We start from the raw sequence: 230,686 nt of genomic DNA, 5'->3' as shown, positions 1-230,686 counted from the left end.
CAGGTCGCGCAGGGCCGGCAGGCGGGCGCCGGTGGAGGGGGTGAAGTCGACGAAGGGGCAGCCCGCGGTGAACGCGGCGTAGGCGTTGAGCGCGCTCGGCGGCAGCACGTCGCCGGGCAGGGCGAGTGCGGCTTCGAGGGCGGCCAGGTCGGCGTGGGCCGGATGGGGTGGCGGGGCGGGTTCGGTGGAGGCCACGTTGATGACGACGACCCGGTCGAGGCCGTGCCGCCGCCGGAAGTCGTCGATGTCGGCGGCGATGAGGCGCGCGGCCTCGGCCTGGCAGCCGGCTGTCGGCACGGGGCGCAGCTCGTCCTGGACGGCGGCCAGGTCGGCCTCCACGGCGGCGGTGATCCGCGCGGGCAGGACACCGGCCGCGACCAGCGCCTCCGCCTTCTTGCTCAGCGGCGTGGTGGTGATGTCGTGGCCGCCGAAGACGAGGTCGGCCAGGGCGGGCAGGGCGGGGCTGCGGAGATCGGGAAGTTCGGTGACGCAGCCGTACGGCTCGGTCAGTCCAGCGCGCAGCGCCGCGGCACCGACGATGGTGGTCACCGCGACCGATCCGCGGGCCCCGATCAACCAGATTCCGGTACTCATGCAGCTCTCCCTAACCCTTGTGCTGTGCGTGTGATATCGATCCCGGCGGCCGAGCGCCGGGGCTCGTCGTGCAGGCCCCGGGGCCGCCCGGGGCCGGGGGCGGGTCCGGGCCGGTGCCCGGACCCGCCGCCGCGATCAGTTGTTGCCGTAGACCTCGAAGGAGAACAGGGAGTAACCCCAGGGCGTGCCCCGGGTGGTGCCGTAGATGCGGACGTAACGGGTGGAGGCGTTCAGACCGGTGTTGTCGTCCTCACCACCGTTCCCGCCCGTCACCGTGCGGATGGTGGTCCACGGCGCGCTGCCGTTGGGCGAGGTCTGGATCTGGTACGCCGACCCGTAGGCGGCCTCCCACAACAACCGCACCCGGTTGATCGTGTACGTGGCACCCAGATCCACCTGAATCCACTGCGGATCGGAGAACGCACTCGACCACCGCGTCGTCGCCGAGGCGTCCACCGCCGCCGAGGCCGGGTACGCGCCCGACTCGGTGCTGGAGGCGGTGGCCGGCTTGTTCAGCGCCAGGTTGGAGACCGGTGGCTGCGTGCCCGCCGGCTTGATCCGGACGTTGCGGAAGGCGACCTGGTCGGCGGCGCCGTGGTTCTGCAGGCCGACGTACCCGTCCAGGTTGCGGTTGGGATCGGTGTTGGTGAAGTCGTTGATCAGGGCCCCGTTGAGGTACACGCGGATGCGCTGACCCTCGACGAGGATCTCGAAGGTGTTCCACTCTCCCGGCGGGTTGAGCGCGGCGTCCCGGGCGGCCAGGTCGGCGGACTTGAATCCGTAGATGGCGCCGGTGGTGCGGTCCGGGGTGTCGCTCGCGTCGATCTGGATCTCGTACCCCTGGTTGACGGCGATGTTCGGGTCGCCGCCGGGGTTGGGGAAGCCGACGAAGATGCCGGAGTTGCTGTCCCCGGTGAGCTTCCAGTCGGCCTTCAGCGAGTACGAGGTGTATTGCTGGGCGTTGTACCAGAACAGGCCCATGCCGCCGGAGGAGGTCAGCGTGGCGTCGGAGTTGGCGAAGCTGCCGGGACCTGACTGGGACCAGCCGCTGGTCGAGCCGTTGTAGAGGGCGGTGTAACCGGTCTCGGGCCGGCAGTCGGCCTTGGCCCGGTTGGCCGCGTACCGGATGCCGCCGAGCAGTTGGGCACGGAAGCCGGCCTCGGCGTAGGACTGCTGGGTGTGGCCGAAGCCGGTGTAGAACGAACGCCCGCTGTCGATGGTCTTGCACCAGGTGATCGGGTGGTCACCACCCATCGAGCCGCCGGAGTAGGACGACTCGTCGAGGGTCGCGAGCACGCGGGCGCTGCTGCGCGGGTTGGTCTGGTAGTTGTACAGCTCGTCGGAGCGGGTCCAGGTCTGCGGCAGGTGAGCGGTGGCCGGGTGGGCCCGGTTCTCGGTCCTGGAGTTGACCTGCTGGATCGCCGGGTGGCTGGCGAAGTACGCGCCGACGAGCTGGCCGTAGAAGGGCCAGCCGTACTCGGTGTCGGCGGCGGCGTGCACGCCCACGTAGCCGCCGCCACCGCGGACGTAGGACTCGAACGCGGTCTGCTGGGTCGCGTTGAGCACGTCTCCGGTGGTGCTGAGGAAGACGACGGTCTCGTACTGGGCGAGGTTCGCCGTGGTGAAGGCGGCCGCGTCCTCGGTGGCGGTGACCGTGAAGGAGTTGGCCGCGCCGAGGTCGCGGATGGTCTGGATGCCGACCGGGATCGAGTCGTGCCGGAACCCGGCGGTCTTGGAGAAGACCAGGACGTCGTACGGGGCGTCGGCGGCCGCCGCAGGGGCGGCGTGTAAGGTGCCAGCGGCCAGGGCGATGGCGGCGCTCACACTCGCCAAGAGTCTGCGCATGGATCCTCCAGTAGCTGCGGTGCTGGCGTGGTGCTCAGTTGCTGCCGTAGACCTCGAACGAGAACAGGGAGTAGCCCCAGCCCGTGCCCCGGGCGGTGCCGTAGATGCGGACGTAGCGGGTGGAGGCGTTCAGACCGGTGTTGTCGTCCTCACCGCCGTTGCCGCCGGTCACCGTGCGGATGGTGGTCCAGGGCGCGCTGCCGTTGGGCGACGTCTGGATCTGGTACGCCGACCCGTAGGCGGCCTCCCACAGCAGGCGGACCCGGTTGATCGTGTACGTGGCACCCAGGTCGACCTGGATCCACTGCGGATCGGAGAACGCGCTCGCCCACCGCGTCGTCGCCGAGGCGTCCACCGCCGCCGAGGCCGGATAGGCGGCCGCTTCCGTGCTGGAGGCGGTCGCCGGCTTGTTCAGCGCGAGGTTCGTGGCGGGCGGCTGGCTGCCGCCGTTGAGGGTGAAGCTGTCGAGGTCGAACAGCGATCCCGCACCACCGGTGAAGACCAGGAACAGGTTCGACATGCTCGCCGGCGCGGTGATGGTGCCGGTGACGTTGGCCCAGGTCTCCCAGCCTCCGGTGGGCGCGACCGTGGCCGAGCCGAGCACCGTACCGGTCGCCGAGCCGGCGCGCAGCGTCAGCGTGCCACCCGCACCGGCCGAGGCGACCCGGGCGGTGAAGGAGGTGACCCCGGTCAGGTTGTACGGCGTGAAGGAGATCCAGTCACCGTTGTCGATGTAGCCGACCGCGTTGCCGCCGTTGGCCGAGGCCTTGGCCACGATGGTCACGCCCTGCTGGGCGCTGTAGTGCTCGGCCTGGCGGATGCGCGGCTGGAGCACGGCCTGCTGCCCGTGGATGGCCGTGGTCGAGCCGGGCGGCGTGTACTCGGCATCGAAGACGCCGAAGATGTTGGCATTGGGGTCGTGCTCACCGTCGTTGGTGGTCTGGACGGTGCCCGAGCAGCCGGTCGCGCTGGTCAGGGCGTGGCCGTGGCTGTCGTGGCCGAGGATGTAGGTGAGCTTGACCCGGCTGCAGTCGACGGTCGGATTGTTCGGATCGCTGACGCTGATCTGGAACGGGATCGCGTCGCCGAAGTTGAACACCCGCCCGTTGAGCGGAAGGCTCAGGGTGACCGTCGGCTGGCCGACGCTGATGGCGACGCTGGCTGTGGAACTGCGGCCGGTGCTGTCGGTCACCGTCAGCGTCGCGGTGAACTGGCCGTTGGAGGTGTAGGTGAAGGTCGGGTTGGCGGCGGTGGAGTCGGTGCTGCCGTTGGTGGTGAAGTCCCAGGCGTAGGTGATGGGGTTGCCGTCCGGGTCGGTGGTGCCGGCGGAGCTGAACTGCACGGCGAGCGGCGCGTTGCCGGTCTTCGGGTTGGCGTTGGCCACCGCGATCGGGGCCTGACCGGTGCCGTCGTTGTACTCGATGCGGTAGACGGCGGAGTTGGCGTCGCCGCCGAACCAGCCGGTGCCGTAGTCGAGCACGTACAGGGCGCCGTCCGGCCCGAACTCCAGGTCCATCACCTGCGTGCCGGTGAAGGCGGGGAAGGACTCGATCGTGCCGACCCCACCGGCGGCGGTCACGGTGGCCGTCTTGATCCACCGTCGGCCGAACTCGCCGAGGAACACCTTGCCGTCCATGGCCTGCGGGAACTTCACGTCCGAGGCGAGGGCGGCGTTGTAGCGGTAGACCGGGCCGCCCATCGGCGACAGGCTGCCGCAGCACAGCTCCGGCCGGTCCTGCCCGGCCCCGTACGGGAGCCAGGCCGCCCGCGAGGCGGGAAGCTGGGTGAGGCCGGTGTTGTTCGGCGAGTTGTTCGTCGGCCCGCCGGCGCAGTTGTACGCCGCGCCCGACGGCCCACTCGGGAAGGTGAACTCGACGTAGGGCACGTTGAACTGCGAGCAGTACGGCCAGCCGTAGTTGCCGGGCTGGGTGATGCGCTCGAACGACACCGAGGCGGCCGGGCCGCGCGTCGCGCTGGCCGTGCCGGAGTCGGGTCCGTAGTCGCCCAGGTAGACGATGCCGGTCGCGCGGTCCACGCTCATCCGGAACGGGTTGCGGAAGCCCATGGCGTAGATCTCGGGCCGGGTGTTGGCGGTGCCGGGGGCGAACATGTTGCCCGCCGGGATCGTGTAGCCGCCGGTGGCGCCGGGCTTGATCCGCAGCACCTTGCCGCGCAGGTCATTGGTGTTGCCGGAGGTGCGCTGCGCGTCGAAGGCCGGGTTGCGGTCGGCGCGCTCGTCGATCGGCGTGTAGCCGCTGGAGTCGAACGGGTTGGTGTCGTCACCGGTGGACAGATACAGGTTGCCGGCCGCGTCGAAGTCGATGTCGCCGCCGACGTGGCAGCACATGCCACGGCTGGTGGGCACGTCCATGATGGTGACGGCCGAGGACGCGCTGATCGTGTGGTCGGCGTTGACCGTGTAGCGGGCCAGCCGGTTCACGCCGTTGAACGGGGCGAACTGGGCCGCGGTGCCGGTGGCGGGCGCGTCGCCGCCCGGGGTGCTCAGCGGCGGGGCGTAGTAGACGTAGACCCATCGGTTGGAAGCGAAGTTCGGGTCGGCCTTGATGCTCTGCAGGCCCTCCTCGTCGTGGGTGTACACCGGGATGGTGAGCGCCACCTTGGTGTTGCCCAGCACGTCGGTGTAGCGGATCGTGCCGTCACGCGAGGTGTGCAGGACGCCCCGGTTGGGCAGGACGGTCAGGCCCATCGGCTCACCGGTCTCGGCCACGCCCTTGGCCAGCGTCACCTGGGTGTAGCCGGCCGCCACGGCCGGGGAGGGCGCGACGAGGCCGAAGGTGGCCACGATGATCGCGATGCATAAAGCCAGTCTTCGTAACATGATCGGTGCTTCCGCTTCCTGTCGAAGGACTTCCAGACAGGCGTGCGCCGCTCACGCCGACGACGCGGCCCGATGGGGGCGTCGTTCCCGGCATGCCGCCGACCTCGCCGAGTGATCGCCGGCAGTTTGCCGGTCGTGCGTCAGTGCTGCTCTTGCGCTTGAGGGGACGTTTGGGATGGCATGGTGACCATGGAGGGGACGCCCCGCTCGTCGGCCGGGTGGAGTCGGTACCCGGTGGGCGCCGGTACCGGCGGCGCCCAGCGGTCTCCGCCGGCGTGACGAGCGGGGCCAGGCCGTCAGGGTGGTCGGCGTCCGCCCTGGCGGCCCTGCTCTTCCCCTTCTGTGCGATCAGTCAGATGCGCGGGGTGGTGACGCGGCTTGGCGAGGCCGCCCCGCCGATCGTCAGCCGGGTGCGGGCGGCGCGCTCAGTGGTGTCATGACAACCTCCAGGCGGTGGGTGAGGGGGGTGTGGGGGGTGTGGACATCGCTTCGGCCGCCACTGGGCGGGTGCCCAGGTGCGGGCCGGGGGGCCGCCGGCCGAATCGTGCTCGTCCGGCGGTCATGACGCCTCCTCGAAGGCGAGGTCGCTGGCCAGGAAGCTCGCGCCCGCGACGCCGGCGCGGGTGCCGAGCTCGGACAGCACGACAGGTAGGTTGCCGGTGGCCAGGGGCAGCGAGCGCCGGTAGACGACGCTGCGGATCTCGGCGAGCAGGACGCTGCCCAGCCCGGTCAGCCCGCCCCCGATCACGATCATGGACGGGTTGATGAAGCTGACCAGTCCGGCCAGCACGCCGCCGAGCCGCCGGCCGCCCTCCCGGATGAGCTGGAGGGAGACGGCGTCGCCGCCGGCCGCGCACTCGGCCACGTCCTTGGCGCTCACCGAGCCCTGGAGGGCCAGGCGCCGCGCCAGGGCGGGCGAGGAGCCGGAGCGCGCGGCGGACGTGGCCTCCCGCTCCAGCGCGATACCGCTGAACAGCGCCTCCAGGCAGCCGATGCTGCCGCAGGTGCAGACCGGGTCGTGCGGTTGGACCTGAATGTGGCCGATGTCGCCGGCGCAGCCGTCCGAGCCTCGGTAGAGCTCGCCGCCGAGGAAGATGCCGCAGCCGACGCCGCTGCCGAGCTTGACGAAGAGCAGGCTCTCGGCGGAACGGGCGACGCCGCCGTAGCGCTCCCCCACGGCCATGATGTTGACGTCGTTGTCCACGACCACCGGGCAGTTGTGCTCGTGGGCCAGCAGGCGGCGTACCGGGTAGCGGTCCCAGCCCGGCATGATCGGGGGCGAGACGGGGACTCCGTCCCTGAAGCTGACGGGGCCGGGCACTCCGATGCCGATACCGTGGAGGCGCTGGTAGGCGCCCTCGGCGCGGAGCTTGGCCAGGATGTCGCCGACCCGGCTCAGCACCGCCTGCGGGCCGGAGCGGATGTCGGCGGCCTCGCTGTAGGCCGCGACCGGCTCCAGCCGGCCGTCGGTGATCTCGACGTCGATCGAGGTGATCCCGAGGTCGACGCCCGCGAAGCGGAGACCGGGGTGGAGTTCGACGAAGGGGGAGCGCCGCCCGCCGCGGGACGGATCGGCCTCACGGACGAGTTCGCCGGCCATCAGCCGATCGAGTTCGGCCATCACCCGGGGGCGGGACAGGTTGAGCCGGTTGCCGAGATCGGCGCGGGACAGCGGTCCCTCGTCTCTCAATAGGCGGAGCATGCGGCGGTGGAAGTCCAATTCGCTACACCTCCTGCCACTTTCAACATCTATGCGGCTGGTTGTGCCGCAAGATTAAAGTGTTACGTCCATGTTGTCCATATGTTTCGTTCGTACATCTGAACTTTTGTCTTGACTCGTTGAAAGGTCGGTTCAGGCTGGCGCTTCCGCTGGTCAGGCGGCGAAAAGCAGCAGCAGGCCGGTGGCGGTGTAGAGCAGCATGAGCAGCATCAGCGGCAACTGGCCCACCACCGCGGTACGGCGTTCGAACAGCCGCAACGCCCGGTCGTGAGCGAGTACGGTGCCGAAGACGTGACCCAGGACGATCACGGTCACCTGCAGCAGCGCGATCCCCGCCGGCGAGGTCCCGAACGCCTGGACCGGCCACGACCGGGTGCCCAGCCAGTCCGCCCCCGTGCCGAGCGGGTCGGAGAGCAGGGCGAGCGTGCGCTGGCCCTCCAGCACGAGGAGCGTGAAGTAGTGGGCCACCAGGTAGCCGACGGCGATGGGGACGATGGAGTGGGCCAGCTCGCCGGCGAGCTGATCCGGCGGCCAGCGGCCGAGCCGGGCGGCCAGCCCGGTGGCGCCCCGGTAGGCGGCGAGCACCAGGCCGATCACCGCCGCCAGGCCCACCGTGCCGAGCACGGGGGCCGGGGCCCATCCGCCTTGCAGGACGCGTACCCAGGTCGGGGCGTTGGACACGCTGTCGTACATGGTGGAGCCCAGCATCACCACGGCGTACGCGACCAGTCCCGGAGCAGGCCGCAGGCCGGCGATGCCGTCGAGCGGGTGCCGCCGGACCAGCCTCCCGTCGCGCCGTCGCGCCACCACGGCCAGCCGCCCGATCATGGCGCTGTAGACCTCGAAGGCGTCGCCCCGGTCGAACCAGCCGGACCCGTACACGGTCGCGCCCGCCAGCATGGCGACGGCGTAGGCGCCGAGCCAGCCGCCGAGGACCGGCAGGCTCACTCGGTTCGGCGCCACTAGTTCCAGCCAGACGAAGGCGAACAGCCCGCAGGTCGCGGGCCAGTAGCCGAGCCGGGCGGGCAGCTCGCGCAGCCCGCGCCGCGGGTCCCGCCGTAGCGCCATGCAGGCCAGCAGGTGCAGGGTACGAAGCGGGTTCAGGGCCCGCCAGACGGGACCGAACAGCAGCGACAGCGGTAGCAGGCCGACCCAGAACAGCACGTACACGACCCCGGCCGTGGGGTTGTCCGCGGTGTCGGGACCGGCGAAGCCGAGGGCGAAATAGGCGGCGGCGACCAGTCCGGCCACCCGCCAGGCCCAGGCCCAGGCGGGTGCGGCCACGACCCGCTGCGCGAACGCGGGCAACGGCGGCGCGTCCCGGAGGTCGGCGCCCAGCCGCGGCTCGCGCCAGAGCGCGCCGAGTGCCCCGAAGGACAGCGCGAGAGCGAGGAGGGCTCCGGTCAGCGCGAGGCCGAACGGGATGGGCAGGTCCTGTCGTCCACCGATGCCGTGCGCGAGCCACATGACCGATCACCTGACGAGGAGCTGGAACAGTTGCAGGTCCTGCTCGTGCGTCTCGACCTCGAACAGGCCGGTGACGTCGGCCGCGAAGCCGACGGAGGCGGCGATGCCCGGCAGCAGGGTCGCGGACTTGTCGTACCCGTGCACGTGCACCATGTCGCTGACGTCGCTGGTGACGGTGAGGCGGACGGCCTGGCCGCGGGCGACCTCGATCCGGCCCGGGGCGGGCGTGACGGTGCCGCCCGCGATGGACACCGTGATCGTCTTGACGGTCTCCGTGCCGGGGGCGGTGGCGGCCGGCGCCTCGGCGGCGCACGCCACCGGGCCGGTGAGCAACAGGACGAGCAGTGCGACGAACGGGCGCGGGGAGTGGTGTGACCGGGGGGTGACGGACATGAGGAGCTCCAGGGCTGGTCAGCGGCGCTCGCGCCGTTTACTGCGAGGTGCGACTGGAGGAAGTGCCGGCATCAGCCGGGCGCTGAGGGCCGGGTGGTGCGGGGCCGGCCTGCGGACCCGGTGGTGCGGGGCCGGGTGGGGTGCCGCTCGGGCGGCGGCGGGCGACCCCGGCGAGCAGGACGGCGGCCCCGAGGAGCAGCAGCGCGGGGAACACCCAGGCGGACACGTCCGTACCGGCCTCCGGGCCGGGCGCCGAACCGGCGGCCGATGCGGCCGTGGACGGCGGCGCCGGCCCGGCCGAGGCGGGCGCGGTCGGGGCCTGGCCCGGTGCGCCGCGCACGCGGCCGACCGCGGCGGCGAGTTCGGGGCTGGGCCGGTCGGCGGGGGCGCGCCAGCCGGGTGGGGCGGGCGTGGTGGGGCCGGTGTAGGTGAAGCGGACCTCACCTTTGACCTCCTCACCGTCGGAGGCCACCGTGTGGTAACGCACCACGTACCGGCCCTGGCCCGGCCAGTAGCCCACCGGTACCTTCGCCGGGAACCCGGCGTGGAACAGCTGTGGCTGCCACGAGCCGTTGATGAGCTGGTACTCGCGCACCGGCTCATCGAGGCGGAACGGCTCGGCATGCGACCAGGGCCGGTCGACCCGATCCCCGTTCGGAGCGGTCACGGTGAAGTAGGCGAACGGGGCGGGCTTCTCGGTGAAGGCCAGCGACACCGCCTCCAGCGGCTCGGCCAGCCTGCCGCCGTCGGCCGGGGTGGAGACGGCGAGCCGTCCGTGGGCGAAGGCGGGTCTCGCCCCGCCGGCCACGACGCTCAGGAGGAGGGCGGCCAGCCCCAGGACGGCACCGGCCAGTAATCGGGATGCAACGCGGTCCATGGCATACCCCCGAACGGGGTGGAAACTTTCACCGGAGGCTAACCCTTCAGTCTCGATCTGAACAGAACTTTCGACGGCCGTAAACGAAACCCCGTCAAGGGGTGAGACCGACGAGCGAGGCCCGAGGGCGGTGACACGAACCCGGCCGTGACACCCGCTACCTGGTGAAAGAGCCGGTGCGGGCGGCTCCAGTCCCGTGACGGCACCTGAGCTGCGGACGGTTGGCAGGGACCTGACTTCTCACAATTTCGACAGAATGATGGTTGATCGGGGAAGAAGGTCTTTCCTGCGGTGGCGGAAGCAGGTACGTTCCCCCCGACACCGGTTTGCGCCGAGCAGCGCTGCACCGAGGAGTGGTGGGTGAAGTCGAACCGGCCGGAGAACTCCCATCAGGCCGCACTGCTGCGCGTGCTGCGGGACGGCCCCCGCTCACGGGCCGAGCTCGCGGACCTCATCGCGATCCCCTCCGCCTCGGGCGGTTTCCCGGTGAGCGTGCTGCCGGTCAGCGGCATTCACCCGCACCCGGGCCGGATGTCGCGCTCCAAGCTCAACTCCGAGCTGGACCGGCTGGTCGGGCTGGGGCTGATCGAGCTCGACGGGCTGGCGGCCTCGCGGGGCGGCCGCCGCTCCAGCCAGGTACGGCTGTCGCGCAACACCCGCTTCGCGGGCATCGACATCGGGGCGACCTCGGTCGACGTGGCCGTCACCGACGGCGAGCTGCGCGTGCTGGGGCACGTGAACGAGCCGTGCGACATCAGGCTCGGCCCCGCGCACGTGCTCGACCGGGTGCTCGCCCTGGCCGCCAAGCTGCGCGAGCAGGGCCTGTTCAGCCAGTTGCACGGCGCCGGGATCGGGGTGCCGGGGCCGGTGAGCTTCGCCGAAGGGGTCCCGGTCGCGCCGCCGATCATGCCGGGCTGGGACCGGTATCCCATGCGGGAGACGGTCAGCCAGGAGCTCGGCTGCCCCGCCCTGCTGGACAACGACGTCAACATCATGGCGCTCGGCGAACTGCACGCCGGGGTGGCCCGGCAGGTCGGCGACTTCCTGCTGCTCAAGATCGGCACCGGCATCGGCTGCGGCATCGTCGTCGACGGCAAGATCTACCGCGGCGTCTCAGGCAGCGCGGGCGACATCGGGCACATGCGGGTCGACGAGCTCGGCCCGGTGTGCGCGTGCGGCAACACCGGCTGCCTGGAGGCGTACTTCGGCGGTGCCGCCCTGGCCGCCCAGGCGCAGGTCGTGGCCCGCTCGGGCCGCTCGCCCTTCCTGTCGGAACGCCTGACCGCGACCGGCAGGCTGTCCGCCGAGGACGTCGCCGCGGCCGCCACGCAGGGCGACGCGGCGGCCATCCAGCTCATCAGGGACGGCGGCCGCCGGGTGGGTCAGGTCCTCGCGGGCCTGGTCAGCTTCTTCAACCCCGGGCTGGTGATCATCGCGGGTGGGGTGTCCCAGCTGGGCCACGTGCTGCTCGCCGAGATCCGCAGCGTCGTCTACCGCCGCTCGCTGCCGCTGGCGACCGGCAACCTGCCCATCGTCCTGTCCGAACTGGAGGACACCGCCGGGGTCGTCGGCGCGGCCCGCCTCATCAGCGATCACGTCTACTCCGCCTGACCCCCGGCTCGGGGGCGCGGCACCTCACCGGGCGTTCTGGGGCCAGGTCTTGGCGACCAGAGTGAGCACGTCGTACGTGGCGACCGGCCGGTCCTCCTGGTTGGTCACGACGGCGTCCCAGCGGACCTCGCCGTAGTCCGCGCCGCTGCGCGGGGTGATCTGCTTGACCGTCAGCGTCACGGCGATGGCGTCACCGGCCTTGACGGGGGTCAGGAAGCGCAGGGCGTCCACCCCGAAGTTGGCCAGGACGGGCCCGGGGGCCGGATCGACGAAGAGGCCGGCGGCCAGCGACACGACCAGGTAGCCGTGGGCGACGATGCCGCCGAACAGCGGGTTGCGCGCGGCGGCGGCGGGGTCGGTGTGCGCGTAGAAGGTGTCCCCGGTGAACTCGGCGAAGTGGTCGATGTCGGCGGTGGAGACCGTACGCCGCGCGGAGCTGATCGTGTCGCCGATGCGCAGCTCGGCCAGGGACTTGCGGAAGGGGTGCACCCCCGGGTCGATGCGCGCGGCCCCGGTCGTCCAGCGGCCGGTGACGGCGGTGAGCAGGTCGGGAGAGGCCTGGACGGCGGTGCGCTGCATGTGGTGCAGCACCCCGCGGATGCCGCCGAGCTCCTCACCGCCACCGGCCCGGCCGGGACCGCCGTGCACGAGCACGGGCAGCGGAGAGCCGTGCCCGGTGGACTCCTGGGCGTCGTCCCGGTCCAGTACGAGCACCCGGCCGTGCCACGGCGCGAGCCCGAGCACGACGGACCGGGCGACGTCCGGGTCATGGGTGGCGACGGAGGCGACGAGGCTGCCCCGGCCCCGGGCGGCCAGGGCGACGGCCTGCTCGACACCGTTGTAGGCGAGCACGGTGGCCACCGGGCCGAACGGCTCCACGTCGTGCGGCTCGGTGGCCCCGGGACGGGCGCGCAGCAGGAGCGGGGTCATGAAGGCGCCGCGCTCGGGATCGCCGTCGAGCACGGGGCCGCCCCCGGGGTCACCGGCGACGATCTCCGCGCTCGCGCGCAGCGTCTCGACGGCCTTGCGGACCTCGTCGCGCTGGCCGAGGCTGGCGAGCGCGCCCATCCGCACCTCCGGGTTGCGCGGGTCGCCCACGGTCACCTTCGCCAGGCGGGCGGACAGCGCCTCGACCACCGTGCCGGCCAGCGCCTCGGGAACGAGCACGCGGCGGATGGCCGTGCACTTCTGTCCGGCCTTGACCGTCATCTCGGTGACGACGCCCTTGACGAACAGTCCGAACTCCGGATCCTCCGGCCGTACGTCGGGGCCGAGGATCGAACAGTTGAGCGAGTCGGCCTCGACGCCGAGCAGGACGCCGCCGTCGAGCACGTTCGGGTGGCGGCGCAGCACCCCCGCGGTGTGCGCCGAGCCGGTGAAGTCGACGGAGTCCTGGACCGTCAGCTCGTCGAGCAGCCCGCCCGCACCACCGGCGAGGAGCTGGAGCGACCCCTCGGGCAGGATCCCCGACTGGATGATCTGCCGGACGGCGGCCTCGGCGAGGTAGGCGGTCTGGCCCGCGGGCTTGACGATCGACGGCAGCCCGGCGAGGAAGGCCGGGCCGAGCTTCTCCAGCATGCCCCAGACCGGGAAGTTGAAGGCGTTGATCTGGACCGCCACGCCCGGCCGGGAGGTGTAGAGGTGCTGGCCGACGAAGGTGCCGCCCTTGCCCAGGCGCTCCAGGCCGCCGTCGAGGAAGACCGTGTCGTTCGGCAGCTCGCGAACCCCCTTGCTCGCGTAGCTGAACAGGGTGCCGATGCCGCCGTCCACGTCGATCGCGGTGTCGCGGGCGGTCGCGCCGGTGCGTACGGACAGCGCGTACAGCTCCTCCTTGCCCTCCAGCAGGTGTTTGGCCAGCGCCTTGAGCAGGGCCGCCCGTTCGTGGAAGGTCAGGGCTCGCAGGGCCGGTCCGCCGGTCTCCCGGGCGTACCGGACCATGGCCGCGACGTCCAGGCCCCGGCTTGAGATCCGCCCGACCTCCTCGCCCGTGGCGGCGTCGAGCAGCGGTTCACCATCGTCGGCCGCCCGGAACCATCGTCCGGCGGCGTAGCTCTCCAGCAGTGCGCTCACGCTGTCCCCTTTCCCCGCGACCTGTTGCGCGAAGACCTCCACCCGTGTCACGGTATTACTGACCGAGCGATAAGTAAATATGCCCGCCTCGGAGGAAACATGACCGCCATCCCAGCGGAGCCGGACCAGGAAGAACGGCTGCAGGCCGCGTTCGACGCGACCATCGCGCGCCGCGACCGCATCGAGCCGCGGGACTGGATGCCGGACGCCTACCGCAGCACCCTCGTACGCCAGATCGCCCAGCACGCGCACTCCGAGATCATCGGCATGCAGCCGGAGGGCGACTGGATCAGCCGCGCGCCGTCGCTGCGCCGCAAGGCGATCCTGCTGGCGAAGGTGCAGGACGAGGCCGGTCACGGCCTGTATCTGTATGCGGCGTGCGAGACCCTCGGCGTCTCCCGCGCCGAGCTGACCGACCTGCTGCTCGCCGGCCGGCAGAAGTATTCCTCCATCTTCAACTACCCGACGCTGTCCTACGCCGACGTCGGCACCATCGGCTGGCTGGTGGACGGGGCCGCGATCTGCAACCAGGTGCCGCTCTGCCGCACCTCCTACGGCCCGTACGGCCGTGCCATGATCCGCATCTGCAAGGAGGAGTCCTTCCACCAGCGGCAGGGCTACGAGCTGCTCATGACGATGATGCGCGGCACCGACGAGCAGCGCGCCATGGTCCAGGAGTCGGTCGACCGGTTCTGGTGGCCGGTGCTGATGATGTTCGGCCCGCCGGACGCCCAGTCGCCCAACAGCGAACGCTCGATGGCCTGGGGCATCAAGCGCAACTCCAACGACGAGCTGCGGCAGAAGTTCGTGGACATGACGGTCCCGCAGGCGAAGGCGCTCGGCGTCACGCTGCCCGATCCCGACCTGCGCTGGAACGCCGAACGCGGCGCCCACGACTTCGGCGAGCCGGACTGGGCGGAGTTCGCCGCGGTCATCAGGGGCGAGGGGCCGTGCAACGCGCAGCGGGTGGCCCATCGCAGGGCCGCGCACGAGGAGGGCGCGTGGGTGCGCGAGGCGGCCACGGCGTTCGCGCGGCGGTCGGCCGGGGAGGGCGGGCGATGAGCGCCGACCGGCGGGAGTGGCCGCTCTACGAGGTGTTCGTGCGCGGCAAGCGCGGCCTCAACCACGTGCACGTCGGATCGCTGCACGCCCCGGACGACGCCATGGCCCTGCGGCACGCCCGCGACGTCTACACCAGGCGCAACGAGGGGGTCAGCATCTGGGTCGTACGGGCCGACGCGATCGCCGCCTCCAGCCCGGACGAGAAGGACCCGCTGTTCGCGCCGAGCGGCGACAAGGTCTACCGGCATCCGACGTTCTACGACATCCCCGACGACGTCCCGCACATGTGAGAGCACGATGAGCGATGACCATGGCAGCATCTTCGACGGCCTGCTCGGCGGCGACTCCTCCCAGTGGGCCTTCGGCACCGACTTCGAGGACCCGCTGGCCGGCGTGGACACCACGACACCGGACGGCGTGGACCCCGCCGAGCTGGCCGCGTACTGCCTGATGCTGGGCGACGACGCCCTGATCATGTCGCAGCGCCTGTCGGAGTGGTGCAGCCGCGCGCCCGACCTCGAAGAGGACATCGCGCTGGCGAACGTCGCCCTCGACCTCCTCGGGCAGGCTCGGCTGCTGCTGGCGCGGGCGGCCGCCGCCGACCCGGGCGTGGTGCCCGCCCTGCCCGCGGGCTCGCCGGTGCCGCCGGAGGACGCGCTGGCCTTCTTCCGCGAGGACCGGGACTTCCGCAACGTACGCCTGGCCGAGGTGGCCAACGGTGACTTCGGGCATGTCGTGGTCCGCCTGCTGCTGTTCTCGGTGGCGCGGCTCGCGCTGCTGGAGCGGTTGCGTACGAGCCGGGACCACGTGCTGGCGGCGGTGGCGGCCAAGGGCGTCAAGGAGGTCGCCTACCACCGTGACTGGGCCGGGCGCTGGTTCCTCACCCTGGCGCGCGGCACCGAGGAGTCGCGCCGCAGGCTGCTGGCCGCCCTCGACGCTCTGTTCCCGCTGTGGGCGGAACTGGTCACCGCGCACCCCGTCGAACGTTCCCTGGCCTCGGCGGGGGTCGGCGTGGACCCCGCGTTCCTGCGGGAGGAGGTGGACGCCGTCCTCGACCAGGTGCTCGCCGCCAGTGGGGTCGAGCGCCCCGCACGGCCGCCGCTGGCCGGGGCCGGGGAGCGTACGGGCCGCGACGGCGCGCACACCGAGGCGCTGAGCCTGCTGCTCGCCGAAATGCAGGTGGTCGCCCGCGCACACCCGAGCGGGCGCTGGTGAACACCGGACGGGAGCGCGACCCGGAGCCGGTGGTCGCCGACCGGCGCGCCGCCGAGATCGCCGGTCGGGAGCGCCACCCCGAATCCGGCCGGCGCGCCGCCGAGGTGGCCGGGCAGGTGCGGGATCCCGAGATGCCGATGCTCACCCTCGCCGACCTCGGCGTGCTGCGCGGCGTCGAGGTGGTGCGGGAGGCGGGCGGCGCCGAGGTCGTCGTGGCCTCGATCACGCCGACCTACAGCGGCTGCCCGGCCATGGCGACCATGCGCGACGACCTCGTCCACCGGCTGAACGACGCCGGCTTCCCCCGCGTCGAGGTGCGCGTCGTCCTGGATCCGCCCTGGTCCAGCGACTGGATCTCCGAACGCGGCCGGGCCGCCCTGCGCGCGGCCGGGCTCTCGGCGCCGGGCCCCGCCCCCCGGCGGACCGGGCCGGTGCCGCTCACGCTCGGCCCGGCCAGGACCGCGCCGCCCTGCCCTCGCTGCGGCTCCCCGGCCACCGAGCTCAGCTCGGAGTTCGGCGCCACCGCCTGCAAGGCCCTCTACCGCTGCGCCGGCTGCCTCGAACCGTTCGAGCACGTCAAGGAGATATGACATGACCACGCTCGCGTCCGCGCCGTCGAGGGCCGCCGTGTTCCATCCGCTGACCGTGGCGGCCGTGGACCGGTTGTGCGAGGACGCCGCCGCCATCACGTTCGCCGTCCCGGACGAACTGCGCGACGTGTACGCCTTCCGAGCCGGGCAGTCGCTCACCCTGCGCCGCGTCATCGACGGCCGCGAGCACCGCCGCTCGTACTCGATCTGCGCCCCGGCCGGCTCGGCGCCGCGCATCGGCGTCCGCGAGATCCCCGGCGGGCTGTTCTCCTCCTGGCTGGTGCGCGAGGTCGGGCCGGGCACCCGGATCGAGGTCCAGCCACCCACCGGCTCCTGGCAGGCCGACCCGGAGGCGGGCGAGCGGCACCTGTGCGTCGCCGCCGGCTCCGGCATCACCCCGATGTTGTCGGTCGCCTCGACGGTGCTCACCCACCCCGGCGCCCAGGTCTCGCTCCTGTACGGCAACCGGACCAGCCGTACCGTCATGTTCACGGAGGAGCTCGGCGACCTGAAGAACCGCTACGGCCCCCGGCTCCAGATCGTGCACACGCTCTCGCGCGAGCCACGCGACGTCGAGCTGCTGTCCGGGCGGCTCGACGGCGACCGGCTGCGCCGGCTGCTCACCTGCCTCGTCCCCGTCGAGGTGTTCGACCACGTCTGGCTGTGCGGGCCGCTCCAACTGGTCGAGAGTGCCCGGCCGGTGCTGGCCGGCCTCGGGGTTCCGGCGGACCGCGTACACGTCGAGCTCTTCTACGCCGACGCCCCGCCGTCCCCGCCCCGCCGGGCCGCGGGCGAGGTCCCCGGCGCGACCACCGAGCTGACCGTCGTCCTCGACGGCCTGCGGACGACCGCCACCGTCTCCCGCGAGACGACGCTCCTCGACGGCGCCCAGGCCACCCGCGGCGACCTGCCGTTCGCCTGCAAGGGCGGCGTCTGCGGGACGTGCCGCGCCGTCGTCCGCGCGGGGGAGGTCGACATGCGCCGCAACTACGCGCTCGAACCGGCCGAGACGGCCGCCGGGTTCGTCCTGACCTGCCAGTCCTATCCGGTCGGTGAGCAGGTGACCGTCGACTACGACGCCTGACCCCGCCCGTAGGTGGGCGGAACGGCTCAGGACTCGTGGCGGGCCAGGCCGTCGAAGGCGATCGTGGTGATCGCGTCGGCGACCATCGCCTGGTCGTAGGCCCCCTCTGCCCGATACCACTCGACCAGGGAGTTCACCATGCCGAACAGCAGCCGGCTCACCAGCGCCGGCGGCACGTCGTCGCGCAGCGACCCCTCGGCGACGGCGTCGGCGACGAGCGCGGCCAGGCGGTCGTCGAGCCAGCGCCGCCGGCTCAGTGCCGCCAGCTCGACCTCGCTGTTGCCGCGCACCCGCAGCAGGAGCGTGACGGACTGCTGGTGCGCCACCAGCACCTCGACGCTGCGCCGCACCACCTCGCGCAGCCGCTGGTAGGCGGTCACCCCGGCCCGCTCCGTGGACGCCTCGGTCACGACGGAGGTGAGCTCGTCGAGCGCGTCGTCCAGGGCCTGGCCGAGCAGTTGCTCCTTGCTGGTGACGTGGTAGTAGATGGCCGGCTTGGTCAGCCCCAGCTCCTTGGCCAGGTCGCCCATGCTCGTGGCGTCGTAGCCGCGCCGGTTGAACAGCTCGACCGCCGCGCGCAGGATCGCCGACTGGTCATGGCCGGGACGACCGCGCCGGCGGCGGGGGGCCGGCTCGGCCTGCTCAGTCGCTCTCACCCTCGCAGCATCTCACGCGCCGTCACCCCCCGCTGACTAAGCCGTACGACTGGAAGTCCCAGGACCCGCCCCGCGGCGGGTCGTCGGTGGTGGTACGCCCGCCCGCGCGGCAGGCGAGCGCCTCTCCAACGGCTCCCGGAAACGAGGGGAACGCCCGGTGAGCGCTCCGTGAACATGCTGCCACATGTCATGGCCTGGGCGAATGTGCGAGACATGGTGTGACTAGCATGCATGTGCCCTTTTTATGGCGAATCGTCCGGGAGAAAGATCGTGGAATTCAGCCGGCCGGGCGCGGCGATCCTCGCGTGCCTGCTCCTCGTGACGGGATGCACGACGGCCGGAGCCGACGAGCACGCTTCCTCCCCGCCACGGACGTCCACGCCCCCCGGCGCCGATCCCGTGGTCCAGGTCTCGGCGAGCCACTGCGGCGAGGGCTGGACGAACCCGCACGCCGGGCGGCTGACTCTCATGCTCTCCAACACCGGGGACGCCCCCTCGGGGGCCGATCTCATCGAGGTGCCCGGGGGCGCCGTGCACGCCGAGGTGGAAGGGCTGGGCCCGGGGGTGACCCGGCCCATGTCGGTCAGCCTGGCCCAAGGTACGTACGCCATCCGGTGCGAGATCGACGAGCGCGATCCGATCGTCGGCCCGTCGGTCACCGTCACCGGGACCGGCACCGGCGGGCCGGCCATCATCCCGGTCTCCTACGCCGACCTGTTCGCCCCGGCGAAGGCCTACAGCGCGTACGTCTCCAGCGGGCTGAAGACCCTGCTGGCCAGGACCAGAACGCTGACCCGGGCGGTGGACCGGGGCGATCTGGCCGCCGCCAGGAAGGCGTGGCTGCCCGCCCACCTGGCCTACGAGAGCCTCGGTTCCGCGTACGGCACCTTCGGCGAGTTCGACGGGGCGATCAACGGGCATCCGGCCGGGTTGCCCGGCGGCGTCCACGACAAGGACTTCACCGGCCTGCACCGGGTCGAGTACGGACTGTGGCACGGTGAGTCCGCCGAGAGGCTGCGCCCGATCGCCGACCGCCTGCTCAAGGACGTCAAGGCGCTGGACGACGACTTCCCCGACCAGCGGCTCGAACCCGGCGACCTGCCCCTGCGCGCGCACGAGATCCTGGAGAACACCCTGCGGTTCGAGCTGACCGGCCGCTCCGACCAGGGCAGCGGCACCACCCTCGCCACCGCCGCCGCCAACGTTCAGGGCACCCGCGAGACCCTCGGCGTGCTGCGGCCGCTGCTCGAAGACCGCTACCCCGCGATGAAGCAGGTGGACGAGCACCTGGACCAGGTGGACGCGCTGCTCGCGGCCCAGCACCACGGCGACACCTGGACCCCCGTCGACCGGCTGGCCCCCCGGGTCCGCCAACCCATCAACGGCGCGGTCGGCGGCCTGCTGGAGGAGCTGGCCCCGATCGCCGAAATTCTCTTCCCGAGGCGGACGAAGTGAGCGGCTACAACCGCAGGACATTCCTCACCGGCGCGCTGGCCACCGGCATCGCCGGCGCCGCCGCCACAGCGGCGCCCGCGATGCCGGCGGCGGCCGTGCCGGCGGTGCCAGGCTTCCACGGTCCCCACCAGGCCGGGATCCTCAACGCCCCGCGGCGCAGGGCGATCGTCGTGGCCTTCGACGTCATCGCCGACGGCAAGGGCGAGCTGAAGGAGCTGTTCCGCACGCTCACCGACCGGGCGCGCGCCCTGATCACCGGCGGCCTCCCACCGGAGCTGGGCATCACCGCGCCGCCCGCCGACTCGGGCATCCTCGGGCCGAGCGTGCCCCCCGGGGCCCTGACGGTCACCCTGGGCCTCGGCGCCTCGCTCTTCGACGACCGGTACGGCCTGGCCTCGCGCAAGCCGGCCGGCCTGGTCCGGATGCCGGTCTTCCCCAACGACGACCTGGACCCGGCCTGGTGCCATGGCGACCTCAGCCTGCAACTGGAGGCGGACGACGACGACACCGTCCTGCACGCGCTGCGCGACCTCGCCCGGCACACGCGCGGCGCCATGCAGGTGCGCTGGCGCATGAACGGGTTCACCAGCCCGCCCCGGCCGAGCGGCACGCCGCGCAACCTCATGGGGTTCAAGGACGGCATCGCCAACCCCGACAGCAGGAACGCCGCCGAGATGGACCGGCTGGTGTGGATCCGGGATGACAAGCCGGAGACCTCGTGGAGCACGGGCGGCAGCTACGTCGTCTACCGGCTGATCCGGATGCTGGTGGAGTTCTGGGACCGGGTGGGGATCAGCGAGCAGGAGCAGATGTTCGGCCGGGCCAGGGACACCGGCGCGCCCCTGGACGGCACCCGCGAACAGGACGTGCCCCGGTACGAGCTGGACCCGGTGGGCAAGGTGATCCCGCCCGGCAGCCACATCAGGCGGGCGAACCCGCGCACGCCGCAGACGGACGGCAGCCGCATCCTGCGCCGCAGCTTCAACTACGACCGGGGCGTGGACGAGGTGGGCAACCTCGACGTCGGGCTGCTGTTCACCTGCTACCAGCAGGACCTGCACCGGCAGTTCGAGGCGGTCCAGATGCGCCTGGTGGACGAGCCGCTGGTCGACTACATCTCGCCCTTCGGCGGCGGGTACTTCCTCGCGGTGCCCGGCGTCCAGGACCCGTCCTCGTCCTATGTCCAACAGATCCTACTTTGAACACCTTATGACCGATTTTTCCCTATTTGTCACTTTTATGGCCATAAAGCGTCATCCGGGTGTGATGGGATCCCGTGGGCGCCCGTGAGCCGTCTTGCTCCCCGCGCCGCCCGGGCCGAGAAGCGGCTCGGTTCTCTTCACAAGGAGGCACCGTGGGCACTGGCCCAGGTAAGAAGGCAGCGCGCTGGTACGCGGCTGCCGCCACGCTGGCGGCGGCCGGGGCGCTGGCGGTCTCGGGCACCACCCCGGGTTCCGCGGACACCGTGACACCGTCGGCAGCACCGCCGGCCACTTCGTCAGCGACACCCTCTGCCGCGCCGACCCCGTCCGCGACGGCCCGGACCCTGTCCCCGCAGGCCCTGGCGCAGGCACAGGCCAAGGCCAAGCAGGTCCGTACCAAGACCCCCATCAAGCACGTCGTCGTGCTCTTCGACGAGAACGTGTCGTTCGACCACTACTTCGGCACCTACCCGAAGGCGGCCAACACCGACGGCACCACGTTCAAGGCGGCCAAGGGCACCCCCTCGGTGGACGGGCTGACCAAGAAGCTGCTCACCAAGAACCCGAACCAGTACGACCCGAAGCGCCTCTCCCCCGCCCAGGCGCTCACGTGCAGCCAGGACCACGGCTACTCGCACGAGCAGCTCGCCTACAACGGCGGCAAGATGGACAAGTTCGAGGAGAACGTCGCACACGACACCTGTGGCGGCAACAACATCTACCAGGCGCCCGGCCTGGTGATGGACTACTTCGACGGCAACACCGTCACCGGGATGTGGAACTACGCTCAGAACTACGCGATGAGCGACAACTCCTACAACACCGGTTTCGGCCCGTCCACCCCCGGCGCGCTCAACCTGATCTCCGGCCAGACCCACGGCTTCTACGCGGTGGACCCGGTGAAGGGCACCAACGTCACCGACGCGGGCGTCGTGTCCTCGTCCGACGCGCGGGGCGTGGGCACCGTGATCAACGACCCCGACCCGGCGTTCGACGACTGCTCGGACAACAACCACACCGCCAAGAACAACCTCGCGGCGGGCACCGGCCAGAACATCGGTGACCTGCTCAACCGCAAGAACGTGACCTGGGGCTGGTTCCAGGGCGGCTTCAAGCCGACCGGCACGTCCGGCGCGTACGCGGTGTGCGGCTCGACCCACGAGAACATCGGCGGCAACGCGGTGACGGACTACAGCCCGCACCACTCGCCGTTCCAGTACTACCCGTCGACGTCGAACCCGAGGCACCTGGCGCCGTCCTCGACCGCGGCGATCGGGTACACCGACCAGGCCAACCACAACTACGACCTGAGCGACTTCGACGCCGCCCTGGCGGGCGGCAACCTGCCCGCGGTGAGCTTCCTCAAGGCGGGGGCGTACCAGGACGGTCACCCGGGCAACTCCGACCCGCTCGACGAGCAGCACTTCCTGGTCAACACCATCAACAAGATCCAGAACTCGCCCGAGTGGGCGTCCACCGCGATCTTCATCGCCTACGACGACTCCGACGGCTGGTACGACCACAAGATGGCGCCGATCGTCAACGGCTCGCGTGACCCGGCCACGGACGCCGCCGCGCTGTGCGGCAGGGCCAAGGTGCTGTCCGGCTTCAACGACCGCTGCGGTTACGGCCCGCGTACCCCGCTGCTGGCCATCTCGCCGTACTCCAAGGTCAACCACGTCGACCACCACCTGACCGACCAGACCTCGATCCTGAAGTTCATCGAGGACAACTGGAGCACCGGCCGCATCGGCAACGGCTCCATGGACCAGGTGGCGGGCTCCCTGGAGGGCATGTTCACGTTCGGCAAGGCCAGGGCGGGCCGCGTGATCCTCGACCCCACCTCGGGTGCGGTGGTCACCAGGTCTCACCACTGACCTGAGACGTCACCGTCCTCTCCGGCCGATCCCGGAGAGGACGGTGACCGCTCTACCGGACGTCACCGGACGGAAGGTCAAGTGGAGTAGGGTTCGGTAACTGTGGCAGCCGAAAGTGAGCAGCCGGTCGAATACCGGCAGCACCGGTTCCGCACGCCGCCGGGAGCCACCGAAGTGCTGCTGGTCCGGCACGGCGAGTCGGAGCCCGCGCGCCCGGACCGGCCGTTCCCCCTGGTGGACGGCCAGGGTGACCCGGGCCTCGCGCCCGAGGGCCGGGAGCACGCGGAGCTGGTGGCGCTGCGGCTCGCCGTGGAGCGCGTCGACGCCATCTACGTGAGCTCGCTGCGGCGGACGTCCCAGACCGCCGCGCCGCTCGCCGCCCGGCTCGGCCTGACGCCGGTGGTGGAGCCCGACCTGCGGGAAGTGCACCTCGGCGAGTGGGAAGGCGGCGTGTTCCGGCAGATGGTCGCGGAGGGCCACCCGATCGCCCGGCGGATGTCGGCCGAGGAACGCTGGGACGTGATCCCGGGTGCCGAGCCCGCCGCGGCCTTCTCCGAGCGCGTGCGCAAGGTGCTCGTCAGGCTCGCCGCCGCCCACCGCGACCAGCGGATCGTCGTGGTCACCCACGGCGGCGTGATCGCCGAGGCGCTGGCGGCGGCGACGGGGTCGCGGCCGTTCGCGTTCCTCGGTCCCGACAACGCGTCGGTGTCACACCTGGTACTGACCGAGGCCCGGTGGATCCTGCGCCGGTTCAACGACACCGCGCACCTGGATCCCGCCTTCTCCACCACGGCCGCGCCGCCCACCTGACGACTCGATCAGCAGGCGGTGCGACTCCAGCAGGCCCTCAGGGAGGTCGCCGGGGGCGCACCAGCGGGCCTCCAGGATCTCCATCGAATGGAGCCGCATCGTGCCGCCGCCGGCGTACCGGGCCGCGTACGCGATCTCGATCCTGAGCCGGAACCCGCTCCTGAGCTGCACCAGCTCGCCCACGCTCACCTCCAGCCCGGTCTCCTCGCGCACTTCGCGGGCGACCGTCTGCTCGAAGGTCTCCCCCCGCTTCGCACTGCCCGTCGGCAGGCCCCACTGCCGGTGCTCGGGCCAGAACCGGTGCCGCAACAGCAGCACGTTGCCCTCCCGGTCGCGCACGACACCGGTCACCCCGGCCATGAACTTGGCCTGGGACAGGTAGAGCAGCCGCCACTGCATCGGCCCGCGGATGCCGCGCCAGAGCCGGGCGATCAGCCTCTTCACCGGCGTCCTCCGTGATCAGGATACTGAGCCGTTGCAGCGTACCCCCATCGCCACCGCGGGGGACGCGACTCGACCGGCCAGGGCACGGCCGACCAGCGGGGCTTGACCTTCACGTGTACGTCAATGTCTACGGTCCTGTGCCATGAACGCACGAGAGATCCACCTCGCCGCCCGCCCCCAGGGCCTCCCCGGCCCCGACGCCTTCCGGCTCGCCGAGACCGAGATCCCCGACCCGGCCCCCGGCCAGGTCCTCATCCGCAACCTGTACATGTCACTCGATCCCGGCATGCTCCTGCTCATCGGTGCCTACCCGGACATCCCCATGCCCCCGTACGAGGTCGGCGCGCCCCTGCACGGCGACGCCATCGGCGAGGTCGTGGCCTCGGGCGAGCCGTCCGTCAAGGAGGGCTCCGTGGTGCTCCACCGGCTCGGCTGGCGCGAGTACGCGCTGGCCGACGCCACCCAGGTCCGCCAGGTGGACCCGCACGCGTACCCGTCGGTCTCGACGTACCTCGCTTTCGGCCTGGTCGCCTATGCCGGGCTGACGGCGGTGGCGGGCCTGCGCCCCGGCGAGACCGTCTTCGTCTCCAGCGCGGCAGGCGCCACCGGGAGCATGGTGGGCCAGCTCGCGCGCCTGCTCGGCGCCGGACGTGTCGTCGGCAGCGCGGGCACTCCGGAGAAGGTCGCCCACCTGACCGGCAGGCTCGGTTTCGACGCCGCGTTCGACCGTCACGACGGCCCGATCGCGGACCGGCTGCGCGAGGCCGCCCCCGGCGGCGTCGACGTCTACTTCGACAACGTGGGCGGCGAGCAGCTCAGAGCCGCGATCGAGGTCATGAACCCGCACGGCCGCATCGCACTCTGCGGGGCCCTGGCCAGGCAGAGCGCCGGAGGAGAGCCTGATCCCGGCCCCGGCGACCCGATGCGCCTGATCGGGAAGCGCCTCACGCTGCGCGGCTTCACCATGAGCGACCACCTCGACCTCGCCCCCGAGTTCGGCCGGCGGCTGCGGCAGTGGCTGGCCGACGGCTCCCTGGTACGCGAGGAGACGGTGATCGACGGCCTGGAGAACGCTCCGCAGGCGCTCCTCGATCTCGTTCGCGGGGCGTACACCGGGAAGGTCGTCGTCCGCCTGACACGTTGACTCTCGCCAGGAAGGGAGACGACATGCTCATCGGCGAACTGGCCGGACTCACCGGCGTCACCACCCGCGCCCTCCGCTTCTACGAGGAGCAGGGGCTGCTCACCCCCGAACGCACGGGGGCCGGATACCGCACGTACGGGCCGGAGTCGCCGCGCCGGGTCGGCAACATCCGGGACCTGCTCGCCTCCGGGTTCACGGTCGAGGACGTACGGTCGTTCCTGCCGTACCTCGACGGGGAGATCCCCCGGGTGCTGGGCTACCACCCGCGCTGCGACGGCGGCTACGAGGTCGGCGCCCGGCGGATAGCCACGCTCAATGAGCGCATCGCGACGTTGACCCGGCTGCGGGACCAGCTCGTCGCCCGCATGCCCTGGCTCGCCGCGCCGGAGGCCGACGCCGCCGCGTGCCAGGAGGGCGAACCCGCCGCGACGGTGGCGCCGGAGACGACGTAGGGTCCAGGTCAGCAACCAGTCCCCGGCCGACACGCCGGCCTTCGCGAGATGGAAGCCCGCATGAGTGTCACTCCCGCGCACCTGCGCACCCTCGCGGACCGCGCAGAGGCGCTTTCCGCCGAGGTCCGTACCGTTTGCGACAGCGTCCCCGAGGAGTCGCCGGAGCACGAGCCGCTGACGGCGGCCCGGCACGCCGCGGACTGGCTGGCCCGAGGCGCCAACGACCTGCGGAGCGCGGCCACGGACCTGGCCAAGCTGCAGGCCCAGCCGTGCGGCTTGCCGTGGGCGGTCTGCCCCGAGCACGGCAACACCCTCTCCTCCCAGGCCGGCATCTCCACGTGCCGGGTGTGCCGCCGTACCTGGAACTACAGCCGGCCCAGCCAGCCGTGCCCGGAGCCGGTGACGTGGAAGGTGGTCGACCAGGCGGGGACGGAGACGCGGATGTGCGACGGGCACGTCCTCGGCGCCCGCGCGGCCGTCGCGAACGCCACCTTCGTCCGCCTGTACGACGGCAGCGGCGCGTTCTGACGGCACGCGCTCAGCCAGCCCAGGGCGCTCAGACGCTGCGCAGGACCGAGACCACGATGCCCAGGATCGTGGCGTCGTCGCCGTCGATGACGTCGTAGGCCGGGTTGCGTGGTTCGAGGAGGATGTGGCCGTCCCGGCGGCGGAAGACCTTGACGGTGGCCTCGCCGTCGATCATCGCGGCGACGATCTGGCCCGAGTGGGCCTCGGGCTGCTGCCTGACCACGACGATGTCGCCGTCGCAGATGGCGGCGTCGATCATCGAGTCGCCCCGCACCCGCAGGCCGAACACGGTGCCCCGCCCGGTGAGGTCGCGGGGCAGGGTCAGCGTGTCGTCCAGGAGTTCGTCGGCCGGGATGGGGGCGCCGGCGGCGATGTCGCCGACCACGGGCACCTGCACCAGGTCACCGGCCGGCCGGGGCGTCGAGCCCCGCAGGAACAGGCGTACGTCGATCGGCCGCGTCATCGCCGTGCCCCGGCGGAGGAAACCCTGCTCCTCCAGGCTCCTGAGGTGTTTCGACACCGACGAGGACGACCGCAGCCCGACCGCGCGGCCGAGCTCGCGGGTGCTCGGAGGGTATCCGTACCTGACCACCCAGTCCCGGATCGTGGCCAGGATCCGCTGCTGGCGCGGTGGCAGGGCCGAGGAGTCCGGGTGATCGAACGCGTCAGTGTCGTCGTAGGTGGTCATCTGCGAAATGCTAGAGGCTCGCACCCAACGCGGAGTCATCGGTAAGGCCGGGCTTTCGCATCGGTTCCCGACCGTGGTGGAAGATCGTGAGTCGCTCGTCTCCTGGCGCGCGAGGCCATGCGCTAAAGGGTGATCGGGTAGTCACATAGCGTGATGGCCATCGTTCCCGCCGTGCTCGTCGCCGCCGCGCTGCTCGCCGTTCCCGCCGCGCCCGTGCCGTACGCGCCGCCGGGCGCGGACCCCCGCGGAAGCCTGGCATCCCGGCCCGTGCCGGCGGGGCTGCCCGGGCTGGTCGAGCTGGCCGTTCAGCGGCTGCTGCTGGCCGATGCCGTGGCGGCGGCGAAGTTCGGCGGCGGAGGCCCGATCACGGATCCGGCACGGGAGCGGGAACTGCTCGGCTCTGTCGCCACGCGGTCCGCGCGGATCGGCCTCGCCCCGGAGGCCGGGACGCGGTTCTTCCGTGCCCAGATCGAGGCGGCCAAGGCGGTGCAGCGGGGCCTGCACGCGCGCTGGCGGGCGCACCCGGAGCTGCGCCCGCGCGAGCGGCCCGACCTGGCCACGGAGGTGCGCCCGCGACTCGACCTGCTCACTCCCAGGCTGCTGCGCCTGCTGAAGCAGACCGAGCCGGCCCGCGCCCGGGCCGGGGAGTGCCGGACGCGCCTGGCCCTGGCGGGGCACGCCGCCGAGACCCGGGACCGCCTCGACGGACTGCACCGCGACGCGCTGACCCTGGCCCTCGCCCCGGTGTGCCCCTGACCGCGCGGTCGGGGGCGAAGCGGTCCTGCCCGGAGTTGAGCAGCCGGATACAGATCACGTCCTCGGCCGCCGCCGGACTGCAACCATTGGTGGGCGGACAGCATGGCCGCTGTCCTCGTCATGCCCGCTGTCCTCGGCTTCGGCAAGGAATGGATGGATGACCGTCGCACTGTTAATCGGACTGATAGTGCTCGCGCTGCTCGACAGCACGAGTATCGGCACGCTTCTGATCCCCGTGTTCCTGATGCTGGCGGCGGGGCGCCCCATCGTGGGCAAGGTGCTCGTCTACCTGATCACGATCGTGGTCTTCTACTTCGCCGTCGGCGTCGCGCTCATGCTCGGGCTCCGTCCGATGCTGGACACGCTGGGAGACAGCCTCGACAGCCCCGTCGGCTACTGGATCGAGCTGATCGTCGGCGTGGCGCTGTTCCTGTTCAGCTTCCGCTTCGACCCCAAGCGCCGGGCGAAGCAGGGCAGGAGCAGCGACGCCTCGGCCACCATCGAGCGCATCGAGCGGTCCCAGAAGTCGGTCTGGGGAATGGTCGTGCTCGGCCTGACGGCCGGCGCCATCGAGCTGGTGACCATGCTCCCCTACCTGGGCGCCATCGGCCTCATGGCCACCGAGGGGCTGTCGCCCGTGGAGTGGGTGCCCACGCTGGCGCTCTACAACGTCGTCATGGTGCTTCCCGCTCTGCTCCTCCTCCTGCTCCGGCTCGCCGCACGCGGGCGGGCCGAGCGGCTGCTGCAGCGGATCGGCGCCTACCTGTCACGCCACTGCGTGGCCTTCCTCGGCTGGGTCCTGGCCATCGTGGGCTTCCTGCTCGCCAGGGACGGCTTCGCGCGTCTCTTCCTCTTCGACTGACGCGTCATGCATATGCCGCTCGGTCACCGTCAGGGTTGGTCCTCCAGGGCGGCGGCGAATCGAGAAGCGACGGTCGCGACCGCGGCCCGGAGCTCCGGCCCGCCCTCGACACGGAACGCGAAGGGCACATTCGACAACCACTCTTGCGCGTACATCGCCGGATTGCTGGTGCTGCCGACGAGCACGCACCCGTCTTCCCATGGTTCGAGCCGCCCCATGGGAGGCCGTATCCAGGGCGCCACCTCGGCCGGCGAAGCCCGGAACACCACGCGGGTGGGGAACTCCCATCCGGTGCCCAGGTTCTCCTCCAGCACGGCCACCGGATCGAGGTCCGCGGGCGGCTCGAACCGGTGCGCGCGCCGCCGTACCGCGTGGATGCGGTCGACCCGGTACGTACGGATCGCGTCCGCGCGGTGGGAGTGGCACAGGAGGTACCAGCGCCCATGGCGGACGACCACCGCCCACGGATCCACCTCGGACTCCCACTCGTTGCCGATCTCACTCCGGTACGCGATCAGCACGCGAGAGCGACCGGCGACGGCGGCGACGAGTTCGCCGGTGATGCTGGGATCCGGACGGGCCGAGGACCGGTCGGGCGCGGCCGACGCGTGCTCCCGCAGTGCCGCCGCCTGCCGGCCGACGCTCTCGGGCAGCGCCCGGATGACCTTGCTCAGGGCCGAGCCGACCAGGTCGTCGGCGTCGTCGGCGGCGGCCGGCAGGCCGTCGAGCACCGCCATCACCAGGCCCAGTGCCTCCAGTTCGGTGAAGGTGACCGGCGGCAGCCTGGCCCCGCGCCCGAGCCGGTATCCGCCGTAGGGGCCCCGGGCCGACTCCACCGGGATGCCCGCCTCCCGGAGAATCCCGACATACCGCCGCGCGGCCCGCTCCGTGACGCCCAGACACGCGGCGAGCTCGCCGGCCGTCACGCCGGGGCGGGACTGGAGGACCTCCATGGTGCGCAGGGCTCGTGCGGTGGGGCTGAGATCGGTGGGCACATGAGCAGATTAGGAGGTCACGTGATGAGCCGGAAGTAAATCGTCCGGAATTAGCCCTAACGTGAGGCGCATGACCGAGTTCTGTCAGCAGAACCTCGCCGGTGCGCGCTTCGAGCGCGTCAACCTGCGCGGTGCCGCCTTCACACGGGTGTACCTCAACGACACGCGCATGCACGCGGTCGACTTCACCGGCGCCCGGATCCGCGGCGCCCTGTTCAACCGGAGCGACCTGCGCGGCATCGAGCTGGTCGACGTCGAGATCAACGGCGTGATCGAGAACGTCGTCGTGAACGGCGTGGACATCGCTCCGCTCATCGACGCCGAACTGAACCGTCGCATGCCCGAGCGGGCGAAGATGCGCCCCGAGGACCCCGACGGGTTCCGCGAGGCGTGGGCCGTCCTGGAGCGCCTGTGGGCGGGCACCGTCGCGCGGGCCAGGACGTTCCCCGAAGAAGCGCTCCACCGCGGCGTCGACGAGGAGTGGTCGTTCATCCAGACCCTGCGCCACCTCAACTTCGTGAGCGCCGGCTGGGTGGGCCGGATGGTCCTCTGCGAGGCCGCGCCGTGGCACCGGTGGGACCTGCCGTGGGACGAGGCCCCCGGATGGGACGGCATTCCGTGGGACCGCGAGGCACGGCCTCCGCTCGACGAGGTGCTCGCCGTCCGGCGCGAGCGCCAGGCCATGGTTCGCCGGGTCATGGAGTCTCTCACCGACGAGCGACTCGGCTCCCGGGTGACGCGCACCGAGCCCGGCTGGCCCCAGGCCGAGAACTTCCCGCTCAAGGAATGTCTCCACTCCGTCCTGCACGAGGAATGGGAACACCGGCTCTTCGCCGAACGGGATCTGCACACACTGGAGAAAGAGATCTGATCATGGACATCCTGCTCATCGCCGGCCTGTGGCTCGACGGGTCCGCGTGGGACGACGTCGTGCCCGCGCTCAAGGAGCTCGGCCACCGTCCCGTGCCGCTCACCCTCCCCGGCCAGGGCGACGGGTCCACCTCGGCCACGCTCGACGACCAGGTGGCGGCGGTGCTCGCCGCCATCGACTCGGCGCCCGGCAAACCGCTGGTGGTGGGGCACTCCGCAGCCTGCACCCTGGCCTGGCTGGCCGCCGACGCGCGCCCTGAGCAGGTCGCCAAGGTCGCCATGATCGGCGGTTTTCCGACCGGCGACGGCCGGGCCTACGCCGACTTCTTCGAGGCCGAGAACGGCGTCATGCCCTTCCCCGGCTGGGGCCCGTTCGAGGGGCCGGACTCCGCCGACCTCGACGAGGAGGCCAGGCGCGCCTTCGCGTCCGGGGCGATCCCCGTCCCCGAGGAGGTGTCCAAGGGCGTCGTACGCCTGACGGACGAGCGACGTTTCGACGTCCCGGCCGTCCTCGTGTGCCCCGAATTCACCCCCGCCCAGGCGAAGGAGTGGATCGCGGCCGGTGACGTGCCCGAGCTCGCCCAGGCCAAGCACCTCGAATATGTCGACATCGACTCGGGCCACTGGCCGATGTTCACCAGGCCGGTGGAGCTCGCCCGGCTCCTGTCCATGGCGGCCACCTCGGCCTGACCATCGGGTCAGGTGCGGCCGAAGCCGACGGCGAAGGCCCGCCTGAGGTAATCCCAGGCCGGGGTGGTGAGAACGCCCTTGGTAGCGGTCTCGGGCCCCTGCCGGTCGATCTTCGCGTAGAGCGCCGACAGGACGCTTCTGTCGTCCCCGGTCATCTCCACGACCGTCTCGGACCACTCCCGAGCCAGTTCCTGGACCTCCGGGTCGGCGGGATCCGTGGCCCGCTCCGCGTGCCCGGCCAGCCGGTCGGCCAGTTCCGCCATCCGCTGCCGCCACCGGGCGAACCCCTCCTCCCCGGCCTGCTCATGCCGTTGCCTGAGCCGGGCGAACTGCTCGTCGGTGAAGTTCTTGGCCTGCATCGTCGCCTCCATCGCGTCGATGAGCTGGTCGATCGACGGCTCGCGAGCCCGGCTCAGGCTGCCGTCCAGGCTCCGCAGCCGCCGCCGCAACGTGCTGTGCAGGGCGACCTGGCGCTCGACCTGGTCGAGTTGCCGGACGAGCACACTCCGCAGGTCGCCGCCGTCGCCGTCCAGGGCGTCCGCGATCTCGCCGAGGGACACCCTCAGCTCGCGCAGCGCCAGGATCCGATACAGGCGGCGCACGTCATCGCCGGTGTAGAGGCGATGACCGGCTGCCGACCGCTCGGACGGACACAGCAGGCCGATCTGGTGGAAGTGACGCAGGGTCCGTACCGTCAAACCGGTCGCGGCGGCGAGTTCGCCGATCTTCCAACGTCGTTCTGTCACATCGATCACCCACCGGGAACGCTAGGTGCTGACGTCGCGTCAGGTGCAAGCCCGCCCCGGTGCCCCGCCACGAACGCCATCAGCAGGCCGCCCTTCCTGGCGTAATGTGCAATGTTCGTGTCGTTGACGCCATGGCCGTGGCGCTACCAGCATGAAGAGCATGAAACGACGGGTCCTGATCCTCGTTTACCCCGGCTTCCAGCTCCTGGACCTGGCGGGGCCCGCCGACGTGTTCGGCACGGCCGACCTGCTCCTGGCCGGCCGTGGCTACCAGGTCGAACCGGTGGCCCCGCAGGCCGGGGCCGTGGTCGCCGGCAACGGGGTCACGGTCATGGCCGGCGGGCTCGGCGAGGTGACGGGGCCGGTCGACACGTTGCTGGTGGCGGGCGGGTTGTCCGTGCCTGAGCACGTACGGGATCCGGACCTGGTCGAGGCGGTCGCCCGGCTGGCGGCGGGGGCGCGGCGGGTGGCCTCCGTGTGCAACGGCGCGTTCCTGCTGGCCGAGGCCGGGCTGCTGGACGGCCGGCGGGCCACCACGCACTGGCTGGTCGCCGGGGAGCTGAAGAACCGGTACGAGCGCGTCGAGGTGAACGCCGACCCGCTCTACATCGAGGACGGCCACGTCTGGACCTCGGCGGGCGTGCTGTCCGGCGTGGACCTGTCGCTCGCGCTGGTGGCCAGGGACCACGGCCACCGGCTCGCCAGGGACGTCGCCCGGGGGCTCGTGGTCTACCTGCACCGGCCGGGCGGGCAGAGCCAGTTCAGCACGCCGATGCGGACCCTGACGCCGCGCAGCGAGCCGCTGCGGGAGTTGCAGGCGTACATCGACGCGAACCCCACCGCCGACCTGAGCGTGCCCGCGCTCGCCGGGCGGGTGGGGATGAGCGAGCGGCACTTCTCCCGGGTCTTCACCGAGCAGACCGGCCTGTCACCCGGCCGGTACGTCGAACGCAGCCGCGCCGACACCGCCCGGCGCCTCCTGGAGGTCACCGGGCACCCCTTGGAGCGGGTGGCCAGGGAGTCCGGGCTCGGCAGCCCGGAGACGCTCTACCGCGTGTTCCGCCGCCACTGGCGGATCTCACCCGGCGACCATCGTCGCCGGTTCCAGTCGAAGGAGAAATGACATGCATGTCGCGATCCCCCTATATCCGCGTTTCACCGCCCTGGACGCCGTCGGGCCGTACACGGTGATGGCCTTCGCGCCCGGCTACACCGTCACGTTCGTCGCGGCGGAGCCGGGCCCGGTGACCGACGACCGCGGCACGCTCACCTTGACCGCCACAGCGTCGTACGACGACCTGCCCCGGCCCGACGTGGTCATCGTGCCGGGCGGGGTCGGCACCTTCGACGCCCTGGCCGACGAGGCACTGATCGGGTGGCTCAGGCAGGCGCACGAGCACACGCGGTGGACGACGTCGGTGTGCAGCGGAGCGCTCATCCTGGGCGCCGCGGGGCTCCTGAAGGGTTTGACGGCCACCACGCACTGGGCGCTGCTGGATTCCCTCAAGCAGTACGGCGCCGAGCCCCTGAGCGAGCGGGTGATCACCCAGGGCAAGATCGTGACGGCGGCCGGGGTGTCGTCGGGCATCGACATGGGGCTGACCCTGCTGGCCCAGGCCAGTGACGAGGTGACGGCGCAGACGGTGCAACTCGCGATCGAGTACGACCCGCAGCCGCCCTTCGACTGCGGCTCGCCGGCCAAGGCCCCCGAGGGGATGACCGACCGGGCCCTCCACCTCATCGTCTGACCGGCATCACCTCACCGAAGCGAACGCCCCCGCCCCTCCAGCACGGGACGAGGGCGTCGCCCGTCCGGGCCCTGTGTCCGGCGGGCCCGGAGGTCTGCCGCGTGCCGCGCACCCGCCCGATCGCCATGCCGGGCGGGAGGACCTGGGCCGCGGCGCCGCCGAACATCGCCCGCTCCCTCGGCGGCACCGCAATCACTCCTCGAACGGGAAACCCGCACGCCGCCCGAGGAGGCCCGGAAAAGCCGGGTACCGAAGGAGACTATGACCTGCGGCGGGGCCCCGGCTTCAGGGCCCGGCCTAGGGAAATCCCTAGGATATGATCGCCACCAGCGCGCCGAGCTATCCCCCGTCCCGGGTGACCACCGGAAGCACATCGAAGTGAACGACCACGTGACCGACCGACGGATCGGGAGCGGCGGCGGACGAGTCCGATGAGTCGTACTGCCTCCGATCGGACACCTGCCGGTACTTCTCCAGCACCTCGAACACCTCGTCCCTCAGCCCGGCCGTCTCCTCCGGCGTGAGGCGCAGCGACCGCCGCCCGAGCGAGCCGACCTCCACCCACTCCTCCGGCGCCTCCGCCGCCTCCTCCCGCCAGCGGGCCAGCTCCGCCCCCCGCCGGCGCACCACGTCGTCGAGCAGGAACTCCAGCGCGCTCGCCGCCTCGGCGTCGGCCTGCGGTTCGTCGAAAGCGAATCCGCCCTGGACGACGCGCCAGTACTTCTCCTTGCCGCGCCCCATCCCGGCGGCGACTTCGATCATGCCGTGCCTGGACAGCTCCCTCAGGTGGTAGCTGGTGGCGCCGGTGTTCTGACCGAGCAGGGCGGCGAGCCGGGTGGCCGTGGAGGGCCCGTGCTCCTCCAGCAACTCGTAGATCCGTAGTCGCAGCGGGTGAGCGAAGGACTTCAACGCGTTCGCGTCGAGCGTACGGGCCGAGAACCTCTTGCTTGGCATCCTGTGCAAGCCTATCTTTGCAAAGAAATGTATGCACACTTTCCCTTACACACTATCGGAGTGCACTGTGGCCGGTCTCGGACGCTCCTTCGGTTTTCTGTGCTCTTCCACCGCTCTGTCCAACCTGGCCGACGGTGTGCTGAAGATCGGGGCGCCGCTGCTGGCCGTGTCGATGACCCGCTCCCCCCTCCTGGTGTCCCTGGTGGGAGCGGCCACGACGGTGCCGTGGCTGCTGTTCGCCCTGCACGCGGGCGCCATCGCCGACCGGGCAGACCGCCGCCGCATCATGGTCCTGGCCCACTCCGCCCGCGCGGCGATCCTCGTCGGCGTCGCGCTCCTGGCCGCCCTGGGGATGCTGGACCTGTGGCTGCTGCTCGCCGCCGTGCTGCTGGTCGGCGTGAGCGAGGTCTTCGCCGACCTCTCGGCGCAGTCCATCCTGCCGATGACCGTCCCCCGGGAGCACCTCACCAGGGCCAACGGCCGCGTGTCGACGGTCCAGCTGATCGGCAACGACTTCCTCGGCGCACCCCTGGCGGGCCTCCTCGTCGCCGCCCTACCCGCCGTCGTCTTCGGCGCCCCGGCCCTGCTGTACGGCGTCGCGGCGATCCTGCTCCTGGGCATGCGCGGCACGTTCGCATTACCCACGACCGCCCACCCCACGGGCAACGCACCTGCCATCGACGCCCGGACGGGCGGCGGTGAGCTCAGGACACGCAGGCGGCGGACGTTGGTGGCCGACATCGGGGAGGCCCTGCGTTACCTCTGGTCCCACTCGGTGCTGCGGAGCATGGCGATCGCCGCCGGGCTGCTCAACCTCGCCGGCAGCGCCTACCTGGCCGTCTTCGTGCTGTGGGCCGTCGGCGACGAGTCGATGATCGGGTTGGAGCCCAGCCAGTACGGCCTGATGATGACGGCCTTCGCGGCCGGGGCGGTGATCGGGTCGCTGCTGTCGGGACGGGCGGCGGGGATCTTCGGGGAGTTCCGGACGATCCTCGGCGGGTGGCTGATCGGCAGCCTGCTGTACCTGGTGCCGGTGATCGTGCCTTCACCGTGGGCGCTCTATCCCACCGTCGTCCTGTGGGGTGTGACAGGAGCGGGGGCCAACGTGCTCGTGATCTCGGCCCGGCAGCGCCTGATTCCCGCGCAACTGCTCGGCCGGGTCAATTCGGCATACCGGCTCGTCGGAATGGGTGGGATGCCGCTCGGAGCAGCTCTCGCGGGCGTTTTGGCGGAGTTCGTAGGGCTTGCTGCCGTCCTGGCGGGCGCCACAGGAGTATGTTTGGCGGCAGTCGGGCTAGTGTGGCGCGGCTTGTGGAAGCAAATTTCTAGGCCACTGACCAGCGAACCTGCACTTTCCGACATATCCAGATCACGTTAGGCACCCTACAGCCTGTGCTGAGGTGACATGATTATCCCCGAGCTTGAGGGGATGGTATGCGGGAGATCGGCGGACGGTACCTCCTGAACGAGGAGGCCGGTCGTGGGGGTATGGGCGTCGTCTGGCGTGCGTTCGATCAGCTCCTCCACCGTACGGTGGCGCTCAAGGAGCTGACCTTGGCCGGTGAGGCCGAGATGGTGCGCCGCCGGGTGTTGCGAGAGGCCAGGATGGCTGCTGGGCTCACGCACCCTAACATCGTGACGGTCCACGACCTGATCGAAGAGGGCGGCAAGCTCTGGATCATCATGGAATACCTCGACGGCCTGTCGTTGCACCAACTGCTCTCCCAGGTGGGCACGTTGCCTGCGCAGTCGGTGGCGGCGATCGGGCAGCACCTGCTCGCGGCACTGCGTACCGCGCACCAGGCCGGCGTGCTGCACCGTGACGTCAAGCCCGCCAACGTCATGCTGACCGGCGACAGGGTGGTGCTGACCGACTTCGGCATCGCCACCGCCGAGGGAGACATCCGCATGACGACGTCGCGGCGGCTGCGTGGCACGCCTGCCTTCATGGCGCCGGAGCGGCTCCACGGCGGGCCCGCCAGCAAAGAGGCCGACATGTGGTCCTTCGGCGCCACGCTCTACAGCGCCGTGGAGGGACAGCCGCCCTACCCCGGGCAGGACGCGGCGACGGTGCTCGGCATGGCGAGAAGCGGCCCGTACCCGCCGCCACGGCGCGCCGGGGTGATGCGCCCGCTGATCGAGGGCCTGCTCTATCACGACCCGATCCGCCGCTACACCCCGGAGCAGACGGCGGGCCTGTTGGCGGGCATGCGCGCCAGCGCCTACCAGGCGGCCATCTAGCCCGGTCCGCCCGCCCGCACCCTTATACGACGCGAGGCCCGCGATTCAGGCGCGGGCGCCGTGGCGGAGCGACCAACCCCGGCGGGCAGGTGGCGGAGCTACCACCCCCGGCGGGCGACGAGGGGTGCCGCCCGCCGTACCGGTCGCTCCTCGCCGACGGCTATTCCTGCTTGGCCCGGGATTCCGCTTCGGCGGCGTCAAGGGCGGCCGCCTCCTCCGGGGTCGGCGCGGTGCCGCCCAGGTGGGCGGGTTGCCACCACACGCCCGGCGGCACCTCCGGGTAGTTCCGCTGCGCCCGGTCCACCATCTCCGACATCCGGGTGTGCAGGTCGGCCGCGTGCTCGTCCACGTTTTCGCCCCGCTTGGGGTAGATCGGCTCCCCCACCGTGATCGTGAGCGGTACGTGGCGCTGGAAGAGGGACTTCGGGCGGCCCTTGGTCCAGAAGCGCTGGCTGCCCCACAGCGCCACGGGGATGATCGGCGTCTTGGTCGCCTGGGCCATCCGGATGGCGCCGTTCTTGATCTCCTTGACCGTGAACGAGCGGCTGATGGTCGCCTCGGCGAAGACCCCGACGATCTCACCCGCCTTGAGCATGCGCAGCGCCGTGGCGTAGGAGCCCGCCCCCGCTCCCCGGTCGACGGGGATATGGTGCATGCCGCGCATCAGCGGCCCGGAGATCCGGTGCTGGAAGACGTCCTCCTTGGCCATGAAGCGCACCAGCCGCTTCGACGGCAGCGCGGCGAACCCGGCGAAGATGAAGTCGAGGTAGCTGATGTGGTTGCTCACCAGCACCGCGCCCCCGGTCCGCGGCACGTGCTCCGTCCCCTCCATCTTGATGCGGATGTCGAGCATGCGAAAGAGGGTCCGCGCGGCGGCGATCACCGGCGGGTACACGATCTCAGCCATGTGCAGAAGGTAGCCTACTCAGGCGGGTTCCACGGTAGTCGGGAGGCTCACCATGCCCCGCACGTTGCCGTGCGCGGTCCTCCTGATGCCGGCCTCGTCGATGTCATAGCCGGGCGAGACGGCCCTCGTGAGCTCCTCCAGCGCCACCCGGCCTTCGAGCCGGGCCAGCGGGCCGCCGAGGCAGTAGTGGCGGCCGGCGCCGAAGCTGATGGCTTTCCCGGTGTCGCGGGTCAGGTCATAGGTGTCGGCAGCGGGGAAGACGGATTCGTCCCGGTTGGCGGAGCCGATCAGCAGCCAGATCCTGGAATTCTCGGGGACGAGGGTGCCGTACCACTCCGTGGGGCGGGTGAGGCGGCGGGCCATGCCGTGCGCGGGCGTGTCATACCGCAGTGACTCCTCCAGCCACGGCTCGATCGCCCCGGCGAAGGCGGCGGCGCGCTGGCCGGGGTTGCGCCACGCCCAGTACCAGGCCGCGCTGAGCAGGTGGGTGGTGGTCTCGGTGCCGGCCCCGACGAGCAGGAACACGAACGCCACGATGTCCTCGTCGGTCAGCTCGCCGTCGGAGGCCAGGGCCGAGATGAGGTCGTCGCGCGGCGCCGCCCGGCGCTCGGCCACGATGGAGCGGTAGTAGTCGCCCAGCGCGAGCATGCTCTTGACGCCGTCCTCGACCATCTTGCCGCCCGGGTCGTAGGTGAGCACGGCGGAGAAGGAGCGCTGCACGCCCGCCCGCTCGGACGGCGGCACGCCCACCAGCTCGGAGATCACGTCGAGCGGCAGCTTGGCGGCGAAGTCGCGGGCGAAGTCGAACGTGCCCCGCTCCACGGCCTGCCCGAGGTGGTCGCGGGCGATCCGGCGGATCATGGGTTCGAGCGCGGCGACCCGGCGCGGGGTGAAGCCACGGGAGATGGCGGCCCGCATCCGGGTGTGCTCGGGCGGGTCCATGGCCGCGAACGACAGGAACGCACGCGCGTGCGGACCGGAGGCGCCGGGATCGAGCATGGGACCGTGGTCGCTGGACAGCAGGCCGCTGTCGGCGAACGCGGCCGACACGTCGCCGTGCCGGGACAACGCCCAGAAGCCGAGCTCGGGGTTGTGGTAGAGCGGCGCCTCGTGGCGCAGCCGCGCGTAGACAGGGTATGGGTCGTCGTTGACGACGGGATCGTACGGGCTGTAGGCGAGATCCACGCCGCCCACGCTACGACGCTTGCGCCCTCGTGAAAACGGGCAGATGTTCTGACCATGAAGAAGCTCATCAACACGGCAGAATCCGTCGTTGACGACGCACTGAACGGCATGGCCGCGGCCCACCCCACGCTGCGGATCCGCGACCGGGTGGTCTACCGGGCCGAGGGCCCGCGCCGTGGCAAGGTCGGCCTGGTCTCGGGCGGCGGCTCCGGGCACGAGCCGCTGCACGCCGGGTTCGTCGGCCACGGCATGCTCGACGCGGCCTGCCCCGGCGAGGTCTTCACCTCCCCGGTCCCCGACCAGATCATCGACGCGACCAGGGCGGTGGACGGCGGCGCCGGAGTCCTCCACATCGTCAAGAACTACACCGGCGACGTGCTGAACTTCGAGATGGCCGCCGAACTGGTCGAGGGCGTCGACGTGGCGAGCGTGCTGGTCGACGACGACGTGGCGGTGCAGGACTCCCTCTACACGGCGGGCCGCCGCGGCACCGGGGCGACGCTGTTCGTGGAGAAGATCGCGGGCGCGCTGGCCGAGGAGGGCGCGCCGCTGGCCCGGGTCGCCGCGGTGGCGGGCGAGGTGGACGACCGCAGCAGGTCCTTCGGCATCGCCCTGACCTCGTGTACGACGCCGCACGCGGGCAAGCCCACGTTCGACCTGCCGGAGACGGACGTGGAGCTGGGCATCGGCATCCACGGCGAGCCGGGCCGGGCCCGCGTGCCGATGGCCTCGGCCCGCGAGCTGGCCGGGATCGCCATGGAGGCCGTCCACGGCGACCTGCCGCTGCGCGGCGACCTGCTGGTCATGGTGAACGGCATGGGCGGCACACCCCTCATGGAGCTGTACGTGGTGTTCGCGGAGGTGGCGGCGTTCGTGCGGGGGAAGGGGGCGCGGGTGGCGCGCTCGCTCGTGGGCAACTACGTGACGAGCCTGGACATGCAGGGCTTCTCGGTGTCGATCTGCCTGCTCGACGACCCGCTGACCCGGTTGTGGGACGCGCCCGTCGAGACGCCCGGCCTGCGCTGGGGGCGCTGATGGACACCGACGTGCTGGTGGCCTGGTTCGCGGAGACGGCCAGGCTGGTGCACAGGGAGCGCGAGCGGCTGACCGACCTGGACGCCGCGATCGGCGACGCCGACCACGGCTCCAACCTCGACCGCGGCTTCTCCGAGGTGGCCAGGGCGCTGGCCACCTCGCCGCCCGACACGCCGGCGCAGGTGCTGGCGACGGCGGGCGCGACGCTGATCCGCCGGGTCGGCGGCGCGTCTGGGCCGCTGTACGGGTCCGTGTTCCGGCAGATGGGCAAGTCGCTGACCTCGCCGGTCACCCTGGCCGGGTTCGCGGCGGCCTTCGAGGAGGGGGTCGTGGCGGCCGAGCGGCTGGGCAAGGCGGCGCTGGGCGACAAGACCATGGTGGACGCCCTGGTTCCGGCCTCGCGCGCGCTGGCGCTGGCCGTACGGGACGGGGTGGGGGTGCGGGAGGCGTTCGAGCAGGCGGCACGCGCGGCGGCGGACGGCGCCAAGGCCACCATCCCCCTGCAGGCCCGCAAGGGCCGGGCCAGTTACCTGGGCGAGCGGAGCGTGGGCCACGAGGACCCGGGCGCGGCCTCGGCGGCACTCCTCATGGCGGCCCTGGCGACGGTGGTCGCATGACGGCGCGCGACGGTGGTCGCATGACGGCGCACCGGTGACGTGATGGCGGGCGCCGGACGTGATGGTGAGGTCACAGACGTGATGGTGGGGCTGGTGCTGGTCTCGCACAGTGCGGGGCTGGCGGCGGAGACCGTGGCGCTGGTCCGGGGCATCGCGGGGCCGGAGCCGCCGCTCGCCGCGGCCGGCGGCACCCGGGACGGCGGGCTGGGCACGAGCCTGGAGCTCATCGAGGAGGCGGTGCGGGCCGTCGATCGGGGCGCCGGCGTCGTGATCGTGCCCGACCTGGGCAGCTCGGTGCTGACCGCCCGCCTGGTGGAGGAGGACGGGCGGGTGGTGGTGGCGGACGTGCCGTTCGTGGAGGGCGCGATCGCGGCGGCGGTGGCGGCGGGCGCGGGCGCGCCGCTGGCCGACGTACTGGCCGCCGCCGAGGAGTCCCGCGCCTACCGCAAAATCTGAGCCCAGCTCAGTCGCCTACCGCAAGCCCCGAGCCCAGCGCAGTCCCGCAGTCGCCTACCGCAAGGCCTGAGCCCAGCTCAGTCCCACAGCAACCCCCGCACCCGTCAGTGGCCCTTGAAGGCCTCTTCCAGCCACCAGGAGCCGTGCTCCCCGGTGACCTTGGCGTGCACCAGCAGCGGCCGGTCGCGCGGCCCTTCGAGCCAGGCGGACACGCCCGACAGGTCGCTCCGGTCGAGGACCGTGACGGCGGCGAAGCCGAGGCCCCGGGCCGTGGCGGCCAGGTCGGCCGACGGGAACGTGACCGTTTCGAGCGGGTGGCCGTGCGGTCCGAAGTGGTGCACCTCGGCCCCGTACGCCTCGTCGTCGTAGACCACGACCACCATCGGCAACCCCAGCCGGACGACGGTCTCCAGCTCGGCCAGGCCCATCAGGGCGCCGCCGTCGCCGAGCGCGGCCACGGGGAGCCGGTCCGGCCGGGCCACGGCGGCGCCGATCGCCGTCGCCAGCCCCAGGCCGATCGACTGGAACGCCTGCGTGAAGCAGAAACCACCCTCATCCGGTACATCAATGAACATCGACGGATATCCCATGAAATTTCCGGAATCGACCGCGACGATCCGCTCCCGCGGCAGCAGGTCGTCCAGGCCGATGCTGAGCGTCCTCGGGTCGATCCGCCCGCCACCGCTCTCGTCCTCGTACGCCACCGCCCGCCAGCGTCCCTCGGCCCGGATGCGATCGGCCACCTCCGCCGAGCGATAGCCCTCGGCGGACCCGGCGACCTGGGCGGCCAGCGCGCTCGCCACCACCCCCACGTCACCCACCACGCCCAGATCGACGGGCACGTACGCCTTGAGCGCCGCCGCATCGAGGTCCACCTTGGCCACCTTGGCCGCCGGCGAGATCAGCCGGCCGTGCCCGGTGGTCCACATGTTCAGCGCGCACCCCCACCCGATCACCAGGTCGGCCCCCTGGATCAGCTCGGCGGCCAGCGGCGTGGCGAAGCCGCCGCTCACGTCGAGGTCCCACGGGCTGCCCCGGAACAGCCCGCGCGCCACGGCGGAGGTGGCCAGCAGAGCACCGGTGTGGTCGGCGAGCCTCTCCAACTCCCGCCGCGCGTGCCGGGCCCCGCGCCCGGCCACGAACACCGGCCGCCTCGACTCACCGAGCAGCCGCGCCAGCGCCCGCACCTCGTCGGGCGACGGCTCCACGGCGGGCGCCCGGCCCGGAGCGAGGGACCGGACGGCGGCCGGCGCCGCGTCGAGCGGCCCGTCCAAGGGGGCGGCCTGGACGTCGAGCGGCCCGTCGAAGGGGGCGGCCTGGACGTCGAGCGGCAGGTTCAGCAGCACGGTGCGCCGCTCCTGCACGGCCACCCGGTACGCCTGCGCCACCTGCTCCGCGGCGCCCTCCGCCGAGGTGACCCGCATCGGCACCGCCCCCACCGCCGCGGCCAGCCCGGCCTGGTCGATGTGGAAGTTGGAGGAGGGCTCGGTGGCCTCCCCCGCCAGCACGACCAGCGGGGTCCGGCTCTTGGCCGCCTCCGTGAGGCCCGTCACCGCGTTGGTGAGCCCGGGCCCCTGGTGCACCGAGACGACCCCTGCCCGGCCGCTCATCCGGGCGTAGGCGTCGGCCATCGTGGTGGCCCCGCCCTCGTGGCGGGCGGCGACGAAGCGTACGCCGCCCGCCCGGAGCGCGTTGGTGACGTGGAAGTTGCCGCTGCCGACCACGCCGAAGGCGGTCTCCACGCCGCAGGCGGCCAGGACGCGGCCGACGGCCTCGGCGACGATCAACGTTCGACCAGGGCCAGCACGCGGACGGGGCTGCCGGAGCCGCCCACGATGGGCAGCGGCGGCGCGACCACGACGGCGCCGGTCACCGGCAGGCGGTCGAGGTTGCGGAGCTGGGTGAGGCCGTATTTACCGGCGCCCAGCAGGAAGGAGTGGCACGGAAAGGCGGGGTCGAAGGAGTGGGCCGCGCCCGCGTCGGTGCCCACGGTCTCGACGCCGAGCCCGACGATCGGGGTCTCGGACGCCAGCCACGACGCGCATTCGACGGAGATGCCGGGGGTGTGCGAGCCGTTCTCGTCGACGTTCAGGGCGGCGGCCTGATCGCCGGAGCGGGTGTCCCACCCGGTTCGGTAGAGCAGCCAGCCGCCCTCGGGGAGCGGGCCGTTGGCGCGCTCCCACTCCCGCACGTGGTCGATCTGGAGGAGGAAGTCGGGGTCCTTGGCGGCCTCGGCGGCGAAGTCCAGCACCACGGCGGGGGCGATCAGGCTGCGCGCGGGCACCTGGGAGATGTCCTCGCCCTCGCGGCCGGTGACCCAGTGCACGGGCGCGTCGAAGTGGGTGCCGGTGTGCTCACCGGTGTGAATGTCGTTCCAGTACCAGGCGGGGCCGCGATCGTCGTAGCGGCTGATCTCCTCCAGCCGGAACGGGATCGTGTTGCCGAACGGCTCGGGCAACTGGAGGATCGGCGTCTCGGACGACAGGGGCGCGGTCAGGTCGATCACCTCGATCGCCCCGCTGCGCACGCTGTCCACGAAGCTCTGCAACACCGACATGTCTTCCTCCTTGATGGGCTTAGCGCATCCTCCTACGCCCGCCCCACCACCGCAAACAACCTCACGCCTTGATCCACTCCGCACATCCGCCGGTCTGGAAAGCCTTGTCGGTGGCCTGGATCGTGACGGTGGCGGCCCCCGTCGGCATGGCGGTCGCGATCACGCCCCCGGTCATGCTCCGCAGCCTGGCCCAGAAGCACATGCTGAACCCCGCGGTGGGCCCGCTCGTGCGGTAGGTGCCCGGCTGGATGTCGGTGCCCACCGCCAGCGTACGCAGGGAGGCGGGGTTGAAGTTCAGCAGCCCGGTATCCGTGTCACCGCCCGGCCCCGGCAGGGTCTGGCTGGGCACGGGCTGGCTCGGCACCGGCTGGCTCGGTAAGGACTGGCTCGGCACCGGCTGGCTGGGGAAGGTCTGGCTGGGCACCGGCTGGCTGGGGAAGGTCTGGCTGGGCACCGGCTCGCTCGGCACCGGCTGGCTGGGCACCGGCTCGGTCGGGTCCGTGGCCTCCGGCTCCACCGGCTCGGTCTCCTCGACCGTCACCGTGACCTTGGGTGTGGCAGGCTCCGACGTCGCGCTCGCGCCGAACCCCACGAAGACCCCGAGCAGGAACCCCAGCAGTGCGGCGAGCCCGGACACGAGCACGATGATCGTCGGACTGCTCGTCGCCCGAGGGTATTCGGGATAACGAGGGTATTCAGGTGGCGGCCCGTACATCACGGACCAAGCGTGCCATCCCTGTCAACGGTGGAGGTAGTCCACCAGTGACGCCTTCTCCGTCTCCAGCTGCTCGATGGCGCTCTTGACCACGTCGCCGATGCTGACGATGCCGACCAGCCGGCCGTTCTCGACCACCGGCATGTGCCGGAAGCGCTGGGTGGTCATGATCTGGCGCAGCGAGTCGACGTTTTCGCCGGGGCCGACCGTGCGCACCTCAGTGGTCATGATCTCCGACACACTCTGGTCCAGGACTGCGGCACCGCGGTCGTGGAGGCGGCGTACGACGTCACGTTCGGACACGATCCCCTCGATCGTGACGCCGTCGGTGGAGACCACCACGGCCCCGATGTTGCGCTCGGCAAGTCTGGCCAGCAACTCCCGCACCGTCGCGCCAGGCGCCACGGTGGTCACGTCACTGCCCTTGCCTCGCAAGATAGTCCCGATGAGCATATGCACCACCTCTGCCCCTCAGTGTTCCAAGCCTGGGTCCAGGCAAACAACACCAGGCGTACGGAGTCAAGCACTCACGTAGGCTGCCGTACGAGATCTCGTACATTGACCGGAATTCACCTAGGGACTGCCACATGAGTGAGGCGCTCAACACCGGAAGCCACGACCTTCCCGTCACCGAGGAACTGGCCGCGTTCATGCGGACGGGCTGGGCCGGTGGGACGCCTCCCGGGACGGCGCCCGTGACGGCACGGCCGATCGCGCCGTGGGCGGCCAAGCGCCGTACCGCGCTGGCGCAGCGCTTCCCCGGCGAGCGGCTGGTGATCCCTGCGGGCACGCTGAAGGTGCGCAGCAACGACAGCGACTACCGCTTCCGGCCGCACAGCGCCTACTCCTACCTGACCGGCGCCCACGAGTCGGACGACGTGCTGGTGATCGAGCCGTCGGGCGAGGCGGTCCTGTACGTCAGGCCGCGCGCGCCGCGCGAGGAGGGCCAGGAGTTCTACCGGGACCGGCGCTACGGCGAGTTCTGGGCGGGCCCGCGGCCGGACCTGGCCGAGGCGGCCGAGCTGTACCAGGTGGAGTGCGCCCACATCCGTGACCTGGACCTGGAGCGCCCGGCCAGGGTGCTGCGCGGCGTGGACGCGGCGGTGGACGCCCGGGTGCCGCGTGGCGGTGACGACCGGGACGCCGAGCTGGAGACGCACCTGGCCGAGATGCGGCTCGTCAAGGACGAGTGGGAGGTCGGCGAGCTGCAGTCGGCGGTGGACGCGACCGTACGCGGCTTCGAGGACGTCGTGCGCGCCCTCCCCCAGGCGTTCGGGCACGCGCGGGGCGAGCGCTATCTGGAGGGCGTGTTCGGGCTGCGGGCGCGGCTGGAGGGCAACGCGGTCGGCTACGACAGCATCGTGGCCGCCGGGTCGCACGCCTGCGTCCTGCACTGGATCCGCAACGACGGCGCGCTCGACCGCGGTGACCTGCTGCTGCTGGACGCCGGTGTCGAGACCGACACGCTCTACACCGCCGACGTCACCCGCACGTTCCCGATGTCGGGCCGGTTCGGGTCCGTGCAGCGGCAGGCGTACGAGCTGGTGTACGAGGCGCAGACCGCGGCCATCGCCACCCTCAGGCCCGGCGCCCGCTTCCGCGACTTCCACCTGGCCGCCATGCGCGTCATCTGCGACGGCCTGCGCGACTGGGGCCTGCTGAAGGACTCCACCGACACTCTCATGGAGACGGGCCTCTACCGCCGCTACACCCTGTGCAGCAGCGGCCACATGCTCGGCCTGGACGTGCACGACTGCGCGAGGTCGCGGGCGGAGGTCTATCTGGACGGCGTGCTGGCGGAGGGCCAGGTGCTCACGGTCGAGCCGGGCCTGTACTTCCAGCCGGACGACCTGACGCTGCCGGAGGAGCTGCGCGGCATGGGCATCCGCATCGAGGACGACCTGGTCGTCACCGCCGACGGCGCCACCCTCATGTCCGCCGGGCTCCCCCGCCACCCGGACGAGGTCGAGTCCTGGATGGGTGCGCTGTTGTAACGGGGCGATCACGTTTCGTACCTGGCTGACAAGACCGGACGCGGGCCTCATACCTTTTCCGCAAATTCCCACCAAAGCATCGACTACTAGACAAGCCGTCAGTAGGGTCGGTCATCCGTAGCGGCGGAGGTGGTCAGCTGATGGCCTTGGGCTACGTCGGACGCCGGGCCGGATCGGTGCTGGGCCAGGTCGGTGACCTGTTCGTCATCGTCCTTGAGGCATTACGCAAGAGCTGGGACGTCCGGCGCTGGTGGTGGGAGTTCGTCGAGCAGTGCTGGTTCCTCGCCCGCGTCACCAGCGTCCCCGTCCTGCTCGTCTCCCTGCCGCTGGGCGCCACCGTCGCGTTACAGGTGGGCGAGCTGGCCTGGCAGCTCGGCGCCGGGTCGGCCACCGGCAGCGCGGTCTTCGTCGGCCTCATCCGTGAGGTGGCGCCGCTGGCCAGCGCCTTACTGATCGCCGGGGCCGGCGGCAGCGCGATGACCTCCGACATCGGCGCGCGCAACATCCGCGACGAGCTGAGCGCGATGGAGGTCATGTCGGTCAACCCGATCCACCGCCTGGTCACGCCGCGGATGTGGGCGGCCGGAACGGTGGCGGTGTGCCTGTGCCCGCTGGTGATCCTGGCGGGCGCGAGCGGCGGCTACTTCTTCAACGTGGTGGTGCAGGGGGTCACGCCCGGGGCGTACTTCGACGGGGCGCTGTCCCTGGTCGTGGCCTCCGACCTGTACGTCACGCTGTTCAAGGCGTGGATCTTCGGGTTCGTCGCGGCGGCGGTGGCCTGCTACAAGGGCATGACGTGCGCGAGCAGCCCGGTCGGCGTGGGGCGGGCGGTCAACCAGTCGACCGTGGTGACGTTCATGCTGGTGTTCACGTTCAACTACGTGATCTCGGCGGTCTACTTCCTGGCCTACCCCCCGAGGTCGCTCTGATGGCCGCGCGGTGTTGAGCACACCGGCCGCCGGTCCGGGACTCGCCCGTCGGGGGCGGGAGCTCGCCGAACGGTTCGCGACGCTGGCCGACTGGCCGCTGTTCGTGTGGAAGGTGCTGTTCTACTCCGTCCGGGACATCGTCCTGCGGCTCAAATACGGCAAGGTCGTCATCAAGCAGGTCAGCGACGTCGTGGTGGGCGTCGGGGCGACCGTCATCGGCGGCGGCATGATCTTCGTGGTGTTCACGATGGCGTTCGTCGTGGGCGCGACCGTGGGCCTGCAGGGTTACCAGGGGTTGCAGGCGATCGGCGCCGAGTCGTTCATGGGCCTGGTGGGCAGCTTCGCCAACGTCCGCGAGATCACCCCGATCATCGCCGGGACCGCGCTGGCGGCGCAGGTGGGCTCGTCGTTCACGGCGGAGCTGGGCGCGATGCGGATCTCGGAGGAGATCGACGCGCTGGAGGTGATGGGCATCAACGCCTTCACCTACCTGATCTGCACCCGGGTGGTGGCCGCGCTGCTGGCGCTGGTGCCGATCTACCTGATCGCGTTGTTCGCCAGCTTCTTCGCCACCCGGCTGATGTGCACGGTGCTGTTCGGACTGGCGCCGGGGGTCTACGACTACTACTTCTACCTGTACCTGCCGGTCAGCGACATCGTGTTCAGCGTGGCCAAGGTGGGCGTGTTCGCCTTCGCCGTCATCGTGATCCACTGCTTCCACGGGTTCCACGCCACCGGGGGGCCGGTGGGCGTGGGCGTGGCGGCGGGGCGCGCCATCCGCCAGTCGATCGTCACGATCGTGCTGCTCAACCTGCTGCTGTCGTACGTGTTCTGGGGCGGCGGCGGCAACATACCGCTGACGGGGTGAGCCGGTGACCCGATTCGAGCTCTCCCTCACGGCCCGGGTGGGCCTCGCCTGCGCCGTGCTGGCGCTGGTCGCCGGTGCGACCCTGTACGTCGTCCACACCGCGACCGCGATCTCCGGCACCCGGATCGACGCCGTGTTCGCCCGGGCCGGCCAGGGCCTGGACACCAACTCGCCGGTCAAGATCCGCGGCATCAGGGTGGGCGAGGTCACGAACGTCTCACTCGACGCCAGGGGCCGGGCCGTGGTGACCATGCACCTCGACCCCGGCGTCAGGGTGCCCGGGTCGACGGTCGCGTCCGTGGAGCCGACGTCGGTGTTCGGCCCCAAGTTCGTCAGCCTGGAGCCCGGCTCCGGCGAGACCACCGGCCCCTATCTGGCGAGCGGCGCGGTCATCACCGACACCGAGGGCCCGCTCGACCTGTCCGACACGCTCGGCGCCGCCTACCGCGGCCTGGACGCCGTCGATCCCCGCGAGGTCACGGTCATCGTGCACACCCTGGCCAAGGGGCTCGACGGCGAGGGCGAGCACCTGCGCGAGCTGATCGGCGACGCCGGCACGGTCGTGGGCGTCGCGCACCGGCAGCGCGGCCGGGCCCGGCAGTTCCTGCACGACGCCGCGCTGCTCGGCACGGCGCTGTCGGACAAGGGCGACGAGCTCGTCTCGATCTCCTCCGACGCCAACGTCATCACCACCGACCTGCTGAAACGCGCCGACAAGGTACGCGTGCTGCTCCAGGAGGTGACCTCCGTCTCCGCGCCGGTCGCGCACGGGCTGGCCCGGCACCGGCAGGATCTGCGGGCCGGCGTGCACTCGGCCGAGCGGGTGGCCTCCCTCATCTACGCCCAGCTCGGCCTGGCCGGGGACGGCGTACGCGGCCTGAACCGGCTGGTGGACCTGCTCAACGAGCTGATCGAGGCGCCGGGGCCGGACGGCACCCGGCAGCTCCAGATCGAGATGTTCCTCGCCAGTGACCTCTGCGAGCTCATCGTCGGCGCCTGCGGCCCGGCCGACGGGAGGCGGTGACATGCGGCACGGCTGGGTCCTCGTGCGGTCCGCCCTGTTCGTCGGGACGTGCGTGGCGCTGATCGTGCTGATCGCCGTGCAGATCGCCCGGGTGGGCAGCGGCGGCGGATACCGGCTGGTCGCGACGTTCGACGACGTGTCCGGGCTGGTCGAGGGCGACCAGGTCAAGATCGCCGGGGCGCCGGTGGGGCGGGTGGACACGATCAGGGTCGTCGACGGCCGGGCCGAGGTGACCCTGGAGGTGCAGGACGCGGTCAGGGTGCCCGCCGACACCGAGGCCGCCGTACGCTGGCGCAACGCCGTCGGCCAGCGGGTGATCTACCTGTTGCCGGGCACCGCGCCGGCCCGGCTGGCGCCCGGGGCGCGCATCACCCGTACGTCCTCCGTCGTGGACATCGGCGAGCTGGTCAGCGACCTCGGCCCGCTGACCCGCAGCCTGGACCCCGAGCAGATCAACCAGCTCCTGACCGCCGCCGCCAGGTCGCTGGAGGGCAACGAGCGCAACCTCCCGCGGTTGCTCGACAACGTCAACGCCATCACCACCACGGTCAACGAGCGCAAGGAGACCATCCGGCGGTTGCTGACCGACTACGCCACCGTCACCGGCGTGGTCGCCCGCCGCGACCGGCAGATCGAGCAGCTCGTCGACAACCTCGTGACGCTCTCGGAGGCGTTCGCCGACAACCGCGAGCTGATCGACGACGCGCTGGTGCAGCTGTCCACGACCGTGCGCACCTCCAACGAGGTGCTCGGCAAGAACGCCGACGAGCTGGGCGCCCTGGTGGACAACCTGTCCGGCCTGACCGGTGGCATCCGGCGGCACGTGAACGAGGTCGACCAGGCGGTCAGCACCTTCCAGCCCTTGCTGGCCCGCGCCCACTCCAGCGTCAACCGCGGCCGCTACTTCATCACCGCCATCCCGTGCGTGGCCCTGAGCGCCGCGCCCTGCCCGTACGGGATGCGCAGCCCGCCGCCGCTGCGCAACACCCGCGTCCAGAGCACCGAGGACCTGAGCAGGCTCATGGTGGGCGAGTGATGGCGATCAAGTCCTTCCGTGACCGGAACAAGATCGCCGTCGGCCTGGTGTCGGTGGCCACGATCGCCGCCGTGCTCGTCGCCACGTTCCTGGTCGGCAGCCTGGGGCTGCTGGAGGGCGGATACACCATGTCGGGCGTGTTCGTGGACTCGGGCGGGCTGCGCACGGGCAACGACGTCAGGGTCGCCGGGGTGCGCGTCGGGGAGGTGACCGAGGTGCGCGCCGACTATGCGCGGGGCCACGTGATCGTCACCTGGAAGGTGGCCGACGACGTACGCCTCGGCCGTGGCACCCGCGCCGACATCGCCCTGTCCAACCTGCTCGGCGGCCGTTACGTCAGGCTCACCGGCCTGGGCCGCGCCCCGTACTACGACGAGCTCCCCGAGGACCGCCGGCGCGTCCCGGTGACCAGGACCGGGGTGCCCACCCTCATCAACGACGCCATCAACGACGCCACCCACCTGGTCGAGCGGCTGAACAGCGACGCCGTGGACGACCTGCTCACCGAGCTCGACAAGATCGACCTCGGCAAGCGGGGCCGCGTCACCAGGCTGCTGGAAAACGTCGGCGACCTGTCGGACACGATCAGCGAGAGCGAGCCGCAGTTGCGGCGCCTGCTCGACAACGGCACCAGGATCATGAAGGTCCTGGAGAAGAAGGACAAGCAGATCACCCGGCTCATCGACGCCATCGACGTCATGCTGGGCGAGCTGCGCGCCCGCCGCGACGAGCTGCGCGTGCTCCTCGGCGACGGCAGCGACCTGGTACGGAGCACGACCCGGCTGATCGACGAGCACGAGGGCTCGCTGGTGCGGGTGCTCGACGACAACGCGGCCATCACGACCCGGCTCAGCGGCGGCAACAAGCAGCTCAACTCGCTCCTGGCGTGGGCGGGCCCGACGTTCACCGGCCTGTCCACGATGGGCGGCCAGGGCCCGTGGCTGGAGGCCATCGCCACGGGCCTCGGCCCCATCAACCCGGAGGTGCTCGCCGTCATCAGGAAGGACAGCGCCAGGAACGGGAGGAGCGAGCGATGAGACGGCTGCTCGCGGTGCTGCTGGCCGGCGTGTTCCTGACGTCGGGGTGCTCCGTGCTGGGGGCGGAGCCGCCGTACCGGCTGGTGGCGATCTTCGCCAAGGCGCCCGCCCTGTACGAGGAGGCGCGGATCAAGGTGATGGGACTCGACGCGGGATACGTCGAAAAGATCCGCATTTATGGGGACAAAGTGCGGGTTGACCTGCTGGTGGACCGGCAGGTGCCGCTCCCGGCCGACGTGAAGGCCGTGGTCGCGCCGCAGAACACCCTCGGCGAGCGGAACGTCGTCCTCTACCCGCCGTGGAAACCCGGCGACCGGCGGATCCGGCCCGGGGCGACCATCCCGCTGGAGCGCACCGACCTGCCGGTGGAGATCGACGACGCGCTCGACGCGTTCACCAAGCTGACCGACGCGCTCGACGACCGCAAGCTGGGGAACGTCGCGAGCGACCTGGCCGACGGCGTCAGGGGGCGGGGCAAGACGATCAACAACGCGATCGCGGACACCTCCGAGCTCACCGGCGTCCTGGCCGAGCAGGACCAGCAGCTCGTCGACCTGGCCAAGGGCCTGAACAGGCTGGCCACCACCCTCAACGAGCGCGAGACCCAGGTGACGGGCGCGATCGACTCCTTCGCCGAGGCGAGCGCGATCCTGGCGGAGGAGCGGCGGCGGCTGCGCGGCTTCGTCACCAGCATGGCCGGCTTCGTACGGCGCGGCGACGTGCTCATCGAGCAGTATTCAGAACGGCTTCCGCAGGCCGCCGGAACCCTGGCCGAGCTGGTGCTGACGGTCAGGGCCAACAGCGCCTCGACGGCGCGGGCGGTCAAGGGCGCCGCGGACTTCGCCGACGTGATGATCGAGGCGTGGGACCGGGAGCAGCACGTGCTGAAGATCCGCGTGGTGCTCAACGCGATGACCAGGGCGTGGCTGACGCCGCTGTTCGACTCGCTGGGCCTGGGCCGGGTGCCGTGCCTGCCGGCCGGGCTCAGCAACTGCCCCTTCGAGCAGGGGAGGCGGCGATGAGAGCGCGCCTGCCGGCCGTGCTGGTCGCCCTGGGCCTGACGGCCTCGTGCTCACTGCAGACGCTCGGCGCCACCACCGGCGACCTCACCCTGTACGCCACCTTCGACGACGTGCAGAGCCTGGTCGCCGGGCACAGCGTGCAGATCTCCGACGTACGGGTGGGCACGGTCACCGACATCCGGTTACGGGGTTACCGGGCCAGGGTGACGATGTCGGTCCAGTCGGAGCACCGGGTGCCCCGGGGCAGCACCGCCACCGTGGCCAAGACCTCCGTCCTGGGCGAAAACTACGTCCTGCTCACCCCGCCACGGGGCAAGGACCTGGCCACGGGCCCGTACCTGGGCAACGGCGCCACCATCGCCTACACCTCGGTCGAACCGGACATCGAGCAGGTCACCGCGAAGGCCGGACCGCTCATCGAGGCGCTCGGCGCCCAGGACGTGAACGCCATCCTCGACGCGGCCTCCACCGCGTTCGCCGGCCGGGGCGACGACGTGAACAAACTGATCAAACAGACGGCCGAGGTCACCGACGCCTACGCCGCGGCCCGCCAGGACCTGGGGACCAGCATCGACGCCCTGGCCAGGCTGGGCGACGACCTCGCCAGGGGCGGTTCCGAGCTGGACCGGCTGCCGGGCACGCTCGCCTCGGCCACCTCCCGGATCGCGCACGGACGGCAGCACGTGAAGAGGACCATCGTCGCGCTGACCGCGCTGGCCAAGGAGGCCAACCTCACGGTCTACCCGCGCCACGCCGCCCGGCTGCGCACGCTGCTGCGCGAGCTGGCGGCGATCTCCACGGCCATGCAGCGGGGCAGGGAGGACCTGAAGGCGCTGGTGGTGAAGCTGCAGAAGTTCATCGACACGCCGCCGATCACGGTCAACGGGCAGGTGCTCATCTACCTCTGGCTGAAGGGGGTACTGCTGCCCCGGGGCGGCGGCGGGCCCGGCGGTGTGCTCGCCGACGGGCCGCTGCCGAACCGGGTGGAGGACTTCCGTCTGCTGCTGGAGCCGCCGCGATGAGAAACCGGATCTACCTGAATCTCGGGTTCTTCGTGGCGCTGGGGATCGTCATGACGGTCTGGGCGTTCAGCACGATCATCCGGCTCGACGCGATCGAGCGGCCGTACCGGGTGTCGGCGGAGTTCGTCTCCTCCCCCGGGCTGATCCCCGGCTTCGACGTGGCCTATCTCGGGGTACGGGTGGGCAGGATCGGCGACGTGCGGCTGGCGCCCGGCGGGATCGTCGTGGGCCTGGACATCGACCGGGAGATCCGGCTGCCGAAGGGCGTCACGGCCGAGGTGCGGCGCAAGTCCGCGATCGGGGAGCCGTACGTGGAGCTGTCGCCGCCCCGTACCGGCGTGACCGGGCCCACGCTGGCGGCCGGGGACACGATCCCGCTGGCCAGGACGTCGGTGCCGCTCGATTACAAGAAGCTGTTCGAGGGCGTGGGCAAGCTGCTCAACGCGGTGCCGCCGCGGGACGCCAAGGCGATCACCCACGAGCTGGCCGTCGCCCTGGACGGCCGGGCGCCGGCGATCAGGAGCATCATCGACGACGCCCACACCCTGACCGGCACCCTCGCCGACAACGCCGACGTGCTCGACGACCTGTCGGTGCAGCTCACCCGGCTCACCCACACGCTCGCCGGCAAGCGGGGCGAGCTGGCGAGCGGGATCACGGACCTGAGCACGGTGACGGCCACCTTGCGCGCGTCACGTACCGACCTGAACGCCTTCCTCGACCAGGGGCCCGGGGTGTTCGCCCGGCTGGACGAGGCCGTCAAGAGGTCGCGGCCGGGGTTCTCGTGCCTGCTGACGGCGGTGGGGCTGCCGCATGAGCCGGTGTTCTCGCCGGAGACCGAGCGGAACGTGCACCACCTGCTGAGCATCATGCCGACGGCGCTGAGCCTGGCCGACGACGTCAGCGACCGGCACGGTGACACCGTCTACGGCAGGGCGTCGTTCATCTTCAGCGTGCCGGGCGGGCCGCAGCCCGCCGAGGAGTACGCGAGCGCCGTCGGCCCGCCGCCCGTACCCCGGCTCCGGACCTGCCCCGCCCCGCCGCCCACCGGCCGGGACGGCGACGAACCCCGGACCGACGCCCGGGACGCCGCCCTGGGCCGCGAGCGGGACACCGAACAGAACAACACCCCGAACCCCGGCGAGGACGCCGAGCAAGGCCCCGATCCGAACACCGAGCAAAGCGCCGGTCCGGACGCCGAGCAAGGCGCCGATCCGGACGCTGACCGCCGCCGTGCCACCCCCGGGCCGGACCGGTCCGAGCCTCCGGCGGCGGCCCAGGCCGGGCAGCCCGGCCAGACCGCCGCCGACACCGCTTCCCGTACCCCACCGAACCCCGCCCCGCTGATCGCCGCGATCTTCCTCGCCGTGCTGGCCGGCGGTGGCATCGTGGGCTGGATCTCGGCGGGCCGGGCCGCCCGCCGCCGTGAGGAGTCAAGATGACCACCAGGCAGGACCTCACCGAGGACACCCGCACCGAGAAGCCCACGGACACCACCGCTTCTGAGGGCGACGCCACCGCCGCTCACGAAAGCGACGCATCCCCTCACGAAGGCGACGCATCCGCTCCCGGACGCGACGCCTCCCCTCAGGAAAGCGATGCCTCCGCTCCCGGACGCGACGCCGACGCGCCTGGAGGCGACGCCGACGACCCCGTGCCGGGCGAGGATCGTGAGACGGCGGAGACCGGCCCCGATGACAAGCCGGAGGGCAACGGCACGGGCGGCGGCCGTTTCACCCGGGTGCGGGTCGTCGGGGCGCTGGCCGCGATGCTGGTGGCCGCCATCGCCGCCACAGCCGTCCTGCAGGGGATCTCCGCCGCCCGGGCCGAGGACGCCCGCGCCAGGCTGGCGGGCGAGCGCGCGTCGCGGCTGGAGGTGTCCGGCGCGGCGAGCGCGTTCAGCACGGCCCTGCTCAGCTACGACTACCGTGACCTGCAGACCACCCGCTCCACCCTGGCCGCCCAGGCCACGGGCGACTTCCTGAGCACCTACGACGAGGCGTTCGGCGGCGCGATGGCGCAGGTGATCGTTAAACTGAGGGCGACCGCGCGGGCCACGGTGCGCGAGGTCTACCTCGCCGAGGTGGGCGAGGCCACGGCGCGCGCCATCGTCGTGGTCGACCAGCAGGTGAACACTTCGGAAGCGATTCGCTCGGTGAAGGACTCGCACTTGAAGGTCAGTATGGTGAAGGAGCAGGGTGTCTGGAAGGTCCACGACGTGACCGTGCTCGGCGCGGCCGCGGAGGATCAGTACAACCTCGACGGCGACGAAGAGAAGAAGGACTGAGACGATCGTCCCCCTGGCGATGGGCGGCCTCCCCGAGGAGGTACGCGCCCCCGAGAAGTGGCTCACCGAGGTGGAGCGGGAGCGGGCCGCGCGGTTCAGGTTCCCGGTGGACCGCGAGAGTTTCGTCGCCGCCCACCTGCTGGTGCGCGTCTGCGCCGCCGCCGTGCTCGACAGCGAGCCGGAGGAGCTGACGCTGCTGCAGCACTGCGACGTGCACGGCCCCGGGCACGGCAGGCCGTACATCGAGGAGGCGCCCAGGCTGGGCGTCAGCTTGAGCCACACGCGCGGCTACGTGTGCGCGGCGGCCGGTCCCGGCAAGGTCGGCGTGGACGTCGAGCACGTACGGCCCGGCCCGCTCGACGCGCTGCTGGCCGACCGGGTGCTCACGCCGCGCGAGCGCGCGCTGGTCACCGGCAACGACGAGCTGATCAGGCACTGGACGCGCAAGGAGGCGCTGATCAAGCGCGGCGAGCTGGAGCTCGGCAAACTCAGCACCGGGGGCGACGACCTGACCGGCCGTCACCTGCTGGAGTGGAGCGTGGGCCCCGACCTCCGGGTGGCCGTCATCACGGACACCCCCGCCAGGAGGGCGCCCATCCCCGGATAAAGTTGCCCCATGTTCTACCGCAAGTCCGTCGAGGAACGGATCGCCGACCGGATAGCTCAGCGCAGGCCCCTCGAAGACGGCAAGACCTTCGAGCACGGCCCTGCCAAGTTCGTGTTCATCTCCTTGATCGTCGCGGTGGTGCTGATGCACGTCGTCGGCGTCGCCATCGTCATGGCATTCTCCTGATCCCGAAGCTCGCACCGGCCTGAGCGCCGAGTTCCTGGCCCTGCGGCGGCTCAGGTGCGGCGGTGGCCGGTCGGGGTGGGGTCGAGGAAGACCTGGGCGATGCCGGGGATGTGCGCGCGTAGCCGGCGATCCACCTCGTCACAGGCCCGCTCGACCCCGGCGGCGCTCGCCTCGTCCCTGAAGTCGATCTTGGCGCCGACCAGGATCTGGCCCGGGCCGATCATCATGGTGAGCAGCTCCACCACCTCCTCCACCTCCGGCTGGGCCGCCAGCACCGCGCGGATGGCGGTCTCGACGTGCTGCGGCGCGGCCTGGCCGATGAGCAGCGACAGATTCGACCGGATCAGGGTGATCGCGACGCCCAGCAGGAGCAGGCCGATGACCACCGACGCGGCGCCGTCCCACAGGGCCGAACCGCTGAGCTGTGAGCCCGCCAGCCCGCAGGCCGCGATGACCAGGCCCAGCAGGGCTGCCGCGTCCTCGAACAGTACGGCCTTCAACGCCGTGTCCGAGGTGACGCGCACGAGTTGCACCGGAGACAGGCGGCGTCTCATGGCCTGGCCCTGGAGCTGGGTGTACGCCTTGCGGAAAGAGATAGCCTCCAGCACGAACGAGACCGCCAGCACGATGTAGGCCGGGGTGAGGTTCGACAACCTCTCACCGTGGCCGATCTCGTGCACCCCGTGCGTGATGGCGAACCCGGCCCCGCCGACCAGCGTCGCGACGGCCGCCATCATGGCCCAGAAGAACCCGGCCTTGCCGTGCCCGAACGGGTGCCGCCGGTCGGCGGGCCGGCCCGCACGGCGTACCGACACGAGCAGCAGCAGCTCGGTCACGGTGTCGGCGGCAGAGTGCGCGGCCTCGGACAGCATGGCCGCAGAGCCGCTGATGAGGCCCGCGGCGAGCTTGGCCAGCGCGATGGCCAGGTTCGCCGCGCCCGCCACGAGCACGGTGCCCAGGCTCTCCCCCGACTTCTCCGCCATGCTGCCCACCCTATGGGGGTGGACCTGCGGCGGGTCGCCACCGGGGCACGCTGCCCGCGCGTACGTGCGCTAGATTAGGGATCATGAGCGCGCCTCGCTGGCTATCCAGCGCCGAACAGCGTGCCTGGCGTACGCATCTAGCGCTGCACAAGCTCCTCATGCACCGGCTCGACCGCGAGTTGCAGGAGCACTCACTCTCGTTGAACGACTACGAGATCCTCGTCAACCTGTCGGAGAGCCCGGAGCGCCGCATGCGCATGAGCGACCTGGCGGACGCGACCATCCAGTCGCGCAGCCGGTTGTCTCACCAGATCTCCCGCATGGAGGCCAAGGGGCTGGTCACCAGGGAGGACTGCCGGGACGACCGGCGCGGCACGTTCGCGGTGCTGACCGACGAGGGCTGGGAGACGATCCAGCGGGCGGCGCCGTTCCACGTGGCGAGCGTGCGGGAGCACTTCGTCGACCGGCTCACCGATGACCAGCTCGACGCGATCGAGGCGGCATACCAGCCGATCGTGGAGCACCTGAAGAAGCTGCGCTGACATCCAACCGATATGGATGACGGCGCGCGGACGTTCCCGGGCGCTCGCTACGATCCGCTCATGCTCAGAAAGCTACTGATCGTGGCCGTGCTCGCGCTGGTGTCGGCGTGCTCGTCGGGCGCCGGGGGCGAGTTGCCCGCCGGGCCTGACCTGATGACCAAGGCCGCGGCGGCCATGCGGGCCGTCAAGTCGGCGAGCTTCTCGATCTCGACCGAGGGCAAGCCGCAGGTGCCGGTCAAGAAGGCCGACGGCAGGCTCACCGCCGCCGGGGACGCCGACGGCACGATCACCATCGACATCCTGGGCACGTCGCAGGAGATCAGCTTCGCCGTCGTCGGGGAGACCGTGCACTTCAAGGGTGTGACGGGCGGGTTCCAGCAGATGACGCGGGCCCAGCTCGCGCAGTTCTACGACCCTTCGGTGATCCTGGAGCCGACCAAGGGGATCTCCCAGTTGCTGACCTCGGCCACGGAGCCGAAGGTCGAGGCCGTGGAAAGTGGCTCATATCGGGTGGCCACCACGTTCCCCGGGCAGGTCGTGGGCCAGATCATCCCGGGGGTCACGACGAGCGTCAACGCCAAGATCTGGATCGAACAGGCCACCAGCAGGCTCACCAAGGCCAGCCTGCCGCTGCAGAACGGCACGGTGACGGTGTCGTTCAGCGACTATGACGCGCCGGTGACGATCACGCCGCCCGCCGGATGAGGCGCGCCCGCCGGGTCGCGCTCGGCGCCGGGGGCGCGGTGGTGCTGCTGGCCGCGCTGGACGCGTACGTGGTGGTGACGGTCCTGGTCGGCATCGCCGAGGACGTGGACATCCCGCTCAACCACCTGGAGCGGGCCACCCCGATCGTCACCGGGTTCCTGCTCGGGTACGTGGCCGCGATGCCGCTGCTCGGCCAGCTCTCCGACCGCTATGGGCGGCGGCCGCTGATCCACGCCTGCCTGGCGGCGTTCGCCCTGGGTTCGGTGCTCACGGCGCTGGCGGCCGGTGAGGTGATGGTGGTGGCCGGGCGTACCGTGCAGGGGGTGGCCGGTGGGGCGCTGCTGCCGATCACGATGGCGCTCATCGGCGACCTGTGGCACGAACGGGAGCGGTCGGTCGCCCTGGGGGCGGTGGGGGCGGCTCAGGAGCTGGGAAGCGCGCTGGGGCCCCTGTACGGCGGGCTGCTGGCGCAGGTCCCCGCGGTCGTGGTGGCGGGGGTGGAGCTGGGCGGCTGGCACGCCATCTTCTGGATCAACGTCCCGCTGGCGGCCCTGGCGGCCGTGGCGGTGCAACTCACGGTCCCTGGCCGCACCAGGCATTCCCGAGCCGACAACACGACCTCCCCGGACACCGCCGGCGCGCCCCCAGCCGCAGGCCCACCGGACGCCACCGCGGCACGGCCGGTGGGCGCACCCGGGCACACGGACCTGAGCCAGGCGACGAGCCCCATCGGACGAGCAGATGCGGGGCAGACAGACGCGGCCCAGACACACGCGGACAGGCCAGGCGCGGCCCAGGCGGACGCGGACAGGCCGGGCGCGGCCCAGGCGGACGCGGACAGGCCGGGCGCGGATCGGGCGGGCGCGGATCGGGCGGGCGCGGGTCCGGGGGTGGGTGGTGGGAGGCGGGTGGATGGGGTCGGTGGGGTGTTGCTGGCGCTGGCGCTCGGGCTTCTCGTCGTCGGCCTCTACAACCCCGACCCCGCCAAGGCCGTCCTACCGCCCTGGGGCCTGCCCGTGATCGCCGCCGGCGCGGTGGCGGCAGGGCTCTTCGTCTGGTGGGAGATCCGCTCCCCCGTCCGCCTCCTGGACCTCTCGGGCACCCGCAAGGGCCCGCTGCTGGCCACCCTGGCCGTGAGCTTCCTGGCCGGGTCGGCGCTCCTGGTGACGATGGTGTTCGTCCAGCTCACCGGGCAGACCCTGCTCGGCAAGGACGAGCTTGCGGCGGCGCTGGTGCTGGCCAGGTTCCTGGCCGCGCTGACGGTCGCCGCCCTGCTCGGCGGCCTGCTGGCACGCAGGCTGGGCGACCGCGCGGTGGCCGTGGCGGGCATGGTGGTGGCGACGGCCGGCTACTGGCTGATGAGCCGCTGGCCGCTCGACCTGGCCAACGCCGGCCTCGCGGTGGATCTCGCCCTGGTCGTGGCGGGGCTGGGGCTGGGCCTGGTCATCGCCCCGGTCTCGGCGGCGGTGCTGCGGGTGAGCCCGGCGGCCCAGCACGGGGTCGCCTCGGCGGCCGTCGTGGTGGCCAGGATGATGGGCATGCTGATCGGCATCGCGGCCGTGTCGGCGTGGGGTTTCTACCGGTTCCAGTCGCTGACCGCGGACCTGGACACGCCGCTGCCGTTCGGCGTGGACGCGGAGACGTACCAGCGGCGGCTGGCCGACTATCTCGCGAAGGTGCAGGCGGCACTGCACACGGAGTACACGGAGATGTTCCTGGTCACGGCTGTCATCTGCCTGGTGGGCGCGGCCGTGGCACTGCTCATGCCACGCCGCGCCCAGCAGGTCGAGTCCCGCTGACTACGGCGAGAGGCGGTGCAGGTCGCGGGGGAAGGCCGTGGTCTGGCGGATGTTGGCGGCGCCGGTCAGCCGCGCCGTCCACCGTTCCAGCCCGAGGGCGAACCCTCCGTGCGGTGGCATCCCGTACCGGAAGGCCTGCAGATACCCCTCGTACGCCTCCGTCCCCTCACCCCGGGCGGCCAGCGCCTCCACGTAGTCCGCGTACCGGTGCAGCCGTTGCCCGCCCGTCACCAGCTCCAGCCCTCTGAACAGCAGGTCGAAGCCGTTGGTGTAGCCCGGCCGGGCAGGGTCGGGATGGGTGTAGAAGGGCCGTTTGGCCATCGGGTAGCCGGTGACGTACAGGAACTCCGAGCCGTGCTCCCGCAGCGCCCACTCCGACAGCCACCGCTCCTGCGCGGGCGACAGGTCGGGCTCCGCGGAGCCGGTCAGCCGCTGGGCCTCGGTGAAGTGCACGGCCGGGATCTCGGCGGGCACCTCGGGCAGCGTGACGCCGAGCAGGTCGAGGGCGGCCCCGGCGCGGTGGCGTACGGACTCCAGCATCCCGGCCACCGCGTCCCGCAGCACCGCCATCACGTCCCGGTGGTCGCGGACGAAGCCCAGCTCGGCGTCGAGGCTGGTGTACTGGGCCAGGTGCCGTACGGTGTCGTGCGGCTCGGCGCGGAAGACCGGCCCCACCTCGTAGACGCGCTCGAACACCCCGACCAGCGCCTGCTTGTAGAACTGCGGCGACTGCGCGAGATAGGCGGGGCGGCCGAAGTAGTCGATGCCGAAGACGTTCGCGCCCGACTCGGTGGCCGAGGCGACGATCTTCGGGGTGTGCACCTCCGTGAACCCCAGCCCGTCGAGCGTCGCCCGGAACCCGGCCACGCTCGCGGCCGAGATCTCCAGCGGCGCCCGCAGCCGCGGATGCCGCAGCGCGACCGGCGCGTGGTCGAGGATCGTGGGCAGCGCCGCGCCGACGACGGGCCGGTAGAGGTCGAACGGCGGCGCCACGCAGGCCCGCGCCAGCACCTCGACCTCCGGTTCGACCAGCTCGAACCCGCCGGGCGCCTGCGGGTTCGCGGCCAGGGTCCCGGTGACCTCGACGACGCTCTCCTCGCCGGGCAGGTCGCCCGCGCCCACCACCTGGGCGAGCCCGGTACGGTCCCTGACGACGAGGAAGGACACGGATTTCAGTTGCCGGCGGCGATGGACCCAACCGGCGATCGTCACTCGTTGGCCGGCGTGCTCAGCGAGCTCCGCCGACATGACACGAGAGATCATTACAGCTCCTCACGAGGAATTGCATGACCCCTTGGGAGTGCGGGGGAGAAGGGAGCTCCCGGTGCCACCGCACTTTCGCCGCCCCGGAGAGGCGGCCTCGACGACCCGATGACGGGGGTCAAGCCGGCGGGGCATTTCCTCCCCGCACTCGGGAGTGTCTTCGCCGGCCAGCTCGGGGCCGCCTTCGCAGCTGTGGGCGGCTCTCTGGGCCCGAACGGGAACGCCGGCTACTCGTCTCCGTCAACGTTTGCGATCAATCCTACGATCGGGCCCGGCCACACGGCAAAACGATTACTTGTCCTTCTTGGGACGCTTCTCCCTGATCTTCATCGTGACGTCGATCGGCGACCCCGCGAAGCCGAACTCCTCCCGGATGCGCCGCTCGATGAAGCGCCGGTAGGTCTCCTCCAGCCACCCGGAGGTGAACAGCACGAACTTGGGCGGCTCGACGGAGGCCTGGGTGGCGAACAGGATCTTGGGCTGCTTGCCCCCGCGCACCGGCGGCGGCGTCTGCTGCACCAGCTCGGTGAGGAACGCGTTGAGCCGGGCCGTCGGCACCCGGGTGGACCACGAGTCGAGCGCCTTCTCCAGCGCGGGCACCAGCCGGTCCAGGTGCCGCCCCGTCTTGGCGGAGATGTTGACCCGCAACGCCCACGGAGTGCGGACGAGCTGCCGGTCGATCTCCTTCTCCAGGTAGTAGCGCCGGTCCTCGTCGACCAGGTCCCACTTGTTGAACGCCACCACCATCGCCCGCCCGGACTCGATGACCAGCCCGATGATGCGCAGGTCCTGCTCGGTGAGGGGCTCGCTGGCGTCGATCAGCACGATGGCCACCTCGGTGCGCTCCAGCGCCGCCCGGGTGCGCATGGCGGCGTAGAAGTCGGCCCCCTGCAGCTCCCGGTCACGCCGCCGGATGCCGGCCGTGTCGACGAAACGCCAGGTGCGCCCGCCCAGCTCGACCAGCTCGTCCACCGGGTCGCGGGTGGTGCCCGCCATCGGGTCGACCAGCACCCGCTCCTCCCCCGCCAGCTTGTTGAGCAGCGAGGACTTGCCCACGTTGGGCTTGCCGAGCAGCGCCACCCGGGCGGGCCCGCGCTCGGCCTCGAACGTCACCTCGGGCGTCTCGGGCAGCCCGTCGAGGATCACGTCGAGCAGGTCTCCGCTGGAGCGGCCGTGCAGGGCCGAGACAGGGTACGGCTCGCCGAGCCCCAGCGACCACAAGCCGGCGGCCTCCAGCTCCAGCTGCTGGTTGTCGACCTTGTTGGCGGCCAGGATGACCGGCTTGCCGGACTGCCGCAGCACCGAGCCCACGATCTCGTCGGCGTCGGTCGCGCCCACGGTGGCGTCCACGACGAACACGATCACGTCGGCCAGCTCCACGGCGACCTGGGCCTGCTCGGCGATGCGCAGATTCATCCCCGTGGCGTCGGGGTCCCAGCCGCCGGTGTCGACCACGGTGAAGCGGCGCCCACGCCAGTTGGCGTCGTAGGTGACGCGGTCACGGGTGACGCCCGGCACGTCCTCGACGACCGCCTCGCGGCGGCCGATGATGCGGTTGACCAGCGTGGACTTGCCGACATTGGGCCGGCCCACGATGGCCACGACCGGCAGCGGCGTGCTGTCGCCGTGCTCGGTGAGCTCAAGCTCGTCGAGGCCTGCCTCGATCCAATCCCCCGTTGACACGTTGTTTCATCCTTCGTGAGTCCCGCACCCTCAGGTGCGCTCGGGTATGTGGTCGCGGTCGCTTCGGAACTCGTGGGCTCCACTCGCCCCTCCCGAGCTCCTCCGCTTCGCGACCAGACTCAGCACCTCGCCGATGACCTCTTCGAGGCTCAAGGCGGTGGTGTCGAGCTCGATGGCGCCATCCGCCATCAAGAGTGGGTCGGCCTTGCGCGTGGAATCCAGGGCGTCGCGCCGGGCCATGGCGGCCTGCTGGTCGTCGACGCTGGATCCGGTCAGCTCCGCGCTGCGCCGCCGGGCACGGGCCTCGGCGCTGGCCGTAAGGTAGATCTTGACAGGGGCGTCGGGGCAGACCACCGAACCGATGTCCCGGCCCTCGACCACGATGCCGCCCGCGCCGATGATCTCCCGCTGCCGGGCGACCAGGCGGGCCCGCACCTCGGGGACGGCGGCGACGGCGGAGACCGCGCCCGTGACGTCGGCCTCCCTGATCGGCCCCGCCACGTCGATGCCGTCGACGTGGATCGTGGGGCCGTCGGGGTCGGTGCCCGCGACGAGCTCCGGCTCGCCGCAGCGCGCGGCGACGGCCGCTGGATCGGTCAGATCGACGCCCTCGCGGAGCATCCACCAGGTCATCGCGCGGTACATCGCGCCTGTGTCGAGGTAACGCAGACCCAGCGCGCGGGCGACCCCGCGTGAAACGCTCGACTTGCCCGATCCCGAAGGACCGTCCATGGCGATGACCAGACCGCTCACGGCCTCTCCCTCTGCAAGTTTCTCCAACCCGAAGAGGCTACCGCCTCCGGATCAGTCGGCGATCCAGCTTCCGTGGAAGCCGAGCGGCACCCTGGCGGGAAGGTGCACGGTGGCGACAGGTTCGCCGGTGAAGTCCTGTGCCGACAGGATGACCAGGTCGCCCGCTCCCCTGGCCGGATTGTTGACGTAGCAGAGCACGTATCCGTCGTCCTCCTCCGCGCCGGAGGGCACGAACACCGGCTCCCCCACGTAGGCGCCCCGCCCGAACTGCCGCGCCTCCTGGCTGCCGCGCCGCAGGTCGTGCTTGATGAGCGTGTTGTCGAACGCCGTGTCGGGCAGGTCCGTCAGGTCGGCCGTGTACGGGTGGACGACGTCGTACAGGTCCGAGGCCGCCGAGGTGTAGCCGTAGCGGTACGGCCTGCCGGTGCGGCGCTCGTCCATGCGCGGGAACTCCTGCGCCCGGTCGTCCAGCCGGGTCCGCCGCACCTTGCCGGTGACCAGATCGATGCGCCACCGGTCGAGCGTGGGCGTCCCGCCCTCCGTCAGCCGCGCGTCCACGAACCGCTTCGGGTAGCTGACCACGTCCACGACCACCTCGTGGCCCTCGTCGTAGGCGTTGAGCGTGTGGAACACCCAGCACGGCTCCACCTCGACCCACCGCAGTTCGCCGCTCTCGCGCGAGAGGAGCCCGATCCTGGCCCCGTGCGCGTCGTCCCACGCGTACGGCAGCGGCCGCCCCTGCTCGGCGTGGGCCATGCTGAACGTGACCGGCAGGTCGTAGATCACCACATACCGCTCGGTGAGCGCGAAGTCGTGCAGCATCGGCTTGCCGGCCACGGGGATGTTCCTGACCTGCGTGACCGTGCCCTTGCCGTCGAGGACGATGTGCTGGTGGTGGTCCCAGCCGAAGTGGTAGGCGACCGCGTGCAGGTCGCCGGTGACCGGGTCGAGGTGGGTGTGGGCGGCGAACCCGCCGGGCAGCCCGCCGCCGAAGTCGCAGGGGCCGATGGTGTCGAGCTCGTATCCCAGCTCGTACGGCAGCGGTCCCGCCTCCACGGTCGCGAACGTGCGCCCGCCCAGCCCGATCACGTGCGTGTTGGCCGCGAAGTCCATGCCCGCGTGCACCGGCCCCGGCCGGGGCTCCTCGCCGAGCCGTTCGGCGAGGGCGGCACTGCGCACCCAGCGGTTGCGGTACCACTCGGCGCGGCCGTCACGCAGCCGCACCCCGTGCACCATCCCGTCGCCCAGGAACAGGTGCCCGGCTCCCGGGTCGTCGAGGCTGAGCGGGTTGGGGCCGTTGCGCAGGTAGCGGCCGTCGAGCTCGACCGGGATGCGGCCGGTGACCTCCAGGTCGAAGGCGGTGATCTCCTCGGTGACCGGGGCGAACCCGCCGCGGAAGGGGGTGGTGGTCATGCTCGTGTCTCCTCTCTGAGGAAGGGCGTGAGGACCGAGGAGGCGAGCAGCCGATAACGCCGCTCAGCCTCCTCACCCTCGAAATAGCCCGAAATTTCCAGACTTACGGCGCCGTGCACGGCCATCCACAGCACGTCCGCGATCTCCTCGGCGGTGCCGTTGTGCAGCACTCCCGCCTCCAGGCAGTCGGCCACCCAGCCGATCAGGAGCTCGAACGACCGCTTGGCCGCCCGGACCGCCTCCGGCCCAGGCTCGAAGCCCGGCATCGCCCCCTGGAACATGACCCGGTAGTAGCCGGACTCGGAGCGCGCGTAGTCCCGGTAGGCCTCCGCCCCCGCGATCAGGCGGGCGAGCGGGTCGTCGCCGGCCGGCACGCTGAGCAGCCGCCGCTCGAACCTCGCGAACCCCTCCCGCCACAGCTCCTCGCTGAGCCCGTCCTTACCGCCGAAGAGCGTGTAGATGACCTTCGTCGAGCAGCCGACCTCGCCGGAGATCCGCCGCACGGTCAGCGCCGCCGGGCCCTCGGTGACGAGCAGGCGCGTGGCCACGTCCAGGATGGCCGCCCTGACGACGCTCTGCCCTTCCCTCTGAGCCTGCTGGTACGCGCTGACCGCCATGGTGGTAACACCGTTTCTTCTCGGTAACGTTGTTACCAACCTTTCTACGCCTCCACCACCCACTCGTCAAGAGGTGTTCGCTCAAGCCCCCGGCCCGGCGGTCAGCGAGAACAGGGCGACGGGCACCAGGCCCCGCTTGAGCAGCTTGTACGTCGTCAGCGGGCTGCTGGACACCGTCTCCTTGTAGAGGATGGCCGCCCGGCCCTTCAGGAACGCCCGGCGCGGGCTGTCGTCGGGCCGGGTGAACTGGATGACCGCGTCCTTGCGGCCGAGGCTGAGCGGCTGATGCACGTACCCGAACCTGAACGGCTTCGGGGTCCTGCCGCGCAGCGTGGCGGTCAGCGAGTCGGCCGCGTGCAGGCCGGTCGGGATGCCGCCCTGGCAGGTGCCGTGCAGCACGCCGAACCGCTGGCTGACCGCGGCGGCGTCGCCGACGGCGTAGACGTCGGGGTGTGACACCGAACGCAGTGCCGAGTCGACCACGATCCGGCCGCGGGCGTCGAGCGTCAGGCCGGACCCGGCGGCCACGGGCAGGCCCTTCGTGCCGGTGGTCCAGAGCGTCGCGTCGGAGTGGACCAGCTCGCCGCCGGCCAGCTCGACCGCGTCCGGCAGCACCTTGGTGACCTCGACGCCGGCACGCACCTCGATGCCGAGCCGCTCCATCGCCGCCTCCAGGTAGGCGCGGGCGCGCTCGCCCATCATCGCGCCGGGCCGTCCCCTGGACAGCAGGACGACGTGCAGGTGGGGGTGGGCCTCGGCCAGTTCGGTCGCCGCCTCTATGCCGGTCAGCCCGCCGCCGGCCACCACGACCGTGCCCGTGCGGAGGGCGTCGAGGCGCTCCGCCAGGCGTACGGCCCGCTGGTGGTCGTCGAAGGTGTGGGCGTGCTCGGCGACCCCGGGCACCGAGTCGTCGGTGACGGTGCCGAGGGCGTAGACGAGCTTGTCGTAGCCGAGGACGCGGCCGTCCTCCAGCCGTACCTCGTGGCGGCCGGCGTCGAGCGCGGCCACCCGGCCGAGCACGAACTCGATGCCGGTGCCCGCGACCACGTCCTCCAGGGCGTGGTCGGCGAGCCGGGCGCCCGCCGCCGTCTGGTGCAGCCGCAGCCGCTCGGTGAACCTCGGCGAGGCGTTGACCAGTGTCACCCGGCCGCCCAGCCGCCGTGTCCTGACGGCGGCCCTGATGGCCGCGGCGGTGCCGGTGTAGCCCGCACCCAGAACCAGAATGTCGGTCATTTCCTTACCTCCTCGATCCGCCGTGAAGACGGATCGAGGAGGTTCGGTTGTGACATCGGCCCGCTAGGGAACCTGCCAGCCCCGTTCGCGCAGGGCGTGGGTGAGCTCGATGCCCGCGTCGGGCTCCACCGACAGCTCGGCGATGCCCAGGGGCAGGCCGGGGGCGTGCTCCAGGCGCACGTCCTCGACGTTGACGCCGACCTCGTCGCACACCTGGAACAGCCGGGCGAGCTGGCCCGGGCGGTCGCCGATGACGACCTGGACGGTGGCGTACTCGGAGGCGGGGCCGCCGTGCTTGCCGGGGATGCGGTCGTGGCCCGCGACGCCGCGCTTGAGGAGCTGGGTCAGCTCGTTGGTGGCGGTGCCGTCGCCCTCGGCCAGGGCGCGCAGCGCGGACGCGGCGTCGGCCAGGTCGTGGGCCACCGCCTCCAGCACCTCGGCGACCGGGGAGGCGTTGCCCGACAGGATGCCGAGCCAGAGCCCGGGGTCGCTGCCCGCGATCCGGGTCACGTCGCGTACGCCCTGCCCGGCCAGGCCCAGCGCCACGTCGGTGGCGTCGGCCAGGCGCGCGGCCACGGCGGAGGCGGCGACGTGGGGCGCGTGGGAGACGACGGCCACCGCGCGGTCGTGGTCGACGGCGCTGACTTCGACCGGGTTGGCCCCGCACAGCTCGATCAGCCGCAGCACGGCCGCCTTGGCCTCGGGGTCGGCCTCCTCCGTGGGGCACAGCGCCCACGGCCGGCCGAGGAACAGGTCGGCCCTGGCGGCCCCCGGGCCGGACTTCTCGCGGCCGGCGAGCGGGTGGGAGGCGACGTAGGAGGACAGGTCGCAGCCGAGCTGCGCGGCCCGGTGGATGGGCTCGGCCTTCACGCTGGCCACATCGGTGTAGCAGCGGGCGGCGCCGATGCGCTGCAGTTCGAGCAGCTCGGTCGCCACGTGGGCCGGGGGGACCGCGATGATCGCCAGGTCGGCGCGATCCGACTCCGCGAGGGGCGCGCCGTCGGCGGAGCCGCCGGACTGCCACTCCTCGCCCGCGCCGAGCTCCCGTGCCAGCCGGACCACGCCCTGGTCGCGGTCGGCGAGCAGCACGCGCACGCCGCGCTTGCGCAGCGCCAACGCCGCGGAGGTGCCGATGAGACCAGTGCCGACGACCAGCACGGTACGAAGTTCCATCACGATGTCCTGATTTATCGGGCTATAAGGAGCAATTTCATGGTTACGAGTATCACTTGACGTTCATGCCGGACGCTTATTGCGCAATGTCCTGTCGCAACGCCACGGCACCGCGCAGGTAGACATGATGGATCTCGGCCCTCGGCTTGTCGGTCTCCACGTGGGCCATGAGCCGTACGACGCGGGGCAGCGCGCCCGGCACGTCGATCTCGGTGCAGCAGATCAGCGGCACATCGTGGAAACCCAGCTTCCGCGCCGCCAGCGCGGGGAACTCGGCCGTCAGATCAGGCGACGCGGTGAACAGCACGCTGATCACATCATCCGTGGTCAGCTTGTTACGCTCCATGAGTGCCATGACCAGCTCCGTGGTCGCCTCGATGATGGCGTCACGTTCGTTGGCGTCCACCTGGATCGCCCCACGAATGGCCCGCACCATGTGGTTTGTCCCTTCTCACTAGTGGAGAAGCCCGTGCGGAGGTTCGCACGGGCTCCTACGTCCGGCCAGATTACAGCTTTACGGCCGCGTACAACTCGCCGACCTCCTTCAGGGTCAGCGCCCTGATCGTGCCGGGCTTGGTACGGCCCAGCTTCACCGGCCCGAACTCGATCCTGGCCAGGTCGATGACGCGGTGTCCGGACTCCTCCAGCATGCGCCTGACCACGTGCTTGCGGCCCTCGTGCAGCACCACCTCGACCAGCGCCTGCTGGCCGTGCTCCTGCACGATGGAGAAGGCGTCGGCCCGGACGAGGCCGTCCTCCAGCTCGATGCCCTGCCGGAGCCTGCGGCCGAGGTCACGCGGGATCGGCCCGGGCACCTTGGCCCAGTATTTCTTCTGCACCCCGTAGCTGGGGTGCGTGAGCCTGTTGGCCAGCTCGCCGTCGTTGGTGAGCAGCAGCAGCCCCTCGGTCTCGGTGTCCAGCCGGCCGACGTGGAACAGCCGCGGCGCCAGCTCCTCGACGTAGTCGGCCAGGCACGGCCGCCCGTGCGGGTCGCTCATGGTGGACACGACCCCGATGGGCTTGTTGAGCGCGTAGTAGACGAGGTCGGGAGCGGTGGGGATGCGCATGCCGTCCACATGGATGATCTGGGTGGCGGGGTCCACCTTGGCCCCGAACCGGCGTACGACCTGGCCGTTCACGGTCACCCGGCCTTCGCCGATCATCTCCTCGCACGCCCGCCGGCTGGCCACCCCGGCCTGGGCGAGCACCTTCTGCAGGCGTACCCCGTCCGGCACCTCGGTGGTGTCGCGCTCGTCGGTGTAGCCCTCGGGGTAGAAGTCGCGGTCGCGCAGGGGCTGGCGAGCGGCCTTCACCCGGTCGTGCTGGGGGCTGCCGTAACTCTGCCGCCGCCCGCTGCCCAGGGTCTGCACGTCATCCCGCCGAGGCGCCCGCGCACCCCCGCCCCGCTCGGCCCTGCCGCCACCGCTCCGCTCGGTCCTGCCGCCGGCCCGCTCGGTACGGCCGCCGCTCCGCTCGGTACGGGCGTCGCCGTCGCCGTCCCGCCTGCCGTAACGGGAACGCGTCGAGGACGCCCCGTTCCCGGAGCTCACATCCTCCCGGCGCCCACCCCGATCGGCCCGGAACCCCGCCGGCCGCTCAGACCGCCGTTCACCGCCGCCGTAGCCACCACGGTCGCCACCGCCGTAACCACCCCGGTCACCGCCGCCGTAGCCACCGCGATCACCCCCGCCGTAGCCACCCCGGTCGCCACCGCTGTAACCACCGCGGTCACCGCCCCGGTAGCCACCCCGGTCGCCGCCGCGGTCGCCACCGCTGTAACCACCGCGGTCGCCACCCCGGTAACCGCCCCGGTCGTCACGGGGCCGCTCGGAGCGCCCGTCGCGCTCCTCACGCGGGCCGCTCCCGTAACGCTGCTCACGCCCGTAGCGCGCCTCACCGCCGCCACGACCGTAGCTCTCCTGGGGACCACGGCCGTAGCGCTCCTCGCGCCCACCGCGCCCATAGCGCTCGTCCCGGTCACCACGGCGCTCGTCGCTCTGCCCACGCCCAGGGCGCTCGTCGCGGTCGCCGCGCCCGTAGCGCTCGTCGCGTCCGTAGCGCTGGTCGCGGTCGCCACCGCCGGAGCGCTGGTCGCGGTCGCCGCGACCGTATCGATCCTGCTGCTCACGCCCACCGCGTGAGAAACGGCCCGCGTCGTCGCCGTCGCGTCCGCCGGGCCTGCCGTACCGGGCGCGGGATCCGCTCCGGTCGGCGCGGAGGGAGTCGCGTGGGGCCCCACCGCGGGAGCCCTCACGGCCCGCGCCTCCGCGGAAGTCCTCGCGACCGCCGCCACCACGGGAGTCCCCGCGGTCGGACCGGCCGCCTCTAGAGTCGTCGTCGGAACGGAAGGCGGGACGCCCACCACGGCCGGAGCCGCCGGTACGTCCACGACCGCGTCCATCACCGGACGGGGTGCTACGCCTGTTGATCACTTTGTTGTCTCCTCGAGATTTTCCACGTCGTCGGGGAGGAAGGGAGCGAGCTCAGGAAGCTCGCTGAGATCCCGCAGTCCCAGACGTTCAAGGAAGTATGAGCTTGTCCGGTAGAGCACTGCCTGGCTCTCCGGGTCGGTGCCGGCCTCTTCGACCAGCCCCCTGGCGACGAGCGTACGCATGACGCCGTCGCTGTTGACACCGCGCACGGCGGCGACGCGGGCGCGGCTCACCGGTTGCCGGTATGCCACCACCGCGAGTGTTTCGAGCGCGGCCTGAGTCAGCCGCGTCTGCTGTCCGTCACGGACGAACCGCTCGACCAGTTGCGCGCAGTCGGCACGGGTGTAAAACCGCCAGCCCCCCGCAACTTCTCGCAAGTCAAAACCGCGCCCACCGGCCGTGTATTCCTCCGCCAGCCCGCGCAGGGCCGCAGCGACCTCATGGGTGGGCCGCTCCAGCACCTGAGCCAGGGTCACTTCGGCAACCGGCTCATCGACGACAAGCAGGATAGCCTCCAGCGCCGCCCGAAGCGTCGGCCCAGGCGCCACCGCACCGAAACCACCTATCTCCGGCTCGACACCGGAAGCACCTGCAGCGGTGGTCTCGCCTGTCTCCTGGGCGGCGTCCGGCTCCTCCTCGTCCAGACCCCTTTCGCCCGGATGCGCGTCCAGATCCTCACCAGCCGGTGGCTGCGTGTCCAGGTCCTCAGCGGCAGTTGGCTGCGCGTCCAGGTCGTCAGCGACGGGTGGCTGCGTGTCCGGTTCTCCGGCGGTGGGTGGGTGCGCGTCCGACGCCCCGGTCTCCTCCGGCGACGCGGCCGGGTCCTGAGCGTCCAGCGGCGGCGGCTCCGGGACCGAATCCGATGGCTCGGCGCCGGAGGGGTCCGGCGCCTGGCCCTCCTCGTCCTCCATGGCCGGTGCCGAGGGCTGGGCGAGGGAGCCCGGGAGGGTCATCCAGGAGGGCAGCGGCGGCTCCGAATCCGGGGACTTGCGAGGTGTGGGCAGTGGATTGTCAGTCATTGGGTGGTTTCTCCGCTGATTCCTCGTAATCGTCGCCCACCGCGACGTCCCCGTCGTCCGACCCCGTCCAGGTCACGTGCAGATCCCCCAGCGGTTCGATCTGCTCGAACGTCACCGCCGACTCCCGGAACAACTCCAGCACGGCCAGGAACCGGGCGATGACCTCGAAGGTCCCCTCGCAGTCGGCGACCAGCGCGCGGAAGGTGGCCCGGCGCATCCGGCGCAGATGTGCGACCAGGATGGCCGCCTGCTCCTTGACGCTGGCCAGCGGCTGATAGATGTGCCCCACGCTGACGGTAGGCGGGAGCTTGGGGGTGAAGGCGCGGGCGGCGATCTTGGCGAGCTGCTCCGGCCCGATGCCCAGGATGAGCTCGGGCAGGAGGTTGGCGAACTGGGGCTCCAACGACACGGTACGAGGGAAGCGCAGCGCTTCCTCCGCCATCCGCCCGGCGAAGACCTTCGCCACCTCCTTGTACGCCTTGTACTGCAGCAACCGCGCGAACAGCAGGTCCCTGGCCTCCAGCAGCGCCAGGTCCTCCTCGTCCTCCACCTCGCCGGACGGCAGCAGCCGGGCCGCCTTCAGGTCCAGCAGGGTAGCCGCCACCAGCAGGAAGTGGCTGGTCTGGTCGAGGTCCCAGGCGGGACCCCGGGAGCGGATGTAGGCGATGAACTCGTCGGTGACCTTGGAGAGGGAAACCTCGGTGATGTCCAGCTTGTGCTTGGCGATGAGACCGAGGAGCAGGTCGAACGGCCCCTCGAAGACATCCAGGTGAACCTGGAAACCCGGCTCTGCGGTCACCTGGCCATTGTCGCAGGCGCCGGCCAGCGCGAGAGCACCTCACGGGCCAGCTCACGATAGGCGTTGGCACCCAGGGACGACGGGTCGAAGGTGGTGATCGGCTCGCCGGCGACGGTGGCGTCGGGGAAACGGACCGTACGGTTGATCACCGTGTGGAACACCTTGTCGCCGAACGCCTCCACCACGCGGGCCAGCACCTCGCGCCCGTGCAGGGTGCGGGCGTCGTACATGGTGGCGAGCAGGCCCTCGATCTCGAGGTCCTCGTTGAGCCGCTCCTGCACCTTGGAGATGGTGTCCATGAGCAGCGCCACACCGCGCAGCGCGAAGAACTCGCACTCCAGCGGCACCATGACGCCGTGCGCGCAGGTGAGGGCGTTGATGGTGAGCAGGCCCAGCGACGGCTGACAGTCGATGAGGCAGACGTCGTAGTGCGGCAGCAGCGGCTTGATCACGCGGCCGAGCACCTGCTCGCGGGCCACCTCGGTGACCAGCTGCACTTCGGCGGCGGACAGGTCGATGTTGCTGGGCAGCAGGTCGAGCCCGTCGACGCCGGTCTCCAGCAGCACGTCCTCGGCGGTCACGCCGCGCTCCATCAGCAGGTTGTAGACCGTGAGGTCCAGCTGGAGCGGGTTGATGCCGAGCCCGACGGAGAGCGCGCCCTGCGGGTCGAAGTCGACCAGCAGCACCTTGAGCCCGTATTCGACGAGCGCGGCGCCCAGGTTGATGGTGGTCGTGGTCTTGCCGACCCCGCCCTTCTGGTTGACCATCGCCACGACACGCGCCGGCCCGTGCACGTCCGGGACGATCGGCTCCGGGAACACCGGTCTGGGCCGCTGTGTGGGGCCCAGGTTGACGCCGTTGGAAGGCGTCTTGGTCTTCGTGTCGCCCCAGGGGTTGTCGGGGGTCCCCGGGGTCGAACCCTTGGTCGTCACAGTCACCAGCTCGAACCTCCCTGACGATCCCGAACCGGACCGTCCGGACGGACACTATGTCGTCGCCACTAAACGCGGCAAGGCGGCACGCCGAACGTACAGCACGTCGCACATGATCATAGATCACTGCCGGGCACGCGGATGCGCGGCGGCATAGACCTCGCGGAGCTTGTCGACCGTGACCAGGGTGTAGACCTGCGTGGTCGTCACCGAGGCGTGGCCGAGCAACTCCTGCACCACCCTAACGTCGGCGCCGCCGTCCAAGAGATGGGTTGCGAAGGAATGCCGGAGAACATGCGGACTTATCCCTGCGAGCCCGGCGCGTTCGGCCGCCGCCTGGAGCACTTCCCACGCGCCCTGCCTGGTCAGATGCCCGCCGCGGGCGTTCAGGAAGACGGCGGGGGTCCCGCGCCCGTGGGCGAGCAGGCCGGGCCGGGCCCTGATCAGGTACGCGTCGAGCGCGGACCGCGCATAACGCCCCAGCGGCACCACCCGCGTACGGCCTCCCTTGCCGTGCAGGCGTACCTGGTCGGTTTCGAGGTCGTCCACCGCCAGCCCGACGGCCTCGGAGATGCGGGCCCCGGTGCCGTACAGGAGCTCCAGCAGGGCGCGGTTGCGCAGCGTCAGGGGCGCGCCGTCGGGGCCGGAGGCGGCGATGAGCCGCTCGACCTCGTCCACGGCGATGGCCTTGGGCAGCCGGCGGAGCTGGCGCGGCGGCCGGACCTCGTGGGCGGGGTCGTGGGCCGTGACGCCTTCGCGCAGAGCGAAACGATGCAGCCCGCGTACCGCCGAGACGGCACGCGCGGCCGAGCTGGCGACGAGAGCGCGATGCTCGCCGTCGCCCTCGCGCAACGCGGCGAGGAAGGCCTGTACGTCGGCCTCCCCCACCTCGTCGAGCTCCAGGCGCCCACGTGCCCGCAGGTGCTCGACGTATCGGTGCAGGTCACGACGGTAGGACGAGAGCGTGTTGGCTGCCAGGCCCCGCTCCACCGCCAGATGGGCGAGGTAGCTGGAGAGCACCGCCTCCACGAACTGGTCCTTCCGTCACTCCTCCGGGGCATCGGCGGGGCGCAACTGGGCGAACCCCTCAGCCGAAGCCGCATACGCGGCGAGGATACCGGCCACGGCCGGGGAATTGTGGATCATTCCCATGAGCGCCTTCTCGACCGCGTCGGCCAGCGGCACCCACTCGACGGGCATGTCGATCTCTTCGTGCCGGTGCACGAAGTCCGTTTCGATCTTGGTCAGGTCGCGGGCGAGGAACACCCGGATCCGCTCGTCGCTCATGCCGGGAGAGGTGCGCAGGTCGACGAGCGTGTGCCAGGTGTCGGCCCGGTAACCGGCCTCCTCCGCGAGCTCGCGGGCGGCCCCGGCGACGAGCGGTTCGCCTGCCACGTCGCGGATCCCGGCGGGCAGCTCCCACAGCAGGTGGCGGGTGGGGTGACGGTATTGCCTGATCATCAGGACCCGGTCCTGCCCGTCCAGCGCGAGCACGGCCACGGCGCCGGGATGCACCACGTAGTCGCGCTCGGCGGCCTCGTCACGGGGCATGTTGACGGTGTCGGTGACGACCCTGATGATGTGCCCCTGGAACCGCTCTTTCGTCTCGATGACCTCCCACGACTCGGGCGTGTCCCTGATCATGGTCGAATTCGCTTCCGCCTTGACCTCGTCGCTCACGGGCCCACCTTCGCGCCCATGCGGTTGTCGGCGTAGAGCAGGGCCGCGCTGACGAGGCCGTCGAACATCGGGTTGGCCCGGGTGGGGCGGGAGCGGAACTCGGGGTGCGCCTGGGTGCCGATGAAGAACGGGTGCTGCTCGGCGGACAGCTCGGTGTATTCCACCAGGCGGCCGTCGGGCGACAATCCCGAGAAGACCAGCCCGACCTTCTCCAGCTGCTCCCGGTAGGCGTTGTTGACCTCGTAGCGGTGGCGGTGGCGCTCGTCGGCCTTGGCCCTGCCGCCGTAGAGCTGCCTGGCCAGCGTGCCCTCGACGAGCTTGGCGGTGTAGCTGCCGAGCCGCATGGTGCCGCCCATGTCGCGCTCGCCGGCGACGACGTCCTCCTGGTCGGCCATGGTGGAGATGACCGGGTGCTTGGTGTCGGGGTCGAACTCGGCCGAGTTGGCGCCCTCGATCCCGGCCAGGTTGCGGGCGGCCTCGATGACCATGCCCTGCATGCCGAGGCAGATGCCGAGCAGGGGGACCTTGTTCTCGCGGGCGTGCCGGATCGCGCCGATCTTGCCCTCGATGCCGCGCACGCCGAACCCACCGGGGATCAGCACGCCGTCCACGCCGTCCAGCTCGCGCTCGGCGCCGTCAGGGGTCTCGCAGTCGTCGCTCTTGACCCACCGGATGTTGACCCGCGCGTCGTTGGCGAACCCGCCGGCCCGCAGCGCCTCGGTCACCGACAGGTACGCGTCCGGCAAATCAATATATTTCCCCACGAGGGCGATCGTGACTTCCTTCGCCGGGCGGTGCACCCTGCGCAGGAGCTGCTCCCACTCCTTCCAGTCCACGTCGCGGAAGGGCAGGCCGAGCCGGCGCACCACGTACGCGTCGAGCCCTTCGGAGTGGAGCACCTTCGGGATGTCGTAGATCGAGACCGCGTCCACCGCCGAGACCACCGCGTCCTCGTCCACGTCGCACATGAGGCTGATCTTGCGCTTGATCGCCGTCTGCACCGGCCGGTCGGAACGCAGCACGATCGCGTCCGGCTGGATGCCGATGCTGCGCAGCGCCGCCACGCTGTGCTGCGTCGGCTTGGTCTTCAGCTCCCCCGAGGGCCCGATGTACGGCAGCAGCGAGACGTGCAGGAAGAACACGTTGTCGCGCCCGACCTCGTGCCTGATCTGCCGCACGGCCTCCAGGAACGGCAGCGACTCGATGTCGCCCACCGTGCCGCCGACCTCGGTGATGACCACGTCCACCTCGGGACCGGCCATTCCCCTGATCCGGTCCTTGATCTCGTTGGTGATGTGCGGGATGACCTGGACGGTGTCGCCCAGGTATTCGCCGCGCCGCTCCTTGGCGATGACGTTGGAGTAGACCTGGCCGGTGGTCACGTTGGCCGAGCCGTGCAGGTCGGTGTCGAGGAACCGCTCGTAGTGGCCGACGTCGAGGTCGGTCTCGGCACCGTCGTCGGTGACGAACACCTCGCCGTGCTGGAACGGGTTCATGGTGCCGGGGTCGACGTTGAGGTAAGGGTCGAGCTTCTGCATGGTGACCCTGAGACCGCGTGTCTTGAGGAGGCGACCGAGGCTGGATGCCGTGAGCCCCTTGCCGAGACTGGAGGCGACACCGCCGGTGACGAACAGATGCTTGGTTTGCGATGCGCTGCGCAAAGGGGCTCCCGTGGCTCGAGGTGTGGTCGAAGTGTCCACGGGCTCTCAGGATATCAAACAACGCCCCTCACATGCCTTAACGGCCTGACCTAGCGGTAACTTTGGCATCTATGTCACTTCTACGGCGGGCCAAGGGCACACTGATTCACCGCGCCTACGCGGCGATCCTGCGCGCGGGGGCGATCAGCCCGGCCTCGCCCGCGGGTTATCGGTTCCGCCGGCTCGGCGCCGGAGTCAGCATCGCCTTCCCCCCGGGGGCGATCTTCGGGGAGCAGTGGACCGAGATCGGCGACCACACGCTCATCGGCGAGCGCGTGTCGCTGTCGTGCGGCATGGGCCCGGGGGTGGACCTGGGGCCCGACTCGATCCTGCGCATCGGCGGCAGCTGCTCGATCGGCCGGGGCACGCACATCGTGGCCCACCAGTCGATCGACATCGGTGACGACGTGTTCACCGGCCCGTACGTCTACATCACCGACCAGAACCACGTCTACGACGACCCCGAGGTCCCGATCGGGCGGCAGTGGCCGCGCAACAGCCCGGTCTCGATCGGCTCGGGCTCATGGCTGGGCGCGGGCGCGATCATCCTGCCGGGGACGGTCCTGGGCCGCCAGTGCGTGGTGGCGGCCGGCGCGGTGGTACGCGGCTGTTTCCCGGACCACAGCGTGGTCGCCGGCGTCCCGGCCAAGCTGGTCCGCCGTTACACGCCGGAGCACGGCTGGCACCCGCCGGGCGTCGCGCTGGCCATGACCCACCAGGCCGTGAACCACCAGGCCGCCTCCTGACCGGCGCACGGCCCGGCCCGAGCGGCGGCAGCCGGGCGGTTCACGGGATGGACCGAACAACCTTCTGACGGTTAGCGTCGAATCATGCGGACCGCCATATGTGAACGTCTGGGAATCGAGTTCCCGTTGTTCGCCTTCAGCCACTGCCGCGACGTGGTGGCCGCCGTGACGAACGCGGGCGGGTTCGGGGTGCTGGGCGCGGTCGCGTACTCGCCCGAGCGGCTCGACACCGAGTTGAGCTGGCTCGACGAGCGGGTGAACGGGCGACCGTACGGGGTGGACGTGCTCGTACCCGGCAGGATCGACGCCTCCGCGCTCGACCGGCACGCGCACCTGCTGGACCACGTCCCCGACCGGCACCGCGACTTCGTCACCCACCTGCTGTCCAAGTACGGCGTGAGCGCTCCCGGGCGGCCGCTGACGGCGGTGGCGGACGAGTTCGGCCGGCGGGTCACGGCGGCCGGCGCGAGCGGGCTGATCGAGGTGGCGCTGAAGCACCCGATCGGGCTGATCGCCAGCGCCCTGGGCCCGCCGCCGCCCGAGATGGTGACGGCCGCCAGGCAGGCGGGCGTGCCGGTGGCGGCCCTGGTCGGCACGGTCGAGCACGCCTACCGGCAGGTGGCGGCGGGCGCGGACCTCATCGTGGCGCAGGGCACCGAGGCGGGCGGGCACACCGGCGAGATCGCCACGATGGTGCTGGTCCCGCAGGTCGTGGACGCGGTCGCGCCGACCCCCGTGCTGGCGGCGGGCGGCATCGCCTCGGGGCGGCAGATGGCGGCGGCGATGGCGCTCGGCGCGGAGGGCGTGTGGTGCGGCTCGGTCTGGCTGACCACGGAGGAGGCCGAGACGGCGCCCGCGGTCAAGCGCAAGCTGCTGGCGGCCTCCTCGCTGGACACGGTCCGGTCCAGGTCGCGTACGGGCAAGCCGGCCCGGCAGCTCAGGTCCGCCTGGACCGAGGAGTGGGACTCCGGCCAGGAGAGCCCGGGGCCGCTCGGCATGCCGCTGCAGCTGCTGCTGGCGGAAGGCGCGATGAACCGCATCTCGGCGGCGGCCGAGCGGGGCGAGCCGGGGGCGCTGGAGCTGGTCAACTACTACGTCGGGCAGGTGGTGGGCCAGCTCGACCAGATCAGGCCGGCCCGCCAGGTGGTCTACGACCTCGTCAGCGAGTTCGGCGAGGCGGTGGAGCGGCTGGAGCGCCTGTCCGGCTGAGTCGCCCCACGCGGTGGAGCGCCTTGCCTGCTGGGACATCCCACGCGGTGGAGCGGCTTGCCGGCTGGGGACATCTCGGTCCGTGGCCGGGCTACCATGCGCGTGTGGTCGGGACCCCGCCTGAGCTGGAGCGTGGCACCGGCGTCCCCGCGCACGTGCAGATCGAGCGATGGCTGCTCGAGTCGATCTCCAGCGGCGAGATGGCGCCGGGCGACCGGCTGCCCGGCGAGCGGGAGCTGGCCGGGCGGCTCGGCGTGAGCAGGATGACGCTGCGGCAGGCGCTGGCCACGCTGGAGCGCGACGGCGTGCTGGTCAGGGTGCCGGGCCGGGCGGGCGGCGCGTTCGTGGCCGAGCCGCGCATCGAGTGCGACCTGACGGGGCTGACCGGGTTCACCGAGCAGTTGCGGCGGGCCCACCTGCGGGCCGAGGCGCGCGTCCTGCTGGCCGCGACGGTGCCCGCGCCGCGGGCGGCGGCCACGGCGCTGCGGCTCGCGCCGGGCTCGCCGGTGCACGAGGTGGCCAGGGTACGCTCGGCGGACCGCTCCCCGGTGGCCCTCGAACGCTCCTACTTCCCGCCCCTGCCCGATCTGCTCGACCAGGACCTCACCGGCTCCCTCTACACGCTGCTGGCCACCCGCTACGACCTGCGGCCGCACTCCGCGGTCGAGCACCTCGACCCGGTGATCGCCCGCCCGGCGGAGGCGGCGGAGCTGGGCATCGCGCCGGGCGCGCCACTCATGCTGATCGAGCGCACGGCCTACGCGGCCGACGGCGGCCCGGTGGAGTTCGCGCGTGACCTGTTCCGTCCCGACCGGGTCCGGATCTCGGTACGCAGCGGTGTCAGGGGACCAGCGGCTCCTTGACCACGGTGCCCGGCACCCAGGTGCCCTCCACCTCCACCTCGACCTCGGCGGGGGCGCCCGGCAGGTAGACGTGGGCGATGGACTCGCGGGCGGTGTATCCGTAGCCGCCGGAGGTGACGCGGGCCACCACCCGGCCGTCCACCCGGACCGGCTCGTTGCCGAGCGCGACGGCCCTCGGGTCGCGCAGGGTCACGCACCGCAGCCGCCGCCCAGGCTCCGGGTCCAGGGCGTCCCTGCCCAGGAAGTCCTTGTCGAGCTTGACGCAGAAACCGAGCCCCGCCTCGTACGGGGTGGTCTCGGGCCCGAGGTCGGCGCCCCACACCCGATATCCCTTCTCCAGCCTGAGGCTGTCGATGGCGCGGTAGCCGGCCGCCATCAGCCCCTGCGGTTCGCCCGCCCGCCAGAGCGTCTGCCACAGTGTCAGGCCGTACTCGCTGGAGCAGTACAGCTCCCAGCCCATCTCCCCCACGAACGTCACCCGCAGCGCCAGCACCGGCACGTCGCCCACGGTGATCTCCCGTGACGACATGAACGGGAAGTCCAGCGGGCCGGGGGTCAGCCCGGACAGGATGTCGGCGGCGCGCGGGCCCCACAGGGCGAAGCAGGCGTACTGGCCGGTGACGTCGGCGATCCTGGCCGTGGCGCCGGTGAGCGCGGCCTGCTTGCGCAGCCAGCCGAGGTCGTGCGAGCCGAACGCCGTGCCGGTGACGATCAGGAACTCCTGCTCGCCGCGCCTGGTGACGGTGAAGTCGCATTCGATGCCGCCGCGCCGGTTGAGCGCCTGGGTGTAGGTGACGGCGCCCACCTGGCGGGCCACGCGGTTGTCGCACACCCATTCCAGCAGCTCGGCGGCGTCCGGGCCGGTGACCTCGATCTTGGCGAACGAGCTCTCGTCGAACAGCCCCGCGCTCGTCCTGGTGGCCCGGTGCTCGGCCCCGACGGCGGGCGACCACTCCCGTCCGGCCCAGCCGCCGGGCCGCTCCCCCTCCTCGCCCCGCCCGTCGGCCCGCTCGTTGGCGGCGTAGTAGTTGACCCGCTCCCAGCCGGCCTTCTCGCCGAAGACGGCGCCGTGGGCGGCGTGCCAGCCGTAGGCGGGCGAGACCCGCAGCGGGCGGCCCGCCGTGCGCTCCTGGCCCGGGTAACGGATGTCGTAGTACGACTCGTAGTTCTCGACCGTGCGCTTGACCGTGTACGACGGCGAGCGATACTGGCGGCCGAAACGACGGATGTCCATGTGCCAGACGTCCATGCTGGGCTCGCCCTCGACGATCCACTCGGCCATGATCCTGCCGATGCCGCCCGCGCCCGCGATGCCGTGCGCGCAGAACCCGGCCGCCACGTAGAAGCCGCCGACCTCGGTCTCGCCCAGGCAGAACTCGTTGTCGGGGGTGAACGCCTCGGGCCCGTTGATCAGCTTGCGGATGCCGACGTCGGCCAGCGCGGGCACCCGTACCATCGCGTTTTCCGAAATTTCGTGAAATCTGGGCCAGTCTTCGGGGAGGAGGCGGCCGTTGAAGTCCTGCGGGATCGCGTCGAGGGTGTCGTGGCCGGCCGTCCAGGGGGCCGAGGTGCGCTCGTAGCCGCCCATGACCAGGCCCTGCACCTCCTGCCGGTAGTAGACGAGCAGGTCGGGGTCGCGCAGCGTGGGCAGGCCCGTGAGATCGTGGCACGCCTCGGTGACCACGTACTGGTGCGACATGGGCACGACCGGGACCCGCACGCCGGCCATCCGGCCGACCTCGGCCGCGAACATGCCGCCGCAGTTGACCACGATCTCGCAGTCGATGTCCCCCTGGTCGGTGCGGACCCCGGTGACCCGGCCGCGCTCGGTGGTGATGCCCAGCACCCGGGTCCGGGTGCGGATGTCCACCCCGCCCTCGCGGGCGCGGGCCGCGAGCGCGTAGCAGAGCTGCGAGGGGTCCACCTGGCCGTCGGTGGGCAGGTACGCGGCCCCGAGGACCCCCTCGGGGCTCATCAGCGGGAACCGTTCGACGGCCTCGGCCACCGAGATCTCCTCCAGCGGCAGCCCGAACGTGCGCGCCCAGCCGATCTGGCGGCGGATCTCCGCCATGCGCTCGGGGGTGGTCGCCAGCTTGATGCCGCCGCACTCGGTCCAGCCCGCGTCGAGGGTGCGGTAGAGCTCGACCGAGTACTGGTTCATCCGGGTCAGCGTCGGATCGGCGCGCAACTGGCCGACCAGGCCCGCGGAGTGGAAGGTGGAGCCGCTGGTGAGCTCGTCCCGCTCCAGCAGGACGACGTCGCGTTCGCCGAGTTGGGTGAGGTGGTAGGCGACGGACGTGCCGCCCACGCCGCCGCCGATGATCACGATGCGGGCCGAGTCGGTCATGGTCGCGACGCTAGCCGCCGGACCTTAAAAGGTCTAGACCGTTTTGGTGAACAAAGATCGTGCACTCATATGACGGGGAAGTAGCATCTACCATGGCCGTGCCCGAGGTCCTCGATCGCATCCCCCTGCTGTCCGGCCTGCCGCGTTCCGTGGAGGAGCTGCCGGGCGGGCTGACCAACCACAACTACAAGGTCACGACGCCGTCCGGCGAATACGTCGTACGCGTGTGGGCCAGCGACGGCGCTCTGCTGGCGATCGACAGGGACGCCGAGCACGCCAACTCGATCGCGGCGGCGCGGGCCGGGGTGGGCGCGCCGGTGCATGCCTACCTGCCCGAGCTCGGGGTGCTGGTGGTGGGGTTCCTGCCGGGGCGGACGTTCACGGAGGCCGATCTGCGGGACCCGGCGAACCTGCCGCGGGTGGCGGAGGCGTGCCGGCGGCTGCACGCGGGGCCGCGGTTCGTCCGGGATTTCGACATGTTCGAGGTGCAGCGGGGGTATTTGGCGATCGTTCAGGAGCGTGGATACCGACTTCCTGCGAAATATCTCGATTTCATGCCCGCCGTGGCAAAAATTCGGAAATGTCTGGAAAAAAGGGATGTTGGCACTGTTCCGTGTAACAACGACCTGCTGCCGGGGAACATCCTCGACGACGGCGGGCGCCTGCGACTGATCGACTACGAGTATTCCGGGAACAACGACGCCTGCTTCGAGCTGGGCAACGTCTGGAGCGAGTCGAACCTGCCCCTGGGGCACCTGGAGGAGCTGGTCACCGCCTACTACGGCCGCCACCTGCGGCACAAGATCGCCCGGGCCCGGCTGCTCGGCCTCATGTCCAAGTACGGCTGGACGCTCTGGGCCTCCATCCAGGACGGCGCGAACGAGAGCATCGACTTCGACTTCTGGTCGTGGGGGATGGAGAAGTACGAGCGGGCGGTGACCGAGTTCACCGGATCTGGTCTGGAACGCGTCATGGACGAGGCCGCACGGGCAGACTAGGAAACGTGATCGCCGCACTCACCGGGCTGGGCCTGTCCACCGCCGCCGGGTTGAACGCCTACATCCCGCTGCTGGTCGTGGGCGTGCTGGCCAACTTCACCGACGCCGTGCGCCTGCCCGACGGCTACTCGTGGCTGTCCAACTGGGGTGTGCTCGCGGTCCTCGCGGTGCTGCTGCTCGCCGAGACGGTCGTGGACAAGGTGCCCGCCCTGGACAGCATCAACGACACCATTCAGACCGTCGTGCGCCCGGCCTCCGGCGGTGTCGTCTTCTCCGCCACGAGCGCCGCCGCCGAGCTGGACAACTCCACATGGATGTCGGAGAACCCGTGGGCCGGGTGGGTGCTGGGCATCGTGCTGGCGCTGGCCGTACACGTGGTCAAGGCGGTGGCCCGGCCGATGATCAACGCGGGGACGGCGGGGGTGGGCGCGCCCGTCGTGAGCACGGTGGAGGACGCGGGCTCGCTGGGCATGAGCCTGCTCGCGGTGCTGGCGCCGGTGCTGGTGATCGTCGCGCTGCTGCTGTTCGCGGTGGGGGCGTGGTGGCTGATCAGGAAGGTACGCCGCTTCCGCGCCCGCAGACGGGCGGCCCGGGGTCAATCCCTGGCCTGACGCCCGATCGACCCCAGCCAGCCCCGCACAAGGTGCACGAACTCTGCCGGGCGCTCCTCGTGCAGCCGGTGGCCGGAGCCCTCCCAGCACACGACCTTGGACGCGCGGTCCTTCAGCAGGCCCGCCTCCCAGCTCGCCCGCTCGGGGTCGGACCAGATGGACAGCACGGGGCACCGCCGGCGGGCCAGGTAGTCGTCCCCGGCCGGGCGCACCCCGATGGCGCCGGGGGCGGTGAACATGGCCTCGAACGCCTCGGCGAGCACGTGCGGCGGCATGCCGTACAGGCGGCGTTTGTGCCAGCGCCTGATGACGGCGGGGGTGGCGGCGTTCGTGCACCACTCGTCGATCGACTCGGCGACGGCGTGGGCGTGCGGGCCGCGCAGGCCCGCGATCATCTCTGGGAAGAGGCGGGCGATCCCGTCCGTCATGCCGTAGCCGGGATCGACCGTGACCAGCGCGCGCACCTGCTCCGGGTGCTCCACGGCGACGAACGACACCACCTGGGCCCCCATCGAGTGCCCGACGGCGATCACCGGCGGGAGACCGAGACCGGCGATGAGGTGGTGGAGGTCCTCGGCCATCACGCGCGGCGTGTTACCGGTCTCGGGGACCGAGGAGTAGCCGTGGCCACGCAGGTCGGGGGCGATCACGCGGTGCTCGGCGGCGAGCGCGTCGATGTGCCACGACCACTGGTGCGAGTCCGTGCCCCAGCCGTGTACGAGCAGCAGCGGCGGTTCGCCGTCGCCGTCATCGGTGTAGAAGAGCCTGACATTTCCGGCTATATCCGCGTATGGCACCTGGGTTGTCGCTCCCTTCCGCGAACGTCCGCGCGGACCGGCCCGGCACGCCGTCTTCCCGTGCTCGATCCGCGACCATGTGAACTGAAACACAGCCCGCCACCTCGATCAAGTGCTTGCTTGGCTGTGCGCGCCAATACGGCTCCGGGCGACTATCCTCAAGGCATCAACCCCGCACAGGAGGTGTCGGAAATCAGCGAATTTCTGGTGATCGTGCTGGTGATTTTTGCCTTCCTCCTGCTGGCGGGTGCGGTGGGCATCTGGCTGCTCGTCAAACTGGGCAAGAAGGCGGCGGTCAAGGCCAAGCAGGCCACCGCCCGGATCACCACCCACGTCAACGCGATGGGCACGGGCGACGCCGCCGAGGTCGAACGCCTCCGGCTCGAAATGCGCCGCGAGCTGACCGTCACCCGTCAGGCCGTCGACCACGCCCTGCGCCAGGGCTGGGGCCTCGGCGACCTGCCCCAGCTCATGGCCGACCTGTCGGCGCAGGCCGACGTGCACGACGGGCAACTCGCGATGTACGCCCAGCAGCGCCGCATGTCCTCCTTCGCCGACCACGCCACGCTCGACCGGCTCAGGCAGCACCAGGCCAAGCTGACGGCGATGTGCGCCCGCATCCGCGCCGACCTGATGAGCGACCAGGTCCGGCACACGGCGACGGGCATCGACGATCTCAACGCCCGTACGGACCTGGAGATCGAGGCCCGCCGGCACGCCCCCGACCCCCTCGACCAGATCGACGAGCTCTACCGACGCACGATGGAGGAACGCAAAGACCTCTCTTGACCGCTACCGAACGTGGCAGAATGACCTCGCCGCGTGAGGTCGCTGAGGAGGCAGATTGATGACGATGGCCCTTCCTGAGTGGTTCTATCCCGGCCCTCCAGGCGGCTGGACCGCCGACATGCTCGATCACCTTCCCCCCGACGCGCCCCGGCACGTCGAACTGATCGATGGGTCGCTCATCATGACGTCCCCCCAGACCGGCTTCCACATGCTGGCGCTCCGCTTGTTCGAGCATTCGCTACGTCCGCCCAAAGGCCTCATGGCGGTTCGCGAGATGACGGTGACGCTGGGCATGCGCCAGCGACCGGAGCCGGATGTCCTTCTGGTCAAGAGGGCTGCCTTCAGCACGAAAGGCACCTCCTTCAAGCCCGAAGACGTGCACCTCGTCATCGAGGTGGTCTCGGAGGAATCCAGGGAGCGCGATCGAGCCACCAAGCCGATCAAATACTCCAACGCCGGCATCAGATACTTCTGGCGGGTCGAGCAGGAGGACGGCCAGCCCGTGGCCTACACGTTCGAGCTTGAGCCCTCGGTCAAGGTCTACGTTCCCACAGGCATCCACCGCAAGCGGCTGCAGACCTACATCGGATTCGATGTCGACATCGATCTCGACCTTGACCGGATCACGGATTGACCTCGGCCGTCCGGTCGTGGCCCCAGCCCCGGTAGATCGCCGCTGCGAGCTCGGCCTCCGTGGCGCCCTTGCCAGCCATGGCCTTGGTGGCCTGGGCCTGGGCGCGGGTGGGCAGGCCGCCCGCCAGGAGGACCGGCAGCGACAGCCGCCGCAGCAGCACCTCTGAATCCGAGATCCCGTACGGCCTGCGCGTCACGGCCACGTTGACCCGCAGCGCGTGCTCGTTACCCGGCGGGACGCCGGGCCGGTCGATCTCGACGGCCACGTAGCGGAAACCGTTCGCCTGGTTGCAGGTGGCGCACGTGGCGGGCCCCCTGCTCAGCCGGTCGCCGCATTCGACACAAGTAAGGCGGTCGTAGGCGGCGTCGACCACGCGCCAGGGGTGCTTGTCGGGCTCGTCGACGACCATCTCGGCGACGAGCCGCTCGTCGGGCAGCTCCGACGTGCCGAACTCGCGCTCCAGGAACGCCCGCCAGCCCTCCTCGACGATCCCGTCCACCCGCTCCGCGCATCGGGCGCATCCGGGGGCACCGGCCGGCTCCCAGTAACCGCAGTCGGGGCAACGTCGCATGCCCGCACCGTACTCGCGCGGCCGATTCCCCCGCATTCCGATATCCGCGTATCCCGCCAGCCCCGGGCCGGCTGTGGCTCGCGTTAATCGGTTGCGGCGACTTGGTGGCCCCCGGCATACTCGGGCGCTAGTTGATCGCTGCGGCGTGAAGGGAGGCTGAGACTGTGACGACGACTGTTCGCGTGCCGTTTTCCGCGTCCTCAGACCTTCCCACCGGGCCGCCGCCGACCTGATCGACGAACGCCGCGCCGGTGGGCCTCGATACCTGGAGCAATCCCACCGTGCCGAAGCACCCGCAACACCGCAGCCGTGGCAAGCATGCCCTCGACGCCGACGACATCGAATGGCTGGAGAGCACCCCGGAGACCGACGACGGGCCGCCCGAAGGTGACCGCTGGTCCACCTGGGACCAGAGCACCCCGACGGAGAAGGGCCCCCGACCGTACCCCGACTGGCTGGTCACCGAGCTGGCCGCCGTCGACACCGAGCACGGCGTGCTCAAGACCGGCAAGGAAGCCGACGTCCACCTGATCTCCCGGGGCGTGCCGGGCACGGACCGCGTGTGCCTGCTGGCCGCCAAGCGGTACCGCTCCTCCGATCACCGCATGTTCCACCGCGACTCCGGCTACCTGGAGGGCCGCCGGACCCGCGAAAGCCGGATGAACCGGGCCATGGCCAACCGCACCGCCTTCGGCCGGCAGGTGATCGCCGCCCAGTGGGCGGTGGCCGAGTTCACGGCGTTGTGCCGGCTGTGGGAGCTCGGGGTGCCGGTGCCGTACCCGGTGCAGATCGTCGGGACGGAGATCCTTCAGGAGTTCATCGGTACGCCGGACGGGTACGCGGCGCCCCGCCTGGCGCAGGTGACCGAGGACCTGGACGACCTGTGGGAGCAACTGGTGTCGGCCATGGTCACGCTGGCCAGGGAGGGATTGGCCCACGGGGACCTGTCGCCGTACAACCTGCTGGTCCACGACGGCAGGCTGGTGATCATCGACCTGCCGCAGATCGTGGACGTGATCGCCCACCCGGCGGGCCCGACATTCCTCGACCGCGACGCCCGCAACGTCGCCACCTGGTTCGCCGCCAAGGGCGTCCCCGCCACCGACCCGGACACCCTGTCCGCCCTGCTCCGCAAGGAGGCCGGCATGTCCCCGTGACCCCGCTCACGGACCCGCCCCCCCACACAAGCGCACAACCATCGGGGGCCACAACGTCCCGCTCTGGCCCCCGACAACGTCCCCACCAAAACCACACATCGCCGTCGTGCCACACGTCCCTCGGTAGGACCAAATGTCTCCCGCCGGACCAAATGACATCGACCAAGTCCCCTCGCCGGGCCAAGCGCTTCCAGCGGACCGAGCACCTCCCGCCCGACCGAGCGCCCCCGGCGGAGGGAGCACCTCCCGCGGGACCGAGCACCCCCGGCAGCCGAGCACCTTCGGACGGGCCGAGCGCGTTCGGACGAGCCGAGCACCTCCCGGCGGACCCAGCACCCCCCGCCAGAGGGAGCACCTCCCGCAGGACCGAGCACCCCCGGCAGCCGAGCACCTCCCGGCGGGAGAAACTTTCCCCACCCGCTCAGCGGGCATGCTCCGCATCCCAGCTCAGCCAAGCTGCGACACCCGCTTCGCGCAGGCCGTCACCCGCCCACACGACCTGCGCCAAGCCCGACATGCAGTTGTCGCGCAGGTCCGGCGACCCGCGCGACACCCCAGCGCACTGTCGCGAGGTCCGGCCACCCGCGCGACACCCCAGCGCACTGTCGCGAGGTCCGGCCACCCGCGCGACACCCCAGCGCACTGTCGCGAGGTCCGGCCACCCGCGACACTCCCGCGTACCGTCGTGCAGTTCCGGCGAGCCGCGCTACACGCCCGCGTACCGTCTTGCAGGGCCGGCCACCCGCGCCACACCCCCACACAGCCACATACGGACATACCGGTCGTACAGGTCTAGCGGCGGTCCGGTCGGCAGCCACACCAGCAAGCCACGCAGGCTGGCGGCGGGCGGCTCGACACCCGCCCCGGACAAGTCGTAGACGTCCGGCGGACGGTCTACTTGACGCCTGCCTCGCGCATGTCGCGCAGTTCGCGCTTCAGCTCCTTGATCTCGTCCCGCAGTCGTGCCGCCACCTCGAACTGCAGGTCGGCCGCCGCCTGGTGCATCTGCTCCGTCAGGGAGTCGATGAGGGACTCCATCTGTGCCCGGGGCATCTCGCCCGCGATGGCCTTGGCGTGCTGGCCGGCCGCCCGCCCGCCGAAGCCGGGCACCGGGGCCTTGCCGCGCGACTGCTGGCGCCCGCCGCCGAGGAGGCGGTCGGTGTCGGCGTCCTCGCGCTGCAGCGAGTCGAGGATGTCGGCGATCCGCTTGCGCAGCGGCTGCGGGTCGATGCCGTTGGCCTCGTTGTAGGCCATCTGCTTGGCCCGCCGCCGGTTGGTCTCGTCGATCGCCCGCTCCATCGACGGCGTGACCTTGTCGGCATACATGTGGACCTGGCCCGAGACGTTTCGGGCGGCGCGGCCGATGGTCTGGATCAGCGAGGTCTCCGAACGCAGGAAGCCCTCCTTGTCGGCGTCGAGGATGGACACCAGCGACACCTCGGGCAGGTCGAGGCCCTCCCGCAGCAGGTTGATGCCGACCAGCACGTCGAACTCGCCGGTCCGCAGCTCCCGCAGCAGCTCGATGCGGCGCAGCGTGTCGACCTCGCTGTGCAGGTAGCGGACCCGGATGCCGAGCTCCAGGAGGTAGTCGGTCAGGTCCTCGGACATCTTCTTCGTCAGCGTCGTCACCAGGACGCGCTCGTCCCGCTCCGCGCGCTCGCGGATCTCGTGGACCAGGTCGTCGATCTGCCCCTTGGTGGGCTTGACGACGATTTCCGGGTCGACCAGGCCGGTCGGGCGGATGACCTGCTCGACCACCTCGCCCTTGACCCGCCCCAGCTCATAGGGGCCGGGCGTGGCGGACAGGTAGACCGTCTGCCCGATGCGCTCCAGGAACTCCTCCCACTTCAGCGGCCGGTTGTCGAGCGCCGACGGCAGCCGGAACCCGTGGTCGACCAGCGTGCGCTTGCGGGAGGCGTCGCCTTCGTACATCGCGCCGATCTGCGGCACCGTCTGGTGGGACTCGTCGAGCACCAGCAGGAAGTCCTCGGGGAAGTAGTCGAGCAGCGTGTTGGGCGCGCTGCCCGCCTCCCGGCCGTCGAGGTGGCGCGAGTAGTTTTCGATGCCCGAGCAGGTGCCGATCTGCCGCATCATCTCGATGTCGTAGGTGGTGCGCATCCGCAGCCGCTGCGCCTCCAGCAGCTTGCCCTGGCGCTCCAGCTCCGCCAGCCGCTCGGACAGCTCCGCCTCGATGCCGGCCACGGCGGCGGCCATGCGCTGCTCGCCCGCGATGTAGTGGGAGGCCGGGAAGATGTAGAGCTCCTCGTCCTCGGTGATGACCTCGCCGGTCAGCGGATGCATGGTCGCGAGCTTCTCGATCTCGTCGCCGAACATCTCGATGCGTACGGCCAGCTCTTCGTATTTGGGGATGATCTCGATCGTGTCGCCGCGCACCCGGAACGTGCCCCGGGTGAAGGCCAGGTCGTTGCGCGTGTACTGCATGTCGACCAGGCGGCGCAGCAGCTGGTCGCGGTCGACGTCCATGCCGACGCGCAGCCGGGCCATGCGGTCGACGTATTCCTGCGGGGTGCCCAGGCCGTAGATGCACGACACCGAGGCCACCACGATCGTGTCGCGGCGGGTGAGCAGCGAGTTGGTGGCCGAGTGCCGCAGCCGCTCGACCTCGTCGTTGATCGAGGAGTCCTTCTCGATGTACGTGTCGCTCTGCGGGACGTATGCCTCAGGCTGGTAATAATCGTAATAAGAAACGAAATATTCGACAGCGTTGTTGGGCAGCATCTCCCGCAGCTCGTTGGCGAACTGGGCGGCCAGCGTCTTGTTGGGCTGCATGACCAGCGCCGGCCGCTGCAGCCGCTCGATCAGCCAGGCGATGCTGGCCGTCTTGCCGGTGCCGGTGGCGCCCAGCAGCACGCTGTCCTTCTCCCCGGCCTTGACGCGGCGCTCCAGCTCGGTGATGGCCGTCGGCTGGTCTCCGGACGGCGTCATCTCGGTGACGACCTCGAAGGGCGCCACCCTACGCTGCAAATCTGTGACCGGTCGCATGTTGCCACTGTAGGCGGCCCGACCGACAGAATCGGTCAGACCGTCCTCTCCCCGATCCGGGGGAAAGGGCTGGTGGAGAAGACGACCTCGACGGGAACCTCGAAATACCCCGCGATCCGCAACGCGAGGTAAAGGCTCGGGCTGTACTCGCCGCGCTCCAGATAGCCGACGGTCTGGTAGTGCACTCCCAGCGCCTCGGCCAGTTGCCTGCGGGTGACGTGCCGCTCCGCGCGTAGCAGCGCGATGCGGTTGTAGACGGTCTCGCTCATCACCGCATATCTTCTCAGCCGATCCACCACGGTGCCGATCGCGGCGCCGTCGCACGAGCGAGCCGCGCTCATGCCTGACCGTCGGCCTGCTCCCATCAATCCGCTAAGTAGCAGATCTGCTACATATGAGGCATGACTACTACAGGACGCAATAGACATGTGATGCCTATTGCAAGCGAAATGTAAGTCACACCCGATACGGTCTAAATCGCCTGTAGCGGAAAAGGAAGGTTCAATGTCACGACCCAGAGAGGCGCTGGTCCAGGCGGGTGCGGGCATAGCCCAGACGGTGGCCCGAGGGGGTGACGTACGGCAGGCGGTCGGGCAAGCGGTGGGGCAGGTGGTCGGCCAGGCGGGGCAACTGACCGGCCAGGCCCAGGACTTCAGGCTGAACCCGTACGACTTCGCCGCCGCCCGAGACGGCGGCGTCTCCGTCGGCACCCTCATCGAGGCCAGGTCGGCGTCGCTGAGCGAGGCGGGCGAGATCGTCAACCGCAGTTTCGCGGAGAACGGCATGCACGTCATCTCGCCGGTGGTGATCCCCAAGGGCGGCACCGCGAAGGTGGTGGTGCCGCTGGGCATCCTCGTGGTGCTCGGCCTCATCGGCGCACTCGGCAACGTCATCCCGAACACTGATCTGATCTTCGGGCCGCACTACTGGGTGGTGCTGGTCCTGGCCGCCGGGTTCCTGTGGTGGCGGCGCAGCGTGGTGATGGTGCCCGAGGGCTGCAAGGCTCTGATCACCCAGTTCGGCAAGCTGGTGCACATCGCGGATCCGGGCCGGGTGACGCTGTTCAACCCGTGGAAGCGGGTCAGCTACATCGTCAACACCACGCGCGAATACCCGTTCAACGCCCCCATCAGCGAGGCGCCGACCCAGCAGGGCGTCAAGGCGAGCGTGGACCTGTTCCTGCAGTTCAGGATCGAGAACCCGGCGGAGTTCATCTTCGTGCTCGGCTCGGTCAGCGGCTTCCAGTCCAAGCTCCAGAACGCCATCAGCGAGGTCACCCGGTCCCTCATCTACGCCCAGCGCGCCGAGGAGATCTACGACCTGGTGGGCGAGAGCACCCTGGGCATGCTGGAGAGCCTCAACCAGCAGTTCCTGCCCGCCGTACGGCTCACCGACGTGAACATCACCCACGCCGAGCCGTCCAGCCAGGAATACCGCATGGACCTGGCCGCCCCCGAGATGGTCCGCGTCGCCAAGGAGGCCTACACCTACGAGTACGAGCTCCAGCTCCGCAAGGAGCAGAACGAGGGCGACCTGATCAAGGAGCTGGCCGGGTTACAGGAGACGCTGAGCGCCATCCAGGCGGAGATCGCCGGTTACCAGGCCCGCATGGACACCGCCCTCGAACGCGCCACCCACCAGGCCACCGCGCAGGCCAGGCAGCGCCTGGTCGAGGCCGAGTCCACGGCCGACGCCAACGCCGCGCTGCTGCAGGCACAGGCGCTGGACATCCGGGCGCTGTCGGCCGCCGAGGCGCCCGAGATCCTCGACTACCGCTTCCAGCAGGACCTGCTCGCCAAGCTGGAGTCGGTCGCCACCAAACTGCCGCAGGTCGTACAGGTGGGCGAGGAGACCGACATCGACTTCCTGGCCCTGGCCCAGCAGCTCGTGGGCGGGAAGGGCGCGGAGCTGTACTCCGCCGAGGACATGTCCGCCATCCGCGCCCGGCTGGACGAGATCGGCGCGCGGGTGGAGAGCCGCGCGGACGAGATCGACGCCCTGCTCGCGAAGACCGCCGCCGACGTGAACGAGCCCCAGGAACCGCCGGAGCCCGACGCGGACCTGGAACGCACGGTCGAACGGCTGCTTCCCGGCGGCAAGCACCACTCACAAGGTGAGGTCTGATGACCAGAGAGTTCTCCAAGATCAAGGAATCGCTCGCCTCCTGGGGCGAGATCCGCCAGCTGCTGCGCGGTGGCGAACAGGGCCAGCTCGTCCCGGTGGTCATCCCCAAGGACCGGCGCGGGTTCACCTGGGTGGCGCTGGTGTTCCTGGCGCTCTACTTCGCCGGCATGGCGCTGCTGACCGACCTCACCCTCATCGGCGCGCTGGCGGCGCTGTTCTTCCTCGTGGTGGCGCTGGTCACGATGTGGCGCAAGGCCATCATCGAGATCGAGGAGGGCACCACCGGTGTGCGCAGCCGCTGGGGCGCCATCACCGGCACGCTCCCGCCCGGCCGCCACTACCTCTGGCTGCCGTGGGACCGGGTGGACGCGGTGGTCGACACCTCCACCGAGATCCCGTACTCGGCCCCCATCGTGGCCTGCCCCACGGCGGAGAACGTGCCGCTGAAGTCGATCGAGTTCTTCCTGAAGTTCCGCATCGTGGACCCGGTCGCGTTCGTCCGCACGATCGGCGCGGGCAACTTCGACCTGGTGCTCTCCAGCGCGGTCCAGGACGCGATCCGGCAGCGCAGCCGCCGGGTCAACACCGAACGCGCGTACGACCTGCGCGGCTCGGACGTGGGCGACATGCAGGACGCGCTCAACCGCCAGCTCGGCAGGTACGGCGTGCGCGTCACCGGCGCCAACATCCCCGACGTCCAGCTGCCCGACCAGTACCAGCAGCACCTGGCCACCCGGGAGAAGGTGGCCAAGGAGCTGTCGGCGTACGAGCGTGAGTGGGAGCTGACCCGCAAGCGCCGCATCGACACCCTGCTGATGGAGATCGAGCGCTCCAAGAAGACCCGTGACGCCCGCGTGGTCGAGGTCAAGGCCGCCCACAACAAGGCGCGCAAGGACGTGGCCCGCATGCTGGAGGAGCAGGAGACCGAGGCGCAGCGGGTGACCTGGGAGATCGAGGCGCGCGGCCGGGCCGAGCTGACCGCCGCCGAGAACGAGGCCAAGGCGCTGCGCCGGCTGGCCGAGTCGTACCGGGACAACCGGGCCGTGCTGCAGTACGAGCTGGCCCGCAGGCGCCTCGACGTGGGCGCCAGACTCGCGGAGAACGCGCCCCAGCCGCTGGTCGTACGCATCCAGCAGGGGCAGTCGGACTCCGCGCTCTCCACCCTCATCCTGGCCCAGTTGCTCCCCCGCATCTCGGCCGCAGCGAACGGCCCTGTCAACGGCCGCACCACACCTTCCGCATAGGAGAGAACCCCATGGTGTTCCGTAAGCTGATGGCCGCGTTCGGCGCGGGCGTCGAAGTAGACACGGTGCTGACGAACACGGGTGTCCGGCCCGGCGAGGCACTGCGTGGCGTCGTCCACTTCCGCGGCGGCAACTCCGACTACAAGGTCGAGGGCATCTACATCGACCTGACCGCGGTGGTCGAGGTCGAGTCGGGCGACAACGAGTACAAGACGACCTACAGCTTCCTGCGCCAGCAGGTCGCGGGGACGTTCCAGCTGGCCGCGGGCGCGCAGCACCAGCAGCCGTTCGAGATCGGAGTCCCGTGGGAGACCCCGATCAGCGCCATCGCCGGGCACCCGCTGCACGGGATGAAGCTCGGCGTGCAGACGGAGCTGGCGCTGGCGGGCGCGCTCGACAAGGGCGACCTGGACCCGCTGTTCGTCAGCCCGCTGCCGGTCCAGGAGCACGTGATCGGCGCGCTGGACCGGCTGGGCTTCCGGTTCAAGAAAGCCGACCTGGAACGCGGCACGCTGTACGGCTCGACGATGCCGTTCTTCCAGGAGATCGAGTACTACGCGGGCGGCCAGTGGCGGCGCCACTTCAACGAGCTGGAGCTGACCTTCATCGCCGGGCCCCGGCAGATGGACGTCATCCTGGAGGCCGACAAGCGGGGCGGCTTCCTGACCTCCAGCCACGACGCCTACAACCGCTTCACCATCCGCTACGACGACCCCCCGAACTCGGCGGACCAGGCTCTGCAGCGCGGCCTGGAGCAGATGGCCCGCCACCGCGGGTGGTTCTGAGCGGGTGCCGGGTGAGCACGGGCGGCGCCGGACGCCGCCCGCCTGCTCCAGGCTCCGAACCAGACGTGGAGCCAGGTTCTCCGGCACCTTCCGCCAGGTGATCGCTCCCTGGCAGTCGACCGGCCCGGTAGTTACCATGACCTCGGGAACTGACTGATCGTTCGACGGCGGGCGGGCAATGGCACGGTTCATCGCGGCGGTGAAGCGGGTCACGCCATGGGCGGCGCAGAACGCCGACGGCGCCATCGCCCTCGGGCTGGCCATCGTGGTGGGCGTGCTCGGCATCATGCCCGACGAGATCTTCGGCAAGCAGGGCGACCAGATCCAGAGCCAGCTGGTCAGCGCCGCCACCCTGGTGATCCTGGCGCTGGTGGCCACCGCGCTGCTGCGCGACCGGGCCAGGCAGGCCCCCGTCGAGGAGACGATCACCTCCGGGGCGCTGGCCGAGCTGCCCATGCGCCTGACGCGGCTGGAGGAGATCGAGACGCTGGTCACCGGCACCCGCAAGGCCCTCGACTCGCTCCAGCTCGTCCGGGTGCTCGGCAGCAAGCAGGAGATCACCCAGTCCCACGCCGAGGCCCGTCAGGACACCACCAGGTGGAGCTTCAAGGGCGGCACCGGAACCTACCTGCGCGCGGTCACCCTGCCCGAGTGCGTGGCCGCCGCCCGCCGGATCAAGCGCCACCTCACGATCCGGATCGAGATCATCGACCCGTCCAACCTCGAGGTCTGCGAGGCCTACGCCCGCTACCGCCGCTCGCTGTCCGACTCCCCCGACGCCACCGGGGAGACGTGGACGACCGACCGGGTCAGGAAGGAGTCGTACGCGACGATCCTGGCCGCCTTCTGGCACCGCCAGCGCTACGGCCTGCTCGACATCGGGGTGGGCCTGTCCTCGACGATGACCACGTTCCGCTGGGACCTGTCGGCCTCCCGCCTGATCATGACGGTGGAGGACCCGAACATGGCGATGACCGCCCTGGCCGGCACCTTCTACTACGAAAACTGCGACACCGAGCTGCGGCTGAGCTTCGAGCAGGCCCGGCGGGTGCCGCTGGAGATGTACAACCGGGTGCCGCTCGGCGACGAGCCCACCCTCGAAGAGGTGCAGGACCTGTTCGAGCGGATCGGGGTGCCCCTGCCCAGGTCCTACAACGGCCGCGACGTCGTCGACGTCGCCCGCAAGGCGCTGCGCGCCGTGGACCCGTACGGCGCGCCACCGGACGGGACGTGAGCACGGGCCATGAGCTACCAGGGTGTACGCGAGGTCCTGCGCGAGGGCGCGGCCCGGTCGTGGGCCCGCGACGTCCTGTCCAGGGACGGCCTGACCGCGGTGCGGCACCCGCTCGGATTCGTCTGCCTGCCGCTGGAGCGCGAGGGCGGCGACGGGGTATGCATCCATCTGTGGTCCGACTCGCTCGCGCACGCCGAGAGCACCACCTCGCAGATCCACTGCCATAGCTGGGACCTGGTGAGCCACGTGCTATATGGCCAGATGCGCAACGTGCACGCGGTGGTCACCGACGCCGGCGCGGACGCCACGCACCGGGTGTTCGAGGTGGTCAGCGGGGCCGACGGCGACCACATCTCGCCCACCCCCCGCACCGTGCGGCACGCCACCGGCCTGGTGGAGCTGTTCGGCCGCGGCGACACCTACACACTGGCCGCCGGCCGCTTCCACAGCAGCGTCGTCCCCGAGGGCGGCGAGGCGGCCACGATCGCGCTCGGCCGCGGCCGGGCGGGCAGCCGTGACCTGTCGCTCGGCCCGCTGGGCGCGGGCCCGCACCACGTGTCCAGGCAGCCGCTGGACGCCCGCGAGACCCAGCTGGCCGTCCGCATGATCGTCGCGCACCTGACCTGAGGGAGACCCGATGGACCTGGACCACGCCCGCGCGGTCGCCGTCGAAGCCGCCGAGGCCGCCGGAGCGCTGCTCCTGGAGGGCACGCGGGGGGCGCTGGGCGTCCGGGCCAAGGGCGACGCGGGCGACGTGGTGACCGATCTCGACCTGGCCTCGGAGAAGCTGCTGCTGGAGCGCATCCTGACGGCCTACCCGTCGCACTCGGTGATCGCGGAGGAGTCGGGGGTGGTCGAGGGCGCGGGCGGCGAGTGGACGTGGCTGGTCGACCCGCTGGACGGCACCAACAACGTGGCGATCGGCCTGCCCGCCTACGTGGTGGGCGTGGCGCTGTGCCGGGCCGGCCGCCCGGTGCTGGGCGTGGTGCACGATCCGGTCTCGGCCCGGACGCTGTCGGCGATCCGCGGCCGGGGCACGCTCTCCTGCCCGGCGGGCGCCTCGTCGGGCGTGCGCCTGGCGCCCTCGTACGAGCCCAGACCGCATGGCCCCCTGGTGGCCTGGACCCAGGGCTACGCCGTGGCCAGGGACGACGCGACCGGGCGGGTGCTGAGGTCGGCGCTGGAGCTCGGCGCCCGGCGGGTGCTGCAGCTGTGGGCGCCGCTGCTGGCGTGGGCGATGCTGGCCCGCGGCGCCATCGACGGCATCGTCGGCTACCGGGCCGAGGTGGTGGACCTGCCTGCGGGCGCGCTGCTCGCTCTGGAGGCCGGGATCGAGATCCGGGCGCTGGACGGGGGGCCGTTCGAGGAGGGCATCGACGGGACGGCGGAGGACCGCAGCTTCGTCGCCGCCCACCCGCGCGCCCTGCCCGAGCTGCTCGCCCTGCTGCGCTGAGGAAAGGCCCGGCCTTCAGCCGAACTCGACGAGCGCCCAGACCGTCGCCAGCACGCCCACGACGGCCAGGCCCGTGCCGGTGAGCAGGAAGCGGCGCATCGGCACCCGGACCTCGTGGCGGCGGCACGACTCGAACCACAGCAGCGTCGCCAGCGACGCCCACGGGGTGATGACCGGGCCGACGTTGGTGCCGACCAGCAGGGACAGCAGGTGGTCGCGCTGGTCGGCCGGGATGACGGTCTCGACGGCCTGGTAGGCGGGCAGGTTGTTGATCAGGTTGGACAGCCCGGCCCCGACGGCGGCGGTGCGGTAGGGGTCCTGCTCGGTGCCGATCATCCAGGTCATCAGGTCGGACAGGCCGTGCCTGCTGAGCGTGGGCACCACCAGGAACAGGCCGGTCACGAAGATCACCAGCTGCCACGGGATCAGGCTCCACGTCAGGCGCTCGCGGCCGCGCACCAGGAAGGCGACCACGACGATGGCGGCCGCGGCCGCGGCGGCGACCGCCACGTGCGCCTCGAACAGCAGCAGGGCGATGAACAGCAGGCACCCGGCCGAGGCGGCGGCGAACAGCACCCGGTCGGTGACCGGCTCCAGCACCGGCGGGGTGTAACGCAGGTCGCGCCGCTCGCCGCGGCGCCAGAAGAACACCCACAGGAACGCCATCGTCACCGCGATGGAGGCGATCTGCGGCGCCCACATGCGGGCGGCGAACTCCTGGGCGTCGAGGTCGATCTTCTGCATGCCCAGCAGGTTGGTCAGGTTGGAGACGGGCAGCAGCAGGCTCGCGGTGTTGGCCAGCCAGATGGTGGTCATGGCCAGGGGCAGGGCGGCGATGCGGGCGCGGGGGGCCAGGGCGAGCATGACCGGGGTGAGCAGCACCGCGGTGGTGTCCAGGTTAAGAAATATCGTGACAAGTGAGGCGAAGGCCGTACACAGGAAGAAAAGGGCGGTGTAGTTGCCGCGGCCGAGCACCGCCATCCGCGCCGCGATGGCGTCGAAGACCTGGGCCTCCTTGGTCAGCTCCGCCAGTACGATGATCGCGACCAGGAAGATCATCAGCGGGCCGATGTGGGTGAGGCTGTCGAGCGCGGCCTCCCACGGCAGCAGCCCGGTCGCCACGAAGAGCACCCCGAGCACGAGCAACCCGATCCTGACCAGGTCGAGCACGCCTAGACGCCGCCACACCCGACGATGATCGCACAGCCTGTTCTCCGCCTCCACCGCGGAGTCGGCTCGGTCGCCCGAGGCAGCGCCTCCAAAAGTGCGGTCCCGCACGGGATACTGGGCAGATGGCGCGTGACGGCAGGCCGACCCAGATCTTCGTGAGCTATTCCCCGGCCGACACGGCCTGGGCGACCTGGATCGCCTGGGAGCTCGAGGCCGCGGGCTACAGGACCATGATCCAGGCGTGGGACTTCGTGCCCGGCACCAACTTCATCGACTTCATGGACCGCGGGGTCAGCGAGGCCCAGCTCGTCGTGGCGGTGCTCTCGCGCAACTACCTGACCTCGCGTTACGGGCGGATGGAGTGGCAGGCGGCACTGCGGGCCGACCCCGACAACCCCTCCAACAAGCTGGTCACGATCCGGCTGGAGGACGTCCAGGTCGAGGGCCTGCTGTCCATGATCACCTGGGTCGACCTGCTCGGCGTCACCGACCCAGGCCAGGCCAGGGCGCTGTTGCTCGGCCGGGTCGGGGAGGCGATGGCGGGCCGGGCCAAGCCGGAGGCGGCGCCCGCGTTCCCCGACGGGTCCCGCGCGCCGGTGGCCGCGCCGACGCTGCCGCCGCCCAGCGGCGAGCGGGCCGGGGCCCGCCGGGCGCCCGTCACGGCGCCGAAGTTCCCGCCCGGGCAGGGCTCCGGCCAGGGGCGCGAGTCGATCAGCGTGCTGCACATCGGCGGCCCCCGCTTCGGCAGGGCGCTGCCCGATCCGGGCGAGCCGTTCACGCCCGAGGACATGCAGGCGCGGATCTGGGCGGACCTGACCGCCATGTACGACCGCGGCACGCCCCGCCCCGACCTCATGGTGGTGTCCGGCGACCTGACGGAGTCCGGCAGCCTGGGGCAGTTCGGGCAGGCGACGCGGTTCGTGACCGACCTGAGGCTGCTGCTCGGCCTGGAGCCGCACCGGCTGGTGCTGCTGCCGGGGCCGCGCGACGTCACCAAGGCCGCCGCGAGCGCCTACTTCATGACCTGCGAGGCCGACGACGTGAGCCCGCAGCCCCCCTACTGGCCCAAGTGGCGGCATTTCGCCGGGTTGTTCGGGGAGGTCTACCAGGGGCTGGACGACCGGGTGTTCGACGGCGGGCAGCCGTGGACCCTGTTCGAGGTGCCCGATCTGAAGGTGGTCGTGGCGGGGCTCAACTCGACGATGGCGATGAGCCATCTGGAACGGGACGCGTACGCGCTGCTCGGCGAGGCGCAGGCGGCCTGGTTCGCCGAGCGGCTGCGGCCCTACGAGGAGAGCGGGTGGCTGCGGCTGGGCGCGATCGGGCACCCGCCGGGCGAGCTGCGCGACGCGCCGACGTTCGAGCGGCTCCTCGCCCACCGGCTCGACCTACTCTTCCACGGCGGGTCCGGACAGGCGGCGGAGGGGCGCATCGCCGCGCCGCGGTCCGGGCGGCACCACGTGGTCGAGATCACCCCCGACGGGCTGCGCACCTGGGTGCCGGACGCCGGCGCGCCGGCACGGGTCCGGCGCCCGTGGCGGGGGCGGGCCACGTTCACCGGTGAGGTCCAGCGCGCCCCCGTGGCCGGACCGAAACCGGACGAGCGCGCCCCGACCCCGACCGAGCTGCTGCTCGACCGGATCACCGAGGTCTGCGAGGCCAGGCACGAGCGGGCCAAGATCCGCAGGTTCCCCGCCCACCTCGTGGTCACCCATCCCGAGGACGGGTTCGTCCGCCAGTTCATGATCGGCGCGCACGTGGGCGAGGTGACCGGCGAGGTCGCGGACGCCTTCCTCCGCCAGGCGCACGCCACCGGCCTGGCCGCCGAGCTGGTCTACCAGGGGACGCCCGCGCCCCGCGCGATCCGCGACGAGCTGGTGCGCAAGGGCCTGCGGTTGCGCAGCTTCACCGAGTTCCAGGGGCTGCTCGACCTGACCGGCTACGTCACCGAGCAGACCGCCAGGCTGACCACCGACCGGCGCTACCCACCCGGCCTGTACGTGCCCCAGCGCTACCGCGAGCTGGACCGGCCCGGCAACCAGGTCAAGCAGGGGCTGACCGACGAGCTGATGCGGCTGCTGGCCACCGACCACGGCCGGTTCCTGCTGCTGCTCGGCGACTTCGGCCACGGCAAGACGTTCGCGCTGCGCGAGCTGGCCCGGCGCATCCCGGCCGAGCTGCCGCACCTGACGCCGATCCTGATCGAGCTGCGCGCCCTGGACAAGGCGCACTCGGTGGACTCCCTCGTCGCGGCCCACCTGGCCGGCCACGGCGAGGAGTTCATCGACCTCAAGGCGTTCCGCTACCTGCTCAGGCAGGGGCGGATCGTGCTGCTGTTCGACGGGTTCGACGAGCTGGTGACCCGGCTGACCTACGACCGGGCGGCCGACCACCTGGCCACGCTGCTGGCGGCGGCCGAGGACAAGGCCAAGATCGTGGTGGCCAGCCGTACACAGCACTTCAAGTCGCACAGCCAGGTGCTGACCTCGCTCGGCGAGATGGTCGGGGTGCTGCCGCAGCGGCGGGTGCTCAGCGTCGAGGACTTCACGCACGACCAGATCCGCTCCTACCTGGCCAACCGGTTCGACAACGGCGACGAGGCCAGCGCGCGCATGTCGCTGATGGGGGAGATCAAGGACCTGCTGGCGCTGGCACAGAACCCGCGCATGCTGAGCTTCATCGCCGACCTCGACTCCGACCGCCTGCGTACGGTCGCCTCGGCCCGCCACACCATCAGCCCCGCCCTGCTCTACCAGGAGATCCTCAGCTCCTGGCTGGCCTTCGAGGAGCAGCGCGCCAAGGTGCCCGGCTCGCCCCCCGCGCTGAGCACCGACGAGCTGTGGCAGGCGGTGACCGCCCTCGCCCTGCGGCTGTGGGACACCGGGGAGTCGCTGCTGGGCGTGGACGAGCTGACCGAGATCGGCGAGACCCTGACCGACCTGGCCAGCGGGCAGCTCTCGGCCGCGCACACCGCGCACGCGATGGGCTCGGGCAGCCTGCTGGTGCGCACCGAGGAGGGCATGTTCGGGTTCATCCACGCCTCGGTGATGGAGTGGCTGATCGCCCGGCACATCGCCGCGGGCAATCCCGGCTGGTTGTCCCGCCGGCCGCTGTCGGCGCTGACCGTGGAGTTCCTGTGCGACCTGGCCGACATCCCGGCGCTGCGCGCGTGGGCGGCCGACCCGCCGGCCGACGACGTGGCCAGGGCGAACGCCGTCAAGATCGCCGCCCGGCTGCGCACCCCCGCCCGCGCCGACCTGCGCGGCGCCAACCTCAAGGGCGAGGACCTGTCGGCCAGGGACCTGCGGGAGGTCGACCTGACCGGCGCCGACCTGTCCGAGACCACACTGGCGGGCACCAACCTGTCCAGGGCGACCCTGCGCGGGGCCAAGCTGATCGGGGCCCGGCTGGACCGGGCCGACCTGACGGGGGCCGACCTCGGCGGCGCCGACCTGTCGGGCGCGCGGCTGGCCCAGGTGAACCTGAGCGACGTGGCCGCCGACGGCGCCCGCTGGCACCGGGCCTCGCTGATCAACGTGACCGGCACGCTGCCGCATCCCCACGGAGCCGCGGTGGTGCCCGGGCAGCCGGTCGAGGTCGAGTTCGCGCCGGCCGGGATCGGCGTCCCGTACGGCTACCACTTCCAGGTCAGCCGCCTGCCCGAGCCGATCGCCTACAGCCCCGACGGTGCCACGATCGCCATCGGCAACGAGGACGGCGGCGTGCTGCTGTGCGTCGGCGGCGCCCCCGTGCGCACCCTGCAGGGGCACCGGGGCCGCGTCTACGCCGTCACGTTCGCGGGCGACCTGCTGGCCACGGGCTCCAGCGACGGCGCCGTGCTGCTGTGGGACTCTCTCACCGGCGAGCTGCTGCGCAGGCTCACGGGTCACGCCGACGGCGTCTGGCCGGTGCGCCTGGACCCCACGGGCGAGCTGGTGGCGGCCGGCGGCGGTGACGGCGTGCTGCGCGTGTGGGAGACGGCCACCGGCCGGCCGGTCCACGAGCTGAGCGGGCACCAGGCGCCGATCTACACGGCGTCGTTCGGCCCCGCGGTGCTGGTGACGGGCGACGCGGCGGGCGTCGTACGCGTCTGGGACCTGCGCACCGGCCAGATGCGGACGACCCTCGACGGCCACCGCGGCAGCGTCTACCGGGCGCTGCACAGCCCCGACGGCCGGCTGCTGGCCACCGGCGACGAGGCGGGCACCATCCGGTTGTGGGACACCGCCACCTGGCGGCTGCTGCACACGCTCGACGGGCACGCCGGGAGCGTCTACTGCGTGGCGTTCTCGCCCGACGGCTCGCTGCTGGCCAGCGGCGACACGGCCGGCAGCGTACGCCTGTGGGACCCCTCGGGCGCGGCCCGTGGCGTGCACACCACCCACGCGGCGGCGGTCTACCAGGTGACGTTCAGCCCCGATGGGCAGGTGCTGGCCAGCGGCGACTCGGGCGGCGTGGTCAGGATCCAGCCGATCGGCGGCGGCACCCGGGTCGAGCTGGCCGGTCACCGCAGCTCGGTGTGGCCGTTCGCGTTCCGCCCCGACGGGCAGCAGCTCGCCACCAGCAGCAACGACGGCACCGTGCGGCTGTGGGACCCCGCCTCGGGCAAGTGCCAGCGGCTGCTGCGCGGCCACGGGCGGCGGATCACCTCGGTCAGGTTCAGCGCCGACGGGACGATGCTGGCCACCAGCGGCAACGACGGCGTCGTACGCGTCTGGGAGCCCCGCACCGGACGGCGGCTGCGCGAGTTCACCGGCACGGCCGACCGGCTGATCTCCGCCCAGTTCTCCCCCGCCGGTCCCGTGCTGGCCACCTCCAGCAACGACGGCGGCGTGCACTTCTGGAACGCCACCACCGGCGACTACGAGCGCGAGCTCAACGCCGAGACCGACCACGTCTGGGCCGAGGCGTTCAGCCCCGACGGCAACATGCTGGCCACGGCCAACGACGACGACAGCGTCCGGATCTGGTACCGCCCGACCGGGAGGCTGGCGGGCAACCTGACCGACCACCGCGGGCGGGTGCGCTCGATCGCCTTCAGCCCCGACGGCTCCTACGTGGCCACGGGCTGCGACGACCGGCTCGTCCGGCTGTGGCACGTCGACTCGGGCGGCCGGGTCGCCACCCTCGAAGGGCACACCGACCGGGTCTACTCGGTGGCCTTCTCCCCCTCGGGCAAACACCTGGCCAGCGCCGGCAGCGACGGCAGGGCTCTGGTGTGGGAGCTACGGCCGGGACAGCCCTGGCAGCCGCGCCTGGCGCACACGCTCGACCCGCGTGGCGGGCGGCTGTGGAGCGCGGCGTTCGACGCCTCCGGCGCCACGCTGGCCACCGGCGGCGACGACCGGCTGGTACGCGTATGGGACACCGCGACCGGGCAGCTGCGGCACGCGCTGGCCGGGCACGCCCGCCGGGTGTGGTCGGTCGCCTTCAGCCCCGCCGCCGACCTGCTGGCCAGCGCGGGCGACGACGGCGTGGTGATCCTCTGGGAGGGCGGCCAGCGGCGGGCCACACTGCTCGGGCTGGCCGAGGGCTGGGCGGCGCTGTCGCCTGACGGCCGCTACAAGGTGCAGGGGGAGGCCGGCGGGCAGTTCTGGCACGTGATCGGGATGTCGCGGTTCGAGCTGGGCGAGCTCGACCCCTACCTGCCCGGGGTGCGGCAGGTGCCGCTCGACTCGCCCTTCTGAGCGCCTTTTTTCTTGGAGATTCAACAGTCCGACCGGTGAAGCGCCTCTATCCCATGACAGAACCGTGGAAAGGCAGAGCTCATTGGATGAGCGCTTCGAGGACTTCGTAGCGGAGCGGGCGGACGCCCTGCTGCGCTATGGCTACCTCCTCAGCGGCAACCCGCATGACGCGGCCGACCTCACGCAGGAGGCGCTGGTCCGGCTGCACCGCGCCTGGCCGCGCGTACGCCAGAAACAGGCGCCGGAGGCGTACACCCGGATGATCATGGCCAGGCTGCACATCAGGACGTGGCGCCTGCGCAGACGGGAGCGGCTCGACTGGGCGCTCCCCGACACGGCGCGGACCGACCGGCCGCCCTCGGACGACGGCCTCTGGCCGGCGCTGGCCGGCCTGCCGAAGAAACAACGTGCCGTGCTGGTGCTGCGCTACTACGAGGACCTCTCGGACGAGGAGATCGCCGCCGTGCTCGGCGTCTCACGCGGAACCGTGCGCAGCCACGCGTCGCTCGGCCTGGCCAAACTCCGCACCATCCTGCCCAACCCCACCGCGAAGGGGAGTGCCACATGACCGACGAGCTGGAATCGTATCTGCGCACGAGGCTCGCGAACGCCGCCGAGCGTGCCCCGAAGGCGCCGCCGCGCTTCCCCGACACCGTGGTCTCGATCTCGAACCGGCGCAGGACGACCAGGAACGCGCTGGTGGCGGGCGTCTGTGTCGCGGCGATCGCCGTCCCGGTCAGTCTGGTGGCCACGCGCGGCACCGAACGCGCCGACGTCGCCACCGGCACCATCGCCCCCAGCCCCGCCGCCACCATGAGGTTCCCGCACAAGGACTACACGGGCGAGAAGTTCCGGATCGGCGAGGCCCTGCGGCTCAACGATCCGTCCGAGAACCGGCCGATCTCACTCTGGTACGCAAGGACCGACGAGGGCACGGCCCTGTGCGTACAGACGACGAACAGGACCGGTGCCGGCGCGACGGGGTGCCGCCGGCCCCTCGGCACCGAGGTGGCGACCCAGCAGGGCTCCACCGGAGGCTTCCCCGAACCGGCCACCGGGCAGGTGATGTACTTCGGCACGGCACGGGACGACGTCGCCGGAGTCACCGCCGTCACCGGTTCCGGCCCGGTCTCCGGAACGATCCACCAGCTCAAGGGCGCCCCGCAGGGCATCTGGACCGTCACCGTCCCCTCGGCGGAGAAGGTGACGGCGTTCGAGTTCACCGGGCAGGGGGGCGAGAGGATCACGCAGGTCCAGCCGCAGCCCTTCATCGTCCCCGAGGCCACCGCCGAGCCGGTGGGCCGGACGCTGAAGATGCCGGGCGAACTGGTCGTGGGCCTGTACGAAGTGCCGGACAAGACCCTGATCTGGAAGCTGGACGGGAAGGCCGTCGGCCGCACGCACGCGCTCTCACCCGGAGGCGCGGTGCTTGACCGGGGCGGCCCCGACAAACCGTTGATCGACATGGACGGCAAGCCGATGAGCGCGGAACTGGGCGACCACAAGGAGCACTGGTTCGGCATCGCGAGCAGCAGGACCGCCAGGGTGGAGCTCGTCTTCCCCGACGGCACGGTCGCGAAGGCCACCACCAGGCCGGATCCGTGGAAGATCGGCGGCTTCCGCCTGTTCGCGGGGACGCAGCGGCACAGCGAGGACATGTACCGCGACGGCTTCCGGCTCATCGGCTACGACAAGGACGGCACCGAGGTCTGGTCCGAGGAGCACGGCCCGCAGTGATCCCTGCTCCCTCCGCCGCCGGTCGATCACCCCCACGACCGGCGGCGGAGGCCGCACTTGCCGGGAGGGTTTGCGGAGGTCACACCTGCCTCCGGGGCGGACGGAGGTCACACCTGCCTCGGGGGTGGGCGGAGCGGAGGTCACCTGCCTCGCGGGCGGGCGGAGGTCGTGGGGGGCGGAGGTCGTGGGGGGCGGAGGGCGTGCGGGGCGGAGGGCGTGCCTGCCGCGGGGGTGGGGGTGCGGCGGGCCGCGCGCTCGGACGCCGCCGTCAGATGCGGGCCGCGCGCCGCTCCAGCTCGTCCCACACCTCGGCCACCCGGTCGTCCAGCTCCGCCAGCGAGCCCTCGTTCGGGATCACGAGGTCGGCCACCGCCAGCCGGTCCTCCCGGCGGGCCTGGGCGGCGATGCGGGCCTCGGCGGCGGCCTCCGGCATGCCCCGGTGCTCGGCCAGCCTGCGGATGCGCACCTCGTCGGCGGCGTCCACGACGATCACCACGTCGTACATCGGGGCCAGGTTGTTCTCCACCAGCAGGGGCACGTCGTAGACCAGGATGGCGTCAGCTGCGGCCTGCCCCTGCAGCTCGGCCACCCGCTCCCCCACCAGCGGATGCACGATCCCGTTGAGCGCCGCGAGCCTGTCGGAGTCGGCGAACACGATGGAGCCGAGCTTCTCCCTGTCGAGCGAGCCGTCCGGGCGGAGCACCTCCTCCCCGAACACGGCCACCACCCGCGCCAGGCCGGGCGTGCCAGGCTCGACCACCTCGCGAGCGATCTTGTCGGCGTCGACCACCACGGCGCCCCGATCGGCCAGCCGCCTGGACACCTCGCTCTTGCCCGATCCGATCCCGCCCGTGAGCCCAATCTTCAACACGGCAGCAGCCTACGGGGTCATTGCCGAAACATGACGACCAGGATCGTACGGGCCGCGCATGAGCAGGCCGCCGCAGCCAGGGCCGACCGGCTGGGGACGACTGGCCGGCCCGCGCCGTGATCAGCGCGGAGGAGGGGATCCATCCGGCCGCCTGCGCAGGTGGATCAGCGTCAGGTGGTCGTCCATCCGCTCGCGATGCGTCTCCCGGTAGCCCAGGCGGCGATAGAACCGCAGGTTGCCCTCCGACAGGTGCCCCGTGAACAGGTCGAACGCCTCCGCCTCCGGCACGGCCTCGTGCAGGGCCCGCAGCAGCGCGGTGCCGAGCCCCTGACCCTGCCGGTCGGGAGCCACGACGAGCCGGCCGACCAGGCACGTGGTGCCGGACACCCGGCCGCGCACCGCTCCGACGATCCGGCTCCCGTCGAGCGCCTTGAGCACGACGGCGGTCTCGACGATCTTGCGGACCTGCTCCAGGGACTCGACGAGCGGCGGAATGTAGGGGTCGCCGTAGAGCTGCGCCTCGGCCACGTAGGCCGCCCGTTGCAGAGTGAGGATCTCGCCCGCGTCCGCCGCCACCGCCCGCTCGATCATCACGGGCAGCACCCTACATCCGCGCGTCCAGAGCCGCCGTCAGGTCCCCAGGGCAGGCGGTGCCGCGCTCCGGCAGCGTCCCGTGCACGAGATAGCGGTGCACATGTGCGCGCAGGCAGGTCGCGCGCAGCTTGCCGACCCCCTGCTCCAGGTAGGCGCCGTGCCCGTCGCCGTGCCACAGCGTCACCGCCCCCGGGATCCGCCGGGCCACATGAGCCGCGCCGGTGGGCGGGGCCACGGTGTCCAGCCGCCCGATGCCGACCAGGACCGAGCGGCGCCCGGCGGCCGGTGGATGGGGTCGCCGGCCCGCCGCCCCGGCCGGGAGCCCCAGGCAGCGGGCGATCTCGGCCCGGCCGCTCAGCCACCCCACCCGCGGGGCCACGGAACCCAGCCGCGACTCCATGGCCACGAAGCGCCGGTGACCGGGTACAGAGGACATCAGGTCGTGGCATTCCAGGGCCCGCGTCACCGTGCCCGGCGGCACGGGCGCCGTCACCTCGGCCATCGCGGCCAGGGCGCTCGCGTCGCCCTCCCCGGCCGCCGCCAGCGCCCTGGCCAGCTCCGGCCAGCGCTGCGGGACGAGCCCTGCCAGCACGGCGGCGGCGATCTGCCGGTCGTCCACCGTACGCACCGGTCCGGCGGGCAGCGGCGCTGCCTTCAGCAGGCCGTCGAACACCCTCACCGCGTCGTCGTCGAGCGGGCAGCCCATCCGGCCGCGGCACCAGTCACGGAAGCGGTGGAACTGCCGCTCCACCGCCCGCGCGTGGGCGATCAGCCGCCGTCCCAGGCCGGCCTCGGCGTGGTCGGGCACCCCTTCCAGGTAGGTCCGCCCGGCGCGGCGGGGAAACAGCTCCAGGTACGCCTGCCCGTACACGGCCCCGTAGGAGTTGCCGAAGTAACGCAACCGGGGCTCACCGAGCGCGGCGCGCAGGGCGTCGAGGTCGTGAGCCACCTGCCAGGACGTGAGTCCCTCGTAGGCGGGCCCGGCGGCGGTCCGGCAACTGCGGGCATAGGCGGCGTTGTCGCGGGCGTAGGCGTGCCATACAGCCGCTCCTGGGGTGAACAGCCGCCGCGGGTCGGGCGCCGCCACCGGGCACCGCACCGCCGCCGCACTCCCCCGGTCGCCGGCCCCGCGCGCCTCGACGAGCACCACGTCGAACCACCGCGTCAGCTCGCTCACCGTGTCCGGCCGGGCCCGTACGTCCTGCACGGTCGACGTGCCACCGGTGTTCACCACCAGCGCCCCGAGGCTGCGCAGCGGCTCCTTGGCGGGCATCCTGGCAAGATCGACCTCGGTACGCGGCCCGCTCGGCCTGGCCCAGTCGACCGGCACGGACAGCCTGCCGCACTGGAGCCCGTCACCGCAGTCCCACCAGCCGATCCCCTGCCGCATCGGATCCACTGCCGCGCCACTGGCCGGACCGCCGGCGGGGACGACCGTCACCAGGACGGCCAGCGTCCAGAGCACCCGCCGAACCACGCTCATTGCATCGCCCTCCGCGAGTCCGCGCCAACAGCGCAGGTCAGTCTGTCAGCGGCGGGCCTGGCGGGTGACCGGGTCGCGAAGGTCCTGGGTAAAATCTGCCGCCCGCTCAGCGGACGAGCCGGAAAAAGGCGCGTATGCCCTCCACCAGCGAGTCCGGCGCCGCCATGGCCACCATGTGGCTCGGGCTGTGCGCCTCGCCCCAGTACACGATGTCGTTCTCCCGCTCGGCGATGCGCCGCAGGACGGGAGGCCCGCCATGGGTCACCCCGCTCGGCACCACGCGCTGGTCGATGGGCAGCCCGGCCGCCCCGTCGTAGTACGTCCACGACGACGACCCGCCGGTGCCGGTGAGCCAGTACAGGGTGGCGTTGGTCAGCACCAGGTCCCGATCGATCGGCTCGGCCTCCGACCCCCAGCCGTCGAACTCCTTGAACCGCTCCACCAGGTAGGCGAGCTGTGCGACGGGCGAGTCCGCCCACCCGTACGCGAGCGTCTGGGGCCGGCCGGCCAGGTAGGGGCCGTACCCGCTGCCGCCCGCCATCCGGCCCGTCATGTCCGCCAGCAGGGCCAGGTCCTCCTCGCTCGCCCCGTCGAGCTCGCCCGGCCGCCCGGTGGGGATGCCCAGCCCGGCCGTGATGGCCGAGCCGGCCACGTGCTCGCTGTCGAGCACCGCCAGTTGCGGGGTGACCAGGGCCCCGGCGTCGTTGCCCTGGGCGCCGTACCGCTCGTACCCGAGCCGGCGCATCAGCTCGGCCCAGGTACGCGCCACCCGCTCGATGCTCCAGGGCCGCTCGCCGGGAGGCTCCGGGAACGGCGAGAACCCGAAACCGGGCAGGGACGGCGCCACCACATGGAAGGCCACGGAGGGGTCGAGCCCGTGCCCGCGCGGGTCGGTGAGCGGGCCGATGACGTGGCGGAACTCGGCGAAGGAGTTCGGCCAGCTGTGGGTCATGATCAGCGGCAGCGCGCCGGGCTCCGGCGAGCGCACGTGCGCGAAGTGGATGCGCTGCCCGTCGACGTCGGTGGTGTACTGCGGGAAGCCGTTGAGCTCGGCCTCCTGCTTGCGCCAGTCGAAGCCCTCGGCCCAGTATTCGGCCAGCTCCCGCAGGTAGGCCACGGGCACGCCCCGGTCCCATCCGCCCGGCAACTGCCGCGCCCACCGGGTGCGCCGCAGGCGCTCGCGCAGGTCGTCCAGGTCGGGCTGCGGGATGTCGATGTGAAAGGGCTCGATCTCGTTCATGCCTCCGACCGTAGGAGGCAATGCGGCAAGCCCCCTTCCGCATCTCCCCCGGCCAGTGCTCGGCCTCCCCCGGCCGGCGTTCGGCCTCCGGTGACCGGTGCTCGGCGTCCCGCGGGCGGTGCTCGTCCTCCGGTGACAGGTGTTCGGCCTCCACGGCCGGTGCTCGGCCTCCGATGAACGGTGTTCGGCCTCCCGCAGCCCGGGTGCTCGGCCTCCAGTGAACGGCGCTCGGCTTCCCGTGAACGGGAAAGGCCCCGCACCTTGCACGGTGCGGGGCCTTTCCTTTACGGCTCTGGCCTAGGGCATCAACCTACGGTCTCAGCTCTGGCCGCCGGCGAGCTTCTCGCGGAGCGCCGCGAGGGCCTCGTCAGAGGCGAGCGCGCCGCTGGCGGGAGCGGAGGACGAGGAGCCGCCGCTGGCCGGGGCCGGCGTCTCACCGCTGTAGGACGAGGGAGCGGCCTCGCCGGCCTCCGCCTCGGCCTTGCGGGCCTCCTCGATCTGCTTCCTGTGGGCCTCGAAGCGCTGCTGGGCCTCGGCGTACTGCCGCTCCCACTCCTCGCGCTGCCGGTCGAAGCCCTCGAGCCACTCCCCGGTCTCCGGGTCGAAGCCCTCGGGGTAGATGTAGTTGCCCTGGTCGTCGTAGGTGGCCGCCATGCCGTAGAGGGTCGGGTCGAACTCGACCTCGGTGCCGACACCCTCGTTGGCCTGCTTGAGCGACAGGCTGATCCGGCGCCGGTCGAGGTCGATGTCGATGATCTTCACGAAGATCTCGTCGCCGACCTGGACGACCTGCTCCGGGATCTCCACGTGCCGCTCGGCCAGCTCGGAGATGTGGACCAGACCCTCGATGCCCTCCTCGACCCGGACGAACGCACCGAACGGCACCAGCTTGGTGACCCGGCCCGGCACGACCTGGCCGATCTGGTGGGTGCGGGCGAACTGCTGCCACGGGTCTTCCTGGGTGGCCTTGAGCGACAGGGAGACGCGCTCGCGCTCCATGTCCACGTCGAGGACCTCGACCGTGACCTCCTGGCCCACCTCGACGACCTCGGACGGGTGGTCGATGTGCTTCCAGGACAGCTCGGAGACGTGCACGAGACCGTCGACGCCGCCGAGGTCCACGAACGCACCGAAGTTGACGATCGAGGACACGACGCCCTTGCGGACCTGGCCCTTCTGCAGGGTGTTGAGGAACGTCTGGCGAACCTCGGACTGCGTCTGCTCAAGCCAGGCGCGGCGCGACAGAACCACGTTGTTGCGGTTTTTGTCGAGCTCGATGATCTTCGCCTCGAGCTCGCGCCCGACGTACGGCTGCAGGTCGCGGACACGGCGCATCTCGACCAGGGACGCGGGGAGGAAGCCGCGGAGGCCGATGTCGAGGATGAGACCACCCTTGACGACCTCGATGACGGTGCCGGTGACGATGCCGTCCTCGTCCTTGATCTTCTCGATCGTGCCCCAGGCGCGCTCGTACTGGGCGCGCTTCTTGGACAGGATCAGTCGACCCTCCTTGTCCTCCTTCTGGAGAACGAGGGCCTCGACGTGTTCACCGACCTCCACGACGTCAGCAGGGTCGACATCGTGCTTGATCGAAAGCTCGCGCGAGGGGATGACCCCCTCGGTCTTGTAGCCGATATCGAGAAGAACCTCGTCTCGATCGACCTTGACGACGGTGCCTTCAACGATGTCACCGTCGTTGAAGTATTTGATGGTCTCGTCGATCGCTGCGAGGAAGGCTTCCTCGGACCCGATGTCGTTGACCGCTACCTGCGGGGTGCTCGAGGTGGCCTCAGTGCTGGACGTCATGTGTGGAATTGCTCCGAACGCGGACAGGATGTCGATGTGGCGGACGCGCGGCAGGCCCTCTTCCGCATCAAGCCGAGGAAGTAACGACATCGACGTGACCGAGCGCGAGCCCGCTCCGTCTGAGGCGCGCGCGAGCCCACAGCGCAGCGATCAGCATATGAGACCTTCGCCACGGGGTCAATCCGGGGAGGAGTCAGTACGCGATGACCTGGAGCCCTCGCTTGGCCACGATATTACCCCGCAGTGCCTCCGGTATGGAGATCCGGTCCGGGTCGCCGTCGGAGACATAGCGCTCACCAGGGTGCCTGCGCAGCCAGTCCAGCCAGTATTGCGAGCACCACTTGCGGCACTCGCCCTTCCTCCCGTTGCTCTGGATCCGCTGGATCGCGCCACGGTCGAAATTTTTCGCGTAGGGCGAAAGCGATGGCTCGGCCCCGGCGAGGAACACGCCCGCGAAATTGTAACGCGTGCCGTCCCATGCTCCGGTCCGGGTGTCCTTCCTGACCCGGGGCATGGACCCGTACGGCAGCGCCAGGGTCGTGGAGGGCGGCACGCCGAGCTTCTTGAGCAACCGTTCGAGCCGGACGATCTGCTCGCGCACCCGCTTGCGCTTGATCGTCCGCAGGTTGGGGTGGCTCCAGGTGTGGTTGGCCACCTCGTACCCGTGGTCCACCAGCCAGTGCAGGGCGGTCTTCTGGGACTCCGTGCCGACCAGCCCGAACGGCTCCCTGGTGATCCAGAACGTGGCGGTCGGCCGGAAGCCCGGGTGCCGGGCGGCGACCTCCTGGATGACGGCCACGGCCGTACCGGGCGCGGGGTTGCCGCTCGCGTCCAGCGCGAACTGACTCGGATGCGCGTCGTCGAACGTCAGCACCACCGGGAACCTGCCGACCGGCACCCGGATGTCGCCGAGGGCGAACTCCCTGGCCGTGATCGGCACGTAGCCCTGCTCGGCCAGCGTCTCTAACTCCTTCCGCAGTTGCGCCGGGGTCCGGTCGATGGAGGCGACCTGCTTGGCCAGGATCCGGTGGTACATCAGCACCGGCACCAGCCCCGCCTCGTTGGCGTGCACCTGCCGGGCGAACTCGGGCGTGGCCACCACCCCGGGCGGCTGACCGACCGGGGTCAGGGTGGGCGGCGCGGGGGCGGTCGCGATCGCGGCGACCTCCTGCGGCCTGGTGTGCGGCCGGTTGCCCGACGGCATGAGGGCCAGCCCGACGACGGCGACCGTCACCACCACCACGTTCGCGACGCCCACGGTCCGCGTGAGGGACGCTGGTGTCCGCACAATGCCCCCGGCCACTCGGCGAAAGGATGCTCAGAGGGTAGTCGCGCGACCCCGCTCCCGCGACCGCTCCGCGGCGGGAAACCTGAAACCCACGGCCACAACGTCCGGCCCTTGCCGAAGCCGAACGGCCCGTGCCCGGCCGGGCCGTCCATGGCGGCGGCGCCCGGACGGGCCGGAGGGCTCAGTGGCCGGCGTCCTCCCAGGTGCGTCCGACGCCCACCGAGACCTCCAGCGGCACCCGCAGGTGGTAGGCGGCGTTCATCTGGTCGCACACGAGCTGCGTGAGCTCCTCCAGCTCGCCCGGCGCCACCTCGAACACCAGCTCGTCGTGGACCTGCAGCAACATCCGGGAGGCCAGCCCCGCCTCGCGGATCGCCTGGTGCACGTGGAGCATGGCGACCTTGATGATGTCGGCCGCCGAGCCCTGGATCGGGGCGTTGAGCGCCATGCGCTCGGCCATCTCCCGGCGCTGCCGGTTGTCGCTGGTGAGGTCGGGCAGGTAGCGGCGGCGGCCCATGATCGTCTCGGTGTAGCCGTCGCTGCGCGCCTGCTGCACGATCGCCTGCAGGAAGTCGCGCACGCCGCCGAACTCGGTGAAGTATTCCTCCTTCAGCGCCCGCGCCTCGGCCACCGGGATGTTGAGCTGCCCGGACAGCCCGAAGTCCGACAGGCCGTAGGCCAGCCCGTAGTTCATCGCCTTGATCCGAGCCCGCAGCTCGCCGTCGATCTGCTCCGGCGGCAGGTTGAACACCCGGGCCGCGGTGGCCTGGTGGAAGTCGTGGCCGGAGGCGAAGGCGTCGATGAGCGACTCGTCGCCGGACAGGTGGGCCATGATGCGCAGCTCGATCTGGCTGTAGTCGGCCGTCAGCAGCGTCTCGTAGCCCTCGCCGACCACGAAGCCCTGCCGGATGCGGCGGCCCTCGGCGGTGCGGATCGGGATGTTCTGCAGGTTGGGCTTCTCCGAGGAGAGCCGTCCGGTGGCGGCGATGATCTGGTTGAACGTGGTGTGGATGCGCCTGTCGTCGCTGATCTCCTTGATCAGCCCCTCGACCGTGGTGCGCAGCTTCTGCTGGTCGCGGTGGCGGAGCATGATCGTCGGCAGCTCGTGCTCGGTCTGGGTGGCCAGCCAGGCGAGCTGGTCGGCGTCGGTGCTGTAGCCGGTCTTGATCTTCTTCGTCTTGGGCAGGTTGAGCCGGGTGAAGAGGATCTCCTGGAGCTGCTTGGGCGAGCCGAGGTTGAACTGCTCGCCGACCGAGCGGTGCGCCTCCTCCACGGCGTGCTTGACCGCGGCGCCGAACTCGGCCTCCAGGCTCGCGAAGTATTCGCCGTCGACGGCGATGCCCGCCCGCTCCATCTCGGCCAGCACGGCCAGCAGCGGCAGCTCCACGTCGGCCAGCAGCTGGGTGCCGCCGCGCCCGGCCAGGAACGCCTCCAGAGACTCGGCCAGCTCGCGCACCGCGTGGGCGCGCAGCGCGAGGTCCTTGGCCGGGGCGTCCTCGTCGTCGCCGAACAGCGCGGCCTGCCCGTTGGACTCCTCCTCGGCCCGCAGGTCGCGGTTGAGGTAGCGGCGGGCCAGGTCCTCCAGCGCGAACGTGCGCTGCCCCGGCATGGCGAGATAGGCCGCCAGCGCGGTGTCGCAGCTCAGGCCGCGCAGCTCCATGCCCTGCGCCCAGAGGGCCAGGATGGGCCCCTTGGCGTCGTGGACGGCCTTGGGCTTGGTGTCGTCGCCCAGCCAGGCCCGCAGGGCGGCCTCGTCGCTCTCGGTGAGCTTGACGGGGTCGATGTGGGCGGCCGTGCCGTCGGGCGCCGCCACGGCGATGCCGTCGATGCGCCCGGTGCCGCTGCCGTAGGCGCCCTTGAAGGCGAGCCCGGCGCGGCCCTCGGGCAGCGCGGCCAGCCAGCCGCTCACCCGGTCGGGGCCGAGGATCACGGTCTCGACCTCGAAGCCCTGCTCGGGCTCCAGCTCTCCGGTGCCGAGCACCTTGAACACGCGCTCACGCAGCTCGCCGCGGATCTGCAAGGTGTCGAAGAGCTTGTTGATCTCCTCGCGGTCCCAGGCGCCCTGCTTGAGCTCGGCCAGGTCGACCTCGACGGGGACGTCGCGGAGCAGCTCGGTCAGCCGCCGGTTCATCAGGACCTGGGCGACGTGCTCGCGCAGCTTGTCGCCGACCTTGCCCTTGACCTCGTCGACCCGGTCGACCAGCGCGGTCAGCGAGCCGAACTCGCGCACCCACTTGGCCGCCGTCTTCTCCCCCACGCTGGGGATGCTCAGCAGGTTGTCGCTGGGGTCGCCGCGCAGGGCGGCGAAGTCGGGGTATTGCACCGGGGTCAGGCCGTATTTCTCCTCGACCACCTCGGGCGTGAACCGCGTCATGTCGCTGATGCCGCGCCGCGTCATCAGGACCGTCACGTGCTCGTTGACCAGCTGCAGCGCGTCGCGGTCGCCGGTGACGATCAGCACGTTCATTCCCTGGTCGGCGGCCCGGGTGGCGAGCGTGGCGATGATGTCGTCGGCCTCGAAGCCGGCCTTGGACAGGCGCGGGACGCGCAACGTGTCGAGCAGCTCGAAGATGAGCTGCATCTGGCCGCGGAAGTCCTCGGGCGTCTCGCTCCTGTTGGCCTTGTAGTCGGAATAGGCCTCGTGGCGGAAGGTCGGCTCCGACCTGTCGAAGGCCACCGCCACGTGGGACGGCTGCTCGTCGCGCAGGATGTTGGTCAGCATCGAGGTGAACCCGTAGACCGCCTCGGTGTGCTGACCGTCGGTGGTCATCAGGTTGGCGTCCTTGAGCGCGTAGAACGCGCGATAAGCCAGGGAATGCCCGTCGAGCAGCAGCAGGCACGGGCGGCTGGGGGTCACTTCACTCTTCGGCACACACGCAGCCTAGTCTGCGTCAGCGACAGAAAACCTGAGCTCGGAAGAGTGGAGACGCCCCTTTGACGCAGACCAACCCCCAGGAAGGCTCCGCCGATCGTCCCCTGGACCTCTCCGTGTACGCCGGCATGCACGAGGGCACGCTCGCCGACCGGCTGGGCATCGAGTTCGTCGAGGCGGGACCCGAGCGGGTCGTGGGCCGCATGCCGGTCGAGGGCAACACCCAGCCCTACGGCCTGCTGCACGGCGGCGCCTCGGTGGTGCTCGCCGAGACGCTGGGCTCCGTGGGAGCCGCCATCCACGCGGGCCCCGAGCGCATCGCCATGGGCATCGAGATCAGCGCCACCCATCACCGGGCGGTGACCTCCGGCCACGTGACCGGGGTGGCGACCAGGGTGCACGCGGGCCGCACGCTGGCGACGTACGAGATCGAGATCACCGACGAGCAGGGGCGGCGGGTGTGCACCTCTCGCCTCACCTGCATATTCCGCGACCGCTGATGCAACGCTCTCACAAGGCACTTTACTGGACCCTTTGCGCGGGGCCCCCAGTGGTCGCTACGGTGGTCTGAGCAGAGCCCGCGGGGAGGCCCGGTAGATAACGTGTAAGGCCGGGGAAGCCCTACATGGCCCCAAAGGCACCCCCGCGGGCTTGTCTATAACTTTCAGCTATCGTTACTGATTCGTTTCCTCAATGCGCCAGGCGTCTCCGCCGATTTAGCCCCTGACCAGGGTTGTTGATTCCTCACATCAGTGACACGCGGTTGTCACTAATTGGTGACGAACGATACTGAAACGGGCGACTCCGGAATAAGCTCCCGCCATTGCATCCCAGTTGTGCCTGCGATGCGCGCGTGTCGAGATGGAGGGGTCACCACCCCGCCTTGACCTACTTGAGGGAGCACCATTGCGCAGAGCCGTGATCGCGTTCACGGCCTTCCTGGGTGGACTCATCTTCCTGCTCGCCGGACCCGCCCACGCGGGACCGGCCGACTGCCAGGGCTTGAGGGGAACACTCAAACTCCAAGGCCAGCCAGTGAACGGCGCCAAGATCGCTGTGACCACCGAGAGCGGACAACCCGTCAAGGAGGTTACGAGTAACGCGCAAGGCGCGTGGGACGTCCAGGTCGACCAGATAGGCAAATACCGAGTCACCCTCGACGTCAGCACCCTCCCCCAGAACTCGGAAGTTCGCGGCGGCAACAACGTCCGCACGCCCACCGTCTACGAGGGCAACTGCTCGACGGTCCTGTTCGCGCTCCAGCCCAAGGCCGCCGCGGGCCAGCCCCCTGCGGACACCGGCCAGACCACGTTCTGGGAGCAGGCCGCCCAGCTCACCTTCGAGGGCCTCAACCTGGGCCTGATCATCGCCCTCGCCGCGCTCGGCCTCTCGCTGATCTACGGCACGACCGGGCTGACGAACTTCGCCCACGGCGAGCTGATCACGCTCGGCGCGGTCATCGCCTACACCTTCAACGTCGGCTTCGGCATCCAGCTGATCCCCGCCGCGATCCTGGCCGTGATCGTCTCGGGCGGGCTCGGTTATGCCCAGGACCGCCTGTTCTGGGGGCAGCTGCGCAAGCGCGGCACCGGCGTGATCGCCATGATGATCATCTCGATCGGCGTGGCCATCCTGCTGCGGAACCTCATCCAGTTCTTCTTCGGCGCCCAGAACGAGAACTTCAGCGACTACAACACCCAGGCCGGCATCGTGGTCGGCCCGATCAGCGCCGCACCGAAGAACTTCTGGGCCATGGGCATCGAGCTCGCGGTGCTCATCGTCGTGGGCCTGGCCCTGATGAAGACCCGCACCGGCAAGGCCGCCCGCGCCGTGTCCGACAACCCGGCCCTGGCCGCCTCCTCCGGCATCAACGTCGACCGGGTCATCCGCATCATCTGGACCTTCGGCGCCGCCATCGCCGCGCTGGCCGGCATCATGCTCGGCGTGTCGCAGTCGCTGAAGTTCACCATGGGCCAGGACATCCTGCTGCTCATCTTCGCGGGCGTCACGCTCGGCGGGCTCGGCACCGCCTTCGGCGCCCTGGTCGGCTCGCTGGTGGTGGGCGTGTTCATCCAGGTTTCCACCCTGTGGATACCGCCGGAGCTGAAGTCCGTCGGGGCGCTCGCCGTCCTCATCATCGTGCTTCTCTTCCGGCCGCAGGGCATCTTGGGCCGCCGCGAGCGGATCGGCTGACGGGGGGTACCACATGGACTGGCTCACGATTCTCACCACCACCGTCCACGCCGCCATCGGCTGGGAGACGGTGGTCTACGGCCTGGCCGCGATCGGCGTCAACATCCACTTCGGCTACACCGGCCTGCTCAACTTCGGGCAGTCGGCGTTCATGGCCGTGGCGGGCTACGGCATGGCCGTCACCGTCGTCTTCCTGAACCTGCCGTTCTGGATCGGCATCCTGGTCGGCCTGGCGGCAGCGGCGGTCCTGGCGCTCCTGATGGGCATCCCGACGCTGAAGCTGCGCGCCGACTATCTGGCGATCGTGACGATCGCCGCGGCCGAGATCATCCGGCTCATCTTCCGCTCGGTGTATTTCAAGGACATCTTCGGCGGCTCCGACGGCCGGCGCGGCTTCAACGGCGACTTCTACGCGATGAACCCCTATCCGGCCGGCCATTACGGCATCGGCCCGTTCGGCTTCGACGAGCGGACGATGTGGTTCCTGACGGTCGGCTGGGCCGTTGTGCTGCTCAGCTGCGTGGTCGTCTACCTGCTCATGAAAAGCCCGTGGGGCCGCGTGCTCAAGGCGATCCGCGAGGACGAGGACGCCGTGCGCGCCCTCGGCAAGAACGTCTTCTCCTACAAGCTGCAGTCGCTGACGCTGGGCGGCATCATCGGCTGCTTCGGCGGCTTCCTCTACGGCCTCTACAACGGCGCCGTGCAGCCCGACGTGTTCGGTACCGAGATGACGTTCTTCGCCTACACCATCGTGATCCTCGGCGGCGCGGCCCGCGTCTTCGGCCCGGTCGTCGGCGCGATGATCTTCTGGGTGCTGTTCGTCTTCGTCGGCAACACGCTGGCGGAGCTGGTGGCCAACGGCTACATCCCCTTCATGACCACCATCCAGGTGGGCCCCATCCGTTACGCCCTGGTTGGTCTAGGTTTCATCCTGTTGCTGGTTCTCCGGCCACAGGGCATCTTCGGTGACAAGAGGGAGATCGCCATCGATGCGCGATGACACGATGACCGACAGCCTCAAGGCCAAGGCGCAGGCCGCCTTCAAGGACCTCGCCCGCGACCCCGGCGTCCCCAAGCCCGATCCCATCCTGGTGGTCGACAACGTGGTGCGCCGCTTCGGCGGTCTGACCGCCGTCGACGTCAACCACGTCGAGATCCAGCGCGGCTCGATCACCGCCCTGATCGGCCCCAACGGGGCGGGCAAGACCACGTTCTTCAACCAGCTCACCGGCTTCGACACCGCCGACTCGGGCACGTGGCGGTTCAACGAGCGGGCCATGAACGGCGTGCCCGCGCACAAGGTGGCGCGCTACGGCATGGTGCGCACCTTCCAGCTCACCAAGGCGCTCTCGCGGCTGACGGTGCTGGAGAACATGCGCCTGGGCGCCCAGAAGCAGCGCGGCGAGAGCTTCTGGCGGGCCCTGGTGCCCGGCTTCTGGCGCGGCCAGGAGGAGGAGATCACCGAGCGGGCCGAGGAGCTGCTGGTCCGTTTCAAGCTCGACGCCAAGCGCGACGACTTCGCCGGGTCGCTGTCGGGCGGCCAGCGCAAGCTGCTGGAGATGGCCCGCGCGCTCATGGTGCAGCCGGAGCTGGTCATGCTCGACGAGCCGATGGCCGGCGTCAACCCGGCGCTGACGCAGTCGCTGCTCGGCCATGTCAAGGACCTGCGCGAGCAGGGCATGACGGTGCTGTTCGTGGAGCACGACATGGACATGGTCCGCGACATCAGCGACTGGGTGATCGTCATGGCGCAGGGCGCCGTCATCGCCGAGGGCCCGCCCTCGACGATCATGTCCGACGAGCGCGTCATCGACGCCTACCTGGGCGCCCACCACGACGCCCCGCTGTCGGAGGGCGAGCTGGAGGCCCAGCTGCACGAAGCCGAGGCGGAGCTCGAGGCTGAGATCGAGGAGGAGACGCAGAAGTGAACGCCGTCCCCGAGTCCCAGGCGGCCATCACCGACCGCACCGCGCACCTGGAGGGAGCCGCAGAGGCCCTGCTGAGGTGTGACGAGCTGATCGCCGGCTACCTGCCGGGCGTCAACATCCTCAACGGCTCCGACCTCTACGTCAAAGAGGGCGAGCTGATCGGCATCATCGGCCCCAACGGCGCCGGGAAGTCGACGTTGCTCAAGGCCATGTTCGGGCTGGTGAACATCCGCAGCGGCACGGTGCTGCTCAAGGGCGAGAACATCACGAACATGAAGGCGCACACGCTGGTCGCCCGCGGCGTCGGCTACGTGCCGCAGACCAACAACGTCTTCCCCAGCCTCACCATCGAGGAGAACCTCGAGATGGGCGCCTTCCAGGTGCCGGGGAAGTTCAAGGAGCGCTTCGAGTTCGTGGCCGAGCTGTTCCCCGCGCTCAAGGAGCGGCGCAAGCAGCGCGCCGGCTCCCTGTCCGGCGGTGAGCGGCAGATGGTGGCCATGGCCAGGGCGCTCATGACCGAGCCCTCCGTGCTGCTGCTCGACGAGCCGTCGGCGGGCCTGTCGCCCAAGCTGCAGGACCTGGTGTTCATCCAGGCCCAGCAGATCAACAAGGCGGGCGTGACGGTGATCATGGTCGAGCAGAACGCGCGCCGCTGCCTGCAGATCTGCCACCGCGGCTACGTCCTCGACCAGGGCCGCAACGCCTACACCGGCACCGGCAAGCAGCTCGCCAACGACCCCAAGGTCATCGAGCTCTATCTGGGCACGCTGGCCAAGGCGTAGATCACGAGACGGAGAAGGGGCTCCCCGCGGGCCCCTTCTCCGTTTTTTAATGAGCGGTGTGAAACGTTTGTCGGCAGTTGCGCTCATGTTGCCCTTGCTGCTCCTCGGCTGCCAGGACAACGCCTCCTCGGCGGCCCGCTACAGCACGGGTGGCGATCCCACCGACAGCCCGTGCGCCCGCGTCGTCTCGGCCATCGGCTACGCCGACCTCATGCTGAAGCCGCGGGGCCAGGAGGATCGGCAGTATTTCGAGGACGCCGTGCTCGGCCGCCTGGCGGAGGCACGCGGGATCACCTTGCAGTTCGGCGGCCGGCTCCCCGGCTCGGCGCAGGAGGCGGTGGCCCGGATGGAACAGGCCACCGCGGGACTGTCCAAGAGTGACGTGCCGCGAGATCGCCAGGTGACGCTGCTCAAGCAGTACCGGGCTGCGGCCGACGAGATCGTCGCCGCGTGCAAATGAGACAGCACCGGCCCACAGGGAAAGGGCCCGGTCCAGGTGGATCGGGCCCTTCCTGGTGAGGACCTAGCCGGCGATGTTGCCGGTGCGGTATTCGAGCGCCTTGGTGGCGTACTTGTTGTCACTGCCGTACTGGTAGATGCCGATGGTGGCGACGGCCGGGTCACCGGCCTCGTTGAACTCGACCGGGCCGCTGACGCCGTCGTAGTCGATGTCCTTGCCGGCCTTCAGCAGGTCCACGCACTGCTTGAAGTTGTTGCACTTCTCTCCGCCCTTGCTGACCTCCATCAGCTTGGCCGCGATGTCGACGCCCGCGTCGCTCTTGGCGGCCTCGGCGCCCAGCGCGATCAGGTTGGCGGCGTCGTACGACTCGGGGGCGTAGCTGAAGTCCTCGAGGTCGGGGTTGACGCCCAGGAGCTTCTTCTGGAACTCCTCCGGGGCGGCGGCACCCGGGATCGTGCCCTTGACGCCGTCCAGCGTGCCCTTGGGCATGTCCACGTAGTTGGTGTTGGAGGTGTTGCCGTCAACCATGTACCACTTGTGCTTGCTGGCCGGCAGGCCCTGCTTGACCAGCTCCTGGACGACCTTGGCGGTCTCCTCGAAGCCGATCAGCACGATGCCCTTGGGGTTCTCCGCCTTGATCTTGGCGATGTCCGCGGAGAAGTCGGCGGCCTTCGGGTCGTAGTCGACGCGCGCGACCACTTCGCCACCGCCGTCCGCGACGGTCTTCGCCACCTGGTCGGCCAGGCCGGTGCCGTAGGAGTCCTGCATCGCCATGATGCCGACCGTGTCGTTGCCGTCGGCCACCACGAGGTCACCCAGCACGCGGCCCTGCAGCTTGTCCGGCGGAGATGTACGGAAGTACAGGCCCTTGTCCGCGATCGTGGTGAACGCGTCGGAGGTGTTGGCCGGCGAGAAGTGGATGGCGCCCGCTCCCGTGATCTTGTCGATCACGGACTCCGACACCGACGAGGACGCGGCGCCGATGATGGCGTCGGCGTTCTGCGCGAGCAACTTGTCGACCGACTGCGAGGCGATGTTGGTCGTGGTGTCACCCGAGTCGGTGTCGTGCTTGACCACGGGCTTGCCGAGCACGCCCCCGGCCTCGTTGATCTCCTTAAGTGCGAGGTCGACCCCCGCGAACTCGGGCGGGCCGAGGAAGGCGAGCGAACCGGTCTGGGGCAGAAGCGTACCGAGGGTGAGAGTGCCGTCGCCCTTCGAGGCGGGTGCCGACGAGGCGGGCGCCGCGCTGGGAGAGGTCTGCGTGGCGGTGTCGCCGCCGCCGCAGGCTGTCAGGGCGAGGCTGGTGGCAGCCACGACAGCCAGCGCCCGCCCCACGGGAGCAATGCGGATCATGAAGTGTCTCCTTCATTTCCAGGCCGGGATCCGTCAGCGGCGCCGAGCGTTCCCGATCGAATGACGGAAACGTACAAAATCGCTGCGTGGTCCAACTAGATCCGCTGAGGAACTGTCGGCACTTGGATGCGGAGTCGTAATCAGTCCTCAACTTACGGGAGCTGCGCAAGGACGCTTAATGTGCGACAGGTGAAGCGCATTACCCTGCCCCTCCTGATGGCCGTCCTCATCACCGCTTGCGGAACCTCCGAACCACCTCCGCCGCCGCCCGCCGCACCGCCCACAGGCGTATCCGTCTCACTGGCGCAATGGCGTTCCGATGAGCCGGTGCACGAGTTGCAGGTGGCCGTCCGCAATACCAGTGAGACGCCAGTGTATTTCGCCGACGTCCAGCTGGTCACCCCTTCTTTCAAAACACTGCCGGCGCAAAGGGCCGACGCCGTCATCAAGAAGACCGAGCGGACGGACCTGCCCATCAGGTACGGGCCCGCGAACTGCTCCCCCCGGGGCCTGCCCGAGGTGAGCCCCGCCACGGTGGTGGCGCACGTGAGGACCGGGTCCGAGCAGCCGTACAAGGTGGTCTTCCAGGTGCCGCACCCGGACCCGTTGCTGGCCAGGCTGCTGCGGGACGAGTGCTCCGAATACCTGATCAAGCAGGCGGTGAGCCTGGAGTTCGGCCCGACGTGGACGGAGTCGGGCAAGGTCATGCGGGGCGATCTGGTGGTCACCCGGCGCGGGCCCGGCGAGGTGACGGTGACCGACATGGGCGGCACCACCCACTACATCGTCACACCGGAGCACCGGCCCCTGGGCTCGCTGGCGGCCGACCAGGAGCGGCTGGAGCTGCCCGTCGAGCTCACTCCCGGGCGCTGTGACCCGCACGCCTTCGCCGAGGCCAAGAAGGCCTTCCTGTTCCCCGTCCGGGCCCGCATCGACGGGGGCGAGGAACGCGTGGTCATCGTGGTGCCGCCCAAGCCGTTGCAGGATCGCCTCATCGAATACGCGCTGCGGGTGTGCGGCCTGGGCGGATGAGCGACCGCCGGACACGCCGCCGCCCCGGTGCCGGGCGGGCACCGGGGCGGCGGGCGAAGGGGTCTCCTGGGGCTGTCCCCCGGATCAGCCCTCGATGTTGCCGGTACGGTACTCCAGCGCCTTGCCGGGGTACTCGTTGTTGTCGCCGTACTGGTAGACGCCGATGGTGGCGACCGCCGGGTCACCGGCCTCGTTGAACTCGACCGGGCCGCTGAGACCGTCGTAGTCGATGTCCTTGCCGGCCTTCAGCAGGTCGACGCACTCCTTGAAGTTCTTGCACTTCTCGCCGCCCTTGCTGACGTCCATCAGCTTGCCCGCGATGTCGGCGCCGACATCGCTCTTGGCGGCCTCGGCGGCCAGCGCGATCAGGTTGGTCGCGTCGTACGACTCGGCGGAGTAGGTGAAGTCCTCAAGCTCGGGGTTGAGCTCCTGGAGCTTCTTCCTGAAGTCCTCGGGGGCCGCGGCGCCCGGGATCGTGCCCTTGACCCCCTTGAGGGTGCCCTTGGGCATGTCCTGGTAGTTGGTGTTCGACATGTTGCCGTCCACCATGTACCACTGGTGCTTGTCGGCGGTGAGGCCCTGCTTGACCAGCTCCTGGATGACCTTGGCGGTCTCCTCGAAGCCGATCAGGACGATGGCCTTCGGGTTCTTCGCCTTGATCTTGGCCACGTCGGCCGAGAACTCCGCGGCCTTCGGGTCGTAGTCCACCCGCTCGACCACCGAGGCGCCGGCCGCCTCGGCCGTCGAGGAGATCTGGTCGGCCAGGCCGGAGCCGTAGGAGTCCTGCATGGCCAGGATGCCCACGGTGTCGTTCCCGTCGCCCGCGATCAGGTCGCCGAGCACGCGGCCCTGCAGCTTGTCCGGCGGCGCGGTACGGAAGTACAGGCCCTTGTCCGCGATCGTGGTGAACGAGTCGGAGGTGTTCGCGGGCGAGAACTGCAGCACGCCCGCACCGGTGATCTTGTCGATGATCGACTCGGACACCGACGAGGACGCGGCGCCGACGATGGCGTCGGCCTTCTGCGAGAGCAACGAGTCCACCGACTGGGAGGCGATGTTCGTGGTCGTGTCGCCGGAGTCGGTGTGGATCTTGTTGACCGGCTTGCCGAGCACGCCGCCGGCCTCGTTGATCTCCTTGACGGCCTGGTCGACGCCGGCGAACTCGGGCGGGCCGAGGAAGGCCAGCGAACCGGTCTGCGGCAGCACCGTACCGATGGTCAGGGTGCCGTCACCCTTCGCCGCCGGCGGGGCGGCCGACGACGGCGCCGCGGACCCGGTCTGCTGTGCAGCCGTCTCACCGCCGCCACTGCCGCCACAAGCCGTCAGGGCCAGGCTCGCGACGGCCGCCACGGCCAGTACGCGCCCCGCTGGAGCAATGCGGATCATAAAAAAGACTCCCCCAATCACACGAAGGGACGATCGCCTTCGCCGGGTTTTCCGAGCTCAGCATGCCTCCTGGGCGAGGAACTGGGGAGTTCTTACGCGTCATTTATGCAGATTCGTAATGTCCCAAACACGCATAGTTATGGGATGTTTCACGAGAGTTACGACCGACTCAACTCGCGACCCGGCCCCGAACCGAAATTGATCCGATTCGGGGCCGAAATCCAGGGGTAACGAGATAAGGGTAAGCACTTAACCGGCGATGCTGCCCTTGCGGTATTCAAGCGCCTTGGCGGCGTTGAACTTGTTGTCGGCGCCGTACTGGTAGACGCCGATGGTCGCGACCGACGGATCGCCCGCCTCGTCGAACTCGACCGGGCCGCTGACTCCCTCGTAGTCGATGTCCTTGCCGGCCTTCAGCAGGGCGACGCACTCCCGGAAGCCCGTGCACTTCTCGCCGGTCTTGCTCACCTCCACCAGCCGCGCCGCGATGCTGCGGCCCGCGTCGTCCTTGGCCGCCTCGGCCGCCAGCGCGATCAGCGTCACCGCGTCGTACGACTCGGCCGCGTACGTGTACTCCGCCAGGTCGGGCTCGACGGCCAGCAGCCGCTTCTGGAACGCCTCGGGCGCTGCCGCCCCCGGGTAGGTGCCCTTGACGCCGTCCAGCGTGCCCCGGGGCGCCGAGACGAAGTTGGTGTTCGACATGTTGCCGTCCACCATGTACCACCTATGCCTGTCGGCGGTCAGGCCCTGCTTGACCAGCTCCTGCACGACCTTCGCCGTCTCCTCGAACCCGATCAGCACGATGGCCTTCGGGTTCTTCGCCCTGATCTTGGCCACGTCGGCCGAGAACTCCGCGGCCTTCGGGTCGTAGTCCACCCGCTCCACGACCGTGGCCCCGCCCGCCTCGGCGGTCTCGGTCACCTGGTTCGCCAGGCCGGTGCCGTAGGAGTCCTGCATGGCCAGGATCCCGATGGTCTCGTTGCCGTCGGAGACCACCAGGTCGCCCAGGACCCGCCCCTGCAGCCTGTCCGGCGGCGCGGTGCGGAAGTAGAGCCCGCCGTCCTCGATCGTGGTGAACTTGTCGGAGGTGTTGGCCGGCGAGAACTGCACCACGCCCGCACCCGTGATCTTGTCGATGACCGCCTCGGACACCGACGAGGACGCGGCGCCGACGACGGCGTCGACCTTCTGGGCCAGCAGCTTGTCCACCGACTGCGAGGCGATGTTGGTCGTGGTGTCACCCGAGTCGGTGTCGTGCTCGACCACGGGCCTGCCGAGCACGCCCCCGGCCTCGTTGATCTCCTTGAGCGCCAGATCGACGCCCGTGAACATGGGCGGCCCCAGATAGGCGAGCGTGCCCGTCTGCGGCAGCACCGTGCCGATGGTGAGCGTGCCGTCCCCCTTGGCCGCCGGACTCCCGGAGGCCGGCGCGGGGGACGAGGCGGCGGTCGTGGCACCCGGCCGGGCGGTAGTGGCCTCGGGCGAGCACGCCGCCAGCGCCAGGCAGGCCGCGAGGGTCACGATCGGCGCGCGGGAAATGCGGATCATGAAGAAACGTCTCCGTTCGAGATGAGCGGACCTTCCGTCCGCCCATCAGTTACGCGCCGGGACGTCTCCCACGAAAGCGACCGAAGCCGGTTGGATGCCCACTCGTGACCGCACCACAACCCGCCGGGCCGAATCACCTGATAATGGGGCCCTCAACTCCGCTCGGCGGCGTCGTCGATAACGATCTGGGCAACCTCGCGCATGCTCAGCCGGCGGTCCATCGACGCCTTCTGGATCCACCGGAAGGCCTGCGGCTCGCTCCAGCCGTGCTGCGTCATCAGCAGGCCCTTGGCCCGCTCGACCAGCTTCCTGGTCTCCAGCCGCTCCGACAGGTTGGAGACCTCGGCGGCCAGCGCCACCATCTCCTCGTGCCTGCTCACCGCCATCTCGATGGCCGGCACCAGATCCGCCTTCGTGAACGGCTTGACCAGGTAGGCCATCGCGCCCGCGTCCCTGGCCCGCTCGACCAGGTCCCGCTGGGAGAAGGCGGTGAGGATGAGGCAGGGGGCGATCCGCTCGGCCACGATGCGCTCGGCCGCGGAGATGCCGTCGAGCACGGGCATCTTCACGTCCAGGATGACGAGATCGGGCCGCAGTTCGGCGGCCAGCCGGATCGCCTGCTCGCCGTCACCGGCCTCGCCCACGACGACGTAGCCGTCCTCCTGGAGCATCTCCTTGAGGTCGAGGCGGATCAGCGCCTCGTCTTCCGCGATCACTACTCGCCGCTGCGTACTCACGAGCAGAAGAGTACAGACGTCCGGTACATTAGAGCCACGCTGGCGCCCGGCAGCTGATCAACTTCGGGGGTAGGGCGCGACGTATATCCGGACAAATCCGGATATTTCGGCCGGAATGATGGAATGGCAGACATGGACGCCTCAAAAGCGTCTGCTCGAAAGGGCGTGCGGGTTCGAATCCCGCTTCCGGCACCACACAGCAGGCCGGGACCCCGACGCGGGAGCCGGTGACGGCGGTCACCAGGGCACGGGCCCGGCGTCGTCGAAGAACCCTCCCGTGGGCCCGTCGGGGCCGAGCAGCGCCAGCTCGATGACGATGGCCGCCCCCTGCGCCGCGGTGCGGGTGATCTCGAACGGCAGGTCCTTGGTGAAGTCGGTGGCGCACGCCCCGGGGGCGGCGGCGTTGACCAGAATGCCCTCCTTGCGCAGCTCCTTGGCGTACTGGACCGTAAGGGCGTTGAGCGCGGTCTTGGCGGTCGGGTAGGCCGCCAGGGCCGGCAGACCCGACATGTAGTGATCGGGATTGGTGTGGTGGGCGATGGCGCCGACGCCACTGGAGACGTTCACGATGCGGGCCGCGGGCGCGCGCCTGAGCAGGGGAAGCACGGCGTTGGTGACCGCGAGCACGCCGATGACGTTCGTCTCGAACACCTCCCGTACGACCCGCGCCTCGGTGGCGCTCGGCGGGACGCCTGTCGGACCGGCGATGCCCGCGTTGTTGACCAGCACGTCGAGGCGGCTCAGCCCGGCGGCGACGGCGTCGATCGTGGCCGGGTCTGTGACGTCGAGCACGACCGGCCGCACGTCGCCGCCCGCCGCGCGCAGCCGGGCCGCGGCCTCCTCCCCGCGCGCCCGGTCGCGGGAGCCGAGCAGCACCCGCATGCCCCGCTCGGCCAGCCCCTTGGCCACCTCGTAGCCGATGCCCTTGTTCGCCCCGGTCACCAGGGCGGTGGTCTTGTCCGTCATGGTGGAAAGCACACCACCGTGCGGCGATCGCGGGCCAACACCGGCTGGGTCACGGCTCATACCCTGGGGGTATGGAGACGCGTGAGCTGGCCTACTTCGCCGCCGTCGCGGAGGAGCTGCACTTCGGGCGGGCGGCCGAGCGGCTCGGCATCGCGCAGCCGCCGCTGTCGAGGGCGATCCAGAAGCTGGAGCGGCGGCTCGGGGTCACGCTGATCGACCGGTCGGGGCCCAGGATCGCGCTGACCCCCGCGGGCGAGGTGCTCGCCAGGGAGGCCGCCAAGGTGCTGGACGCGGTGGCCGCCGCGCGGACGCGCACGCAGCGGGCCGGCCGCGCCGAGCCGCGGCTGGTGGTGGCGCTGAAGCCGGGCGGCGACGGCGGCCTGCTGCCCGGCCTCCTCGCGGCCTATCGCGGCCATCCGGACGCGGTGGAGGTGGATCTGGCGCTGTGCGCGGTGAGCGAGCGGGCCCGGATGGTGCGGGAGGGCACGGCGGACGTGGCATTCCTGCACTGCCCGTACGAGGACCTCACGGGGTTCGACAGCCAGCCGCTGCGGGTCGAGGGCGGCGTGGCCATGATGTCGCCGGCGCACCGGCTGGCGGGGCGGGCCTTCGTGCACCGGGCCGACCTGGCGGCCGACCCGACGCCCTGCTGGCCCGAACAGCACCCGGAGATCAGCGATCCGGCGACGCTGATGCAGCTGGCGGTGCTGGGGCGGCTGATCGCGGTGGTGCCGGAGTCGGTGCGGGACCACGTCCGGCGGGATCTCGTCTGCGTGCCGGTCCTGGACGGGACGCCGACGACGGTGGTGCTGGCCTGGCCCGTGGGGACGCGGTCGCGGGCCCTGGCGGCGTTCGTGCACACGGCGACGATGGTCGCTGAGCGGCTCGCGTACATGCCGAGTTCCTGACGGTCCGCCGGTGCGACTCCGCTGGTGTTTGGGGACAAAGGGGCAGATGGGAGCTTTGGGAAGCCTGCTATCGGGAACATTCGTCATGACACGGCGAAGACGGGGGTGGGGCGGAATGCCGTTGAGCGTGGCGGACCGGGAGGCGTTTCTGGCGGAGCCGCACATCGCGAGCCTGGCCGTGGAGGCGGGCGAGGGCCGGGCGCCGTTGAGCGTGCCCGTCTGGTACGACTACACGCCCGGCGGCGAGATCCGGTTCCTGACCGAGGGCGACTCGCGCAAGGCGCGGCTGATCGCGAAGGCGGGCAGGTTCACGATGCTGGTGCAGCGGGCGAGCCCGACCTACCGGTACGTGTCGGTCGAGGGCAATGTGGTGTGGTCCGGACCCACGACGCTTGAGGAGCTGACCCGCATCTCCTCCCGCTATCTGCCGCCCGAGGCCGTGGCGGGCTACGTGCAGGGCTCCGACCTCCACGTGCTCGTGACGTTCCGCATGCGCCCCGAGCACTGGCTGTCGGCGGACCTGGGCGCGCTGAGCTGAGCTGCGAAACGGTATTTTTGGCCCGTGACTGCTATCGATCCCACCTCGACCGGCGCGTTCGGCGTCGGCCTCGCGACCATCGCCGCCGACGGCACGATACTCGACACCTGGTTCCCCGCCCCCGAGCTGGGCGACGCGCCCGCGAGCGGCACCGCGCGCCTGTCCGCTGACGAGGCCGGCGAGCTGGCCGAGCTGACGGGTCCCGACGCGGCGCGAGGCGTGGAGGTGGTGGCGGTGCGCACCGGCATCGCCAAGCTCTCGGAGCCTCCGGTGGACGCGCACGACGTCTACCTGCGCCTGCACCTGATCTCCGGCCGCCTGGTCCGGCCGCACGGCGTCAACCTGGACGGCGTCTTCGGCCTGCTGGCCAACGTCGTGTGGACCAACTTCGGCCCGTGCCCCGTCCCCGACTTCGAGCGCACGCGCCTGCGGCTGCGGGCCCGGGGCCCGGTGGCGGTCCACGGGGTGGACAAGTTCCCGCGGATGGTGGACTACGTGCTGCCGTCCGGGGTCCGCATCGCCGACGCCGACCGGGTACGCCTCGGCGCCCACCTGGCCAGCGGCACCACGGTCATGCACGAGGGCTTCGTGAACTTCAACGCCGGCACCCTGGGCGCCTCCATGATCGAGGGCCGGGTCTCCTCCGGGGTCGTGGTCGGCGACGGCTCCGACGTGGGCGGCGGCGCCTCGATCATGGGAACCCTGTCGGGCGGCGGCAAGCAGGTCATCTCGATCGGCGAGCGCTGCCTGCTGGGCGCGAACGCCGGCATCGGCATCTCGCTGGGCGACGACTGCGTGGTGGAGGCGGGCCTGTACGTGACGGCCGGCACCAAGGTCGCGCTCCCGGACGGCACGGTGGTCAAGGCAGCCGAGCTGTCGGGCTCGAACGGGATCCTGCTGCGCAGGAACTCGCAGTCGGGCGCCGTCGAGGCGGTCCCCCGTCAGGGCGGAACCATCGAACTCAACGCCGCCCTCCACGCCAACTGACCCACGGACTCATCCCACGGGGCGGGCGCCCTACCGACCAACGCCCGCCTCGTGCGAGGGCCACGCCGGCGGACCTCCACTACGAGGTCAACGCACCCGCCGTCGCGACGGGCCCACGTCGGACCACGTCCGTGGCCCACAGAGCGCTCCGTAACGGCGGCCCGCCGGTGAAGGGTCAGCGACCGTTTCCTGGAGGGCCCTCAACCAGCTACGGCGAGTGGCGGACCACGGCGACGCGTAACGGATGAATCAACGAGCTACGGCGAGTGGCGGACCACGGCGACGCGTAACGGATGAATTAGTGGGTGTGAGAAACGGCGGAGCCGATCGTGTGGACGCGGAGGGCGTTGGTGGAGCCCGGGGTGCCGGGAGGCGAGCCCGCCACGATGACCACCTTGTCGCCCTTCTCCAGTTGCCCCAGCGACAGCAGGGACGCCTCGACCTGCCGCACCATGTCATCGGTGTGATGCACGAACGGCACGTGGAACGTCTCCACCCCCCACGTCAGCGACAACTGCCCGCGCACGTGGGGCGCCGAGGTGAAGGCCAGCAGCGGGATCGGCGAGCGGTAGCGGGCCAGGCGGCGCGCCGTCTCCCCCGACATCGTGAACGCGATCAGCGCCTTGGCGCCGACGATGGCCCCCACCTCGGCCGCGGCCCGCGCGATGGCGCCGCCGGTGGTCTCCGGCAGGCGGCCCAGCGTGTGCGTGGCGTGCAGGGAGGACTTTTCGGCCGCGCAGGCGATACGGTCCATCGTGGACACCGCCTCGATCGGATAGTTCCCGACCGAGGTCTCGCCCGACAGCATGACCGCGTCGGCGCCGTCCATGACCGCGTAGGCCACGTCGGACGCCTCCGCGCGGGTGGGGCGCGGGGAGTTCATCATGGAGTCGAGCATCTGGGTGGCGACGATGACCGGGCGGGCCTTCTCGCGGCACAGCTCGATGATGCGCCGCTGCACGATCGGCACATCCTCCAGCGGCAGCTCGACGCCCAGGTCGCCGCGGGCCACCATGATGCCGTCGAAGGCCTCGACGATCTCGGGCAGCCGGTCGACGGCCTGCGGCTTCTCGATCTTGGCGAGCAGCGGCAGGCGCACGGCCTCCTGCTCCATGATGTTGCGCACCACGTCGGCGTCGGAGGGGCGGCGCACGAACGACAGGGCGATCATGTCGCAGCCGGTGCGCAGCGCCCAGCGCAGGTCGGCCTCGTCCTTGTCGGTCAGCGCGGGGGCGCTGACGTTGACGCCGGGCAGGTTGAGGCCCTTGTTGTCGGAGATCATGCCGCCGATGACGACGCGGGTGATGACGCGGTCGCCCTCGACGCGGCTGACCTCCAGGACGAGCCGGCCGTCGTCGACCAGGATCGTGTCACCGGGGCGGACGTCGTTGGGCAGCCCCTTGTAGGTGGTGGAGACCTGCTCGCGGTCGCCCGGCACGTCCTCGGTGGTGATGGCGAACACGTCGCCGAACCCCAGCCGGACCGGGCCCTCCTCGAACGTGCCGACCCGGATCTTGGGACCCTGCAGGTCGGCGAGCACGCCTACACCGCGGCCGAGTTCGGCCGCCACCTCCCTGACCCGGTCGTAGACCTCTCTGTGCATGTCATGATTGCCATGGCTGAGGTTGAACCGTGCCACGTCCATGCCCGCGGCGATCAACTCGCGCAGGCGTTCTTTGGAAGATGTGGCGGGGCCTAGGGTGCAGACTATTTTCGCACGACGAGTCACGAGTCCTACCTTAATTGGTACAGACCACTTGGCAGTCACTGACGACGGAGAACGTACCCGACGTAGGAGAACAGTATGAGAACGGCGACCCCCAGGCGTGCCAAGTTCGTGTACTCCTCAGGGTAGATCACGCCCTCGATGTAGTGATCGATGAAGCCGCCGGCCGGCAGTCCCTCCAGGCCCGCGGTCCGGCGCGCCCAGTCCTCGGCGAGGGTCAGCGGGCACTCGACACCGGTGACGATCGACAGCACGCCCCAGCCCACGACCGGCAGGTGGGCCCAGATCGCCCGCCGCCACCGCCACGCCACGAACCCGCCCACGGCCAGGTAGAGAAGAAATGTGAAATGCACCACCATCGCCGCATCGGCGAGGAGGCGATACATCATGGTTCGAAGGTAGCCGCCTTCCAGGCATCCACAATGCCGTGGCCGTAGAAACCGTTGCGGGACGGCTCGCCCTCGCAGTCGTGGACCGCGTTCCCACCGGCCACGTGATACTCGTACTGGCGCGGCGACGGACAGCCCTTCCGGGTGGCGGTCTGGTAGAGCAGGTCCTCGACGGTGGCCGGCGCGAGGTCGAGGCCGCCCTTGCCGGGCTTGCCGAAGCGGCTGATGAGGATGGCGGCGACGCCGGTGGCGTGCGGCGCGGCCATGGAGGTGCCGTCCAGATACTGGTAGTAGGAGCAGGTGCCGCGGGTGCAGTCCTTGACGACGTCCGGGCCCTTGGGGTTGCCGCGGGCGTCGATCCGGCCGGTGGCACGCAGCATCTTCTCCGGGGCGGCGGCCAGGACCGACCTGGTGGCCTTGCTGCCGTCGCCGTCGAGCGCGTCACCGCCGGGGGCGGCCACGTCGGTCTGTTCGAGGCCGTAGTCGCTGTAGATGGCCTTGCGCCCGGAGGGGCCGACCGCTGAGACGGAGATGACGCCCCGGGACTCGGCGGGCACGTTCAGGCAGGTGTTGTCGACCGCGCGCTCCCTCTCGCTGCCCTGCGGGAAGTCGGGGCTCTGCTTGTCGACCTCGGGACGGCCGAGGTCGGTGGAGCCGTTGCCGAGTGCGGTGATCAGCGTGACATGGCGCTGGCGGGCGTAGTCGAGGGCCCGCTGCATGCCGGTGATGATGGCCCGCTGTTCGAGCTGCTCCTTCTTGCTGTCGGCCTTGTTGGCCGCGCAGTTGAACAGCCAGGGGTCGATGTAGTAGCTCATGTTCACCACGTCGATGCCGATGTCGGCGGCGTAGGTGAGCGCGTCGAGGCTGGGCTTGAGGAAGAAGAAACCGGAGTCCTGGCCGGCCCTGATGTTGACGATCTGCACGCCGGGCGCCACGCCCGCGACGCCGATGCCGTTGATCGGGGAGGCGATGGTGCTGGCCACGTGGGTGCCGTGGCCATCGTCGTCCTCGTCCACGGGGTCCTTGCACCCGGCCGCCTCGCAGGGGCCGTCGAGCTCCTCGCCCAGCGCGTCCTTGGGCTCGTCGGTGACGAAGTTACGGCTGAGCTCGCGGTTGAAGTTCGGGGCGATGTCGGGGTGCTTGCCGTCGACCCCGGTGTCGATGACGCCGACCAGGACCTGCCTGGAGCCGGGCGCCTTCGCGTGCGCGCGGTCGGCGCCGATCATCCGCATGTCCCACTGACGCCCGGCGAGCGGCTCGCCGCTGCCCTTGGTGAACGACTGCGCGTCGGGGAAGGCCGCCGTACCGCGACTGACGGATGTGGCGCCGCCGGCGCTGCGGTTGGCGGGAGGCGCGGCGGGGGTGGGGGGCGCGTAGCCGATGGCGCGGTCCTGGGAGACGCCGACGATGGCCTGGCCGGGGTTCAGCCGGTCCACGAAGGAGGCGCCCGCCCGGGCCATGAGGTAGCCGAGCCTGGCGTCCTCGCCCGCCGGGGCGCCGCCGGCCTGCTCGACGGCCCGCAGCGCGTCGCCGTGGTGTCCGTCGGCGTAGAAGACCAGGTATTCGGCCTGTCCAGCGACGGTTTTCCGGGCCGCGGACGTGGTGCCGGGTTTCGGCGCCGTCTCCGGCGTGCAGGCACCGAGCGCGGCCACGACGGCGAGCGCAGTCAAGGCAGAGGCGACCCGCCGCATATTTCCCCCTCCGCCGACCTGCCGCAGAACATGCATCTTCCCGACAGTAAACACGCGATGCAACTTAGTAGTGAAATTTCGGTCGATGGTAGGGCGAAGCGGACCCCCTCCCGGCGGAGCCCCACGGCCTTGCGAAACGCCCGCGGCTGCTGACCCGGCCCCCGCAGGGCACCGGGTCAGCAGTTCAACTCACACGAGCGGCCGCGCGGTCGGCGGGATCGGGTACGGCAGCGCCGTCTCCCCCGTCAGGAACCGGTCCACGCCCGAGGCGGCGGCCCGCCCCTCGGCGATGGCCCACACGATGAGCGACTGGCCGCGCCCCATGTCGCCGGCCACGAAGACGCCGTCCACCTTGGACATGTACGCCTTGTCGCGGGCGACGTTGCCCCGCGCGTCGTAGAAGCCGTCCCCGGCGGCTTCGGCGAGGTCCCGCAGCAGGTCGCCCTTCTCCGGGCCGAGGAAGCCCATCGACAGGGTGACCAGCTCGGCCGGGATCTCCCGCTCGGTGCCCGGGATGGGCTTGAAGCCGGACTGCGGCCCCTCCACCTCGACCAGCCGCAGGGCCCGCACGTTGCCCTCGTCATCGCCGACGAACTCGGTGGTGGAGACGGCGTAGACCCGCTCTCCCCCGCCGTCGGCGAGCTCCTCGTGCGCGCTCTCCATCTTGAACAGCATGGGGTACGTCGGCCAGGGCTGGCTGCCCGGCCTGGACTCCGGCGGCCGCGGCATGATCTCCAGCTGGGTCACGGACCGAGCGCCCTGCCTGATCGCCGTACCGATGCAGTCGGCCCCGGTGTCACCACCGCCGATCACCACCACGTGCTTGCCCTCGGCCGAAACGGGCGAGGTGGCGAGGTCGCCCTCCTGGACCTTGTTCGACAGCGGCAGGTATTCCATCGCCTGGTAGACGCCCTTGAGCTCGCGCCCGGGCACCGGGAGGTCCCGCCACTGGGTGGCACCGCCGGCCAGCACCACGGCGTCGAACCGCGCGCGCAGCTCGGCCGCGGTGATGTCGACGCCGACGTTCACGCCGGTGCGGAAGTCGGTGCCCTCGGCCCGCATCTGCGCCAGGCGGCGTTCGATGTGGCGCTTCTCCATCTTGAACTCGGGGATGCCGTAGCGCAGCAGGCCGCCGATCCGGTCGGCCCGCTCGTACACCACCACGTCGTGCCCGGCCCGGGTGAGCTGCTGGGCGGCGGCCAGGCCCGCGGGGCCCGAGCCGATGACCGCAACCCGCTTGCCGGTCCTGGCGGCCGGGGGCTGCGGGGTCACCCAGCCCTCGGCGAACGCCCGGTCGATGATCTCGACCTCGACCCGCTTGATCGCCACCGGGTCGGAGTTGATGCCGAGCACGCACGCCGCCTCGCACGGAGCCGGGCAGAGCCTGCCGGTGAACTCCGGGAAGTTGTTCGTGGCGTGCAGCCGCTCGATCGCCTCCCGCCAGTCGTGGCGGTGGACGAGATCGTTCCACTCGGGGATGAGGTTGCCCAGCGGGCAGCCGTTGTGACAGAACGGGATGCCGCAGTCCATGCAGCGGGCCGCCTGCTTGGTCAGCCGCTCCGGCGCGAAGTCCTGGTAGACCTCGCGCCAGTCGCCGATGCGGACGTCCACGGGGCGGCGCGCGGGCAGCTCCCGGTCATGCGTGAGAAAACCCTTGGGGTCAGCCATCGGTGTACGCCTCCCTAATGCCCTGAACGTGCTCTGACCAAGACCGCGCCGTCGTGGCACGGCCCGTCCCGGCGGATCATGACTGCACCGCGGCGGCCATGACCGCCTCGTCGATGTCCCGGCCCTCGATGCGCGCCGCCTCGGCCGCCGCCAGCACCCTCTTGTAGTCCGTCGGCATGATCTTGGCGAACCTGCCGGCCGCCGCGTCCCATCCGGCCAGCAGTTGCTTGGCGACCGGCGAGCCGGTCTCGGCGAAGTGCTTCTCGACCGCCTCCTTGAGGAACTCGACGTCCTCCTCGGTGAGCGGCTCGATGGCGACCATCTCGCGGTTGACCCGCTCGGGCTTGAGATCCAGCAGGTACGCGATACCGCCCGACATGCCGGCCGCGAAGTTGCGCCCGGTGGGCCCGAGGACGACGGCCCGGCCGCCCGTCATGTACTCGCAGCCGTGGTCCCCCACCCCCTCGACGACCGCGGTGGCGCCGGAGTTGCGCACGCAGAACCGCTCGCCGACGACGCCGCGGATGAACACCTCGCCGGACGTGGCGCCGTACAGGGCGACGTTCCCGGAGATGATGTGGCCGTCGAGCGGGGCCTCCTCGTGCGGCCGGACGGTGATCCGCCCGCCGGACAGGCCCTTGCCGAGATAGTCGTTGGCGTCGCCGGTCAGCCGCAGCGTGATCCCGCGCGGCACGAACGCGCCGAACGAGTTGCCCGCCGAGCCGGTGAAGCCGATGTCGATGGTGTTGTCGGGCAGGCCCTTGCCGCCGTACCGCTTGGTGACCTGGTAGCCGAGCATGGTGCCGACCGTGCGGTTGACGTTGCGGATGGGCAGCTCCAGCGTGACCGGCGTGCCCTCCTTGAGCGCGCCCTCGGCGAGCTGGATCAGCGTGTTGTCCAGCGCGTGCTGAAGCCCGTGGTCCTGCTCGACGACGCGGTGCATCGCCGTGCCCGCGGGCAGGTCGGGCCGGTGCAGGATCGGCGACAGGTCGAGCCCACTGGCCTTCCAGTGGTTCTCGGCCGCCGTCGTGTCGAGCATCTCGACGTGCCCGATCGCCTCGTCGAGTGAGCGGAAGCCCAGCTCGGCCAGGTATTCGCGGATCTCCTCGGCGACGAACTCGAAGAAGTTGACCACGAACTCCGGCTTGCCGGAGAACCGCTTGCGCAGCTCGGGGTTCTGCGTGGCCACGCCCACCGGGCAGGTGTCGAGGTGGCAGACCCGCATCATGACGCAGCCGCTGACGACGAGGGGCGCGGTGGCGAAGCCGTACTCCTCGGCGCCGAGCAGCGCGGCGATGACCACGTCACGGCCGGTCTTGAGCTGGCCGTCGACCTGGACGACGATGCGGTCGCGCAGGTCGTTCAGCAGCAGGGTCTGCTGGGTCTCGGCCAGGCCGAGCTCCCACGGCGCGCCCGCGTGCTTGAGCGAGGTCAGCGGCGAGGCGCCGGTGCCGCCGTCGTGCCCGGAGATGAGCACCACGTCGGCGTGCGCCTTCGACACGCCCGCGGCGACCGTGCCGACGCCGACCTCGGCGACCAGCTTCACGTGGACCCGGGACTCGGGGTTGGAGTTCTTCAGGTCGTGGATGAGCTGAGCCAGGTCCTCGATCGAGTAGATGTCGTGGTGCGGCGGCGGCGAGATGAGGCCGACGCCGGGCGTGGAGTGCCGGGTCTTGGCGATCCACGGGTAGACCTTGTGGCCGGGCAGCTGGCCGCCCTCGCCGGGCTTGGCGCCCTGGGCCATCTTGATCTGCAGGTCGGCGGCGTTCACCAGGTATTCGGAGGTGACGCCGAACCGGCCGGAGGCGACCTGCTTGATGGCGCTGCGCCGCGCCGGGTCGTGCAGGCGCTCGGGGTCCTCGCCGCCCTCGCCGGTGTTGGACTTGCCACCGAGCCGGTTCATCGCGATGGCGAGCGTCTCGTGCGCCTCCATCGAGATCGAGCCGTACGACATCGCGCCGGTGGAGAAGCGCTTGACGATGTTCTCGACGGGTTCGACTTCCTCGATCGGGACGGGGGTGCCCGGGCGCAGCCTGAACAGGCCGCGCAGGGTCATCAGCCGCTCAGCCTGGGAGTCGACGAGCTTGGTGTATTCCTTGTAGATCTCGTAGCGGCGGGTCCTGGTGGCGTGCTGCAGCTTGAAGACCGTCTCGGGGTTGAACAGGTGCGGCTCGCCCTCGCGCCGCCACTGGTATTCGCCGCCGACCTGGAGCCTGCGGTGGGCGTTCTCCACCCGCGGGTAGGCGTGGCGGTGACGCTGCTCGACCTCCCTGGCCAGCACGTCGAACCCGACGCCGCCGAGCCGCGAGGTGGTGCCGGTGAAGCAGGAGTCGATGACCTCCGCTCCCAGACCGAGAGCCTCGAAGATCTGCGCGCCGGTGTAGGAGGCGACCGTGGACACGCCCATCTTGGACATGACCTTGATGACGCCCTTGCCGTACGCCTTGATCAGGTTGCGGACCGCCTTGCGCTTGTCGAGCTGCAGGGCGCCGGTGTCGACCAGGTCCTCGATGGTCTCGATGGCGAGGTAGGGGTTGATCGCGGCGGCGCCGTAGCCGATGAGCAGCGCCATGTGGTGGCACTCGCGGGCCTCGCCGGTCTCGATGACCAGGCCGATCTTGGTCCGGGTCTTCTCCTGGATCAGGTGGTGGTGCACCGCGCCGGTCAGCAGCAGCGACGGGATCGGCGCCAGCGCGTCGGAGGAGCCGCGGTCGGTCAGCACGATGATCCGGGCGCCGTCGGCGATCGCTCTGGACGCCTCCGCCCTGATCTCCTCCAGCCGGTGCAGCAGGGCCTCGCCGCCGCCGGCGACCTCGTACAGGCCGTTGATGACGTACGGGTGGAACCCGGGCAGGTCGTGCTCGTCGTTGATGTGGATGATCTTGGCGAGCTCATCGTTGTCGATCACCGGGTACGGCAGCACGAGCTGGCGGCACGACGACGGCCCCGGGTCGAGCAGGTTGCCCTCGGGCCCGAGGGTGCTGGCCAGCGAGGTGACCAGCTCTTCCCTGATGGCGTCCAGCGGCGGGTTCGTGACCTGCGCGAACAGCTGGGTGAAGTAGTCGAACAGCAGTCGCGGCCGCTCGCTCAGCACGGCGACGGGCGTGTCGGTGCCCATGGAGCCGATCGGCTCGGCACCGGTCCTGGCCATCGGCGACAGGATGATGCGCAGCTCCTCCTCGGTGTAACCGAAGGTCTGCTGCCTCTTGACGAGCGCCTCGTGCGTGGGGATCTCGTGCTGCCGGGCGGGCAGTTCCTCGAACCTGACGAGCCCGGCGTGCAGCCAGTCGGCGTACGGGAGCTCGGCGGCGAGCTCGGCCTTGATCTCGTCGTCCTCGATGATCTTGCCGCGGGCGGTGTCGATGAGGAACATGCGCCCCGGCTGCAGGCGGCCCTTCCTGACCACGTCCTCGGGCCTGAAGTCGAGCACGCCGGCCTCGGAGGCCAGCACGACCAGGCCGTCGGCGGTCACCCAGAACCGTCCAGGGCGCAGCCCGTTGCGGTCGAGCACGGCGCCGGCCAGCGTGCCGTCGGTGAACGTGATCGACGCCGGACCGTCCCATGCCTCCATCAGCGTGGAGTGGAACTCGTAGAAGGCCCGGCGGGCCGGGTCCATCTCGGTGTGGTTCTCCCAGGCTTCCGGGATCATCATCAGGACGGCGTGCGGCAGGCTCCGGCCGCCCATGTGGAGCAGCTCCAGGGCCTCGTCGAAGCTGGCGGTGTCGCTGCCATCCGGGTCACAGATGGGGAAAAGTCGTGAAATTTCGCCCGGGATGTGGGCGGACTTCAGCATCGCCTCGCGAGCCCGCATCCAGTTGCGGTTGCCCCTGACCGTGTTGATCTCGCCGTTGTGGGCGATGTAGCGGTAGGGATGGGCCAGCGGCCAGCTCGGGAAGGTGTTGGTGGAGAAGCGCGAGTGGACCAGCGCGATCGCGGACTCGTAGCGCTCGTCGCTCAGGTCGGGGAAGAACGGCTCGACCTGCTCGGGGGTGAGCATGCCCTTGTAGACGATCGTGCGCGCGGACAGCGAGGGGAAATACACGTCCGCCTCGTGCTCGGCCCGCTTGCGCAGGCAGAACGCCAGCCGATCGAGCTCCAGCCCCTCGACGCCGTCGGGGCCGGTCACGAAGAGCTGGGCGAAGTGCGGCATGACGGCGCGGGCGCTCGGCCCGGGGAGCGTGCGGTCGACGGGCAGCTCCCGCCAGCCGAGCACGGTCAGGCCCTCCTCGGCCGCGATCTCCTCGATCAGGCCGGTGGCGATGCCCCTGGCCTGCTCGTCGAGGGGCAGGAAGGCGATGCCGGTGGCGTACCGGCCGTTGTCGGGGAGTGCGAACGGCACGTTGGCGCGATAGAACCCATCGGGGATCTGCGTCAGGATCCCGGCGCCGTCGCCGGTGTCCGGCTCGCTACCCTTGGCCCCCCGGTGATCAAGGTTGCACAGCGCCGTCAGTGCCTTGACCACGATCCCGTGCCCGCGACGCCCGGCGACGTCGGCAACCATGGCGACACCGCAGGCATCATGCTCGTTGGCGGGGTGGTAGAGGCCCTGAGGCTCGGGGAACCCGAGGTGGGCAGCAGGCATTTAATCCCTCCCGTCGTCTTCGTCTGTCAGAACTGCGCTACAGGCGGGGACGACGTTGGCCCTGCTGCATATCGTGGGTAGAGGTTACCGCACCCTGCCGGAATGGTGCCCGCCACGTCCGCATTGCGAACATTCGCCCTGGCACCGACATCCGAACTCGCTATCCCAAACTCCCATTCAGCCCTCGAAAATTCCCAGCTATGGCCAACGGTATGCGCCACAGTAAGCGATTCCCCATCCCGGGCCCCGCCCCACCGCCTCCCCCGCGCCCAGGCGCTCCCTTTCCCTTCACCACCGACCACCCCAGCGGACCCCTCACCACCCATCGCCCCAGGCAGAGCCGATCCGACCAGCAGGGCTGAGGCCATCCACGCGGGCGGGACCAGCGAGGCGACGACGAGTCGGAACGCTTTCCCTCGCTCGATAGGGTTGCCGCATGGATCGTGACGGGGTGGAACGCCTGCTCGCCGAGGCCGGTACGGACAGCAGACGGCTCAGGCACGCCCTGGCCCTCCTCTGCGAAGGCCGGTGGCGGACCCTGGCGGACGTGGTGAGAGAGACCGCCACCTCCAGGCGCACCATCGAGGCCCTGCTCCGCGAACTCCCCTTGGAGCACACCGGCGACACCTTCCGGGTGCCGCTGACCGACACCGCCGCCTACCAGGACCTCCTGTCCCTGGCCCCGCCGCCGGAAGACCCCGTCGCCCACCTGCTCCCCCACTACCCGCACGTGCTCGACCGCCTGACCACCCTGATCGCCGAGGCCCCCCGAGCCCGACACGTCCTGGACCACGTCTCGGCCACGCCCGAGACGGTCCTCAGGCGGGCGCTGCTGCTCGGCACCCGCTTCTGGCTCCCCGGCGCCCGCCTCCTGTGCGTCGGCGACCACGACCTGACCTCGCTGGCGGTCAAGCTGATCCACCCCGAGACCGACGTCACGGTGGTCGACATCGACGAGCGCATCCTGGCCTACCTCGACAACCAGCGGCTCGGCGTCCGCACCCGCTGGGCCGACCTGCGGCTCGGCCTGCCCCCGTCGGCGCGGGACCACGACCTCGCGCTCACCGACCCGCCGTACACGCCGGAGGGGATCGGCCTGTTCGTGGCCCGCGCCGTGGAGGGCCTGCGGGAGGAGGGCCGGGTGCTGCTGGCGTACGGGGCCAGCGAACGCACCCCCATGCTGGCCTTCAAGGTCCAGCAGGCGCTGTCGGACCTCAACCTCGCCTACGAGGCCATTTACCCTGATTTCAACCGATATTTCGGCGCAGAAGCCATCGGCTCCGCCGCCGACCTGTACATCCTCCGCCCCACCAGCAAGACCCGCCCCGCCGTGGCGTCCCGGCTGAGCCGCCAGACCACCGCGATCTACACCCAGGGCCCCCAGTCCGTCGAAGCCACCGAGCCCACACCCTCGCTCCCCGGGCTGGGGGACTTCACCCCCGACCTGCTGGTGGGCGACTGGCCGAAGGACCTCACCCAACCCCGGGTCAAGCTTTCGACCTGGCTCGCCAAACCGTACGCCGCCGCTCCCGAACGCGTGGCCGTCGCCCTGCCGCCGGCCCTGACGGCCGCCCTCCCCCGGCTGCTCCTGGCCACCCGCGCGTCCCACGTACGCGTCCTCGGCCCCGACCTCCCACCCCCGCCCGAGGTACTGTCCGCCGTCTACCAGCTGACCACCGCCGACGGGACCCTGGACGCCGTACGCCTCCCGCAGCCCGGTGGCGACGCCGCCTCGGTGCTGCGCAGGATCCTGGACAACGGGCACGCCAAGCTGGCCAACACCTGGCGCGAGGCCCTCATAGCGGTCGCCCGTACCCAGGGCTCGACCCTGACCAAGAACGAGGCCCGCACCCTCATCCGCGAGGCCGCCCCCTGGTCAGACGACCTGACCCCCCTGGAAACCCCACTCCACCACCTGTCCGCCCTCCCCCAAGCGGTCACCACCACAGTCACGGCCCTGACCACCACAACCTGACCCCACCCCACTAGCTCCAGCTGACAGGCGGTGCACCGCACACGTGGTACAGCGGGCCTAATCCCCACAGCAACGACCGGCCTCTGGACCGCCGGCCTGGGGTCGCGGTCGAGTCGGGGTCAGGTGACGAGTGACGGGGGTCAGGTGACGGCGACGATGCGGCTCTGGACCACGCGCCCAAGGCCGTCCAGCTTGACCAGGCCGTCGATCAGCTCCTGGGCGGGGGCGGGCCCCCCGACCCAACTCACCGTCACGTAGTGCCCCATCGCCCGCGCCTGGGCCCGGCTCCCGGTCGCCTCGAACGGCACCTCCTGCCGTACGAACCCGTCCTTGCCCAACGCCGCCACCAGCGCGTCGGCGGCACGCCCGTCACTCAGATTGAAGATCACGAACTGCCCCACCATCGCACCCCCCTGGTACGTGGCCCGCAACGCCTGCGTGCACCCTTCGGCCGAAGCCCCCCAGAGCACCTCGTCGCAGTCGGTGAACTGCTGCTTGTCCTCCAGACGCATGGAACCCACGGTCTGTACGGCCGGGGTGAAGACCTCCTGGAGGGTCAGCGGCGCGGAGTCGACCTGCCGGGAGTCGATGGGCGCATAGAAGGCGGAGGTGGGCTCCGCCCGGAACACCCCAGGACGGGGCTGGTCCCGCCCCAGCCACAACCACCCGCCCACGGCGATGATCACGGCAAGGACGATCACCACGGAAATGACGACACGACGGAACATCAGAAACTCGGCACTCCCATCGCGCCCGTTCCACCGAAGATCGCCAAGACCCCTCGACCGAAGATCCTCAAAAAGCCCGAACCGAACCTCGCCCGGGCCCCTCCCCCAGAGATCAACCAGGCAACGCGCCCGAAGATCGATGAGGCACCCCGCCCAGGGAACGGTGGGGCGCCCCGCCCGGAGATCAGGGAAGTGCCCCGACCAGAGATCAGCCAGGCAACGCGCCCGCAGACCGACGAGGCGCTCCGCTCGAAGATCAGCCAGGCAACTCCCCCGCGGACCGACGAGACGCCCCGCCCGAAGATCGATGAGCCACCCCGCCCGGAGATCGGCGAGGCGGCTCGACCGAACCTCGGCGAGGCGACCCGACCCGACGGCACCACGGCGATGGACCTCGCCACCACAGGCCGGAAACGCCCCACGAGGGCGGCGGTCCCAATCGTGGGCAGCGGCAAGACCGGTGTTCGCATCGCGCGCATCAGGAGGCCGGACCCGTGATCGTGACGACGCGGCGATAGACGGCCTTCTCGGCCCCCCGCAGCGCCAGGGTGAGGGAGACGAAGTCGTCCTTCGGGGTGGGCTCCGTGCCGTCCACCTTGCCGAGCCAGACCAGGCCGACATAGTGGCCGAGGGCGTATCCGCCCGCCTCGGAGTGACCGCCCGGCGGGAAGGCCGCCTTGGACGAGGTCAGCGGGTTGACCCACCCGCCCCGGTAAAGCGTCTTCAATGACTCGACCAGATCAGCGGCGGACTGGCCGTCCTTCAGGTTGAGTAGCGTGTACTGCCCGACGTACCGGCCGTCGGAGCTGGCGTAGAGGCCACGGGCGACCTGGGTGCACTCGGCGTCCGCCACCTGTTCGAGGAGGCTCCCACCCCACAGCGCGGCCGAGCAGTTGGAGTCGATCTTCTTGGCGACGAGCTTCAGCTTGAGTTTCTTGGCGACCGGCAGCTCACTCTCGCCGAACACTTCCTTCTCGGTCAGCGCCCGCTGGTCCTTTCCCCGATCCGAGATGGGGTCGAACAGCTTGGGCGAACCCCACCCATGGAAGGTCTCGGGCACCGTCACGTCCGGTCCCAGCACGGCGGCACTGGCTTCCTGCGCGGGTGAGTAGTCGCCGATGGAGTTGATCGCCGCCACCAGCCCGGCCAGGCCGGCCAGCGCACCCACGACCGTGGCGATGATGACCAGCAACTTCTGTTTCTCCGGCCGCAGCCCCATGTCCGTGAGCAGCGGAAACTGCCAGTCAGAGGGTGGGGTACGGCGCCGCTTGCGCGTCGCCGCCGCCGACCGCCCGCCACCGTCCGCGCTGTCACCGGAATGAGCCTCGACGACCGGCTCACCCGCCCGGCCACCTGTCGCCACCCCACCCTGCGCGTGGCTGCCCGCCGGACCACCACCGACCGCCCAGCCACCGCTCGAATGAGCCTCCATCGGACCAGGGGCGGCGGGCCGACCACCGCCAGAGGTGTTCGCCGACCGGCCACGACCATCGTTTCTCGCCGGCCAAGCTCCGCTCTCATGGGCCCCCGACCGACCACCACCGTGCCCGCCCGCAGCGGCCCAACCGCTACCGTCAGTGCCCGCCGCAGACCAACCCGAACTATCAGTCCCGGAAGCAGACCGCCGCCCACCACCGGCACCGGCCGCAGACCAACCCGCACTGTCGGCACCAGAAGCAGACCGCCCTCCCGCACCAGCCGCAGGCCAACCCGCGTTGTCGGTACCAGAAGCAGACCGCTCTCCCGCACCAGCCGCAGGCCAACCCGAACTATCAGTGCCGGAAGCAGACCGCCGCCCACCGCCAGCACCAGCCGCAGACCAACCCGCACTGTCGGCACCAGAGGCAGACCGCCCTCCACCACCAGCACCAGCACCGGCTTCAGGCCAACTCGCGCCATCAGTGCCGGAGACCGGCCACTGCCCGTCATCGGCCGCAGGCCAGCCGCCGCCGTCTGTTCCCGGGGCCGGGCGGCCGCCGCGTGACGAGCCCTGGCCGTTGGGGGTTCCGCCGCCTGACCGGCCGCCCCGAGGTCCGGGAGCGGCTCTCCTACGGGCCATCACAGCCCCGCCACCCCGATCAGACTGCCGACGCTGAAGGTGACCCCGGCGGCCACCGCCCCGACCACGAACTGGCGTAGCCCGGAATACCACCAGCTACGTGCGGTGACGGTCGACACCACCGCACCAGCCACGAACAGCGCCACGCACGACACCACCGCCGACACCACCAGCTCCCTGGCTCCCAGCAGGAACGGCAGCAACGGCAGCGCCGCCCCCACACTGAACGACACGAACGACGACACCGCCGCCACCCTCGGCGAGGGCAGCTCATCGGGCGTGATCCCCAGCTCGGCGCGGGCGTGCACTTCCAGCGCCCGATCCGGGTTCTGGGAGATCTGCCGGGCCACCTCGTCGGCCAGCTCCTGAGTCACGCCCTGGTCGACGAAGCTCTGCGCCAGCTCCGCCCGCTCGTCATCGGGATGGCGGGCCAGCTCACCGCGTTCGACGGCGATCTCGGCCTGGGCCAGCTCACGCTGGCTGGCCACGGAGACGTATTCACCGCCCGCCATGGACAAGGCCCCGGCGGCGAGTCCGGCGACACCGCTGAGGGCGATGACCCTGGGGTTGGCGTTGCCGCCGGCGACACCCGCGATGAGCGCGAAGTTCGACACCAGGCCGTCCATCGCGCCGAACACCGAAGGCCGCAACCAGCCTCCGGTGACGTCACGATGCTGATGGTGGCTCTCCGCGCGGCTGCTCATCGAGCGTTCTTCTCCTTCGTGACGGCTTCGGCTCCGGGAGTCGCCGCCTCCGCGCGGCCCTCCTCCCTTGCGGGAGCCTCCTCGGCCGCCCCACCGGAAGGGGAACCGTCCGCAGGCGTGGGATCGTCCCCGGCCTCGGAAGCGTCGGCCTCCTTGGCAGCGTCCCCGGCCTTGGAAGCGTCGCCGGCCTGGGCAACGTCCCCGGCCTTGGAAGCGTCCCCTACGGGAGCCGCGCTCTCCAGGTCCCCGTCCGCGCCAGAACCGTCCGCGCCACTCTCGCCCGGCGCCTTCCCGTCCGTAACGGTATCCGACGCCTTCTCCTCCGTGACGACGTCCGGCGCCTTCTCGTCCCTGGCGGTGTCCGGCGAGGCTGTGGCCTCCGGTCCGTCGCCCGGTCTGCCGTCGGCGCCTTCGTCGGCCACTGCGGCAGCCTCGCCCCCGGCTGCGGCGGCGGCCCCGCCCCCGGCCGCTGTGGCAGCCCCGCCCGAGGCCCGCTTCTCGCCGTCAGCCACTTCCGTCGCGTCCGCCTGCCCGGTCTCATGGGCCGGATCCACGGACGGGTCCGTGGCCGGCACCACGATCTCCTCCGTGTCCTTGTTCCTGGTCACCCACAGATAGACCAGCGCTCCCACGAACAGCACGACCGACGTCCACTGGTTGATCCGCAGCCCCAAGAAGATCACCGCATGGTCCACGCCGCCCACCGGGTCGATGCGCAACCCCTCGATCCAGAAGCGGCCGAGCGTGTAACCGGCGACGTAGAGGGCGAACAGCCGCCCGTGCCGCAGCGCGAAGCGCCTGCCCGCGAAGATGAGCGCGAAGCCGAGCGCCACGTCCCACAGCGACTCGTACAGGAACGTCGGGTGGTAGAGCACGCCGGGCTCTCCCCCGTGGTCCACGTCGATCTCCAGGCCCCACGGCAACGTGGTCGGCGCGCCGTAGAGCTCCTGGTTGAACCAGTTGCCCCAGCGGCCGATGGCCTGCGCGAAGGCGATGCCGGGCGCGACCGTGTCGGCGAGCGCGGACATGGACAGGCCGCGTCTGCGCGCGGCCCACCAGACGCCGACGCCACCGAGCGCGATGGCACCCCAGATGCCGAGGCCGCCCTCCCAGATGAACAGCGCCTGGTACGGCTCCTTGACGGCACGGCTGCCGAAGTAGGTCTGCCAGTCGGTGATGACGTGGTAGAGGCGGCCGCCGATGAGGCCGAAGATGACCGCGGGGACCGCGATGTCAATGATCGTCCCCTTCTGGCCGCCGCGAGCGCGCCAGCGGCGCTCGCTCAGCCAGACGGCGACGATGACGCCGAGCACGATGCATAGCGCATAAGCCCGGATCGGGATGATTCCGAGATACCAGACCCCCTGGGAAGGGCTGGGAATCGAGGCAAGGGGCATGTCAGGTGAGGGTAGCGGAACCGAGCCTACTTAGCCGCCTCCGTAATCGCATCGCGAAGTTGCTGTGGGCTGAAGAGTTGTGAATTGTCGATCTCTTTGCCGTTCAACTTCACCGTCGGCGTAGCCTGAATGTTCTGCGCGGGCAGGACCTTCTGGCTGTAGGAGAGCTGAGCCTGGGCGTTCTTGCCCGAGGTGACGCACTGCGCGAAGCCCGGCGCGGTCACCCCGGCCTGCTTACCCCACTCCACGAGCTGGTCGGGCTGGAAGCCCGGCGACGTCTCCGACGGCTGGTTCTGGAACAGGAGGTCGTGGAAGGCCAGCCACTGCTTGCCGTCCGCGATGCACCGGGCGGCGCTCCCCGCCCGTACGGAATTGGACTTGGTCGGCTCCTGCGAGAAGATCGTGATGGGGTGGTAGACCACCTTGGCCTTGCCCTCGGCCGCGAGGTTCTTGAAGGTCTGGCTGCTGACCCGCTCCAGCTCCTTGCAGGCCGGGCACTGGAAGTCCTCGTAGATGTCGACCACGGGCTTCGTGACGCCCTGCTTGGCCATCACGACGCTGCCGTCGCTCTGCACGGTGACCGGTGCGACCGCACCGGAGGCCTCCTCCGAGCGCGAGTTGCTGACCGCGTACCACCAGCCGAGCCCGACGGCGGCGACGGCGACCGCCCCCGCCGTCACATAGGTCGCCAGGCGCCGGCGCCGGTCTCGCATCCGGGCGGCTGCCTGCTGTTCCTTGATCTTCTCGCGCGCGGACTTGGCCTGCGTGCGCTGACCCTTGCTCATGAGTCGTCCTCCCCTTCAGTACCGCTGTCGCCCCCCAGGCCGAGGGCGCCGTCGAGCGCGAAGCGCCCCGGCGGGTAACGCACGGTCCAGGCGCCGAGCAGGACGAGCCCGAAGTCGCGCAGGATGTCGAGCGCGTACGCCGGCTCCTGCCCCGCCCCGAGCTGGCCGCCCCCGCCGAAACAGCCGCAGTCGATCCGCAGGCCGTGCGCCCACGCCCAGCCGATGCCGAACACGAACGCGAACATGAGCAGCCCCGCGATCGCCGCGGCCACCCTCGTCAGCAGACCGACGACCAGCAGCACGCCGACCACGATCTCCAGGATCGGCAGGGCGTAGCCCACCGTGACGGCGACCGACTCGGGCAGCAACTGGTAAGCCTTGACCGCCACGACGGAGTCGGCCGGGTTGCCGATCTTGAGCGCGCCCGCCGCGATCAGCACCCCACCCAACACCAGCCGGGCGACGGTCGCCACCCAGGGTATCGCCCATCTTACGTTACGTGACGACAGTGACGCGTCCATAGCTCATCCCCCCTGTCCTTGCGCCTCGCTGCGCACAGTACCGGGATCCCATCTGACCACGCGGGAGATAAGCATCAGCTAAGCCCAATTTCTACCCCCTGACCTGCGCGTTTGCCCAATTTACTTGGATGAGTTAAAAATTACTCATGCCAGTAAGACGGGAAGAGTCCATAACGAGCTCCGCCAGAAGGGCGCAGATCGTGGCCGCCACCATCGCGACCATCGCCGAGCTCGGCTTCCGTCAGGCGTCCTTCGCCCGGATCGCCGAGCGTGCCGGGCTCAGCAGCACGCGCCTGATCTCGTACCACTTCGACGGCAAGGACGAGCTGATCGGCCAGGCGATGAGCACCATCTACGGGGACCTGGCGGCCTTCATGGGGCAGCGGGTGGGCGCGCAGAGCACGCCCGGCGCCGCGGTGGACGCCTACATCCGCTCCCTGGCGGAATACATCAGCGAGCACCGCGACGAGATGCGTGCCGCCACCGAGATCTTCCTCAACTTCCAGCCCGAGGGCGGCACCACGGCGCGGGAGGTGGCCATCGACGTCTCGGCGTTCTCCCACCTGGAGCGCCTGCTGACGTGGGGGCAGGAGGCCGGCGAGTTCGGCGAGTTCAACGTCCGGGTGGCGGCCATGGCGATCCAGCGCTCGCTGGACGGCCTGCCGTTCCTGCTGGAGGGCGACCCCGAGGCCGACCTGGGCACCTATGCGGAGGAGTTGTCCGCGCTGTTCAACCGGGCGATCGCGGCATGAGCGCGCGGCTGAGGGGTCTGCTCACCCTGCTGGTGGACATCGGCATCCCGATCGTCATCTATTACGTCTTACGCGGCTTCGGCGTCGAGTTCCACACGGCGCTGGTGGTCTGCTCGGTCGTCCCGGGCCTCAGCGTCGTCTCCGACCTCGTACGCCGCCGCAAGCCCGACCGCCTGGGCCTGTACATGACGACGATGATGCTGGCCAGCGCCCTGGTGTCCCTGATCATCCAGGACACCAGGTTCCTGCTGGCCAAGGACGGCTGGTTCATGGCGGTCGCGGGCCTGTGGTTCCTGGCGAGCGCGCGCGGGGACAGGCCGCTGGCGTTCGTGTTCACCCGGTTCCTGCTGGAAGGACGGGTAGGGCCGAACCGGGAGTCGTGGGACGTGCTGTGGGAGCGGTTGCCCGCCTTCCGCCGGATCTGGCGGGTGGTGACCGTCATCTACGGTGTCGGCGAACTGGTGGACGCCGCCGTGCGGGTGATGATCGCCTACACCCTGCCGGTGGACGCCGTCCCGGGGATCAACGCCGCGCAGTACGTGGTCTGGCTGGTGCTGATGCAGGTCATCATCAACATCTACCTGGTGCCCACCGGCCTGTTCAACCGCTACTCCAACCTCTACGCCGACCTCAGGCGCCCGCAACCCGACCCGGCAGAGCCCAGCCGCACAGAGCCCAACCAGGCAGAGCCCACCGGCGCGTGACCCACCACGACGGCAGGGACCGCGCCACCGGCGTCCCGGGTCCCGGCGGCTCACCCGGCCGGGTGACCCTCGGGAAAAGGCCGGGTCGGTGAGAAGTCCGCCCGTTACGAGCGGCGTACGCCCTGCGCCATGTCCCTGGCGAGGGCGGCGACGGACTCCCGGCCCGCGGCCTCGTCGGGCGCGTCGAGCAGCCGCCGGATGAAGGCAGACCCCACGATCACCCCGTCGGCGTAGGTCGCCACCTCGGCCGCCTGCGCTCCCGTGCCGACGCCCAGGCCCACGCACACCGGCAGACCGGTGTGCTCCCGGGTGCGCTTGACCAGCCCCTCGGCGGCGACGTTGACGGTCTCCCGCGCGCCCGTGACGCCCATCAGGGAGGCCGCGTAGACGAAGCCCGTGCAGCAGTCGACGACGGCCTTGATGCGCGCCTCCGTCGAACTGGGCGCCACCAGGAACACCGTGTCGATGCCCGCGCTCGCCGAGGCGGCGCGCCACGGCTCCGACTCCTCCGGCGTCAGGTCGGGCGTGATCGTGCCCACCCCGCCCGCGTTGGCCAGGTCACGGGCGAACCGCTCGGCGCCGTAGCGGTCGACCGGGTTCCAGTACGTCATGACCAGCGTGGCCGCGCCCGTCGCGGCGACCCCCTCGACCGTGCGCATCACGTCGGCGATGCGCGTGCCGTTGCTGAGCGACCTGTGCACCGCGTCCTGGATCGTCGGCCCGTCCATGAGCGGGTCGGAGTAGGGCAGCCCGATCTCGATGACGTCGCAGCCGGCCTCGACCAGGGCCGCGGCGGCGGCGATGGCGCCGTCCTTGGACGGGAAGCCCGCCGGCAGGTAGCCGACGAGCGCGGCCCGGTTGTCCGCCTTCGCCTTGGCGAAAACCGTCTGAAGAGTCGTCATGTCGTTCCGTTTCGAAAGGTCGAGTCCCACCATGATGCCCCGGCACGGAGACACCCGGTGGCCCCCGCGCCGGTGTGGCGGCTCGTCAGAGGTTGAAGTATTTCATCGCCGTGCCCATGTCCTTGTCACCGCGGCCGGAGAGGTTGACCAGGATGATCGCCTCAGGGCCGAGCTCGCGGCCCAGCTCCAGCGCGCCCGCCAGGGCGTGGGAGGACTCGATCGCCGGGATGATGCCCTCGGTCCTGGCCAGCAGCGAGAACGCCGCCATGGCCTCGTCGTCGGTGACGCCGCGGTAGGTGGCGCGGCCCGAGTCCTTCAGCCAGGCGTGCTCGGGGCCGACGCCCGGGTAGTCGAGCCCGGCCGAGATCGAGTGGGACTCGATGGTCTGGCCCTCGTCGTCCTGCAGCACGTAGGTGCGCGAGCCGTGCAGCACGCCGACCGAGCCTGCGGTGAGCGTGAGCGCGTGCTCGCCGCTCTCCAGGCCGTGCCCGGCCGCCTCGTAGCCGTGCAGCCGTACGTCCTGGTCGTCGATGAAGGCGTGGAAGACGCCGATCGCGTTGCTGCCGCCGCCGACCGCCGCGCACACCGCGTCGGGCAGCCTGCCGGTCAGCTCCAGGATCTGGCGGCGGGCCTCGACGCCGATGACCCGCGCGAAGTCACGCACGATCTCGGGGAACGGGTGCGGTCCCGCGACCGTGCCGAACAGGTAGTGGGTGGAGTCGACGTTGGTCACCCAGTCGCGGAACGCCTCGTTGATGGCGTCCTTCAGCGTCTGGGAGCCGTTGGTCACCGGCACCACGGTGGCGCCGAGCAGCTTCATCCTGGCCACGTTGAGGGCCTGGCGCTCGCAGTCGACCGCGCCCATGTAGATCACGCACTCAAGGCCGAGCAGGGCGGCCGCGGTGGCGGTGGCCACGCCGTGCTGGCCCGCGCCGGTCTCGGCGATCACCCGCTTCTTGCCCAGACGCTTGGTCAGCAGCGCCTGGCCCAGCACGTTGTTGATCTTGTGGGCGCCGGTGTGGGTGAGGTCCTCGCGCTTGAGCACGATCCTCGCGCCGCCGGCCTGCTCGCTGAAGCGCGGCACGTCGGTCAGCGTGGTCGGCCGGCCGGCGTAGGTGCGCAGCAGGTGGTCGAACTCGCGGATGAACTCCGCGTCGTGCTTGGCCTTCTCGTAGACCGCGGCCACCTCGTCGAGCGCCGGGATGAGCGCCTCCGGCACGTATCGGCCGCCGAAGATGCCGAACTTGCCGTGCACGTCCGGGTCGTCGCCACGCACGCCGTTGCCCGCCAGATCGGCGGCGGTCAGGATGGAGCCTTCGTTTGCCACTGCTATCCCTCTGATGAGTGGTCGGGGCGAGTCGACGGGTGGGCGCCGGCGGTCACCAGCGCCTCCACTGCCTTGCGCGGATCCTTACCCGTGACCAGGCTCTCCCCCACCAGCACGGCGTCGGCGCCGCTCCTGGCGTAGGCGAGCAGGTCATGCGGACCACGCACGCCCGACTCGGCAATCTTGATCACATTATCGGGGATCTTCGGCGCCAGCTTCGCGAAGATCTCGCGGTCGACCTCGAGTGTCTTCAGATTGCGGGCGTTGATCCCGATGACCCGGGCCCCGGCGGCGACCGCCCGGTCGAGCTCCTCTTCGGTGTGCACCTCGACCAGCGGGGTGAGGCCGATCGACCCGGCCCGCTCGATCAACGACACCAGGGCCTCCTGCTCCAGGCAGACCACCATGAGCAGCGCCAGGTCGGCGCCGTGGGCCCTGGCCTCCCAGAGCTGGTAGGAGGTGAGGATGAAGTCCTTGCGCAGAATCGGGATGTCGACCCGGGAACGGACGGCGGCCAGGTCGTCGAGGCTGCCCCCGAACTTGCGCCGCTCGGTCAGTACGCTGATGACGTGGGCGCCGCCCGCCTCGTAGTCGGCCGCCAGCGCGGCCGGATCGGCGATCGCGGCCAGCGCGCCCTTGGACGGGCTGGAGCGCTTGACCTCGGCGATCACCGAGATCCTGTCACCCCCGAGCGCGGCCATCGCGTCTCTGGGCGCCTGGGCGCGCTCGGCTCGCCGCTTGAGCTCGTCGATGGACACGGCCTGCTGACGTGCGGCGAGGTCGGCACGCACCCCTTCGAGGATGTCGTCGAGGACACTCGGCCCTTCCGTCCGCTCACTCACGCGCTTGAGGTCCCTCCGGTTGACAGTGGGGGCGGCGGAGAGTTCGCGTCGCGTCCGCTCTCAGCCTTGTCCTGCGATGCTATCGGCCTCCCGGGGGCACCTCACCACAGGCCCCTGACTAGGGCGCGAGGAACGCCCCGAAAGGCAGGTTGCGGACGACCCAGTAAACCATGACGATCGCGATGAACGCCCAGAGCCACGCCGGGTGCGCGAGTGTCGTCCGCCTGGGTCTGCCCTGCCAGGCACGTACGACCCACCGACCCCACCAGAACAGCAGGAACGGGATCATCGCCACGGCGAGGGGGTTGAGCCCGAGCGCGGCCACCGGATCGAGGTGGGCCAGCGCGTGCATGGTGCGCAACGTGCCGCACCCCGGGCAGTAAAGGCCCGTGATCCACAGGAACGGGCACGTCGGATAGTGGCCCGGCTGGTTGGGATCGACCACGCCGACGAACGCGAACGCCGACCCGGCCAGGGCCGCAACACCGAGCGGCGCGAGCAGCTCCCTGAACCGGGACGTGCCGCGCCACTCGGTCGTTGCAAGCTTCATGCCCCTATTATCCGCCTTCCCCTATGCCCCCTGAGTCGCTCTGCCCCCTAGTACGTGGTGGTGGGGACGCTCGCGGCGAGCAGGACGAACACGACGACATAGAAGATGATGACCAGCACCCACCAGATGATGCCGGCGATCAGGCTACGCTTCCACCACGTCTTGGCCTCCTCGGAGGCCTGCAGCGCGCCCTGGGCGTCGCCGACCTGCCACTTCGAGTTCACCTGCGACGACTTGACGATCGACACGATGCCCAGCGGAAGGCAGCAGAACAGGGTGGTGAGGATGGCCGCCACCAAGTGGTTGTCCGGCGGGGTGCCGCCGGGGCCGCCGTAACCGCCGCCGGGGGGCTGCTGGCCGTAACCGCCGCCACCGTAGCCACCGCCACTCGGCGGCTGCTGGCCGTAACCGCCGTCGTAACCGCCACCGCTCGGCGGCTGCTGACCATAACCACCGCCGCTCGGCGGCTGCTGACCATAGCCGCCACCGCTCGGGGGCTGCTGACCGTAACCACCGCCGCTGGGCGGCTGCTGACCGTAGCCACCGCCGCTCGGGGGCTGCTGGCCATAACCGCCCCCGTACCCACCGCCGGGGGGTTGGGCGCCGTAACCACCGTCGCCCTGGTTTCCGTAACTCATACTAATGACCCCCATATCGTCATCTTTGAGTTGAGTTGCGCGCGGCAGCCTAGCGATAAAGCATCTTCTACGTGGGCTAACGTATGTTTTGGCGACGATTCGTAATCGGACCGGAAGCAGCTCGTCACGGTCCGGCTACCCTCATGCGGCCCCCCGCAGGTCAGTAGCTCTCCACGCTGGAGGTGGCGACGGCGCTGAACCCCATCAGGGACAGCAGCAGGCCGCCGAAGATGAGCCAGCACAGCACCCACAGCACGACAGTGATGTACGAGGTGACCAGGCCGCCGATGGCCATGCCCGAGCCCTCCTCACCGGTCTTCTTGATCCGGTTGAGCGCGATGTGCCCGAGGATCACGCCCGGGACGCTGGTGAGCCCGCAGAAGATGAGGCCGATGATGCCCAGCACCAGCGAGGCCACCGCCATGCCGTTGGTGGACCTGGGCGGCGGGGCGGCATAGCCGTAGTTGGGCTGGGCGTAGCCGTAGCTGGGCGGCTGCTGGCCATAGCCGCCGCTGGGAGGCAGCTGACCATAGCCGAGCGACTCCTGCGGATAGCTGGGCGGCTGCTGACCGTATCCACCGCCGCTCGGAGGCTGCTGGCCGTAACCGCCGCTCGGGAGCTGCTGGCCGTAGCCGGGCGACTGCTCGTATCCTCCGTAGCCGCCGCCATCGGCCGGGGGTTGGCCGTAACCCCCACCGGCCGGAGGCTGGCCGTAACCGCCGCCGGTCGGCTGCTGGCCGTAGCCACCCACCCCGCTGGGCGGCTGCTGGCCATATCCTCCACCGGGTGGCTGCGCGCCGTAGCCGCCGCTACCGCCCTGATCCCCGTAGCTCATCCGCTTGGCTCCTCAAGTCTTTCCGTGCAGTTGCAACGGCAGCTTATTGAGAAAACGTTTGCCAAGCAGACACAGCTTCAGAACGAAAGAAATTCGTACCCGCCGAATCTCATCGGGAATCGGTGGGATCGTCCCCGCGGTCGAGCGCGTCCCACAACGCCCTGTCGTCCTGGGGCCGCGCCCGGGCGTGCTCCGCACTCCGCTCGTAACGGGCCGACATGCCCGCCCACCTGCCGCCCCGCAGGATCGCGACGGCTCCGCCGGCGACCACCAGGATCGCTCCGGCCGCGGCGACGGCGGGCCAGAGCGGCACCACCTCCCAGGGGAGGTCGCGCTGGCCCTGCATGACGTTCCGGTCACGCAGCCAGCCGCTCACGGTCCCGGCGTTGACGGCCGCCCACGTGCCGGCCGCCGCGCCGGCGCCGCACAGGGCGAGCAGCACGCCCACGACGCGGCGCCCGGTGCCCTTGGTGGCCAGCACCGCCACCACACCCGCCAACCCGGCCAGCGCCACGGGGGTCAGCACGGGGCTGAGCTCGCCGCCGGTGGGCGCCGTGGTGCCGGCGGCACTCTCCAGGAGCCGCACCCAGTCGCGTCCGGCGGCGAACAGCACGAGCACGCACCCCAGCGCGGTCCCGAGAACCCAGCCCCACAGCTCCCCGCGCGCCCGCCGCTCCTTGGACTCCACCACGCCCTCCTAGCCGAGCGGGAGCTCGAGCGGGTCGGCGTCGAAGCACGTGCGGTCGCCGGTGTGGCAGGCCGCGCCCACCTGGTCGACCTTGACCAGGATGGTGTCGGCGTCGCAGTCGAGCGCCACGGACTTGACGTGCTGGACGTTGCCGGAGGTGGCGCCTTTCACCCAGAGCTTGGCGCGGCTGCGGGACCAGTAGGTGGCGCTGCCGGTGGTGAGCGTCAGATGCAGCGCCTCGTCGTTCATCCAGGCCAGCATGAGCACCTCGCCGGTGTCGTGCTGCTGGACGATGGCGGGCACGAGGCCGTCGGCGTTGCGCTTCAACCGCGCGGCGATCTTGGGGTCAAGGGCCATGCTGCCATTCAACCAGCCCACCCATCCGCCCCCGCCACCGCACACATCCGCCACTCCGAAGGCCCCGGACCTGCTCAGAGGCTCCCCACGTGGGCGAACCGATCGAGGGCCTCGGAGAGCGTGTCGCAGACGGGGAACAGCGGGGCCACTACCGGTCATCGCCCGGTGGTCCATGGCGCGTCTTGAGTCATGCACGGCCGGGAGGAGTGGGCCGGTGCGCACCCAGCGCCTCCAGGTGCGGGGGTCTCCATGCTGGTCATGCACATCGTCGTCGCCGTAGAGACGAGCATCCGGCCGGGGCGGCGGTGCGGATGCCAGGCCGCACCGCCGCACTTCGTTTCTCAGGTCACGACGGCCACCATGGGCTGCGCCGGCGTACGGCGGCCTGGGCTTGTGAGACCACGCCCGAGTAGCTCTTGCCCGGATACCACGGCATCGTGGCGAGCCGGTCGAAGCCGGGGATCGTCTCCATGTGCCGGACCATGCGCTCGCGCATCGCGGCGTCGGGGAGCGGGCCGCGCATGGCGGCGACGTTCTCGGCGAGGTGGGCGGGGTCGGAGGTGGCGGGCAGGGCGCAGGTGACCGCCGGGTTGGAGATCACCCATTTCAGGAAAAATTGCGACCAGGTGGTGATGCCGAGCTCCGCGGCGAAATCGGGCAGCGAGTGTCCCTCGACGATCCGGTGCAGCCGTGCCTTCTCCAGCGGCATGTTGACCAGCACCGCGGTGCCGTTCGCGGCGGCCGCCGGGATGAGCCGCTCCTCGGCCTGGCGGGTGTGGATCGAGTAGTGCACCTGCACGAAGTCCAGCTCAGCCCGCTCCACCCAGCTCTCCACCAGCGAGAAGTAGGCGGGCTCGTGGTGGGTCACGCCGAGGTTCCTGATGCGGCCCTCCTTCTTCCATGCGTGCAGCAGGGGCACGATCACGTCGACGTTGACCAGGCTGTGGCACTGCATCACATCCACCGGCCGGTCCAGCGACAGGCGTCGGATGGTGCTGCGCAGACTCTCGGCGGCGTGGCCGTCGTCCCAGAGATGGTCGCCGGTGGACCAGATCTTGCTCGCCAGGAACATCCGGTCGTTGATCCGCGACTCGCGGGCGATCTCCCCGAGGTTCACCTCCGACGCGCCGTACAGCGGTGAGCAGTCGAACACGCGCCCGCCCGCCCGCCAGAACCGCCCGACCACCTCCCGCAGGCGCGCACGCTGCCGGTCCGAGGTGGTGTCGAAGGTCATGAACGAGCCGAGCCCGATCGCCGGCAGCCGTTCGCGCGTCCCGGGGATCGTCCGGGTGATCAGATCGTCCGGGGTCGCGGCGGCCGCCGTACCTGACGGGAGCAGGCCCGCCACCGCGCCGAGACCGCCGGCCTGCACCAACTGCCGCCGCGTGGGCGACCATGACAAGGTCCTTTTCTCATGCATACAGGGATGCTCGCCCGAGCGGCGGCCGGGAGGCCAAGTCCGGTTCGGACCGGCGGTATACCTTTCGGGTATGCCAGTCGAGCTACGCCTCATGCGCTACGTGATCGCGGTCGCCGAGGCCGGCGGCTTCGAAGCCGCCGCCGAGCGGCTGCACATGACGCAGCCGCCGCTCAGCCGCCAGATCCGCGAGCTGGAACGGGAGCTGGGCGTCACCCTGTTCCATCGCCGTCCCACCCGGCTCACCGAGGCTGGGCGCGAGTTCGTCGAGTCGGCCCGGCAGGTCCTGGCCGACGCCGAACAGGTCGTCGAGCGCACCCGCAGGGCCGCCGGGGTCGATCACGGCGCCGTCCGCGTCGGGTACACGGTGACGACGGCCTTCGACGAGATGCCGAAGATGTTCGCCGCGATGGGCGCGCGGCACCCCGGCATCCGGATCGAGGCGCGCGAGGGCTGGGACGCCGAGCTCACGGCGGCCGTCGCGGCCGGCGAACTGGACGTCCTGCTGGGCAGGCACCTGGGCGTGCCACCGGAGTTCCAGACGACGGTCCTGCGTACGGAGGACTTCGTCGTGGTCGTGGGGGCCGGTCACCGGCTGGCGGGACGGGAGGCGGTGAGCCTGCGGGAGTTGCGCGGGGAGACGTTACGGTTCTTCCCGCGGCGGTTCGCCCCGCACTACCACGACGCGGTCCTGGGAGCGGTGCGCGGCACGGGAGCGGAGTTCGACGTCTGGGAAAACCCGCTGCCCGGCCTGCGCAATCTCAACGTCAGCCTGCGGGACAGCGGGTTCATGGTGCTGCCGCGCTCCCTGGGCCGCCAGCTACCCAGCGGGATCGCGTACCTGACGATCACCGACGAGATGCCGCCGATCGAGCTGCGGCTGTCCTGGCAGCGCAATCCGTCGCCCGCGGTGACCACCCTGATCAGAACGGCCCGCAGGCTCGCCAGGAGGGAGGGCTGGTCCGTCTCCTGAAGTTCACCTCCGAGCCATCTTCGGCGGTGAACCGGCCGTTGGGCGCTCTCGTTTGAGGGATATGCGATTCTTACCCGTAACCGCCCTTCTGTGCGCCCTCACGACCTGCTCCAGCGCTGTCGGCACAGCTGCCGCGAGCACTGGCATGGCCGCTACCGAGTCCGCCTGCGCCCGGGAAGCTCCCACCGGTCGGGTGAACACCCGGGTTCTGCGCCAGATCGCCTATGACTACGAGCCGGCCAAGACGCCGGAAGCACTCGCACGCGAGAAACATGTGAACGTGGTCGTCGTCGGCAAGGTGACGGGCTGGCTGCCGGGACCCATAGCCAGCAGCGGCCGCACTCCCCAACACTGGGTGCTGATGCGGGTCCAGGTCGAGCGGCGACTCAAAGGCATCTCGGACGACGTCGTGTATCTCCCGGTTTGGCAGGGCGGGGTGCTCGGGGGTACGAAGACCCCGCACCAAGGCGTGGACGACTTCAGGCGTGCCGCCCCCAAGGGCATGCGGGTCCTGATGTTCTTGGGGAAGGAGCGGCCGGGAGGCCCGACGGTCATCTCCGGACCCATCACCAAGAACCGTACGAAACTACCGTCTGCCACCCCCCGCTATTGGGCGCCTCCACAGGGCGTCATCCTGCACGAGGTGGGCACCGACGGCATCGGGCGCGCTGTCGGGGGTCTGGTTGAACTGCCCCGTTCAGGGTCCTACAAGGCCTGGGACCAGCCGTGCGGCATTGACGGCCTCATCACCCGCCTCCAGGCGGAGGGCCTCAAGGGCCGTTAATGCATGGGTAGCAGGACGGCTGGCCGTGGAGGGCTCGTTTCTGGACGCGGGCCATGGGGTGCGGGCCGAGCAGATCGCGCTGGCGTTGGGGCTCGGGGACAGTGCCACGAAGCGGCTGGCAACGTCTACCCGGCCGACGAGGTGCTGTCGCTACCAGTGCGCGGGTCGTTCGACGACGCCAAGAACGCGATCTGGCGCAGACGCGGGCCGGTGATCGGGAAACGTCAGATCGAGGACCTCGTCGTGGCCGCCGCCACTCCTCGACGCATCAATTGGTGGGCGCGAAAAGAATAACCGCCGGAGCAAACCTGATCCAGGGCGCGCGTCTCCTCTTCCTGCGGACGAGCAACACCCCAGCGAGAATGCGGTCGGCTCTGTCCCCTGCCTCTCCATGCATACCCCGGCGGCTTCCGTTCCACCGACCCGGGTGAATTCCAATCCTCCTATTCCAAAATACGCGGTAGCCGTCTGAGTACTCGGCCGCTCCCGGCAACCCCACAACAGGCCCCCACCGTCGCTGGCGCGGCCCTCCTTCCTGCTTCCGGTGCAGCGTACGACGTGGGACACGGGGCGGGACAGGGCGCGGAGGGCGCGGCGGGCCGCTGCCCGCGGTGGACAGCGGCACGGTGGCGCTCACCGGCTACCCCACGCTGCGCACGCACAGCCCGGCCCTGGCGGGGATCCAGTGGAGCACCGCGGTCTTCGACGAGGCGCAGGTCCTGAAGAACCCCCGTACGCAGGTGTCGAAGGCCGCGCGCACCATCGCGGCCGACGCGCGGATCGCCCTGACCGGGACGCCCGTCGAGAATCACCTCGACGAGCTGTGGGCTCTGCTCAATCTGGTCGCACCGCACCTGTTCGGGAACCGGGCGCAGTTTCGCCATCGTTTCGTGCGGCCGATCGCGGACGGCTCCCCGGCCGCTTCCGCCCGGCTGCGCGGGGCCATCGAGCCGGTCGTGCTGATGCGGAAGAAGTCCCAAGTCGCGGGGTCGCTCCCGCCGAAGATCCACGCCGATCTCATCTGCGACCTCACCGATGAGCAGGAGAGGCTGTACGACCGGCTGCTGGAGCAGGTCATCGACGACGGCTTCGGCAGTGGCACCCAGCGGCAGACCAAGGTGCTTGCCGTCCTGACCTCGCTCAAGCAGGTCTGCAACCATCCGGGCCTGATCACGGACGACCTCGGGGAGCTGTCGGGCAGGTCGGGCAAGCTCGACCTGTGCACCGACATCGTGGCCAACAACCTGGAGAACGACTCTCCGACCCTCGTCTTCACCCAGTACCGGCAGACCGGTGAGCTGCTGGTCCGGCACTTCGCCGAACAGTTCGGGGTGAGTACGCCGTTCTTCCACGGCGGCCTGAACCAGGAGCGACGGGCCGACATCGTCCGCCGGTTCCAGTCCGACGACGGTCCGAAGGTGCTCGTCCTCAGCCTGAAGGCCGGGGGCACCGGGCTCACGCTCACGCGTGCGGCCGACGTCATCCACTTCGACCGATGGTGGAACCCGGCCGTGGAGGCCCAGGCGTCCGACCGGGTCCACCGGATCGGTCAAACCCGCACGGTCACCGTCACCACCCTGACCACCTGGACCACCGTCGAGGAGCACATCGCGGCCATGCACAACCACAAGTCCGCGCTGTCGGACATCGCCGACATGTCCAGCGTCGCCGAGCTGACCCGCCTGGACGACGACCGTCTCATCGAGGTCCTGCGCCGGAAGCGAGTCAACTGACGATGGCCGACCGCGACTACGGTTACACGAAGTGGGGCAAGGACGTGGGTCCGGTTCGCCGAGTCGTTGCGCCAGACCCGTCCCGATCCCCAGCTGCCGAGCGCGCGGCGCATGGCGCGCGACGGGAAGGTGCAGATCACGTTCTACGGCCGGACCGTGCGCGCTGTCGTGCACCGCGGCCGCGGCACCTCGGTGGTCACGATCAAGGTCGCGCCGATGTCCACGGGGGCGACGGCCGAGATCTCCCGACGGCTGAGCCGCATCCAGCCCCTGCTCACTGACGATCTGTACCGCGCGATCGGCGACGCGGGCCACCCGCCCGCACCGGTCCTCGACAGCGTCGACTGCTCCTGCCCGGCCGCCACCCCGCGGTGCGTCCATGAGCTGGCTGTCTACTACGACATGGCGCGGCGCATCGACGACGATCCCCGCATCGCTCTCGACGTACAGGGCTTCTTCCTCGCTCCGGCGGGCGGCGGCCAAGCGCCCGCCGAAGCGACGGCGCAGCGCTGGATCGCACTCAACTCCCTTGATCCGGCCGTCTACTTCACGGTGGCCGGGTGACCCGGCCGGCCTGAGAAGGAGCGGTGCGTGCCCACCCGGAGGGCACGCACCCTCACCACCCGCTGAGCCCGCGGATGCCCCCGCATCCTCCGGCCGCGCCGTGTCGTCGATCGGAAGTCCTTCGAGAAAGGGACATGATCTCGCCGTGGACCGGCCTATTACAGGTGACAGAAATGGTCTCCATGTCCACGTGACCTGAGCCGGCCGTGTGTCAACGGGGAAGGAAAGGTGTCATGCCCGCCCCGCTCGCCAAGCAAGTGCGCGCCCGAACCCCGCCTCACCGCCGCGCACCGAGCTCAGGCGCGGTACGGCGGCCGGCGGCCAGGTGGGGTCAGTGCACTGTGGTGGCGCTGGTGCGGAGTCCAGCGGGCCAAGGCTTGGCGCGCAGTGCCAACCGCCTGGCACGGAGAACCAGTGCCGTTCTCCATTTCCATCTGCCAGGATTTAAATGGCTGCGGATCCACGGACCAGCAGTTACAGATCGAAGCATTTATGAGGCTTTGCAAGGCGCTATCATGCGCCTCCTGATACGGCCTCAATCGTAGAAACCGTGACCGCCATGCGCGGCGACGTGCAGCAGCCGTCCGAAAACGGCCAGGCCCAGCTCATGACACGTACCCGTTCTCCATAGAGGAACGGGTATTTCGCTGTCCAGATGCTTTTGGGCCCCGATATTCGTAACTATCCACCCGCACTTGAAATGATTCGCTATGGTGGCGCGGTGAACAGCTCAACATTAAGAAATCGCAGTCGAGGTATCGCCAAGTTCACCGCCGCGGCCGTGCTGCTGGGCGGCCTCGTCGTACCGTCTGCGGCGGCGGCGGAGACCGGCTCCGTGAGCACCCTCGCGAACCATCTACGGCGGACCCTCGATCAGTTGCAGTTCGAGCAGGTCCTGGACACCACCCCGCCGACGACTGCGGCCCAGTTGAATGCGCTGAAGCAGGCGGCCACCGACAAGGAGGCGAAGAAACCTCCGAAGAAGGCGGACCGGGCCGTGGCCCTCGCGGCGGCCGAGCCCATCTCGCAGCAGCCGCAGATCGACCTGACCGTCATCGAACTCAACAGGTTCGGTCGCCCCGTCTCCTCGGGCACTGTGCTGATGAGCCCGCAGTATCCGGACGGAAAAGTCGTGCCGGTAGACGACAACCTGCACACGACCGACGTGCGCTGGAGACAATGGGACGACGCCGGCTGGTATGCGAACCAGGGTCAGGGCACTATCGACGTCATACCCGGTCGCGAGAACGCCTCGATCGACTTCATGATCCCGTACCCGGCGTCGGTGCTGAAGCTGATGGTGGCCTTCGGAGTGCTGCGACTCGTGGACCAGGGCGAGATCTCGCTCGACGACACCTACGCCTACCAGCCGACGACCATCAGCACGCTGTGCGGCCCGGCCGGCAGCGACACCATCCGCAACTACCTCGACGCCTCACTCACCTGGTCGTCCAACGCCGCCTCCTGCGCCATGGTCAAACTGCTGCACGACAAAGGCGCGGTCGACAACCTCAATCAGACCTTCCAGGACCTGGGCCTGGAGACGCTGCAACTGAAGAACACCAACCCGGCCAACGGCGCGCGGTGGGGCAACCCCGTCACCATGAGTTCGCTCGATACAGCCAAGCTGCTGATGCTGGTCAACGGCGGCCTGGGCACCCTGTGGACGGCTCCCGACGGCACCGACGTCACCGCCGCCGTCCTGAGCGACGCCTCCCGCACGTTCTTCAAGAGCAAGCTGAGCGATCAGGGCATGAACGTCACCCTGTCGACCACCAACTGGTGCGGCGCCGCCTACCCCGTACCTGGCATCCCGCAGCTCACGCCCTCGCGCTGGATCGGCGCCGACGGCACCGTGACCATTCCCGGTCAGGGCATCGCGTACGGCCGCGACGTCCGGCCGTGTAACAACGCGGCAGAGGTGACGTACGCCCACAAGAACGGCTGGGTGAACAACTCCGGCGCTGACGCGGGCATCGTGAAGGCCCTGCCCGGCAAGGGAGGCCGGACCTACATCGTCGCCATGTTCTCCAACCTCGGTTACCAGTACGTGGACTCGAACCGCCCGCCAACAGGCGCGGAGAACGTGTGGTTCACCGAGAAACTCGCCAAGCTGGGCAAGGCCATCGACGAGTACGAGAAGCGGCGTAACTCATAGCACCTGAACATCGGCCGAGCCGGGCGCGGCTCGCGGCTCGGCCGACACCAGCGCCCCGCATGCTCGCCAACGCCCGCCTGCGGCCCGTGACACCAGCCTGTGGGGCCAGGCCACCTCGTGCCCGTCGGACTGGCACAAGTTCGGCTCCTGGCCACGCGATGACCGAGCGGCACACCTGGCTCCCCAGCCGGGCGCCCGGTGGCCGGCGGCGCCTGATCCGCCGAGGCCCGGGTGCCCGCGGCCGGCACAAGGGACGTGCTGGGGACGGGCAAGGGGCTCGGCGATCAGACGTACTGCTCGGCGAACGGCCCGGACGGTTCGATGGGGGTGATGACGTCGATCAGGATCCCGTTGGGGTCGGCCACGATGAAGTGGCGCTGCCCGAAGTCCTCACTGCGCAGCGCGAGCGCCGGCCGCAGCCCTTCACCGGTGACGAGCCGCTCCCACTCGGCATCGGCGTCCTCCACCTCGAAGTTGAGCAGTACGCCCTGCGCGGGCTTGCGGTATGCCTCGGGCACCGTGGCGTGGGTGTGGTCGAGCAACGCGAGTTCGTACGCGGGCGGGCCGGGGCGGCGCAGGCTCACGTACCAGTCCGACTCGAAGGTCGTCTCGAACCCGAACAGCCGCGTGTAGAAGTCGTGGGATTCGGCCAGTCGTGAGGTGCCGAGGACCGGATAGAAGCTTGTCAGCGTCATGGTTCTCCAATTTCACATACCGCTGGTATGTGAAGGTAACGGTAATCACGTACCATCGGTATGTCAACGTGAGGGACGGCGGCGCGATGATAAACGGAGTCAGGGCGCGGCAGCGCGAGCAGACCAGAAGCGCGCTGCTGCGGGAGAGCCGGCGGTTGTTCGCGGCCGAAGGCTACGGCGCGGTCGGTTTGGCGGAGATCGTGCGCGCCGCCCAGGTCACCAAGGGCGCGCTCTACCACCACTTCACCGGCAAGCCCGACCTGTTCCGCGCGGTCCTGGGGCAGGTGCAGCAGGAGGTCGCGCGGAAGGTGGCCGACGCCGCCGAGGCTCATGACGATCCCTGGGATCAGCTCATGGCGGGCTGCCGGGCCTTCCTCGTGAGCGGCGCCGATCCGGACGTGCAGCGGATCATGCTCGTCGACGGCCCCGCCGTGCTGGGGTGGAACGAGTGGCGCGCCCTGGACGAGGCCGCCTCTGCACGTCACCTGGCCGAGGCGCTCACCGCGCTGGTGGAGGCGGGGGTGATCGTTCCTCAGCCGGTCGAGCCGCTGACCCGGCTGCTGTCGGGCGCGATGAACGAGGCGGCGTTGTGGCTGGCCGCCTCGGGCGGTCCCGGCGATCTTGAGGACACCTGGGCCGCGCTGGTGCGACTGCTCGGGGCGCTACGCCCGGCCTGAGGGCTGAGGCTGATCAGCGTGTGCGAGGGCGCCGTTCCAGGCACGGCCCGCACACGGTAATGGAGAATCCCGGACATCGCTGCAAGTTCCCTGTTCAGGGAGAGCGGTCTCCATCGCGTCACATGGAGCTGGGCCCACCACCACACGTACGCCCTGGCCGCCTACGTGCACGTTCCCGGCGAATGGCTTCAGGCAAAAGCCTTCGCGGGGATGTCGGCTCGCACCGTGGTGCCCTCGCCCGGCACACTGTTGACGCTGAGGGCACCTCCGAGGCTCCGGAACGCGACCCGACGGCCGTGCAAACGGTCCTCGTAGGCCTCGGACGCCCTCCCGTAGCCGTCGTCGCTGATGGTCAACCGCAGCCCGCCGGTGGCTACGGTCAGGACGATGGAGACGGTGCGGGCATGCGCCTGCCGTTCGACCTCCTGCAGAACCTCCTCGATGGTGCCGTGGACGATCTCGGCGATGGAGGTGGGAAGCGGCTTTGCCGGCATGGCCCAGATCTCCACCTTGATCCCGGTCCGCAGCGACCACTCCTGCAGCGCCTCCGTGGTCGTACGGTTGCTTGATTCGCTGGTACTGGTCATTCTGATATCCCCCGTGGACGTCGGTGCCTGACTGCGCGTTCCCGGGGCTTCCGTTCACCTTTTCCGTCGCCAAGCCCCGCCGGCGCGGAGCCGGCACCTCTGACTGTAGGGGGTTTCCTGCGTTCCCTTGTCCCGCGCATACCCCGTTATTCGACAGCTGCGCAAAACCAAATGCTCGGATGCCAAGCTGGGGCTTTCCTATTTTCTCAAGAATTCGGTGCAATAGCAGGGAGCTTGAGAGCCTCACCACAGCGTCTGAAACTACTTGCGAAGCATCATAAGTGCCTTAATGGAGAACGGCATTAGCTCTACGCGCCACGCCCTTGACAATGCGCGCCAACGCCTGGCCCGCTGGACTCCGCACCGGCTTCGCCGCTGCGCGCCCACCCCACCTGGCCGCCGGCCACCACACCGCGCCTGAACTCCAGGCCGCCGGCACCTGGCCCAGCCTCGGCCGCTACGGCCGGATGGGCTTTGATGACCCCCCACACATGCTGCGGATGCTGGAGACGGTCCTGCCATCGGCCGTAGCAGCCGAGACCAGGCCAGGATGCGCCCGCCACGGGCCATGGCGACCAGGCCAGGAAGCGCCCGACGCTGAAGATGGCAGCGGCGGGCGTTCCCGAACTCAGCGAGACCTGTCCAGTGGCGTGATTTCTCCCTCAGTGGTTAAGGCAGGGTTCTCTTGATCCAATAACCGCAGTCCCAGCGCTCCCGCGGGCCGCCCAGGCACATGCGGGTGTCGTACCACTTGCCGGTGTAGGTCTTTCTCAATTGTGGGTCCTCGACGTTCACCTCGAGTCCCATCAGCGTCAGCCCGCTGTACCTGATGTAGTCGCCCAACTTCCGGGCGGTGAACAGGTCGAACTTATCTGTGTGCGTGACGGATTCGCTGTAGGGGTCTGGATAGGGCTCCATGATGACGTCGATGTGGTCGAAGGTGTTGCGGGTCCAGTCGTACAACTGGGCGCTCACGTTCACCCGGCAATTGGGCTTGCCGTTGGCCGCCCGTGGGTACCCGGACATCAATTTGCCGTAGATCCACAGGTCCGACGTACTCCCGCCGCCGGTCCCGACACCACCGGCCGCGATCGTGAACTTGCTCTGGTAGTTGCACTGACCTGCCTTGGTGTACCACACCACGCCGTTGTTGGCGCTTTGCACGTTCGGCAGGCCGATGATCGGATAGTGGGTGGTTTCTGCCAACGCGCTGGGCGCGATTCCGATGATGAGCATGATCGCGGCGGCGAGCGCCATCAGCGATCTGGCGATATATCGCATGAAACCTCCGAAGGCTCCGGCGCGAAACTTACTGGTACGAGCCCGTCCAGGCGGTGTGATGAGGGAGCTCGTGAATCGGTCGGGGCACGTCAGCCGCAGTGGCTCCAGCCGCTGGTCCAGGTGTACGGCGCCTCGTCCCACGTGCCGCCCCACCGGACGCACTTGTCAGCGGCGGAGAGGGTCACCGGCCCTGCGTAGTAACGGAACACGCCGCTGTCCGAGTCGCTACCGCCGTTCTGCACGGACAGAGACGCTCGCATCCACATGGGGGTGGAGGTCTTGTTGACGGTGACGACACAGTTCTTGCCGCTGCCGGCGTTGTAGGACAAGTAGATGGTGCCCAGGGCGGTGCCGGATGAGGTGAAGGCGTGCGAGTCGATGACGCGGAACCCGGAGCCGCACACCGCGGCGGGGTCGACGGCGGCCGCGGATGCCTGGGCGGGCGAGGTGGCCGCGATGCCACAAGCGAGCACGCCGAGCGTGACAAAAACCTTGGCAAGCGTACGCATAGGTATATCCCTTTCAGAGTATTTGAATGATCACGATTGTCGGCATGGGCGTGCCGCTCGAACAATCAAGCATGCAGATGCCGATTCCGCGGTGAAGTATCCGCGTGGAAGGAAAGGACGGCCAAGAAGCAGGTGGCGAAGGCGCTCACGTTGGATTCACATCAGAACAATCCACAATTCTCTGGGCGGAGCGCTCATGGCTATGCGTACCAATGAGAACGATCCCGTTCGTCCCTCCGCCTTACTCGGCCTGTCCGACATGAACATTGCCCGATCAAGGCCCAGGCGGACAAGAGCGATTCTCTTCAGCTCCCTTTAAGCTGCGCTACACAGGTTGACTGCCCAAAGTCTGTGTTTCGTGACGGATGGCGCTTGATGCGGTACGACCGTGGTATGTGGCATGCGCCGCCACGGCTGGTCGGTGCAAGTAACGTCCCGACGGGCGATCGAGCGAGACGAAGGGGCCGTTAGGTACATCAAGCGCGCCGACTGACAGGCTTTTGTCACGGGCCCGGACCACCACATGTCACCAAGGAGGCGTGCCATGCACACTGTCACTCGCCAGCGGCTCCGGAGAGCGGTCCTCGCGGGGGCGGCCCTCGCGGCGTCGGCCCTATGCGTCGCACCCGTATCGGCATCGGCGTCGGCATCGGCAACAGGGACGGTGTCGGCCCAGGCCATGGCCAACGCGTGTGGCCTGCCGACCTCCGCCCGCCCGAACAGTTACTACATCGAATCGTTCTGGGACTGCAACGACTGCAAGGAGCAGGCGAGCTACGACCAGAGGACGTTCGGCGGCACCTTCTACTGCACCTACAACCCGAGCAACGGGCTGACCGACGAGCACCGCCAGTACTGATTTTCGACTGTGCGTGGAGTCCGGTTCCCAAGTGGGAGCCGGGCTCCACGCCGTGCCCGACCACGCGCTGTGGAGCGGCGAGCCGCCGGAATGCCCGTACGGGATGTCGGGCCGTGCGATCAAGCGAGGAGTAACGGCCCGCTGATGGCTCTTGGACGGGTATATCCCAGGTCAGGGACGCTCGTGTGACCAGCGTTCCCGCCGGTAGTCGCTGGGAGAGACTCCATAGGCGCTGCGAAAGGCGCGGGAGAAGGTAACCGCGTCGGAGAACCCCCACCGGGCCGCAATGGCCCGAACGGTGCAGTCGGCACGGGCGGGGTCCCCGAGGTCATGCCGGCAGCGCTCCAGCCGCAGGGTACGGATGAGCTCGGCGACGGTCCTGTCGTGCGACTGGAAGAGCCGGTGCAGAGTGCGGATGGAGATGTGATGCTCCGCGGCGATCGCAGCCGGCGAAAGGTCCGGATCGGAGAGGTGCTGCCGAATGAAAGCCTGGATCCGCAGGATCAGGGCGTTCTGCCGGGATTCTGGCGGCACCGAGGAGTCTGCGCCCAGGTGGTGCGCGATCAGGGCGGTGAACAGGTCGACCAGGACCGTGCCGAGGTGAGGACCGTCCGCCGGACGATAGGAGCCGTTGTCGGTCGTCAGGCGACCGAGGAACTGAGCGAGCAGAGCGCCCATCCCCTCCCGCCCCGGCAGCGGAGTCGCCAGCAGCCGGTCGAGCTTGGCCGGCGGTAACGGCACCCGCCCCCGGTCAATCGTCGCCACCACCGACGAGGCCGAGCCCTCATGGGCGTCCACCCGGCTCTCGAACGGCGTGGACGTGGCGTACATCACCAGGTCACCCGGACCGAGGACGGCCTCCCTGCCGACCTGGCCGAGGCGCTGCCATCCGCGCAGGCTGAGCGCCACCGCATACAGTTCGGGGTCGGAGCGCCGGATCAGCTTCGACGTCCGGCGCGACTGCATGGACGGATACGTCATGGCGGTCACATGCGCGGCATTCAGATCCATCGCCCGCAGCGAAGCCCGGAAATCCTCGGCACGATCGATGCTGAACACATTGGGCGTCAGCGACTGCGACACCGCCTCATGCCACGCCTCCAACCGGTCCTCCGGCGGCAGGTCCTCGGTGTCGAACACCTTCTCAAGCACCGGCTTCCCCCTATTCAGCAACCGATACGACAGGAACTATGCCAAATGTACGGACAACACCGAGCCTCCAGCATTGGACGCCTCCCACGCCGCCGGTCTGCTACCTGATGCAGACGCCCGCATCACCCGGCTGAACAAAGCCCTATCGCAGCAGTTGGAGCGGTGGCGGTCCACCCGCGCCGATCCACGACCCCACCAAGACGACCACCGATCTGGGCCTCACCTGGCAGGCAGTCGGCGGGCGACACGATGGCCTCAGGCTTGACCTCAACATTGGTTGAGGGAGGAAGCTGCTTCCAGGACACCGAAGGGAGCAGGACATGAGCAGGGACCGAGTGGTCATTTACGAGGCCGCCGGAGCGGACCCGGAGGCCGACCTGATGGTGATCGAGAACGAGCACGGCCGTACGCGGGTCCGCGCCGTGCCCGACCACGCGGAGATGACCGCGCTGGTAGGGCGGTTGGCCGGCGAGGGCGTCGACCGGTTCGAGCTGTGCGGCAGCTTCGGGGCCCTGTGGCACGCCGAGGCACGGCGGGTCCTGGAGGAGAGGACGCCGGTCAGCGCGATCTACTACGGCTTCGAGTCACTGGCCTCCGTCGCCTCCTACAAGGCGCGCTTCGAGGCCGGGGAGGTCCTGTCGGAGGCCTTCATCATCGTGCACGAGGGCGCCGACCCCGACTCCCACCGCGTGGTGCGCCACCGGGACGACGGCAGCGGCACCACCATCGTGGCCGTCCCCGACCTGGACGCCGCCGCCGAGTTGGCGGCCAAGCTGGCCGGCGAACTACAGCTCATCGAGCTGTACGGGGTGCGCGGCCCGGCCGAGGCCGAGCCGGTCATCCGGGCTGTCGTGGCGGCGGGCGTACCCGTGGGCATGAGCGCGTTCTGACCTCTTTCGGGTCGGTGCCTAGCGGCGGGCCACGGCCTCCGCATCCACGTTAGGCAGCCCATTCCACGGCGGCACTCGGCCAGACCGCGCCGTCGCCCCATGGCTGGTTCAATATCCACTGATGCAGACCCACGATGTGCAGATCGACGGCGACCTGGTGCGCAAACGCTTCACCGACGGCAAGCCGGGCGGTGCCGAGCGGGAATGGCGGGCGCTGGAGCTGCTGGCGGAGCACGCGCCCGGGCTCGCGCCCTCACCCGTGGAGTACGGGACCGATCTGGTGGTGATGTCGCGCGTCGAGGGGACGCCGCTCTTCCTGCTGCCTGCCGTACCGGAGAAGGAACTGATGGAGGCGGTGGACCGGCTGCATGGGGCCGTACCGCGGCAGGTGCTCGACCGGGTGCCGCAGCGGTTGTGGCCGGTGGAGCGGATCAGGGATCAATTGCTTGTGTGGGCCGGCCAGTGGCGGCCGAAGAACGAGCTCGCAGACCGGGCCGTCAGGGAGGGTACGCGGTGGCTGTCGGGGTGGGAGCCGGGCGAGCGTGGGGTTCGGCCGGTATTCGGGGCCGGCGATGGCAACACGGCGAACTTCCTGTGGGACGGCGTACGCGTCAGGATTGTCGATTTCGAGGAGTCGGGACGCAGCGACCGGGCGACCGAGGTCGCGGAGATGGCCGAGCACGTGTCGTGCTGGGTACATGGGGGCGGCGAGTTGCGTTTCGAACTCGACTCCGCTGAGGAGCGCAGGCTGTCGGAGTGTCGCAGGCTGTTTGCGTTGATGTGGGTCTTCCTGCTGAAGGATGAGGGGCCGAGAAACCCGCCCGGTACGTTCATGCGAGCGGTCGGGCGGGCTTTGGATCGGCTCGGTTAGGACGGCTTCCGCCAATGCTCGCGCCCGCTCTCCCCTGTTCTCTGGGCGGATTCGCGGGCGCAGTGTCGTGCTCTCCGGGTCAGCACCCTGGGCATCGGCTCAATACGAGTTCCGCGGGCGGGGCCGGTGGGTGGCACGGGTGCTGGGCGATCGGGTCTTCGCCGCCGGGTTCGGTGGCTAGGAGTGTGCCGCCGCGACCCAGGACGCGTGCAGGTCGGCGTACACGCCGGGCTCCTGGACCAGCATCGCGTGCGGGCCGCGCTGCACCAGGCGGCCCGCGTCGAAGACGAGGACCTCGTCGGCGTTCTCGGCCGTGGACAGGCGGTGCGCGATCGAGATGGCCGTGCGGCCGCGGGTGACGCCTTCCAGGGCGCGCGCCAGCCGTACCTCCGTGGCCGGGTCCACCGCCGAGGTGGCCTCGTCCAGCAGGAGCAGGTCGGGGTCGGCGAGGTAGGCGCGGGCCAGGGCGACGAGCTGGCGCTCGCCCGCCGACAGCGACTCGCCGCGCTGGCCGACCGGCGTGTCCAGGCCGGCGGGCAGGGCTTCGACCCAGTCGGCCAGGCCCAGCTCGGTCATGGCCAGTTCGATCTCCTCGCGGGTCGCCGCCGGCTTGCCGTAGCGGATGTTCTCGGCCAGCGTCCCGTCGAACAGGAAGCCGTCCTGCGGCACCATGACGATGCGCTCACGCAGCGAGGAGAAGCGGACGTCGCGCAGGTCGTGGCCGTCCACGGTGACCCGTCCTGAGCCTGGGTCCATCAGCCTCGTCAGGAGCTTGGCGAACGTGGTCTTGCCCGAGCCGGTCTCCCCCACCACGGCCACGCGGGAGCGGGGCGGGATCTCCAGCGAGAGCTCGCGCAGCACGGGCGCGCCGCCGGGATAGGAGAAGTGCACGTCCTCGAAGGCGACGGAGATGGGGCCGCGGGGCAGTTCCTTGCCCTTCTCGCCGGGGTCGGCCACGTCGGGCGGCGTGTCGAGCACGCCGAGGATGCGGCGCCAGCCGGCCACGGCGTTCTGGGCCTCGTTCAGCACCTCGGTGGCCATCTGCAGCGGCGAGATGAACAGGGTGATCAGGAACAGGAACGCCACGAGCTGCCCCTGCGTGATGTCGCCCGACAGGCCCAGCCGCACGCCGAGCAGCACGATCCCGGCGATGGCCAGGGCGGCCACCAGCTCGGTCAGCGGGAATACCATGCCCACAATGGTCTGCGCCCTGATCTGGGCACTCCGGTTGGAGTCCACCGCCTTGTCGATGCGTTCGCTGGTGCGTCGCTCCGACGCGTACGCCCTGATGACGGCCGCGCCGACGACCGACTCGCTGACGGCGGCCAGCATGTCGCCGGTGCGCTCGCGCACCACCGTGTACGCCCGCGACAGCAGCCGCTGGAACCGCGGCAGAGCGATGATCAGCGGGACGAAGCAGCCCCAGGCCAGCAGCGTGAGCTGCCAGGAGTAGACGAGCATGAGCACGGTCGCCACGAAGAGCTGGCCGAACGCCACGATGATCATCAGCCCGCCCCACTGCATGAACGTGCTGATCTGGTCGATGTCGTTGGTGACGCGCGAGACGAGGGCGCCGCGGCGCTCGCTGTTCTGGGTGAGCACCGACAGGTCGTGCACGTGCCGGAACCCGCGCACGCGCAGGGTGGCGAGGGAGGACTCGGTCGCCTTGTAGAGGCGGACGTTCATGAGGTAGCCGGCCAGTGCCGTCAGCACCACGGCCGCCGCGCAGACCAGGACGGCGCTGGTGATGTACGGCACGTCCGGCGTGCCGCCCTTGAGCCCCGTGTCGATGGTCTGCTGCACCGCGATCGGCACGACGATCTTGCCCAGGGTGGCGACCACGGCCAGCGCCATCGTGCCCACCAGGCCCTTGCGGAACTCGGGCGTGATCGACAGGCCCTGGCGGATCGTGGCCAGGGCGGAACGTTCGAGGTTGCCCTGGATGCCCTGCGCGGTCATGCCCTGACCTCTTCTTCCTCAGTCGGGACTTCCGCCACCGGGACGTCGATCGCGGCGCGCTCGGCTTCCTCCCGCTCGTAGGCGGTCACCAGGTTGCGGTAGCCGGTGCAGCGGGCGAGCAGCTCCGCGTGCGGCCCTCGGTCCACGACCCGGCCCCGGTCGAGGTAGACGACCTCGTCGGCCAGGGCGATCGTGGCCATCCGGTAGGCCACCACCACGACGGTGGAGGCCTCGGCGGCGTCGCGCAGCCCGTAAAGGATCTTGGCCTCGACCTGGGGGTCCACGCTGGAGGTGGCGTCGTCGAGGATGAGCAGGCGGGGCCGGCGCACGAGGGCACGGGCCAGCGCGATGCGCTGGCGCTGGCCGCCGGACAGCGACGCGCCGCGCTCGCCGACCCGCGTGTCGATCCCGTTGGCCAGCCGCCCGACGAAGCCCTCGGCCTGCGCCAGGCGCAGCGCCGCCCACACGTCCTCGTCGCCGACGTCGAGGCCGAGCGCGACGTTGCCGCGTACGGTGTCGTCGAACAGGAACGTCTGCTGCGGCACCAGCGCCACCGACTCGGCCACTCCGCCGTAGGCCAGCTCCCGCAGGTCCACGCCGTCGAGCAGCACCTGGCCGGTGCCGGGGTCCACCAGCCGGCCGAGCAGCTGCACGAGCGTGGACTTGCCCGATCCGGTGGGCCCGACCAGGGCGACGGTCCGGCCGGCGGGCACGTCGAAGGTCACGTCGTGCAGCACCTCGGTCTCGCCGTAGGCGTAGGAGACGCCGTCGACCTCGATCCGGGCGGGCTCGGCGGAGGCGATCACGGCGGGGCCGTAGGCCATCGAGCCGCTCGCCTCCAGTACGGCCTGCACCCGCTCCCAGCCGACGACGCTGCGCGGCAGCTCGGCCAGCACCCAGCCCAGCGCCCTGATCGGGAAGGCCAGCAGGGTGAACAGGTAGGCCACCTGCACCAGGTCCCCTGAGCCGATCGCGCCGGTGGACAGCCGCATCGCGCCGACGGCGAGCACCGCGAGCACGCCCAGCGTGGGCAGCGCCTCCAGCAGCGGGTCGAACAGCCCGCGCACCCGCCCGACGGCGATGTTGGCGTCGCGCAGCTCGTGGGCGCGCCGCCGGAACCGGTCGGTCTCCAGCTCCTCCCGGCCGAGCGTCTTGATGACGAGCGCGCCGTCGAAGCTCTCGTGGGCGATCTCGCTCACCTCGGCGCGGAGCTGCTGCGCGCGGGTGGCCAGCGGACTCAGCTTGCGCTGATAAATCAGATTAAGTACGGCGATAGCCGGAAAAATCAGGAAACCGACCAGGGCCAGGACGAGATCCGTGGCCACCATCGCGACCGCCGCGGTGATCAGCATGACGATCACGCCCACGGCCATCGGCAGCGGCGCGAGCGGCGCCCAAGCGGCCTCGGCGTCGGCGCTGGCGTTCGAGAGCAGTTGCCCGGTCGGGTGCCGGTGGTGCCAGGACAGCGGCAGCCGCAGATACTGCTTGGTCACGTCCCGGCGCGACCTGGCCTGCATCCTGAACTGCATCACGCCCGCCAGGATGCGCCGCCCCGCCACGCCCAGCGCCTTGAGCAGCGCGGCGCCGAGGATGAGGAGCGCCCCCGTCCATAACGCGCCGGTCGTCACCCGGCCGTCCCGGAAGGCCGGCAGCACCACGTGGTCCGTGGCCCAGCCGAGCGCCCAGGCGGAGGCGACGGTCATGCCTCCATAGATCGCACTGGCCACCACGGCCAGCGTGAACACCGCTTTCTCGGTGCGGATGGCCACCCCAAGGACGCGGAGTCCTTGGCGCATGACAGCTGAGGTGACCTTGGTCGCCACTCGGAGGGGTTCCCTTCAAATATGACTTATGTACGTATGTCGTAATCACGGCCGATCACCACGTTATTCCCACCGGTAGGGTTGCTCATGTGACTCACGCTCGTAGCGAACGCGCCGCGCTCTGCGACCTCCTCGAACGACTCGGGCCGGACGCGCCGACACTGTGCACGGGCTGGACCACGTACGACCTGGCCGCCCATCTGGTGCTGCGCGAGCGCCGGCCGGACGCGATGGGCGGCATCGCGATCAAGCCCCTGGCCGGCTACACCGCCTCCGTCCAGCAGCGGCTCAAGGCCGGCCACCCCTACCCCGAGCTGGTCGGCCTCGTCCGCAGGCCGGGCGGCGTCTACTCCCTGCTGCCCGCCCTGGACGAGGCCGTCAACTCGCTGGAGTTCTTCGTGCACCACGAGGACGTGCGCCGCGCCCAGCCGTCGTGGGAGCCCCGCGAGCTGCCCGAGGACTTCGAGCGGCAGATCTGGAAGCGGGTCTCCACGGGGACCCGGCTGATGCTGCGCCGGGCGCCGGTCGGCGTGGTGCTGCACCGCCTCGGCGGCGGCGTGGCGCTCGGCGGGCCGCGCGGGGGCGACCGGGTCGAGGTCACCGGCAGGGCGGGCGAGCTGCTGCTGTTCTGCTTCGGACGCCAGGACCACGCCCGGGTGGAGCTCACCGGCGACCCCAAGGCCGTCGCCCGCCTGCGCGAGGCCTCCCTGGGCATGTGACCCGCTCCCCCGCCCGCCCGGTGACCGGCCCCGTCTTCTCCCATGCTGTACTGTTCCGGACACGGAGGCCGCCCCCGCGAGTCATCCCCTCACCGCGGGCCCGGAGCGGATCCGCTGGTCATGGCGCCGGCACCGATCCGTGCCCCTCTGGTGCCGCCGATCCACCGGCCGCCGGGGCGCGGAAAGCCAGGCGCCGCAGGCGCTCACGCCTGATCTCAAGCCCTTACCATGGCATAGGAAAGCAGCCCCCCGGTTAGGATCATGAACATCTTCATAGAAGATGCCAGTGATCGCCCAGATCCGGGTATATATGGCTGGGAATGGACTGCAGGAGGCCCCCATGCAGGTCAAGAAGGTGATCACCTACGTGGCTGTCGCGTTCGTGGTCTTCTACCTGTTCACCAAGCCGGCCGAGGCTGCTGCCGCGGTCAACGGCGTGTTCGACGGAATCCTTCAGGGAGCAGACCAGTTGGCTACATTCTTTACGGCCGTTCTGACCTGACAGTGGGACCTGTCTGCGTTTGGCGCTTCCCCGCGCTGCCAGATCGTGTTACGCAGGCAGGATGAGAGATCGCCCGAGCGGCACCAAGGCACAGCAACTCGACCCCAACGCACGGCGGATCCTCGAGCGGACCGAGCTCGAGGGCATCGAGCTGATCCGTTTCCTGTACGCCGACCACGCAGGCGTCATCCGTGGCAAGGCGGCATCCAGGGCGCGGCTGGCGGAGCGGCTGAGCACGGGCATCGGGCACACGGTGGCCATGATGGCGATGAACATGCTCGACCAGCTCCAGGAGGTCGAGCACCTGGGTCCGGTGGGCGAGATACGCATTGTCCCCGACCCGGCGACGTACGTCCCCTTGCCACACGCGCCCGGTGCGGCCGCGATGCTGTCGGACCTGCGCCTGCCGGACGGCAGCCCGTGGGGCGCCTGCGCGCGCACGTTCCTCAAGGACGCGATCGCGGAGCTCGCCACGGAGGGTTACACCCTGGTGGCGGCGTTCGAGCCGGAGTTCACGCTGGGCCGCCGCCTGCCCGACCCGACCGGCGGCCACGACCGGCTGGTGCCCCTCGACGACTCGCTCTGTTATGCCGGCACGGGGTTCGACACGGCGCACGACTACACCATCAAGCTCATCCGCGCCCTGGAGACGCAGGGCCTGCGAGTCGAGCACTACTACCCCGAGCTGGGTCCCGGACAGCAGGAGCTGTCGATCCGGCACGCGCCCGCGCTGCGCGCCGCCGACAACCACATCCTCTACCGCGAGACCGTGCGCGGCGTGGCCATGCGCATGCAGATGTGGGCCACGCTGGCGCCCAAACCGCTGGCCGACCAGGCGGGCAACGGCGCCCACCTGCACCTGTCGCTGTGGCGGGACGGGCACAACCTGTTCGGCGAGGACGCCGAGATCCGCGACGGGTTCATCGGCGGCCTGATCGCCCACCTGCCCGCCCTGACCGCGCTGACGTGCGGCAGCGTCAACAGCTTCCGCCGCCTCACGCCACGCACCTGGGCCGGCGCGTACGCGGTCCACGGCCCCGACAACCGCGAGGCCGCGGTCCGCCTCTGCTCGCCGCTCGGCGAGACCGGCGAGGCCAACCTGGAGCTGAAGCCGTCCGACTCCTCGGCGAACCCGTACCTGTCGCTCGGCGCCGTCATCCACGCGGGGCTGGACGGCATCCGGCGCAAGCTCGACCCCGGCGCGCCCGTGGACGTCGACCCGGACACCCGCCCGGGCCACTATCCGCGGCTGCCGGCCTCGCTGGGCGAGGCGCTGGACGCGCTGGAGGCGGACGAGATGCTCATGGAGGCTCTCGGGCCGCTGCGCCGCAGCGCGTATCTGGCGGTCAAGCGGTCCGAGGCGGCGGCGTTCGCCGCCCAGGACGTCTCCTTCGAGCTGTTCCACCACCTGCGGGTCTTCTGAGCCGGGCTCGGCTCTGACCGGCGGGCTCAGCGAACCGGGTGGCCCGCCATCCTGAGCGCGCCCTTGACCTCCGAGATCTTCAGCGTGCCGAAATGGAAGACCGAGGCCGCGAGGACGGCGTCGGCGCCTGCCGCCACCGCCGGGGCGAAGTCCTCCAGCCGGCCGGCGCCTCCGCTGGCGATCACCGGAACGTGCACGGCCGCCCGAACCGCGCGCAGCATCTCCAGGTCGTAGCCGTCGAGCGTGCCGTCGCCGTCCATCGAGTTGAGCAGGATCTCGCCCACGCCCAGCTCCTCGCCGCGCACGGCCCACTCCACCGCGTCGATGCCGGTGCCGCGCCGGCCGCCGTGCGTGGTCACCTCGAACCCGCTCGGGGTGCCCGGCGCCCGGCGCGCGTCCACGGACAGCACCACGCACTGGGCGCCGAACCGCCGTGACGCCTCGGTGAGCAGCTCCGGCCTGGCGATGGCGGCGGTGTTGAGCGACACCTTGTCGGCTCCCGCCCGCAGCAGCCGGTTGACGTCGTCGACGGAGCGCACCCCGCCGCCGACCGTGAGCGGGATGAACACCTGCTCGGCCGTCCTGCGCACCACGTCGAGCATGGTCTCGCGCTCGCCCGAGGACGCGGTGATGTCGAGGAAGGTGAGCTCGTCGGCGCCCTCCTCGTCGTAGCGCCTGGCCAGCTCGACCGGGTCGCCGGCGTCGCGCAGGTTCTCGAAGTTGACGCCCTTGACCACGCGCCCGGCGTCCACGTCGAGACAGGGGATGACTCTTACCGCCACGGTCATGTTCGCACTGCCTCGATCTCGATCTCGACCAGCATTCTCGGGTCGACCAGGCCGGCCACCCGTACGCCGGTGCAGGCGGGCCGTACTTTGCCGAAGACCTCGCCGATGGCCCGGCCGACGTGGTCGAAGTGCCGCTGCTCCACCACGTAATAGCGGACCATGACCACATCCTCGCAGGTCAGGCCGCCCATCAGGACCGCCTCCAGCGCGATGTCGATCGCGGTCAGGCTCTGCCTGTAGGCGTCGCCGATGTGGCGCACCTCTCCGTCCACCGTGGCCGTGCAGCCGGACACGATGACACGATCGCCCGCGACGACCGCACGGGCGTAGCCGTACCTCTCCTCCCAGATGCCGCCCGAGAACACTCTTCGCCCGATGTTCTCCATCTCTACGCTCATTCCGCCCCCTCCTGGCGAAGCTAGACGCTTACCGCGGCCAGCGCGTTTTCCAACGTGAACGCGTGAGCGTACAGGGCCCTTCCCACGATGGCGCCCTCCACTCCGTCCGGGACGAGAGAAGCCAGTGCGACCAGGTCGTCGAGAGTCGAGACGCCGCCGCTGGCCACCACCGGCCGGTCGGTACGGGCGCAGATCTGGCGGTAGAGGTCGAGGTTCGGACCCTTGAGCATGCCGTCCTTGGTCACGTCGGTGACGACGTAGCGGGGGCAGCCGTCGGCCTCCAGCCGGTCGAGCACCTCCCACAGGTCACCGGCGTCCTCGGTCCAGCCGCGGGCGGCCAGCGTGGTGCCCCGCACGTCGAGCCCGACCGCGATCTTGTCGCCGTGCTCGGCGATGATCTTCCGGCACCAGTCGGGCCGCTCCAGCGCCGCGGTGCCGATGTTGACCCGGCGGCAGCCGGTGGCCAGGGCCGCGGCCAGGGAGTCGTCGTCGCGGATGCCGCCGGACAGCTCCACGTTGACGTCGAGCCTGCCGATCACCTCGGCGATCAGCTCCCGGTTGCTCCCCCGGCCGAACGCGGCGTCCAGGTCGACCAGGTGGATCCACTCGGCGCCCGCCTCCTGCCAGGCCAGCGCGGCGGCGAGCGGCGCGCCGTAACCGGTCTCGGTCCCGGCCTCGCCCTGCACGAGGCGTACGGCCTGGCCGTCGACCACGTCCACGGCGGGCAACAAAACGAGCGACATTCAGATCCTCCGGTCGAAGGCGAGGGTCACCACAACGGGTGCGAGCAACAGGGAGAAGACCAGCACGGCCAGGCTGATCGTGAACGAGCCCCAGATCAGCCACGCGACCGCCTGGACGAGCAGGAAGCCCAGCGCCACCACGACGTTCTGGGCCCGATGGCGGCGGGCCAGCAGGCCGCCCTGGCGGTAGAAGCGCACCGGGCGCGGGACCAGGCGGGCCAGCAGGGCCCGGCGGCGGGCGCGGCGTGCCTGCCGCTCCTCGTTGGCCCGCATCGCGCGTGCCCGCTCCGCTTCCCGCGCGGCCCTGCGCCGCGCCCGCTCCTTGCTCACGAGGCCGCCGGTCCCGCGGCGGGTAAAGGACTCGCGTGTCTCATCGGCCGCTCACAGGGTCTCGAGCCAGTTTTTCAGCAGGGCCGCACCCGCGTCGCCGGACTTCTCCGGGTGGAACTGGGTGGCCATCAGCGGGCCGTTCTCCACGGCGGCCACGAACGGCACGCCGTGCTCGGCCCAGGTGACGAGCGGTTCGGCGAAGCCCTCGCCTGGGTGCAACTCCCACTCGCGCACCCCGTAGGAGTGCACGAAGTAGAAGCGCGTGGCCTCGTCGAGCCCGGCGAACAGGACGCTGCCCGCGGGGGCCTTGACCGTGTTCCAGCCCATGTGGGGCAGCACCGGGGCGTCGAGCCGCTCGACCGTGCCCGGCCACTCGCCGCAGCCCTCGCTCTCCACCCCGTGCTCCACGCCCCGGGCGAACAGGATCTGCATGCCGACGCAGATGCCCAGCACCGGTCGGCCGCCCGACAGCCGGCGGCCGATGGCGCGCTCGCCGCGGACGCTCCGCAGGCCCCGCATGCACGCCTCGAACGCCCCGACCCCGGGCACGACCAGCCCGTCGGCCTCCAGGGCGGCGTCGAGGTCGGCGGTCACCGTCACGTCGGCGCCCACCCTGGCGAGCGCTCGCTCGGCCGAACGCAGATTGCCCGACCCGTAGTCGAGCACCACGACGTTGTGTCTCACTGGTCGCTCACCACTCCTCAGTCGCGGTCGATCGGTCGCTCACCACCACAACACCCCCGCCGTGATCGCCATCACCGCGCCGACCACGCAGATGGCCGCGCCGATCTTGACGCCCTGCCGGAACAGCGAGATCACGCCGCCGATCAGGAACAGCCCGATGAACACCAGCGCGACGGCGAGGAGGTTGTCCGTCACAGCACCCCCTTGGTGCTGGGGACCCCCGTGGCCCGCGGGTCGGGCTCGGACGCCTCGCGCAGCGCCCGGGCCAGCGCCTTGAACTGGGCCTCCACGACGTGGTGCGCGTTGCGCCCGTACGGCACGTGCACGTGCAGGCAGATCGCCGCCTGGGCGACCAGCGACTCCAGGATGTGGCGCGTCATCGTCGTGTCGTAGTCGGGGCCGATCATCGGCGCCAGGCCCTCGGGCTCGGAGTGCACGAGGTAGGGGCGGCCGGACAGGTCGACCGTGACCTGGGCCAGCGACTCGTCCAGCGGGCACGACGCGCTGCCGAACCTCCTGATGCCCGACTTGTCGCCCAGCGCCTCGCGGAACGCCGCGCCCAGCGCGAGCGCGGTGTCCTCGATCGTGTGGTGCGCGTCGATGTGCAGGTCGCCCTCGGTCTTGACCGTCAGGTCGAACAGCCCGTGCTTGCCGAGCTGGGCCAGCATGTGGTCGAAGAAGCCGACCCCGGTCGCGACCTCCACCCGGCCGGTGCCGTCGAGGCCGACCTCCACCAGGACCGAGGTCTCCTTCGTCACGCGCTCGACGCGGCCTACGCGGCTCACAGGGCCCCTCCGCTGGTGATGGTGGAGTCCCAGGACATCGTGCTCTCCTCGTCGTGTCGGTGGCGGGTCGTGGGTCGATCGGCGGTCACAGCACTCCTTCCAGGGCCTGCCGGAAGGCGGCCATCTCCGCACCGGTGCCGATGGACACCCGCAGCCATTCTGGCGGGCCCACCTCACGGATCAACACCCCGCGCTCCAGCAGCCCTTCCCACACCCGGCGCCGGTCGGGGAACCGGCCGAACAGCACGAAGTTCGCATCGGAGTCGGCCACCGCCAGGCCCTTGGACCGCAGCCACGCCACGGTGTCGTCCCGCTCGCGCCGCAGCGCGTCCACGGTGCCGAGCAGCGCGGCGCGGTGCCGCAGCGCCACCCGCGCCGCCGTCTGGGTGAGCGTCGACAGATGGTACGGCAGCCGCACCAGCAGCAGCGCCTCCACCACGGCCGGGTCGGCGGCCAGGTAGCCGAGCCGTGTGCCCGCCATGGCGAACGCCTTGGACATCGTCCGGGTGACGATCAGCCGCGGGTGCCCCGGCAGCAGGGTGAGCGCCGACGGCGTGCCCGCGCGGGCGAACTCCGCATAGGCCTCGTCCACCACCACCATGCCCGGCGCCACGGCCAGGATCGCCTCGATCGTCTCCAGCGGCTGCGCGGTGCCCGTGGGGTTGTTCGGTGAGGCGAGGAAGACGACGTCGGGCCGGTGCTCCTCGATCGCGGCGGCGGCCTTGGCGGGGTCGAGCGAGAAGTCGCCCTCCCGGCTGGCCTTGATCCACTCGGTGCTGGTGCCGTTGGTGATGATCGGGTGCATCGAGTAGGACGGCTCGAACCCGATGGCGCTGCGCCCGTGGCCGCCGAAGGCCTGAAGGATCTGCTGGAGCACCTCGTTGGAGCCGTTGGCGGCCCACACCTGCTCGGCGGTCAGGCCGTGACCGAGGTAGGCCGCCAGGTCGGCGCGCAGCGCGGTGGCGTCCCTGTCGGGATAGCGGTTGAGCTCCCCCGCCGCCGCCCCGACCGCCGCGGCCAGGTCGGCGACCAGCTCGGGCGAGGGCGGGTAGGGGTTTTCGTTGGTGTTGAGCCGGACGGGGACGTCGATCTGGGGCGCGCCGTAAGGCGACTTACCCCGGAGGTCGTCCCTGATGGGCAGGTCGTCGAGAGTCACGCGTGCTCCGTGGGAATTTGCCAGTCGAACCGGGCGCGGACGGCGGCGCCGTGGGCGGGCAGGTCTTCGGCGTCGGCCAGCACGGACACGTGCGCCGCCGCGCCCGCGAGCGCCTCGCGGGTGTAGTCGACGACGTGGATGCCGCGCAGGAACGACTGCACCGACAGGCCGCTGGAATGGCAGGCGCACCCGCCCGTGGGCAGCACGTGGTTGGAGCCCGCGAGATAGTCGCCGAGGGACACCGGGGCGTAGGGGCCGACGAAGATGGCACCGGCGTTCCGGATCTTTCCGGCTATCCGCGCCGCGTCGGCCGTGTGGATCTCCAGGTGCTCGGCCGCGTACGCGTCCACGACCCTGATGCCGTCGTTGATGGAGCCGACCAGCACGATGCCCGACTGCCTGCCGCTCAGCGCCTCGGTGATGCGCTCGGAGTGCCTGGTGGCCGACACCTGGCCCGGCAACTCCTTCTCCACCGCGTCGGCCAGCTCCGCGCTCGTGGTGACCAGCACCGCAGCGGCGATCACGTCGTGCTCGGCCTGGCTGATCAGGTCGGCGGCCACGTGGACCGGGTCGGCCGTCTCGTCGGCCAGGATGGCGATCTCGGTCGGGCCGGCCTCGGAGTCGATGCCGATGCGCCCCTTGAGCAGCCGCTTGGCCGCCGCCACCCAGATGTTGCCGGGCCCGGTCACCATCGTGGCGGGCGGGCACTCCTCGGTGCCGTAGGCGAACATGGCCACCGCCTGCGCCCCGCCCACCGAGTAGACCTCGTCCACGCCGAGCAGCGCGCACGCGGCCAGGATCGTGGGGTGCGGCAGGCCGTCGAAATCCGCCTGCGCCGGGCTCGTGACCGCCAGCGAGGCGACCCCGGCCTCCTGGGCGGGGACGACGTTCATCACCACGCTGGACGGATAGACCGCGCGCCCGCCGGGGACGTAGAGGCCCACCCGGTCGACCGGCACCCACCGCTCGGTCACGGTGCCGCCGGGCACCACCTGGGTGGTGACGTCGGTGCGCCGCTGGTCGCGGTGGACCAGCCTGGCCCGCCTGATCGACTCCTCCAGCGCCGCCCTGACCTTCGGGTCCAGCTCGTCCAGGGCCCTGGTGAGGGCCTCGGCGGGGACGCGGGTGGTGGCGATCTCGACGCCGTCGAACCGGGCGGTCAGCTCCCGTACGGCCGCCACCCCGCGATGGCGCACGTCGTCGCAGATGGGCCGCACCTTCTCCAGGGCGGCCTCGACGTCGAGGTCGGCGCGTGGCAGCACGTCGCGCAGGTCATCCGGCAAGGAAGCGCGCATGTCGATACGGGAAATCACCCTCACAGTCTACGGAGGTCCCACCCCCGAATCCGGTTCTGTCCGGCATCCGGGACGCCACAGCCGAGCTCTGGTCAGACCTTCCGGGCGGATCCCTGAGCGGATCTTGGCCGGCTGTTGGGGCACGCCCCTGGCACGCGACGCCGGGCGGGGGCCGGCGGCGGCCGGCGGCGGCCGGCGGCCGAGGCCCCGGGACGGCCACCCGCCGGGCCCGGCGGGACCTGCGGCCGAACGTCTTTGGCGGCCGCGGGGCGGCGTCGCCGACGCCGGGCCCCGCGGCCGCCATCGCCCCGGACCGGGCCTGCCGGGACGCCGTCGTGGCCGTCACGGGGGCACGGCCACGACCGGGAGAAAAGCCTTGAAGCTCTCCCATTTGCCCGCGCCAGGCGTCCGCTAACGCGCCATGCCGAGAAAAGCCTTGGGTAACTGAAATCTAACCTTGAGTACGCCTTATCCCAGGCGCGTGTCGCGCCCCCGAGGGCAGGAGAATGGCTTTCACATTATCTGTCCATTATGTCCGGCCCTTTATCCTGGCTTGCCATGGGACAGTGGCGGGGCCCCGGGGGCATCCTGATCGAGGCGATCATCCTGGATGATCGCCCGATGCTCCGCGTGTCCCACCGGGTCAACGGCACCACATACCTGCGCGGCTACTGCGCGTCCGTCGACGAGCTCGGCGAGCACGGCGTCGACCTGGCCGAGCTGATGGAAGACAGCCCGCTTGACCATCTGTAGACCCCGGTCTGCCACTGTCGATCAGCCGGACGGGGTACGGCATGCACCATGGTGCGGCTGCCCGCCTACACGCCGATGCTGGCCCAGCTCGGGACCCTGAGCTCCGTCCAGGGCGCGGGCTGGGCGGTGGAGATGAAGTGGGACGGCGTGCGCGCGCTGGCCTACGTCCAGGACGGCAAGGTCCGCCTCATGTCGCGCAACGGCAAGGACATCACCGCCGCCTATCCCGAGCTCCAGCTCATGGCCGCCGCCACCGGCGGGCACGCGGCCGTGATCGACGGGGAGATCGTGGCGTTCGACGAGACCGGGCGGCCCAGGTTCGAGGCGCTGCAGCCCCGGATGCACCAGCGCCACCCGGCGGCCGTGGCCGAGCTGACCAGGGCGGTGCCGGTCACGTTCATGGCCTTCGACCTGCTGCACCTCGACTCGGCCAGCCTCGTCTCCCGCCCCTACACCGAGCGCAGGCAGGCGCTGGAGAGCACCCTGACGCCCGGCTACCGGTGGGAGGTGCCCGTCTGGTTCTCCGACCAGGCGGAACGGGCCTTCGACTCCTCCAGGGAGCTCGGACTCGAAGGCGTCGTGTGCAAGCGCATGACCTCGCCCTACCGGCCGGGGCGGCGCAGCTCCGACTGGACCAAGGTCAAGAACGTACGCGCCGTCGAGGTCGTCATCGGCGGGTGGAAACCGGGCGGCGGGCGGCGCTCGGGCATGATCGGCTCGCTGCTGCTCGGCGCCCACGACCCGCGCGGCAGGCTGCTGTTCGTGGGACACGTGGGCACCGGGTTCACCCAGGACATGCTGCGCGACCTGCGGGAGCGGCTGGCGCCGCTGGAGCGTCCCGACCCGCCGTTCGACGTGCCGGTGCCGCGTGAGCACGCCCGCGACGCCCACTGGGTCGAGGCCCGGGTGGTCGGCGAGGTGCAGTACGCCGAGGTCACCGGCGACGGCATGCTGCGCCACCCCTCCTGGCGCGGGCTGCGGCCCGACCGCGAGCCCGCCGAGGCCAGCACCGCGGAGATCCTGCCGCCCGGGAGGACCGGGGACAGCGCCGCCGGCTGATCAGGACACCCCACCCCCCTACATTTCGCATCCATATGGTCACTTATAGTGATCAGACGTATTCGAGCTGTTCAGGGGGTATCGTGCCGAGAACCTTGGTCACCGTGCTGACCACGCTGGCAGGCGTCGCGCTCGCGACGCCCCCGCCGACGACCCCCCGGCCTCCCGCAGCCACCACACCCGGGCAACCGCCCGCCGCCCCTGCCGTATCAGCCACGCCGCCCGCGCACGCCGCCGCGGGCCACGCGGCTGCCCCTGCCGTATCAGCCACGCCGCCCGCGCACGCCACCACGGGCCACCGGCCGCAGGCGCTCCCCGTCACGGGCGTCCAGCCGCCCGCGCACGCCATCGTGCCGGGCCTGGCGTGGGGAGCCGAGGTGTCGCCGCCGATGCGGCCCCGCCAGGCCGTGCGGTACTGGACGGCCGGCAAGCAGGCCAAGGCCAGGGCCGCCGACCTACCGGCGAGCCGGCCCGCCTCGGCCACCGCCCCGCGATCCGGCCCGGCCATCGGCCCGCGATCCGGCCAGGGCGTCGCACAGCGGCTCAGCGTGCCCGGATTGAAGCGGCTGACCCCCGGCGGGGACGCCAACGGCTACGCCCACGTGCGCCGCCCGTACACGCGGTCGGTGCTGAGCCGGACCAGCGGGCGGCTGTTCTTCGTCAACGCCGCCGGGACCGGCGACTCCTGCAGCGCCTCCGTCATACGCTCCGCCACCCGGCTGCTCATCGTCACCGCCGCCCACTGCGTGTACGGGGTACCCGAAGACTCGCAACTCGGCCAGTGGCACACCAACTTCGCCTTCGTCCCCGCCTACGACGGGCGGGCGACCAGCGTCCGGCAGCGCGAGCCGTACGGGCGGTGGGGCGGACGGCGGGTCTGGAAACCCGACGGCTACACCGGCCTGATCGGCGGAGACTGGAACTCCGTCTACGACATCGCCCTCATCGAGGTCGGCCGGCGCGACGACACCCTCCAGGAGGCCGTCGGCGCCCTCACCCCGATGCGCAACGAAGGCGGCCGGCACTCCATCGTCACCACCGGCTACCCCGGCCTGTCCGGCAGGAAGCCGTACGACGGCCGGGACCAGCTCTTCTGCGTCGGCAGGACCCGGCCCGCCACCCCACCCGCGATCGACGGCACGGCCCTGGCCGCCCACATCCATGCCCCCGGGCGCATGGAGACCGACAACTGCCACCTGTACAAGGGGCACAGCGGCGGTCCCTGGGTGATCAAGGGCACCAACGACCTGGTGGGCGTGCTGTCGGCGGGCAAGGACGACGGCGAGCCCGACGGCAACTCCGTCGCGACCGCCCTCAACTTCGCGGGCTACGGCGCGATCGTGCGGCAGGCCGACCCGGACGGCGTGTACGACGCGCTGTCCATCCGGGCCTCGGCACCGTCCCGGCCGGTCCGGCGCGGCACCACCGCCACCGTCGCCGCCGTCGTCACCATGCGTGGCCTGATGGCCGCCGCCCACGTGCCCGTCACGCTCATCCTGCCGCGCGGCACCAGCCTGGTCAGCGTCACCGGGGCCAGGTGCCTGCAGGTGGACCGGCGGGCCACCTGCACCATCGCCGCCGTCCATCCGGACCAGCCGGTCACGATCTCGGCCGAGGTACACGTGGGACGCGCCGCGGGCCGCCGCCTGGACCTCGCCGCGCACGTCTGGTCCACGCCCCTGGACCCCTCCCAGCACGACAACGCCTCCGTCGCGTCCATGGCCACGCGGTGACCACGCACTGGGGCGCCGTACGGGAGCCACCGGCCGCCTGGACACCGCGCCTGACGTCAATCAGGTCAGCGCCGGTTCCTTGAGCGTGCGGGCGAGGAGCCAGGCGAGGACCGGGAACACGATCAGGCACGCCAGCGCCGTCCGTAACGTGGTCGCCTCCGCCACGGCCCCCACCAGCGGGCCGGCCAGGCCGCCCGCGCTCACCGCCAGCCCCAGGGTCACGCCGCCGGCCGTGCCCACCCGGCTCGGCAGCAGGTCCTGGCCCAGCGTGACGTGCAGGGAGAAGGGGGCGTACAAGGCGAGTGACGAGGCCGCGATGAAGACCAGCGCGACCGGCCCGGGGGCCAGCGCCACCCCCGCCACCGCGGGAATCGACAGCGCGTAGGCCAGGCGCATCGTCCGCGTCCTCCCCCAGCGGGCCGCCAGCCTGCCGCCCAGCACCGTGCCCACCGCGCCGCCGGCGAACAGGACGAACAGCGCCACCGCCCCCGCCGCCCCGCCCCCCATGTACAGGGCCACGAACGCGCTCAGCCCGACGTACACGACCGAGCGGAAGACGATCACCAGCGTCAGCCGGACGAACGACGGCCAGTCGTCGCGACCGGACGCCGGCCCGGCCGCCGTGGCCGCCCGCTCACCCCCGGCCGTCGCCAGGATCGCCGGCAGCGTCACCGCCGCCCCCAGCACCGCCGGAACCGCCAGGAACGGCGACGCGCCGAGACCCCACCACGCCAGCAGCGGCGTCACCAGCACGGGAGCCGTGGCGAACCCGAGCGTGCCGCCCAGCGAGAACCAGCTCATCCGGACGTGGCTGCCCGCGCTGGCGATCCTGGCCAGCCGCGCGGCCTCCGGATGGTACGCCGCCACGCCCAGCCCGGACAGCGCCACCGCCAGCCACGTCAGCGCATAGGAGTCCGTCACGCCGCCGAACGCCACCCCGGCCCCCGCGACCACCATGCTCAACGGGATCAGCCACGGCATCCGCCACCGATCGGTCAGCACCCCGAACAGCGGTTGCACGATCGACGACAGCAACGTGGCCGCCAGCACGATGCCGGAGACGGCGACGTACCCGTAACCGCGCCCGGCCACCAGGAAGGGAACCAGCGCCGGGACCGCGCCCTGATAGAAGTCCACCGCCGCGTGACCTGCCGAGAGCATGGGAACCCGTTTCACGCCCTCGATCCTTTCCCAGGCAACACTGGCCCGCTTCCGATAAATTGCCAACCGATGACGGAAATCCGCCACCTCCCGCAGGCTCCCACCGGACGCCGCCCCCTGGCCCGGGGAGCGGGCATCGACGCGCACCGGCACGACACCCACCAGATCGTGTACGCCTGCCGCGGGGTCGTCTCGGTCACCACGGGCGCCGGCGTGTGGGTCGCCCCGGCGAACCGGGCGATCTGGATCCCGGCCGGCACCGTCCACGAGCACCGCGCCCACGGCGACACGGACCTCCGCCTGGTGGGCCTCACCGGCAACCCGCTCGGCATCGACCGCCCGGCGGTGCTCGCCGTCGGCCCGCTGCTCCGCGAGCTGATCATCGCCTACACCGACACCACGACCACGGGGGACCCGACGGGGGACGGCGCGCGGGGTGAGCGGCGACGGCTCCTGGCCGTACTGCTCGACCAGCTCAAACGCGCCCCCGAACAGCAGCTCCACCTGCCTGCGCCCGAAGACCCCCGGCTGGCGGCCGTGTGCGCCGCTCTGCGCCGGGCCCCTGCCGACAGCAGGACCCTGGCCCAGCTCGCCAGGCAGGCGGGCACCAGCGACCGTACGCTGGCCAGGCTGTTCCGGCGGGAGCTGGGCATGAGCTTCCCCCAGTGGCGCACCCAGCTACGCCTGCACCATGCGCTGCTCCTGCTGGCCGACGGCGAATCCGTCACCGCCGTCGCCCACCGTTGCGGCTGGGCCTCGGCGAGCGCGTTCATCGACGTGTTCCGGCGGGCGTTCGGGTACACCCCGGGCCGGGCCTTTACAATGTAGATTCGCTACAATCGGATTCCGTGAGCAAATCGAAGGGCAAGAGCGGGGGCACGCCGGCCACCGTGGCGCTGACCAAGGCCAAGGCCGCGTTCACCCTCCATCCGTACGAACACGACGCCTCCGCCCAGGCCTACGGCGAGGAGGCGGCGGACGCGCTCGGCGTCCCGTACGAGCGGATCTTCAAGACGCTCGTGGCCGAGGTCGAGGGCGGCCTGGCGGTGGCGGTCGTGCCGGTGGCGGGCAAGCTCGACCTCAAGGCGCTGGCCGGGGCCCTCGACAGCAAGCGGGCCGCGATGGCCGACGCCGCCAAGGTGGAGCGGGTGACCGGCTACGTCGTGGGCGGCATCAGCCCCCTGGGCCAGCGCAAGCAGCTCCCGACGGTGGTCGACTCCTCGGCCCTCGACTTCGAGACGATCTACTTCTCGGCCGGGAAGCGCGGCCTGCAGATCGAGACCGCGCCCGACAACCTCATCACCCTCACCCGGGCCGTCACCGCCCCCATCGGCAAGTCCGGCTAGCCCCGGCCCGACGACCGGCCCCGCCTGATCGGCACCACCGGCCCTGCCTAGTCGAACGGCCAGCCCCGCAGGCCGGGCAGGTCACCCCAGGGCCGCCCGCCCCCGGATCGCTCACCCGAAGGCCGCCCGCCTGAGGGCCGCTCACCCGAGGGCCGCCCGCCTGAGCTCCGCTCGCCTGCGGGCCGCCCACCGCCGGGCGGTCCACCGCTGGGCCGCTCACCGGACGACTGCCTCCCCGAAGACCGCCCGCCCCCGGATCGCTCACCAGAGGGCCGCTCACCCGAGGGCCGCTCAGTTGAAGGCCGCTCAGAGGGCCGCTCGCTTGAGGGCCGCTCGCTTGAGGGCCGCTCGCTTGAGGGCCGCTCGCTTGAGGGCCGCGCGCCGCCGGATCCCACGCCCGAGGGCCGCTCACCCGACGACCGCTCCCCCGGAGACCTCTCCCCCGTGGGCTGCTCGCCCGACGACCTCTCGCCCCAGGGCGGCGGCCGATACTCCTCCCGCTCCTGAGACGGCTGCTCCGGCGCGTACCGATCCTCCCCCAGCCCGAGCTGCGACTCCACCGGCCGCTGGCCGAGCAGCCAGTCGAAGAGCCGCCGGTAGCGGCGCCCGAACGGATGGTCGCCGTCGCGCCGCCGCTTCTTGCGGTCCTCCTCGGCCAGCGCCTCCTCCAGCCCCGGCGTGTGGCCGCCGCCGAAGCGCGCCATGTTCGGCGCCGCGAACGCGGCGGGCTCGACCCGCCGGAGCGCGGGCTCCATCGACTCCACCCAGATCGGCCCCGGCAACGAGGCCCCCTGCACCGAACCGTAGTACTGGTCCCCGATCTGCACCCCCTGCAGCGGGAACCGGTAAGAGCCCCGGATGTCCCCGACGCTGACCGCGGCGGCCAGCGCCGGCGTGTACCCGGCGAACCAGGCCGAGGTGTAGCCGTTGTTCGTGCCCGTCTTGCCCGCGGCCGGCCGCCCGATGCCCTGCCCCTGCATGGTGCCCTTGTCGAACACCCCGGACAGCACGTAGTTCACGGCGTCCGCGACCGGCCGCTCGATGGCCTGCTCGCACGCGGGCGGCACGTGCGTACGACGCCCGTCCCTGGCGATGATCTCCACGATGGCCAGCGGCCGGCAGTAGAGCCCCCGCGCCGCGAACGCCGCGAACGACGCCGCCACCGTCACCGGATCCATCTCGTTGACGCCCAGCGTGAACGTGGGCACCTCCTTCAGCGGCTTCCCGTCCGCCCTGACCGTGCCGAGCGCCCTGGCCGTCCGTATCACGTTGCAGAGCCCGACCTTGCGCTCCAGCATCATGTAGAAGATGTTCACCGACTTCCAGGTGCCGGTCTCGATGCTGTGCGGGCCGCCCTCGCCCTCGCCGCTGGCGTTCAGGATGCGCGTGTTCGGGTCGTTGACCGGCTTGCCCGTGCAGTCGCGGTAACCCGCCGAGGGCACCAGCGCGCCGGGCGTGTCGAAGCCCTCCCCGAACCTCCACCCCTGCTGCAGGGCCGTGGCCAGGGTGAACACCTTGAACGTCGATCCGGCCTGGAACCCCTGGCCGCCGCCGTGGGCCACGTCGGCGACCAGGTTGAAGGTGGTCTTGGGGCCGTTCTTGCTGTTGCCGCGGTTGCGGCCGAAGCCCTTGCTGGCCGCCATCGCCCTGATCCGCCCGGTCCCCGGCTCCACCATGGCCTCGGCGGCCACCTCGGTGTCCTCGGGCGCGACGTGGCTGCGGATGGCCTTGTCGGCGGCGCGCTGCGCGATCGGGTCGAGGCTGGTCCTGATCGTCAGCCCGCCCCTGGCCATCCTGGCGCGCCGCTCGGCCGGGGTGTTGCCGAACACCGGGTTCGACAGGAACTCGCGCTGCACGTACAGGCAGAAGAACGGGAACTCGCTCTGCTCGCAGCCGCCGGGCTCGGGCCTCAGCCGCAGGCCCAGCGAGGTGTTCTTGGCGCTCGCCGCCTCCTGCCCGGTGATGAGCTTGAGCCCGGTCATCCGGTCCAGCACGAGGTCGCGCCGCTCGCGCAGGCGCGCCCGCTGCGAGGCCCCGAGCGAGGGATCGGTCGAGTACGGCATCCGCACCGCCCCCGCCAGCGTGGCCGCCTGGATCAGCGTCAGGTTGGCCGCCGAGGTGGAGAAGAAGCGCCGGGCCGCCGCCTCCACGCCGTAGGCTCCGGCGCCGAAGTAGGCGATGTTCAGGTAGCGCTCCAGGATCTGGTCCTTGCGGTACTTCTTCTCCAGCGCCAGCGCCAGGCGCAGCTCGGTGATCTTGCGGGCGAGGTTCGGGGCGCGGGCCCGGTCGCGCTCGGCGTCGGTGCGGGCGCTCTCCACCAGGATGTTCTTGACGAGCTGCTGCGTCAGCGACGAGCCGCCCTGCCGGATGCCGCCCGCCTGCGTGTTGGTGAGCAGCGCCCGGAACGTGCCCCGGACGTCGAGGCCGCCGTGCTCGTAGAAGCGGGCGTCCTCGATGGCCACGATCGCCTTGCGCATCACCGGCGCGACGGCGGCGAGCGGCACGTTCGTCCTGTTGGACTCGTAGAACTGGGCGAACTGGCGGCCGTCCTTGTCCAGCAACCTGGTCACCTGCGCGAGCGGCTCCTCGCGCGGCGCGGGCGGCAGCTCCAGGAAGGTGTTCGCGGCGCTCTTCGCGGCCAGGCCGCCGCCGCTGACGAGGGGCGCGACCAGTGCCGCCGTCAGCACGCCGCCGAGCGCCCCCGCCAGCCCGAGCGCCCCGACGGATCTGAGTACGGTCACGCAAGATGATCTGCGACGTCCCGATCGTCGACAAACGCCCGCTTAGGACCTCTTTACCGTTGCCTGCGGATGTTCAGACCGAGCGAGGCGAACTGCTCGAACGGCCGGTGGTAACCGCGCTCGATGTGGTGCACGCCGCGCAGCGTCGACTGCCCGTCGGCCACGGCCGCTGCCAGTACGGCCGAGAACCCGGCCCTGATGTCGGGCAGCGTCACGTCGGCGCCCTTGAGCTGGGACACGCCGCGCACCACGGCCGAGTGCCTGGCGTTGCTGTCGTGATAGCGGCAGGCCGGGCCGCCCAGGCACTGGTCGAACACCTCGATCTCGCAGCCCAGCTTCTGCAGCGCGGGCACGTACACCAGGCGGTTCTCGAAGACCGTCTCGTGCAGCACGGACATGCCCTGGCTCTGCGTGAACAGCACCATGAGCGGCGTCTGCCAGTCCGTCATGAAGCCGGGGTGGGTGTCGGTCTGCACCGCCGCCGCGCGCAGGCCCTCCGGGGGCGCGGTCGCGCACAGGTACTCGTCGTTGATGTCGAAGTGCGCGCCCATCCTGGCCAGCGTGGTGATCGCGGTGACCAGGCGGTCCTGCGGGCAGCCGTGCACGCGTACCTCGCCCTGGGTGACCAGGCCCGCCGCCAGGTAGGAGAACGCCTCGATGCGGTCGCCGGTCAGCCAGGTGGAGGCGCCGCGCAGGCGATCGACGCCCTCGATGACGATCCTGCGGTTGGGCGACAGCTCGATCCTGGCCCCCATGCGCTGCAGGAACAGCGCCAGCTCCACCACCTCGGGCTCCATCGCGGCGTTCTTCAGCACCGTCTTGCCCTCGGCCAGCACCGCCGACATCAGGACCGTCTCCGTGGCCCCCACGCTCGGGTACGGCAGCTCGATCCGGGTGCCGTGGAGCCTGTTGGCCTTGGCGAAGATGCCGGTGTCGCCGACCTCCACCTCGGCGCCCATCGAGCGCAGGGCCTCCACGTGGAAGTTCACCGGCCGCCGACCGATGGGGTCGCCGCCGACCAGCGGCACGAACGCCTCCCCCGCCAGGTGCAGCAGCGGGCCCAGCATGAGGATGGGAATGCGGTTGAGCCCGGTGAACGCGTCCGGCACCCGGGGCTCGATCTCCCTGCCCCGCGCAATCGTGATCTCCGAGCCGGAGATCTCGACGTCGATCCCGAGCGCCCGCAGCATGGCGGCGGTGATCCCGACCTCGCCGACCTCGGGGGCGTTCTGGATGCTGCTCTCTCCGTCGCCGAGCATGGCGGCCACCATGTGCTTCGACACGCCGTTCTTGGAACCCCGTACCTCGACGTCCCCGCGGAGCGGACCGGAGGGTTCGATGAGCCAGACCTCTTCTGCAATCACGAGCCGAGCCTAGCCGGGGGATACCATCGAGCTGATTCGGACGTACATGTGAGGGGGAGTGGCGTGACGAGGGAAGTACGCGCATTCGCGGTAACTGTCCTCACTCTCGCCGCTCTCGGGGTCGCCGCCGGACTGCTGTGGTCGGGGCTGACGCCCCGCGCGCCCTACGAGGTCACGGCGAACGGCACGGTCCTGGCCGACCCGTCCACGCAGGCGCTGATCGCGGCCGACGGCTGGTTCGCGGTGATCACGGGCGGGCTGGGGCTGCTGTGCGGCGGGGTCGCGTGGTTCGTGGGGCGGCGGTTCATGCTGGCGGTGCTGCTCGGGCTGTGCGCGGGTGGGGTGCTGGCGGCGATGCTGACGTTGTGGGCCGGGTCCACGTTCACGATCGGGGCGGTCGTGGTCGAGGCCGCCGCCGTACCCGGGGCGAAGGTCGTCCCCGGGGCGCTGAAGCTCACCGCCTCCGGGGTGCTGGTGTCCTGGCCGCTGCTGGCGGTGGGGTTCTTCGGGCTGCTGGAGGGCATGCACGGGTATCGCGAGTCGCCCCTGCGGCAGCCCTATGGAGAGCTGCCCCGGTTCTAGAGTGGCGGGCGGCGCAGGCCGTACTGGGTGGCCTGCTCGAACGCGCGGGCCACGCGGAGCACCCTGGCGTCCTCGAACGGCCTGCCGACGATCTGCACCCCCACCGGGAGGCCGTCCTCGGTGAACCCGGCGGGCACGGACGCGGCCGGGGCGTGCAGGACGCTGATCCAGTACGCCGAGCGCATCCAGGCCAGGTAGTCGGGCATCCGCTCGCCGTTGATCTCGCCGACGTACGGGTGCTCGACCGGGAACGGCGGCACCTGGCTGACCGGTGCGATCAGTACGTCGTAGACGTCGAAGAAGGCGGCCATGCGCTGGTAGAGGCGGCTGCGGGCGACCTCGGCCCTGGCCAGGTCGGCGCCGGTGACCTTGCGGCCCTGCTCGACGTTCCAGGCGGTGTTGGGGCCGAGCCCCGTCACGTCGTCGAAGGACAGCGCGTAATTCCAGGCCCGGTAGGTCCTGAACGCCTCCTCGGCGCCGGACAGGTCCAGCTCCACCTGCTCGACGCGGGCGCCCAGGCGCTCGAACACCGCGGGCGCCGTCGCGGTGACCGCCGCCGTCCTCGGGTCCACCGGCAGCCCGCCCAGGTCGGGGCTCCACGCCACCCGCAGCCCCGCCACACCCTGCTCGGGCTCGGGGGCGAAGACCTCCTTGATCGAGTACGGCGAGCGGCGGTCGAACCCGGCGATCACCCCGAACATCAGCGTGACGTCCTCGACCGTCCTGGCCATCGGTCCCTGGACGGACAGGGTGTACCAGGCGGCGGTGTCGGACACGGCGGGGACCCGGCCAGGGGTGGGACGCAGGCCGACGACGTTGCAGAACGAGGCCGGGTTGCGCAGGGAGCCGCCCATGTCGGAGCCGTCGGCGAGCGGGACCATGCCGGTGGCCAGCGCGACCGCGGCGCCGCCGCTGCTGCCGCCCGCGGACCTGGTCAGGTCGTAGGGGTTCCTGGTGGCGCCGAAGACCTCGTTGACGGTGTGGGAGCCGGTGCCGAACTCCGGGGTGTTGGTCTTGCCGATGGTGATGGCTCCGGCGGCGCGGAGCCGCTGAACGATCAGGTCATCGTGGTCCGGGATGTTTTCGGCGAAAAGCGGCGATCCATAGGTGGTCCGGATATTTGCGGTATCAACCAAATCCTTGTGGGCTACGGGCACGCCGTGCAGCGGCCGCTCCGCCACCTCGCCCGGCCCCGCCGCGTCGGCCGCCTTGGCCGCTTCGAGCGCCTGCTCGGCCACCAGGGTCACGATGGCGTTCACGCGCGGGTTGACCTTCTCGATCCGGTCGAGGTGGGTCCGCAGGACCTCCACGGCGCTCGCCTGGCCGGTCCTGATGAGGTGTGCCGTCTCGGTCGCGGTCATGTAGTGCGGTTCGCTCACCCTGCGATCCTGCCTCACACCCCCACCGGCCCGCGACGGCGATCATTGCCATCCCACAGGCGCGGGATGCGGCAGGCGCCGAACGAACGCCCCCGGCACGAACCCGCGGCGACGTCTGCGGCGTGCGACCCCGTAACGGGCGGCTTCAAGCAGAGGGTCCGGAACGCGCCTTCGGGAACGGGTCCTGAGGTCGGGCTCGCGAGGTGACCGGGCGCCGTGACGGTGGCCCGCCGGCGCCGCCCGGTAACCGTCACCCTGGACAGAGCCCAGCCCCGTACGGCGGATGGACCCTCCCGTGCGAAGCCGTACAAAAGAAGAAAATCACACCAAGCAGGCAGGCCCGAGCAGCTGCTTGAGATCGCCCATGAGCGCGGGAGACGGGGTGACGCGGAGCCTGTCGTCCACCCGCAGCACCGTCGTCCTGGGCCCGTTGTGGACCTGCAGGTGCACCTCCGACGTGCCAGGATGCGTGGCGAGGATCTCCTTCAGCCGCCCCACCACCGGCGGCGTGCACCGCTTCAGCGGCAGGTTGACCAGCAGCGGCCCGCCGGCCTCCCGTGTCAGGTCGGGCGCCGTCACCTCCATGGCGATGATCTTCGCCACGTCCTCCCGCTTGTCGACCCGCCCCTTGACGAACACGATCGCGTCCTCGGCCAGGATCGTCGAGCAGAGCTGGTAGGCCGACGGGAAGATCATCACCTCGATCGAGCCTTCGAGGTCCTCCAGCTGGGTCAGCACCCAGGTGTCGCCCTTCTTGGTGACCTTGCGCTGCACCCCGCTCAGGATGCCGCCCACGGTCACCACCTGCCCGTCCGGCCTGCTCTCGTCCTGCACGGCCGCGATCGAGCAGTCGGCCCCCGCCGACAGGATGTGCTCCACGCCGAACAGCGGGTGGTCGGAGACATAGAGGCCCAGCATCTCGCGCTCGAACTGCAGGAGGGTGCTCTTGTCCCACTCCCCCAACGGAATCTGCACGTCGAAGGTCTGGTCCTCGCCGCCCTCGATCGCGCCGAACAGGGAGTCCTGGCCGATGGCCTCGTTCCTCTTGATGTCGATGATCGCGTCGATGGCCTGCTCGTGCACCATGACCAGGCCCTTGCGCACGTGCCCGAGCGAGTCGAACGCCCCCGCCTTGACCAGCGACTCGATCACCCGCTTGTTGCAGACCAGGGCCGGCACCTTACGCAGGAAGTCCTTGAAGTCGGCGAAGCGCCCCTTCTCCTTGCGGGCGGCGAGGATGCCGTCCACGACGTTGCCGCCCACGTTGCGCACCGCCGACAGGCCGAACCGGATGTCGGTGCCGCGCGGGGTGAAGTCGAAGTCGGAGTCGTTGACGTCGGGCGGGAACACCTTGATGCCCATGCGGCGGCACTCGTTGAGGTAGAGGGCCGACTTGTCCTTGTCGTCCTTCACCGAGGAGAGCAGCGCGGCCATGTAGGCGGCGGGGTGGTTGGCCTTGAGGTAGGCGGTCCAGTAGGCGATGAGGCCGTAGGCGGCGGTGTGGGCCTTGTTGAAGGCGTAGTCGGAGAACGGCAGCAGGATGTCCCACAGCGCCTTGATCGCCGCCTCGGGGAAGCCGTTGTCCTTCATGCCCTGCTCGAAGGAGGCGTACTGCTTGTCCAGCTCCGCCTTCTTCTTCTTGCCCATCGCGCGGCGCAGCAGGTCGGCGCTGCCGAGCGAGTAGCCAGCCACCCGCTGGGCGATGGCCATGACCTGCTCCTGGTAGATGATCAGGCCGTAGGTCGTGTCGAGGATGTCCTTGAGCGGCTCCTCCAGGGCGGGGTGGATCGGCGTGATCTCCTGCTGGCCGTTTTTGCGCAGCGCGTAGTTGGTGTGGGAGTTGGCGCCCATCGGCCCGGGCCGGTAGAGGGCGAGGGCGGCGGAGATGTCCTCGAAGTTGTCGGGGCGCATGAGGCGCAGCAGCGAGCGCATGCCGCCGCCGTCGAGCTGGAACACGCCCAGGGTGTCGCCCCTGGCCAGCAGGTCGTAGCTCCTGCGGTCGTCGAGCGGCAGCCCGAGCAGGTCGACCTTCTCTCCCGTGGTCGCCTCGATCATCCTGAGGCAGTCGTCCATGATCGTGAGGTTGCGCAGGCCCAGGAAGTCCATCTTCAGCAGGCCGAGCGCCTCGCAGGTCGGGTAGTCGAACTGCGTGATGATCACGCCGTCGGAGTCGCGGCGCATGATCGGGACGTGGTCGGTCAGCACCTCGGCGGACATGATCACGCCGGCGGCGTGCACGCCGGTCTGCCTGATCAGGCCCTCCAGGCCCCTGCCGAGGTCCATCGTGGCCTTGACGTCGGCGTCTTCGTCGTAGAGCCTGCGCAGCTCGCCCGCCTCGTTGTAGCGGGGGTGGTCCTTGTCGAAGATCCCGGCCAGCGGGATGTCCTTGCCCATCACGGCGGGCGGGAACGCCTTGGACACCTTGTCGCCGAGCGCGTAGGGGTAGCCCAGGACGCGCCCGGCGTCCTTGATGGCGGCCTTCGCCTTGATGGTGCCGAACGTGGCGATCATGGCGACCTTGTCGGCGCCCCACTTCTCGGTCACGTAGCGGATCACGTCACCGCGCCTGCGTTCGTCGAAGTCGATGTCGACGTCGGGCATGGACACGCGCTCGGGATTGAGGAACCGCTCGAAGATCAGGCCGTGCGGGATCGGGTCGAGGTCGGTGATGCCCATCGCGTACGCCACCAGCGACCCGGCCGCCGAGCCACGCCCCGGCCCGACCGGGATGCCGTTGTCCTTGGCCCACATGATGAAGTCGGCGACCACGAGGAAGTAGCTCGGGAAGCCCATCTGCTCGATGATGCCGATCTCGTATTCGGCCTGCTTCCTGTGCTGCTCGTCGTAACCCTCCGGCCAGCGCCGCTCCATGCCCTCCCAGACGGTACGGCGGAAGAACTCGCTCTCCGTCATGCCCTCGGGGACGGGATAGGTCGGCATGAGGTTCTTGAACTCGAAGAACCCGGCCGGATCGACCTTCTCCGCCACCAGCAGCGTGTTGCGGCAGCCCTCGGCCCACAGGTCGGAGGAGTCGACCGCGCGCATCTCGTCGGCGGACTTGATGTAGTAGCCGCTGCCGTCGAAGCGGAACCTGTCGGGGTCGGAGAGCTGTTTGCCGGTCTGGATGCACAGCAGGGCGTCGTGGGAGGCGGCGTCGGACTCGTAGGTGTAGTGCGAGTCGTTGGTCACCAGCGGCGGGATGCCCAGCTCCTTGCCGATCCTGGTCAGCCCGTCGCGGACGCGGCGCTCGATGTCGAGCCCGTGGTCCATGACCTCCAGGTAGAAGTTGTCCTTCCCGAAGATCTCCTGATATTTCGCCGCCGCTTTGCGCGCCTCGTCATACTGGCCCAGCCGCAGCCTCGTCTGCACCTCGCCCGACGGGCAGCCGGTGGTGGCCATCAGGCCCTCGGAGTGCTCGGCGAGGATGTCGGCGTCCATCCGCGCCCACTTGCGCACGAACCCCTCGGTGTAGGCACGCGAGGACAGCCGCATCAGGTTGTGCAGGCCCGTCCTGTCGCGCGCCCAGATCGTCATGTGGGTGTAGTAGCCGCCCGCCGAGACGTCGTCCTTCTTCTGGTGCGGCTCGCCCCACAGCACCGGCCGCTTGTTGTGGCGCAGCTCCGGCGCGACGTAGGCCTCGATGCCGATGATCGGCTTGATCCCGGCGGCCGTGGCCTGCCGGTAGAAGTCGTAGGCGCCGTGCATGTTGCCGTGATCGGTGATCGCGATCGCGGGCATCCCCAGGTCGCCGACCTGCTTGAACATCTGCTTGAGCCGCGCGGCCCCGTCGAGCATCGAGTATTCGGTGTGCACGTGCAGATGGACGAACGAGTCGCTGGACGACATGGAGCGGCGCCTCCCAGTCTCGATGTTTCGGGTGCGTTCCGACTCTAGTAGGCCGCACCGACATCCCGCGGGGCTCTCGCACGAGGGGACGGACCGGCGTGCCGGGTCCCGGGTGCCCGGCGGCACCGATATCGTCGTGTCACCGTGAGTAGTTGAGGAGACACCGAGTGCGCACGCCGGAAGACGAGGGATACAGACCCGCGCTGGGCAACCGGCAGGTCCAGATGATCGCCATCGGCGGCGCGATCGGCGTCGGGCTGTTCCTCGGCGCCGGGGGACGGCTGGCCGCCACCGGCCCCGCCCTCGTGCTCTCGTACGCCATCGCCGGGGTGGCCGCGTTCTTCGTCATGCGCGCGCTCGGCGAGCTGGTGCTCTACCGCCCGACGTCGGGCTCGTTCGTCGAATACGCCAACGAGTTCATGGGCCCGTGGGCGGCCTTCGCCAGCGGCTGGATGTACTGGATCAACTGGGCGTTCACCGGCATCGCCGAGCTGACCGCGATCGCCGCCTACATCCACTACTGGGCCCCCGCCTTCCCCGAGTGGCTCACGGCCCTCATCGCGCTGGGCTTCGTGCTCATCGTGAACTCGCTGTCGGTCCGGCTGTTCGGCGAGCTGGAGTTCTGGTTCGCGATGCTGAAGGTCCTGGCGATCTCGGCCTTCCTGGTCGTGGGGCTGGTGCTGGTGGTGTTCACGGTGGGCGAGGCGGGCCCGCACAACCTCGTCTCCCACGGCGGCTTCTTCCCGACCGGGTTCCCGCTGGTGCTGATGAGCCTGCAGTCGGTGGTGTTCGCGTACGCGGCGATCGAGGTGGTCGGCATCACGGCGGGCGAGACGGCCCGGCCGCACGAGATCATGCCGAAGGCGATCAACGGCGTGGTGTGGCGCATCGCGATCTTCTACGTCGGCTCGGTGCTGCTGCTCGCGATGGTCCTGCCGTGGACCGCCTACCGGGCGGGCACCTCGCCGTTCGTGACGGTCTTCTCCGGCCTGGGCGCCCCCTGGGCCGCCGACGCCATGAACCTCGTCGTGATCACCGCCGCCCTCTCCTCCTGCAACTCGGGCCTGTACGCCACGGGCCGCATCCTGCGCTCGATGGCCACCAAGCGCGAGGCCCCCCGCTTCACCGGGACCATGAGCTCCCGCCACGTCCCGATCGGCGGCATCCTGTTCACCGCGGTCATGTTCCTGGCCGGGGTGGCCCTGTTCTACTTCCTGCCCGAACGCGCCTTCAACATCGCCACCGCCGCGGCCTCGCTCGGTGTCGTCACCACGTGGGGGGTGCTGATCTACTGCCAGCTCGGGCTGCGCAGGTCGGGCCACCGCTCGACGTTCCCGATGCCGGGCTCCCCTTACACCAACTGGCTGACCCTCGCCTTCCTGGCGATGGTGGTGCTGCTGATGCCGTTCGCCGACCAGGACCAGCGGGTGGCGTTCTTCCTGATGCCGGTCCTCGTCGTGGGCATCGCCCTCGGCTGGTGGGCCGTCCGGCGCCGCCGCGCCACGCGCAGGCCCGAGCCGTGCATGGACTCCGGCGACTGAAAACCGCCGTCCTGATCGGTGTCTGGGTAGTCTCGATGGCGGAGCAGGTGGCCATTCGGGGCTCGGGGAGGACGCGCTGGACGCCACAGACCGACGGGACCCGCCGGGACCTGCGAACGAACCGACCGCCCCAGACCGAAAGGACCAGCCCACCCCGACCGGGCAGACCACTCCGCCCGCCCGTGCCGGGAGGACCGGACGGATCATCCGGAGAGCGGTGACCGGCACGATCGCCCGGGCGGTCATGGCCGCCGCGCTCGGCGTCGCGCTCGCCCTGGCCTGCCTGTCCCTGGACGTCTATCCCAGGCTGGCCTGCGCCTTCCTGGACGCGGGCTGCCCGGCGGACGCGCCGCCCAGGGGCCAGTTACCCCGGCTGACCCGCCTGTCCCCCACCGAGGTCGCCCAGCTGGGCAAATACGTCGCGCTCGGCGACTCCTACTCCTCCGGCGAGGGCGTCTACGACCTCGACAGGCAGCCGCTCAACGACGGCGCCGACCGCTGCCACCGCGCGACCGGCTCGTACGTGCCGACCGTGGCGCAGGCATACCGGTTCCAAGGCGGCACCGCCTTCTACGCCTGCAGCGGCGCCACCACCCGCCAGCTCCTGTCCGGCCAGTACGGCCAGCCGCCCCAGATCACCCGCGTCGACCCCTCGACCAGCCTGGTGACGCTCAGCATCGGCGGCAACGACGCCGGCTTCACCAAGGTCCTCACGAGCTGCATCGTGAAACTGCCGTGGTCCACGGCCTGCGTCGACCAGGACCAGGCGGTCGCCCGCCGCATCCAGGAGCTCGGCCCGAACCTCCTCAAGGTCCTCAAGGAGATCCGGGTACGCGCCCCGAACGCCCGCGTCATCGTCCTCGGCTACCCCCGGCCGTTCCCCGAGAACCCCACGGAGACCTACGACAACCTCAGCCCGGCGGACCAGCGCTGGCTGAACACCATGACGAGGCGCCTCAACGACCTGGTGGGCTCGGTGGCGGCGGACTTCGACCGCGCCATCGCGGCCTTCGGCGCACCCGGGAGCGTCGAGTACGTCGACGCCTACGAGTCGTTCACGGGCCACGAGGTCGGGGAGCCACAGCCCTTCCTGAACGGGCTGAACGTGGACATGGAGGACCTGACGGTCAACGCCCGGAGCTATCACCCGACAGGCGACGGCTACCGCCGCTTCGCCGGCCTCATCACCGACCAGATCGCCGCCGGCCCTGGCCGCCCCATGAACAACTTCCGGCTGACGCCCCCTGACCCCGGGGCTACTCGCGTGCCCGCTGCTCCGCCAGGTGCAGGCCGGCCTCGATGACCGCGTTCATGACGGGCGCCAGCAGGTCCTCGCCGAGTGTCGGCGCCCGCCGTGCCATTTCGGCCACGAGCGCGCGTTCCCTGCCCGCGTCGCGCCCCGCGAACCCGCCGACCGGCTTGAGCCGCTGCACGATGCCCGCCAGCTCCACCCGCCGCTCCAGCAACGTGGCCAGCGCGGCGTCCACCCGGTCGATCGCCTCCCTGCACTCCGGCAACGTGGCGGGCGCCTCGTGCCGCAGGAGCGCCCCGACGATCGTGACGGCCTCCTCGGCGATGCGCCGCGCCGCCTCCGCGTCGGCCTTCCGGCCCACGTCGAGCTGCGCCACCAGGCCGTCGGCCAGGTCCTCCGCCCGTACGAACGCACGGGCCGCACCCCGTACGGGATCCGCGACCCCGGCGCCCTCGTAGGTCCCGATCGTGCTCTCCTGCCGCGGCCCGGCGTCCACGATCAGCCCGTCCGCCCCGGCCGCCACCGCCGCGGCCGACAGCCCGACGTCCCTGGACACGTCCACGAGCACGGGCCGTCCCGACGCCGCCCGCGCGGCCCGCATCAGCCCCAGGTCGGGATGGCCGCCCTCGCACAGGATGACCCGCCCGTCACCCTCGGCGGCGCAGTAGTCGGCCAGCCCGAGCCACTCCTCCATGGACGCCGACGCGCGCCGCTCCACGACCACCGGCAGCCCGAGCCCGCACACCGCCTGCACCAGCGGGATGTCGCGCGTCCACGCGGCCCCCACCACCACGGCGTCGGCCCGCTCGGCGACGATCGGCAGGTCGGCCGCCGAGAACGGCTCCACCAGCGTGGCCCGCTCCCCCAGCGCCTCCCGCGCGTCGACCCGCCCCTGGTGCGCCCGCAGGCTGACCCGCCGGCCGATCACCACGGCGGGTCCCTCTCCCACGAGCAGTTCGCCCACCGCGACGGCGTGCCGTTCCAATGTCGATGACATTCCGACTCCCCACATCGGCCGGTCCCTGGAACCGGCGGGAAACCAAAAAGGCAGAGACGGGTCGTCTCTGCCCTGTGCCGACTCCAGGTGGTCGCTATCCGACGACCGGCCCTCCTGGAGCCGGCTCGGTAAACGCGTGGCGACAAGTCATATGGAAACCCTACACCCCTCTCCACCTGCTGGACAGTTACGCCCACATGGTGGACTGACCTTCCGGCGAGTCGCCGTTGATCCCTCGCTATGGGAGTATTTCTTGGCCTAGAGGAGGGTACGAGGCCGTTGACGTCGGATCGCAAGCAGGACGGGCGCCGCATCGCCGGCCGCTACCAACTGCAGGAGCCCATCGGCAGGGGTGGCATGGGCATCGTGTGGCGCGCCCATGACGAGCTGCTCGACCGCACGGTCGCGGTCAAGGAGGTCAGATACGCCGCCGCGCTGGGCGAAGAGGTGCAGTTGCTGAACCGGCGGACGATGCGGGAGGCGAGGGCGGCCGCCAGGTTCGAGCATCCCAACGTGATCGTCGTGCACGACGTGATCGAGGAGGACGACCGGCCCTGGATCGTCATGCAGCTCGTGCCGTCACGGTCCCTGGGTGCCGTGATCAAGCAGGACGGGCCGCTGCCTGCCAAGCGGGTGGCCGAGATCGGCCTGGCCGTGCTGGACGCGCTGCACCGCGCCCACGAGTCGGGCGTGCTGCACCGGGACGTCAAACCCGAGAACGTGCTGCTGGCCGACGACGGCAGGGTCGTGCTCACCGACTTCGGCATCGCCACGCTGGAAACCGAGACGCAGCTCACGGTGACGGGCCTGGCGGGCACGCCGGCGTTCATCGCGCCCGAGCGGCTCAAGGGCCTGCCCGCGCGGCGCGAGTCGGACCTGTGGTCGCTGGGCGCCACCCTGTACACGGCCGTGGAGGGACGCTCGCCGCACGAGCGCGGGATGGCGCTGGCCACGATGCACGCCGTGCTGACCGACGAGCCGGATCCCGCCACGCACCTGGGCCCGCTCACCGAGGTGATCAACGGCCTGCTGGTGAAGGAGCCGGTGCAGCGGCTGACGTACGAGGAGACGCAGCGGCTGCTGCGCAATGCCCTCGCGGAGTCGAGCCCGCCGCCGACCGCGCAGATCCCGGTCACCCAGCCGTCGCCGGGGCCGAAGAAGTCGCCACTGGCCAAGCGGCTGCAGATGCCCGCGGTGGCCTCGTTCAAGCGCGCGCCCGTGGAGGACGACACCCCGACCGACCCGGACCTCGTCCCCACCCCTGAGTTCCCCCAGACCGGCGCGCGGCTGGCCGCCACGCCGAGCGAGCCACCGTCGCCGCCCGCCGAGTCCACCGTGGACGTGACCAAGGCCGACAACCCCCGCCGCACCGGGCTCGTCATCTCGGCGGCCCTGGCGGTGGTGCTGGTCGCCGGCGTGGGCGGTTACCTCGGCCTGCGCTCGGCCCCCGAGGACACGCCTGAGCCGCGCGACACGCAGGCCCAGACCGTCCCGCAGCCCTCCCCGAGCGGCTCCCCGCCGCAGTCGGCCCCGTCCACCGCGCCTCCCACCGTCTCGGCCACCCCCAGCGCCACCGAGTCGCCGGCCGAGAGCCCGAGCCCCACGCCGAGCGAGGAGCCGGAGAAGGATCCGCTGCCGTCCGGCTGGAAGATGTACAAGGACAAGGCGGGCTTCTCCATCGGACTGCCCAAGGGCTGGAAGGAGTGGACCCGGGACGGCCGGCAGGTCAAGTTCAAGGGTCCCGGCGCCGCGCCCAACGCCTACCTCATGATCGAGGAGGCGGCCAAGCCGGGCACCGACCCGCTCAAGGACTGGAAGAAGCAGGAGCCGAACCTCAAGAGGAACTTCGGCGGCTACCGGAAGCTGGACATCAAGAAGGTCGACGACCTGCCGGACGGCATCAAGGCCGCCGCCGACTGGGACTTCACCTGGAACACCAACACCGGCCCGACCCGGGTGCGCAACCGCGCGGTCGTCATGGACAACGGGCGGGCGTACGCGATCTACTGGCACACCCTCAAGAGCCACTGGAAGGACGACTACGACTTGTTCGAGGGCTTCTACGCGACCTTCAAGGGCAAGAAGTAAGCTTCCCCGAGTGGAAAGGCAGGTCGGCAACCGCTATCGGCTCATCGAGCCGCTCGGCGAGGGCGGCATGGGCGTGGTGTGGCGGGCCTACGACGAGTTGCTCGACCGCACGGTGGCGATCAAGGAGGTTCGCTACACGGGCGTCGGCGAGGCGCAGCGGGCCGAGCTCAACCGCAGGACCATCAGGGAGGCGCGGGCGGCGGGCCGCCTCGACCACCCGTCCGTGGTGGTCATCCACGACGTGGTCGAGGAGGACGGCCGGCCCTGGATCGTGATGCAGCTCGTCCGGTCCCGCTCGCTGGCGCAGGTGGTCCGCGAGCAGGGTCCGTTGCGGGTGGGGCAGGTCGCGGTGATCGGCGGCCGGGTGCTCGACGCGCTGCGCGCCGCGCACGCCACCGGGGTGCTGCACCGCGACGTCAAACCGGAGAACGTGCTGCTGGCCGACGACGGCAGGGTCGTGCTGACCGACTTCGGCATCGCCTCGATGGAGGCGGAGGCGGGGCTGACGGCGACCGGCGGCCTGGTGGGCACCCCGGCGTACATGCCTCCCGAGCGGCTGAACGGCGAGCCCGCCGGTCCGGAGTCCGACCTGTGGTCGCTGGGCGCGACGCTCTACGCGGCCGTCGAGGGCGAGGCGCCGTTCAGGCGGGACTCGTGGGCGGCGACGGTGGCGGCGGTGCTGCGCGACGTCCCGCGCCCGCCGGCGCGGGCGGGCGCGCTGGAGCCGGTCATCATGGGCCTGCTGCGCAAGAGCCCGGCCGACAGGATCTCCGCCGCGGAGGCCGCCAGGCTCCTGTACGCGGCCACGACCGCCCAGCCGGTCACCCCGGCTCCCCACCCGCCCGCACCCGCGCGGCCCCGCCTGGACAGCCGGTCAGGCGAGTCCTGGAGCCCCGCCGCCTGGCCGCCCCCGGGCGACCTCCCCACACCCGGCACCCAACCCGCCCCAGGCGCCCGTGAGACGACCGGAGACGTACGCTCAGGCCACTTGACGGCCCCCGGCGACGGGCTCCCCGTGAATGGACCCGCGGACGGACCGGGCACAGGCGGGCCGGGCACAGGCGGGCCGGGCACAGGCGGGCCGGGCACAGGCGGCGGTGGCACGTACGGGACGGTCACGACGCGCCCCGGGCGCGGCAAGGCGCTCTGGATAGGCGTGCCCGCCGCGGCCGCCGCGCTCGCGGTGCTGGGCACGGGCGGCGTGCTGCTGAGCGACCGCTGGACGACCCCGCTCCCCACCAGCCCCGCCGCCACGACCGGTCCCACCACGCGACCCACCACAAGCCCCAGCGGCGGGTCCACCGGCAGGCCCACCACGGCACCCAGCGACAGGCCCACCACCGCACCCCCGACCAGCAGGCCCGTGCCCGCCGGTTGGCGGCCGTTCACCAGCGGTCAGGGCCGGTTCTCCATCGCCCTGCCCGACCGCTGGACCGCCACCAACCACCCCACCAGGGACAGCGTCACCATGAGCGGCCCCGGCACCCCCGGAGCGCTCATCGTCGAGTGGACCGTTCCCGACGCCCCCCGGCAGGATCCGGTGAAACAGTGGCTGGCCCTGGAGAAGGAGATCCTGGCCAAGGGCGAGTTCCAGCGGTACACCCGCCTCGGCATCACCCCCGTCACCTACCTCGGCCGCAGGGCCGCCGACTGGGAGTTCACCCGGCTGCGCGAGGGCACGCTGATCCACGTGATCAACCGCCACGTCGTCACCGCCGACGGCCGCCCGTTCGCCATCTACTGGGAGACCCCGCACTCCCGCTGGGCCAAGGACAGGCACTTCTTCGAGACGTTCACGAGCACCTTCAGACCGCGGTGAAAGAGCAGGCACGCTTCTGGCGGCACCCGGCGGTGCCGGAGACCGACCTGCTCAAGGCCCACTACGTCACCCACCGCTTCGCCCGGCACGCGCACGACGGCTACGCGATCGGCCTCATCGTGACGGGAGTGGAGGAGTTCGACTACCGGGGCACGCTGCACCGGGCAGCCGCGGGCGAGATCGTGCTGGTCAACGCCGACTCCGTGCACACGGGGCAGGCGGGCACGCCGGACGGGTGGTCGTACCGGATGCTCTATCCGTCGGTGGACGCGCTGGCCGGGATCGCCGCCGAGCTGGGCGCGCCCCGCTCGACTCCGTACTTCCCCGAGCAGGTGGTGCGTGACGAGGCGGTGGCCGCGCTGCTCGGCATGGCGCACCTGGCGGCCGAGCGCGGTGACGCGCTGGCGGCCTCGACGCTGAGCCGTACGCTGTTCGCCCGGCTGCTGGCCCGCCACGCGGCGCCCCGGCCCGCCGCGGTGCCGCCCGGCGCGGGCAGGCGGGCCGTGCGCGAGGCGCTCGACCTGCTGCACGAGAGCCTGGTCGACCCGCCGACGCTGGACGACCTCGCGGACGCGGTGGGGACGCGGCCGTTCGCGCTGCTGCGGGCGTTCAAGGCCGCGACGGGCCTGCCGCCGCACGCCTACCTCACCTCGCTCCGGGTACGCCAGGCGCGCCGCCTCCTGCTGTCCGGCATGCGCCCGGCCCAGGTGGCCACCGAGGTGGGCTTCACCGACCAGGCCCACCTCAACCGTCATTTCAAGCGCATCATGGGCGTTCCGCCCGCCGCCTACCAGCGCACTGCAAGAACGTACAAGACCGGCGATTCCCCCGCCGCCTAGCCTCGGGCGGCATGGAACAGACAACACACCGTTCCGCCGCCGTGCGGGACGGTCTCGGCGTCGGCCTGGCCGTGGGGCTGTCCGGTGTCGCCTTCGGCGCCGCGGCGGTCACCGCGGGCCTGTCCGTGCCGCAGGCCTGCGTGCTGAGCCTGCTGTCGTTCACCGGCGCCTCCCAGTTCGCGCTGACGGGCGCGGTGGGCGCGGGCGGTGACCTGGTGGCCGCCACCCTCGGCGCGCTGCTGCTCGGCGGCCGCAACACCCTGTACGGACTGCGCCTGGCCGACCTGCTCCGCCCGCGCGGCCCGCGCCGGCTGCTGGCCGCCCACGGCGTGATCGACGAGACCACCGCCGTCGCCCTCGCCCAGCCCTCCCCCGAGGCGGCCCGCACCGGGTTCGTGGTCACCTTCACCACCCTGTACGCCACCTGGAACCTCACCACCCTGGCCGGCGCCTACGGCACCTCGTTCCTGGGCGATCCCGGCCTGCTGGGGCTGGACGTGGTGGGCCCGGCCGCGTTCCTGGCCATCCTGTGGCCCCGGCTGGCGGGCAGCGCCGAGCTGCGCCTGCTGGCCGCGGCCGCGGTGGTGATCGCGCTGTGCGCCACCCCCTTCGTCGCGCCCGGCATCCCCGTGCTGCTGTCGGCGGCCGCCGTGCTGGTGGTGCTGGTCCGATGACGTTGTGGTGGGCGATCGCCGCCCTCTGCGCGGGCTGCTACGCGCTGAAGCTGGCCGGGCTGGCCGCGCCGCGCAAGGTGCTCGATCATCCGGCGGTACGCAGGTTCGCGGAGCTGGTGCCGGTCGCGCTGCTGGCGGCGCTGGTCGCGGTGCAGGTGTTCACGGAGCGGGGCGAGCTGGTCCTCGATCCCGCGCGTACCGCCGGGCTCTCGGCGGTGGTGGTGGCCCTGCTGCTCAGGGCGCCCTTCCTGGCGGTGCTGGCCACCGGGGCGGTGATTACCGCGCTTGTCCGGGCGCTTCTGGGGTAGTCGCCGGACATGTCCGATGCAGCGGGGATGATCGGTGGGCGGTATCGGCTGCTCAGAATGCTCGGCAAGGGCGGCATGGGCACGGTGTGGCAGGCGCACGACGAGGTGCTGGGCCGGGACGTGGCGCTGAAGGAGATCCTGCCGCCGCCCGATCTGACGGGTCCCGAGCGCGAGGAGTTCGCCGTACGGACCTTCCGCGAGGCCAGGGCGGCCGGCCGGGTGGCGCACCCCGGCGTGGCCGCCGTGTACGACGTCCTGGAGGAGCACGATCACCCCTGGATCGTCATGCAACTCGTCCCCTCCCGCACCCTGGGCGAGGTGATCCGCGACGAGGGCCCGCTGCCCCCGGAGCGGGTCGCGGACATCGGGCTGCAACTCCTGGAGGCGCTGCGGGCCGCCCACGCCGCGGGGGTGCTGCACCGGGACGTGAAACCGGACAACGTGCTGGTCGCCGCCGACGGCAGGGCGGTGCTCACCGACTTCGGCATCGCCACCACGGAGGACGAGGCGCCCGTCACGAAGACGGGCGTACTGATCGGCACCCCGGCGTTCATGGCGCCGGAACGCGCGGCGGGCGGCCAGGCCACGCCCGCCTCCGACCTGTGGTCGCTGGGCGTGACCCTCTTCATGGCCGTCGAGGGCCACTCGCCGTTCCAGCGGGAGAACGCCCTGGCCTCGCTAGGGGCGGTCATGCACTCCGAGCCACCGCAGCCGGCCCGGGCGGGGCCGCTCGGTCCCGTACTGCTCGGGCTGCTGCACAAGAACCCGGTGCGGCGGATGTCGCTGGAGGAGGCCGAACGGCGGCTGCTGGCGATCCTGGGGGGCGGCTCGTCCCCGCACACGCGGCCGCTCGCCGTGCCCCGGAGGGCGGCGCGGCGGCGCCGGCCGCCGCTGGTCGCGTTCGCCGCGGGCGTGCTCGCCGTCGCGGCCGCCACGGGCGGCGCCGCCTGGTGGTCCAGCCGCCCCGACGACGTGCCCCCCAACCCGCGCGGCTCCGCGCCGGCCGTGGCGACGACGGCGCCGCCCACCTCCACGGCCTCGGCCCCGGCTTCGACCCCGGCATCGGCCCCGGCTTCGGCGGAGAACACCGAGCCGGACTCGGAGCCGACGTACGGGACCGCGGGACCGCGCACGGCGACCACCCCGCCACCCGTCAGGCAGCGCTCGCGGACCCCCACGGAGGAGCCGCGCGAGTCGCGGGCGCCCTCGCCGACCGCGTCCGAGGAGGAGTCCCAGGAGGAGTCCGAGGATGCCGACACCCCCTCCGAGAACCCCGGCCGGGTCGAGGGGTCCGACGGCGCGGCGGACGACGGCCCGGCGGAGTGATCAGGACTGCCGGAGGGTGACAAGGACGCGGGTCAGGAGCGCTGGCCGGCGTCCTCGCCGGCCAGGACCACCGGAGCCAACGAGGACGCCGGCCAGGACCGTCAGGGGCCGACGAGGACGCCGGTCAGGGCCGGCGGGGAGCCGGTGCGGGATCTGGTCTCAGGATTCGGCGCGCACGAGGTCGAGCGCCTGCTGCAGGTCCTGCGGGTAGTCGGTGCTGAACGACACCCACTCCCCGCTCGACGGGTGCTCGAACGCGAGCGTGACCGCGTGCAGCCACTGCCGGGTGACCCCCAGCCGGGCCGCCAGCGTGGGATCGGCGCCGTAGAGCAGATCGCCGACGCACGGGTGACGCAGCGCCGCCATGTGCACCCGGATCTGGTGCGTACGCCCGGTCTCCAGCTTGATGTCCAGCAGCGAGGCCGCCCGGAAGGCCTCCACCGTGTCGTAGTGGGTGACCGACGGCTTGCCGCCCGCGACCACCGCGAACCGGCCGTCCCCCGCCGGGTGGCGGTCGATGGGCGCGTCCACAGTGCCCCTGAACGGGTCGGGATGCCCCTGGACCAGGGCGTGGTAACGCTTGTCGACCGTACGCTCCTTGAAGGCCCGCTTGAGCCGCGAATAGGCGTGCTCGCTCTTGGCCACCACCATCGCCCCCGTGGTGTTGGCGTCCAGCCGGTGCACGATGCCCTGGCGCTCGGCCGCGCCGCTGGTGGCGATCGTGTGCCCGGAGCCGAGCAGGCCGCCGATCACGGTGGGGCCGGTCCAGCCGACCGTCGGGTGGGCGGCCACCCCGATCGGCTTGTTGACCACGACGATGTCGTCGTCCTCGTACACGATCGACATGCCCGGCACCGGCTCGGCCACCGGCATGGGGGTGGTGACCGGCGGGGGCATCGTGACGTCGAGCCACGCCCCCGCGTGCACCCGATCCGACTTGGCCGGTTGTCTGCCGTCCACCAGCACCTCGCCGTCGCCGATGAGCTCGGCCGCGCGCGTGCGGGAGAAGCCGAACAGCCGGGCCAGCGCGGCGTCGAGCCGCTCGCCCTCCAGCCCGTCCGGCACGGGCAGGCTGCGCTGCTCAGTCACCCTTCGACACCTCCTTGGTCCCGTCGATCTGTACGTTGCGCCAGGCGAGGAGCACCGCGAGGATGCCGCCGCAGACGATCGCCGAGTCGGCGATGTTGAACACGGGGAAATAGTCGATGATGGGGAAGTGGCCGGGGAGCACCTCGATGAAGTCGACCACGTGCCCCTGGAACTGGGTGGGACGGCCGAACCCCGAGGGATAACGCAGCAGCCGGTCCGTGAGGTTGCCGAGCGCCCCGCCGAGCAGCAGCCCGAGGGTGACCGCCCAGGCCCTGCTGCCCAGCTTGCGCGCGGTGCGCACGATGGCGACGACCACGCACACCGCGATGATGGTCAGGATGAGCGTCATTCCGGTGCCGATGCTGAAGGCGGCACCGGAATTGAAGATGACCCGGAACTGCAGCACGTCCGGGATGACGACCAGCGGCGCCTTTCCCTCGAGTGCGCGCAGCACCACCGTCTTGGTGATCAGGTCGGCCGCGTAGATCACGGCCGCCAGCACGATGAGGACGGCGAAGAGAACCTTGCGTGACGTGCCCGCCGGCGCCGCGGACCCCGCGTGCGCCGGGGAGGCCGGCTGCGTCGCGGAAGCGGGCTGCGTCGTTGCGGAAGTGTCCGGCGCCGGGGAGGCTTCCGGGGCTGGAGATGCTGGCGGTGCCGGCGCCGGAGACGCTGCCGGTGTTAGCGGCGCTCCTCCTTCTGCTTGCAGGCCACGCACAGCGTCGCCCTCGGGAACGCCTGGAGACGCTCCTTGCCGATCGGCTTGTGGCACGATTCGCACACTCCATAGGTCCCTGCGTCGATCCGGGCGATCGCGCGTTCGTTCTGCGCGACCAGATCGCGCGCATTCAGGGTAAGGGCGATCTCGCGTTCGCGCTCGTACGTCTTGGCGCCGGCGTCCGCCTGGTCGTCGCCGGCCCCCTGGGTGACGTCTCCAGAGGCTATCTCGGACTCGTGGCGGAGGATGTCCGCGTTGAGCTCGTCGATCTCGCTCTGGAGTCTGCCGCGTACCTCGGCCAGCTCCTCGTCCGACCACATCGACGGTGTAGCGGTCTGCGTGACTGCCGCCATGGCTGCCTCCCATTGCTGATCAAGGTCGTAAAGGGTGCGGGCAGCTTAGGATCCTGATAACGGAACGGCAAACGACCCGCCGGACGGTTTACCTCCCCCGTACTATCCCGCCTCGCGCATTCAACTCCTCAACAGGGACGTCCATTCCCACAACTTTGTCGCCTTTACGGCTTCACGACCGGAGTTGGGCCACTCGCGGTGACGATCCTGTGCGGCACCAGGAAAACCGGGAAGCCTTCGCCCCCACTCTGCGTTATGGTTTGAAGTCTGCAAGGCGTTGATGGGGCCCGACTGTGAGGGATATCACCCCGGAGCCGCCGGAAGAACGGCTTCCCGAGCTCATTAGACCCGGCAGCAGGCCGAATGAAGAGGGTCCCGCCCACCCGCGGGGCCAAGAAGGGTGGTACCGCGGAGCCGCCAGGCTTCGTCCCTTCACGCCGTCCAGCCGGTTCACGCGTGGAGGTCCCACCAGAAATGTCGTCTTTCCGCTCTCTTCCCTCGCAGGTCGACCTGCCCGCGCTGGAGCGCGAGGTGCTCGACCGGTGGCGCGACGGGAAGGTCTTCGAGCGTTCCGTGGAGCACAACTCCGGCAATCCGGCGTGGGTCTTCTACGAGGGCCCGCCCACCGCGAACGGCCTGCCCGGGGTGCACCACGTCGAGGCGCGCGTGTTCAAGGACCTGTTCCCTCGCTACAAGTCCATGCGCGGGTTCAGCGTTCCGCGCAAGGCCGGATGGGACTGCCACGGACTGCCGGTCGAGGTCGGTGTCGAGCGGGAGCTGGGGCTCTCGGGGAAGAAGGACATCGAGGCCTACGGCATCGCCGAGTTCAACGCCAAGTGCCGTGAGTCGGTGCTGCGTCACGTGGACGCGTTCGAGCAGATGACCGAGCGGATGGGCTACTGGATCGACCTGTCCCAGGCCTACCGCACGATGGACCCGTCCTACGTCGAGTCGGTGTGGTGGTCGCTGAAGGTCGTCTTCGACAAGGGGCTGCTGTTCCGCGACTTCCGCATCACTCCGTACTGTCCGCGCTGCGGCACCGGCCTGTCCGACCACGAGCTGGGCCAGCCCGGCGGCTACGAGACGATCTCCAGTCCGTCGGTATACGTGCGCATGCCGGTGACCTCCGGTCCGCTGGCCGAGCTGGGCGCCGCGCTGCTGATCTGGACGACGACGCCGTGGACGCTGGTGTCCAACACGGCGGTGGCCGTACATCCCGACGTGACCTACGTCGCGGCCCGCACCGCGGACGGCGAGGTCCTGGTGGTGGCCGAGCCGCTGCTGTCCGTGCTCGGCGAGGGCGCGACGGAGGTGGCCCGCTACACCGGCCGCGAGCTGGAGCGCACCACGTACACGCGCCCGTTCGACCTGGTCGACATCCCGGACGCGCACTGGGTCGTGCTCGGCGACTACGTCACCGTCGAGGACGGCACCGGCCTGGTCCACCAGGCCCCCGCCTTCGGCGCCGACGACCTGGCCGTGATCAAGAAGTACGACATGCCGATCGTCAACCCGATCGGACCCGACGGCCGCTTCCTCGACGACGTGCCCATGGTCGGCGGCACGTTCTTCAAGGACGCCGACGAGGAGCTGACCGAGGACCTGCGCGCCCGCGGGCTGCTGTTCCGCGGCGGCCACTTCGAGCACAGCTACCCGCACTGCTGGCGCTGCCACACGTCGCTGCTCTACTACGCCCTGCCGTCGTGGTACATCCGCACCACCGCGATCAAGGACCAGATGCTGGCGGAGAACGCCAGGACCAACTGGTATCCGGACACGATCAAGTGGGGCCGGTTCGGCGAGTGGCTGCGCAACAACGTCGACTGGTCGTTGTCGCGCTCGCGCTACTGGGGCACGCCGCTGCCGCTGTGGGTGTGCGAGGCGGACGAGTCCCATGTGACCTGCGTGGGCTCGCTGGCGGAGCTGGGCGACCTGGCGGGCCGGGACGTCTCCGCGCTCGACCCGCACCGCCCGTACGTCGACGACGTCACCTTCGACTGCCCCTCGTGCGGCGCGCTCGCCCGCCGCGTGCCCGACGTCATCGACGCCTGGTACGACTCCGGCTCCATGCCCTTCGCGCAGTGGGGTGAGCACGGCAAGCCGGAGGGCGTCTACCCGGCGCAGTTCATCTGCGAGGCCACCGACCAGACCCGTGGCTGGTTCTACTCGCTGATGGCGGTCGGCACCCTCGTCTTCGGCCAGTCCTCCTACGAGAACGTGCTCTGCCTGGGCCTCATCCTGGCCGAGGACGGCCGCAAGATGAGCAAGCACCTGGGCAACATCCTGGAGCCGATCCCGCTGATGGACCAGCACGGGGCCGACGCGCTGCGCTGGTTCATGGCCTGCTCCGGCTCGCCGTGGGCGGCCCGCCGGGTGGGGCACAACACCCTGGAGGAGATCGTCCGCAAGGTGCTCCTGACCCTCTGGAACACCGCGTCGTTCTTCACCCTCTACGCCAACGCCGAGTCCTGGACGCCGTCCCGGCTGGCGCAGGCCACGCCGGCCGCCGAGCGCCCGCTGCTCGACCGGTGGGCGCTGGCCGAGCTGCACAGGACGGTGGCGGAGGTCACCGCGGCCCTGGACGACTACGACACCCAGCGGGCGGGCCGCCGCCTGGCCGACTTCCTGGACGACCTGTCCAACTGGTACGTCCGCCGCTCCCGCCGCCGCTTCTGGCAGGGCTCGGAGGACGCGTTCGCGACCCTGTACGAGTGCCTGGAGACGGTGATGCGGCTGATGGCTCCCGTCACGCCGTTCGTCACCGACTACCTCTGGGACGTGCTGCGGGCCCCGGACGCGCCGGCGTCGGTGCACCTGGCGTCCTGGCCGGACGTGCGCGAGGACCTGCTCGACCCCGTGCTCTCGGACCGGATGGCGCTGGTCCGCCGCCTGGTGGAGCTGGGCCGCTCGGCCCGTGCCTCCTCCGGCGTCAAGACCCGCCAGCCGCTGGCCCGAGCCCTGGTGGGGGCGCACGACTGGCCGTCGCTCCCCGAGGAGCTGCGGGGCCTGGTGGCGGACGAGCTGAACGTCCAGGCGCTTGAGGACATGTCCGGCTTCAGCGCTGATCTCGTGTCCTACAGCGTCAAGCCCAATTTCCGGGCTCTGGGCAAGCGTTTCGGGTCCCAGACCAAGCTCGTGGCCGCCGCGCTGGCCGCCGCCGATTCCACCCGCGTGGCCCGTGCTCTGCGCTCCGGCGCCACGGTCATGGTGGAGGCCGACGAGCTGGGCGAGATCATGCTCGGCCCCGACGAGGTCATCGTCACCGAGCAGCCCCGCGCGGGCTGGGCCGTGGAGACGGGGGCGATCGGCACGGGCACGGGCGAGACGGTGGCCCTGGACCTGGAGCTCACCGACGACCTGCGCCGCGCCGGCCTCCTCCGCGAGGTCATCCGCCTGGTCCAGGAGGCCCGTAAGTCGACGGGCCTGTCCATCACGGACCGCATCGACCTGTGGTGGACCACGTCCGCCCCTGACCTGGCCGCGGCCCTGCGCGCCGAGGGCGGGGTGGTGGCGGAGGAGGTCCTGGCGACCACGGTCACGGAGGGCGCGGCCTCGGACGACGTCCCGTCCCACACGGACGCGGACCTGTCCCTGACCTTCCAACTCCGCCGCGCCTGACGCCCCCGGCGACGAGCCCCGGAGAACACGCGCCCGAGACGAACCCTCGTCTCGGGCGCACCCATGTCACGGCCCGGACCATCACCTCAGACGCAACGCACCCAGGGACAAGGTGTAACCCCAGGCCCAACCCCACACCGGGCGAGGTGTAGCCCGGGGCCCAACCCACACGGGGTGAGGTGTAGCCCCAGGTCGCACCCCATCCAGGAGCGAGGTGTAGCCCAGGCTCTACCCCACCCAGGGGCGCGGTGTCGCCCCAGGCCGCACCCTACTCAGGAGCGAGGGCGTCGCCCCAGGCCGCACCCCACCCAGGAGCGAGGGCGTCGCCTCACGCCCCTCCCCACCCACAGAGCACTCGATCAACAGGCCGAGGGCATAGGGGCTCCGCTCCCTGGGACTCGGACCGTCGTGCCGGGAGGGAGGGGGTCAGCGTGGTGGGTTCAGCTGACCGTCTCGCGGTCGTACTGGCAGACGGAGCAGCTCGTCAGACCGGCCGCCTCCGCCGCCGCCAGGGTCATCGTCTCCACGCCGTCCTCACCCGCGCCCCTGATCAGCGGGCACGCGGTGCTGTGGTAGCGACGGGTGCCGATGATGACCTTGACCTTGCCGCCGCGCTCCCCCGTGCCACCGCCCGTGGACGTGTCACCGACCGTGGTCTCGGGCTCGGCCTTGGACCCCGAGCCCGGTGTCTTGGGAGCGGAGCCGGACGCCTGCGCCCTGGGCGTGCCCGAAGGGGAACCACCCTTGGCCGTCACCCCGGCCCCGCCCGTCTTGGGCGGAGCATCCGGACTGCCCGTCTTGGAGACGGCGCCCGGCCCACCCGGGCGAGTGGTGGCGTCCGAATCACCCGTCTTGGCCGCGGCACCCGAACCACCGGTCTCAGCATCGGCGCCGGTCTTGGCAGCGGAGCCCGAACCGTTCGTCGCGGCCGTCTCGCTCGAACTGCCGCCCTTCGTCGTCCCGCCCGGCTCACCGGTCTTGGACGTCCCACCCGATGCACCGGCCTTCGACCCGCTGCCGGATCCACCGATCTGCGAGACACTGCCGGACCCACCGACCTTCGGTGCACTGCCGGATCCACCGACCTGCGAGACACTGCCGGATCCACCGTTCTTCGACGCGGTGACCGGCGCGCCGCCGCTCCGGGGTGCCGAACCGCTCCCCTCGCCTCTGGTCGCGTCGCCCTTGGCCGCGCCCGCCTCGGGGGCGGCGTCGGCCTTCGACGCGTCGGTCGTCCCGGCCGTCCCGCCCGCGCCGGAACCACCGGGCCTCGGGCTGGGCGTCCCCGGCTTCTCCTCAGCACGCGGAGCTCCGGGCTTGGTCCCGGAAGCGGAGCCGCCACCGGGTCCCGTGGGAAGCGGGCCCTTGGGCTTGGCCTCCGACTCGGCCGAGGACGCGGGCCGCGGATGCACCACCGCGCCCTGCTCTCCCGAGGCGGCCCCCTTGGCGGCCCCAGAAGGGCGCTGCGACGGCCCGGAAGCCGTCTCCGGGCGGATCGGTGCCCCGGAAGCAGAGAGGCGGGGCTGCGGGGCCGTGGCGGGCTCGAAGGCGTCGTCGTCCTCGGACGCGCCAGAGGCGGCCCGCCCCGGCTGGGCGCCCGGCGATCCCGGCTTGCCCGCGGACCCGGGCGTCGCGCCCTTCGGCCCCGGCTGCCCTGCGGATGCTCCGGCCTTGCCCCCGGACTGCCCCGGCCTGCCCGCAGACTCGCCCTCCGACTGGCCGGGCTTGCCCGGCTGCTGGCCGAGCTTGGCCGACGACTGCCCGAGCTTGGCCGGCGGCTGGTCGCCCTTGGCCGGCGACTGCCCGGACTTGGCCGGCGACTGGCCAGATGTGGTCGGCGACTCGGCGGACGTGATCCGTGGCTGGCCGGACGTGGCCGGCGGCTGGCCGGGCTTGGCAGACGGCTTGGCGTCGGGGTGACCGGGCGTCGCGGCAGCCTGCGCGGACTTACCAGGCGATGGCGAGCCGGACGGCTGGGATGAAGTGCCCCGACTGCCAGGACGGGACGCGGCCGGACCCGAGGGCGGCTCGGATCTGAGCGCCGACGGCGGCCGGAAATAAGAAGTCTCTGCCTCCGCCTGCTCGTCGTCCTGCTCGGCGGCGGAGGACGGTGCGCTCCTGCCCGCGGACGCGGGGGTGACGGTGGCGGCGGTGGGACCGAACCACCCGGTGGCGCCCTCCTCAGTGGAGGTCGCGGGCTCCGTGGTGGGGGTGGAAGCCTTGGTGTCGGGCTTCGGCGGGGCGACCGGCGAACGTACGTCGCGGGTCTCCGCGGAGTTTTCCGCCCGGGTCTCCGCGGCGAACGCGGAGGCGGGTCGGACGGCGGGCTCGGGGTCGGCGGCAGGCGGCAACTGCCGTCCGCCGAGCACGGCGTCGGGCAGGCACGTCGTGCAGGGCGTGAAACCCTCCTCGCGTGCCTCCTCGTAGGTGAGCTCCTCGTGACCCCGACCGCTCAACTGCCGGCAGCCGGGCACGTGGTACCTCTTGCGTCCCGGGATCACCAGCACGATCGCGTCCGGTGAGACGCCGCTCCTCGCGGGCCTGCGTGCGCCGGCCGCCGGGACGGTCGCCGTACGCGGACGGGGGGGTGGCTGGTGAGCCATGGGGCCGGTCTGGGGGTGCGGGAGGCCGGGCGGCATGAGCCCTTTCGGGGGGGTGGCCAGCGCAGCGGCCTGCCCGCCACCGGGAAAAAGCTCGTTACGCCGCAAAAACGCCCCGATCACCAGGAACAGCGCGGACAGCACGCTGACCACGATGGACCACATGATCAGGAACGGCTTCGCCAGTACGAAACCCGCGATCAGCAGTACGACCGCCGCGAGCACCAAACCAGCACTGATAAGGATCACAGGGGGCTCTTTCGAGTGACAGGTCCTAGCGACCGGTTACTTTACCGGCGGTCGTTGTGCGGACCGTCACCACCGGGGAAAGCGCCCTGCGGAGCCTCACCACCGAACGGGCTGGGGGGCCCGGGGAGCGGCGGCTGGCTCTGCGGCATGGCGTGCGACATGGCGGGAGCCTGACCCTGCGGACCACCGGACATCACCGGGAACCCACCGCTGCCCTCGGCGGCGACGTTGAGCTCGGCGAGCTGGTTTTCCAGGTAGAGCTTGAGCCTGCTGCGGTATTCGCGCTCGAAGCTGCGCAGCTCCTCGACCTTGCGCTCGAGCTCGTCACGGGTCTGCACCAGCGAGCCCATCGCCTGGCGGTGACGCTCCTGCGCGTCGCGCTCCAGCGTCTCGGCCCGGGCCCGGGCGTCGCCGATGACCTGCTCGGCCTGGCGGCGGGCCTTGGTGAGGATCTCGTCGGCCTCGCGCCTGGCCCGGGTCACCGTGTCGTCCGCCTCCCGGCGGGCGTCGGAGATGGCCTGGTCGGCGGTCTGCTGGGCGAGCGCGAGCACGCGGGCCGCGGTGTCCATGTTGTCCTCGGCCGGAGGCATGCTCATGGCCACGGGGACCGGCTGCTGCACCGGCGGCGGCTCGGGCGCCCGCATGGGCTCGGGCTGAGGTGGCGGGGGCGCCATCATCTCGGGCTTGGGCTGCTCCTGGACCGGGGCGGAGGCCATGGGCATGTTCATGCCGCCCGGCACCTTCCCGCGCAGGCACTCGGCCAGCTTGGCGCGGAGCTCCTCGTTCTCTTGGATCAGGCGGTCGAGCTCAGCCTCCACCTCGTCGAGGAAGGCGTCGACCTCTTCCTCGTCGTAGCCCGGCCGCAGCCGGGTGGTACTGAACTGCTTGTTCCGCACATCAGCGGGCGTCAGCGGCATTTTTGGTCTCCTTGGCGCGCTTGGAGTCTGTCCGGAGGGACGGTAACCCGAATCACTTCAGCGCGGACACGAGTTGGATCACGACCGGCGCCACACCGGCCCTCTCATCGCAGCGACCCGGCGATCTGGATCAGGATCAGCACGACGATGAAGAGCACAGTGAAGCTTAGGTCAAAGGCCACCGTACCCAACCGGAGCGGAGGAATGAAACGGCGGAGGAACTTGAGAGGTGGGTCTGTAGCGGTGTATGTGGCCTCGGCCAGCACCAGGACGACGCCGGACGGTCGCCACTGCCGGGCGAAAGCCTGCACCGTCTCGAAGATTATCCTGCCGATGAGCAGCACCAAATAGAGAGACAGGACTACGACCAAGATCTGACTCACGATCCCCACGGCCCGGCCGCGCCTCCACTTCTGATGTGCCCTCCCGGTCTCGGTGAGACCTGGTTGGGTGCGATAGACATACAGAGACTCTAACTCTGGTTGAAGAACCCGCGCTCCGCGATTCGGGCCTTGTCCTCGGCGGTCACCTCGACATTGGCAGGGGACAACAGGAACACCTTGTTGGTAACACGTTCAATGCTGCCATGTAGGCCAAAGACCAGACCTGCCGCGAAATCGACGAGCCGTTTCGCGTCACTGTCAACCATCTCGGTCAGATTCATGATGACCGGGGTGCCGTCCCGGAAGTGCTCCCCGATGGTACGCGCTTCGTTGTACGTCCGTGGGTGGAGGGTGGTGATGCGAGCCAGATCGGTCGTGCGGCGCTCCAGGATCGTCGTGGCGGGCCTGGGGGCGGGCACTCCTGGGTCGGCCTCGTCGTCGCGGTCCTGGACCGCCACGGGGCGCTCCTCGCCGGTCCGCTGCACCTCGTCCTCGTAGGCGTAGTCGTCCGGGTAGCTCTCATACCTCTCGTAGCGGTCGTCCTCCACGAGACCGAGGTAGACCGCCATCTTGCGCATCGCGCCGGCCATCGCTACGTCGTCCTCCTGCTCATGGTCGCACTCGCTCGAGTCCGTCGCCGGGTCCCGAGGCGGTAGGCGTACCCCCCTGGAGCTCACCGCTGATCGACCTCTACTTGATCATGGGCCTGCACACCCACTTGAGGGGACATTACCTGACGAAGGGCTTGCGACGACCGAGCAACGCCGTACCGATCCGCACGTGTGTCGCGCCGTAGGCGACGGCCTCGGCGAGGTCGTCGCTCATCCCCGCCGAGATCATCGTGGCGCGAGGGTGCTGCTCCTGCAGGCGCAGCGCCAGATCGCGCAGCCGGGCGAACGCCTTGGCCGGCTCCTCGCCCAGCGGTGCCACCGCCATGACGCCGCCCAGCCACACGCCCTCGGCCAGCGCCACCTCGTCCGCGAGCGCGAGCACGTCGCCCGGGCGGGCGCCGCCCCTGGCGGGGTCGTCGTCGAGCGCGACCTGCACCAGGCAGCCGATCCTGCGGCCCTGGCGGACCGCCTCCTTGCTGATCGCCTCCACGAGCCTGAGCCGGTCGACGGAGTGGATCACGTCGGCGTACCCGACCACGGAACGGACCTTGTTGGTCTGCAACTGGCCGACGAAATGCCAGGTCAGCGGCAGTCCGGCCAGCTCGTGGGCCTTGGGGGCGGCTTCCTGGTCGCGGTTTTCGCCGATGTCCCGCACGCCGAGCTCGCACAGGATCCGTACGTCCTCGGCGGGTCTGGTCTTGGTGACGGCGATCAGCGTGACCTCGCCGCGATCGCGTCCCACCGCGTGGCAGGCCGCCGCGATGCGGGCGTCGACCTCGGCGAGCCCGGCCGCGATCTCGTCGCTTCTCACATGCCTCTCCCCCTCACCCTCGCGCCCGTCCGTACGGCTTGCGCACGCCTCCAGCACAGCAGCCACCTTTCTGCCCCCCCGGGCCGAACCTTCCACCCTTGCACACACGACGGCGCCGCTCCCGTCCCAGCGGGGAGCGGCGTCAGGCGGCGGGCTTACTTCAGGAAGTCCGGGACGTCGAGCTCCTCTTCCTGTTCCTCGAAGACGACCCGAGGACGTTTGGCGGGCTCCGACATGCGGGAGGTGATGGGCGTGGGCGGGTTGGCGGGCTCGGGCGTGGGCCGGGGGATGGAGACGGGGCCGGACGGCTCGTCGGCGACGGCCTCGCCGGGATCCGGGGCGGGGGGCACCGGCGGCTGCACCGACTCCACCGGCCGCACCGGCTCGGGCCTGGGCTCCGACCGGAGGTCGGGCCTCGGCTCCGGACGGAAGTCGGAGCGCGGCTCGGCTCGCAGCGGCTCGGGACGGGGCTCAGGGCGGGGCTCGGGCCTCGGCTCCGGACGGAAGTCGGCACGCGGCTCGGACCGGAAGTCGCGCGGCTCAGGGCGCGGCTCAGGGCGCGCCAGGGGCGGCTCGGACTTCACGCTGGGCGACGACAGGCTCGGCCGCGCGGGAGAGGACACGGGCGGCGCGGACGGCGGCGCGGCGGGGCGGCTCGCCGGCCGCGGCAGCGGCTTCTCCGCCGGCGCCGGCACGTCGTCGAAACCGGCCGCGATCACCGTCACGCGCACCTCGTCGCCGAGCGCGTCGTCGATGACCGTACCGAAGATGATGTTGGCGTCGGGCGCGGCCGCCATGGACACGAGCTGCGCCGCCTCGTTGATCTCGAACAGGCCGAGGTCGGAGCCGCCCGCGATGGACAGCAGCACGCCGTGGGCGCCGTCGATGCTGGCCTCCAGCAGCGGGCTGGAGACCGCCATCTCGGCCGCCGCGACCGAGCGGTCGTCGCCGCGGGCGTGGCCGATGCCCATGAGGGCCGAGCCGGCGCCCGACATGACCGACTTGACGTCGGCGAAGTCGAGGTTGATCAGACCGGGGGTGGTGATCAGGTCGGTGATGCCCTGCACACCCGACAGCAGCACCTGGTCGGCGGCCTTGAACGCATCGAGCACGCTCACCTGCCGGTCGGAGATCGACAGCAGCCGGTCGTTGGGAATCACGATCAGCGTGTCGACCTCGTCGCGCAGCGTCTCGATGCCGGCCTCGGCCTGCGAGGCCCTGCGCCGTCCCTCAAAGCTGAACGGCCTGGTCACGACACCGATGGTGAGCGCGCCGAGCGACCTGGCGATGTTGGCCACGACGGGCGCGCCGCCGGTGCCGGTGCCGCCGCCCTCGCCCGCGGTGACGAAGACCATGTCGGCCCCCTTGAGGACCTCCTCGATCTCCTCGCGGTGGTCCTCGGCCGCCTTCCGGCCGACGTCGGGGTTGGCGCCCGCGCCCAGTCCGCGCGTGAGTTCGCGGCCGACGTCGAGTTTCACATCGGCGTCACTCATCAGCAGCGCCTGGGCGTCGGTGTTTATCGCGATGAACTCGACGCCCTTGAGTCCCTCCTCGATCATCCGGTTGACGGCGTTCACTCCGCCGCCGCCGATGCCGACGACCTTGATGACCGCGAGGTAGTTCTGCGGTGCTGCCACGACGAGGGGCCTTTCCGCTCGTTGACTTGCAATTCGGTGCGGATTGGATCCGCTTTTTCTCAGTTCGGGTAACTCTCAACCTCAGGTTGAGATTTAGATTTATGTCAACCTGAGGATTGATACGGACAGTAGGAGTTACGCTCCAGGCGGGTCAACTAACCGCGCCGCAAGCACGTCCGGCGTGTCGCGGGCTGTCCGTTTCGCTCCGCAGTCGCGCCTGGTCGGGGCACTCCTCCGTCCAACCACAGGCTTACAGGCTCTCACGGTCCGACCCCCGCCTCGCACCGGCTGGGCGATGCCCTTGCCCCGCAGTTGCCAGACCCTGACACTCGTGATCACTTCAGGGTCACCACGTCCGGGGAGCTGACGTCGTACAGGGTGACCGCTTTTTCGTGTTTGAGGAGCGACGCGAGAAGGCGGGACTTCTCTTCAGACCGGTCGGGGCCGCCCCAGATCACCGTACGGCCGTCGGACAGCTCCAGGGTCACGCCCTCCGCCGTCCCGGCGCGCACCTGCCGGAGTTTGCCCGCGACCACGTCCGGCACCGCCTGGACGACCTGCAGCGCCGCCATCATGACGGGATCGCCCTTGGCGGGGTTGTCCACTTTGAGCAACGGCAGCAGGGGCGGCACCGAGTTCTTCACCTCGATCACCACGCCCTGCTTGTCGATGACCGCGACCTTTCCCCCCGCCGCGATCGCGGCGACCGGCTCCCGCTCGACCACCGCGATCTTGAGCGTGCCCGGCCACAACCGGTCGACCTTGGCCGTGGCGAGCTGCCTGATGCCCAGCACCCGGGTCTCGACGTCGGCGAGGTTGACCGTGGCGAGGGGATGGAGATCGGCCACGCCGGCCTGCTGCTTGATCCGCTCGCTCGGGACTGTGATATTTCCCACGATCTCGATCGAGCGCACGCCCAGCACGGGCGAGAAGAACACGAGCCAGGCGGCCGTGCCCACCACTCCCGCCGTGAGCAGCACCAGGAACGCCGTCCGCGCCTTCATCGCCCTCCCACCCGTATCCGGGGCCCCAACACGTCGGCACCGAACCTACGCCGCCGCACGGTCCAACACCGCACGCCACGCCCAACGGCGGAGCCAGGGAACGCCCTCAGGAAAGGCGCGCGACGATCTGCGGGCCGAGCTCCGTCACGTCGCCGGCGCCCATGGTGAGCACGATGTCCCCGGGCCGGGCCCGCTCGGCCACCAGCCCCGGCACCGAAGCGCGGTCCGGCGCGTAGGACACCCGTCCCTCGGGCAGCGGCACCCGCTCGGCCACCATCGCGCCGGACACGCCGGGCTCGGGATCCTCCCTGGCGCCGTAGACGTCGAGCACGATCACCTCGTCGGCCAGCCCCAGCGCCGCCCCGAACTCGTCGGCGAAGTAGCGGGTGCGCGAGTAGAGGTGCGGCTGGAAGACCGCGATGACCCGCCCGCTGCCGGAGTAGGAGGCGACCACGTCACGCGCGGCCCGCAGGTCGGCGGTCAGCTCGGTCGGGTGGTGGGCGTAGCTGTCGAACACCGCGATCCCGCCGGCCTCGCCCTTGGCCTCGAAGCGCCGCTTGGCCCCCGTGAACGCCCCCAGCCCCTGCCTGATCTCCTCGAACGGCAGCCCCAGCTCGTCGGCCACGGCGATCACCGCGGTGGCGTTGAGCGCGTTGTGCGCCCCGGGAACGGCCAGCCGCACGTTTCCCCTGCCCTCGATGGCGAACACCGTGCCGAACCCGTCGGGCCTGACCCCGCTCACGCGGTAGTCCTCGCCCGCGACGCCGTACGTCCTGACCCGCAGCCCCCGCTCTCGCGCCTTGGCCGCCAGCTCGGCCGCGCCCGGGTCGTCGGCGCAGACGACGAGCAGCGAGCCGACCCGCTCGGCGAAGCGGGCGAAGCTGTCGTGCACGGCCCGCGGGTCGCCGTAGTTGTCCAGGTGGTCGGCCTCGACGTTGGTCACCACGGCGATGTCGGGAGCGAGCATGAGGAAGGAGCCGTCGCTCTCGTCGGCCTCGGCCACGAAGACCCCGCCCTGGCCGTCGTCGGCGCCGAGCCCGGTGGTGACGAGCTGGCCGCCCACGCAGTAGGACGGGTCGGCGCCGGACTTCTGCAGCGCCACGGTGAGCATGGAGGTGGTGGTGGTCTTGCCATGGGTGCCCGCGATGGCGACCGCCGTACGCCCTGCCATGACCGAGGCCAGCGCGGCGGCCCGCGGGATGATCCGCAGGCCCTGCTTGAGCGCCTCGCCCAGCTCCGGGTTTGAGTCGCGGATGGCGGTCGAGACGACCACGGTGTCGACGTCCCTGATGTGGGAGGCCGCGTGCCCGATGTGCACGGTCGCGCCCAGCTCCCGCAGCTCGGTGACCAGCTCGGAGCTGCGCGCGTCGCTGCCCGTCACGCGGACGCCGCGCTTGAGCAGGATGCGGGCGATGCCGGACATGCCCGACCCGCCGATGCCGATGAAGTGCACCCGCCCCAGATCCGCGACGGCGATGGGATCGACCAGCTTGACGAGACTCATCGGGCTATCTCCAACACTTTCCTGGCAAGCATGATATCGGCGTCCTTGCGCCCCAACCGGGAGGCGGCTTCCGACATGGTGACGACCCGCTCGGGGGCGTGCAGGATGGGCAGCACGTTCTGGATGATCCAATCAGGTGACAAATCGGCGTCGTCGACCACCATGCCGCCCCCGCCGCGCGCGATGCGCTCGGCGTTGATCCGCTGCTCCCCGTTGCCGTGCGGCAGCGGCACGTAGGCCGCCGGCAGCCCGACGGCGGTCAGCTCCGCGCACGTCAGCGCCCCGCTGCGGCACAGCGCCACGTCGGCGGCCGCGTAGGCGAGGTCCATGCGGTCGACGTAGGGCAGCAGCACGTATTGCGGGTCGCCGGGCGGCGGCTCCCGGTCGACGGTGTTGTCCGGGCCGAGCACGTGCAGCACCTGCACGCCCGCCCGGCGTAGCACGGGCGCGGCGGCGAGCGCCGCCTGGTTGATCGACATGGCGCCGCGCGAGCCGCCGAACACCAGCAGCGTCGGCCGGTCGTTCTCGAGCCCGAACCAGGAGCGCGCCTTGTCACCCGTGGACAGCCGGTCGAGGGTGACGATCTCGCGCCGCAGCGGGGTGCCGATGTATTCCGCCCTGGGCAGCGTGCTGTCGGGAAAGCCGCTGAAGACGTGGTCGGTGAGCCGCGCGCCGAGCCGGTTGGCCAGGCCGGGGCGGGGATTGGCCTCATGCACGACGATCGGCAGGCCGCGCCGCTTGGCCGCCAGGTAGGCGGGGGTCGCCACGTAGCCGCCGAAGCCGACCAGGACGTCGGCCTTGACCCGGTCGAAGACGCCGGCCATGGCGTTGATCGCGCCCGCCAGCCTGCCCGGCACGGTGAGCAGGCTCGGGGTGATCGCCCGCGGCAACGGCACGGCCGGCACCAGCTCCAGCTCGTAGCCCCTGGCAGGCACGAGCCGCGTCTCCAACCCGCGCTCGGTGCCCACGCAGGTGATGCCGACGCTCCGGTCAAGATGCCGCAGCGCGTCCGCAAGGGCGAGCGCGGGCTCGATGTGCCCGGCCGTCCCGCCACCGGCGAGGACCACCCTCATCTCGGTCACTCCCTAACGTTTCCCTCGGCCTCTGGTCGTAGCCCCCAGGCCCAGCCAGCTTAGGGCCCGGGCGACGGGTCCGGGGCCACGAGCCGCCAAGGCCTCCCGCGCGCCCGGCTCGCGTTTGGCGAACGACAACAGCATGCCGAGCGCGGCGAGGGTGGGCAGCAGTGAAGATCCACCGTACGAGACCAGCGGCAGCGGGATGCCGGTGATCGGCAGGACGCCCAGCACGGCACCCATGTTGACGGTCGCCTGCCCGACGATCCAGGCCACCATGGCGGCGGCGGCGAGCCTGATGAAGGCGTCGTTGACGCGCACGGCCACCCGCAGCCCCGCGTACCCCAGCAGCCCGAACAGCGCCACCACCATGAGCGTGCCCATCAGCCCGAGCTCCTCGCCGAGGATGGCGAAGATGAAGTCGCTCTCGCCGTGCGGCAGCCAGCTCCACTTCTGGCGGCTGCTGCCCAGCCCGAGCCCGAACCAACCGCCGGACCCCATCGCGATCTGCCCCTGCACGGCCTGGTAGCCGGCGCCCTGCGCGTCGGCCCACGGATCGAGGAAGGCCCCGATGCGCGCCATCCGGTACGGCTCCACCTTGATCATGATGGCCGCGGCCAGCACCGCCAGCGCCAGGATGCCGCCGAACAGCTTCACCGGCGCCCCGACCACCCACAGCAGGGCCAGGAAGATCATGAAGAGCACCAGCGTCGTGCCCAGGTCGCGGCCCAGCATGACCAGGACGGCCAGGATCGCGGTGCCGGGCATGAGCGGGATGAGCATCTGCCGCCACTCGATCCTGCCCTGCCGCGCCCGCCGGGACAGCAGGTCGGCCCCCCACAGCATGAGCCCGAGCTTGGCCGGCTCGGACGGCTGGATGGTCAGCGGGCCGATGTAGATCCACCGCTGGGCGCCCAGCTCGGAGGAGCCGATGAACAGCACCATGACCAGCGCCAGGATGGACAGCGCCATCAGGGGGTAACCGGCCCAGCGGAAGAACTTGACCGGCAGCCGCGAGCACGCGTACATCACCGGCACGCCCACCGCGGCCGACACCGACTGCCGCAGGAACCACGAGAACGGGCTGCCGGTCTTCTGCAGCGCCTCGATGCTGGAGGCCGACAGCACCATCATGAGCCCGAGCGCCAGCAGCAGCGCGCTGCACATGATGATCAGGTAGTAGGTGGTCAGCGGCTTGTCGAGCAGCTCCTTCAGCGCGCCGAGCTGCTCGCGTGCCCAGGTGCCCGGCCCCTCTCTGACCGGTTGCTCAGCGGTCGTGCTCACGTCGCAGCCTCAGCTCGCGTACGGCACGCGCGAAGGCCTCCCCCCGCGCCGGATAGTTGGCGAACATGTCCAGGGAGGCCCCCGACGGGGAGAGCAGCACGGTGTCCCCGGGTGAGGCCAGCCGGGCGGCTTCGGCGACGACTCGTTCCATCGCTCCAGTCTCGCGGTCCGCGATGTCCACGACGGGGACATTCGGCGCGTGTCGCGCGACGGCTTCCGCGATCCTGCCGCGGTCGACGCCGAGCAGCACCACCCCGCGCAGCCGCGGCGCCGCCTCCCGCACCAGCTCGTCGACGTCCGCCCCCTTGAGCTGCCCGCCCGCCACCCACACGATCGACCGGTACGAGGCCAGCGCCGCGGCGGCGGCATGCGGGTTGGTCGCCTTGGAGTCGTCGATGTAGTCGACCTCGCCGATCCGGTCCACGTGGCTCAGCCGGTGCGGGTCGGGCACGAAGTCCCGCAGCCCCCTGCGCACGGCCTCGGACGGCACGCCGAGCGAGCGGGCCAGGGCGGCGGCGGCCAGCGCGTTGGCCACGTTGTGCGGGGCGAACGGGCGCACGTCCGCGAGCGTGGCCAGCTCCTCGGCCGCCTCCACCGGGTCGTCCACGAACGCCCGGTCCACCAGCAGGTCCTCGACCACGCCGAGCTGCCCGCTCCTCGGCACCCGCAGGGTGAACCCGACGGCCCCGGGGTAGGGCGCGGCCAGCCGGGCGGCCTCGGGGTCGTCGGCATTGTAGATCACGGTCCCTGCGCGCTCGTAGATGCGGGCCTTGGCGGCGGCGTACTCCTCCATGGAGCCGTGCCAGTCGAGGTGGTCGGGGGCCAGGTTCAGCACGGCCGCGGCGTGCGGGGCCAGCGTGCTGGACCAGTGCAGCTGGAAGCTCGACAGCTCGACGGCCAGCGCGTCGTACGGCTCGGCGACGGCGCGTACGACGGGCAGGCCCACGTTGCCCACGGCGACGGCCTTGCGCCCGGCGGCGAGCAGGATCGCGGTGAGCATGCGCACGGCGGTGGTCTTGCCGTTGGTGCCGGTCAGCGCGAGCCAGGGGGCCGCCTGCGCGGGCCGCAGCCGCCAGGCCAGCTCCACCTCGCCGATGACCTCCACCCCGGCCGCCAGCGCGGCGGCGATCATCGGATGGTGCGGCGCCCAGCCGGTGGTGACGAGCCGGGTGATGCCCGCCGGCGGCTCCGTCGCCCCGAACAGGGTCTCCACGCCGAGCCCGGCGAGCTCCCCGGCGGCGGCGAGCTGCCGCTCGCCCTCCACGGCCTCCACGACCACGACCCGCTCGCCGCGCTCGGCCAGCGCCCTGGCCACGGCGGTCCCGGACACGCCCAGCCCGGCCACGCACGTGAGACTGGTCACCGGGGCATCCACTCGACGTAGAACAGCCCCAGCCCGAGCGCCGAGCAGAGCATCGCGATCAGCCAGAACCGGACCACGATCGTGGTCTCCGCCCAGCCCTTCAGCTCGAAGTGGTGCTGCAGCGGCGCCATCCGGAACACCCGTTTACCGGTCATCTTGAAGGACCCGACCTGGATGATCACCGACAGCGTGATGATCACGCACAGCCCGGCCAGGATGATCAGCAGCAGCTGGGTACGGGTGGCGATGGCCAGCCCGGCCAG

The 230,686-nt window shown here is 70.9% G+C and carries 209 protein-coding genes and 1 tRNA gene (2 of these 210 only partly in view); 99 read left to right on the top strand and 111 right to left on the bottom strand.

Translation table 11 applies throughout. The features are described 5' to 3' along the window. The 7 genes from BLS95_RS11255 to BLS95_RS11225 all read right to left on the bottom strand — a co-directional run. Positions 1-594: the start of an inositol-3-phosphate synthase gene (locus tag BLS95_RS11255; protein WP_090930842.1), read on the bottom strand. 618 nt of this gene lie to the left of the window's left edge; only the first 594 of its 1,212 coding nucleotides appear in the window; the start codon lies at positions 592-594; its stop codon lies off the left edge, out of view. Positions 595-729: 135 nt separating this feature from the next. After that, entirely contained in the window at positions 730-2,439 is a 1,710-nt protein-coding gene (locus BLS95_RS11250; protein ID WP_090930841.1) for a ThuA domain-containing protein, read from the bottom strand. Positions 2,440-2,473: 34 nt separating this feature from the next. Next, positions 2,474-5,278 carry a carbohydrate-binding protein gene (locus BLS95_RS11245; RefSeq protein ID WP_090930840.1) on the bottom strand — a complete coding sequence of 935 codons (2,805 nt, stop codon included), beginning with the start codon at positions 5,276-5,278 and terminating at the stop codon, positions 2,474-2,476. Positions 5,279-5,837: 559 nt separating this feature from the next. Further along, the gene (locus tag BLS95_RS11240; protein ID WP_090931036.1) at positions 5,838-6,980 is read right to left on the bottom strand and encodes an ROK family transcriptional regulator; all 1,143 of its coding nucleotides are present in this window, start codon (positions 6,978-6,980) and stop codon (positions 5,838-5,840) included. 171 nt (positions 6,981-7,151) lie between these two features. Next, on the bottom strand, positions 7,152-8,465 hold the full coding sequence (locus tag BLS95_RS11235; protein ID WP_090930839.1) for a hypothetical protein: 1,314 nt from the start codon (positions 8,463-8,465) through the stop codon (positions 7,152-7,154). A gap of 6 nt (positions 8,466-8,471) precedes the next feature. Beyond that, positions 8,472-8,858, bottom strand: a complete 387-nt coding sequence (locus tag BLS95_RS11230) for a hypothetical protein (protein WP_090930838.1) — start codon at positions 8,856-8,858, stop codon at positions 8,472-8,474. Positions 8,859-8,895: 37 nt separating this feature from the next. Next, the gene (locus BLS95_RS11225; protein ID WP_090930837.1) at positions 8,896-9,735 is read right to left on the bottom strand and encodes a copper resistance CopC family protein; all 840 of its coding nucleotides are present in this window, start codon (positions 9,733-9,735) and stop codon (positions 8,896-8,898) included. A 360-nt stretch (positions 9,736-10,095) separates the two neighbouring features. Between BLS95_RS11225 and BLS95_RS11220 the strand changes: the two genes are divergently transcribed. Further along, on the top strand, positions 10,096-11,346 hold the full coding sequence (locus BLS95_RS11220; RefSeq protein WP_090930836.1) for an ROK family protein: 1,251 nt from the start codon (positions 10,096-10,098) through the stop codon (positions 11,344-11,346). Positions 11,347-11,370: 24 nt separating this feature from the next. Here the strand turns inward: BLS95_RS11220 and paaZ are convergent, their stop codons facing one another. Next, positions 11,371-13,416: a phenylacetic acid degradation bifunctional protein PaaZ gene (gene paaZ, locus BLS95_RS11215; RefSeq protein ID WP_090931035.1), complete on the bottom strand. Its 2,046-nt coding sequence runs from the start codon at positions 13,414-13,416 to the stop codon at positions 11,371-11,373. A 99-nt stretch (positions 13,417-13,515) separates the two neighbouring features. Between paaZ and paaA the strand changes: the two genes are divergently transcribed. The 5 genes from paaA to paaE are packed head-to-tail and all read left to right on the top strand — an operon-like array spanning position 13,516 to position 17,367. Then, positions 13,516-14,478: a 1,2-phenylacetyl-CoA epoxidase subunit PaaA gene (gene paaA, locus BLS95_RS11210; RefSeq protein ID WP_090930835.1), complete on the top strand. Its 963-nt coding sequence runs from the start codon at positions 13,516-13,518 to the stop codon at positions 14,476-14,478. Then, entirely contained in the window at positions 14,475-14,768 is a 294-nt protein-coding gene (paaB, locus tag BLS95_RS11205; protein WP_090930834.1) for a 1,2-phenylacetyl-CoA epoxidase subunit PaaB, read from the top strand. The genes paaA and paaB overlap by 4 nt, the downstream gene beginning before the upstream one ends. 7 nt (positions 14,769-14,775) lie before the next feature. Continuing rightward, positions 14,776-15,693 (top strand): 1,2-phenylacetyl-CoA epoxidase subunit PaaC, encoded by a 918-nt coding sequence (gene paaC, locus BLS95_RS11200; protein WP_090930833.1) that lies wholly within the window; start codon positions 14,776-14,778, stop codon positions 15,691-15,693. 56 nt (positions 15,694-15,749) lie between these two features. Further along, positions 15,750-16,283: a 1,2-phenylacetyl-CoA epoxidase subunit PaaD gene (gene paaD, locus BLS95_RS11195; protein WP_245765000.1), complete on the top strand. Its 534-nt coding sequence runs from the start codon at positions 15,750-15,752 to the stop codon at positions 16,281-16,283. 1 nt (position 16,284) lies between these two features. After that, positions 16,285-17,367, top strand: coding sequence for a 1,2-phenylacetyl-CoA epoxidase subunit PaaE (gene paaE / locus BLS95_RS11190; RefSeq protein ID WP_090930832.1), 1,083 nt, complete (start codon positions 16,285-16,287; stop codon positions 17,365-17,367). A gap of 26 nt (positions 17,368-17,393) precedes the next feature. On the opposite strand, the gene BLS95_RS11185 is transcribed toward paaE, so the two are convergent. Further along, complete coding sequence (locus tag BLS95_RS11185; RefSeq protein WP_090930831.1) at positions 17,394-18,023, bottom strand: TetR/AcrR family transcriptional regulator; 630 nt, start codon at positions 18,021-18,023, stop codon at positions 17,394-17,396. Positions 18,024-18,293: 270 nt separating this feature from the next. On the opposite strand from BLS95_RS11185, the gene BLS95_RS11180 reads away from it, so the two are divergent. From BLS95_RS11180 to BLS95_RS11165, 4 genes are all read left to right on the top strand, one after another. Then, positions 18,294-19,478 carry an EfeM/EfeO family lipoprotein gene (locus BLS95_RS11180; RefSeq protein WP_176993129.1) on the top strand — a complete coding sequence of 395 codons (1,185 nt, stop codon included), beginning with the start codon at positions 18,294-18,296 and terminating at the stop codon, positions 19,476-19,478. Then, complete coding sequence (locus BLS95_RS11175; RefSeq protein ID WP_090930829.1) at positions 19,475-20,680, top strand: Dyp-type peroxidase; 1,206 nt, start codon at positions 19,475-19,477, stop codon at positions 20,678-20,680. Before BLS95_RS11180 ends, BLS95_RS11175 begins: the two co-directional genes overlap by 4 nt. Before the next feature lie 152 nt (positions 20,681-20,832). Then, on the top strand, positions 20,833-22,557 hold the full coding sequence (locus BLS95_RS11170; RefSeq protein ID WP_218135687.1) for a phospholipase C: 1,725 nt from the start codon (positions 20,833-20,835) through the stop codon (positions 22,555-22,557). A gap of 102 nt (positions 22,558-22,659) precedes the next feature. Further along, positions 22,660-23,367, top strand: a complete 708-nt coding sequence (locus BLS95_RS11165) for a histidine phosphatase family protein (RefSeq protein WP_090930828.1) — start codon at positions 22,660-22,662, stop codon at positions 23,365-23,367. On the opposite strand, the gene BLS95_RS11160 is transcribed toward BLS95_RS11165, so the two are convergent. After that, positions 23,266-23,811: an NUDIX domain-containing protein gene (locus BLS95_RS11160; RefSeq protein WP_218135686.1), complete on the bottom strand. Its 546-nt coding sequence runs from the start codon at positions 23,809-23,811 to the stop codon at positions 23,266-23,268. The two genes, BLS95_RS11165 and BLS95_RS11160, sit on opposite strands and share 102 nt — an antisense overlap. 142 nt (positions 23,812-23,953) lie before the next feature. Here BLS95_RS11160 and BLS95_RS11155 point away from each other — a divergent pair, with 142 nt between their 5' ends. Genes BLS95_RS11155 through BLS95_RS11145 form a run of 3 tightly spaced genes read left to right on the top strand, consistent with a single transcriptional unit; the run spans position 23,954 to position 25,935 of the window. Then, a complete protein-coding gene (locus BLS95_RS11155; RefSeq protein ID WP_090930827.1) occupies positions 23,954-24,955 on the top strand; it encodes an NADP-dependent oxidoreductase in 1,002 nt (333 codons plus the stop codon). 23 nt (positions 24,956-24,978) lie between these two features. Beyond that, positions 24,979-25,407, top strand: a complete 429-nt coding sequence (locus BLS95_RS11150; protein WP_090930826.1) for a MerR family transcriptional regulator — start codon at positions 24,979-24,981, stop codon at positions 25,405-25,407. 60 nt (positions 25,408-25,467) lie between these two features. Continuing rightward, positions 25,468-25,935 (top strand): hypothetical protein, encoded by a 468-nt coding sequence (locus BLS95_RS11145; protein ID WP_090930825.1) that lies wholly within the window; start codon positions 25,468-25,470, stop codon positions 25,933-25,935. 28 nt (positions 25,936-25,963) lie between these two features. Here BLS95_RS11145 and lexA read toward each other — a convergent pair whose 3' ends face one another. Next, positions 25,964-26,623, bottom strand: a complete 660-nt coding sequence (gene lexA / locus BLS95_RS11140) for a transcriptional repressor LexA (protein WP_090930824.1) — start codon at positions 26,621-26,623, stop codon at positions 25,964-25,966. A 153-nt stretch (positions 26,624-26,776) separates the two neighbouring features. On the opposite strand from lexA, the gene aroQ reads away from it, so the two are divergent. Both aroQ and BLS95_RS11130 read left to right on the top strand, forming a co-directional pair. After that, the gene (aroQ, locus tag BLS95_RS11135; protein WP_090930823.1) at positions 26,777-27,379 is read left to right on the top strand and encodes a gamma subclass chorismate mutase AroQ; all 603 of its coding nucleotides are present in this window, start codon (positions 26,777-26,779) and stop codon (positions 27,377-27,379) included. 157 nt (positions 27,380-27,536) lie between these two features. Beyond that, positions 27,537-28,241, top strand: coding sequence for a GAP family protein (locus BLS95_RS11130; protein ID WP_090930822.1), 705 nt, complete (start codon positions 27,537-27,539; stop codon positions 28,239-28,241). 29 nt (positions 28,242-28,270) lie between these two features. Here the strand turns inward: BLS95_RS11130 and BLS95_RS11125 are convergent, their stop codons facing one another. Beyond that, positions 28,271-29,236, bottom strand: a complete 966-nt coding sequence (locus BLS95_RS11125; RefSeq protein WP_090930821.1) for a helix-turn-helix transcriptional regulator — start codon at positions 29,234-29,236, stop codon at positions 28,271-28,273. A 70-nt stretch (positions 29,237-29,306) separates the two neighbouring features. Here BLS95_RS11125 and BLS95_RS11120 point away from each other — a divergent pair, with 70 nt between their 5' ends. After that, positions 29,307-30,107, top strand: coding sequence for a DinB family protein (locus BLS95_RS11120; RefSeq protein WP_090930820.1), 801 nt, complete (start codon positions 29,307-29,309; stop codon positions 30,105-30,107). 2 nt (positions 30,108-30,109) lie between these two features. Beyond that, entirely contained in the window at positions 30,110-30,796 is a 687-nt protein-coding gene (locus BLS95_RS11115; RefSeq protein ID WP_090930819.1) for an alpha/beta fold hydrolase, read from the top strand. Between the two features lie 8 nt (positions 30,797-30,804). Here BLS95_RS11115 and BLS95_RS11110 read toward each other — a convergent pair whose 3' ends face one another. After that, positions 30,805-31,542, bottom strand: coding sequence for a MerR family transcriptional regulator (locus BLS95_RS11110; protein WP_176993128.1), 738 nt, complete (start codon positions 31,540-31,542; stop codon positions 30,805-30,807). A 160-nt stretch (positions 31,543-31,702) separates the two neighbouring features. Here BLS95_RS11110 and BLS95_RS11105 point away from each other — a divergent pair, with 160 nt between their 5' ends. After that, on the top strand, positions 31,703-32,665 hold the full coding sequence (locus BLS95_RS11105) for a GlxA family transcriptional regulator (protein WP_090930817.1): 963 nt from the start codon (positions 31,703-31,705) through the stop codon (positions 32,663-32,665). A 1-nt stretch (position 32,666) separates the two neighbouring features. Next, positions 32,667-33,290 carry a DJ-1/PfpI family protein gene (locus BLS95_RS11100; protein ID WP_090930816.1) on the top strand — a complete coding sequence of 208 codons (624 nt, stop codon included), beginning with the start codon at positions 32,667-32,669 and terminating at the stop codon, positions 33,288-33,290. Between the two features lie 339 nt (positions 33,291-33,629). On the opposite strand, the gene BLS95_RS11090 is transcribed toward BLS95_RS11100, so the two are convergent. Continuing rightward, a complete protein-coding gene (locus BLS95_RS11090) occupies positions 33,630-34,244 on the bottom strand; it encodes an ArsR/SmtB family transcription factor (RefSeq protein WP_143043665.1) in 615 nt (204 codons plus the stop codon). A gap of 67 nt (positions 34,245-34,311) precedes the next feature. Here BLS95_RS11090 and BLS95_RS11085 point away from each other — a divergent pair, with 67 nt between their 5' ends. Both BLS95_RS11085 and BLS95_RS11080 read left to right on the top strand, forming a co-directional pair. Then, positions 34,312-35,622 (top strand): MFS transporter, encoded by a 1,311-nt coding sequence (locus tag BLS95_RS11085; protein WP_245764983.1) that lies wholly within the window; start codon positions 34,312-34,314, stop codon positions 35,620-35,622. A gap of 56 nt (positions 35,623-35,678) precedes the next feature. Beyond that, entirely contained in the window at positions 35,679-36,485 is an 807-nt protein-coding gene (locus tag BLS95_RS11080; RefSeq protein ID WP_090930812.1) for a serine/threonine-protein kinase, read from the top strand. Between the two features lie 160 nt (positions 36,486-36,645). On the opposite strand, the gene BLS95_RS11075 is transcribed toward BLS95_RS11080, so the two are convergent. Further along, entirely contained in the window at positions 36,646-37,392 is a 747-nt protein-coding gene (locus BLS95_RS11075) for a lysophospholipid acyltransferase family protein (RefSeq protein WP_090930811.1), read from the bottom strand. Between the two features lie 18 nt (positions 37,393-37,410). Beyond that, on the bottom strand, positions 37,411-38,577 hold the full coding sequence (locus BLS95_RS11070) for a cytochrome P450 (RefSeq protein ID WP_245764982.1): 1,167 nt from the start codon (positions 38,575-38,577) through the stop codon (positions 37,411-37,413). Between the two features lie 54 nt (positions 38,578-38,631). Here BLS95_RS11070 and dhaK point away from each other — a divergent pair, with 54 nt between their 5' ends. From dhaK to BLS95_RS11055, 3 genes are all read left to right on the top strand, one after another. Beyond that, positions 38,632-39,612, top strand: a complete 981-nt coding sequence (gene dhaK, locus BLS95_RS11065) for a dihydroxyacetone kinase subunit DhaK (protein WP_090930809.1) — start codon at positions 38,632-38,634, stop codon at positions 39,610-39,612. After that, entirely contained in the window at positions 39,612-40,229 is a 618-nt protein-coding gene (gene dhaL / locus BLS95_RS11060) for a dihydroxyacetone kinase subunit DhaL (RefSeq protein ID WP_090930808.1), read from the top strand. Before dhaK ends, dhaL begins: the two co-directional genes overlap by 1 nt. Positions 40,230-40,310: 81 nt before the next feature. Then, positions 40,311-40,685 carry a PTS-dependent dihydroxyacetone kinase phosphotransferase subunit DhaM gene (locus tag BLS95_RS11055; protein WP_090931031.1) on the top strand — a complete coding sequence of 125 codons (375 nt, stop codon included), beginning with the start codon at positions 40,311-40,313 and terminating at the stop codon, positions 40,683-40,685. 104 nt (positions 40,686-40,789) lie between these two features. Here BLS95_RS11055 and BLS95_RS11050 read toward each other — a convergent pair whose 3' ends face one another. The 4 genes from BLS95_RS11050 to BLS95_RS11030 all read right to left on the bottom strand — a co-directional run bounded on the left by BLS95_RS11050 (position 40,790) and on the right by BLS95_RS11030 (position 44,410). Next, positions 40,790-42,472, bottom strand: coding sequence for a thiamine pyrophosphate-binding protein (locus tag BLS95_RS11050; protein ID WP_090930807.1), 1,683 nt, complete (start codon positions 42,470-42,472; stop codon positions 40,790-40,792). Further along, complete coding sequence (locus BLS95_RS11045; RefSeq protein WP_090930806.1) at positions 42,469-43,242, bottom strand: cyclase family protein; 774 nt, start codon at positions 43,240-43,242, stop codon at positions 42,469-42,471. Before BLS95_RS11045 ends, BLS95_RS11050 begins: the two co-directional genes overlap by 4 nt. Positions 43,243-43,303: 61 nt before the next feature. Then, on the bottom strand, positions 43,304-43,879 hold the full coding sequence (locus BLS95_RS55550) for an Rv1352/Rv1906c domain-containing protein (protein ID WP_176993127.1): 576 nt from the start codon (positions 43,877-43,879) through the stop codon (positions 43,304-43,306). Positions 43,880-43,981: 102 nt separating this feature from the next. Then, on the bottom strand, positions 43,982-44,410 hold the full coding sequence (locus tag BLS95_RS11030; protein ID WP_090930803.1) for a CBS domain-containing protein: 429 nt from the start codon (positions 44,408-44,410) through the stop codon (positions 43,982-43,984). A gap of 134 nt (positions 44,411-44,544) precedes the next feature. Here BLS95_RS11030 and BLS95_RS11025 point away from each other — a divergent pair, with 134 nt between their 5' ends. The 12 genes from BLS95_RS11025 (at position 44,545) to BLS95_RS55545 (ending at position 55,969) form a co-directional block, all read left to right on the top strand. Then, on the top strand, positions 44,545-45,951 hold the full coding sequence (locus BLS95_RS11025) for an aminopeptidase P family protein (protein ID WP_090930802.1): 1,407 nt from the start codon (positions 44,545-44,547) through the stop codon (positions 45,949-45,951). A gap of 140 nt (positions 45,952-46,091) precedes the next feature. Beyond that, on the top strand, positions 46,092-46,880 hold the full coding sequence (locus BLS95_RS11020; RefSeq protein ID WP_176993126.1) for an MlaE family ABC transporter permease: 789 nt from the start codon (positions 46,092-46,094) through the stop codon (positions 46,878-46,880). A gap of 10 nt (positions 46,881-46,890) precedes the next feature. Next, positions 46,891-47,748 carry an MlaE family ABC transporter permease gene (locus BLS95_RS11015; RefSeq protein WP_342742689.1) on the top strand — a complete coding sequence of 286 codons (858 nt, stop codon included), beginning with the start codon at positions 46,891-46,893 and terminating at the stop codon, positions 47,746-47,748. A gap of 4 nt (positions 47,749-47,752) precedes the next feature. Next, positions 47,753-48,772 (top strand): MCE family protein, encoded by a 1,020-nt coding sequence (locus BLS95_RS11010; protein ID WP_090930800.1) that lies wholly within the window; start codon positions 47,753-47,755, stop codon positions 48,770-48,772. Between the two features lies 1 nt (position 48,773). After that, complete coding sequence (locus BLS95_RS11005) at positions 48,774-49,808, top strand: MCE family protein (RefSeq protein ID WP_090930799.1); 1,035 nt, start codon at positions 48,774-48,776, stop codon at positions 49,806-49,808. Continuing rightward, positions 49,808-50,845: an MlaD family protein gene (locus BLS95_RS11000; protein WP_090930798.1), complete on the top strand. Its 1,038-nt coding sequence runs from the start codon at positions 49,808-49,810 to the stop codon at positions 50,843-50,845. Before BLS95_RS11005 ends, BLS95_RS11000 begins: the two co-directional genes overlap by 1 nt. After that, complete coding sequence (locus BLS95_RS10995) at positions 50,842-51,867, top strand: MCE family protein (RefSeq protein ID WP_090930797.1); 1,026 nt, start codon at positions 50,842-50,844, stop codon at positions 51,865-51,867. The genes BLS95_RS11000 and BLS95_RS10995 overlap by 4 nt, the downstream gene beginning before the upstream one ends. Next, positions 51,864-52,889, top strand: a complete 1,026-nt coding sequence (locus BLS95_RS10990; protein ID WP_090930796.1) for an MCE family protein — start codon at positions 51,864-51,866, stop codon at positions 52,887-52,889. Before BLS95_RS10995 ends, BLS95_RS10990 begins: the two co-directional genes overlap by 4 nt. After that, a complete protein-coding gene (locus tag BLS95_RS10985; protein ID WP_090930795.1) occupies positions 52,886-54,331 on the top strand; it encodes an MlaD family protein in 1,446 nt (481 codons plus the stop codon). Before BLS95_RS10990 ends, BLS95_RS10985 begins: the two co-directional genes overlap by 4 nt. After that, a complete protein-coding gene (locus BLS95_RS10980) occupies positions 54,328-55,176 on the top strand; it encodes a hypothetical protein (RefSeq protein ID WP_090930794.1) in 849 nt (282 codons plus the stop codon). Before BLS95_RS10985 ends, BLS95_RS10980 begins: the two co-directional genes overlap by 4 nt. A gap of 19 nt (positions 55,177-55,195) precedes the next feature. After that, on the top strand, positions 55,196-55,783 hold the full coding sequence (locus tag BLS95_RS10975) for a 4'-phosphopantetheinyl transferase family protein (protein ID WP_090930793.1): 588 nt from the start codon (positions 55,196-55,198) through the stop codon (positions 55,781-55,783). Positions 55,784-55,792: 9 nt separating this feature from the next. Beyond that, positions 55,793-55,969, top strand: a complete 177-nt coding sequence (locus BLS95_RS55545; protein WP_176993125.1) for a hypothetical protein — start codon at positions 55,793-55,795, stop codon at positions 55,967-55,969. Positions 55,970-56,019: 50 nt separating this feature from the next. Here the strand turns inward: BLS95_RS55545 and BLS95_RS10970 are convergent, their stop codons facing one another. Further along, entirely contained in the window at positions 56,020-56,952 is a 933-nt protein-coding gene (locus tag BLS95_RS10970; protein WP_090930792.1) for a cation diffusion facilitator family transporter, read from the bottom strand. Positions 56,953-57,035: 83 nt separating this feature from the next. On the opposite strand from BLS95_RS10970, the gene BLS95_RS10965 reads away from it, so the two are divergent. From BLS95_RS10965 to BLS95_RS57750, 3 genes are read left to right on the top strand one after another with little or no spacing between them, the layout of a single operon-like run. Further along, positions 57,036-57,494: a MarR family winged helix-turn-helix transcriptional regulator gene (locus BLS95_RS10965; protein ID WP_090930791.1), complete on the top strand. Its 459-nt coding sequence runs from the start codon at positions 57,036-57,038 to the stop codon at positions 57,492-57,494. A 60-nt stretch (positions 57,495-57,554) separates the two neighbouring features. Then, positions 57,555-58,199, top strand: coding sequence for an LppX_LprAFG lipoprotein (locus BLS95_RS10960; protein WP_090931029.1), 645 nt, complete (start codon positions 57,555-57,557; stop codon positions 58,197-58,199). Further along, positions 58,196-59,998, top strand: coding sequence for an MFS transporter (locus BLS95_RS57750; RefSeq protein WP_245764981.1), 1,803 nt, complete (start codon positions 58,196-58,198; stop codon positions 59,996-59,998). The genes BLS95_RS10960 and BLS95_RS57750 overlap by 4 nt, the downstream gene beginning before the upstream one ends. On the opposite strand, the gene aspS is transcribed toward BLS95_RS57750, so the two are convergent. The 9 genes from aspS to BLS95_RS57745 form a co-directional block, all read right to left on the bottom strand. After that, positions 59,999-61,261: an aspartate--tRNA(Asn) ligase gene (gene aspS, locus BLS95_RS10945; protein ID WP_090930790.1), complete on the bottom strand. Its 1,263-nt coding sequence runs from the start codon at positions 61,259-61,261 to the stop codon at positions 59,999-60,001. Between the two features lie 291 nt (positions 61,262-61,552). After that, complete coding sequence (der, locus tag BLS95_RS10940) at positions 61,553-62,926, bottom strand: ribosome biogenesis GTPase Der (protein WP_245764999.1); 1,374 nt, start codon at positions 62,924-62,926, stop codon at positions 61,553-61,555. 48 nt (positions 62,927-62,974) lie between these two features. After that, on the bottom strand, positions 62,975-63,697 hold the full coding sequence (gene cmk, locus BLS95_RS10935; protein ID WP_090930788.1) for a (d)CMP kinase: 723 nt from the start codon (positions 63,695-63,697) through the stop codon (positions 62,975-62,977). Between the two features lie 51 nt (positions 63,698-63,748). Further along, on the bottom strand, positions 63,749-65,110 hold the full coding sequence (locus tag BLS95_RS10930) for a carotenoid oxygenase family protein (RefSeq protein WP_090930787.1): 1,362 nt from the start codon (positions 65,108-65,110) through the stop codon (positions 63,749-63,751). Then, on the bottom strand, positions 65,107-65,727 hold the full coding sequence (locus BLS95_RS10925) for a TetR/AcrR family transcriptional regulator (RefSeq protein WP_090930786.1): 621 nt from the start codon (positions 65,725-65,727) through the stop codon (positions 65,107-65,109). The genes BLS95_RS10930 and BLS95_RS10925 overlap by 4 nt, the downstream gene beginning before the upstream one ends. An 81-nt stretch (positions 65,728-65,808) precedes the next feature. Further along, positions 65,809-66,960, bottom strand: a complete 1,152-nt coding sequence (locus BLS95_RS10920) for an NAD(P)/FAD-dependent oxidoreductase (RefSeq protein WP_090930785.1) — start codon at positions 66,958-66,960, stop codon at positions 65,809-65,811. Positions 66,961-67,023: 63 nt separating this feature from the next. After that, on the bottom strand, positions 67,024-68,133 hold the full coding sequence (locus tag BLS95_RS10915; RefSeq protein WP_090930784.1) for a prephenate dehydrogenase: 1,110 nt from the start codon (positions 68,131-68,133) through the stop codon (positions 67,024-67,026). A gap of 76 nt (positions 68,134-68,209) precedes the next feature. Then, positions 68,210-68,569 carry a chorismate mutase gene (aroH, locus tag BLS95_RS10910; RefSeq protein ID WP_090930783.1) on the bottom strand — a complete coding sequence of 120 codons (360 nt, stop codon included), beginning with the start codon at positions 68,567-68,569 and terminating at the stop codon, positions 68,210-68,212. Positions 68,570-68,639: 70 nt separating this feature from the next. Then, positions 68,640-69,446, bottom strand: coding sequence for a pseudouridine synthase (locus BLS95_RS57745; RefSeq protein WP_245764980.1), 807 nt, complete (start codon positions 69,444-69,446; stop codon positions 68,640-68,642). 6 nt (positions 69,447-69,452) lie between these two features. Here BLS95_RS57745 and BLS95_RS57740 point away from each other — a divergent pair, with 6 nt between their 5' ends. Further along, entirely contained in the window at positions 69,453-70,274 is an 822-nt protein-coding gene (locus BLS95_RS57740) for a hypothetical protein (protein WP_245764979.1), read from the top strand. A gap of 287 nt (positions 70,275-70,561) precedes the next feature. Here BLS95_RS57740 and scpB read toward each other — a convergent pair whose 3' ends face one another. The 6 genes from scpB to BLS95_RS10875 all read right to left on the bottom strand — a co-directional run bounded on the left by scpB (position 70,562) and on the right by BLS95_RS10875 (position 76,656). Further along, the gene (gene scpB / locus BLS95_RS10900) at positions 70,562-71,131 is read right to left on the bottom strand and encodes an SMC-Scp complex subunit ScpB (protein ID WP_218135712.1); all 570 of its coding nucleotides are present in this window, start codon (positions 71,129-71,131) and stop codon (positions 70,562-70,564) included. A 445-nt stretch (positions 71,132-71,576) separates the two neighbouring features. Further along, entirely contained in the window at positions 71,577-72,383 is an 807-nt protein-coding gene (locus BLS95_RS10895; RefSeq protein ID WP_245764978.1) for a segregation and condensation protein A, read from the bottom strand. Then, a complete protein-coding gene (locus BLS95_RS10890; RefSeq protein ID WP_090930781.1) occupies positions 72,380-73,321 on the bottom strand; it encodes a ParA family protein in 942 nt (313 codons plus the stop codon). The genes BLS95_RS10895 and BLS95_RS10890 overlap by 4 nt, the downstream gene beginning before the upstream one ends. A 117-nt stretch (positions 73,322-73,438) precedes the next feature. Further along, positions 73,439-74,344, bottom strand: coding sequence for a site-specific tyrosine recombinase XerD (gene xerD, locus BLS95_RS10885; protein WP_090930780.1), 906 nt, complete (start codon positions 74,342-74,344; stop codon positions 73,439-73,441). A 15-nt stretch (positions 74,345-74,359) separates the two neighbouring features. Then, a complete protein-coding gene (locus BLS95_RS10880) occupies positions 74,360-74,959 on the bottom strand; it encodes an NUDIX domain-containing protein (RefSeq protein WP_090931026.1) in 600 nt (199 codons plus the stop codon). A 32-nt stretch (positions 74,960-74,991) separates the two neighbouring features. Beyond that, positions 74,992-76,656: a CTP synthase gene (locus BLS95_RS10875; RefSeq protein ID WP_090930779.1), complete on the bottom strand. Its 1,665-nt coding sequence runs from the start codon at positions 76,654-76,656 to the stop codon at positions 74,992-74,994. Between the two features lie 110 nt (positions 76,657-76,766). On the opposite strand from BLS95_RS10875, the gene BLS95_RS10870 reads away from it, so the two are divergent. The 3 genes from BLS95_RS10870 (at position 76,767) to BLS95_RS10860 (ending at position 79,513) form a co-directional block, all read left to right on the top strand. Then, on the top strand, positions 76,767-77,441 hold the full coding sequence (locus BLS95_RS10870) for an acyltransferase (protein WP_090930778.1): 675 nt from the start codon (positions 76,767-76,769) through the stop codon (positions 77,439-77,441). An 84-nt stretch (positions 77,442-77,525) separates the two neighbouring features. Continuing rightward, positions 77,526-78,650, top strand: coding sequence for an NAD(P)H-dependent flavin oxidoreductase (locus BLS95_RS10865; protein WP_090930777.1), 1,125 nt, complete (start codon positions 77,526-77,528; stop codon positions 78,648-78,650). A 104-nt stretch (positions 78,651-78,754) separates the two neighbouring features. After that, entirely contained in the window at positions 78,755-79,513 is a 759-nt protein-coding gene (locus BLS95_RS10860; RefSeq protein WP_090930776.1) for a GntR family transcriptional regulator, read from the top strand. On the opposite strand, the gene BLS95_RS10855 is transcribed toward BLS95_RS10860, so the two are convergent. Next, positions 79,491-81,860 (bottom strand): GcvT family protein, encoded by a 2,370-nt coding sequence (locus BLS95_RS10855; RefSeq protein ID WP_090930775.1) that lies wholly within the window; start codon positions 81,858-81,860, stop codon positions 79,491-79,493. The two genes, BLS95_RS10860 and BLS95_RS10855, sit on opposite strands and share 23 nt — an antisense overlap. Positions 81,861-81,952: 92 nt before the next feature. Between BLS95_RS10855 and BLS95_RS10850 the strand changes: the two genes are divergently transcribed. Further along, positions 81,953-82,858 carry a choline/ethanolamine kinase family protein gene (locus BLS95_RS10850; RefSeq protein WP_090930774.1) on the top strand — a complete coding sequence of 302 codons (906 nt, stop codon included), beginning with the start codon at positions 81,953-81,955 and terminating at the stop codon, positions 82,856-82,858. Positions 82,859-82,863: 5 nt separating this feature from the next. Beyond that, a complete protein-coding gene (locus tag BLS95_RS10845; RefSeq protein WP_090930773.1) occupies positions 82,864-83,469 on the top strand; it encodes a DUF4126 domain-containing protein in 606 nt (201 codons plus the stop codon). Here BLS95_RS10845 and BLS95_RS10840 read toward each other — a convergent pair. Then, complete coding sequence (locus tag BLS95_RS10840) at positions 83,454-84,266, bottom strand: alpha/beta fold hydrolase (protein ID WP_090930772.1); 813 nt, start codon at positions 84,264-84,266, stop codon at positions 83,454-83,456. The genes BLS95_RS10845 and BLS95_RS10840 overlap by 16 nt on opposite strands. Positions 84,267-84,449: 183 nt before the next feature. On the opposite strand from BLS95_RS10840, the gene BLS95_RS10835 reads away from it, so the two are divergent. Both BLS95_RS10835 and BLS95_RS10830 read left to right on the top strand, forming a co-directional pair. Then, positions 84,450-85,055 (top strand): hypothetical protein, encoded by a 606-nt coding sequence (locus BLS95_RS10835; protein ID WP_090930771.1) that lies wholly within the window; start codon positions 84,450-84,452, stop codon positions 85,053-85,055. Between the two features lie 58 nt (positions 85,056-85,113). Then, positions 85,114-85,689 carry a Uma2 family endonuclease gene (locus tag BLS95_RS10830; protein ID WP_090930770.1) on the top strand — a complete coding sequence of 192 codons (576 nt, stop codon included), beginning with the start codon at positions 85,114-85,116 and terminating at the stop codon, positions 85,687-85,689. On the opposite strand, the gene BLS95_RS10825 is transcribed toward BLS95_RS10830, so the two are convergent. Further along, positions 85,679-86,260, bottom strand: coding sequence for a hypothetical protein (locus BLS95_RS10825; RefSeq protein ID WP_245764977.1), 582 nt, complete (start codon positions 86,258-86,260; stop codon positions 85,679-85,681). The two genes, BLS95_RS10830 and BLS95_RS10825, sit on opposite strands and share 11 nt — an antisense overlap. Positions 86,261-86,541: 281 nt before the next feature. Here BLS95_RS10825 and BLS95_RS10820 point away from each other — a divergent pair, with 281 nt between their 5' ends. Then, positions 86,542-87,417 (top strand): serine protein kinase RIO, encoded by an 876-nt coding sequence (locus BLS95_RS10820; protein WP_090931024.1) that lies wholly within the window; start codon positions 86,542-86,544, stop codon positions 87,415-87,417. An 894-nt stretch (positions 87,418-88,311) separates the two neighbouring features. Here BLS95_RS10820 and uvrB read toward each other — a convergent pair. Then, positions 88,312-90,420 carry an excinuclease ABC subunit UvrB gene (gene uvrB, locus BLS95_RS10815; protein WP_090930769.1) on the bottom strand — a complete coding sequence of 703 codons (2,109 nt, stop codon included), beginning with the start codon at positions 90,418-90,420 and terminating at the stop codon, positions 88,312-88,314. 35 nt (positions 90,421-90,455) lie between these two features. After that, positions 90,456-90,689, bottom strand: a complete 234-nt coding sequence (locus tag BLS95_RS10810; RefSeq protein ID WP_090931023.1) for a helix-turn-helix transcriptional regulator — start codon at positions 90,687-90,689, stop codon at positions 90,456-90,458. A gap of 235 nt (positions 90,690-90,924) precedes the next feature. Here BLS95_RS10810 and BLS95_RS10805 point away from each other — a divergent pair, with 235 nt between their 5' ends. The 6 genes from BLS95_RS10805 to BLS95_RS10780 all read left to right on the top strand — a co-directional run bounded on the left by BLS95_RS10805 (position 90,925) and on the right by BLS95_RS10780 (position 97,260). Continuing rightward, positions 90,925-92,544: an SPFH domain-containing protein gene (locus BLS95_RS10805; RefSeq protein ID WP_176993124.1), complete on the top strand. Its 1,620-nt coding sequence runs from the start codon at positions 90,925-90,927 to the stop codon at positions 92,542-92,544. Beyond that, positions 92,544-93,788 carry an SPFH domain-containing protein gene (locus BLS95_RS10800; protein ID WP_090930768.1) on the top strand — a complete coding sequence of 415 codons (1,245 nt, stop codon included), beginning with the start codon at positions 92,544-92,546 and terminating at the stop codon, positions 93,786-93,788. The genes BLS95_RS10805 and BLS95_RS10800 overlap by 1 nt, the downstream gene beginning before the upstream one ends. A gap of 11 nt (positions 93,789-93,799) precedes the next feature. After that, on the top strand, positions 93,800-94,573 hold the full coding sequence (locus BLS95_RS10795; protein WP_090930767.1) for a sporulation protein: 774 nt from the start codon (positions 93,800-93,802) through the stop codon (positions 94,571-94,573). A 178-nt stretch (positions 94,574-94,751) separates the two neighbouring features. Then, on the top strand, positions 94,752-95,807 hold the full coding sequence (locus BLS95_RS10790; RefSeq protein ID WP_245764976.1) for a hypothetical protein: 1,056 nt from the start codon (positions 94,752-94,754) through the stop codon (positions 95,805-95,807). A gap of 9 nt (positions 95,808-95,816) precedes the next feature. Beyond that, positions 95,817-96,434 (top strand): hypothetical protein, encoded by a 618-nt coding sequence (locus BLS95_RS10785; RefSeq protein WP_090930766.1) that lies wholly within the window; start codon positions 95,817-95,819, stop codon positions 96,432-96,434. 10 nt (positions 96,435-96,444) lie between these two features. Continuing rightward, positions 96,445-97,260, top strand: a complete 816-nt coding sequence (locus tag BLS95_RS10780; RefSeq protein WP_090930765.1) for an inositol monophosphatase family protein — start codon at positions 96,445-96,447, stop codon at positions 97,258-97,260. A 15-nt stretch (positions 97,261-97,275) separates the two neighbouring features. Here BLS95_RS10780 and BLS95_RS10775 read toward each other — a convergent pair whose 3' ends face one another. Continuing rightward, positions 97,276-98,448, bottom strand: coding sequence for an ArsB/NhaD family transporter (locus BLS95_RS10775; protein ID WP_090931020.1), 1,173 nt, complete (start codon positions 98,446-98,448; stop codon positions 97,276-97,278). A 104-nt stretch (positions 98,449-98,552) separates the two neighbouring features. Here BLS95_RS10775 and BLS95_RS10770 point away from each other — a divergent pair, with 104 nt between their 5' ends. The 3 genes from BLS95_RS10770 (at position 98,553) to BLS95_RS10760 (ending at position 105,854) form a co-directional block, all read left to right on the top strand. Beyond that, positions 98,553-104,117 carry a WD40 domain-containing protein gene (locus BLS95_RS10770; RefSeq protein WP_090930764.1) on the top strand — a complete coding sequence of 1,855 codons (5,565 nt, stop codon included), beginning with the start codon at positions 98,553-98,555 and terminating at the stop codon, positions 104,115-104,117. An 82-nt stretch (positions 104,118-104,199) separates the two neighbouring features. After that, positions 104,200-104,685: a SigE family RNA polymerase sigma factor gene (locus BLS95_RS10765; protein WP_090930763.1), complete on the top strand. Its 486-nt coding sequence runs from the start codon at positions 104,200-104,202 to the stop codon at positions 104,683-104,685. Continuing rightward, the gene (locus BLS95_RS10760; protein ID WP_090930762.1) at positions 104,682-105,854 is read left to right on the top strand and encodes a hypothetical protein; all 1,173 of its coding nucleotides are present in this window, start codon (positions 104,682-104,684) and stop codon (positions 105,852-105,854) included. The genes BLS95_RS10765 and BLS95_RS10760 overlap by 4 nt, the downstream gene beginning before the upstream one ends. Positions 105,855-106,122: 268 nt before the next feature. On the opposite strand, the gene coaE is transcribed toward BLS95_RS10760, so the two are convergent. The 7 genes from coaE to polA all read right to left on the bottom strand — a co-directional run bounded on the left by coaE (position 106,123) and on the right by polA (position 116,008). Continuing rightward, on the bottom strand, positions 106,123-106,725 hold the full coding sequence (gene coaE / locus BLS95_RS10755) for a dephospho-CoA kinase (protein ID WP_090930761.1): 603 nt from the start codon (positions 106,723-106,725) through the stop codon (positions 106,123-106,125). 120 nt (positions 106,726-106,845) lie between these two features. Then, positions 106,846-107,316, bottom strand: a complete 471-nt coding sequence (locus BLS95_RS10750) for a GNAT family N-acetyltransferase (protein ID WP_090931019.1) — start codon at positions 107,314-107,316, stop codon at positions 106,846-106,848. Positions 107,317-107,329: 13 nt separating this feature from the next. Further along, positions 107,330-108,802: an alpha/beta hydrolase gene (locus tag BLS95_RS10745; RefSeq protein WP_090930760.1), complete on the bottom strand. Its 1,473-nt coding sequence runs from the start codon at positions 108,800-108,802 to the stop codon at positions 107,330-107,332. Positions 108,803-108,908: 106 nt separating this feature from the next. Then, on the bottom strand, positions 108,909-110,042 hold the full coding sequence (locus tag BLS95_RS10740; protein ID WP_090930759.1) for an epoxide hydrolase family protein: 1,134 nt from the start codon (positions 110,040-110,042) through the stop codon (positions 108,909-108,911). A gap of 318 nt (positions 110,043-110,360) precedes the next feature. Then, complete coding sequence (rpsA, locus tag BLS95_RS10735) at positions 110,361-111,848, bottom strand: 30S ribosomal protein S1 (protein ID WP_090930758.1); 1,488 nt, start codon at positions 111,846-111,848, stop codon at positions 110,361-110,363. 193 nt (positions 111,849-112,041) lie between these two features. Then, the gene (locus BLS95_RS10730) at positions 112,042-113,106 is read right to left on the bottom strand and encodes a polysaccharide deacetylase family protein (RefSeq protein WP_245764975.1); all 1,065 of its coding nucleotides are present in this window, start codon (positions 113,104-113,106) and stop codon (positions 112,042-112,044) included. 211 nt (positions 113,107-113,317) lie between these two features. After that, the gene (gene polA / locus BLS95_RS10725; RefSeq protein ID WP_176993123.1) at positions 113,318-116,008 is read right to left on the bottom strand and encodes a DNA polymerase I; all 2,691 of its coding nucleotides are present in this window, start codon (positions 116,006-116,008) and stop codon (positions 113,318-113,320) included. 128 nt (positions 116,009-116,136) lie between these two features. Between polA and BLS95_RS10720 the strand changes: the two genes are divergently transcribed. The 6 genes from BLS95_RS10720 to BLS95_RS10695 all read left to right on the top strand — a co-directional run bounded on the left by BLS95_RS10720 (position 116,137) and on the right by BLS95_RS10695 (position 121,371). Next, complete coding sequence (locus BLS95_RS10720; protein ID WP_090931017.1) at positions 116,137-116,508, top strand: PaaI family thioesterase; 372 nt, start codon at positions 116,137-116,139, stop codon at positions 116,506-116,508. A 406-nt stretch (positions 116,509-116,914) separates the two neighbouring features. Then, positions 116,915-118,201 (top strand): branched-chain amino acid ABC transporter permease, encoded by a 1,287-nt coding sequence (locus BLS95_RS10715; protein WP_245764974.1) that lies wholly within the window; start codon positions 116,915-116,917, stop codon positions 118,199-118,201. Between the two features lie 13 nt (positions 118,202-118,214). Then, a complete protein-coding gene (locus tag BLS95_RS10710) occupies positions 118,215-119,201 on the top strand; it encodes a branched-chain amino acid ABC transporter permease (RefSeq protein ID WP_090930756.1) in 987 nt (328 codons plus the stop codon). A 4-nt stretch (positions 119,202-119,205) separates the two neighbouring features. Beyond that, positions 119,206-120,129, top strand: a complete 924-nt coding sequence (locus BLS95_RS10705; RefSeq protein WP_218135711.1) for an ABC transporter ATP-binding protein — start codon at positions 119,206-119,208, stop codon at positions 120,127-120,129. Beyond that, positions 120,126-120,911, top strand: a complete 786-nt coding sequence (locus BLS95_RS10700) for an ABC transporter ATP-binding protein (RefSeq protein ID WP_090930754.1) — start codon at positions 120,126-120,128, stop codon at positions 120,909-120,911. The genes BLS95_RS10705 and BLS95_RS10700 overlap by 4 nt, the downstream gene beginning before the upstream one ends. An 85-nt stretch (positions 120,912-120,996) precedes the next feature. Continuing rightward, positions 120,997-121,371, top strand: coding sequence for a hypothetical protein (locus BLS95_RS10695; RefSeq protein WP_090930753.1), 375 nt, complete (start codon positions 120,997-120,999; stop codon positions 121,369-121,371). 63 nt (positions 121,372-121,434) lie between these two features. On the opposite strand, the gene BLS95_RS10690 is transcribed toward BLS95_RS10695, so the two are convergent. Beyond that, on the bottom strand, positions 121,435-122,724 hold the full coding sequence (locus BLS95_RS10690; RefSeq protein ID WP_090930752.1) for an ABC transporter substrate-binding protein: 1,290 nt from the start codon (positions 122,722-122,724) through the stop codon (positions 121,435-121,437). Between the two features lie 327 nt (positions 122,725-123,051). Between BLS95_RS10690 and BLS95_RS10685 the strand changes: the two genes are divergently transcribed. Further along, positions 123,052-123,756, top strand: a complete 705-nt coding sequence (locus tag BLS95_RS10685; protein ID WP_143043662.1) for a hypothetical protein — start codon at positions 123,052-123,054, stop codon at positions 123,754-123,756. Positions 123,757-123,840: 84 nt separating this feature from the next. On the opposite strand, the gene BLS95_RS10680 is transcribed toward BLS95_RS10685, so the two are convergent. The 3 genes from BLS95_RS10680 to BLS95_RS10670 all read right to left on the bottom strand — a co-directional run bounded on the left by BLS95_RS10680 (position 123,841) and on the right by BLS95_RS10670 (position 127,427). Continuing rightward, positions 123,841-125,142: an ABC transporter substrate-binding protein gene (locus BLS95_RS10680; protein ID WP_090930750.1), complete on the bottom strand. Its 1,302-nt coding sequence runs from the start codon at positions 125,140-125,142 to the stop codon at positions 123,841-123,843. A gap of 249 nt (positions 125,143-125,391) precedes the next feature. Next, positions 125,392-126,690, bottom strand: a complete 1,299-nt coding sequence (locus BLS95_RS10675) for an ABC transporter substrate-binding protein (RefSeq protein ID WP_090930749.1) — start codon at positions 126,688-126,690, stop codon at positions 125,392-125,394. 152 nt (positions 126,691-126,842) lie between these two features. After that, the gene (locus BLS95_RS10670) at positions 126,843-127,427 is read right to left on the bottom strand and encodes an ANTAR domain-containing response regulator (protein ID WP_245764973.1); all 585 of its coding nucleotides are present in this window, start codon (positions 127,425-127,427) and stop codon (positions 126,843-126,845) included. Between the two features lie 109 nt (positions 127,428-127,536). On the opposite strand from BLS95_RS10670, the gene BLS95_RS10665 reads away from it, so the two are divergent. Then, positions 127,537-127,622 (top strand) — tRNA-Leu (locus tag BLS95_RS10665). 42 nt (positions 127,623-127,664) lie between these two features. Here BLS95_RS10665 and BLS95_RS10660 read toward each other — a convergent pair. Further along, positions 127,665-128,393, bottom strand: a complete 729-nt coding sequence (locus BLS95_RS10660) for an SDR family NAD(P)-dependent oxidoreductase (RefSeq protein ID WP_090930747.1) — start codon at positions 128,391-128,393, stop codon at positions 127,665-127,667. A gap of 71 nt (positions 128,394-128,464) precedes the next feature. On the opposite strand from BLS95_RS10660, the gene BLS95_RS10655 reads away from it, so the two are divergent. From BLS95_RS10655 to dapD, 3 genes are all read left to right on the top strand, one after another. After that, on the top strand, positions 128,465-129,301 hold the full coding sequence (locus tag BLS95_RS10655; protein WP_090930746.1) for a LysR family transcriptional regulator: 837 nt from the start codon (positions 128,465-128,467) through the stop codon (positions 129,299-129,301). Between the two features lie 115 nt (positions 129,302-129,416). Then, on the top strand, positions 129,417-129,839 hold the full coding sequence (locus BLS95_RS10650) for a pyridoxamine 5'-phosphate oxidase family protein (protein ID WP_090930745.1): 423 nt from the start codon (positions 129,417-129,419) through the stop codon (positions 129,837-129,839). 24 nt (positions 129,840-129,863) lie between these two features. Next, on the top strand, positions 129,864-130,826 hold the full coding sequence (gene dapD / locus BLS95_RS10645) for a 2,3,4,5-tetrahydropyridine-2,6-dicarboxylate N-succinyltransferase (protein ID WP_090930744.1): 963 nt from the start codon (positions 129,864-129,866) through the stop codon (positions 130,824-130,826). A gap of 298 nt (positions 130,827-131,124) precedes the next feature. On the opposite strand, the gene pyk is transcribed toward dapD, so the two are convergent. From pyk to gltB, 5 genes are all read right to left on the bottom strand, one after another. Further along, on the bottom strand, positions 131,125-132,555 hold the full coding sequence (gene pyk, locus BLS95_RS10640; protein ID WP_090930743.1) for a pyruvate kinase: 1,431 nt from the start codon (positions 132,553-132,555) through the stop codon (positions 131,125-131,127). A gap of 35 nt (positions 132,556-132,590) precedes the next feature. After that, entirely contained in the window at positions 132,591-132,941 is a 351-nt protein-coding gene (locus BLS95_RS10635; RefSeq protein ID WP_090930742.1) for a DUF2784 domain-containing protein, read from the bottom strand. Next, a complete protein-coding gene (locus BLS95_RS10630) occupies positions 132,938-134,668 on the bottom strand; it encodes a S8 family peptidase (RefSeq protein ID WP_245764972.1) in 1,731 nt (576 codons plus the stop codon). Before BLS95_RS10630 ends, BLS95_RS10635 begins: the two co-directional genes overlap by 4 nt. Positions 134,669-134,821: 153 nt before the next feature. Further along, the gene (locus tag BLS95_RS10625; RefSeq protein ID WP_090930740.1) at positions 134,822-136,300 is read right to left on the bottom strand and encodes a glutamate synthase subunit beta; all 1,479 of its coding nucleotides are present in this window, start codon (positions 136,298-136,300) and stop codon (positions 134,822-134,824) included. Positions 136,301-136,376: 76 nt separating this feature from the next. Continuing rightward, positions 136,377-140,882, bottom strand: a complete 4,506-nt coding sequence (gene gltB / locus BLS95_RS10620) for a glutamate synthase large subunit (protein WP_090930739.1) — start codon at positions 140,880-140,882, stop codon at positions 136,377-136,379. A 436-nt stretch (positions 140,883-141,318) separates the two neighbouring features. On the opposite strand from gltB, the gene BLS95_RS10615 reads away from it, so the two are divergent. Then, positions 141,319-142,857 (top strand): bis-aminopropyl spermidine synthase family protein, encoded by a 1,539-nt coding sequence (locus BLS95_RS10615; protein ID WP_245764971.1) that lies wholly within the window; start codon positions 141,319-141,321, stop codon positions 142,855-142,857. Between the two features lie 140 nt (positions 142,858-142,997). Here BLS95_RS10615 and BLS95_RS10610 read toward each other — a convergent pair whose 3' ends face one another. Beyond that, positions 142,998-143,561 carry a hypothetical protein gene (locus BLS95_RS10610; RefSeq protein ID WP_143043661.1) on the bottom strand — a complete coding sequence of 188 codons (564 nt, stop codon included), beginning with the start codon at positions 143,559-143,561 and terminating at the stop codon, positions 142,998-143,000. A gap of 216 nt (positions 143,562-143,777) precedes the next feature. On the opposite strand from BLS95_RS10610, the gene BLS95_RS10605 reads away from it, so the two are divergent. Further along, on the top strand, positions 143,778-144,083 hold the full coding sequence (locus tag BLS95_RS10605) for a hypothetical protein (protein WP_090930737.1): 306 nt from the start codon (positions 143,778-143,780) through the stop codon (positions 144,081-144,083). Here BLS95_RS10605 and BLS95_RS10600 read toward each other — a convergent pair. From BLS95_RS10600 to BLS95_RS10580, 5 genes are all read right to left on the bottom strand, one after another. Then, positions 144,064-145,017, bottom strand: a complete 954-nt coding sequence (locus BLS95_RS10600; protein ID WP_143043660.1) for a hypothetical protein — start codon at positions 145,015-145,017, stop codon at positions 144,064-144,066. The two genes, BLS95_RS10605 and BLS95_RS10600, sit on opposite strands and share 20 nt — an antisense overlap. A 626-nt stretch (positions 145,018-145,643) precedes the next feature. Continuing rightward, on the bottom strand, positions 145,644-146,348 hold the full coding sequence (locus BLS95_RS10595; protein WP_090930735.1) for a VIT1/CCC1 transporter family protein: 705 nt from the start codon (positions 146,346-146,348) through the stop codon (positions 145,644-145,646). Next, positions 146,345-147,745 (bottom strand): prolipoprotein diacylglyceryl transferase, encoded by a 1,401-nt coding sequence (gene lgt / locus BLS95_RS57730; protein ID WP_090930734.1) that lies wholly within the window; start codon positions 147,743-147,745, stop codon positions 146,345-146,347. Before lgt ends, BLS95_RS10595 begins: the two co-directional genes overlap by 4 nt. Positions 147,746-147,771: 26 nt before the next feature. Continuing rightward, a complete protein-coding gene (locus BLS95_RS10585; RefSeq protein ID WP_090930733.1) occupies positions 147,772-148,530 on the bottom strand; it encodes a DsbA family protein in 759 nt (252 codons plus the stop codon). Next, on the bottom strand, positions 148,527-149,003 hold the full coding sequence (locus BLS95_RS10580) for a MauE/DoxX family redox-associated membrane protein (protein WP_090930732.1): 477 nt from the start codon (positions 149,001-149,003) through the stop codon (positions 148,527-148,529). The genes BLS95_RS10585 and BLS95_RS10580 overlap by 4 nt, the downstream gene beginning before the upstream one ends. A gap of 248 nt (positions 149,004-149,251) precedes the next feature. Here BLS95_RS10580 and BLS95_RS10575 point away from each other — a divergent pair, with 248 nt between their 5' ends. Together BLS95_RS10575 and BLS95_RS10570 are read left to right on the top strand one after the other, a co-directional pair. Then, complete coding sequence (locus BLS95_RS10575) at positions 149,252-149,803, top strand: TetR/AcrR family transcriptional regulator (protein ID WP_176993121.1); 552 nt, start codon at positions 149,252-149,254, stop codon at positions 149,801-149,803. After that, entirely contained in the window at positions 149,800-150,507 is a 708-nt protein-coding gene (locus BLS95_RS10570) for a VC0807 family protein (protein ID WP_090930730.1), read from the top strand. The genes BLS95_RS10575 and BLS95_RS10570 overlap by 4 nt, the downstream gene beginning before the upstream one ends. Before the next feature lie 104 nt (positions 150,508-150,611). Here the strand turns inward: BLS95_RS10570 and trpA are convergent, their stop codons facing one another. The 9 genes from trpA to BLS95_RS10525 all read right to left on the bottom strand — a co-directional run bounded on the left by trpA (position 150,612) and on the right by BLS95_RS10525 (position 158,066). Beyond that, entirely contained in the window at positions 150,612-151,409 is a 798-nt protein-coding gene (trpA, locus tag BLS95_RS10565; protein ID WP_090930729.1) for a tryptophan synthase subunit alpha, read from the bottom strand. Positions 151,410-151,494: 85 nt separating this feature from the next. Then, complete coding sequence (trpB, locus tag BLS95_RS10560) at positions 151,495-152,715, bottom strand: tryptophan synthase subunit beta (protein WP_425434716.1); 1,221 nt, start codon at positions 152,713-152,715, stop codon at positions 151,495-151,497. A 23-nt stretch (positions 152,716-152,738) separates the two neighbouring features. Next, positions 152,739-153,578 carry an indole-3-glycerol phosphate synthase TrpC gene (trpC, locus tag BLS95_RS10555; protein WP_090930728.1) on the bottom strand — a complete coding sequence of 280 codons (840 nt, stop codon included), beginning with the start codon at positions 153,576-153,578 and terminating at the stop codon, positions 152,739-152,741. Positions 153,579-153,696: 118 nt separating this feature from the next. Then, a complete protein-coding gene (locus tag BLS95_RS10550; RefSeq protein WP_090930727.1) occupies positions 153,697-154,128 on the bottom strand; it encodes a DUF2752 domain-containing protein in 432 nt (143 codons plus the stop codon). Between the two features lie 47 nt (positions 154,129-154,175). After that, positions 154,176-154,766 carry a CD225/dispanin family protein gene (locus BLS95_RS58950; RefSeq protein WP_090930726.1) on the bottom strand — a complete coding sequence of 197 codons (591 nt, stop codon included), beginning with the start codon at positions 154,764-154,766 and terminating at the stop codon, positions 154,176-154,178. 160 nt (positions 154,767-154,926) lie between these two features. After that, positions 154,927-155,601, bottom strand: coding sequence for a DUF4190 domain-containing protein (locus BLS95_RS10540; protein ID WP_090930725.1), 675 nt, complete (start codon positions 155,599-155,601; stop codon positions 154,927-154,929). 109 nt (positions 155,602-155,710) lie between these two features. After that, on the bottom strand, positions 155,711-156,289 hold the full coding sequence (locus BLS95_RS10535) for a Trp biosynthesis-associated membrane protein (protein WP_176993120.1): 579 nt from the start codon (positions 156,287-156,289) through the stop codon (positions 155,711-155,713). A gap of 9 nt (positions 156,290-156,298) precedes the next feature. Then, positions 156,299-156,646: a phosphoribosyl-AMP cyclohydrolase gene (gene hisI, locus BLS95_RS10530; RefSeq protein WP_090930723.1), complete on the bottom strand. Its 348-nt coding sequence runs from the start codon at positions 156,644-156,646 to the stop codon at positions 156,299-156,301. Positions 156,647-156,992: 346 nt separating this feature from the next. After that, positions 156,993-158,066: an aldo/keto reductase gene (locus tag BLS95_RS10525; RefSeq protein WP_090930722.1), complete on the bottom strand. Its 1,074-nt coding sequence runs from the start codon at positions 158,064-158,066 to the stop codon at positions 156,993-156,995. Between the two features lie 70 nt (positions 158,067-158,136). Here BLS95_RS10525 and BLS95_RS10520 point away from each other — a divergent pair, with 70 nt between their 5' ends. The 5 genes from BLS95_RS10520 (at position 158,137) to BLS95_RS10500 (ending at position 164,275) form a co-directional block, all read left to right on the top strand. Then, the gene (locus BLS95_RS10520) at positions 158,137-159,036 is read left to right on the top strand and encodes a LysR family transcriptional regulator (RefSeq protein WP_090930721.1); all 900 of its coding nucleotides are present in this window, start codon (positions 158,137-158,139) and stop codon (positions 159,034-159,036) included. 145 nt (positions 159,037-159,181) lie between these two features. After that, entirely contained in the window at positions 159,182-159,820 is a 639-nt protein-coding gene (locus tag BLS95_RS10515; protein WP_143043659.1) for a hypothetical protein, read from the top strand. A 611-nt stretch (positions 159,821-160,431) separates the two neighbouring features. Continuing rightward, positions 160,432-161,553: a DEAD/DEAH box helicase gene (locus BLS95_RS10510; RefSeq protein ID WP_245764968.1), complete on the top strand. Its 1,122-nt coding sequence runs from the start codon at positions 160,432-160,434 to the stop codon at positions 161,551-161,553. A 111-nt stretch (positions 161,554-161,664) separates the two neighbouring features. Next, positions 161,665-162,117 carry a hypothetical protein gene (locus tag BLS95_RS10505; protein WP_218135685.1) on the top strand — a complete coding sequence of 151 codons (453 nt, stop codon included), beginning with the start codon at positions 161,665-161,667 and terminating at the stop codon, positions 162,115-162,117. Positions 162,118-162,838: 721 nt separating this feature from the next. After that, positions 162,839-164,275 carry a serine hydrolase gene (locus BLS95_RS10500; RefSeq protein WP_218135684.1) on the top strand — a complete coding sequence of 479 codons (1,437 nt, stop codon included), beginning with the start codon at positions 162,839-162,841 and terminating at the stop codon, positions 164,273-164,275. 284 nt (positions 164,276-164,559) lie between these two features. Here the strand turns inward: BLS95_RS10500 and BLS95_RS10495 are convergent, their stop codons facing one another. After that, entirely contained in the window at positions 164,560-164,970 is a 411-nt protein-coding gene (locus BLS95_RS10495; protein WP_090930718.1) for a VOC family protein, read from the bottom strand. Positions 164,971-165,056: 86 nt separating this feature from the next. Here BLS95_RS10495 and BLS95_RS10490 point away from each other — a divergent pair, with 86 nt between their 5' ends. Further along, a complete protein-coding gene (locus BLS95_RS10490) occupies positions 165,057-165,647 on the top strand; it encodes a TetR/AcrR family transcriptional regulator (protein WP_090931013.1) in 591 nt (196 codons plus the stop codon). Between the two features lie 188 nt (positions 165,648-165,835). On the opposite strand, the gene BLS95_RS10485 is transcribed toward BLS95_RS10490, so the two are convergent. From BLS95_RS10485 to BLS95_RS10475, 3 genes are all read right to left on the bottom strand, one after another. After that, positions 165,836-166,234, bottom strand: a complete 399-nt coding sequence (locus BLS95_RS10485) for a sensor histidine kinase (RefSeq protein ID WP_090930717.1) — start codon at positions 166,232-166,234, stop codon at positions 165,836-165,838. 669 nt (positions 166,235-166,903) lie between these two features. After that, on the bottom strand, positions 166,904-167,515 hold the full coding sequence (locus BLS95_RS10480; protein ID WP_143043658.1) for a hypothetical protein: 612 nt from the start codon (positions 167,513-167,515) through the stop codon (positions 166,904-166,906). A gap of 89 nt (positions 167,516-167,604) precedes the next feature. Next, positions 167,605-168,024, bottom strand: a complete 420-nt coding sequence (locus BLS95_RS10475) for a hypothetical protein (RefSeq protein WP_090930715.1) — start codon at positions 168,022-168,024, stop codon at positions 167,605-167,607. Positions 168,025-168,703: 679 nt separating this feature from the next. On the opposite strand from BLS95_RS10475, the gene BLS95_RS10470 reads away from it, so the two are divergent. Beyond that, complete coding sequence (locus BLS95_RS10470) at positions 168,704-168,883, top strand: hypothetical protein (RefSeq protein ID WP_143043656.1); 180 nt, start codon at positions 168,704-168,706, stop codon at positions 168,881-168,883. Between the two features lie 171 nt (positions 168,884-169,054). On the opposite strand, the gene BLS95_RS10465 is transcribed toward BLS95_RS10470, so the two are convergent. Then, positions 169,055-170,035, bottom strand: coding sequence for an AraC-like ligand-binding domain-containing protein (locus BLS95_RS10465; RefSeq protein WP_090930713.1), 981 nt, complete (start codon positions 170,033-170,035; stop codon positions 169,055-169,057). Positions 170,036-170,355: 320 nt separating this feature from the next. On the opposite strand from BLS95_RS10465, the gene BLS95_RS10460 reads away from it, so the two are divergent. Further along, positions 170,356-170,925 carry a DUF6506 family protein gene (locus tag BLS95_RS10460; RefSeq protein ID WP_143043655.1) on the top strand — a complete coding sequence of 190 codons (570 nt, stop codon included), beginning with the start codon at positions 170,356-170,358 and terminating at the stop codon, positions 170,923-170,925. Positions 170,926-171,046: 121 nt separating this feature from the next. Beyond that, complete coding sequence (locus BLS95_RS56780; protein ID WP_218135683.1) at positions 171,047-171,796, top strand: phosphotransferase family protein; 750 nt, start codon at positions 171,047-171,049, stop codon at positions 171,794-171,796. 177 nt (positions 171,797-171,973) lie between these two features. Here BLS95_RS56780 and BLS95_RS10450 read toward each other — a convergent pair whose 3' ends face one another. Together BLS95_RS10450 and BLS95_RS10445 are read right to left on the bottom strand one after the other, a co-directional pair. Then, positions 171,974-173,755, bottom strand: a complete 1,782-nt coding sequence (locus tag BLS95_RS10450; protein ID WP_090930711.1) for an ABC transporter ATP-binding protein — start codon at positions 173,753-173,755, stop codon at positions 171,974-171,976. Continuing rightward, entirely contained in the window at positions 173,752-175,551 is a 1,800-nt protein-coding gene (locus BLS95_RS10445) for an ABC transporter ATP-binding protein (protein ID WP_176993119.1), read from the bottom strand. The genes BLS95_RS10450 and BLS95_RS10445 overlap by 4 nt, the downstream gene beginning before the upstream one ends. 116 nt (positions 175,552-175,667) lie before the next feature. Here BLS95_RS10445 and BLS95_RS10440 point away from each other — a divergent pair, with 116 nt between their 5' ends. From BLS95_RS10440 to BLS95_RS10430, 3 genes are all read left to right on the top strand, one after another. Beyond that, a complete protein-coding gene (locus BLS95_RS10440) occupies positions 175,668-176,297 on the top strand; it encodes a TIGR03085 family metal-binding protein (RefSeq protein WP_090930709.1) in 630 nt (209 codons plus the stop codon). 340 nt (positions 176,298-176,637) lie between these two features. After that, entirely contained in the window at positions 176,638-176,799 is a 162-nt protein-coding gene (locus BLS95_RS55535; protein WP_176993118.1) for a hypothetical protein, read from the top strand. Between the two features lie 61 nt (positions 176,800-176,860). Then, on the top strand, positions 176,861-178,222 hold the full coding sequence (locus tag BLS95_RS10430) for a glutamine synthetase family protein (RefSeq protein WP_090930707.1): 1,362 nt from the start codon (positions 176,861-176,863) through the stop codon (positions 178,220-178,222). Positions 178,223-178,248: 26 nt separating this feature from the next. On the opposite strand, the gene hisF is transcribed toward BLS95_RS10430, so the two are convergent. From hisF to hisD, 9 genes are all read right to left on the bottom strand, one after another. Beyond that, entirely contained in the window at positions 178,249-179,010 is a 762-nt protein-coding gene (hisF, locus tag BLS95_RS10425; protein WP_090930706.1) for an imidazole glycerol phosphate synthase subunit HisF, read from the bottom strand. Then, positions 179,007-179,408: a Rid family hydrolase gene (locus BLS95_RS10420; protein WP_090930705.1), complete on the bottom strand. Its 402-nt coding sequence runs from the start codon at positions 179,406-179,408 to the stop codon at positions 179,007-179,009. The genes hisF and BLS95_RS10420 overlap by 4 nt, the downstream gene beginning before the upstream one ends. Positions 179,409-179,428: 20 nt before the next feature. Further along, entirely contained in the window at positions 179,429-180,151 is a 723-nt protein-coding gene (priA, locus tag BLS95_RS10415; RefSeq protein WP_090930704.1) for a bifunctional 1-(5-phosphoribosyl)-5-((5-phosphoribosylamino)methylideneamino)imidazole-4-carboxamide isomerase/phosphoribosylanthranilate isomerase PriA, read from the bottom strand. After that, positions 180,152-180,481, bottom strand: coding sequence for a hypothetical protein (locus BLS95_RS10410; protein WP_090930703.1), 330 nt, complete (start codon positions 180,479-180,481; stop codon positions 180,152-180,154). It lies immediately after the preceding gene. Between the two features lie 51 nt (positions 180,482-180,532). Further along, positions 180,533-181,165, bottom strand: a complete 633-nt coding sequence (hisH, locus tag BLS95_RS10405; RefSeq protein ID WP_090930702.1) for an imidazole glycerol phosphate synthase subunit HisH — start codon at positions 181,163-181,165, stop codon at positions 180,533-180,535. 39 nt (positions 181,166-181,204) lie between these two features. Further along, the gene (locus tag BLS95_RS55530) at positions 181,205-181,360 is read right to left on the bottom strand and encodes a hypothetical protein (protein ID WP_176993117.1); all 156 of its coding nucleotides are present in this window, start codon (positions 181,358-181,360) and stop codon (positions 181,205-181,207) included. After that, the gene (gene hisB, locus BLS95_RS10400) at positions 181,357-181,950 is read right to left on the bottom strand and encodes an imidazoleglycerol-phosphate dehydratase HisB (protein WP_090930701.1); all 594 of its coding nucleotides are present in this window, start codon (positions 181,948-181,950) and stop codon (positions 181,357-181,359) included. The genes BLS95_RS55530 and hisB overlap by 4 nt, the downstream gene beginning before the upstream one ends. Positions 181,951-182,035: 85 nt before the next feature. Further along, a complete protein-coding gene (locus tag BLS95_RS10395) occupies positions 182,036-183,106 on the bottom strand; it encodes a histidinol-phosphate transaminase (protein ID WP_090930700.1) in 1,071 nt (356 codons plus the stop codon). After that, a complete protein-coding gene (hisD, locus tag BLS95_RS10390; protein ID WP_090930699.1) occupies positions 183,103-184,419 on the bottom strand; it encodes a histidinol dehydrogenase in 1,317 nt (438 codons plus the stop codon). The genes BLS95_RS10395 and hisD overlap by 4 nt, the downstream gene beginning before the upstream one ends. Before the next feature lie 540 nt (positions 184,420-184,959). Between hisD and BLS95_RS10385 the strand changes: the two genes are divergently transcribed. The 3 genes from BLS95_RS10385 (at position 184,960) to BLS95_RS10375 (ending at position 187,946) form a co-directional block, all read left to right on the top strand. Then, complete coding sequence (locus BLS95_RS10385; RefSeq protein WP_090930698.1) at positions 184,960-185,154, top strand: hypothetical protein; 195 nt, start codon at positions 184,960-184,962, stop codon at positions 185,152-185,154. Between the two features lie 48 nt (positions 185,155-185,202). Beyond that, on the top strand, positions 185,203-186,213 hold the full coding sequence (gene ligD / locus BLS95_RS10380; protein WP_090930697.1) for a non-homologous end-joining DNA ligase: 1,011 nt from the start codon (positions 185,203-185,205) through the stop codon (positions 186,211-186,213). 83 nt (positions 186,214-186,296) lie between these two features. Beyond that, complete coding sequence (locus BLS95_RS10375; RefSeq protein WP_143043654.1) at positions 186,297-187,946, top strand: trypsin-like peptidase domain-containing protein; 1,650 nt, start codon at positions 186,297-186,299, stop codon at positions 187,944-187,946. 60 nt (positions 187,947-188,006) lie between these two features. Here BLS95_RS10375 and BLS95_RS10370 read toward each other — a convergent pair whose 3' ends face one another. Next, positions 188,007-189,122: an MFS transporter gene (locus BLS95_RS10370; protein WP_245764967.1), complete on the bottom strand. Its 1,116-nt coding sequence runs from the start codon at positions 189,120-189,122 to the stop codon at positions 188,007-188,009. A gap of 54 nt (positions 189,123-189,176) precedes the next feature. Between BLS95_RS10370 and BLS95_RS10365 the strand changes: the two genes are divergently transcribed. Both BLS95_RS10365 and ybaK read left to right on the top strand, forming a co-directional pair. Continuing rightward, the gene (locus BLS95_RS10365; RefSeq protein WP_090930694.1) at positions 189,177-189,935 is read left to right on the top strand and encodes an AraC family transcriptional regulator; all 759 of its coding nucleotides are present in this window, start codon (positions 189,177-189,179) and stop codon (positions 189,933-189,935) included. 20 nt (positions 189,936-189,955) lie between these two features. Beyond that, positions 189,956-190,453 carry a Cys-tRNA(Pro) deacylase gene (gene ybaK, locus BLS95_RS10360; protein WP_090930693.1) on the top strand — a complete coding sequence of 166 codons (498 nt, stop codon included), beginning with the start codon at positions 189,956-189,958 and terminating at the stop codon, positions 190,451-190,453. A gap of 47 nt (positions 190,454-190,500) precedes the next feature. Here ybaK and BLS95_RS10355 read toward each other — a convergent pair whose 3' ends face one another. Together BLS95_RS10355 and murA are read right to left on the bottom strand one after the other, a co-directional pair. After that, complete coding sequence (locus BLS95_RS10355) at positions 190,501-193,194, bottom strand: transglycosylase domain-containing protein (RefSeq protein WP_143043653.1); 2,694 nt, start codon at positions 193,192-193,194, stop codon at positions 190,501-190,503. Positions 193,195-193,247: 53 nt separating this feature from the next. Further along, positions 193,248-194,558 carry a UDP-N-acetylglucosamine 1-carboxyvinyltransferase gene (gene murA / locus BLS95_RS10350; protein ID WP_245764966.1) on the bottom strand — a complete coding sequence of 437 codons (1,311 nt, stop codon included), beginning with the start codon at positions 194,556-194,558 and terminating at the stop codon, positions 193,248-193,250. A gap of 63 nt (positions 194,559-194,621) precedes the next feature. Between murA and BLS95_RS10345 the strand changes: the two genes are divergently transcribed. Continuing rightward, positions 194,622-195,140 (top strand): hypothetical protein, encoded by a 519-nt coding sequence (locus BLS95_RS10345; protein WP_090930692.1) that lies wholly within the window; start codon positions 194,622-194,624, stop codon positions 195,138-195,140. Here the strand turns inward: BLS95_RS10345 and BLS95_RS10340 are convergent. After that, entirely contained in the window at positions 195,137-196,519 is a 1,383-nt protein-coding gene (locus BLS95_RS10340) for an amidase (protein ID WP_218135682.1), read from the bottom strand. The two genes, BLS95_RS10345 and BLS95_RS10340, sit on opposite strands and share 4 nt — an antisense overlap. Positions 196,520-196,840: 321 nt before the next feature. After that, entirely contained in the window at positions 196,841-200,365 is a 3,525-nt protein-coding gene (dnaE, locus tag BLS95_RS10335) for a DNA polymerase III subunit alpha (RefSeq protein ID WP_090930691.1), read from the bottom strand. A gap of 167 nt (positions 200,366-200,532) precedes the next feature. Here dnaE and BLS95_RS10330 point away from each other — a divergent pair, with 167 nt between their 5' ends. Together BLS95_RS10330 and BLS95_RS10325 are read left to right on the top strand one after the other, a co-directional pair. Next, positions 200,533-201,906 (top strand): amino acid permease, encoded by a 1,374-nt coding sequence (locus tag BLS95_RS10330; RefSeq protein ID WP_218135681.1) that lies wholly within the window; start codon positions 200,533-200,535, stop codon positions 201,904-201,906. Positions 201,907-202,123: 217 nt separating this feature from the next. Beyond that, positions 202,124-203,209, top strand: coding sequence for an SGNH/GDSL hydrolase family protein (locus tag BLS95_RS10325; protein WP_090930690.1), 1,086 nt, complete (start codon positions 202,124-202,126; stop codon positions 203,207-203,209). On the opposite strand, the gene BLS95_RS59515 is transcribed toward BLS95_RS10325, so the two are convergent. Continuing rightward, the gene (locus tag BLS95_RS59515; RefSeq protein WP_090930689.1) at positions 203,163-204,155 is read right to left on the bottom strand and encodes a chorismate mutase; all 993 of its coding nucleotides are present in this window, start codon (positions 204,153-204,155) and stop codon (positions 203,163-203,165) included. The genes BLS95_RS10325 and BLS95_RS59515 overlap by 47 nt on opposite strands. Before the next feature lie 279 nt (positions 204,156-204,434). On the opposite strand from BLS95_RS59515, the gene BLS95_RS10315 reads away from it, so the two are divergent. The 6 genes from BLS95_RS10315 to BLS95_RS57715 are packed head-to-tail and all read left to right on the top strand — an operon-like array spanning position 204,435 to position 211,209. Then, positions 204,435-206,243 (top strand): serine/threonine-protein kinase, encoded by a 1,809-nt coding sequence (locus BLS95_RS10315; RefSeq protein WP_176993116.1) that lies wholly within the window; start codon positions 204,435-204,437, stop codon positions 206,241-206,243. A 10-nt stretch (positions 206,244-206,253) separates the two neighbouring features. After that, positions 206,254-208,062, top strand: a complete 1,809-nt coding sequence (locus BLS95_RS10310; RefSeq protein ID WP_090930687.1) for a serine/threonine-protein kinase — start codon at positions 206,254-206,256, stop codon at positions 208,060-208,062. Further along, positions 208,059-208,901 carry an AraC family transcriptional regulator gene (locus BLS95_RS10305; protein WP_245764965.1) on the top strand — a complete coding sequence of 281 codons (843 nt, stop codon included), beginning with the start codon at positions 208,059-208,061 and terminating at the stop codon, positions 208,899-208,901. The genes BLS95_RS10310 and BLS95_RS10305 overlap by 4 nt, the downstream gene beginning before the upstream one ends. Positions 208,902-208,912: 11 nt before the next feature. Further along, positions 208,913-209,575 (top strand): AzlC family ABC transporter permease, encoded by a 663-nt coding sequence (locus BLS95_RS10300; protein ID WP_090930686.1) that lies wholly within the window; start codon positions 208,913-208,915, stop codon positions 209,573-209,575. Then, the gene (locus BLS95_RS10295) at positions 209,572-209,883 is read left to right on the top strand and encodes an AzlD domain-containing protein (protein ID WP_090930685.1); all 312 of its coding nucleotides are present in this window, start codon (positions 209,572-209,574) and stop codon (positions 209,881-209,883) included. The genes BLS95_RS10300 and BLS95_RS10295 overlap by 4 nt, the downstream gene beginning before the upstream one ends. A gap of 9 nt (positions 209,884-209,892) precedes the next feature. Continuing rightward, on the top strand, positions 209,893-211,209 hold the full coding sequence (locus BLS95_RS57715) for a serine/threonine-protein kinase (RefSeq protein WP_176993115.1): 1,317 nt from the start codon (positions 209,893-209,895) through the stop codon (positions 211,207-211,209). Between the two features lie 159 nt (positions 211,210-211,368). Here BLS95_RS57715 and BLS95_RS10285 read toward each other — a convergent pair whose 3' ends face one another. From BLS95_RS10285 to BLS95_RS10275, 3 genes are all read right to left on the bottom strand, one after another. After that, complete coding sequence (locus tag BLS95_RS10285; RefSeq protein ID WP_090930684.1) at positions 211,369-212,298, bottom strand: RluA family pseudouridine synthase; 930 nt, start codon at positions 212,296-212,298, stop codon at positions 211,369-211,371. Beyond that, a complete protein-coding gene (lspA, locus tag BLS95_RS10280; protein ID WP_281249983.1) occupies positions 212,291-212,803 on the bottom strand; it encodes a signal peptidase II in 513 nt (170 codons plus the stop codon). The genes BLS95_RS10285 and lspA overlap by 8 nt, the downstream gene beginning before the upstream one ends. A gap of 176 nt (positions 212,804-212,979) precedes the next feature. After that, complete coding sequence (locus BLS95_RS10275; protein WP_090930682.1) at positions 212,980-213,369, bottom strand: TraR/DksA family transcriptional regulator; 390 nt, start codon at positions 213,367-213,369, stop codon at positions 212,980-212,982. Between the two features lie 474 nt (positions 213,370-213,843). Here BLS95_RS10275 and ileS point away from each other — a divergent pair, with 474 nt between their 5' ends. Beyond that, a complete protein-coding gene (gene ileS / locus BLS95_RS10270) occupies positions 213,844-216,987 on the top strand; it encodes an isoleucine--tRNA ligase (RefSeq protein WP_090930681.1) in 3,144 nt (1,047 codons plus the stop codon). 440 nt (positions 216,988-217,427) lie between these two features. Here the strand turns inward: ileS and BLS95_RS55520 are convergent, their stop codons facing one another. The 12 genes from BLS95_RS55520 to mraY all read right to left on the bottom strand — a co-directional run. Continuing rightward, entirely contained in the window at positions 217,428-219,836 is a 2,409-nt protein-coding gene (locus BLS95_RS55520; protein WP_176993114.1) for a hypothetical protein, read from the bottom strand. Positions 219,837-219,877: 41 nt separating this feature from the next. Then, positions 219,878-220,753 (bottom strand): DivIVA domain-containing protein, encoded by an 876-nt coding sequence (locus BLS95_RS10260; protein ID WP_090930679.1) that lies wholly within the window; start codon positions 220,751-220,753, stop codon positions 219,878-219,880. A gap of 104 nt (positions 220,754-220,857) precedes the next feature. Beyond that, entirely contained in the window at positions 220,858-221,145 is a 288-nt protein-coding gene (locus BLS95_RS10255; RefSeq protein ID WP_090930678.1) for a YggT family protein, read from the bottom strand. 80 nt (positions 221,146-221,225) lie between these two features. Further along, positions 221,226-221,726 carry a cell division protein SepF gene (locus tag BLS95_RS10250; RefSeq protein WP_090931007.1) on the bottom strand — a complete coding sequence of 167 codons (501 nt, stop codon included), beginning with the start codon at positions 221,724-221,726 and terminating at the stop codon, positions 221,226-221,228. Positions 221,727-221,865: 139 nt separating this feature from the next. Beyond that, positions 221,866-222,558 (bottom strand): YggS family pyridoxal phosphate-dependent enzyme, encoded by a 693-nt coding sequence (locus BLS95_RS10245; RefSeq protein WP_090930677.1) that lies wholly within the window; start codon positions 222,556-222,558, stop codon positions 221,866-221,868. 155 nt (positions 222,559-222,713) lie between these two features. Further along, positions 222,714-224,195: a cell division protein FtsZ gene (gene ftsZ, locus BLS95_RS10240; protein ID WP_090930676.1), complete on the bottom strand. Its 1,482-nt coding sequence runs from the start codon at positions 224,193-224,195 to the stop codon at positions 222,714-222,716. Positions 224,196-224,530: 335 nt separating this feature from the next. Further along, positions 224,531-225,199 (bottom strand): cell division protein FtsQ/DivIB, encoded by a 669-nt coding sequence (locus BLS95_RS10235; RefSeq protein ID WP_090930675.1) that lies wholly within the window; start codon positions 225,197-225,199, stop codon positions 224,531-224,533. Positions 225,200-225,305: 106 nt separating this feature from the next. Then, positions 225,306-226,703, bottom strand: coding sequence for a UDP-N-acetylmuramate--L-alanine ligase (gene murC / locus BLS95_RS10230; protein WP_090930674.1), 1,398 nt, complete (start codon positions 226,701-226,703; stop codon positions 225,306-225,308). Continuing rightward, complete coding sequence (gene murG / locus BLS95_RS10225) at positions 226,700-227,776, bottom strand: undecaprenyldiphospho-muramoylpentapeptide beta-N-acetylglucosaminyltransferase (protein WP_090931006.1); 1,077 nt, start codon at positions 227,774-227,776, stop codon at positions 226,700-226,702. The genes murC and murG overlap by 4 nt, the downstream gene beginning before the upstream one ends. Before the next feature lie 12 nt (positions 227,777-227,788). Further along, positions 227,789-229,060: a putative lipid II flippase FtsW gene (gene ftsW / locus BLS95_RS10220; protein WP_090930673.1), complete on the bottom strand. Its 1,272-nt coding sequence runs from the start codon at positions 229,058-229,060 to the stop codon at positions 227,789-227,791. Beyond that, positions 229,044-230,423 (bottom strand): UDP-N-acetylmuramoyl-L-alanine--D-glutamate ligase, encoded by a 1,380-nt coding sequence (gene murD, locus BLS95_RS10215; protein ID WP_245764964.1) that lies wholly within the window; start codon positions 230,421-230,423, stop codon positions 229,044-229,046. The genes ftsW and murD overlap by 17 nt, the downstream gene beginning before the upstream one ends. Then, positions 230,420-230,686, bottom strand: partial view of a phospho-N-acetylmuramoyl-pentapeptide-transferase gene (mraY, locus tag BLS95_RS10210; RefSeq protein WP_090930671.1) — the 3' portion only. Its footprint extends 789 nt past the window's final position; only the last 267 of its 1,056 coding nucleotides appear in the window; its start codon lies off the right edge, out of view; the stop codon is at positions 230,420-230,422. Before mraY ends, murD begins: the two co-directional genes overlap by 4 nt.

Source organism: Nonomuraea jiangxiensis, assembly GCF_900099965.1.
GTDB classification, from domain to species: Bacteria; Actinomycetota; Actinomycetes; order Streptosporangiales; family Streptosporangiaceae; genus Nonomuraea; species Nonomuraea jiangxiensis.
This window is presented reverse-complemented; position numbering and strand designations above follow the sequence as displayed.

Excerpts from the sequence above, each read along its gene's own strand:
- BLS95_RS11250 (WP_090930841.1), bottom strand. The coding sequence starts at position 2,439 with ATGCGCAGACTCTTGGCGAGTGTGAGCGCCGCCATCGCCCTGGCCGCT.
- BLS95_RS11245 (WP_090930840.1), bottom strand. The coding sequence starts at position 5,278 with ATGTTACGAAGACTGGCTTTATGCATCGCGATCATCGTGGCCACCTTC.
- BLS95_RS11240 (WP_090931036.1), bottom strand. The coding sequence starts at position 6,980 with ATGCTCCGCCTATTGAGAGACGAGGGACCGCTGTCCCGCGCCGATCTC.
- BLS95_RS11235 (WP_090930839.1), bottom strand. The coding sequence starts at position 8,465 with ATGTGGCTCGCGCACGGCATCGGTGGACGACAGGACCTGCCCATCCCG.
- BLS95_RS11230 (WP_090930838.1), bottom strand. The coding sequence starts at position 8,858 with ATGTCCGTCACCCCCCGGTCACACCACTCCCCGCGCCCGTTCGTCGCA.
- BLS95_RS11225 (WP_090930837.1), bottom strand. The coding sequence starts at position 9,735 with ATGGACCGCGTTGCATCCCGATTACTGGCCGGTGCCGTCCTGGGGCTG.
- paaA (WP_090930835.1), top strand. The coding sequence starts at position 13,516 with ATGACCGCCATCCCAGCGGAGCCGGACCAGGAAGAACGGCTGCAGGCC.
- paaB (WP_090930834.1), top strand. The coding sequence starts at position 14,475 with ATGAGCGCCGACCGGCGGGAGTGGCCGCTCTACGAGGTGTTCGTGCGC.
- paaC (WP_090930833.1), top strand. The coding sequence starts at position 14,776 with ATGAGCGATGACCATGGCAGCATCTTCGACGGCCTGCTCGGCGGCGAC.
- paaE (WP_090930832.1), top strand. The coding sequence starts at position 16,285 with ATGACCACGCTCGCGTCCGCGCCGTCGAGGGCCGCCGTGTTCCATCCG.
- BLS95_RS11155 (WP_090930827.1), top strand. The coding sequence starts at position 23,954 with ATGAACGCACGAGAGATCCACCTCGCCGCCCGCCCCCAGGGCCTCCCC.
- BLS95_RS11150 (WP_090930826.1), top strand. The coding sequence starts at position 24,979 with ATGCTCATCGGCGAACTGGCCGGACTCACCGGCGTCACCACCCGCGCC.
- BLS95_RS11145 (WP_090930825.1), top strand. The coding sequence starts at position 25,468 with ATGAGTGTCACTCCCGCGCACCTGCGCACCCTCGCGGACCGCGCAGAG.
- lexA (WP_090930824.1), bottom strand. The coding sequence starts at position 26,623 with ATGACCACCTACGACGACACTGACGCGTTCGATCACCCGGACTCCTCG.
- aroQ (WP_090930823.1), top strand. The coding sequence starts at position 26,777 with ATGGCCATCGTTCCCGCCGTGCTCGTCGCCGCCGCGCTGCTCGCCGTT.
- BLS95_RS11130 (WP_090930822.1), top strand. The coding sequence starts at position 27,537 with ATGACCGTCGCACTGTTAATCGGACTGATAGTGCTCGCGCTGCTCGAC.
- BLS95_RS11120 (WP_090930820.1), top strand. The coding sequence starts at position 29,307 with ATGACCGAGTTCTGTCAGCAGAACCTCGCCGGTGCGCGCTTCGAGCGC.
- BLS95_RS11115 (WP_090930819.1), top strand. The coding sequence starts at position 30,110 with ATGGACATCCTGCTCATCGCCGGCCTGTGGCTCGACGGGTCCGCGTGG.
- BLS95_RS11105 (WP_090930817.1), top strand. The coding sequence starts at position 31,703 with ATGAAACGACGGGTCCTGATCCTCGTTTACCCCGGCTTCCAGCTCCTG.
- BLS95_RS11100 (WP_090930816.1), top strand. The coding sequence starts at position 32,667 with ATGCATGTCGCGATCCCCCTATATCCGCGTTTCACCGCCCTGGACGCC.
- BLS95_RS11090 (WP_143043665.1), bottom strand. The coding sequence starts at position 34,244 with ATGCCAAGCAAGAGGTTCTCGGCCCGTACGCTCGACGCGAACGCGTTG.
- BLS95_RS11080 (WP_090930812.1), top strand. The coding sequence starts at position 35,679 with ATGCGGGAGATCGGCGGACGGTACCTCCTGAACGAGGAGGCCGGTCGT.
- BLS95_RS11075 (WP_090930811.1), bottom strand. The coding sequence starts at position 37,392 with ATGGCTGAGATCGTGTACCCGCCGGTGATCGCCGCCGCGCGGACCCTC.
- dhaK (WP_090930809.1), top strand. The coding sequence starts at position 38,632 with ATGAAGAAGCTCATCAACACGGCAGAATCCGTCGTTGACGACGCACTG.
- dhaL (WP_090930808.1), top strand. The coding sequence starts at position 39,612 with ATGGACACCGACGTGCTGGTGGCCTGGTTCGCGGAGACGGCCAGGCTG.
- BLS95_RS11055 (WP_090931031.1), top strand. The coding sequence starts at position 40,311 with ATGGTGGGGCTGGTGCTGGTCTCGCACAGTGCGGGGCTGGCGGCGGAG.
- BLS95_RS11045 (WP_090930806.1), bottom strand. The coding sequence starts at position 43,242 with ATGTCGGTGTTGCAGAGCTTCGTGGACAGCGTGCGCAGCGGGGCGATC.
- BLS95_RS11030 (WP_090930803.1), bottom strand. The coding sequence starts at position 44,410 with ATGCTCATCGGGACTATCTTGCGAGGCAAGGGCAGTGACGTGACCACC.
- BLS95_RS11025 (WP_090930802.1), top strand. The coding sequence starts at position 44,545 with ATGAGTGAGGCGCTCAACACCGGAAGCCACGACCTTCCCGTCACCGAG.
- BLS95_RS11020 (WP_176993126.1), top strand. The coding sequence starts at position 46,092 with ATGGCCTTGGGCTACGTCGGACGCCGGGCCGGATCGGTGCTGGGCCAG.
- BLS95_RS11005 (WP_090930799.1), top strand. The coding sequence starts at position 48,774 with ATGCGGCACGGCTGGGTCCTCGTGCGGTCCGCCCTGTTCGTCGGGACG.
- BLS95_RS11000 (WP_090930798.1), top strand. The coding sequence starts at position 49,808 with ATGGCGATCAAGTCCTTCCGTGACCGGAACAAGATCGCCGTCGGCCTG.
- BLS95_RS10995 (WP_090930797.1), top strand. The coding sequence starts at position 50,842 with ATGAGACGGCTGCTCGCGGTGCTGCTGGCCGGCGTGTTCCTGACGTCG.
- BLS95_RS10990 (WP_090930796.1), top strand. The coding sequence starts at position 51,864 with ATGAGAGCGCGCCTGCCGGCCGTGCTGGTCGCCCTGGGCCTGACGGCC.
- BLS95_RS10985 (WP_090930795.1), top strand. The coding sequence starts at position 52,886 with ATGAGAAACCGGATCTACCTGAATCTCGGGTTCTTCGTGGCGCTGGGG.
- BLS95_RS10980 (WP_090930794.1), top strand. The coding sequence starts at position 54,328 with ATGACCACCAGGCAGGACCTCACCGAGGACACCCGCACCGAGAAGCCC.
- BLS95_RS10975 (WP_090930793.1), top strand. The coding sequence starts at position 55,196 with ATGGGCGGCCTCCCCGAGGAGGTACGCGCCCCCGAGAAGTGGCTCACC.
- BLS95_RS55545 (WP_176993125.1), top strand. The coding sequence starts at position 55,793 with ATGTTCTACCGCAAGTCCGTCGAGGAACGGATCGCCGACCGGATAGCT.
- BLS95_RS10970 (WP_090930792.1), bottom strand. The coding sequence starts at position 56,952 with ATGGCGGAGAAGTCGGGGGAGAGCCTGGGCACCGTGCTCGTGGCGGGC.
- BLS95_RS10965 (WP_090930791.1), top strand. The coding sequence starts at position 57,036 with ATGAGCGCGCCTCGCTGGCTATCCAGCGCCGAACAGCGTGCCTGGCGT.
- BLS95_RS10960 (WP_090931029.1), top strand. The coding sequence starts at position 57,555 with ATGCTCAGAAAGCTACTGATCGTGGCCGTGCTCGCGCTGGTGTCGGCG.
- BLS95_RS57750 (WP_245764981.1), top strand. The coding sequence starts at position 58,196 with ATGAGGCGCGCCCGCCGGGTCGCGCTCGGCGCCGGGGGCGCGGTGGTG.
- aspS (WP_090930790.1), bottom strand. The coding sequence starts at position 61,261 with ATGATCTCTCGTGTCATGTCGGCGGAGCTCGCTGAGCACGCCGGCCAA.
- BLS95_RS10930 (WP_090930787.1), bottom strand. The coding sequence starts at position 65,110 with ATGACCACCACCCCCTTCCGCGGCGGGTTCGCCCCGGTCACCGAGGAG.
- BLS95_RS10925 (WP_090930786.1), bottom strand. The coding sequence starts at position 65,727 with ATGGCGGTCAGCGCGTACCAGCAGGCTCAGAGGGAAGGGCAGAGCGTC.
- BLS95_RS10920 (WP_090930785.1), bottom strand. The coding sequence starts at position 66,960 with ATGACCGACATTCTGGTTCTGGGTGCGGGCTACACCGGCACCGCCGCG.
- BLS95_RS10915 (WP_090930784.1), bottom strand. The coding sequence starts at position 68,133 with ATGGAACTTCGTACCGTGCTGGTCGTCGGCACTGGTCTCATCGGCACC.
- aroH (WP_090930783.1), bottom strand. The coding sequence starts at position 68,569 with ATGGTGCGGGCCATTCGTGGGGCGATCCAGGTGGACGCCAACGAACGT.
- BLS95_RS10880 (WP_090931026.1), bottom strand. The coding sequence starts at position 74,959 with ATGATCAGGGACACGCCCGAGTCGTGGGAGGTCATCGAGACGAAAGAG.
- BLS95_RS10870 (WP_090930778.1), top strand. The coding sequence starts at position 76,767 with ATGTCACTTCTACGGCGGGCCAAGGGCACACTGATTCACCGCGCCTAC.
- BLS95_RS10865 (WP_090930777.1), top strand. The coding sequence starts at position 77,526 with ATGCGGACCGCCATATGTGAACGTCTGGGAATCGAGTTCCCGTTGTTC.
- BLS95_RS10855 (WP_090930775.1), bottom strand. The coding sequence starts at position 81,860 with ATGACCGACTCGGCCCGCATCGTGATCATCGGCGGCGGCGTGGGCGGC.
- BLS95_RS10850 (WP_090930774.1), top strand. The coding sequence starts at position 81,953 with ATGGCCGTGCCCGAGGTCCTCGATCGCATCCCCCTGCTGTCCGGCCTG.
- BLS95_RS10830 (WP_090930770.1), top strand. The coding sequence starts at position 85,114 with ATGACGATGGCCCTTCCTGAGTGGTTCTATCCCGGCCCTCCAGGCGGC.
- BLS95_RS10825 (WP_245764977.1), bottom strand. The coding sequence starts at position 86,260 with ATGCGACGTTGCCCCGACTGCGGTTACTGGGAGCCGGCCGGTGCCCCC.
- uvrB (WP_090930769.1), bottom strand. The coding sequence starts at position 90,420 with ATGCGACCGGTCACAGATTTGCAGCGTAGGGTGGCGCCCTTCGAGGTC.
- BLS95_RS10810 (WP_090931023.1), bottom strand. The coding sequence starts at position 90,689 with ATGAGCGAGACCGTCTACAACCGCATCGCGCTGCTACGCGCGGAGCGG.
- BLS95_RS10805 (WP_176993124.1), top strand. The coding sequence starts at position 90,925 with ATGTCACGACCCAGAGAGGCGCTGGTCCAGGCGGGTGCGGGCATAGCC.
- BLS95_RS10800 (WP_090930768.1), top strand. The coding sequence starts at position 92,544 with ATGACCAGAGAGTTCTCCAAGATCAAGGAATCGCTCGCCTCCTGGGGC.
- BLS95_RS10795 (WP_090930767.1), top strand. The coding sequence starts at position 93,800 with ATGGTGTTCCGTAAGCTGATGGCCGCGTTCGGCGCGGGCGTCGAAGTA.
- BLS95_RS10790 (WP_245764976.1), top strand. The coding sequence starts at position 94,752 with ATGGCACGGTTCATCGCGGCGGTGAAGCGGGTCACGCCATGGGCGGCG.
- BLS95_RS10785 (WP_090930766.1), top strand. The coding sequence starts at position 95,817 with ATGAGCTACCAGGGTGTACGCGAGGTCCTGCGCGAGGGCGCGGCCCGG.
- BLS95_RS10780 (WP_090930765.1), top strand. The coding sequence starts at position 96,445 with ATGGACCTGGACCACGCCCGCGCGGTCGCCGTCGAAGCCGCCGAGGCC.
- BLS95_RS10770 (WP_090930764.1), top strand. The coding sequence starts at position 98,553 with ATGGCGCGTGACGGCAGGCCGACCCAGATCTTCGTGAGCTATTCCCCG.
- BLS95_RS10760 (WP_090930762.1), top strand. The coding sequence starts at position 104,682 with ATGACCGACGAGCTGGAATCGTATCTGCGCACGAGGCTCGCGAACGCC.
- BLS95_RS10750 (WP_090931019.1), bottom strand. The coding sequence starts at position 107,316 with ATGATCGAGCGGGCGGTGGCGGCGGACGCGGGCGAGATCCTCACTCTG.
- BLS95_RS10745 (WP_090930760.1), bottom strand. The coding sequence starts at position 108,802 with ATGAGCGTGGTTCGGCGGGTGCTCTGGACGCTGGCCGTCCTGGTGACG.
- BLS95_RS10740 (WP_090930759.1), bottom strand. The coding sequence starts at position 110,042 with ATGAACGAGATCGAGCCCTTTCACATCGACATCCCGCAGCCCGACCTG.
- rpsA (WP_090930758.1), bottom strand. The coding sequence starts at position 111,848 with ATGACGTCCAGCACTGAGGCCACCTCGAGCACCCCGCAGGTAGCGGTC.
- BLS95_RS10720 (WP_090931017.1), top strand. The coding sequence starts at position 116,137 with ATGCACGAGGGCACGCTCGCCGACCGGCTGGGCATCGAGTTCGTCGAG.
- BLS95_RS10710 (WP_090930756.1), top strand. The coding sequence starts at position 118,215 with ATGGACTGGCTCACGATTCTCACCACCACCGTCCACGCCGCCATCGGC.
- BLS95_RS10705 (WP_218135711.1), top strand. The coding sequence starts at position 119,206 with ATGACCGACAGCCTCAAGGCCAAGGCGCAGGCCGCCTTCAAGGACCTC.
- BLS95_RS10695 (WP_090930753.1), top strand. The coding sequence starts at position 120,997 with ATGTTGCCCTTGCTGCTCCTCGGCTGCCAGGACAACGCCTCCTCGGCG.
- BLS95_RS10690 (WP_090930752.1), bottom strand. The coding sequence starts at position 122,724 with ATGATCCGCATTGCTCCCGTGGGGCGGGCGCTGGCTGTCGTGGCTGCC.
- BLS95_RS10680 (WP_090930750.1), bottom strand. The coding sequence starts at position 125,142 with ATGATCCGCATTGCTCCAGCGGGGCGCGTACTGGCCGTGGCGGCCGTC.
- BLS95_RS10675 (WP_090930749.1), bottom strand. The coding sequence starts at position 126,690 with ATGATCCGCATTTCCCGCGCGCCGATCGTGACCCTCGCGGCCTGCCTG.
- BLS95_RS10660 (WP_090930747.1), bottom strand. The coding sequence starts at position 128,393 with ATGACGGACAAGACCACCGCCCTGGTGACCGGGGCGAACAAGGGCATC.
- BLS95_RS10655 (WP_090930746.1), top strand. The coding sequence starts at position 128,465 with ATGGAGACGCGTGAGCTGGCCTACTTCGCCGCCGTCGCGGAGGAGCTG.
- BLS95_RS10650 (WP_090930745.1), top strand. The coding sequence starts at position 129,417 with ATGCCGTTGAGCGTGGCGGACCGGGAGGCGTTTCTGGCGGAGCCGCAC.
- BLS95_RS10635 (WP_090930742.1), bottom strand. The coding sequence starts at position 132,941 with ATGATGTATCGCCTCCTCGCCGATGCGGCGATGGTGGTGCATTTCACA.
- BLS95_RS10630 (WP_245764972.1), bottom strand. The coding sequence starts at position 134,668 with ATGCATGTTCTGCGGCAGGTCGGCGGAGGGGGAAATATGCGGCGGGTC.
- BLS95_RS10625 (WP_090930740.1), bottom strand. The coding sequence starts at position 136,300 with ATGGCTGACCCCAAGGGTTTTCTCACGCATGACCGGGAGCTGCCCGCG.
- gltB (WP_090930739.1), bottom strand. The coding sequence starts at position 140,882 with ATGCCTGCTGCCCACCTCGGGTTCCCCGAGCCTCAGGGCCTCTACCAC.
- BLS95_RS10615 (WP_245764971.1), top strand. The coding sequence starts at position 141,319 with ATGGATCGTGACGGGGTGGAACGCCTGCTCGCCGAGGCCGGTACGGAC.
- BLS95_RS10600 (WP_143043660.1), bottom strand. The coding sequence starts at position 145,017 with ATGGAGGCTCATTCGAGCGGTGGCTGGGCGGTCGGTGGTGGTCCGGCG.
- BLS95_RS10595 (WP_090930735.1), bottom strand. The coding sequence starts at position 146,348 with ATGAGCAGCCGCGCGGAGAGCCACCATCAGCATCGTGACGTCACCGGA.
- lgt (WP_090930734.1), bottom strand. The coding sequence starts at position 147,745 with ATGCCCCTTGCCTCGATTCCCAGCCCTTCCCAGGGGGTCTGGTATCTC.
- BLS95_RS10585 (WP_090930733.1), bottom strand. The coding sequence starts at position 148,530 with ATGAGCAAGGGTCAGCGCACGCAGGCCAAGTCCGCGCGCGAGAAGATC.
- BLS95_RS10570 (WP_090930730.1), top strand. The coding sequence starts at position 149,800 with ATGAGCGCGCGGCTGAGGGGTCTGCTCACCCTGCTGGTGGACATCGGC.
- trpA (WP_090930729.1), bottom strand. The coding sequence starts at position 151,409 with ATGACGACTCTTCAGACGGTTTTCGCCAAGGCGAAGGCGGACAACCGG.
- BLS95_RS10550 (WP_090930727.1), bottom strand. The coding sequence starts at position 154,128 with ATGAAGCTTGCAACGACCGAGTGGCGCGGCACGTCCCGGTTCAGGGAG.
- BLS95_RS58950 (WP_090930726.1), bottom strand. The coding sequence starts at position 154,766 with ATGAGTTACGGAAACCAGGGCGACGGTGGTTACGGCGCCCAACCCCCC.
- BLS95_RS10540 (WP_090930725.1), bottom strand. The coding sequence starts at position 155,601 with ATGAGCTACGGGGATCAGGGCGGTAGCGGCGGCTACGGCGCGCAGCCA.
- hisI (WP_090930723.1), bottom strand. The coding sequence starts at position 156,646 with ATGGCCCTTGACCCCAAGATCGCCGCGCGGTTGAAGCGCAACGCCGAC.
- BLS95_RS10525 (WP_090930722.1), bottom strand. The coding sequence starts at position 158,066 with ATGCATGAGAAAAGGACCTTGTCATGGTCGCCCACGCGGCGGCAGTTG.
- BLS95_RS10520 (WP_090930721.1), top strand. The coding sequence starts at position 158,137 with ATGCCAGTCGAGCTACGCCTCATGCGCTACGTGATCGCGGTCGCCGAG.
- BLS95_RS10515 (WP_143043659.1), top strand. The coding sequence starts at position 159,182 with ATGGCCGCTACCGAGTCCGCCTGCGCCCGGGAAGCTCCCACCGGTCGG.
- BLS95_RS10505 (WP_218135685.1), top strand. The coding sequence starts at position 161,665 with ATGGCGCGCGACGGGAAGGTGCAGATCACGTTCTACGGCCGGACCGTG.
- BLS95_RS10495 (WP_090930718.1), bottom strand. The coding sequence starts at position 164,970 with ATGACGCTGACAAGCTTCTATCCGGTCCTCGGCACCTCACGACTGGCC.
- BLS95_RS10490 (WP_090931013.1), top strand. The coding sequence starts at position 165,057 with ATGATAAACGGAGTCAGGGCGCGGCAGCGCGAGCAGACCAGAAGCGCG.
- BLS95_RS10485 (WP_090930717.1), bottom strand. The coding sequence starts at position 166,234 with ATGACCAGTACCAGCGAATCAAGCAACCGTACGACCACGGAGGCGCTG.
- BLS95_RS10480 (WP_143043658.1), bottom strand. The coding sequence starts at position 167,515 with ATGCGATATATCGCCAGATCGCTGATGGCGCTCGCCGCCGCGATCATG.
- BLS95_RS10475 (WP_090930715.1), bottom strand. The coding sequence starts at position 168,024 with ATGCGTACGCTTGCCAAGGTTTTTGTCACGCTCGGCGTGCTCGCTTGT.
- BLS95_RS10470 (WP_143043656.1), top strand. The coding sequence starts at position 168,704 with ATGGCCAACGCGTGTGGCCTGCCGACCTCCGCCCGCCCGAACAGTTAC.
- BLS95_RS10460 (WP_143043655.1), top strand. The coding sequence starts at position 170,356 with ATGAGCAGGGACCGAGTGGTCATTTACGAGGCCGCCGGAGCGGACCCG.
- BLS95_RS56780 (WP_218135683.1), top strand. The coding sequence starts at position 171,047 with ATGCAGACCCACGATGTGCAGATCGACGGCGACCTGGTGCGCAAACGC.
- BLS95_RS10450 (WP_090930711.1), bottom strand. The coding sequence starts at position 173,755 with ATGACCGCGCAGGGCATCCAGGGCAACCTCGAACGTTCCGCCCTGGCC.
- BLS95_RS10445 (WP_176993119.1), bottom strand. The coding sequence starts at position 175,551 with ATGCGCCAAGGACTCCGCGTCCTTGGGGTGGCCATCCGCACCGAGAAA.
- BLS95_RS55535 (WP_176993118.1), top strand. The coding sequence starts at position 176,638 with ATGCAGGTCAAGAAGGTGATCACCTACGTGGCTGTCGCGTTCGTGGTC.
- BLS95_RS10430 (WP_090930707.1), top strand. The coding sequence starts at position 176,861 with ATGAGAGATCGCCCGAGCGGCACCAAGGCACAGCAACTCGACCCCAAC.
- hisF (WP_090930706.1), bottom strand. The coding sequence starts at position 179,010 with ATGACCGTGGCGGTAAGAGTCATCCCCTGTCTCGACGTGGACGCCGGG.
- BLS95_RS10420 (WP_090930705.1), bottom strand. The coding sequence starts at position 179,408 with ATGAGCGTAGAGATGGAGAACATCGGGCGAAGAGTGTTCTCGGGCGGC.
- priA (WP_090930704.1), bottom strand. The coding sequence starts at position 180,151 with ATGTCGCTCGTTTTGTTGCCCGCCGTGGACGTGGTCGACGGCCAGGCC.
- BLS95_RS10385 (WP_090930698.1), top strand. The coding sequence starts at position 184,960 with ATGGGACAGTGGCGGGGCCCCGGGGGCATCCTGATCGAGGCGATCATC.
- ligD (WP_090930697.1), top strand. The coding sequence starts at position 185,203 with ATGGTGCGGCTGCCCGCCTACACGCCGATGCTGGCCCAGCTCGGGACC.
- BLS95_RS10365 (WP_090930694.1), top strand. The coding sequence starts at position 189,177 with ATGACGGAAATCCGCCACCTCCCGCAGGCTCCCACCGGACGCCGCCCC.
- dnaE (WP_090930691.1), bottom strand. The coding sequence starts at position 200,365 with ATGTCGTCCAGCGACTCGTTCGTCCATCTGCACGTGCACACCGAATAC.
- BLS95_RS59515 (WP_090930689.1), bottom strand. The coding sequence starts at position 204,155 with ATGTCATCGACATTGGAACGGCACGCCGTCGCGGTGGGCGAACTGCTC.
- BLS95_RS10300 (WP_090930686.1), top strand. The coding sequence starts at position 208,913 with ATGGAACAGACAACACACCGTTCCGCCGCCGTGCGGGACGGTCTCGGC.
- BLS95_RS10295 (WP_090930685.1), top strand. The coding sequence starts at position 209,572 with ATGACGTTGTGGTGGGCGATCGCCGCCCTCTGCGCGGGCTGCTACGCG.
- BLS95_RS57715 (WP_176993115.1), top strand. The coding sequence starts at position 209,893 with ATGTCCGATGCAGCGGGGATGATCGGTGGGCGGTATCGGCTGCTCAGA.
- BLS95_RS10275 (WP_090930682.1), bottom strand. The coding sequence starts at position 213,369 with ATGGCGGCAGTCACGCAGACCGCTACACCGTCGATGTGGTCGGACGAG.
- ileS (WP_090930681.1), top strand. The coding sequence starts at position 213,844 with ATGTCGTCTTTCCGCTCTCTTCCCTCGCAGGTCGACCTGCCCGCGCTG.
- BLS95_RS10260 (WP_090930679.1), bottom strand. The coding sequence starts at position 220,753 with ATGCCGCTGACGCCCGCTGATGTGCGGAACAAGCAGTTCAGTACCACC.
- BLS95_RS10250 (WP_090931007.1), bottom strand. The coding sequence starts at position 221,726 with ATGGCCGGCGCGATGCGCAAGATGGCGGTCTACCTCGGTCTCGTGGAG.
- BLS95_RS10235 (WP_090930675.1), bottom strand. The coding sequence starts at position 225,199 with ATGAAGGCGCGGACGGCGTTCCTGGTGCTGCTCACGGCGGGAGTGGTG.
- murC (WP_090930674.1), bottom strand. The coding sequence starts at position 226,703 with ATGAGTCTCGTCAAGCTGGTCGATCCCATCGCCGTCGCGGATCTGGGG.
- murG (WP_090931006.1), bottom strand. The coding sequence starts at position 227,776 with ATGAGGGTGGTCCTCGCCGGTGGCGGGACGGCCGGGCACATCGAGCCC.